Source organism: Virgibacillus proomii (assembly GCF_018916875.1).
Lineage (GTDB): Bacteria > Bacillota > Bacilli > Bacillales > Amphibacillaceae > Virgibacillus > Virgibacillus proomii_B.
The window spans coordinates 519,042-749,727 of record NZ_JAHLNO010000019.1 but is presented as its reverse complement, the minus strand read 5'-3'; the positions used below and the strand labels follow the sequence as shown (position 1 = coordinate 749,727).

Annotated in this window: 202 protein-coding genes, 2 tRNA genes, 1 other RNA gene, 6 pseudogenes and 4 riboswitches (1 of these 215 running past the window's edge); of the genes and pseudogenes, 38 read left to right on the top strand and 173 right to left on the bottom strand. The window is 35.8% G+C overall.

What is annotated here, in order from left to right:
• Positions 1-556 precede the first annotated feature (556 nt).
• From KQI21_RS10760 to KQI21_RS10710, 11 genes are all read right to left on the bottom strand, one after another.
• Positions 557-727, bottom strand: a complete 171-nt coding sequence (locus tag KQI21_RS10760; RefSeq protein ID WP_216484169.1) for a YuzK family famiily protein — start codon at positions 725-727, stop codon at positions 557-559.
• Between the two features lie 200 nt (positions 728-927).
• Entirely contained in the window at positions 928-1,755 is an 828-nt protein-coding gene (locus KQI21_RS10755) for a MetQ/NlpA family ABC transporter substrate-binding protein (RefSeq protein WP_216484168.1), read from the bottom strand.
• A gap of 31 nt (positions 1,756-1,786) precedes the next feature.
• The gene (locus tag KQI21_RS10750; protein WP_216484167.1) at positions 1,787-2,455 is read right to left on the bottom strand and encodes a methionine ABC transporter permease; all 669 of its coding nucleotides are present in this window, start codon (positions 2,453-2,455) and stop codon (positions 1,787-1,789) included.
• Complete coding sequence (locus KQI21_RS10745) at positions 2,445-3,476, bottom strand: methionine ABC transporter ATP-binding protein (protein ID WP_216484166.1); 1,032 nt, start codon at positions 3,474-3,476, stop codon at positions 2,445-2,447. The genes KQI21_RS10750 and KQI21_RS10745 overlap by 11 nt, the downstream gene beginning before the upstream one ends.
• A 104-nt stretch (positions 3,477-3,580) precedes the next feature.
• A riboswitch (SAM riboswitch) is annotated at positions 3,581-3,691 on the bottom strand.
• A 66-nt stretch (positions 3,692-3,757) separates the two neighbouring features.
• On the bottom strand, positions 3,758-4,075 hold the full coding sequence (locus KQI21_RS10740; RefSeq protein WP_216484165.1) for a thioredoxin family protein: 318 nt from the start codon (positions 4,073-4,075) through the stop codon (positions 3,758-3,760).
• Between the two features lie 22 nt (positions 4,076-4,097).
• On the bottom strand, positions 4,098-4,454 hold the full coding sequence (locus tag KQI21_RS10735; protein WP_216484164.1) for a toprim domain-containing protein: 357 nt from the start codon (positions 4,452-4,454) through the stop codon (positions 4,098-4,100).
• A gap of 252 nt (positions 4,455-4,706) precedes the next feature.
• Positions 4,707-5,081, bottom strand: a complete 375-nt coding sequence (gcvH, locus tag KQI21_RS10730; RefSeq protein ID WP_216484163.1) for a glycine cleavage system protein GcvH — start codon at positions 5,079-5,081, stop codon at positions 4,707-4,709.
• Positions 5,082-5,158: 77 nt separating this feature from the next.
• Positions 5,159-5,515, bottom strand: coding sequence for an arsenate reductase family protein (locus KQI21_RS10725; protein WP_216484162.1), 357 nt, complete (start codon positions 5,513-5,515; stop codon positions 5,159-5,161).
• Between the two features lie 507 nt (positions 5,516-6,022).
• The gene (locus KQI21_RS10720; protein ID WP_216484161.1) at positions 6,023-7,807 is read right to left on the bottom strand and encodes an acyl-CoA dehydrogenase FadE; all 1,785 of its coding nucleotides are present in this window, start codon (positions 7,805-7,807) and stop codon (positions 6,023-6,025) included.
• A 34-nt stretch (positions 7,808-7,841) separates the two neighbouring features.
• Positions 7,842-9,017, bottom strand: coding sequence for an acetyl-CoA C-acetyltransferase (locus tag KQI21_RS10715; RefSeq protein ID WP_216484160.1), 1,176 nt, complete (start codon positions 9,015-9,017; stop codon positions 7,842-7,844).
• 19 nt (positions 9,018-9,036) lie between these two features.
• Entirely contained in the window at positions 9,037-11,436 is a 2,400-nt protein-coding gene (locus tag KQI21_RS10710; protein WP_216484159.1) for a 3-hydroxyacyl-CoA dehydrogenase/enoyl-CoA hydratase family protein, read from the bottom strand.
• Positions 11,437-12,494: 1,058 nt separating this feature from the next.
• On the opposite strand from KQI21_RS10710, the gene KQI21_RS10705 reads away from it, so the two are divergent.
• The 7 genes from KQI21_RS10705 to KQI21_RS16165 all read left to right on the top strand — a co-directional run bounded on the left by KQI21_RS10705 (position 12,495) and on the right by KQI21_RS16165 (position 16,531).
• The gene (locus tag KQI21_RS10705) at positions 12,495-13,493 is read left to right on the top strand and encodes a metal ABC transporter solute-binding protein, Zn/Mn family (RefSeq protein WP_309245537.1); all 999 of its coding nucleotides are present in this window, start codon (positions 12,495-12,497) and stop codon (positions 13,491-13,493) included.
• Between the two features lie 32 nt (positions 13,494-13,525).
• Entirely contained in the window at positions 13,526-14,281 is a 756-nt protein-coding gene (locus KQI21_RS10700) for a metal ABC transporter ATP-binding protein (RefSeq protein WP_216484158.1), read from the top strand.
• A 15-nt stretch (positions 14,282-14,296) separates the two neighbouring features.
• A complete protein-coding gene (locus tag KQI21_RS10695; RefSeq protein ID WP_216484157.1) occupies positions 14,297-15,142 on the top strand; it encodes a metal ABC transporter permease in 846 nt (281 codons plus the stop codon).
• A gap of 249 nt (positions 15,143-15,391) precedes the next feature.
• Positions 15,392-15,817, top strand: coding sequence for a Fur family transcriptional regulator (locus tag KQI21_RS10690; RefSeq protein ID WP_216484156.1), 426 nt, complete (start codon positions 15,392-15,394; stop codon positions 15,815-15,817).
• Positions 15,790-16,188, top strand: coding sequence for a fluoride efflux transporter FluC (locus KQI21_RS10685; protein ID WP_216484155.1), 399 nt, complete (start codon positions 15,790-15,792; stop codon positions 16,186-16,188). Before KQI21_RS10690 ends, KQI21_RS10685 begins: the two co-directional genes overlap by 28 nt.
• The gene (locus KQI21_RS16430) at positions 16,185-16,310 is read left to right on the top strand and encodes a hypothetical protein (RefSeq protein ID WP_301281745.1); all 126 of its coding nucleotides are present in this window, start codon (positions 16,185-16,187) and stop codon (positions 16,308-16,310) included. Before KQI21_RS10685 ends, KQI21_RS16430 begins: the two co-directional genes overlap by 4 nt.
• On the top strand, positions 16,277-16,531 hold the full coding sequence (locus tag KQI21_RS16165) for a fluoride efflux transporter FluC (protein ID WP_309245536.1): 255 nt from the start codon (positions 16,277-16,279) through the stop codon (positions 16,529-16,531). Before KQI21_RS16430 ends, KQI21_RS16165 begins: the two co-directional genes overlap by 34 nt.
• A 101-nt stretch (positions 16,532-16,632) precedes the next feature.
• Here the strand turns inward: KQI21_RS16165 and KQI21_RS10675 are convergent, their stop codons facing one another.
• The 6 genes from KQI21_RS10675 to aceA form a co-directional block, all read right to left on the bottom strand.
• Positions 16,633-17,415, bottom strand: coding sequence for a VLRF1 family aeRF1-type release factor (locus KQI21_RS10675; RefSeq protein WP_216484154.1), 783 nt, complete (start codon positions 17,413-17,415; stop codon positions 16,633-16,635).
• Between the two features lie 114 nt (positions 17,416-17,529).
• A complete protein-coding gene (locus tag KQI21_RS16160; protein ID WP_253291390.1) occupies positions 17,530-17,634 on the bottom strand; it encodes an SMR family transporter in 105 nt (34 codons plus the stop codon).
• 173 nt (positions 17,635-17,807) lie between these two features.
• Positions 17,808-17,904, bottom strand: a riboswitch (guanidine-I (ykkC/yxkD leader).
• A 255-nt stretch (positions 17,905-18,159) separates the two neighbouring features.
• Positions 18,160-19,674: a BCCT family transporter gene (locus KQI21_RS10665; protein ID WP_216484153.1), complete on the bottom strand. Its 1,515-nt coding sequence runs from the start codon at positions 19,672-19,674 to the stop codon at positions 18,160-18,162.
• Positions 19,675-19,877: 203 nt separating this feature from the next.
• Complete coding sequence (locus KQI21_RS10660; protein WP_216484152.1) at positions 19,878-20,504, bottom strand: nitroreductase family protein; 627 nt, start codon at positions 20,502-20,504, stop codon at positions 19,878-19,880.
• Between the two features lie 1,076 nt (positions 20,505-21,580).
• Positions 21,581-22,912 (bottom strand): C40 family peptidase, encoded by a 1,332-nt coding sequence (locus KQI21_RS10655; RefSeq protein WP_216484151.1) that lies wholly within the window; start codon positions 22,910-22,912, stop codon positions 21,581-21,583.
• A 349-nt stretch (positions 22,913-23,261) separates the two neighbouring features.
• Positions 23,262-24,539, bottom strand: a complete 1,278-nt coding sequence (gene aceA, locus KQI21_RS10650; protein WP_216484150.1) for an isocitrate lyase — start codon at positions 24,537-24,539, stop codon at positions 23,262-23,264.
• A gap of 384 nt (positions 24,540-24,923) precedes the next feature.
• On the opposite strand from aceA, the gene KQI21_RS10645 reads away from it, so the two are divergent.
• Entirely contained in the window at positions 24,924-25,931 is a 1,008-nt protein-coding gene (locus KQI21_RS10645) for an aromatic acid exporter family protein (RefSeq protein WP_216484149.1), read from the top strand.
• Positions 25,932-26,093: 162 nt separating this feature from the next.
• Here KQI21_RS10645 and KQI21_RS10640 read toward each other — a convergent pair whose 3' ends face one another.
• The 7 genes from KQI21_RS10640 to KQI21_RS10610 all read right to left on the bottom strand — a co-directional run bounded on the left by KQI21_RS10640 (position 26,094) and on the right by KQI21_RS10610 (position 31,806).
• Positions 26,094-26,723: a response regulator gene (locus KQI21_RS10640; RefSeq protein ID WP_216484148.1), complete on the bottom strand. Its 630-nt coding sequence runs from the start codon at positions 26,721-26,723 to the stop codon at positions 26,094-26,096.
• Positions 26,716-27,756 (bottom strand): sensor histidine kinase, encoded by a 1,041-nt coding sequence (locus KQI21_RS10635; protein WP_216484147.1) that lies wholly within the window; start codon positions 27,754-27,756, stop codon positions 26,716-26,718. The genes KQI21_RS10640 and KQI21_RS10635 overlap by 8 nt, the downstream gene beginning before the upstream one ends.
• On the bottom strand, positions 27,753-28,481 hold the full coding sequence (liaF, locus tag KQI21_RS10630; RefSeq protein WP_216484146.1) for a cell wall-active antibiotics response protein LiaF: 729 nt from the start codon (positions 28,479-28,481) through the stop codon (positions 27,753-27,755). Before liaF ends, KQI21_RS10635 begins: the two co-directional genes overlap by 4 nt.
• A gap of 654 nt (positions 28,482-29,135) precedes the next feature.
• Positions 29,136-29,768, bottom strand: coding sequence for a PspA/IM30 family protein (locus KQI21_RS10625; RefSeq protein ID WP_216484145.1), 633 nt, complete (start codon positions 29,766-29,768; stop codon positions 29,136-29,138).
• A 12-nt stretch (positions 29,769-29,780) separates the two neighbouring features.
• Positions 29,781-30,137, bottom strand: coding sequence for a lmo0954 family membrane protein (locus KQI21_RS10620; RefSeq protein ID WP_216484144.1), 357 nt, complete (start codon positions 30,135-30,137; stop codon positions 29,781-29,783).
• 460 nt (positions 30,138-30,597) lie between these two features.
• Positions 30,598-31,206, bottom strand: a complete 609-nt coding sequence (locus KQI21_RS10615) for a DedA family protein (RefSeq protein WP_216484143.1) — start codon at positions 31,204-31,206, stop codon at positions 30,598-30,600.
• A gap of 393 nt (positions 31,207-31,599) precedes the next feature.
• Positions 31,600-31,806, bottom strand: a complete 207-nt coding sequence (locus KQI21_RS10610; RefSeq protein WP_216484142.1) for a hypothetical protein — start codon at positions 31,804-31,806, stop codon at positions 31,600-31,602.
• A gap of 415 nt (positions 31,807-32,221) precedes the next feature.
• Between KQI21_RS10610 and KQI21_RS10605 the strand changes: the two genes are divergently transcribed.
• The gene (locus KQI21_RS10605) at positions 32,222-32,443 is read left to right on the top strand and encodes a hypothetical protein (protein ID WP_216484141.1); all 222 of its coding nucleotides are present in this window, start codon (positions 32,222-32,224) and stop codon (positions 32,441-32,443) included.
• Between the two features lie 229 nt (positions 32,444-32,672).
• Here KQI21_RS10605 and KQI21_RS10600 read toward each other — a convergent pair whose 3' ends face one another.
• The gene (locus KQI21_RS10600; protein ID WP_216484140.1) at positions 32,673-33,251 is read right to left on the bottom strand and encodes a DUF1836 domain-containing protein; all 579 of its coding nucleotides are present in this window, start codon (positions 33,249-33,251) and stop codon (positions 32,673-32,675) included.
• Between the two features lie 148 nt (positions 33,252-33,399).
• Here KQI21_RS10600 and trhA point away from each other — a divergent pair, with 148 nt between their 5' ends.
• A complete protein-coding gene (trhA, locus tag KQI21_RS10595) occupies positions 33,400-34,047 on the top strand; it encodes a PAQR family membrane homeostasis protein TrhA (RefSeq protein ID WP_216484139.1) in 648 nt (215 codons plus the stop codon).
• 314 nt (positions 34,048-34,361) lie between these two features.
• Here the strand turns inward: trhA and KQI21_RS10590 are convergent, their stop codons facing one another.
• The 8 genes from KQI21_RS10590 to secG all read right to left on the bottom strand — a co-directional run bounded on the left by KQI21_RS10590 (position 34,362) and on the right by secG (position 42,415).
• Positions 34,362-34,799: a CBS domain-containing protein gene (locus KQI21_RS10590; RefSeq protein ID WP_216484138.1), complete on the bottom strand. Its 438-nt coding sequence runs from the start codon at positions 34,797-34,799 to the stop codon at positions 34,362-34,364.
• 236 nt (positions 34,800-35,035) lie between these two features.
• Positions 35,036-35,275, bottom strand: coding sequence for a YppG family protein (locus tag KQI21_RS10585; RefSeq protein WP_216484137.1), 240 nt, complete (start codon positions 35,273-35,275; stop codon positions 35,036-35,038).
• A gap of 202 nt (positions 35,276-35,477) precedes the next feature.
• Positions 35,478-36,653: a Ger(x)C family spore germination protein gene (locus KQI21_RS10580; RefSeq protein WP_216484136.1), complete on the bottom strand. Its 1,176-nt coding sequence runs from the start codon at positions 36,651-36,653 to the stop codon at positions 35,478-35,480.
• Positions 36,654-37,347: 694 nt separating this feature from the next.
• Positions 37,348-37,712: a transfer-messenger RNA gene (gene ssrA / locus KQI21_RS10575) on the bottom strand.
• Between the two features lie 114 nt (positions 37,713-37,826).
• Positions 37,827-38,291, bottom strand: a complete 465-nt coding sequence (gene smpB, locus KQI21_RS10570) for an SsrA-binding protein SmpB (RefSeq protein WP_216484135.1) — start codon at positions 38,289-38,291, stop codon at positions 37,827-37,829.
• Positions 38,292-39,049: 758 nt separating this feature from the next.
• Entirely contained in the window at positions 39,050-41,185 is a 2,136-nt protein-coding gene (gene rnr, locus KQI21_RS10565) for a ribonuclease R (protein ID WP_216484134.1), read from the bottom strand.
• 53 nt (positions 41,186-41,238) lie between these two features.
• A complete protein-coding gene (locus KQI21_RS10560) occupies positions 41,239-41,985 on the bottom strand; it encodes an alpha/beta hydrolase (RefSeq protein ID WP_216484133.1) in 747 nt (248 codons plus the stop codon).
• A gap of 196 nt (positions 41,986-42,181) precedes the next feature.
• The gene (secG, locus tag KQI21_RS10555) at positions 42,182-42,415 is read right to left on the bottom strand and encodes a preprotein translocase subunit SecG (RefSeq protein WP_216484132.1); all 234 of its coding nucleotides are present in this window, start codon (positions 42,413-42,415) and stop codon (positions 42,182-42,184) included.
• A 221-nt stretch (positions 42,416-42,636) separates the two neighbouring features.
• On the opposite strand from secG, the gene KQI21_RS10550 reads away from it, so the two are divergent.
• The gene (locus KQI21_RS10550; protein WP_216484131.1) at positions 42,637-43,554 is read left to right on the top strand and encodes an alpha/beta hydrolase; all 918 of its coding nucleotides are present in this window, start codon (positions 42,637-42,639) and stop codon (positions 43,552-43,554) included.
• Positions 43,555-43,941: 387 nt separating this feature from the next.
• Positions 43,942-45,654 (top strand): phosphoenolpyruvate--protein phosphotransferase, encoded by a 1,713-nt coding sequence (ptsP, locus tag KQI21_RS10545; RefSeq protein ID WP_216484313.1) that lies wholly within the window; start codon positions 43,942-43,944, stop codon positions 45,652-45,654.
• A gap of 105 nt (positions 45,655-45,759) precedes the next feature.
• Here ptsP and KQI21_RS10540 read toward each other — a convergent pair whose 3' ends face one another.
• From KQI21_RS10540 to KQI21_RS10515, 6 genes are all read right to left on the bottom strand, one after another.
• A complete protein-coding gene (locus KQI21_RS10540) occupies positions 45,760-46,728 on the bottom strand; it encodes a nucleoside hydrolase (RefSeq protein ID WP_216484130.1) in 969 nt (322 codons plus the stop codon).
• A gap of 498 nt (positions 46,729-47,226) precedes the next feature.
• Positions 47,227-48,003, bottom strand: a complete 777-nt coding sequence (locus tag KQI21_RS10535) for a TatD family hydrolase (protein ID WP_216484129.1) — start codon at positions 48,001-48,003, stop codon at positions 47,227-47,229.
• Positions 48,003-48,740, bottom strand: coding sequence for an ABC transporter ATP-binding protein (locus KQI21_RS10530; protein WP_216484128.1), 738 nt, complete (start codon positions 48,738-48,740; stop codon positions 48,003-48,005). Before KQI21_RS10530 ends, KQI21_RS10535 begins: the two co-directional genes overlap by 1 nt.
• Before the next feature lie 14 nt (positions 48,741-48,754).
• A complete protein-coding gene (locus KQI21_RS10525) occupies positions 48,755-49,507 on the bottom strand; it encodes an ABC transporter permease (RefSeq protein ID WP_216484127.1) in 753 nt (250 codons plus the stop codon).
• Positions 49,507-49,797 (bottom strand): thiamine-binding protein, encoded by a 291-nt coding sequence (locus tag KQI21_RS10520; protein ID WP_216484126.1) that lies wholly within the window; start codon positions 49,795-49,797, stop codon positions 49,507-49,509. Before KQI21_RS10520 ends, KQI21_RS10525 begins: the two co-directional genes overlap by 1 nt.
• 33 nt (positions 49,798-49,830) lie before the next feature.
• Positions 49,831-50,829, bottom strand: a complete 999-nt coding sequence (locus KQI21_RS10515; protein WP_216484125.1) for an ABC transporter substrate-binding protein — start codon at positions 50,827-50,829, stop codon at positions 49,831-49,833.
• A gap of 587 nt (positions 50,830-51,416) precedes the next feature.
• Positions 51,417-51,527, bottom strand: a riboswitch (TPP riboswitch).
• A gap of 460 nt (positions 51,528-51,987) precedes the next feature.
• Here KQI21_RS10515 and KQI21_RS10510 point away from each other — a divergent pair.
• From KQI21_RS10510 to KQI21_RS16835, 3 genes are all read left to right on the top strand, one after another.
• A complete protein-coding gene (locus KQI21_RS10510; protein WP_216484124.1) occupies positions 51,988-52,143 on the top strand; it encodes a DUF1648 domain-containing protein in 156 nt (51 codons plus the stop codon).
• Between the two features lie 9 nt (positions 52,144-52,152).
• Positions 52,153-52,464 (top strand): hypothetical protein, encoded by a 312-nt coding sequence (locus KQI21_RS10505; RefSeq protein WP_216484123.1) that lies wholly within the window; start codon positions 52,153-52,155, stop codon positions 52,462-52,464.
• A gap of 1,579 nt (positions 52,465-54,043) precedes the next feature.
• On the top strand, positions 54,044-54,379 hold the full coding sequence (locus KQI21_RS16835; protein ID WP_373687660.1) for a DCC1-like thiol-disulfide oxidoreductase family protein: 336 nt from the start codon (positions 54,044-54,046) through the stop codon (positions 54,377-54,379).
• Positions 54,380-54,869: 490 nt separating this feature from the next.
• Here KQI21_RS16835 and eno read toward each other — a convergent pair whose 3' ends face one another.
• The 8 genes from eno to rpoN all read right to left on the bottom strand — a co-directional run bounded on the left by eno (position 54,870) and on the right by rpoN (position 63,973).
• Entirely contained in the window at positions 54,870-56,156 is a 1,287-nt protein-coding gene (eno, locus tag KQI21_RS10495) for a phosphopyruvate hydratase (protein ID WP_216484121.1), read from the bottom strand.
• Positions 56,157-56,184: 28 nt separating this feature from the next.
• The gene (gene gpmI / locus KQI21_RS10490; protein ID WP_216484120.1) at positions 56,185-57,720 is read right to left on the bottom strand and encodes a 2,3-bisphosphoglycerate-independent phosphoglycerate mutase; all 1,536 of its coding nucleotides are present in this window, start codon (positions 57,718-57,720) and stop codon (positions 56,185-56,187) included.
• The gene (gene tpiA, locus KQI21_RS10485) at positions 57,721-58,479 is read right to left on the bottom strand and encodes a triose-phosphate isomerase (RefSeq protein ID WP_216484119.1); all 759 of its coding nucleotides are present in this window, start codon (positions 58,477-58,479) and stop codon (positions 57,721-57,723) included.
• A 20-nt stretch (positions 58,480-58,499) separates the two neighbouring features.
• Positions 58,500-59,681 carry a phosphoglycerate kinase gene (locus KQI21_RS10480; RefSeq protein ID WP_216484118.1) on the bottom strand — a complete coding sequence of 394 codons (1,182 nt, stop codon included), beginning with the start codon at positions 59,679-59,681 and terminating at the stop codon, positions 58,500-58,502.
• Between the two features lie 260 nt (positions 59,682-59,941).
• Positions 59,942-60,949 carry a type I glyceraldehyde-3-phosphate dehydrogenase gene (gap, locus tag KQI21_RS10475; RefSeq protein ID WP_216484117.1) on the bottom strand — a complete coding sequence of 336 codons (1,008 nt, stop codon included), beginning with the start codon at positions 60,947-60,949 and terminating at the stop codon, positions 59,942-59,944.
• Positions 60,950-60,992: 43 nt separating this feature from the next.
• Positions 60,993-62,015 carry a sugar-binding transcriptional regulator gene (locus KQI21_RS10470; RefSeq protein WP_216484116.1) on the bottom strand — a complete coding sequence of 341 codons (1,023 nt, stop codon included), beginning with the start codon at positions 62,013-62,015 and terminating at the stop codon, positions 60,993-60,995.
• A gap of 412 nt (positions 62,016-62,427) precedes the next feature.
• A complete protein-coding gene (locus KQI21_RS10465; RefSeq protein WP_216484115.1) occupies positions 62,428-62,676 on the bottom strand; it encodes a glutaredoxin family protein in 249 nt (82 codons plus the stop codon).
• 1 nt (position 62,677) lies between these two features.
• Complete coding sequence (gene rpoN, locus KQI21_RS10460) at positions 62,678-63,973, bottom strand: RNA polymerase factor sigma-54 (RefSeq protein WP_216484114.1); 1,296 nt, start codon at positions 63,971-63,973, stop codon at positions 62,678-62,680.
• Between the two features lie 289 nt (positions 63,974-64,262).
• On the opposite strand from rpoN, the gene KQI21_RS10455 reads away from it, so the two are divergent.
• Positions 64,263-64,649, top strand: coding sequence for a ribonuclease HI family protein (locus KQI21_RS10455; protein ID WP_216484113.1), 387 nt, complete (start codon positions 64,263-64,265; stop codon positions 64,647-64,649).
• 16 nt (positions 64,650-64,665) lie between these two features.
• On the opposite strand, the gene KQI21_RS10450 is transcribed toward KQI21_RS10455, so the two are convergent.
• The 4 genes from KQI21_RS10450 to aroD all read right to left on the bottom strand — a co-directional run bounded on the left by KQI21_RS10450 (position 64,666) and on the right by aroD (position 68,896).
• Positions 64,666-66,195, bottom strand: coding sequence for a solute symporter family protein (locus KQI21_RS10450; protein WP_216484112.1), 1,530 nt, complete (start codon positions 66,193-66,195; stop codon positions 64,666-64,668).
• Complete coding sequence (locus KQI21_RS10445; RefSeq protein ID WP_216484111.1) at positions 66,192-66,554, bottom strand: DUF485 domain-containing protein; 363 nt, start codon at positions 66,552-66,554, stop codon at positions 66,192-66,194. The genes KQI21_RS10450 and KQI21_RS10445 overlap by 4 nt, the downstream gene beginning before the upstream one ends.
• A 695-nt stretch (positions 66,555-67,249) precedes the next feature.
• Positions 67,250-68,026, bottom strand: coding sequence for a 3-hydroxybutyrate dehydrogenase (locus KQI21_RS10440; RefSeq protein ID WP_216484110.1), 777 nt, complete (start codon positions 68,024-68,026; stop codon positions 67,250-67,252).
• A gap of 105 nt (positions 68,027-68,131) precedes the next feature.
• Positions 68,132-68,896, bottom strand: coding sequence for a type I 3-dehydroquinate dehydratase (gene aroD / locus KQI21_RS10435; RefSeq protein WP_216484109.1), 765 nt, complete (start codon positions 68,894-68,896; stop codon positions 68,132-68,134).
• A gap of 248 nt (positions 68,897-69,144) precedes the next feature.
• Between aroD and KQI21_RS10430 the strand changes: the two genes are divergently transcribed.
• A complete protein-coding gene (locus tag KQI21_RS10430; RefSeq protein ID WP_216484108.1) occupies positions 69,145-69,708 on the top strand; it encodes a shikimate kinase in 564 nt (187 codons plus the stop codon).
• An 88-nt stretch (positions 69,709-69,796) separates the two neighbouring features.
• A pseudogene (locus KQI21_RS10425) lies at positions 69,797-69,877 on the top strand (multicopper oxidase domain-containing protein); the annotation flags it as partial.
• A 242-nt stretch (positions 69,878-70,119) separates the two neighbouring features.
• Here KQI21_RS10425 and KQI21_RS10420 read toward each other — a convergent pair.
• From KQI21_RS10420 to KQI21_RS10410, 3 genes are all read right to left on the bottom strand, one after another.
• Positions 70,120-70,443, bottom strand: coding sequence for a YolD-like family protein (locus tag KQI21_RS10420; protein WP_216484107.1), 324 nt, complete (start codon positions 70,441-70,443; stop codon positions 70,120-70,122).
• Positions 70,436-70,651, bottom strand: a complete 216-nt coding sequence (locus KQI21_RS10415) for a hypothetical protein (protein WP_216484106.1) — start codon at positions 70,649-70,651, stop codon at positions 70,436-70,438. The genes KQI21_RS10420 and KQI21_RS10415 overlap by 8 nt, the downstream gene beginning before the upstream one ends.
• 291 nt (positions 70,652-70,942) lie before the next feature.
• Positions 70,943-71,176, bottom strand: a complete 234-nt coding sequence (locus KQI21_RS10410; RefSeq protein WP_216484105.1) for an atypical membrane-integrating protein (Mistic protein) — start codon at positions 71,174-71,176, stop codon at positions 70,943-70,945.
• 225 nt (positions 71,177-71,401) lie between these two features.
• Between KQI21_RS10410 and KQI21_RS10405 the strand changes: the two genes are divergently transcribed.
• A complete protein-coding gene (locus KQI21_RS10405; protein ID WP_216484104.1) occupies positions 71,402-72,535 on the top strand; it encodes a zinc-dependent alcohol dehydrogenase in 1,134 nt (377 codons plus the stop codon).
• 243 nt (positions 72,536-72,778) lie between these two features.
• On the opposite strand, the gene KQI21_RS10400 is transcribed toward KQI21_RS10405, so the two are convergent.
• Positions 72,779-72,851 (bottom strand) — tRNA-Arg (locus KQI21_RS10400).
• 219 nt (positions 72,852-73,070) lie between these two features.
• On the opposite strand from KQI21_RS10400, the gene clpP reads away from it, so the two are divergent.
• On the top strand, positions 73,071-73,658 hold the full coding sequence (gene clpP, locus KQI21_RS10395) for an ATP-dependent Clp endopeptidase proteolytic subunit ClpP (RefSeq protein WP_216484103.1): 588 nt from the start codon (positions 73,071-73,073) through the stop codon (positions 73,656-73,658).
• Between the two features lie 44 nt (positions 73,659-73,702).
• Here the strand turns inward: clpP and KQI21_RS10390 are convergent, their stop codons facing one another.
• The 28 genes from KQI21_RS10390 to ftsE form a co-directional block, all read right to left on the bottom strand.
• Positions 73,703-73,957 (bottom strand): HPr family phosphocarrier protein, encoded by a 255-nt coding sequence (locus tag KQI21_RS10390; protein WP_216484102.1) that lies wholly within the window; start codon positions 73,955-73,957, stop codon positions 73,703-73,705.
• Positions 73,958-74,175: 218 nt separating this feature from the next.
• The gene (gene whiA, locus KQI21_RS10385; RefSeq protein ID WP_216484101.1) at positions 74,176-75,120 is read right to left on the bottom strand and encodes a DNA-binding protein WhiA; all 945 of its coding nucleotides are present in this window, start codon (positions 75,118-75,120) and stop codon (positions 74,176-74,178) included.
• Between the two features lie 30 nt (positions 75,121-75,150).
• On the bottom strand, positions 75,151-76,113 hold the full coding sequence (gene mgfK / locus KQI21_RS10380) for a gluconeogenesis morphogenetic factor MgfK (protein WP_216484100.1): 963 nt from the start codon (positions 76,111-76,113) through the stop codon (positions 75,151-75,153).
• Positions 76,110-76,997: an RNase adapter RapZ gene (gene rapZ / locus KQI21_RS10375; RefSeq protein ID WP_216484099.1), complete on the bottom strand. Its 888-nt coding sequence runs from the start codon at positions 76,995-76,997 to the stop codon at positions 76,110-76,112. The genes mgfK and rapZ overlap by 4 nt, the downstream gene beginning before the upstream one ends.
• A 1,013-nt stretch (positions 76,998-78,010) precedes the next feature.
• Positions 78,011-78,469 carry an 8-oxo-dGTP diphosphatase gene (locus KQI21_RS10370; protein ID WP_216484098.1) on the bottom strand — a complete coding sequence of 153 codons (459 nt, stop codon included), beginning with the start codon at positions 78,467-78,469 and terminating at the stop codon, positions 78,011-78,013.
• 797 nt (positions 78,470-79,266) lie between these two features.
• Positions 79,267-80,244 (bottom strand): thioredoxin-disulfide reductase, encoded by a 978-nt coding sequence (trxB, locus tag KQI21_RS10365; RefSeq protein ID WP_309245546.1) that lies wholly within the window; start codon positions 80,242-80,244, stop codon positions 79,267-79,269.
• Between the two features lie 59 nt (positions 80,245-80,303).
• Entirely contained in the window at positions 80,304-81,305 is a 1,002-nt protein-coding gene (locus tag KQI21_RS10360) for a tetratricopeptide repeat protein (RefSeq protein ID WP_216484096.1), read from the bottom strand.
• Between the two features lie 617 nt (positions 81,306-81,922).
• Complete coding sequence (locus KQI21_RS10355; protein WP_216484095.1) at positions 81,923-83,596, bottom strand: glycerol-3-phosphate dehydrogenase/oxidase; 1,674 nt, start codon at positions 83,594-83,596, stop codon at positions 81,923-81,925.
• A 643-nt stretch (positions 83,597-84,239) separates the two neighbouring features.
• Positions 84,240-84,779: a glycerol-3-phosphate responsive antiterminator gene (locus tag KQI21_RS10350; protein WP_216484094.1), complete on the bottom strand. Its 540-nt coding sequence runs from the start codon at positions 84,777-84,779 to the stop codon at positions 84,240-84,242.
• An 8-nt stretch (positions 84,780-84,787) separates the two neighbouring features.
• Positions 84,788-85,297: an acyltransferase gene (locus KQI21_RS10345; protein ID WP_216484093.1), complete on the bottom strand. Its 510-nt coding sequence runs from the start codon at positions 85,295-85,297 to the stop codon at positions 84,788-84,790.
• A 3-nt stretch (positions 85,298-85,300) separates the two neighbouring features.
• Positions 85,301-85,936 carry a pyrophosphatase PpaX gene (gene ppaX / locus KQI21_RS10340; protein WP_216484092.1) on the bottom strand — a complete coding sequence of 212 codons (636 nt, stop codon included), beginning with the start codon at positions 85,934-85,936 and terminating at the stop codon, positions 85,301-85,303.
• Positions 85,911-86,873, bottom strand: a complete 963-nt coding sequence (locus KQI21_RS10335) for a nucleoside recognition domain-containing protein (protein WP_216484091.1) — start codon at positions 86,871-86,873, stop codon at positions 85,911-85,913. The genes ppaX and KQI21_RS10335 overlap by 26 nt, the downstream gene beginning before the upstream one ends.
• Positions 86,874-86,903: 30 nt before the next feature.
• Positions 86,904-87,785 carry a prolipoprotein diacylglyceryl transferase gene (gene lgt / locus KQI21_RS10330; RefSeq protein ID WP_216484090.1) on the bottom strand — a complete coding sequence of 294 codons (882 nt, stop codon included), beginning with the start codon at positions 87,783-87,785 and terminating at the stop codon, positions 86,904-86,906.
• Positions 87,782-88,732 (bottom strand): HPr(Ser) kinase/phosphatase, encoded by a 951-nt coding sequence (gene hprK, locus KQI21_RS10325; protein WP_216484089.1) that lies wholly within the window; start codon positions 88,730-88,732, stop codon positions 87,782-87,784. Before hprK ends, lgt begins: the two co-directional genes overlap by 4 nt.
• A 654-nt stretch (positions 88,733-89,386) precedes the next feature.
• The gene (locus KQI21_RS10320) at positions 89,387-89,740 is read right to left on the bottom strand and encodes a phage holin family protein (RefSeq protein ID WP_216484312.1); all 354 of its coding nucleotides are present in this window, start codon (positions 89,738-89,740) and stop codon (positions 89,387-89,389) included.
• Between the two features lie 57 nt (positions 89,741-89,797).
• Positions 89,798-90,466, bottom strand: coding sequence for a bacillithiol biosynthesis deacetylase BshB2 (gene bshB2 / locus KQI21_RS10315; protein WP_216484088.1), 669 nt, complete (start codon positions 90,464-90,466; stop codon positions 89,798-89,800).
• 5 nt (positions 90,467-90,471) lie between these two features.
• Positions 90,472-90,765, bottom strand: coding sequence for a hypothetical protein (locus KQI21_RS10310; RefSeq protein WP_216484087.1), 294 nt, complete (start codon positions 90,763-90,765; stop codon positions 90,472-90,474).
• Positions 90,766-90,792: 27 nt separating this feature from the next.
• On the bottom strand, positions 90,793-91,146 hold the full coding sequence (locus KQI21_RS10305) for a YojF family protein (RefSeq protein ID WP_216484086.1): 354 nt from the start codon (positions 91,144-91,146) through the stop codon (positions 90,793-90,795).
• A gap of 403 nt (positions 91,147-91,549) precedes the next feature.
• Positions 91,550-91,741: a hypothetical protein gene (locus tag KQI21_RS10300; protein WP_216484085.1), complete on the bottom strand. Its 192-nt coding sequence runs from the start codon at positions 91,739-91,741 to the stop codon at positions 91,550-91,552.
• Between the two features lie 370 nt (positions 91,742-92,111).
• Positions 92,112-94,988 carry an excinuclease ABC subunit UvrA gene (uvrA, locus tag KQI21_RS10295; RefSeq protein WP_216484084.1) on the bottom strand — a complete coding sequence of 959 codons (2,877 nt, stop codon included), beginning with the start codon at positions 94,986-94,988 and terminating at the stop codon, positions 92,112-92,114.
• A 4-nt stretch (positions 94,989-94,992) separates the two neighbouring features.
• A complete protein-coding gene (uvrB, locus tag KQI21_RS10290; protein WP_216484083.1) occupies positions 94,993-96,975 on the bottom strand; it encodes an excinuclease ABC subunit UvrB in 1,983 nt (660 codons plus the stop codon).
• A 396-nt stretch (positions 96,976-97,371) separates the two neighbouring features.
• Positions 97,372-98,517 carry an MGDG synthase family glycosyltransferase gene (locus KQI21_RS10285; RefSeq protein ID WP_216484082.1) on the bottom strand — a complete coding sequence of 382 codons (1,146 nt, stop codon included), beginning with the start codon at positions 98,515-98,517 and terminating at the stop codon, positions 97,372-97,374.
• Positions 98,518-98,537: 20 nt separating this feature from the next.
• Positions 98,538-99,098, bottom strand: a complete 561-nt coding sequence (locus KQI21_RS10280) for a YkoP family protein (protein ID WP_253291389.1) — start codon at positions 99,096-99,098, stop codon at positions 98,538-98,540.
• 267 nt (positions 99,099-99,365) lie between these two features.
• On the bottom strand, positions 99,366-100,556 hold the full coding sequence (locus KQI21_RS10275; RefSeq protein ID WP_216484081.1) for a PDZ domain-containing protein: 1,191 nt from the start codon (positions 100,554-100,556) through the stop codon (positions 99,366-99,368).
• A gap of 757 nt (positions 100,557-101,313) precedes the next feature.
• Positions 101,314-102,759 (bottom strand): S41 family peptidase, encoded by a 1,446-nt coding sequence (locus tag KQI21_RS10270; RefSeq protein ID WP_216484080.1) that lies wholly within the window; start codon positions 102,757-102,759, stop codon positions 101,314-101,316.
• 495 nt (positions 102,760-103,254) lie between these two features.
• Complete coding sequence (locus KQI21_RS10265; RefSeq protein ID WP_216484079.1) at positions 103,255-104,679, bottom strand: murein hydrolase activator EnvC family protein; 1,425 nt, start codon at positions 104,677-104,679, stop codon at positions 103,255-103,257.
• Between the two features lie 134 nt (positions 104,680-104,813).
• A complete protein-coding gene (ftsX, locus tag KQI21_RS10260; RefSeq protein ID WP_216484078.1) occupies positions 104,814-105,707 on the bottom strand; it encodes a permease-like cell division protein FtsX in 894 nt (297 codons plus the stop codon).
• A complete protein-coding gene (gene ftsE / locus KQI21_RS10255) occupies positions 105,697-106,383 on the bottom strand; it encodes a cell division ATP-binding protein FtsE (RefSeq protein WP_216484077.1) in 687 nt (228 codons plus the stop codon). The genes ftsX and ftsE overlap by 11 nt, the downstream gene beginning before the upstream one ends.
• Positions 106,384-106,794: 411 nt before the next feature.
• On the opposite strand from ftsE, the pseudogene KQI21_RS10250 reads away from it, so the two are divergent.
• Positions 106,795-108,125, top strand: a pseudogene (locus tag KQI21_RS10250) (IS3 family transposase).
• A 66-nt stretch (positions 108,126-108,191) separates the two neighbouring features.
• Here KQI21_RS10250 and KQI21_RS10245 read toward each other — a convergent pair.
• The 20 genes and pseudogenes from KQI21_RS10245 to KQI21_RS10150 all read right to left on the bottom strand — a co-directional run.
• Positions 108,192-108,359: pseudogene (locus KQI21_RS10245) on the bottom strand (transposase domain-containing protein); the annotation flags it as partial.
• Positions 108,360-108,801: 442 nt separating this feature from the next.
• Positions 108,802-109,170, bottom strand: a complete 369-nt coding sequence (cccB, locus tag KQI21_RS10240; RefSeq protein WP_216484076.1) for a cytochrome c551 — start codon at positions 109,168-109,170, stop codon at positions 108,802-108,804.
• A gap of 270 nt (positions 109,171-109,440) precedes the next feature.
• Positions 109,441-110,542 (bottom strand): peptide chain release factor 2 gene (prfB, locus tag KQI21_RS10235; protein ID WP_216484075.1). Its coding sequence is split into 2 segments (ribosomal slippage): positions 109,441-110,469 and positions 110,471-110,542, totalling 1,101 coding nucleotides; the frame shifts between segments, so codons are not numbered across the junction.
• 111 nt (positions 110,543-110,653) lie between these two features.
• A complete protein-coding gene (secA, locus tag KQI21_RS10230; protein ID WP_216484074.1) occupies positions 110,654-113,164 on the bottom strand; it encodes a preprotein translocase subunit SecA in 2,511 nt (836 codons plus the stop codon).
• An 869-nt stretch (positions 113,165-114,033) separates the two neighbouring features.
• Positions 114,034-114,174 (bottom strand): hypothetical protein, encoded by a 141-nt coding sequence (locus tag KQI21_RS10225; protein ID WP_216484073.1) that lies wholly within the window; start codon positions 114,172-114,174, stop codon positions 114,034-114,036.
• 260 nt (positions 114,175-114,434) lie between these two features.
• A complete protein-coding gene (gene hpf / locus KQI21_RS10220; RefSeq protein ID WP_216484072.1) occupies positions 114,435-114,986 on the bottom strand; it encodes a ribosome hibernation-promoting factor, HPF/YfiA family in 552 nt (183 codons plus the stop codon).
• 1,616 nt (positions 114,987-116,602) lie between these two features.
• Entirely contained in the window at positions 116,603-116,956 is a 354-nt protein-coding gene (gene fliT / locus KQI21_RS10215; protein WP_216484071.1) for a flagellar protein FliT, read from the bottom strand.
• A complete protein-coding gene (gene fliS, locus KQI21_RS10210; protein ID WP_216484070.1) occupies positions 116,956-117,357 on the bottom strand; it encodes a flagellar export chaperone FliS in 402 nt (133 codons plus the stop codon). Before fliS ends, fliT begins: the two co-directional genes overlap by 1 nt.
• Positions 117,358-117,379: 22 nt before the next feature.
• A complete protein-coding gene (locus tag KQI21_RS10205; RefSeq protein WP_253291388.1) occupies positions 117,380-118,858 on the bottom strand; it encodes a flagellar hook-associated protein 2 in 1,479 nt (492 codons plus the stop codon).
• 30 nt (positions 118,859-118,888) lie between these two features.
• Positions 118,889-119,245 (bottom strand): flagellar protein FlaG, encoded by a 357-nt coding sequence (flaG, locus tag KQI21_RS10200; RefSeq protein WP_253291387.1) that lies wholly within the window; start codon positions 119,243-119,245, stop codon positions 118,889-118,891.
• A 335-nt stretch (positions 119,246-119,580) separates the two neighbouring features.
• Positions 119,581-119,799: a carbon storage regulator CsrA gene (gene csrA, locus KQI21_RS10195; RefSeq protein ID WP_216484069.1), complete on the bottom strand. Its 219-nt coding sequence runs from the start codon at positions 119,797-119,799 to the stop codon at positions 119,581-119,583.
• Positions 119,800-119,802: 3 nt separating this feature from the next.
• A complete protein-coding gene (fliW, locus tag KQI21_RS10190) occupies positions 119,803-120,252 on the bottom strand; it encodes a flagellar assembly protein FliW (RefSeq protein WP_216484068.1) in 450 nt (149 codons plus the stop codon).
• A gap of 48 nt (positions 120,253-120,300) precedes the next feature.
• On the bottom strand, positions 120,301-120,879 hold the full coding sequence (locus KQI21_RS10185; protein ID WP_216484067.1) for a DUF6470 family protein: 579 nt from the start codon (positions 120,877-120,879) through the stop codon (positions 120,301-120,303).
• 63 nt (positions 120,880-120,942) lie between these two features.
• Complete coding sequence (gene flgL, locus KQI21_RS10180; protein WP_216484066.1) at positions 120,943-121,824, bottom strand: flagellar hook-associated protein FlgL; 882 nt, start codon at positions 121,822-121,824, stop codon at positions 120,943-120,945.
• Positions 121,825-121,835: 11 nt separating this feature from the next.
• Entirely contained in the window at positions 121,836-123,350 is a 1,515-nt protein-coding gene (gene flgK / locus KQI21_RS10175) for a flagellar hook-associated protein FlgK (RefSeq protein ID WP_216484065.1), read from the bottom strand.
• 14 nt (positions 123,351-123,364) lie between these two features.
• Positions 123,365-123,859 carry a flagellar protein FlgN gene (locus KQI21_RS10170; RefSeq protein ID WP_216484064.1) on the bottom strand — a complete coding sequence of 165 codons (495 nt, stop codon included), beginning with the start codon at positions 123,857-123,859 and terminating at the stop codon, positions 123,365-123,367.
• 33 nt (positions 123,860-123,892) lie between these two features.
• Positions 123,893-124,153 carry a flagellar biosynthesis anti-sigma factor FlgM gene (gene flgM / locus KQI21_RS10165; protein WP_216484063.1) on the bottom strand — a complete coding sequence of 87 codons (261 nt, stop codon included), beginning with the start codon at positions 124,151-124,153 and terminating at the stop codon, positions 123,893-123,895.
• A 75-nt stretch (positions 124,154-124,228) separates the two neighbouring features.
• Complete coding sequence (locus KQI21_RS10160) at positions 124,229-124,648, bottom strand: TIGR03826 family flagellar region protein (RefSeq protein WP_216484062.1); 420 nt, start codon at positions 124,646-124,648, stop codon at positions 124,229-124,231.
• Between the two features lie 115 nt (positions 124,649-124,763).
• Positions 124,764-125,252: a ComF family protein gene (locus KQI21_RS10155; protein ID WP_253291386.1), complete on the bottom strand. Its 489-nt coding sequence runs from the start codon at positions 125,250-125,252 to the stop codon at positions 124,764-124,766.
• Between the two features lie 190 nt (positions 125,253-125,442).
• Positions 125,443-126,849: an ATP-dependent helicase ComFA gene (locus KQI21_RS10150; protein WP_253291385.1), complete on the bottom strand. Its 1,407-nt coding sequence runs from the start codon at positions 126,847-126,849 to the stop codon at positions 125,443-125,445.
• Between the two features lie 428 nt (positions 126,850-127,277).
• Here KQI21_RS10150 and KQI21_RS10145 point away from each other — a divergent pair, with 428 nt between their 5' ends.
• On the top strand, positions 127,278-127,616 hold the full coding sequence (locus tag KQI21_RS10145) for an SCP2 sterol-binding domain-containing protein (protein WP_216484060.1): 339 nt from the start codon (positions 127,278-127,280) through the stop codon (positions 127,614-127,616).
• Positions 127,617-128,041: 425 nt separating this feature from the next.
• Positions 128,042-129,877, top strand: a complete 1,836-nt coding sequence (locus tag KQI21_RS10140; RefSeq protein WP_216484059.1) for an AMP-dependent synthetase/ligase — start codon at positions 128,042-128,044, stop codon at positions 129,875-129,877.
• Between the two features lie 1,103 nt (positions 129,878-130,980).
• On the opposite strand, the gene KQI21_RS10135 is transcribed toward KQI21_RS10140, so the two are convergent.
• Complete coding sequence (locus tag KQI21_RS10135) at positions 130,981-132,483, bottom strand: response regulator transcription factor (protein ID WP_216484058.1); 1,503 nt, start codon at positions 132,481-132,483, stop codon at positions 130,981-130,983.
• Between the two features lie 679 nt (positions 132,484-133,162).
• Here KQI21_RS10135 and KQI21_RS10130 point away from each other — a divergent pair.
• The gene (locus KQI21_RS10130) at positions 133,163-134,389 is read left to right on the top strand and encodes a DUF5011 domain-containing protein (RefSeq protein ID WP_216484057.1); all 1,227 of its coding nucleotides are present in this window, start codon (positions 133,163-133,165) and stop codon (positions 134,387-134,389) included.
• Positions 134,390-134,873: 484 nt separating this feature from the next.
• Complete coding sequence (locus KQI21_RS10125) at positions 134,874-137,372, top strand: YhgE/Pip domain-containing protein (RefSeq protein WP_216484056.1); 2,499 nt, start codon at positions 134,874-134,876, stop codon at positions 137,370-137,372.
• 70 nt (positions 137,373-137,442) lie between these two features.
• Here KQI21_RS10125 and KQI21_RS10120 read toward each other — a convergent pair whose 3' ends face one another.
• From KQI21_RS10120 to KQI21_RS10100, 5 genes are all read right to left on the bottom strand, one after another.
• The gene (locus tag KQI21_RS10120) at positions 137,443-138,930 is read right to left on the bottom strand and encodes a 4-hydroxyphenylacetate 3-hydroxylase family protein (RefSeq protein ID WP_216484055.1); all 1,488 of its coding nucleotides are present in this window, start codon (positions 138,928-138,930) and stop codon (positions 137,443-137,445) included.
• A 22-nt stretch (positions 138,931-138,952) separates the two neighbouring features.
• On the bottom strand, positions 138,953-139,432 hold the full coding sequence (locus tag KQI21_RS10115) for a flavin reductase family protein (protein WP_216484054.1): 480 nt from the start codon (positions 139,430-139,432) through the stop codon (positions 138,953-138,955).
• A 1,355-nt stretch (positions 139,433-140,787) separates the two neighbouring features.
• Positions 140,788-140,902: riboswitch (SAM riboswitch) on the bottom strand.
• 582 nt (positions 140,903-141,484) lie between these two features.
• On the bottom strand, positions 141,485-142,327 hold the full coding sequence (gene fakB / locus KQI21_RS10110; protein WP_216484053.1) for a DegV family protein: 843 nt from the start codon (positions 142,325-142,327) through the stop codon (positions 141,485-141,487).
• 403 nt (positions 142,328-142,730) lie between these two features.
• On the bottom strand, positions 142,731-143,423 hold the full coding sequence (locus tag KQI21_RS10105; protein WP_216484052.1) for a response regulator: 693 nt from the start codon (positions 143,421-143,423) through the stop codon (positions 142,731-142,733).
• Positions 143,424-143,529: 106 nt separating this feature from the next.
• Positions 143,530-144,669 carry a sensor histidine kinase gene (locus KQI21_RS10100; RefSeq protein ID WP_253291384.1) on the bottom strand — a complete coding sequence of 380 codons (1,140 nt, stop codon included), beginning with the start codon at positions 144,667-144,669 and terminating at the stop codon, positions 143,530-143,532.
• A gap of 175 nt (positions 144,670-144,844) precedes the next feature.
• On the opposite strand from KQI21_RS10100, the gene KQI21_RS10095 reads away from it, so the two are divergent.
• The gene (locus KQI21_RS10095) at positions 144,845-145,477 is read left to right on the top strand and encodes a YigZ family protein (RefSeq protein ID WP_216484051.1); all 633 of its coding nucleotides are present in this window, start codon (positions 144,845-144,847) and stop codon (positions 145,475-145,477) included.
• Positions 145,478-146,017: 540 nt separating this feature from the next.
• Here the strand turns inward: KQI21_RS10095 and nagB are convergent.
• From nagB to KQI21_RS10045, 10 genes are all read right to left on the bottom strand, one after another.
• Positions 146,018-146,743, bottom strand: a complete 726-nt coding sequence (nagB, locus tag KQI21_RS10090) for a glucosamine-6-phosphate deaminase (protein WP_216484050.1) — start codon at positions 146,741-146,743, stop codon at positions 146,018-146,020.
• The gene (gene nagA, locus KQI21_RS10085) at positions 146,730-147,926 is read right to left on the bottom strand and encodes an N-acetylglucosamine-6-phosphate deacetylase (RefSeq protein WP_216484049.1); all 1,197 of its coding nucleotides are present in this window, start codon (positions 147,924-147,926) and stop codon (positions 146,730-146,732) included. Before nagA ends, nagB begins: the two co-directional genes overlap by 14 nt.
• A 770-nt stretch (positions 147,927-148,696) precedes the next feature.
• Positions 148,697-148,843 carry a hypothetical protein gene (locus KQI21_RS10080; protein WP_179104397.1) on the bottom strand — a complete coding sequence of 49 codons (147 nt, stop codon included), beginning with the start codon at positions 148,841-148,843 and terminating at the stop codon, positions 148,697-148,699.
• A gap of 1,207 nt (positions 148,844-150,050) precedes the next feature.
• Positions 150,051-150,377 carry a helix-turn-helix domain-containing protein gene (locus KQI21_RS10075; protein ID WP_216484048.1) on the bottom strand — a complete coding sequence of 109 codons (327 nt, stop codon included), beginning with the start codon at positions 150,375-150,377 and terminating at the stop codon, positions 150,051-150,053.
• Positions 150,378-150,435: 58 nt separating this feature from the next.
• The gene (locus KQI21_RS10070; RefSeq protein WP_309245534.1) at positions 150,436-150,579 is read right to left on the bottom strand and encodes an anti-repressor SinI family protein; all 144 of its coding nucleotides are present in this window, start codon (positions 150,577-150,579) and stop codon (positions 150,436-150,438) included.
• Positions 150,580-151,738: 1,159 nt separating this feature from the next.
• Positions 151,739-152,383 carry a TasA family protein gene (locus KQI21_RS10065; protein ID WP_216484046.1) on the bottom strand — a complete coding sequence of 215 codons (645 nt, stop codon included), beginning with the start codon at positions 152,381-152,383 and terminating at the stop codon, positions 151,739-151,741.
• 26 nt (positions 152,384-152,409) lie between these two features.
• Entirely contained in the window at positions 152,410-152,976 is a 567-nt protein-coding gene (gene sipW / locus KQI21_RS10060; RefSeq protein ID WP_216484045.1) for a signal peptidase I SipW, read from the bottom strand.
• Positions 152,977-153,732 (bottom strand): amyloid fiber anchoring/assembly protein TapA, encoded by a 756-nt coding sequence (gene tapA / locus KQI21_RS10055; RefSeq protein ID WP_216484044.1) that lies wholly within the window; start codon positions 153,730-153,732, stop codon positions 152,977-152,979. It abuts the gene before it with no gap.
• Positions 153,733-153,852: 120 nt separating this feature from the next.
• Positions 153,853-154,425: a TasA family protein gene (locus tag KQI21_RS10050; RefSeq protein ID WP_253291427.1), complete on the bottom strand. Its 573-nt coding sequence runs from the start codon at positions 154,423-154,425 to the stop codon at positions 153,853-153,855.
• Positions 154,426-154,507: 82 nt separating this feature from the next.
• Complete coding sequence (locus KQI21_RS10045) at positions 154,508-155,083, bottom strand: TasA family protein (RefSeq protein WP_216484042.1); 576 nt, start codon at positions 155,081-155,083, stop codon at positions 154,508-154,510.
• A gap of 893 nt (positions 155,084-155,976) precedes the next feature.
• Here KQI21_RS10045 and KQI21_RS10040 point away from each other — a divergent pair.
• Both KQI21_RS10040 and KQI21_RS10035 read left to right on the top strand, forming a co-directional pair.
• Positions 155,977-156,912 (top strand): LCP family glycopolymer transferase, encoded by a 936-nt coding sequence (locus KQI21_RS10040; RefSeq protein ID WP_216484041.1) that lies wholly within the window; start codon positions 155,977-155,979, stop codon positions 156,910-156,912.
• A gap of 74 nt (positions 156,913-156,986) precedes the next feature.
• Complete coding sequence (locus KQI21_RS10035) at positions 156,987-158,996, top strand: penicillin-binding transpeptidase domain-containing protein (protein ID WP_216484040.1); 2,010 nt, start codon at positions 156,987-156,989, stop codon at positions 158,994-158,996.
• Between the two features lie 786 nt (positions 158,997-159,782).
• Here the strand turns inward: KQI21_RS10035 and KQI21_RS10030 are convergent.
• The 9 genes from KQI21_RS10030 to pxpB form a co-directional block, all read right to left on the bottom strand.
• The gene (locus KQI21_RS10030; RefSeq protein WP_216484039.1) at positions 159,783-160,136 is read right to left on the bottom strand and encodes a DUF779 domain-containing protein; all 354 of its coding nucleotides are present in this window, start codon (positions 160,134-160,136) and stop codon (positions 159,783-159,785) included.
• Positions 160,137-160,158: 22 nt separating this feature from the next.
• The gene (gene exaC / locus KQI21_RS10025) at positions 160,159-161,682 is read right to left on the bottom strand and encodes an acetaldehyde dehydrogenase ExaC (RefSeq protein ID WP_216484038.1); all 1,524 of its coding nucleotides are present in this window, start codon (positions 161,680-161,682) and stop codon (positions 160,159-160,161) included.
• Positions 161,683-162,061: 379 nt separating this feature from the next.
• Positions 162,062-162,244, bottom strand: coding sequence for a cold-shock protein (locus KQI21_RS10020; protein ID WP_216484037.1), 183 nt, complete (start codon positions 162,242-162,244; stop codon positions 162,062-162,064).
• 828 nt (positions 162,245-163,072) lie between these two features.
• Positions 163,073-163,816, bottom strand: a complete 744-nt coding sequence (locus KQI21_RS10015) for a Cof-type HAD-IIB family hydrolase (RefSeq protein ID WP_216484036.1) — start codon at positions 163,814-163,816, stop codon at positions 163,073-163,075.
• 14 nt (positions 163,817-163,830) lie between these two features.
• Positions 163,831-165,012 carry an MDR family MFS transporter gene (locus tag KQI21_RS10010; RefSeq protein ID WP_216484035.1) on the bottom strand — a complete coding sequence of 394 codons (1,182 nt, stop codon included), beginning with the start codon at positions 165,010-165,012 and terminating at the stop codon, positions 163,831-163,833.
• A 445-nt stretch (positions 165,013-165,457) separates the two neighbouring features.
• Positions 165,458-166,402, bottom strand: coding sequence for a 5-oxoprolinase subunit C family protein (locus KQI21_RS10005; protein WP_253291382.1), 945 nt, complete (start codon positions 166,400-166,402; stop codon positions 165,458-165,460).
• A 74-nt stretch (positions 166,403-166,476) separates the two neighbouring features.
• On the bottom strand, positions 166,477-166,659 hold the full coding sequence (locus KQI21_RS10000) for a hypothetical protein (RefSeq protein WP_216484033.1): 183 nt from the start codon (positions 166,657-166,659) through the stop codon (positions 166,477-166,479).
• Between the two features lie 155 nt (positions 166,660-166,814).
• The gene (locus KQI21_RS09995) at positions 166,815-167,579 is read right to left on the bottom strand and encodes a LamB/YcsF family protein (protein WP_216484032.1); all 765 of its coding nucleotides are present in this window, start codon (positions 167,577-167,579) and stop codon (positions 166,815-166,817) included.
• Positions 167,576-168,304 (bottom strand): 5-oxoprolinase subunit PxpB, encoded by a 729-nt coding sequence (gene pxpB, locus KQI21_RS09990; protein WP_216484031.1) that lies wholly within the window; start codon positions 168,302-168,304, stop codon positions 167,576-167,578. The genes KQI21_RS09995 and pxpB overlap by 4 nt, the downstream gene beginning before the upstream one ends.
• A gap of 323 nt (positions 168,305-168,627) precedes the next feature.
• Between pxpB and KQI21_RS09985 the strand changes: the two genes are divergently transcribed.
• Positions 168,628-170,277 carry an SLC13 family permease gene (locus KQI21_RS09985; RefSeq protein WP_216484030.1) on the top strand — a complete coding sequence of 550 codons (1,650 nt, stop codon included), beginning with the start codon at positions 168,628-168,630 and terminating at the stop codon, positions 170,275-170,277.
• 371 nt (positions 170,278-170,648) lie between these two features.
• Here KQI21_RS09985 and KQI21_RS09980 read toward each other — a convergent pair whose 3' ends face one another.
• From KQI21_RS09980 to motA, 10 genes are all read right to left on the bottom strand, one after another.
• Complete coding sequence (locus tag KQI21_RS09980) at positions 170,649-170,813, bottom strand: hypothetical protein (RefSeq protein ID WP_179104394.1); 165 nt, start codon at positions 170,811-170,813, stop codon at positions 170,649-170,651.
• Between the two features lie 308 nt (positions 170,814-171,121).
• The gene (locus KQI21_RS09975) at positions 171,122-172,333 is read right to left on the bottom strand and encodes an MFS transporter (protein WP_216484306.1); all 1,212 of its coding nucleotides are present in this window, start codon (positions 172,331-172,333) and stop codon (positions 171,122-171,124) included.
• Positions 172,334-172,367: 34 nt separating this feature from the next.
• Positions 172,368-173,576, bottom strand: a complete 1,209-nt coding sequence (locus KQI21_RS09970) for a CynX/NimT family MFS transporter (protein ID WP_216484029.1) — start codon at positions 173,574-173,576, stop codon at positions 172,368-172,370.
• A 686-nt stretch (positions 173,577-174,262) separates the two neighbouring features.
• On the bottom strand, positions 174,263-174,475 hold the full coding sequence (locus KQI21_RS09965; RefSeq protein ID WP_216484028.1) for a hypothetical protein: 213 nt from the start codon (positions 174,473-174,475) through the stop codon (positions 174,263-174,265).
• Positions 174,476-175,483: 1,008 nt separating this feature from the next.
• Positions 175,484-175,564, bottom strand: a complete 81-nt coding sequence (locus KQI21_RS16155) for a putative holin-like toxin (RefSeq protein ID WP_309245545.1) — start codon at positions 175,562-175,564, stop codon at positions 175,484-175,486.
• Between the two features lie 426 nt (positions 175,565-175,990).
• Positions 175,991-176,194, bottom strand: coding sequence for a hypothetical protein (locus KQI21_RS09960; RefSeq protein WP_216484027.1), 204 nt, complete (start codon positions 176,192-176,194; stop codon positions 175,991-175,993).
• A gap of 381 nt (positions 176,195-176,575) precedes the next feature.
• Complete coding sequence (ltaS, locus tag KQI21_RS09955; RefSeq protein ID WP_216484026.1) at positions 176,576-178,531, bottom strand: lipoteichoic acid synthase; 1,956 nt, start codon at positions 178,529-178,531, stop codon at positions 176,576-176,578.
• Positions 178,532-179,760: 1,229 nt separating this feature from the next.
• A complete protein-coding gene (locus KQI21_RS09950; protein WP_216484025.1) occupies positions 179,761-181,455 on the bottom strand; it encodes a methyl-accepting chemotaxis protein in 1,695 nt (564 codons plus the stop codon).
• A 12-nt stretch (positions 181,456-181,467) separates the two neighbouring features.
• Positions 181,468-182,250 (bottom strand): flagellar motor protein MotB, encoded by a 783-nt coding sequence (gene motB, locus KQI21_RS09945; RefSeq protein WP_216484024.1) that lies wholly within the window; start codon positions 182,248-182,250, stop codon positions 181,468-181,470.
• On the bottom strand, positions 182,243-183,028 hold the full coding sequence (gene motA / locus KQI21_RS09940) for a flagellar motor stator protein MotA (RefSeq protein WP_216484023.1): 786 nt from the start codon (positions 183,026-183,028) through the stop codon (positions 182,243-182,245). Before motA ends, motB begins: the two co-directional genes overlap by 8 nt.
• A 497-nt stretch (positions 183,029-183,525) precedes the next feature.
• Here motA and KQI21_RS09935 point away from each other — a divergent pair, with 497 nt between their 5' ends.
• On the top strand, positions 183,526-184,392 hold the full coding sequence (locus tag KQI21_RS09935; protein ID WP_216484022.1) for a methyl-accepting chemotaxis protein: 867 nt from the start codon (positions 183,526-183,528) through the stop codon (positions 184,390-184,392).
• 55 nt (positions 184,393-184,447) lie between these two features.
• Complete coding sequence (locus KQI21_RS09930; RefSeq protein ID WP_216484021.1) at positions 184,448-185,905, top strand: aldehyde dehydrogenase family protein; 1,458 nt, start codon at positions 184,448-184,450, stop codon at positions 185,903-185,905.
• A 325-nt stretch (positions 185,906-186,230) separates the two neighbouring features.
• On the opposite strand, the gene KQI21_RS09925 is transcribed toward KQI21_RS09930, so the two are convergent.
• The 6 genes from KQI21_RS09925 to KQI21_RS09900 form a co-directional block, all read right to left on the bottom strand.
• The gene (locus KQI21_RS09925) at positions 186,231-186,614 is read right to left on the bottom strand and encodes a hypothetical protein (protein WP_216484020.1); all 384 of its coding nucleotides are present in this window, start codon (positions 186,612-186,614) and stop codon (positions 186,231-186,233) included.
• Positions 186,615-186,786: 172 nt separating this feature from the next.
• Entirely contained in the window at positions 186,787-188,073 is a 1,287-nt protein-coding gene (locus KQI21_RS09920) for a TIGR02679 family protein (protein ID WP_216484019.1), read from the bottom strand.
• Positions 188,074-188,145: 72 nt separating this feature from the next.
• Positions 188,146-192,285 (bottom strand): TIGR02680 family protein, encoded by a 4,140-nt coding sequence (locus tag KQI21_RS09915; protein ID WP_216484018.1) that lies wholly within the window; start codon positions 192,283-192,285, stop codon positions 188,146-188,148.
• Positions 192,272-193,447 carry a TIGR02678 family protein gene (locus KQI21_RS09910; RefSeq protein ID WP_216484017.1) on the bottom strand — a complete coding sequence of 392 codons (1,176 nt, stop codon included), beginning with the start codon at positions 193,445-193,447 and terminating at the stop codon, positions 192,272-192,274. The genes KQI21_RS09915 and KQI21_RS09910 overlap by 14 nt, the downstream gene beginning before the upstream one ends.
• Positions 193,437-194,933, bottom strand: a complete 1,497-nt coding sequence (locus KQI21_RS09905) for a TIGR02677 family protein (RefSeq protein ID WP_216484016.1) — start codon at positions 194,931-194,933, stop codon at positions 193,437-193,439. The genes KQI21_RS09910 and KQI21_RS09905 overlap by 11 nt, the downstream gene beginning before the upstream one ends.
• A gap of 305 nt (positions 194,934-195,238) precedes the next feature.
• The gene (locus KQI21_RS09900; RefSeq protein WP_216484015.1) at positions 195,239-195,451 is read right to left on the bottom strand and encodes a hypothetical protein; all 213 of its coding nucleotides are present in this window, start codon (positions 195,449-195,451) and stop codon (positions 195,239-195,241) included.
• A gap of 936 nt (positions 195,452-196,387) precedes the next feature.
• Here KQI21_RS09900 and KQI21_RS09895 point away from each other — a divergent pair.
• Positions 196,388-197,443, top strand: a complete 1,056-nt coding sequence (locus KQI21_RS09895; protein WP_216484014.1) for a dipeptidase — start codon at positions 196,388-196,390, stop codon at positions 197,441-197,443.
• A 358-nt stretch (positions 197,444-197,801) separates the two neighbouring features.
• On the opposite strand, the gene KQI21_RS09890 is transcribed toward KQI21_RS09895, so the two are convergent.
• The 7 genes from KQI21_RS09890 to KQI21_RS09860 form a co-directional block, all read right to left on the bottom strand.
• A complete protein-coding gene (locus tag KQI21_RS09890) occupies positions 197,802-199,763 on the bottom strand; it encodes a hydantoinase B/oxoprolinase family protein (protein WP_253291381.1) in 1,962 nt (653 codons plus the stop codon).
• Entirely contained in the window at positions 199,720-201,807 is a 2,088-nt protein-coding gene (locus KQI21_RS09885) for a hydantoinase/oxoprolinase family protein (protein WP_216484012.1), read from the bottom strand. The genes KQI21_RS09890 and KQI21_RS09885 overlap by 44 nt, the downstream gene beginning before the upstream one ends.
• A gap of 860 nt (positions 201,808-202,667) precedes the next feature.
• Entirely contained in the window at positions 202,668-203,684 is a 1,017-nt protein-coding gene (locus KQI21_RS09880; protein WP_253291380.1) for a LacI family DNA-binding transcriptional regulator, read from the bottom strand.
• Positions 203,685-203,714: 30 nt separating this feature from the next.
• Positions 203,715-206,063: a glycoside hydrolase family 31 protein gene (locus KQI21_RS09875; protein ID WP_216484011.1), complete on the bottom strand. Its 2,349-nt coding sequence runs from the start codon at positions 206,061-206,063 to the stop codon at positions 203,715-203,717.
• A 35-nt stretch (positions 206,064-206,098) separates the two neighbouring features.
• Complete coding sequence (locus KQI21_RS09870; protein ID WP_216484304.1) at positions 206,099-206,941, bottom strand: sugar ABC transporter permease; 843 nt, start codon at positions 206,939-206,941, stop codon at positions 206,099-206,101.
• Between the two features lie 5 nt (positions 206,942-206,946).
• Positions 206,947-208,242, bottom strand: coding sequence for a carbohydrate ABC transporter permease (locus KQI21_RS09865; RefSeq protein ID WP_216484010.1), 1,296 nt, complete (start codon positions 208,240-208,242; stop codon positions 206,947-206,949).
• A 113-nt stretch (positions 208,243-208,355) separates the two neighbouring features.
• Positions 208,356-209,630 (bottom strand): sugar ABC transporter substrate-binding protein, encoded by a 1,275-nt coding sequence (locus tag KQI21_RS09860; RefSeq protein WP_216484009.1) that lies wholly within the window; start codon positions 209,628-209,630, stop codon positions 208,356-208,358.
• Positions 209,631-209,906: 276 nt separating this feature from the next.
• Here KQI21_RS09860 and KQI21_RS09855 point away from each other — a divergent pair, with 276 nt between their 5' ends.
• On the top strand, positions 209,907-211,682 hold the full coding sequence (locus KQI21_RS09855; protein ID WP_216484008.1) for a glycoside hydrolase family 13 protein: 1,776 nt from the start codon (positions 209,907-209,909) through the stop codon (positions 211,680-211,682).
• Positions 211,683-212,006: 324 nt separating this feature from the next.
• Here the strand turns inward: KQI21_RS09855 and KQI21_RS09850 are convergent, their stop codons facing one another.
• The 11 genes from KQI21_RS09850 to KQI21_RS09800 all read right to left on the bottom strand — a co-directional run bounded on the left by KQI21_RS09850 (position 212,007) and on the right by KQI21_RS09800 (position 221,047).
• Complete coding sequence (locus KQI21_RS09850; RefSeq protein ID WP_216484007.1) at positions 212,007-213,221, bottom strand: MFS transporter; 1,215 nt, start codon at positions 213,219-213,221, stop codon at positions 212,007-212,009.
• 29 nt (positions 213,222-213,250) lie between these two features.
• A complete protein-coding gene (locus tag KQI21_RS09845) occupies positions 213,251-214,417 on the bottom strand; it encodes an ATP-grasp domain-containing protein (RefSeq protein ID WP_216484006.1) in 1,167 nt (388 codons plus the stop codon).
• Between the two features lie 66 nt (positions 214,418-214,483).
• Entirely contained in the window at positions 214,484-215,185 is a 702-nt protein-coding gene (locus KQI21_RS09840) for a metallophosphoesterase family protein (RefSeq protein ID WP_216484005.1), read from the bottom strand.
• A complete protein-coding gene (locus KQI21_RS09835; RefSeq protein WP_216484004.1) occupies positions 215,151-215,408 on the bottom strand; it encodes a glutaredoxin domain-containing protein in 258 nt (85 codons plus the stop codon). The genes KQI21_RS09840 and KQI21_RS09835 overlap by 35 nt, the downstream gene beginning before the upstream one ends.
• Complete coding sequence (locus KQI21_RS09830; protein WP_253291379.1) at positions 215,401-216,549, bottom strand: pyridoxal-phosphate-dependent aminotransferase family protein; 1,149 nt, start codon at positions 216,547-216,549, stop codon at positions 215,401-215,403. The genes KQI21_RS09835 and KQI21_RS09830 overlap by 8 nt, the downstream gene beginning before the upstream one ends.
• 45 nt (positions 216,550-216,594) lie before the next feature.
• Positions 216,595-216,990 (bottom strand): YjbQ family protein, encoded by a 396-nt coding sequence (locus KQI21_RS09825; protein WP_216484003.1) that lies wholly within the window; start codon positions 216,988-216,990, stop codon positions 216,595-216,597.
• Between the two features lie 10 nt (positions 216,991-217,000).
• The gene (locus KQI21_RS09820; RefSeq protein WP_216484002.1) at positions 217,001-218,059 is read right to left on the bottom strand and encodes a hypothetical protein; all 1,059 of its coding nucleotides are present in this window, start codon (positions 218,057-218,059) and stop codon (positions 217,001-217,003) included.
• A gap of 56 nt (positions 218,060-218,115) precedes the next feature.
• Entirely contained in the window at positions 218,116-218,973 is an 858-nt protein-coding gene (gene aepX / locus KQI21_RS09815) for a phosphoenolpyruvate mutase (RefSeq protein ID WP_216484001.1), read from the bottom strand.
• The gene (locus KQI21_RS09810; RefSeq protein ID WP_216484000.1) at positions 218,970-219,983 is read right to left on the bottom strand and encodes a hydroxymethylglutaryl-CoA lyase-like TIM-barrel protein; all 1,014 of its coding nucleotides are present in this window, start codon (positions 219,981-219,983) and stop codon (positions 218,970-218,972) included. Before KQI21_RS09810 ends, aepX begins: the two co-directional genes overlap by 4 nt.
• Positions 219,980-220,543 (bottom strand): thiamine pyrophosphate-dependent enzyme, encoded by a 564-nt coding sequence (locus KQI21_RS09805; protein WP_216483999.1) that lies wholly within the window; start codon positions 220,541-220,543, stop codon positions 219,980-219,982. Before KQI21_RS09805 ends, KQI21_RS09810 begins: the two co-directional genes overlap by 4 nt.
• 12 nt (positions 220,544-220,555) lie before the next feature.
• The gene (locus KQI21_RS09800; protein WP_216483998.1) at positions 220,556-221,047 is read right to left on the bottom strand and encodes a thiamine pyrophosphate-binding protein; all 492 of its coding nucleotides are present in this window, start codon (positions 221,045-221,047) and stop codon (positions 220,556-220,558) included.
• Positions 221,048-221,162: 115 nt separating this feature from the next.
• On the opposite strand from KQI21_RS09800, the gene KQI21_RS09795 reads away from it, so the two are divergent.
• The 4 genes and pseudogenes from KQI21_RS09795 (at position 221,163) to KQI21_RS09785 (ending at position 224,779) form a co-directional block, all read left to right on the top strand.
• Entirely contained in the window at positions 221,163-222,353 is a 1,191-nt protein-coding gene (locus KQI21_RS09795; RefSeq protein ID WP_216483997.1) for an ATP-grasp domain-containing protein, read from the top strand.
• A 109-nt stretch (positions 222,354-222,462) separates the two neighbouring features.
• Positions 222,463-222,766: pseudogene (locus tag KQI21_RS16150) on the top strand (transposase); the annotation flags it as partial.
• Between the two features lie 653 nt (positions 222,767-223,419).
• Positions 223,420-223,492 (top strand) — tRNA-Thr (locus tag KQI21_RS09790).
• Positions 223,493-224,416: 924 nt separating this feature from the next.
• On the top strand, positions 224,417-224,779 hold the full coding sequence (locus tag KQI21_RS09785) for a YhjD family protein (RefSeq protein ID WP_216483996.1): 363 nt from the start codon (positions 224,417-224,419) through the stop codon (positions 224,777-224,779).
• A gap of 70 nt (positions 224,780-224,849) precedes the next feature.
• On the opposite strand, the gene KQI21_RS09780 is transcribed toward KQI21_RS09785, so the two are convergent.
• The 9 genes and pseudogenes from KQI21_RS09780 to KQI21_RS09740 all read right to left on the bottom strand — a co-directional run.
• On the bottom strand, positions 224,850-225,062 hold the full coding sequence (locus KQI21_RS09780; protein WP_216484302.1) for a bacteriocin immunity protein: 213 nt from the start codon (positions 225,060-225,062) through the stop codon (positions 224,850-224,852).
• A 3-nt stretch (positions 225,063-225,065) separates the two neighbouring features.
• Positions 225,066-225,518 (bottom strand): annotated as a pseudogene (locus KQI21_RS09775) (pyocin-S2/colicin E7-DNase domain-containing protein); the annotation flags it as partial.
• 19 nt (positions 225,519-225,537) lie between these two features.
• Positions 225,538-225,738, bottom strand: a complete 201-nt coding sequence (locus KQI21_RS09770) for a hypothetical protein (RefSeq protein ID WP_216483994.1) — start codon at positions 225,736-225,738, stop codon at positions 225,538-225,540.
• Complete coding sequence (locus tag KQI21_RS09765; RefSeq protein WP_216483993.1) at positions 225,696-226,058, bottom strand: hypothetical protein; 363 nt, start codon at positions 226,056-226,058, stop codon at positions 225,696-225,698. The genes KQI21_RS09770 and KQI21_RS09765 overlap by 43 nt, the downstream gene beginning before the upstream one ends.
• 187 nt (positions 226,059-226,245) lie before the next feature.
• Positions 226,246-226,614 carry a T7SS effector LXG polymorphic toxin gene (locus tag KQI21_RS17070; protein WP_216483992.1) on the bottom strand — a complete coding sequence of 123 codons (369 nt, stop codon included), beginning with the start codon at positions 226,612-226,614 and terminating at the stop codon, positions 226,246-226,248.
• A 218-nt stretch (positions 226,615-226,832) separates the two neighbouring features.
• Positions 226,833-227,072 carry a hypothetical protein gene (locus KQI21_RS09755; RefSeq protein ID WP_216483991.1) on the bottom strand — a complete coding sequence of 80 codons (240 nt, stop codon included), beginning with the start codon at positions 227,070-227,072 and terminating at the stop codon, positions 226,833-226,835.
• Between the two features lie 458 nt (positions 227,073-227,530).
• A complete protein-coding gene (locus tag KQI21_RS09750) occupies positions 227,531-227,758 on the bottom strand; it encodes a hypothetical protein (RefSeq protein ID WP_216483990.1) in 228 nt (75 codons plus the stop codon).
• Between the two features lie 482 nt (positions 227,759-228,240).
• Positions 228,241-228,750 (bottom strand): ClbS/DfsB family four-helix bundle protein, encoded by a 510-nt coding sequence (locus KQI21_RS09745; protein WP_216483989.1) that lies wholly within the window; start codon positions 228,748-228,750, stop codon positions 228,241-228,243.
• 331 nt (positions 228,751-229,081) lie between these two features.
• Positions 229,082-229,273 (bottom strand): annotated as a pseudogene (locus tag KQI21_RS09740) (BhlA/UviB family holin-like peptide); the annotation flags it as partial.
• 150 nt (positions 229,274-229,423) lie between these two features.
• On the opposite strand from KQI21_RS09740, the gene KQI21_RS09735 reads away from it, so the two are divergent.
• Positions 229,424-229,810 (top strand): DUF1259 domain-containing protein, encoded by a 387-nt coding sequence (locus KQI21_RS09735; protein WP_216483988.1) that lies wholly within the window; start codon positions 229,424-229,426, stop codon positions 229,808-229,810.
• A gap of 44 nt (positions 229,811-229,854) precedes the next feature.
• Here KQI21_RS09735 and KQI21_RS09730 read toward each other — a convergent pair whose 3' ends face one another.
• Positions 229,855-230,025 (bottom strand): hypothetical protein, encoded by a 171-nt coding sequence (locus tag KQI21_RS09730; RefSeq protein WP_216483987.1) that lies wholly within the window; start codon positions 230,023-230,025, stop codon positions 229,855-229,857.
• A 301-nt stretch (positions 230,026-230,326) separates the two neighbouring features.
• Positions 230,327-230,686 carry the final stretch of a formyltetrahydrofolate deformylase gene (purU, locus tag KQI21_RS09725; protein ID WP_216483986.1) on the bottom strand. Its footprint extends 540 nt past the window's final position, so 360 of the gene's 900 nt are visible here — the last part of the coding sequence; its start codon lies beyond the right edge, outside the window; it ends in the stop codon at positions 230,327-230,329.

Sequence of the window (230,686 nt, the reverse complement as noted above, 5' to 3'; positions counted from 1 at the left end):
CTTAGCATATCATTAAACTTAAGTATACACCAAACGCCATTTATCTTCTAAAGCAATGCTTTATCCCGCATGTAAGGTGCCGTAAGACTCCAACTTCAAGACCGAGTTGTTACAAAAGGGTCTAAGTGGGAGAAAACGGCACCTAAATACCCGATTCGTTCAAGGGCCTTTAGGTCATACCCTTGTGGTACTAACATTCCGTGTAAAAAGCGTTCTACGGAATGAAGTTTCACTTTATTTTCTTATTTTCCGAGTCATATTCTCATTCGGCCCTATGTATCATGTATGTAAGATCAGCAACGAAAGCTCCCTTGGTCAGCATCAAGCTAAGCGTTGTAACTCTTACGGGAAGATTGACCACACCGCGGAAGCGTCGAAATAACCTCTAATAGCAAAGTCCCGTAGTGGAATATGGATAAATGCCACACAAAGATATCCACCTTGTAAAAACAGATATCATTTCTAAGGTAAAGGAAAAGGCACTTATGCTTTTATCTCGCACAAGCGCCGCTCTTTTGCCATTTATCTATCTAAGCTTTTTTCAATCTATAGCTAACTATCCATTAAGCTGATGACTATACTCTAAAGCGAAATGCTTACACTTCCGATGTTCTCTCTGACGTTTCCTTTCAACTGCCATACGTTTATCAAGCTTTCGTTCATATTCGGCGTAGCCAATATGATGTGACTGATGCATGGCTTTTTCCATTTCCGAAGTGTAATTCATTTTTATTCCACTATTAATAGGGAATCATCCTTTCTTGTTTCCTACATTTAATAGCCTAACACAGAACAAGTTCCCTGCACAAAGTGGATTTAAACGTATAATAGTACATATCCTTGCTTATTTTTTGTTTCATGATATGAAATCCATTCTGTTCATAAAGATACGGTCACTCACGATTATATACTCCGACTTGCTTTCAGCTATCTTTTCCCGCCTACTGGTACAACCGCACCTTCGTATTTTTCTTCAATAAACTTCTGAATTTCTTCAGATTGTAATACTTCCACCAACTTATTTAATTCTTGATTATCCTTATCTTCTTTTTTTACTGCGAGTACATTAACGTATGGAGAATCCTCATCTTCAATAAACAAACCGTCTTTTGTCGGTTTTAGCCCGGCACCGATAGCATAGTTTGTATTGATTACGACTAATGCATTTTCTTCTGTTTCGTAAAATTCCGGAAGCATTGCTGCCTCATATTTAGGTGAAAATTTTAAGTTCTTTGGATTTTCTACAATATCATCAATCGTTGCTTCTGATTTTTCAACAGATTCATCCAGTTTAATTAGTCCTTGTTTTTCGAATAAAGCGAGCACACGACCGTGATCAGGTACAGAATTACTTAAAATGACTTCTGTCCCATCAGGAATTTTATCTATACTCTTTATTCCCTTTGAATAAACACCAATTGGCTCGATATGAATTCCATCAATATAATCTAATTCATGTCCTATATCACTAATGGTCTGCTTTAGAAACGGTATATGTTGAAAATAATTCGCATCTAATTTTCCGCTTGCTAAATCATCATTTGGTAATACATAATCCTCATATTCTTGAATTTCTAACGTAATACCTTCTTTTTCTAATAGCGGTTTTGCCTCTTCTAAAATCTCAGCATGCGGAACACTGGATGCTCCGACCTTTATCGTATTTTTATCAGATGCCTCCTTATCATCGCCACAAGCTGCTAACACAGTTCCTAAACCAATTACTAATAAAACGGAAATAATTATTTTTTTCATTCTTTTCGCTCCTCTTATTTTTCTGTGATCGTTATCTTTTGTCTAATTTTCGGGTGATAAAATCGCCAATAAACTGAAATAGGAAGACAATGATGACAATAAGAACCGAACAGATCAGTACGATATCAAAATCTCTTCGCTGAAAGCCAGAGTAATAGGCATAGCTTCCGAGTCCACCTGCACCGATCGCACCTGCCATCGCTGTATAGCCAATTAAAGCAATCGCGGTAACTGTAATTCCTGATACTAAAGCTGGCATGGATTCTGGCAAGAGCACTTTAAAAATAATGGTTCTCGTTTTTGCGCCCATCGCTTTTGCTGCTTCTACTACACCTTTATCTACTTCTCGTAAAGCTATCTCAACCAACCTGCCATAGAATGGAGCAGCACCAATGATGAGTGCCGGTAAAGCAGCGTTTGGCCCCCGAATCGTACCAATTAATAAGTTTGTAAATGGGAACAGCAATAGGATTAAGATAATAAACGGGATAGCTCGAAACACATTTACAAACGTGGCAGTAATAAAGTTAATCATTTTATTTTCCCACAGCCCGCCTTTACTCGTGAGAAATAATAATAATCCTAATAGTATCCCGAAGATGAACGTACCGATTAATGCGATAATCGTCATATAAAATGTTTCATAGGTTGCAACTGCAAAATCTTCTATTTTTATGGATGGAAACAATTCAGTCAGCATCACGTACAACCTCCAATTCGACTGAGGTTTCATTTTGCACATAGATGATTGCCTCTGTTACCTCATCTGGATCGCCACTCATTTGAATAAACAGTGTTCCGTATGCACCAGCCTGAGTACGAGTAATCTTTCCTTGTAGAATACTAATATCAATATCGTATGTTTTAACCAGTTTGCTGATTAAGGCATCATTTGTCGTCTCGCCAACAAAATGCAGTCTGATTATTTTACCATGCTTATACGTATTGATTAGATAGTCTAAATCATAATCTTCTTCATCGTACCCCATGATTTGTTGAACGAATTTTTTGGTAACTGGACTTTTAGGATGAGAAAACACATCTAACACATTTCCTTCTTCAACAATTTTCCCATTTTCCATCACGGCAACGTTTTTACAAATCTTCCGAATAACATGCATTTCATGCGTAATTAAAATAATCGTTAAACCTAATTGCTTGTTAATATCTACTAATAATTCCAGGATTGAATTTGTCGTTTCCGGATCTAAAGCAGATGTTGCTTCGTCACAGAGTAGCACAGAAGGCTTGTTTGCTAATGCACGTGCGATACCAACACGTTGCTTCTGTCCGCCGCTTAATTGTGCCGGATAAGCCTTTTCTTTTCCTGTTAAACCGACTAAATCAATTAATGATTGAACTCGTTTTTTTCTTTCTTCCTTACCAATACCAGCAATTTCTAACGGAAATGCAATATTGTCTTCTACCGTACGTGACCAAAGCAAATTAAAATGTTGAAACACCATTCCTATATCCTGTCTAGCTGCCCGTAATTTACTTTTACTGAGTGCTGTAATTTCTTGGTCATTGATAAAAATTCGCCCGCTCGTTGGTTCTTCAAGGCGATTTAAGAGACGGACAAAGGTACTTTTTCCAGCTCCACTATAACCGATAACACCAAAGATATCTCCTTGATCAATCGAAAGGGTTAAATCATCAACAGCTGTTGTTTTTATCTTGTTTGTAGTAAAAATCTTACTCAAACCCTCTATCGATATCACGCCTACTCCTCCTTCTTTTCGCATCGTACTTATTATGCTCTATGTGGTAAATAAAAACGCCTTTCTGCAAGAGAACAGAAAGACGTAAGATTGTCATTTATGTCCCCTCATCTATCAAAGCTAAAGCTTTGCAGGAATTAGCACCTTTCAAACAAAGAAGTTTGAAGGTTGCCGCGGGTTCACTGGGCCAGTCCCTCCACCGCTCAAGATAAGAGTTAAACATTATTTAATTGAATAAATCATATAATAGCATGCTCTCGTTAACTCTGTCAACGTATTTCTCATTTTTTACGCGTGAATATTTCCGGTTCATACATTAATAAATAGTGATAAATATTTGCTATATTTTTAAATGCATAGATTTTCTCCATTATTTTTCCATCTTTTTTAATGAGTAAACATGGAACGCTTTGAATTTGATAATTCTGCATAAAATCAGGGTAAAAAGATGCATTCATTTCTATGAAAAGCTCCTGCTGTTGCATTGCTTCAATTTTTTTGAGCATGCCTCTAGCAACATGACATGTCCCGCAAAATGGAGTGAATATATAAAGCAAATAATTATCTTTTTTTAATTGTTCTTCCGTTACCTGTTGCAAACGATCACCTTTTTAATAAGAGTTAAATCAAGAAAATTGGATTAACAGCAATGCTTTTACTTACTAGTACTTGAGCTAAAATATTCTCAGGGGTTGTTGCTACTTCTCGGTATTCACTGCTAATATACAGATGCTTTGCATGCGGCAATTCTCTAGCTAACTGTTTACGCAGCTTTATTCCAGAAGGGTCTTCATCAACGAGAATATATACATCCTTATCATCTAGCTGGTAATCCTCTAACAATTGATCGAACCGTTCTATACCAAGTGTTCCATTTGTACAGACAATCGTTAAATCCTCTGTTATAACTTTATTTACTTGCTTTTTATCTGTTAATCCTTCGACAATTAAAATTTTTTCTGATTCATCTGGTATCATCACATAGCACTCCTTGGGAATCAAGCGATATGCTTTCACTTTTTGCATTGGAAGGTGATAATTTATGAAACCAAACGGTCTATTTGCCTATTAGCGCACATTCCTTTAGTATCTCTGTCTACATTGTTCATTCGCTTTTTATTATACGGTGAAACACAGCTATTTAGTGATTGATTGCCTTTGGTAAAATTTCTATATTAAAAATAAAGCTGATTGCAATCCTTTGCACATCAGCTATTATTCTTTGTTTTATTATTCACTTATTATTTCTTCGTATGCTTCAGCTGTTAATAAGTCATCCAGTTCACTTGTCGGCTCTACTACTACCATCCATGCTTTTTCATACGGAGACTCATTAACTAGTTCTGGGCTGTCCTCTAGCTCTTCATTTACTTCGACAACCTTTCCACTAATTGGTGCATACAGTTCGGAAACCGTTTTCACAGATTCAACACTGCCAAATGGTTCATTCATTTCCAATTCATCACCAGGCTCAGGAAGCTCTACAAATACAATATCACCAAGTTCATCTTGAGCGAAATCTGTAATTCCAATTCTTACTTTTCCATCTTCTTTTTTTACCCATTCATGTTCTTTTGAATATAATAGTTCCTTTGGTACGCTCACGTTTATCCCTCCAAAAGTTTACTCCACTTTCACTATACAAGGTTAGTCAATTTTTATCCAGTATTTCTTTTTTCATTCTACAGCCAATTTTCTGCAAACATGTCTTCCTTAAATCCGACGGTTACCTTTGAACCATCCGTTACAATTGGCCGTTTAATTAACATGCCATCCGAAGCTAATATTTCTGCCATTTCTTCATCTGTTGCGTCTTTAATCTTATCTTTTATATTCAGTTCTCGATACTTTTTACCACTCGTATTGAAAAATTTTTTTGCGGGTAACCCGCTTTTTTCGATGAGTGTAAGGAGTTCATTTTTACTTGGCGGACTTTCCACAATATGTATTGGCTTATAGCTTATTTCTTTATCATCGAGCCACTTTTTTGCTTTTTTACATGTTCCGCAATTTGGATACCAATAAAAGGTTAACGTCATTGTTAAAGCCTCCCTTTCATCATTAACTATAAAAGGATGCTCAAAAAGTCAGGCATTAGAAAAACTTGCTTATCGCCAAGTCTTTATGGCGAAAGCTATAGTTTTTCTTATACTATAAACCATAAAGTTTTATACTTTCCTATAGTAAAAAAGAGAACGGCTTTCCCTTGTCTCTGTTTCTATACTATGCATATATCGAATGCCATTTTACTTATCGAAACAGTCTCAGCTAAAACGTTTCGATCATTTTTATCTTCTTTTTGAACATGTACTATTATTATAGCAAAATCATGAACGAAAATACGAATGAAAAGACAAATAATGAAATCATGGTACTTCTTGTATTCACTTTTAAAAAGTACATACAGAGAAACTTTGCCTTAGCATATAGAACTAGCCCTCGCTTATACATACAGCTTAAAAAATGGATCCGACGCCAATTCGTTTTAATTTTACACATGTAAAAAAGCTGCTGTCTTCTAGAAGGCAGCAGCTTTTTTTCTATTTTTATAGTACATATTTTTCTTCTTCAATAATTGCAGCAGCAATCTCGCGCTTTTTCGCTATAACGTTTATAGGTGTGTGTCTTGTTAGTTTGCGTAAAGAAGAAAGCACCATCCGTAATGTATCTCCTTCTTCTACAGCGATTAATGTTTCTTTTGCATCCGCTTCGATTCGGTTAAATGCTTCTTGAACATAAACTTGTGTGTAAAGGAGCTTTTGCTTATTCTTTTCTTCCCCTGTTTTTTGAATTGCCTTTTCTGTACGGAGAAGGGCAGACTCCATATTGTAAACTTCAGCAACCATATCAGCCAAGTTTACTAGAATCTCTTGCTCCTTTTCAATCTGTTGCATATACTTTTGCGCCGCTAAGCCAGCGACCATTAATACGATTTTCTTCGCATTTTTTAATAAATACTTTTCTTGTTCTAATGTTTCCGTGCCTACTTCTTCCGGCATAAGCATCATTAACTCTTCTTGCAGGCTTTGAGCTTTTTGTAAAAGTGGTAACTCACCTTTTAATGCTTTTTTCAATAATGTACCTGGAACCAACAAACGGTTTATTTCGTTCGTTCCCTCAAAGATACGGTTAATTCGTGAATCTCGGTACATACGCTCAACTTCATACTCTTGCATAAATCCATAGCCGCCATGTAATTGTACAGCTTCATCTGCTACATAGTCAAGCAACTCCGTACACATATATTTGTTCATGGAACATTCAATTTGGTACTCAGCAATTGCTCTAGCAACCTCTCTCCCATCATTTAATTGTTCCTCTGTAAGTGCACCCATCCGCTGCTCAAATAAACCAACAGTACGATAAACAGCACTCTCATTAGCATACGTTTCACTAGCCATCGTAGCTAGCTTTTCCTGTGTTAATGAAAAGCTGGAAATCGGCTGATTAAACTGTTTACGTTCATTCACATATTTGGTTGCTATTTCCAAACCTATTTTAGCTCCGCCGACACCGCCAATTGCCAGCTTATAACGACCCACATTTAAAATATTAAATGCAATGATGTGTCCGCGTCCTTTTTCACCCAGTAAATTTTCAACCGGAACTTCAGCATCTTCTAAAATTAATGTACGTGTAGAGGAACTTTTAATTCCCATCTTCTTTTCTTCAGGTCCAGTTGATACACCCAGAAATTCTCTTTCAACAATGAATGCAGAGAAATGTTCCCCATCAATTTTAGCGTAAACGATAAACACATCAGCAAATGCAGAGTTCGTAATCCATTGCTTTTCGCCATTTAAAATATAATGTGTTCCAGCTTCATTTAGCTTTGCTGTAGCTTTTGCGCCTAAAGCATCCGATCCTGAACCAGGCTCTGTTAATGCATATGCAGCTAGCAATTCACCTGTAGCAAGCTTTGGCAAATACTTCTTTTTTTGCTCATCATTCCCGAAGAATACAATCGGTAATGTACCAATACCAACATGTGCACCATGCGTGACAGAAAAACCTCCCGCACGTGCAAATTTTTCGGTGATCAAGGAAGAACTGATTTTATCAAGTGCCAATCCCCCGAATTTTTCAGGTATGTCAGCACCTAATAATCCGAGTTCTCCTGCTTTTTTCAATAACTCTACCGAATACTCAAACTCATGATTTTCTAAGTTATCCACCTTTGGCAACACTTCACCTGCAACAAATTCTTCCGTTGTCTTGGCAATCATTTTATGCTCATCATTAAAATCCTCTGGTGTAATAACATCATCTGCCGTTAAATCTTCGACTAAAAATCCGCCGCCTTTAAATACTTTTTCCTTTGTTTCACTCATTTCATCTACCCCTTTTCTAACTTATTTATTGATTTTAGATCAGTTCAAATACTCCTGCTGCTCCCATGCCGCCACCTATACACATCGTAACAACCCCAAATTGAACTTGTCTGCGTTTCATTTCATGCATTAAGGTAAGTGTCAGTTTCGTACCTGTCATGCCTAATGGATGACCAAGTGCAATTGCCCCACCATTTACGTTCACTTTATCAATATCTAAGTCTAGCTCCTGAATAACACGTACAGCTTGTGAAGCAAATGCTTCATTTAATTCAAACAGACCGATATCCGATAACTCAAGTCCAGCAATTTGTAATGCCTCTGGAACAGCGGCAATTGGTCCTACCCCCATAATCTCAGGCTCTACTCCTGCGACGGCAAACGATCTAAATTTAACTATTGGTGTTAAACCCTCTGCTTCAGCTTTATCACGCTCCATCACTAATACTGAAGCAGCTCCATCACTCATTTGTGAAGAATTTCCAGCGGTTACTGTTCCTTTCACATGAAACGCTGGTCTCAGCTTTCCCAGCACTTCCATCGAGGTTCCCGGACGAACTCCTTCATCCATGGAAAATGTAATCATTTTTTCTTCCGGCTTGTTTTTATCATTAAGAAGGCGATGAGTTACTTCTACAGGAACAATTTCGTCGATAAATTTTCCTTCTTCGATCGCCTCTGCAGCTCGTTCATGACTCCTTACAGCGAACGCATCTTGATCTTCTCTAGAAATCTTAAAGCGATTAGCAACTTCCTCTGCAGTATGTCCCATCCCCATATAATATCCCGGAGCATCTTGAACTAACGTTGAGTTTGGTTTTATAACATGTCCGCCCATTGGGATTAGACTCATTGATTCTGTACCGCCGGCAATGATCGTATCACTTGCTCCAATCATAATTCGCTCAGCAGCATAAGCAATGCTTTGTAAACCTGAAGAACAATAACGATTAATCGTTATTCCCGGAACATCATGCTTTAAACCGGCTAACCCCGCAATATTCCTTGCCATATTCATGCCTTGCTCTGCTTCAGGCATGGCACATCCAATAATTACATCATCAATATTTCCATCATACCCACCTGCACGATTTAATGTTTCCTTTATCGTTAATGCTGCTAAATCATCCGGACGAGAAGTAGCAAGCGCCCCTTTCTTTGCTTTCCCTACAGGGGTTCTTGCTCCTGCAACAATTACTGCTTCCTTCACCATGTTTCCCCCTTTTCCTTTAATTACGTAGTGGTTTCCCTTTTAATAACATGTGTTGCATCCGTTGTTGTGTTTTTGGCTCCCCGATTAGACTTAGAAACGCTTCTCTTTCTAAATCAAGCATTGCCTGTTCATCAATTTCCGTTCCCTCTTTGATTCTGCCACCTGATAATACATATGCCAGCTTTTCAGCAATTTTCAGATCATGTTCAGATGCATATCCGCTTAGATATAGATTTTTTGCTCCCAGCACCATTGCCGCATATCCAGCATCACCAACTACTGGAATCTTTTCAGGTTTTGGAGGACGGTAACCTGAATTCGCAAGTGATAACACATTTTCTTTTGCATCATGCAGTAAATGGTCAGGATTAACACTGATCCGATCCCCTTGATCTAAGAAACCATACTCACGCGCTTCTGCGGCAGATGTCGATACTTTAGCAGTAGCCACTTTTTCAAAAACATCATTAGCTACTTTTGATAAATCAAAGTTAATTCCCTTTGGCAATTGTCTAAGCTGTTTTAAATACAATTCCTTCGTTCCACCACCACCGGGAATTAAGCCAACTCCAAATTCCACTAGTCCCATATACGTCTCTACTGAAGCTTGGATAGATGCAGCCGGTAACGTTACTTCTGCCCCCCCACCAACTGTAATATTAAATGGTGCTACAACTACCGGCTTGTTTGCATATTTAATTACCATTGTCATATTTTGGAAATGGCGAATGACCATATCTAACTCAAAAAAGTTATCGTCTTGAGCTTCCATCAGCATCATCGCTAAGTTCGCTCCAACACAAAAGTTCTTCCCTTGGTTACCAATAACCAGCCCTTCAAAGTTTTTATCTACTTCTTCAATCGCAAAATTTACCATTTGGATGATATCTAACCCAATTGCATTACTCTTGGAATGAAACTCCAAACAAGCAACACCATCTCCTAAATCTATTAAACTAGCGCCGGTATTCTTTTTAATGACCCCTTGAACATCTTTTAATAGACGCAAATTAATTTCTTTTTTATTCACGACATTTTGTTTATACGTTCCTTTATCATAGTAGTACACATTACCATTATCTTTTTTATAAAATGATTCATTACCATCAGCTAGAAACTGTAGTACCCATTCAGGAATTGTCTCTCCCTCTGCCTGCATTCTTTCTACAGATGCTCGCAGGCCAATTGCATCCCATGTTTCAAATGGTCCATGCTCCCAGCCGAAGCCCCATTTCATTGCATTATCAATCGCTAATATATCATCCGCAATTTCCCCCGTTAATTCAGCCGAATAGATAAGCACCGGCTTTAATATCGACCAAACAAAATCACCAGCTCGATCACCTTTTTGTGATAGAAGCGTTTTCAATTTACGATGTGAGCCTTTTTGCTGCTTCGCCATTTCTATAGCAGCTGTTTTTAATTTTTTACGGTCTTCATATTCAAACGTTTCTGGGTTTAATTCATAGATCATGCTCCCTGCTTTATCTTTTTTCTTCAGATAAAAACCTTGGCCGCTTTTAGCACCCAACCAGCCTTTTTCCTGCATTTTCAACATAAAGCCTGGAACAGAAAATAACTCTTTTTCTTTTCCTTCCACTTGTTCAAAAACATTATGAGCCACATTAATAAATGTATCGAGACCTACTACATCTAATGTACGAAAAGTTGCACTCTTTGGTCTGCCTATCAATGGACCAGTTACAGAATCTACTTCCCCTACACTATACTTTCCTTTAAGCATCTCTTGAACGGTTACAAGCAAACCATATGTTCCAATTCGGTTCGCAATAAAGTTTGGTGTATCTTTTGCAACGACAACACCTTTTCCTAAGACATTCTCGCCAAAGCGTTTCATAAACTCGAGGACCTGAGGTTCCGTATCTTTTGTCGGTATAATTTCAAGCAGCTTCATATATCGTGGTGGGTTAAAAAAATGTGTACCGAGAAAATGTTTACGAAAATCCTCGGAACATTCAATCGACATTGCTTCAATAGAAACACCAGATGTATTTGAACTTACAATAGTTCCTTGTTTTCGATATTTATCTATATTTGCTAAGACGTTTTTCTTTATCTCTAAGTTTTCAACGACCACTTCGATAATCCAATCTACGTCAGCAAGCTTTTCCATATCATCTTCCATATTACCAATCTCAATTAAATCAAGACTTTCTTTTGTTGTAATTGGTGAAGGTTTTTGCTTTAATAATGCTTTTTTGCTTTGTGCAGCAATTCGATTACGTACAATTGGATCTTTTAGCGTTAACCCCTTTTGTTCTTCTTCCTTTGTTAATTGTTTTGGTACAATATCAAGCATTAAAGTTGGAATACCAATATTAGCCAAGTGAGCAGCAATTCCAGAGCCCATGATTCCAGAGCCTAAAACAGCAGCACGCCTGATTGATTGCTTCATAGTTTATCCTCCCATCCGCATTTTGAATGAATACTCATTCATTTTGTTTCAAAAATAAAAAGATAGTCTCCTATCACTTAATTATTACTATAATGTATTTACTGACATTTCGCAACAATAAATCATAAGTTTTTTAATAAAGGGATTACAAAAATTTTTAACCTTCTATACGGAAAGCATAACAAGCGGCTAGTTTTCTTACCCTATCTCTTCATCATAAGGGGGGCTTTCAACAAAGCTTTTTAATTGGTGAAGAATGAAATAATATCTGCTTCTATATTGACAAAGTCTTCGTCGTCTGGCTCAAGCGCCCCAACTATAGTAAACTTCGATTTTCTAAGGACAAGGAAAGACTACGAAAGCGATACATCGCGATTTTTCAAGGACAAGGAAAGCTTCTTGAATAAGCATCGCACGCGGAAAAAGTGTTCTTCTTTTTCAAGGAAAAAAGCACTCCTTAATAAAGTTTCCACTTTATCCTGGATGTAAGGATCCGTATTTTTCTCATTTCAAAAATGTGCTAATGATGTTGCGAACATGATGAGAAAAACGGGTCCTAAATCCCCGATTCGTTTAAGGGCCTTTAGGTCATACCCTTGCGGTACTAACATTCAAGGAAAAAAGCACTCCTTAATGAAGTTTCACTTTATCCCGCATATAAGGTGCCGTAAGTTTTCCTTCAAGGGGTTAGGGGAATACGGGAGGAGTATAATAAGGAAAAACGGCACCTAAATGCCCGATTCGTTCAACTAACATTCCGTGTATAAAGCGTTCCACGGAATGAAGTTTCACTTTATCTCGTCAGAAGTTTTCCAGTTAGTACATTATTAAACATGTGCTTGTACTTTTTGTTCCTTTGTCTCAATGTAAATCACTTATAAAACACCATTTAGATATTTACTAGCTCTAAACATAGATAAATCATTTGATACACATGTGATAAGAATATTAAACACCTTGGTGCTCTTCATAAAAAAACAAATCGTAACCATTACTATTTACATTTCGGAATGATTACGATAATATAATAACAGATTTTATCTGTGGGAGGACACGTTGTGAAAAAGTTATTCATATTAATAATTTTGTTTGGCATATTAAATTTTTTTTTAATGGGTTGCACGAAAAGTACCTCACAGCCAAAGAATAATTCTGATTTAACTATATATACTTCTATCTATCCCTTGCAATTTGCGGTTGAACAAATTGGCGGAGAAACTGTAAAAGTAAATTCTATCTACCCTCCAGGTGTTGATGCACATACTTATGAACCTGCTTCAAAAGTCGTTACCGATATTGCGAAAAGCGATGCATTTATTTATATGGGAGCAGGCTTAGAAGGCTTTGCCGAAAGTATGGCGAATGCCTTAGCCAAAGAAAATGTAACCCTTATTGAAATTGGAAAACACGAATCATTATTTGCTGCTGCTAATACGAATCAGAATAGACAGTCTCATGACGAGAGTAGTCATTCTCACGATGATGAACATAGCCATGATGAACACGATCATTCTCATCATGATCATGACCACGGAGATTATGACCCACATATCTGGTTAGATCCGTTACGTATGATTGAGATGTCGGAAATTATTAAAAATCAATTAGTCAAATTAAATCCGGAGCATCAAGCGTTATATAACCAAAACTTTAAACAACTCAAAAAACAATTAAAAAAGTTAGATCGTGATTTTCAACAAGTGTTACATGCTAAGGAAAACAAGCATATTCTTGTTTCTCACGCTGCGTATGGGTATTGGGAAGAACGTTATGGATTAGTGCAAATCGCTATTAGCGGCTTATCTTCCAGCAATGAGCCTTCCCAAAAAGATTTAGTCAATATTATTGAACAAGCAAAACAATACAAGCTCGATTATTTGATTTTTGAACAAAACAGTTCTAATCGTATTTCCGAGATCATTCAAGAACATATTGACGCAAAAGCAGTAACGATTCATAACTTATCTACAAGAACAGAAAAAGATATTCATAATAATGAAGATTATCTTTCATTAATGAAACAAAATTTGCTTATTCTTGATAAAGTAACAAAATGACTACTTAAAAAATAAATTAAAGGAGTTATACGATGAAGGAAAAGATCGTATCAATCGAAAATGTTAGCTTCACCTATGAAAACAAAAAAGTATTGGAGAATATTTACTTTACCATCCCTAAGGGTTCATTTGTGGGGCTAATCGGTCCAAACGGCGGGGGTAAAACAACTCTTATTAAACTAATCCTTGGTTTAGAAAAGCCTGATACGGGATCTATTAAGCTTTTTGGTGAACCAATGAACAGATTTTCTGCTTGGAATAAAATCGGCTATGTTTCACAAAAAGCGAACACGTTTAATAAGGGGTTTCCTGCTACTGTATTCGAAGTTGTCTCAATGGGATTAACTGCAAAAATTGGCTATTTAAAATTTTTCACACGTAAGCATAAAGAAAAAATACATCAAGCGCTTCAGCAGGTAGATATGGAAGCTTACGTATATGAAAATATTGGTAATTTATCAGGGGGACAGCAACAGCGTATTTTTATCGCCAGATCTCTTGTTAGTGATCCTGAATTATTAATTTTAGATGAACCGACTGTAGGAGTGGATCATAAAAACGTTCAACGATTTTATGATCTGCTTGATCAATTAAACCTTAAGCAGGGGATTACGATGTTAATGGTTACCCACGATACCGGAACAATAACTGAACAGGCTACACATATCGCATGCCTTAATAAAACATTATATTTTCATGGCAAGCGGGCTGAATATAAATCGTTAACTGAAAAAGACCTGTCTCAACTATACGGACATCAAGTAAATATTGTTAAACACGATCATTAATTTGGAGGAAACGATATGCTAGCAGACTTTTTAGAATATGATTTTTTACGTAATACATTTTTTACAGGGATATTAATTGGGATTATTGCTCCGTTATTAGGAACATTTATTGTTGTAAGACGGCTATCATTATTAGCTGATGCGCTATCACATGTTACATTAGCCGGAATAGCATTTGGACTATTAATGGAAAAGAAATTCGCTATTATGCTTAGCCCTTTATATAGCGGTATGGCCTTTTCCGTGATTGGCTCGATATTAATTGAAAAGCTAAGAGGTGTTTATAACGCCTATCAGGAGTTAGCAATTCCCATTATCCTTTCCGGAGGGGTTGGACTTAGCGTTATTTTTATTTCTATCGCAAATGGATTTAACACAGATTTATTTAATTATTTATTCGGGTCTGTATCCGCAGTGAGCAGAAATGATTTTTACTCGATTGCAATAATCTCTTTCTTTATCGTTGTCATTATTCTATTATTTTATAAAGAATTATTTGCGCTTTCCTTTGATGAGGAATATGCAACGATATCTGGACTGCATTCCAAAGCGATTCATCTTTTATTTATCGTGTTAACAGCACTTGTGATCGCTGTTTCCATCCGAATCGTGGGCGTCTTACTTGTATCCGCACTAATGACATTACCTGTTGCTGCCAGTATGCGACTAGCCAAAGGGTTTAAACAAATGGTTATGTTGTCTATTGTATTTGGTGAAATTGCTGTTATTATAGGATTAGTCACCGGGTATTATTTAAGAATACCATCAGGTGGAACCATTGTTATGACATCTATACTTATTTTGTTACTCGTTATGTTTATAAAGCGAAGAAGGCGTAAAATAGGAAGTAGTACAGCTTGACTTGTCAGTGGAAGAAGTAGTTAAACTCCGACATGTAAGGTGGCGTAATTCTTTCCTTTTAATGGTTTTGCAATTAAAAAATCAACGTGCTAAGAAAACGTCATCTAAATGTCCGATTGGTTTGAATCGACAGGACATGCTTCGGTAGCAATACATCGCGTTTTTTAAGGAAGCCTTTGATCATAACGAACTTGTACTATTTCTTCTCTTTTTGAACATGCGCTCTAACTAAAAAGTGAGGGAAGCTGAATGAACAAAAATGAAGCGATCGAACTTTTACAAAAAAAAGGATATAAAATAACAAGTAAACGAAAAGATATCCTCTCCTTTTTTGAGCAAGTGGATGGATACCGTACTGCTAAAGATCTTTGTACCCATTTGGAAAAAAAATATCCCGGGATCAGTTTTGATACGATATATCGAAACCTCCACTTATTTCATCAATTAGAAATTTTGGAAACAACCGAGTTAAATGGGGAAAAACATTTCCGTATGAATTGTTCTCAAGATCACCATCATCACTTTATATGTAAGGATTGTGGGAAAACAAAGGAAATTGAAATTTGTCCGATCGATGAAGTTAAAGAAGTATTAGCTGATTACTCCATTGAAGGACATAAATTTGAAATTTATGGAAGGTGCCCCGGATGCAAAGTAACTTTAACATCAAATTAACCGCAATAATTGGACTAGGTGGGGCGGTCGGTACAATGGGAAGGTATGGCATATCTGTTTTATTAACAGAAGAAGGCTTTCCCATTGCGACGTTATGTACAAATTTATTTGGTTGCTTTTTGCTTAGTTTTTTAGTACATCAAAATCATATAAAGAAGCTTCTCCCTACTTCTATATTTACCGCTTTAACGGTAGGATTAATTGGATCTTTTACTACTTTTTCTACTTTTAGTGTAGAGACCGTAGCGCTATGGAATTCAACCAAAGTATTAGCAGTACTCTATGTTATTATTAGCGTAGTTGGAGGGCTTCTATTTTGCTTATTGGGCTATAAAATGGCAATGGCTAATAGAGAGAAGGCAGAAAGATGAGTTTTTTATTAATAGCTGTTGGTGGATTCTTTGGAAGTATTATGCGCTATGAGTTATCTTTACTAGCGCAAAAACGATTAATTGGAACATGGGGAGTGAATATTACCGGCTCCATCTTCTAGCAGTTTTAGTTCATTTACAGCTTAATGTCATGCTTTCTCAAAATTGGTGGTTGCTGTTAGGAGTGGGTTTTTGCGGTGCTTATACCACTTTTTCCACATTTGGTAATGAAACATTACAGCTATTATTACATAAACAGCTAAAGCAAGCTATATTCTATATCACTATCTCCCTCCTCATTTCCTTATTACCAGTATTTTTTATCTTATCACTCCATCGTTAATCTGCACACGCGATTGCCTAACCACCACTTATACGTAAAGATGTTTACAATTTCAAGTAAGAGTACTTAAAGTGTAGAAAAGAGTCTGCACAGACTCTTTTTTAACCAAATATCTCTTTTAATATGTTAGATTTCTGATGATCGAGCATGTTTTTATTAATTACTTTATCTGGTGATTTATTCATCTGATCTTGAAATGCTTGTGCCTGGCCTGGTTCTCCAACAATAAATACTTTTTCCCATTGTTTATCCTTGGCCAGCTTATCCATTTTAGGAGCAATTTTTTTATACCATCGTTGCTTATTTGCTTCAAAACGAGCGTATAAGTCATCTTTTTGGATTGTTGGATTACCAGGTTCTACTGCCGTTTTTTCACGCCAATCATCAATTTCCAAGTCAAATTCATATGTTTTTACCGCTTCAACCTCATTTAAATAAGCTTCCATTAATTTCACTTTATTTTGTTGAACAAGAATGATTCCTGATTTTGGGTACTGTTTCTTCAATTTTTTTAATTGATCTAATACTGGTGTTTCTTGCCAAAAAAAGACTGTTTTCAAACGCATTTGTATCCTTACAGCAAACCAAACTTCTTTATCTGCTGTTGTAATAAGAATAATACCCCGGCGAAATTGTTGTTCATTCATCCGAATATATTTTTCTACCTTTTGTTTTACTTGTTGAAAACAATTCAATTCTTCTTTATTATCTGCTTCTTTTAAATACTGTTCAAAGTTACGCATGCCGTTTTTAAATTGTATCTTCCATTCTCCCCCTTGTTGTTCAGGGTCAGAGGGGTCCGTGTTTAAATACATTGTAAAAACTTTATTTGGACTTTCTCTACGAATCGTTGCCAATTGCTTCAGTTTTTTATTTAAATCCATAACGATCAGCGCTCCTTTTTAACGTTACGACTTAGTAGTGTATATCCGTTAATAAAGCGTATTAAACATCCTAAGAGATCAACTTTAAACCAACTGCCGCACCCAATATCATACTTATGAACAATAGTTGCCCAATCTTTTGACTCCTGGAAACAGCATTCCAGGTAGTGCACTCCCTACCGTACCCATTCCAGTCCAGACTGCATAAGCAGTACTCATAAGAATCGTCTCCATCGCAATACCTAACAACCAAATCCGCCAAATAACCTTATAAACGATGCTTTATCTGCTTTTTAAAGCAGTAATATTGTTTCCACGGCGAAATTACTTTTATGTTAAAAATTAATAGTTTCTAACATAAAAAAGCCCGGAAAGATATCCAAAATCCGATATCCTCCCGGGCTTTTATCCCTCTGTGTATACATAAATGTGCATTTTCTCTTGGTCCAGTCCAAAACCTATTTTTGCGGAACCCCAGAAAATAAATAATTTACGCTTTTAATGCTTTTTATTATAGCGGCTCTAAACAGTTTCATTAAATAATCACCTTGTTTTATACTATATTTCAACATGAATAACTAGCATCAATTGTTATTTAATAAGTATAAGCATTTATTAACCTTTTTATTTAAACTGGTAAGGATTCCTTTTTTCAAGGATCTTTTATTCTTGCAATAAAGTTTTCAAGCAACATACAGTGCTGCGGTAAACAAAAAACCTGCATAGCAGTGCTGCTTTTTTCTTTTAATCAACATCTTCTCTTTGTTTATCTTTCTTAAAATCCTGACTAATCATTTTGGTGAAGGAAACTACCATTATTAATAATATAACAGTAAATGGCAATGCTGATATTAATGAAGCAGTTTGTAGTGCTTCTAGCCCACCTGCTAAAAGAAGTACAACAGCAATTGCTGTGATTAGAAGTCCCCAAACTATTTTCGTAACTAATGCCGGATTTAAACTACCTCTTGATGTCATTGAACCTAAAATATACGTCGCAGAATCTGCAGAAGTGACAATAAAAGTAAATATTAGAAATATAGAGAGTATAGAAAGAATGGTGGTCATTGGCAAATGCTGATACGTTTCAAATAGTGCTACGGCAATGTCCGCATTCACAGCCTCTGCTATCGATGTACCATTCATTAAATCATTAAATACTGCAGTTCCCCCAAAAGCGGCAATCCACACACAAGCAATTGCTGGAGACACTACTAACACACCGATTACATATTGTCTAATGCTCCGTCCCCTTGATACCCGGGCTACAAATGCACCAACAAACGGAGACCAAGCGGTAGACCATGCCCAATAGAATATGGTCCATTCCCTTACCCACGTGTCCCCCGTATACGGAGTAAGCCGAAGACTATATTGAATAAAATTAGAAAAATAATCTCCTAATCCTAAAACAAATATATTTAAGATAAATACGGTAGGTCCTGCTAAAAAGACAAAAACAAGCAACAATAGGCATAATCCAAGATTAATATTACTTAACCATTTAATTCCTCTATCCAACCCAGTACTGGAAGAAATTAAATACGTAATTAACATTATTCCAGCAATAATCATTTGCACCCAAATAGATGAAGGTACATTAAAGACTGATTTTAATCCGCCGTTCATTTGCAATATACCTAAACCTAATGATGTTGCAACTCCCATTACTGTTGCAACAACCGCTAATGAATCAACTGTACCTGCAACTACTTTATTTCTTCCAATAATAGGCTGGATAGATGTTGAAATTAATCCTCTCCGTTTTTTCTTAAACTGTAGATACGCTATTACTAAACCCACAACAGCAAATACAGACCACTGACTAATTCCCCAGTGAAAAAAAGCATATCCCATTGCTACTCTTGCAGATTCTTCCGTCATCGCTTCTAATTCAGGGAAAGGGGTTTTAAAAAAATGACTCATTGGCTCCGCTACTCCCCAAAAAACTAATCCAGCGCCAAAACCAGTTGAAAACAGCATGCCGATCCAAGTGAAAAAAGAGTACTCTGGTTTCGAATCAGCTGCTCCTAATTTCATTTTTCCGTATTTACTCAAGGAAAGTACGATTAAAAATATGATAAAGATAACTACGGATAATAAATAAAACCATCCAAAATTGATTGTTGTAAAGTTAAATAATTTTTCGGCTACCTTACCAAATTTAACTGGCATGATTGCTCCTATAACTACGAGTAGTAACACAAAACAAGCTGAAACATAAAATACAGGGTTATTAAACGAATTGTTAGGCTTCATAACATATCCTTTCTTAAATGTAAATAAGGAGGAGAGGAGAAGTTTTTTTAATTTATACCCTTTGCTTAAAATGTTAAACATGGATTACTACAAATAACCCAACGTACATGTGCATAAAAAAAGATGATACATGATGACGTGTCATCTTTTATTTGATATATCCTTGCTTTTAGTTGAATTATACCAAAAATAAGTAACCATATTTACGGGTTTTCAAAACTACCTTCAAAAACAAATTCCTCGATATTTTTCCTAGTAGATGGTATTTCCCGCTGCTGTAAATTTTCTGGAAGAGTTTGCTTATCCCCTTGATATCCAATGGCAACGATAGCATGAATAGCATAATTGTCTGGAATCTCTAATACTTGTTTTGCTTTTGCCCGATCAAATCCCCCCATCGCATGTGTTAAAATTCCCTTTCGCGCTGCCTCTAATGCCAAAAATCCCCAAGCAGCTCCCGTATCAAAGGCATGAGTCGGGTTCTTACTGCCAGGACGGTTCCTATCTGTTTTAGAAACGATAGCTACCAATACAGGTGCATGCTTGCACCAAATCACGTTAGACTCATCAATAAATGATAAAAATTTCTTTTTATCAGCATCGTGCTTAGCCACAATAAAACGCCATGGCTGTATATTTGCTGCAGACGGTGCCCATCTAGCTGCTTCAAATAAACTATTCAGGTCATCTTTGGTAATATCCCTTGATAAAAACGCTCTTGGAGACCACCTTCGTATATATATTGGATCAATTAGATAATTCGGTTTTCGGTAATCTTGAATCTTCACTTTATCTCCCCTTTCATCAAATTGCACATGTACTGTTACCATTATAACGAAAAAGACGGAATATTTTCCATTAATAAAAATATTTAAGTTAATGGATTAGAGATTCCATCGTATAGTTTACTTAATATATCGCTCTTGCAAAGTTATATCCATATAACTAGAAAATGTAACTAGCGACAAGCCCAGCTGGTGGTATGTATGCATAAGAGGTAAATTTAACAATGATTATCCTTTGTTTGCACGGACATTTACTTTGTAAGCTCGAATTGACTAAGATTAAACTCATCCCTCAAAAACTCCATTTCTTATATGGTTGGTTATTATATATGTAACTATCGAATTCTTTCATATCTTATAAATCTGGATTATACGGCATTTGATCGTTTTTTCCTAAATAACACTACTAGAATATAAAATTTTAAATGGGAATAAATGCGCTTAAAATAATAAACTGTAGTAGCTGCTATTACTAGACATGCCCCTACGTGATCTATAGCAGTTCCTTTATCCCCTACTGATAAGAAATAGAACATAATCTCGAAGTTCTTGAAAAAGAAAAACACTTTTTCTCGCGTGGTGTATTGCTGTCGAGTGTGCTCTATCCTGGAAAGCACTTTTTCTGCGTGGGAATGTTTATTCAAGAAGCTTTCCTTATCCTTGAAAAATCTCGGTGTAGTGCTATCGAAGCATACTCTGTCCTTGAAAAATCGCGATAAATCGCTGTCGCAGTCTTTTCCTGTGCTTTCGATCCAAACAAATCGAGGATTTAGGGGCCCGTTTTTCTCATCCTGTTCGTAACATCATAAACAACTTTTTAAAATGTGAGAAATACTTCTCCTACATTCGAGATAAAAGGAAACATGCCTCTAAAACAGGGGTATGCCGACGCTTTACGGCAAGTCCGCTTTTAGTCGGCCTTCCTTTAGATTCGAGTCAATGTTAACTTATTCGATGTTACTGTAACTTGAGCGCTTAAACTAGATAGAGCTACGTTCAAAAAGATATCCACAATGCTGAAACCGATATAATTTCCTAGACAATTAAAAAAAGCCATTCCTTTATTAAAATGTCCTTTATAGGGTACATTTTATAAAAGAATGGCTTCTCTTCTGTTAGTTTTATCTTACACGACGAACATGTCCTTTAAAGGCATTATTCCAATAAGTATTAGACATTGATTCTACAGATAAACCTGGTGTACTTTGTGAACCGATAAACTTGCCACCGCCGATGTAAATAGCTACATGTCCATTTTTCTTGTAAGTATCAAAGAAAACAAGATCTCCCGGTTGAATTTCGCTATATTCTACTTTCGTTCCTACTCCTGCTAACGCACTTGTACTTGATGGAATCGAATACCCGCCTTGAGCATAGGCCCAAGATACAAATCCGGAACAGTCAAAGCCGCTTGGAGTTTTTCCTCCCCAAACATACGGTACACCTAGGTATGGATAACCAGCGTTAAGCACTGCGCTTAAACCGCCACCGCCAGATGATTTAGGCTTTGAAGAATAGCGTTGTTTGCTGCTTTGGTTATTGCTTTGTTTGCTGGCTACTGTCTGCAAATCCCCACCGTTGGAATTGTTATTTACGGAAGCAGCTGGTGTTGATTGCTCAGCTGCTGGTGTTGATTGCTCAGCAGCAGCTGTAGTAGCTGCATTATCTGAAGCATCAGTATCATCAATATTAGCTGCAATGTTTTGTCTTACTTCGGCTTCTAGTGCCGCCAAGTTGCTGTCTTTAACCTTTAGTTCTTCTTTTAGAGACATAAGTTCGTCTTTTTTAGTTTGTAACTTTTCTTTTTTCTTATCATTTTCTTGTTTTTGTTGAGCAATTGTGTCTTGCATACCTTTTAATTCTGTTTCCAATGCTTGTAATTCTTTTAAACCAGCTTGTACCTTTTCTTCCTTTTTCTCTACTTCTTTTTTATCTTTTTCTTGTTGTTCCATTAAACTAACATCTGCATCTGTTATTTTGTTTACGGCAGATACACGATTAATGAATTCTCCAAAGTTTTTGGAACCTAAGACTACTTCAAGGAAGCTGATATCTCCACCGCTTTCTTGGTAAGATACGGCGCGTTCTTTAAGCTTGTTGTAACGCTTTTCAATTGCTTCTTCCAGCTTCTTAATTTCTGCTTCGAGCTTTTCCTTTTCTTGCTGTTTTTTAGCAATGTCACTTTTTGCTTTTTTCATTTGCTTATTATTTTCTTTCATCGCTTTATTTACTTGATTAATTTCTTTATTTAAGTCTTCTAGGTCTATTAAAACATCTGCAATTTTTGCTTCTGCGTCTGATAGATTAGCTTTAATTGCTTCACGATCATTTTGAATTTCAGTATGACTCTTTACGTTGCTTACTGGTTCTGCTTGTACTTGTGAATGGAAAAAAGCACTGCTAAAACCAACAACTGTTATCGTTGCTACAGTTACGATTGACTTTTTCAACATACTCCCCCACTTTTTCAATATTCTACCACGCCATGTTTTATATGTATTTTCGTTTCATTCTATCGTGGCTAGTTTTATATTATAATTATTATGTATCTTCTTAGGCAATTCGTATTATATCAATAAAAAATTGCAGGCGTATTATAGTAATGTTACAATTATATTTCAAAAAAGACATAATCCTCTTTAAACCTTAAAAAGAAGCGTTCATTCGCTAATAAATGAACACTTCTTTTTTCCTGAATTTATAAAAATATATCGAAAATTCTACAAGGATTTCAGTTTTTTAATACTTATAAAATTCTATCAATACAAGTTAAAGTAGATTCCCTACTTCATTAATCATTTATTATGACGTAAATTGTTCTTCTTCTGTCGATCCTTTTAAGGCAGCTGTTGAAAGTGCTCCTCCAGAAATTACTTGTGCTACCTCATCAAAATATCCCGTTCCAACTTCTCTTTGATGTCTCGTAGCAGTATACCCGTATTCTTCCATAGCAAATTCTGCTTGTTGTAATTCAGAATAAGCCTTCATACCCTCATCTTTGTAATTTCTTGCCAGCTCAAACATGCTGTAATTCAACGCATGGAAGCCTGCTAATGTAACGAATTGGAATTTATAGCCCAGTTTAGCTATTCTTTCTTGGAAACTTGCAATTTCGTCATCAGTTAGTTTTCTCTTCCAATTAAATGATGGTGAACAGTTGTAAGCTAATAATTTGTTTGGATATTTTGCATGAATTGCCTCAGCAAACTTCTTTGCTTCTTCATAGTTAGGCTCTGCAGTCTCACACCAAATTAAGTCTGCATATGGTGCGTACGCTAGACCTCGGGCAATTGCCTGATCGATTCCAGCTTTTGTCTTAAAGAACCCTTCGGTTGTACGCTCTCCTGTAATAAATGGTGCATCTTCTTCATCGATATCACTAGTTATTAAATCAGCAGCATTAGCATCCGTTCTTGCAATAATAACTGTAGGTGTACCCATGACATCAGCCGCTAAACGAGCAGCTATTAAATTGCGCACAGCTGTTTGCGTAGGAAGTAGAACTTTTCCACCTAAATGCCCACATTTCTTTTCCGAAGACAATTGATCCTCAAAATGTACACCAGACGCTCCTGCTTCAATCATTGCTTTCATTAATTCAAAAACATTCAGCTGTCCGCCAAAGCCAGCTTCAGCATCTGCTACAATTGGTGCGAACCAATCTATTTCATTATTTCCTTCCGAATGATGGATCTGATCCGCTCTTTGTAGAGCTTGGTTAATGCGTTTGACTACATTTGGCACACTATTTACCGGATACAGGCTCTGGTCAGGATACATTTGTCCGGCCAAATTTGCATCAGCCGCAACTTGCCAACCACTGAGGTATATGGCCTTCAAGCCTGCCTTAACTTGTTGAACAGCCTGATTACCTGTTAATGCTCCAAGTGCATGAATATAGTCTTCCGTGTTTAAAAGATTCCATAATTTTTCTGCCCCTTTTTCCGCCAGTGTGTAAGTAATATTCATCGATCCTCTTAATCGAACGACATCTTCTGCACGATACGGTCGTTCTACCCCTACCCAGCGTTGATCTTTTTCCCAAGCTTCTTTTAAATCTGCTACACGTTGATTTGTCATGTTTATCCCCCTATTAGTTTGTGTGAATTTCACCTTTGCTAAAGCACCCTTGTTATAACACATTTGTCATTGTTATATAACAATGATGTCAAAAAATTAATCTTGCTTCTTTGAAAGACAATAATCACATTCTTGAATCATACTTTTCCCATCCATCTCCTTACCACAGTCAGGACATATAATCACATCCTTTGTCATTTCCATTTCCACCCCTCCTTTTATATAACAGTTTTCCAATTATTTTTTTGTTATAATACAGTTTATGTTATTATGACTAAAATTGCAACCCTTTTTTTCAAGTTAGTTGAAAATTTTTTAAAGTTAGCGGAGAATAGATGAAGAATAACATAATTAAAGGATATGACATCTAGGAGCTGAACTTGATTGAAACGTTCGTATTTTGTAGGGAGTAGAGTTGTTAAAACTGGGGTTGCTGTATTTTTAACAGCATGGATATGCGATATGTTAAAGGCTCCGGCAGTCTTTGCTGTTATAACTGCAATCGTAACGATTGAACCGACCGTTTCTGATTCTATTCGGAAAGGTTTCATTCGTTTTCCTGCTTCAGTAATCGGTGCTGCATACTCGGTATTTTTTATTTACTTATTTGGCAATTCACCAATCACCTACGCTCTTGCTGCTACATTGACGATAGTGACTTGTTTTCGCCTTAAATTACATGCTGGTCTATTAGTGGCAACACTTACAGCAGTCGCAATGATTGAAGTTATTCATAGCAATTATTTTATTTCATTTTTCATTCGCTTAGGAACTACTACAATTGGTTTGGTTGTTTCTACAATGGTAAATATGTTTGTCCTGCCACCTGATTATACGGAAAATATATCTGAGAACATGATGGCGATTCGTAAACGGTTAGGGAAAATGATTAAAAATGTATTCTATTCTGTAACGGCGGATGATCCTCTAGTTTATTCATTGCACCTACAACCGACAAACAAAGTGTATAAAAAGATACAACAAACAGAAACACTAATCCGTTTTCAAAAAGATGAAGCAAAATATCATCCGTTAACAGATAATGAAAAGAAATTTTTTCAAAGTGTCGAAAAACAGCTTATTTGTTTACGATTTATTCATTATCACATTGATAACATTATTAATACTACACTTCATGACAATATGTGGGAGGAAAAAGAAAAAGAAGTTATTCGGCAGGTAACGGATGAGCTTATCGATTCATTACATAATCAAACGGTGATGGATCAAGAATATGTAAGTAAACTGAGAGAAATGTACTGGCGAGAAAATGGTATTGCCAGTCGGAAACCTGATGCAGATACAGCTAATTTTCCACCTGAACTGATCATTACCTATGAATTAATCTCTATTTGTCAATTGACAGAACGTCTGTTAAAACAATCTTCGTAATTTTACTATTAAAGTGATCTTTAGTTTCCTACTGCTACAAGGAAGCGAACGAACAGCCTAACATCTTTTGTTGTTTTATAAAAATCAAAGTTCCAGAAATGAAATTATAAAAAACGAGCGCGGTTAATGTCTCGTTTTTTTGCTGTTACGTCCCCTTCGTTCTCAGTCGACTAAGTGGTGTCTAAAAGCATAAATAACTGCTTGTGTACGATCCTGCACCTCTAATTTTGCCAGTAAATTACTAACATGAACTTTCACAGTCTTTAAAGAAATAAATAATTGATCAGCAATTTCTTGATTTGTTTTCCCTTGTGCCAGTAATAATAATACTTCTTTTTCTCGCTCTGTTAACCGTTCATGTAATTGTTCCTGAGGGGAACGCATCCGATTCATCAGTTTACCAGTTACTTCCGGCTCTAAAACTGTTTGTCCTTCATAAGTAGCACGAATCGCTTTAGCTATTTCCTCCGCTTTGGACGTTTTTAACATATAGCTGGTTGCTCCAGCTTCTAGAGCAGGATAAACTTTTTCATCATCCAAAAAACTTGTCACAATTATAATTTTTGCTTCCGGCCATTGTTCCATAATTAATCTAGTTGCCTCAATACCATCCATTTCTTTCATAACGAGATCCATTAGTATTATATCTGGCTTCAACTCCAAAGCAAGCTTTACAGCTTCTTCCCCATCATCAGCCTCAGCTATTACATGAATATCGGGTTGAGCAGATAAATATGAAGTAACTCCAATCCGCACCATTTCATGATCATCAGCAAATAATACATTAATCATTTTTGTTCTCCTCTCTTCCCAAGTTTGGTACCTTTACCTCAATGCGTGTACCTTGCTTTGGGAGGCTTACTACTTTATAGCTTCCACCAATTTCATACGCACGTTCCCGCATGTTTTGCAGCCCGTAAGATCCTGTCTTCAACTTCTCCATGTCAAACCCAATGCCATCATCAGTCGCCCGGAGAATAATATTTCCATCCCTTTCTACGAGTATAACATGCAAAGCGTTAGCTTTCGCATGACGAAGCGTATTCGATAATGCTTCTTGCAAAATTCGAAACAGCTGATCTTCTACTCCTTTATCTACAGAAAAGGCTTCAATATTCCAATCAATTTTCATTGGTACTTTTTGTGTTAATTCAAGCAATAACTCTTTTGTTCCCTCTTGCAAAGACTTGCCTTTTAGTGCTACAGGTCGTAAATGTAAAAGCAATGCACGCATTTCCAATTGAGATTGCTGGATCATTTTTTCCACCATAAGCAGTTGTTTTTTCATTGTTTCATTTTTTGGCGGATTTGTTTCCGTAATCGTCGACATCATCATGGAAGCTGCAAATAACTGTTGACTTACTGAATCATGCAACTCCCTAGCTAATCTGTTTCTCTCTTGAACGACAATTTCTTGAAGACTTTTCTCTCTTTCTTCAGCCCTCTCTGTTGCCAGACGTTGGGCATGTTCAGTCTGAATACGGATTTTATTTTGGATTTGTTCCAAATACCGCTGAATTGACTCTAAGTCCTTCGGCGTTTCTAGTTCAAAACTTAGCTTTTGGCCTTTAATTATTTCTTCCATTTGCTTTTCCACATAATGTACTCGTTGCTTCCAGTAAAAACCAATTACGATCCCTGCTACTCCGCCAGCAACGATTGGAATAGCAAACAGGATCAATAAAAACGGAAAATCCTCCATCTTCTTTTCAATGATTATTGTCCAGTCATCGATAAAGGCTACAAACGTAAAACCAGCAATAATAACAGTTAAGACAACACTATACATAATCGCAGTAAAAACATAGCGTAAAAACCCATTCATATTCGCTTCACCTCAATATCTCCAGATGCTAGTGAGGTGATGATTTTTACACGTGGATATGTTTGATCATAGCCTTCTGTTTGATAAAGTAGTGTTTGATTAATTAGCTTATCATGATATTCTCCGAGGATTAAAGCCCGACCAATAATTGAGCTATGCTGAATACTAATTTCTACTTCATAAGGAACATAAATCTCGATATTACCAACGAGATGCCGAATCGATATAACAGCTGTATCATTTGGTAAAACTGTATTGCTAAGGTCAATCACCCGATCGCCAAATGCTCCGTGTATATTAATATCACGCCACTCATAAGCTATTTCATCTGTACGCTGATCAGCAAACAATCGATGGTAAAACAATGGTCGTTTGCTGACTAGTTCCTCTTTTTCTTCTCGAAATCCCGATAATTCCGGCTTTATCCATTTTGCTTCTTTTTTTGATTTGGAGTAATTAATAATAAATATAACAATTGCCGCAATCACCAAAAAACGAACTGCCAGCATATTCAAAACAGAAAAAACGACGCCAACGATCCCCCCCCAAAATGCTAGCTTACCCCAAAGCCTCGAAAATCGCTGTCGCCCTATATAAATAAGCAATGTAAAAAATAATGCAGGAATGATCATGCCACCTTGAAAAAATGTAAGCTCAATAATAAAGAGGATTACTCCAACGATAAATATCCAATTTAAAGTATCTGTTGATAGTTGTTTAAACATGAAGTAACCCCCTTTAAATCGAGTATGTATAAAGTGAAACTTCCATGAGTGGGGGTTTTCTTTCATCCCCCACACATGGTTAGTACCTTAAAGGTATGACCTAAAGGCCCTTGAACCGATCGGACATTTATTGCAAGTTTTCTCCGCCTAGACTTCTTGATTCCTCTTACTCCCCGAGGTGGAGGTCTTACTGCCAGTTAGATGTGGGATAAAATTGATCTGTAAATCAACACTTGTAAGGTTTGTGGTTAAACAAAGAAGTACAAGGTTTAGACCTGATCGATTTTTTCTGCCATGCTGTGCTGGAAAAAACTCTCTACATACTAAATTTTTCTGCTAATCGTTTGTTTATCTTTACATATACTATAAAGTAATAGCCTGATACTTGAAATTTTTAGAAAAACTTGGCTTATCGCCAAGTCTTTAGCGAAAGCTGTAGTTTTTCTTATACTATAAACCATAAAATTTTTATACTTTCCTATAGTAGAAACAAAAACAAGCGCAAATGACTGCGCCTGTATAGTATACCATGTTTTTATTTTTCTAAGAAGCGCTGGAAAAACAGGCTATGCATAGAACTATTTCAGCCTTTTTCTTAAAATCTGTTTAAGCTGCTAACCTTATTTAGCTGTCCCTTTAGACATAATGTGGTCTTTAAGACTGTTCCTTTGCATTCATCTTTTTCTCCAGCTTAGCAATTTTATGATCAAAGGTACTGCGGTAATAGGAATTATTTACTCTATATTCCAGGCCCTCAATATACCTTTCCATTTCAGTAAATTTAGAAAACGGTTTATCTGATGTTTCATCAATTACACGATTAATCTGATGATTGGCACGTGCTACATTTTCACGTCCCATTAATTCCATTCTACGTAAATGCATGTCCTTTAACTTATGCTTCATATTTTCATATTTTTGTTCCAATACCTCTAGTGCTTCAGCTGCTTCATCATAAGAAACTTTCATACGCTCTGTACGTGCTATATATTCCTGATGTTCTCTCAGAGCGAATTCATGCAGCTGTTCTTCTCCTGCTTGTTCGGCAATCTCCGCTTGTTTCATTCGCTTTTCTGCTAAATTCTTTGCTAACTGGTATTCTTTAAAAAATTCGTCTTTTAGTTTATATTGGCGTTCTACGAGTTGACGAACTTTTTCTTTTTCCTGTTCACTCTGCCTAAGATAATGATTTAATGCAGCGATTGGATTTTTTTGTTCTTTTTGATCTAGTGCATAGTGAAGATCACTTACAATGGATTCTTTTATTCGGGTAAATATATTTGTCATTTTGATCTCTCCTTATCGATTATTAAATTCTGCCCATTGACGCTCAAAATTTGTGAATGGGTCATCATCATCAATATGTTGAACAACAGGGTCATTATCTGTTTTTTTCCAGTTTTTATAAATAAGATACAGTGCTAACAACGCCACAACGCCCATTAAGGCAAACACATTTGAAATAGTGAAGCTTAGCACAATAAGCCCTAAAATTACCCAACCAATCTTACCAGCTATTGAATCGCTTTTCATAAACTGTTTAAAGATCATGTAAAGCAGCCAAATTCCAAGAACAAAAAATACCATTGGACCTAAATTGGCTAATAATATAATCAAAGCTGTTAATCCTGCCAGAAATAGTAGAAACTTTTTCAATTGCGTTTCCTCCTTCCTTTAGCTTACTTCTATCATACAGTTCATTCTGTTTTTCGGTAATGAACTGCAGCCATATTTCACTCTAGTACTTAAGATGTAGAGAGTTGATATTTGGGACAAAAAGAAATGAGTAATATTTAGTCATAACGGATCCATGAGTTTAGACTGCTTATCCTTATAATGAAAAATCGAATTGTTTTTTTATAGCAGGAGATTTCCGTACAATAAAGGAAGAGGCCCAATAAAACTTAAGAGAAAGAAACCACATTACATACTGTAAAGTGAAGCTTACTGCGCCTTGCATGAGATAATGGAACCATGGCGACGGGAGAAGCCAATGGATTATCGTGGGAAGAAGATCGAAGTTTACTACAGCTTGAACACTTAAGCTGGATGAAGCTACTTTCACAAAAGCTAATAGAAAAACCATGGGGCTTCTCTACAAGTTGAAAGCAGCAAATTAATGCTGCTTTCTTCGTTTGATAAATAGATATACAATAAGTACAATCCCCATTCCTAAACCAATATAAACGACGGTTGAATATAAATCCATGAATTTCAAAATATCAGTCCATGATTCTCCAAGTTGAACGCCAATTAAAATAAGTATTGTGTTCCAAAATAAGGTACCTGCAACAGTAAATAATAAGAACATGACAAAATTCATGTTCGACATCCCCGCTGGAATCGAGATCAAACTTCTTACTAAAGGAACCAATCGACAAATAAATACCGTCCAATAACCATACTTGTCAAACCAAGCATCCGCTCTTTTAATATCTTGTTTTTTTATACGCAATATATGACCATAACGATCAATAATTTTTTCTAATTGTTCTACATCAAGAAGTAAACCAATCCCAAATAAAATAATTGCACCAAGCACAGATCCTACCGTTGCTGCGGCAATCACGCCAAGTACTGTTATATTCGTAGTTGTCGTTAGAAAACCTCCAAAGGGTAGAACAATTTCTGAAGGGATCGGGGGGAATACATTCTCTAAAGCCATCATTAGAAACACCCCAATATAACCCAGTTCTTCCATCATCGATGTTACCCAATTTTGCATTTATATCTCTCCCAACCTGAACAGTAAATTAAAGACATGTTTAAGCAATTAATTGATAAGAATTTCTTCTAATCTCATAATCAGGTATATTTGTAAGAATCATGATTTTATCTGCTTGATATATTGCTTGTTACGCCTCCAGTTGCTCATATACTTGTAATGGATTACCAAAAACAAATTGAGTTTTTAGTTTTTCGGGTAACGCTTCATCTTTATTAGAAACATTGGATTCCATAGTTCTCTGTGCGGCTACGGGGTATAAATGCTTCTCCCTTTTTCCAAATCTACATTTTCAAATAAAGCCATTTCCGCAAGTTTTTTTGCCTGTTCATAAGTTTTTGAACATATCACTGATACCAGAACGATGACTTTTCCATTTGCCTGTTTTCTATACTATTTAACAATCGATGGACCATCCTTCTCTGTCATAAAATGCCCAAACACATAGGACATATCTTTTTCAGCGGCTAACTTAGCACTTTTTTCACTTGTGCCTAATAGCCAAAGGTCAGGCGGATAATTAGGAACAGGAGTAGGAGCTATCCTTGCATAAAGATGATCCTTTGCAAATGTTTGATTAAAAAATGCTAGCAATTTCATCTATATCAACAGAAACATTTCGTACATTTTTTAAAAAATTTCCCGATAAAAGCTATCGTAGCTTCTGCTGATCCGCCTGGATCTCTGCCTCCTCCCAACATCGATTCTCTTTGGATACAGCGTTGCTAATAAATTATATCTCTCGGCAATATGAAACGGTCGGGTAGTGGGGCAATAAAACGATAGCAATTTCTTTTTTCACTTTTTTATTGACTTATCACCACAAGTCTAAACATAGACAACCTCTATTCTAGTATATACACTATTTGTGTCAATTAGAAACAAAAATCAATTGTTGATAGAGGTTGTTCGAAAAGGTATGGGCAAATGACACATCGAACTGCAACGTTGGCTTGTTTCTGTTTTCCTTGGAAAAGAAAAAAAAGAGAGGTTCGGGGAAGCTATACTAGTACTCATGTATCTCTACAAAAAGACTTTTACTAAAAACGCCACCTCGAACCTCGGCTCGACAAGACGTGTTAGTATCGACGTTGCAACAGGACAAGGAAAGCTACGTAGCGACGCTTCGCACGAAGAAAAAGCGTTCTTCTTTTTCAAGGACAAGGAAAGCTTCTTGAATAAGCATCGCACGAAGAAAAAGTGTACTGCTTTTTCAAGGACAAGGAAAGCTACGTAGCGACGCTTCACACGCAGAAAAAGTGCTTTTTCTTTTTCAAGGACAGATTATACTTCGACAGCAATACATCGCAGTTTTTCAAGGACGCATGAGACCTTAGCTGACCTTGGTCTTTTTATACTATAGGAAAGTATAAAATTTTAGGGTTTATAGTATAAGAAAAGCTACAGCTTTCGCTAAAGACTTGGCGACAAGCCAAGCTTTTCTAATCTCTTTTTGTACACGGCACTTATTTGTCATTTCTTTGAGCAATTTGATCAACTATTTTTTCTGCGGCTCTCCGATAATAATTACTCATATTAACAAAGGAAGCAACCAATAAAAGTTCTTGCAAATAATCTGCATTATTACTGTCCAATGTTTCAATGTGTTGTTCTACATCTTCTATCAATTGTTTAATTTCCGATCTTAGCTGCTTCATGCTATCATCCGCAAGTTGTACATAGCTTTCATATAATTGTGCTAGATCAAATTTATCTTCCACGATCATCTTGTTTAGCTTGTACAGCGTTGTTTTTACATCATTAATTGATAATGCGCCTTTTAATTGATAAATCATAGAAATAAGCATTAAATGATCTTTTGTATATTTTTTATTTTTAATGGGAAAGAACAATTTACCTTTCGCATAATTATTAATCATCGTTTTAGTTAGAACTTTTTCATCATCATCTCGCTTCAATAGTCCAAATTTACTTTCAAACAGTTGTATAACTTGATCCATATATAAATCCAAATTAGGAATTTCTTCTATTGGAAGCTGGCTATGTAATTGCAGATTATTTAAATATTCATTTACGTTTTTCATATACAACCCTCAATCTTTTTGTCTATAATCAATAACTTTTATTATACGTGAGAAAAAAATGGAAGTAAACCTTGACTACATAGTAAAATACATATATTATTGTTATATAGTTTTTAAAACTACATAACATTGTAAAGGTGTTGATTGAATGGGCGTATATATTCGCGAACCAATTAATGGACTAACTCATCTATTTGGTGCCATATTATCATTTATCGGGTTACTCGCATTAGTTATAAAAGCAACCGCAACTACAGATTCTGCACTTTCTATTGCTGCAGTCATCATTTTCGGTGTGAGTATGACTTTACTTTATTCTGCATCCGCAACATATCACATGGTCATAGCTAGAGACCGTGTAATTGCATTTTTAAGACGAATAGACCATTCCATGATCTATGTCTTAATTGCAGGAACGTACACTCCTTTTTGTCTTATTAGCTTAAAAGGAACGCTCGGCTGGACATTATTTGCCATTGTAAGCTTATTAGCTGTTTTAGGGATTGTATTTAAGTTAGTGTGGTTTCATTGTCCACGTTGGTTATCAACAGCCCTATACATTGGTTTGGGCTGGATCGTTGTTTTCTTTAGTTCGTCCCTTGCACCGGTAATTAATACCGGTGGAATGGTATTTTTAGTCTTAGGTGGTGTCATTTATACGATTGGCGGAATTATCTATTGGTTAAAGCCAAAAGTACTCGATTTTAAACATATGGGTTTTCATGAGATATTTCATTTATTTATTTTGGCAGGAAGCACATTCCACTTTATTACAGTTTACGCATACGTATTGTAGACAGATTAATTTATTTTAGAAAAACTTGGCTTGTCACTAAGTCTTTATGACGAAAGCTATAGTTTTTCTTATACTATAAAGCCTAAAGTTTTATACTTTTTTATAGTGGAAAAAAGGACTTTGATTCGATTAATATCAAAGTCCTTTTGTTTATTCAAGTAAGGTTATCACACCTCAGGATGGTAGGTGAAAGTCCAATTCTGTATGCTTAAAGAATATTTTGGGAAATCGTTTTCTAATGTCTAAGAAAAGACCAATAGCTATTCAAAAATGAGCAGGGGGTAACAAAAGTATCCCCCGCTCTAGTTTTCGTTTTATTGCTGTGGGCTTGAAGGATTTGAAATATTTGATAATGCTTCTCCGGCTTCATTTTGTAATTGATGATCTACAGCTAAGTCTCCTAAAGCTACCATACCGACAATTTTCCCATTTTCAACAATTGGTAATCGGCGAATTTGTTGTTCTGCCATTAGCTCTGCTGCTTGATGAATATCCATATCAGGTGTTCCGTGCACAATTTTCTGTGCAGTCATCACTTCGGATACGGGAGTTTGCGAAGCTTCTCCTTGAGCAGTAGATCGAAGCGTTATATCGCGATCCGTTATCATCCCAACCATATTTTCACTATTATCTACTACAGGTAAAGCACCGATATTATGCTCACTCATCAAAGCTGCCGCCTCTTGAATAGATTGAGACTCGTTTACTGTATACACATTATTTGTCATATAGTTTCGTATTTGTTGATTCATTAAAAATAACCTCCTTTTTTTTAGGATGTGTCATTTGACTATTTTTATGATGAATAAGTAACAAAACTAAGCTGTCTCCATGCAGGGAATTTATCCTTTAAACAAGTAATCAACACTAAAATTTTATACTTTTTCATGCACAAGAAAGTAATTTATTTATATTGCATACAAAAAAAACACCTTCTAGGGATACTTATACCCACAATAGAAGGTGGTGAGTTCAATGTTAAAAAACTCTATTTTTTAAAGAAAGACGTAATTAGCGGACTGACTTGACCGTATAATTTTCCTACTTGAGAAGCAACTTCTGTCATCTTATTAAAATCAAGTTGACCATCTTGATCTCGAAATGATGATAGTAAATTGGCTGTGACAGAAGATTGCTGTTGCGGATTTTGTGGAGGTCTCCCTATCCATGCAGGTGGACGGCGAGGGCCTTGTCTTAGTTGCTGATTTCTAGGTCTATTTGGAAACATTTCATCACCTCTCATTCCGTGCTTCTATTACAGTTTATGAGCAAGTAATTACATGCTGTGAATAGACGTTTTTGTTATTTATTAATTAAAACCGTCAGCGATTGTTGTCATGCCCTACTATAAATGAATTTAAAAACAGTCGTCCACCTCTTTTTGCTTAGTACATTTCAAGTGCTTCATATTTTACTTGTCTTAAGATTTATTACCTCATGCTATCCGAGGCTCCGGCTTTCGAGATTGTCGCATCTACCTTTACATTAATTTTACTTTTAGAAAAATAATTCGTCCCTACATCCCAATTATCTTTTATTTCCTTCCAAACTTTATAATGGCGTTCAAATAAGACATCTCCAATGCCAATAAAGTCAACTTTTAAATCATTTTGAGCTACCTCGATTGTCTTTTCCGTAAGCTCTTTCACTCGCTCTTCTGTGGCCTTCTCTAATTTTTTAAAAAAAGAAGTCGTTAAAACACCTGAAAACCCATGCTCCTCTGCAATATTTCCTTCCAAACTTATGGAAATTTCTACTTCTATATTGTTTTTATCAGCTTTTAAAACTTTAATATCAGGATTACCATCAAATAGTTCAACAACAACAGTATGTCCTTCAAGATTTACATTAACCGGGGCCATTTGTTGTGGCTCAATTAGAAAATTTAGCCCAGCAGTTTCATCATCTGATAATGAAGCGACCATTTTATCATCCGGGGCGTGGATGACAGCAGCATTCTTATATTTTAATTTTGTAGGGCTTATAATTTCTACCTCCGGTACAGTATAGCTCCGATCGTTCAGCATTAATTCTTGTAGTTGTCCAACAGGTATATGTTTTAAAGAACTTGCGTTTTTATAATTACTTTCCATAAGGGAATCAATAAAGAAAGCAGGAACCTTTTCATCTACAGGCATAACCTCCAAAACATCCTTCGCTTTATCGTTCTTTACAATAGCTACTTTCATTCCTCTACGCATTTCATGGTCCCTTATATAAACATCTATAATTTTTGAAAAGAGACCGGGCTCTCTGACAATTTCCTCTGAGACAATAACAACTTTCATATGTTGAAAGAAGGGGATCTCACTAGATAAAATGGCCATTTCTCGAATGATTTCAAAAATGCTTTCTCCTCTTACTGTTACATTTTTATAAGCTGTCGGTTCCCCTTGCCCACCTTGGCTTGGATTTTCCAAACCACTTGGTATAACGAATTGATTCGTAACTTCAAGTTCATATGTACCATCTGCTTTTTTGTCTACAAGATCTACTGCTGAACCAACAACAAATCCCCGTTCTTCAATTTCTACTCTGTCCCAACAAGCAGTTAAAAATAGAAGAAAGAAAATACAAATAAATACTTTTTTAAAATTATTTCTCAATTATTCTCATCCTTCAATAACCTTCTATTTTGTATACGACTTTTTCTTTCTTCTTTTTCCCTAATCTTGCCGTCTTTATACGTACGACATCCAGCATAAAGACAAATTTTTGACAAGTAAAATATTAAAAAACAAACTGAAAAGCCATGAGTTTTTCCATCAATTCCCTAATATTAGAAACTACGAAGGAAACTGCTAGTCCTTTTAGATTAGAAAAACTTGGCTGTCGCCAAGTCTTTAGTGAAAGCTGTAGTTTTTCTTATACTATAAACCCTAAAATTTTATACTTTCCTATAGTATAAAACTGATTTCTTGATTATTATAGATCATCAATTGAGAAAGTCGAGCAAGATGGATTACCTTATTAAAATAAAAAACGAGAAATACCTAAACTAGGACATAAAAGACCTTTTATTTAATTCTGACAGTCATCGTTTTTAAAAACAATAAAATAAGTTGAAACGAACGAAGCATAGACGTAATAGATCAAAAAAAATAGGCACAAGCAAATTTACTACGCTTATGCCGACAAAAATAGCAAATAACAAGTTCGTTTTATTAGATGAAGAGCTATGTAAAACGATACATGAAAAAACCACCTGTTTCTGGTGGCTAATTCCCTTTTTATTAAAAATTTAACAAAAGATTTTGCTGCAAATTAAAAAACCCCATCAAATCAATGTTTATAAGCATTTGATGGAGACGGTGGGAGTCGAACCCACGTCCAGAGATATTGCCACTCAGGCTTCTACACGCTTAGTCGGTATATTCGTTTTCGCTTACTCTGCAGCCTACCAACAGGCTTTCGAGCAGCTAGCCTGATTCAATTCTGTCATCATCCTCAGGCGGTGAATGATGATATAGCCCGCTTTACGTTTGAGACCCTTCAATCTGCTACACGGGCGATAGCAGGAAGGATCGCTTAGCAATGCTTACGCAGCTGCTAAAGCAGTGTTATTGTTTGTTTTGCCAGTTATATTTAGGCATAACGTTTTACGAGCCGTAACCTCGACGTGCAACCTGAGCTCAATCTATCCCTGTCGAATCCGTAACGTCCCCGTAAAGAGTAACGCTCGGAAGATTGAGCATCTATTTAATTACTGTCCGATTTACATTGTAACATTTCCAGTAAAAAAGTCAAGTCCATCAATGTTTTTGGCGATTTCATATACGTTAACGCATATGTTCTTTAATCGCCCGATCGACATCTCGTTTCATTTGTTTCCGTTTTAAATCTTCACGCTTATCATATTTCTTTTTCCCTTTTCCTAAGCCCAAAAGCACTTTTGCATAGCCGTTTTTAATATAGATTTTTAAAGGGATGAGAGAATAGCCTTTTTGCTGAGTTAGTCCAATTAATTTATCAATTTCTTTTCGGTTAAGTAATAATTTGCGTGTGCGTGTAGGATCGTGATTAAACCTGTTCCCTTGTTCATACTCAGCAATATGCAAATTAATTAACTTAACTTCACCACGATCAATTCGGGCATGTGCATCTTTAATACTGACTTTCCCTGCACGGATTGATTTAATTTCCGTTCCTTGTAAGACAATCCCTGCCTCATACGTATCCTCAATAAAGTAATCATGAGAAGCTTTTCTATTTTGTGCAATAACTTTTCCTTGTCCTTTTGGCATTCGTACTTCCTCCTACTGCTTACATGAACTTTATTCTACCAAATATTCAGCTGTATTCCAATTAGAAAAACTTGGCTTATCGCCAAGTCTTTAGCGAAAGCTGTAGTTTTTCTTATACTATAAACCATAAAGTTTTATTCTTTCCTATAGTGGAACAAAAGCGAAGGCGCTCGGTTAGTGGCATACAAAACGGCAGATCTTCTGACGAGATAACGTGAAACTTCATTCAAGGAGTGCTTTTTTCCTTGAATGTTAGTTGAACGAATCGGGGATTTAGGAACCGTTTTTCTCATCACGTTCGCAACACCATTAGCACATTTTTATAATGAGAAAAATACGGAGCCTTACATCCGGGATAAAGGAAACATGCCTCTAAAACAGGGATATGCCGACGCCTGAGCGGCAAGCCCGCTTTTAGTCGGCCTTTTTTTAGATTCGAGCGATGATTGACCTATCGTAGGGAGAAGATCGAAGTTTGCCAGCAGCTTGAGCGCTTAAGCAAGACGAAGCTGCTTTTCAAAAAAGGGATCAAGGGTATCTAGGATTATTATTTCCTAGACAATAAAAATTTGGACAAATCAAGGAAATCTCTCGTCATGAATAGAAGATTTTTATTTAATTAGTATCAACACATTACGTTAGTGCTTTTCCATCAATTCTTGTAAGTCATTATATTATTAAAACCACCTAAAAATCCGCTGTCTCATAAAGTACAGCGGATAGGCTTATTTCCTTTCTCGTTTTGCCTTAATTACTATTTATTTTCTGAATCCTTCATCATAAACCATAGCAAAGTCGACCGTTCGCTCGTCAATATTAACACCAACCACCTTAACCTGTACTTCTTGTCCAATACGATACATTTTAGCTGTTCGTTCGCCAATCATAGCTTGACTCCGCTGATCATAATGATAATAATCATCGGTTAAATAGCTAACATGTATCAATCCTTCAATCGTATTTTCTAATTCAACAAATAAACCAAAATTCGTTAACGAACTAATGACACCTGTATATTCTTCGCCAATTTTATCCTGCATAAATTCAGCTTTTTTCAGGTCATTTGTTTCTCTTTCTGCATCCACTGCTCTTCGCTCAGCGATAGATGACTGCCTTGCGATTTCCGGCAATTCACTCTTCCACTTTTTTAATGTTCGTTGATCCATCTTCTTATCAATTAGATACGAACGAATCAAGCGATGCACCGTTAAATCCGGATATCGGCGAATAGGTGAGGTAAAATGCGTATAAAATGGTGTTGCTAAACCAAAATGACCGATGCTTTCCGGGTCATATTTCGCCTGTTGCATAGAACGAAGCATTAACTTGGAAACAATCATTTCTTCCGGTTTTCCCTTAACCTCTTCCAACACCTTTTGTAAAGCTTGTGGATGAATTTCATTACTTGTCCCTTTTATCACATATCCAAGTCCGGCTAAAAACTCAAAAAAGGTTTGCAGCTTATCTGGATCCGGGTCTTCATGAATACGATGTATGAATGGAACATCCATCCAATGGAAATGTTCAGCAACTGTTTCATTGGCCGCCAACATAAATTCCTCAATCAGTCGTTCCGCGACAGATCGTTCACGTAATACTACATCTACTGGTTTTCCAGCTTCATCTACTAACACCTTTGCTTCTTTAAAATCAAAGTCAATTGCTCCGCGATTCATTCGTTTACGTCGTAAAATAGCTGCTAACTCTTCCATACCTTCAAAAAGTGGAACGAGTTCCTTATAATGCTCTCGCAATGCTTCATCTTTATGGACGAGGATTTGATTGACATCGTAATACGTCATGCGTGCATTCGTGCGGATAACGCTTTGAAAAATATCATGATCGACGACATTTCCAGAAGCGTCAATTTCCATTTCACATCCTAATGTCAACCGGTCAACCTGTGGGTTTAATGAACAAATTCCATTCGATAAGCGATGCGGGATCATTGGGACCACACGGTCAACCAAATAAACACTCGTTCCCCTTTCTAACGCTTCTTGGTCAATGGGGCTGCCTTTATCTACATAATAGCTTACATCAGCAATATAAACTCCGAGCAAATAGTTTCCATTATCTAATTTCTTCACAGAAACCGCATCATCCAAGTCCTTCGCGTCTGCTCCATCGATCGTTACAATCGTTTCATTCCTTAAATCCCGTCTATCTTTGATCTCATCTTCGGAAATAGTATCAGGCGTATTCGCTGCCTGATCTAACACCTCTTGAGGAAAGTCCATTTTTATTCCATGTTTATAAATAATGGACATAATATCAATACCTGGATCGTTTTTATGTCCAAGTATATGAATAATCTCACCTTCAGCACTTTTTCTGCCTTCCGGATATTTAGTAATATGAGCAATGACCTTATGACCACTCACTGCCCCACTTGTCATGTCTTTAGGAATAAATATATCGTTTGGAATGCGTTTATCATCCGCAATAACAAATCCAAAGGAACGGTTATCTTCAAATGTACCAACGACCTGAAGGGTAGCTCGTTCTAAAATACGGATTACGGTCCCTTCTGAGCGATTACCGTCTTGATCTCTTTTTTCAATTCGAACAAGAACTTTATCACCATTCATCGCCGAACCTAGGTCAGAATGATGAATATAAACATCATCCCGAGTATCATCATCTGGAATTAAAAAAGCGAACCCTTTTGTATGCATTTGAATCCTTCCACGAATCAAATTCATTTTTTCCGGCAAGCCAAAACGATTCTTACGAGTGCGAACAAGTTCTCCTTCTTCTTCTAATATATTTAAAGCTTTAATGAGCTCTTTAAATTCGTCAGCCGTTTCAATTTGCAGAGCTTCTTCAATTTCATTTACAGTTAGTGGTTTTGTTCCATTTTCTTTAAAGTAGTTTTGGATTCTCTCTTTCATTCTCTTTTCACCTTCTTTCTAGTATTATTGTTATCCTTTTATTGTAGATATAATCATTGTTCCCAGTTTAGTGTTTCCAGAAACTGATAAATATCTTCAAATACCTGGTCTTTTTCTTTATCCATCGTAATAACGTGGCCAGATTCTTCATACCAATGAATGATTTTATGCTCTGCTTCTACATTCTCATAAATATAATTTGCACTATCCGGATTAATCATTTGGTCTTGTCTGGCTTGAACGACCATTGTAGGAGTGTAAATCGTGTCGACATTATTTTTTACTTTTTCAATCAGTTTAGCTAGCTGCTCGAATAATGCAGTAGAATTTTCCATTAATCCTTCCACTTCTTCTTTAATTACTTGTGCTTCTTTACGTTCTAATTGCTTATACTCTCTTGCAAATGCTTGGAATCCCTTTGTAAGCTGAGTTTCATTATCAAAAAACATTGGTGCACACATAGGTATAACTGCTTTCGTTTGTTCCGTGTAAGCAAGTTTTAACCCAAGCACACCACCTAAAGAAAGTCCGGACACGGCTATTTCTTTATAGCCTAATTGTTTTAAATGGTTATATGCTTGTAATACATCTTCCCACCACTGATCTGGATTTGACTTTAAAATTTCTTCTGGCGGTAACCCATGTCCGCGATAAATCGGAGCATGGCTCGTATACCCACGCTTTTCAAGATATCTCCCCAACATACGGACATCAGCGGAATGACCAGTAAAGCCGTGTAATAATAATACCGCACGTGGACCTGCTTCAAACGTAAATGGTTGAGGTTGTTTTACTTTCATTTTTCTTTAACTCCTTCTGTTTCTAAACTGGGTTTACCCCTTTTTCATTGTAATTGAATCTTTCCCTGTATAACAAACCTTTCGTTTGGAAGATTTACATGAAACCATTGTTTTTATTCAAGCAATACAGCTATCGTCTATCAAGATTCATCCATTATAAAAACCCTTACCACTTTGAAGCGATAAGGGTTTGTATCTATTGTAAAACATATGCGCTTAGAAAAGCTAGTACAAAAAATATAACCGCTGTGGCAATTGTTGCTCGATGTAGCACAAGATCAATGCCCCTTGCTTTTTGCTTGCCAAATAATTGTTCCGCTCCTCCGGAAATTGCACCGGATAGACCTTCACTTTTACCTGACTGCAATAAAATCAGTATAATCATGATAATTCCATCAATAACTAATAATACATTTACAATTCCTAGCATATTTGCGTGATACCCCCTGTAACATATAACCAACTGAACCCCTGTTACGAATCGTATGCTACCAGGAGCATACATGGATTTACATACATGTAATTTCATATATGTATTCATTTATAACTGTAGCATAACTACTGTAATCATAGCAAGTCTTTTTAAGTAGACGAAGTGTAAATTTATATTTAAGATAGGATGTAGAATATAAAGAAGGAGGTTGGGATAAAATGAAAAAACAAACATTTTGGTATCACACCCCGGATAATTTCGATATTTATGTAAAAAAATGGGAGCGTCCATCAGTAAAAGCAAAAGCAGTAATCCAAATTGCTCACGGCATGATGGAACATATAGAAAGGTATGATAACTTTGCAACATACTTAACCTCTCATGGTTTTATTGTTTACGGTAACGACCATCGGGGACATGGGAAAACTGGCAAACGCCAAGGAATGCTTGGTTATTTCGCTGATCAAAATGGTTTTTTTAGAGTTGTTGATGACTTTCTAAATATATCTAAACAAATAAAAAAGAAACACCCTGAATTACCTCTCTATCTTTTTGGCCATAGTATGGGATCATTTATTGTTCGTTCTTACATTCAAACGCATAGTAACTCAATAGCAGGTGCCGTCCTTTCTGGCACAGGATATTTTTCTCTACTAAAAACGATCGTTGGTCGAGAATTTGCCTCTTTCCTTCTTCCTAAAGAAAAATCTCCATTAATGAATAAGTTAGTATTTGGTTCCTTTAATTGCAAGGTTAAAAAACCAAATACTAGGTTTGATTGGCTCAGCAACTCGCGGACAACGGTTGATGATTATATGCAAGATCCTTATACCGGCTTTGTTCCGACAGGCAAATTTTTTTATGATTTGTTAGATGGTATTATCTCTATCCAGTCGAAAGAAAAAAATAAACGAATCCGTCAAGATCTCCCGCTACTGCTTATTAGTGGAGAGCAAGACCCTGTTGGAGATTATGCAAAAGGAATTTGGAAAACGGCTGATTTATACAAGCAAGCAGGATTAATACAGATTACAACCATGTTATTTTCCGATGGTCGTCATGAGTTAATCAATGATTCCAATAATCAGGAAGTCTATGATGCAATGGTTCGCTGGATTAATACGGAAACTATATAGTGGAATAAGATGGCCATTAATTTGAAAAAATGTCTTTCAATAACTATTCGCTTTTATTTATCCCGCATGTAAGGTGCCGTAAGACTCCCACTTCAATATCTTAAGTGGATACAAAAGGGTCTATGTGGGAAATAACGGCACCTAAATGCCCGATTCGTTCTACTAACATTCCGTGTAAAAAGCGTTCCACGGAATGAAGTTTCACTTTATAAAATGGTTAAATTATGGATTTAATTAACTTTTATTGAAAATTTAAACAAAATCAGTATAAATTTTCTTCTTTTTTCGACAAACTTTTTAAATTTAGCTTGTAATTGCTTGTACCATGATGCACAAGCAGTTAAAATAGAAATGGTGATTGATATGAAGAAAGGTTGGAATATAAATATGGCTAACATTCAAGGAATCGCAGCATCTTCAGGGATAGCTATTGCAAAAGCATATCGGCTGAAGACCCCAGATTTATCATTTGAAAAAGCTTCAACAGATAATCCACAATTTGAAATAGAGCGCTTGGAAAAAGCACTTGAAGTTTCAAAACAGGAACTGGAGAAAATTAAAGCACATACGAAAGAGAATATTGGAGATGAGCATGCAGAGATTTTTTCTGCTCATTTATTAGTTCTTAGTGATCCTGAATTAATTAATCCAATGAAAGATAAAATCAAATCAGAAAAAGTCATTGCAGAAGCTGCTTTAGATGAAGTTGCAACAATGTTTATTGATATGTTTAAAAACATGGATAACGAATATATGCGTGAGCGTGCTGCTGACATTCATGATGTCACTACACGAGTCAAAGCTCATTTATTAGGAGTTTCCATTCCGGATCCTGCTTTAATTAACGAAGAAGTTATTGTTATTGCCAATGATTTAACACCGTCAGACACTGCCCAGTTAAACCGTGAGTTTGTTAAAGGCTTTGCAACTGATATTGGTGGCCGTACTTCTCATTCTGCTATTATGGCTCGTTCCCTTGAAATCCCTGCAGTAGTCGGAACAAAAGAGATTACCACCACCGTAAACAAAGACGAAATGATAATTGTTGATGGAAATGAAGGATTGGTTATTGTTAACCCGACGCAAGATGAAATAGCTTTATATCACAAAAAACAAGAGGAATTTGGTAAACAAAAGCAAGAATGGGCAAAATTAAAAAATGAACCAACAATAACTGCCGACGGAGACCAAGTAGAGTTAGCTGCTAATATCGGTACACCAGATGATGTTATTGGGGTATTAGATAATGGTGGAGAAGGTATTGGATTATATCGAACCGAATTCTTATATATGGGTAAAAGCCAACTGCCAACAGAAGAAGAACAATTTACAGCATATAAGTCTGTTTTAGAGCAAATGCATGATAAACCAGTTGTCGTTCGAACACTTGACGTTGGCGGCGATAAGGAATTAAATTATCTGGATTTACCAAAAGAACTAAATCCATTTCTTGGTTTCCGTGCTATTCGCTTTTGTTTAGAAAATGAACATGTATTTCGTCCACAGCTACGCGCGTTGCTCCGCGCTAGCGTATACGGAAATTTAAAAATCATGTTCCCAATGATCGCTACACTGGAAGAATTTAGAAGTGCAAAAGCAATTTTACTGGATGAAAAAGAAGCTCTTAAAAAAGAAGGCTTTGAAGTATCAGATGAAATCGAAATTGGTATTATGGTTGAAATCCCATCAACTGCAGTTATTGCCAAGCAATTTGCCAAAGAAGTCGATTTCTTCAGTATCGGTACCAATGATCTAATCCAATACACCATGGCAGCAGACCGGATGAATGAACAAGTTTCCTACTTATATCAACCATATCATCCTGCTATTCTTAACTTGATCAATAATGTTATTAAAGCGGCACATAGTGAAGGAAAATGGGTTGGTATGTGTGGTGAAATGGCTGGAGACCCGATTGCCATTCCAATTTTGCTTGGACTTGGCCTAGATGAATTCAGTATGAGTGCAACTTCGATTCTGCCTGCTCGTACACAAATCCGTAAACTGGATAAGGCGAACTTAGCTTCCTATAAAGAAAAAATCCTTTCCATGGGAACAGCTGAAGAAGTGGTACAATTTATTAAGGAAAAAACAGAATAAGCCTTTAATACCGCAGTGCTAGCTAGTAGCCCTGTGGTATTTTTATGAAGTGCTCTTATATGTGCGTAACTAAACAAAATACGATTTATTATCCAGCTATTTCATTTAAGTCATCACCGACATAAAATCATAATAAAAGGTAGCGTAATTCAATTCAAAAGCAATTTCATGAACTTCTCCACCAACCACTGAATCTCCTTGGGTATCACTTTTCAAATCGACATATGGACGAATATCAGCAATGCTCTGACCTCTTGCTATTCCTGCAACATCCTGAACAATATATACAGGATGACTTTGATATGTCAACATACCTGGGTGAATTACTGCCATCAGTGTCAGTACATCATGTAAAGGGGATCCTTGGATAGATGGATTTCGCTTCTTGTAAAATTCATAATAATAATCTAGCAATACTTTAATAAGAGGTACTTTACCTACTTGATCAATATAGTTTACCATCTTTGGGGTAGCAATCGCTTGATTTGTTGCATTTAAAGGAATAATCTTAACATTTTTTGCGTTTGATAAAACTACTTGGGCTGCGGCAGGATCACCATAAAAATTTGCTTCCGAAACAGCTGTAATATTACCAGGAACCCAAAATGCTCCTCCCATAATATAATACGCTTTCACAGAATTCATTAATGATTCATACAAGATAAATAAACTGGCTAAAGAAGTTAATCTGCCAATATTAACAATAATTAAATCTTCTTTATAGGTTTTAATAATCTCGACAACTTCAAAAAAATTGTCATTTATTTCATCTTGTAGCGTTTCAGGAGGGATGATCGGACCCAATCCATATTCTCCATGGATTTCCGGTACATATTTTGGAAGTTCACCTGTCATTGGAATATGTGCTCCGGCAATTACTTTAATCTTCTTTACTTCCTCTGAAGGAAAGAGACTTTTTACATAATGAATATTTTTCAGTGCATTCTGTCTTGAAATATTGCCATAGTCTGCTACAATTCCTACAATATCAATAGCAGCATTAAAATATGCATAAATAAGCGCAACCGTATCGTCAATACCAACATCACCAAACAATAACACTTTTTTCGTCATCTTACTCCACCAGCCATTACTCTTATATACGTTTATCTTTAATCAGTGGAGCTTTTCTTTTAATCCCCACTGATTGTTAGTACCGCAAAGGTATGACCTTAATCCCTCTGAACAGGATCGGGCATTTGACTTGCAGTTGGATCCTCCAACTTACCCTCTTAGGATTCACCTCATAGCATTCAAGTGGCGATCTTACTGCCAATTACATGTGGGATAAACTTTATATAACTGGAGCTCATTTCCGCTAACATGCACTTGCTGAAAGAAAATCCCCACTTATCCCTTTCAACTGACAATGGATCTGAAGTAGTAACTTTACTATCCAAAAATGAGAATAAAAAGGTTCTATTTCCTTATAATAATATTTATTCCATTTATATTTTTCTATGTTATTGTCCTATTCACTCATTGTTAAAATTTGGTGCTAAATGACTAATAACCGACTATTTAATAATTTTATTTTAATCTGTTTATTGACAGACAAAGGTAGAATTAGCGTTAAAGCGCAAAAAACTGCTTCGTTGTAGTAAAAATCTGTTTGTATACATTTGCAATCGACTGCTTTTTTATTTGTGCAATTTTTATAATCGTATCATGGATCATAACAGGACTGGTTAATTGATTGGCAAATGGTCCGGTAAATGGCCAAGGACCGTCTGTTTCTACCATTATATGAGTAAGGGGATATCCTTTTACAAGCTGTTGAATCTCTTTTTCATAGCATATGTCAGGAGTGATAGAAATAAAGTAGTCATTTTGAATCATTCGTTCTATCGTTTGATAACTGCCTTTAAACCAATGAAAATGCGCTTTATCTATGGAATGCTTTTCCAACAGGTCACAGACTAAATCAGCGTCCTCATAGACAGCATGTAAGCTAATCGGTTTATCCCATTGTTTACTAAGCTTTATAAAGACTTCCAACAGCTCTAAATAGGGCTCTATGTTTATATTTACTGCCTTCTGTCGCATATAGTAGGGTAAACCAACTTCCCCTATAGCGATTGCTTGATCCTTATACTGTTGAATAAACTGTATTAATTCTTCAAGTTCTGCTTCAGATGGCAATTCCTGCTCCGGATGAAATCCAAATGCCGGATAAATTTTTTCATATTGTTCAGCTAGCCGTAAATTTGCAATTGATGAGGCTAAATGGTTAGATACAGAGACGACAGCCGTAATTTTTTCTTGCTCCAACTCGGTTAAGATTTGATTTTGCTCGTCCTTCGTATACATGTCTAAATGAATATGCGCATCAATAATTTTCCCTTGCATTATGATCCCCTCAATTCATGATAAATCATTTTCTTATACTCTAAAAATACTTTGCTTAATACAATGTCTTCTGACCGAGGTCGTTCAAAGGGGATAGAAACTTCCTTCTTTACTATTGCTGGTTTTTCTGATAAAACGATAATTCGATCAGCTAAAAACAGCGCTTCTTCAATATGATGAGTCACAAACAAAATCGAACGCTGATACTGCTGCCATATCGATAACAACCACTTTTGCATTTCCAGTCTTGTCCATTCATCTAATGCCGAAAACGGTTCATCTAAACAAATAATTGGCTGTGGGCTAAGTATGCTGCGAAGAAAAGAAACCCGTTGTTTCATTCCACCTGATAATTGATGTGGGTAAGCATGCTCATAGCCTGCTAACCCAGCACGAGCAATCATTTCTAATGCTTGCTCTTCATTCGTTTTACCAGCCACAATTTCTTTTCCAAGCATGACATTTTTTAAGACTGTCCGCCAAGGGAGAAGTGAACTAGCCTGTGGCATATAGCTAATAAAGCCGCGTAAACCTGTTATATCTTTATGATTGAGGCTAATGGCACCGGCATCTGGTTTACTAATTCCGCCTATTAGACGAAACAATGTACTTTTCCCGCTTCCAGATGGACCTACAATAGCGACAAATTCTCCATCTTGAACGGTAAAGGAAATATTAGCTAATACTTGATTATCTCCATATGATTTTTGAATCCTTTCAATTTCTAATTTACCCATGGTGATCTCCTTCTTCAGTCAGCTTTCCAGCGAATAACTTTTTGTTCTAAATACGTTAGCAGTAGAAAAAACAACAAACTTAATATGACAATAAATAAAATAGCTACAAATACACGATCTGTCCGAAACGAAGAAGATGCTAAAGTCATGTAATATCCAATACCTTCACTAGAACCTAGCCACTCTGAAATGACCGCTCCCATCACACTATACGTGGCAGAAATTTTTAATCCACTAAATAATGAAGGCAGTGCATATGGCCACTCCAGCTTCAAGAAAATTTGCTGTTTATTTGCACCTGCCATTTGCATATAATGCTTTAATTCGTCACTTGTTTGCCGAAATCCATCAAGAGTAGCAATAGTAATTGGGAAAAAGCAAACAAGTATAATGACAATTATCTTAGGCAATATTCCAAAGCCGAACCATATGACAAGCAATGGGGCTAAAATGATAATTGGAATATTTTGGGAAATAATTAAAATTGGATAAAAGGCCTCGCGCATTCCAGGTATAAGATGGAGACAAACAGCAACCAAAATACCAACACTACTGCCAACTAAAAATCCAAGAATCGTTAACTGAATCGTCGAGACTAAATGATGAGCATAGTCTGACCAGCCTGTAATCGCTTCTTGTAAAATAATTGATGGTGCAGGAAGTAACCACTTAGGTACATTAAACGAAGAACAGATAAACTCCCAGCAGAGCATGAAAAGGATGAGGACCAAAACCGGCCGCCATCCTTTTAATAATTTTTTCCTCATCAGCGATACTTCTCCGTTAATTTATCCATCGAAGCACCTGTAGGCTGATAAAATATTTTTACTTGTGAAATTACACTTGGACATCCAAGTTCAGTCATTCGCTCATTCATTTTTTCAATGACAGTTAATAGCTTGGATAACTCACCCTCTATTGTCGTTTCCAATGGATTTACTTGATAACGTACTCCAGCTTGATCAATAATTGCAATTGCTTCATCTATATACGGTATAACATCTTCCCCATCTTTTGTTTTTGGGATAATTTGAATGCTCACAAGGGAATTGGCCATTACGATTCCTCCTCTGAATAGTTAATTTAATATTTATTTAGGCAAAAATTCATTGGTAAATGCTTTTTCACTGTCTAATGGTTTATCTAATAATTTATTCTCATACATCCAAGATGCGTAATTATCCCAAACTTCCAGTTTTTGCTCTCCCCATCTCTTTGCATCATCTCGATACTTATCAGCTAGCCATTTTTGACTTGCTTTTACCAGCTCTTCATCAAGATCAGGAACTGCTTCGATTAAAATATTTGCGGCTTCTTCTGGATTGTCAATCGCTAGTTCATATCCTTTTGTCACTGCTGATAAAAATTTTTTAATGGTTTTTGGATCTTTTTTAATCATGTCTTCATTTGTTGCTAAAACAGGCGTGTAATAATCTAGTTTCTCCGAGTAATCTGTGAGGTAAATCATATTTAATTCTTCATTTCGGAGCTCTGCTTCTACTCCTGTCCACCCGTAATAAATCCAAGCGAAATCAATATCTCGATTTACAGCTGTAAAAAAGTCGGTCTCCCCCATATTAACAATATTCACTTTTTCCACATTGGCATCTTCTTGCTTCATTAACGAACTGAGTACCGCTTTTTCTACAGGAGTACCCCAGCCTCCATATGTTTTATCTTCGAAGTCTCTTGGCTTCGTAATGTTTTTTTCTTTTAACGAAGCAAACCCGGAAGTGTTATGTTGAATAATTGCTGCAATGGAGACGATCGGAATATCTTGAACCCGTGCCTCTGTAATTCCTTCCTGATAACTAACACCAAAATCTGCTTTTCCTGATGCTACTAGCTGGTCTGCTCCTGCTTCTCCGGGCATCTTAATTTCTACATCGAGTCCTTCATCTTTAAAATACCCTTTTTCTTTCGCTACATATAATCCTGTATGGTTTGTATTTGGTGTCCAATCCAAAACTACAGATACTTTTTTCAGTTCTTTAGCTGGATCACCTTTTTTCTGCTTCTCTTCTCCATTTGTATTACAGGCTGTAAGTAAAGCAATGATAAGAGCAAAAATAATGAATCGTTTCAACATGATTTCCTCCTTGTGCAAACATAGCTATGTAAGGAAAAAAAGCTAGCTTAGGATGAGACAGACCTTTAGCAATGATAACTGCTTAGTTGCACTTTTACTAAAAACTTAAAGTGAAACTCATTCAGGGAATGCTTTTCTCATTGAATGTTAGTTAATGAATCGAGCATTTAGGAGTCGTTTCCTCTCTCACAATGTCACTAAGATAATAAATGATGTTTGAAAAGAAAAATACGGCTCTTTACATGCAGGATAATAAAGTGAAACTTCAGTCCGTGGAACACGGAATGTTAGTTGAACCAATCGGGCATTTAGGTGCCGTTTTCTTTACACTTCTCCATGTTCCTTCAACTCTTATTTGGAGAAACTTACGGCACCTTACATGCGGGATAAATTTGACGATGCCGATTCGTTTCCTGTTAAACTTTTTTACGAACTTAACATTAGAGAAACTTGGCTTGTCGCCAAGTCTTTATGGCGAAAGTTATAGTTTTTCTTATACTATAAACCATAAAGTTTTATACTTTACTATAGTATAAAAAAGGCCTTAGGTGGTTTCGTACACCTAGGGCTTTTGCACATGCAACTATTGCTAATCAAAACATGTTCCCTACGCTGGCTTTACCCAGATCAGGTTCTAAGAGTCAGTACCTTATGGATACAATCTCAACCAGCCAACACTGGTTCCCCTACAACGCTTGTATGCTATATTATATAGTTGTCTTTCCATATGTAAGTATGCCACATCTAAAGGCGATTTGACAAGCTTTATAAGTGGAGCTAGATTCAGTCTAGATTCAATAGATAAGACTGATTATCCAAAATCATTACTCATTCTTTACATTTCTTCTATAAGCGAAACTTCTTTAGTTCTTTGATTCGCAAATAAATATATATCCTTTTGTTTGTTGTTATCAAGCTTTTTCCGGCATGAGTTAGCAACCTCCATGGATATAGCCGTTTCTTTTGCTTGGCAAAAAGCAACACTCGCTTATATTTAATTCTCCATAGGTTATCCTTTTAATAAAGGAGAAATAAAAATAAATCAATTTGATTTACATACGAACCGAAGTAAATATCGTAGGCAGATTTTTTTAAGGAGGATATCGCTTTTTAAAATTTGTTAAAATAAATAATATATTATGGCAAAGGGGGATAATTATGAAAATAAATGTAAATTCAATTAAGTTCTTATTCACTTTCGTTTCTGTGGTCATTTTAGTGTATCATTTGAAAAATTTACTTTTATTTTGGCCAGATATTCCAGACCATATTGCAATTCATTTCACTAACGGTGAACCGGATAATTGGGGATAGAAGTACTTTGTGCTGATTATGCCATTAATAGGACTTTTAACATGGTGGTTAATTGGTTTATTAACTAGAAGCCCTGAAAAACTTAATTACATTAATGTAACTGAGAAAAACCAAGAGAAACAATATAATATGTTGAAAAAAATAATGATTTTAATTCAAAATTTAGCATTTATTATTTTTATATTAACTAATGAAGCTTTTATAAGATATGCAGTGGGTATTGAAAACAGCGTATTCATTTTTTTAACTATGCTTTTATTGGCAGTTATTTTGTTAGCTCTTTTCTACAATTTAATATGGACAGCTAGATTAAACAAATAAATATATTGATTTCCTATAAGGCGAAGGCGTTATTTTTCTTGATGATGATGCTAGTATAAATTCATCGACACAACATAGTTAAGTTTTGAAAAATTTGACTAGAACTATTAGAAAAACTTGGCTTGTCGCCAAGTCTTTATAACGAAAGCTGTAGTTTTTCTTATGCTATAAACCATAAAATTTTATACTTTCCTATAGCAAAATAAATCTAGAAAGGTTGTATCCTAAATATTGACCTAAATCCAATGACGCCTTATTTTTTAGTTATAATGTATTAACTACTTCAATACTACTTTAAACCTTCTAGACCTTCCCCCACTCAGAAACATTTAGCCGCAACCTGGCGAAAACCATATCAGAAACTGCTTAAACTTCGTAGAAATTTACGGCAATGAAAAAGATATAGTTCTGATAATGCCTGCTGATGAAAAAAACATTTACAGCGATGCTCCGTATGGAGAAGATTTTGTTAGGAACCAAACAACTTGACGTGGATTATATACTTTAGTTGTTAATGGCGCTCACTAACGTAAAGTATGCAAATAATTAGGGCTCGAAATTCATTTTTTACAAATGACTGGTCGGATAGTTAAGGAAAATTTTATTGGTGTAGATCAATTTAAAGTAGATCCTGCCACTAGGAGAATTATGGAATGTCCTTCTCAAGGACATAAACTAACTCTCTCCTTATGTATGCAAAGAAAGAGATACATACTAGGAAATTTTATAAAGAACATTTTTAGAACTGTCCACTACTAAAACGGCGCCAAGTGAAAGAACAAAAAAGCACATATCATATTTCCTTTAGTAAATTTTAGACAATTTGCTTTAGCTATATCTAACTTATTTAGTAATATATTCGTAATCACTCCTTTAAACTAATGTTAAAAATTATGGTAATAATAAATTGAATAAAATTTAGTCTTTTTGAATTTATATAAGAGTTTATACTTCTAAAAAATGTAGTTATTATTTAGGGGTAAGACACTAGTGCTGTATAAAAAGTATAGAAAGATTCAACCACATATTTTTATCCTAGATTTTATATTTCGAAAATCTACCTATCATGGTTGACTAATGCACATTTAAACCGCTTGATTTTTAGTTAAATGCATTGCTAATCAAGTTTTATAGACTATGTGTGAGATCAATCATGTTAAAATACAAAGTGATGGAATAGTAAATACGTGTTTTCCCTTTGAAAGAGATTGACTTAGAAGTTGTTCATACTGAGGAGAATTTTTATAGTTTGTCATATATTAAAAACAACTAAAGAAGAAATTAGGCTATTTTCTACAAATTTTTCTAACACTTAGTTACCTTTTCTTCTCGGTATTTTTTCTGAAAATTTCCAAAAAACATCTATTAATTATCGAAAGTAAATAGGTAAAATTAACTAATTTTAAATTAATTACTATTATCTCAAATCGTTCCATTTTTAGTATTATCAACAAAGTTGTATGGTATAATAGAAATATTAAGATAACTAAATTTGTACAAATCTTTAGGGAGATTGATAAAATGAAAAAGGAAAAGCTAATTATTTAGTTATGATTCTTATTGTCCTTGATGTACAAAGATTAAAGATAGTTGGGAAAGAGCTGATTTTTTAAAATTGTTATATTTTAGATCTTTTCGTGATAAATCTGTTTTAAAAAGTTTGCCAATTCCGTTAGCAGAACTTGAAAAAGAAATATTTTCTAGGACGGAGAGGAAGCATATTTATTATCAAGGAATTGATACCTTTATTCAGATGAATAAAAGAATTCCTTTCTTAAATCTATCAGTTCCATTATTGATTATTTCAAAAAAATTAGGTTTTGGTCAAAAAATTTATAAGTATATTGCTGATAATAGGGAAATATTTCCTGTAAATCACTGTTCAGACCAATTTTGTGAAATTAATAATCGGTAATTCATTGGTGTTTGATTTTCGAATGAAGTTACGTGGAAGGTTTCTAAGCAGACAGCAGTAGTTTACTGAAACAGTTGTATTAGTACAGGTAGAGAGGAATAGGAAGAGCAGTATCTTTAAGTTTTTCAAAACGTAAAGCAAAGATAATTATCGAGGGAGAATTAAAGAGAAAGTCATTGTAGACCCAAGAAATATTTAAAAAGTGGGAGGGCAACCTATACCTCTTTAATGGATTTTAGTTCAGATGAGCAGTTGGACGTTTGAACTTTGCTTGGAATGTAACAGAAGTTGGTGAATCTTCTTTACAAAGGTTTATTGATCATATACTTAATCCCATCGCAGCATTACGGTTAATTTACGCTAGCCGTATCCGTTACTCATAGGCAATTCGTACTAAGTTCCAACGAGTGATTTGCACAACACTTATAAGCCTAAAATAAAAAACCTCCCTATTCGCTAAAACGCGAACAAGGAGGTCGTTATACATTTCTTATTTATTCAAGTTGTAAAATGCAGTTTTTCCAGCATATTCACCCATGCCAGCCAGTTCATCTTCAATACGTAGTAATTGATTGTACTTAGCTACACGGTCTGTACGTGAAGGTGCACCTGTTTTAATTTGGCCTGCATTGGTTGCTACAGCAATATCAGCAATTGTTGCATCCTCTGTTTCACCAGAACGGTGAGAAATAACTGCAGTATAGCCTGCATGTTTTGCCATTTCGATCGCTTCAAATGTTTCCGTTAATGTACCGATTTGGTTTACTTTAATTAAGATGGAGTTACCGATTCCTTGCTCAATACCTTTGGATAATTTTTCAGTATTTGTAACAAACAAGTCGTCTCCAACTAGTTGAACCTTTTTGCCAAGGCGTTCCGTTAGAAGTTTAAATCCTTCCCAGTCATTTTCGTCTAAACCATCTTCTATAGAGATGATTGGGTATTTATTGATCATATCTTCATACCAGTCAACCATTTCTTCAGATGTACGAACAACGCCCTCACCTTTTAGGTTGTACTTACCATCTTCATACATTTCAGAAGCGGCTACGTCCATTGCTAATTTTACTTCTTCACCAGGTTTATAGCCAGCTGCTTCAATTGCTTCTACAATTGTTTGTAATGCCTCTTCGTTAGAGGAAAGATTTGGTGCAAATCCACCTTCATCACCAACAGCTGTATTGTATCCTTTTGACTTTAATACTTTTTTCAAGGAATGAAAAATTTCTGCTCCGGTACGTAATGCTTCTTTAAATGTCTCTGCTCCTACAGGCATGATCATGAATTCTTGAATATCTACGTTGTTATCTGCATGCTCTCCACCATTTAGAATATTCATCATTGGAGTAGGCAATGTTTTTGCGTTAAATCCTCCTAGATAGTTATAAAGTGGCATTTCTAAATAGCTTGCAGCAGCGTGTGCAACAGCCATAGAAACTCCAAGGATAGCATTAGCTCCAAGCTTTCCTTTATTATCTGTTCCATCAAGCTCAATCATTAGGGAGTCGATAATATTTTGACGTGTCACATCAATGCCAATTAATTCAGGTGCAATAATTTCATTCACATTTTGTACTGCTTTTAAAACACCTTTGCCTAGATAACGATTTTCATCACCATCACGTAATTCAACTGCTTCATACTCCCCGGTTGAAGCACCACTTGGTACAAGTGCTGAACCAAAAGCGCCTGATTCTGTAAACACTTCTACCTCCACAGTCGGATTTCCGCGAGAATCTAATACTTCACGAGCATAAACATCTGTAATATATGGCATAATATTTGGTCTCCTTTATCAAATCAATTTATTTAATTAATGAACTACCTGTCATTTCTTCTGGTTTTTCAACATCTAATAAGTCAAGCAATGTCGGAGATAAATCTGCTAAAATACCTCCATCACGTAATGTTACATTTTCTTTTGTTACGATCACAGGTACAGGATTAGTTGTATGAGCTGTCATTGGTTTTCCTTCTAATGTAACAACCTCTTCAGAGTTTCCATGATCAGCAGTGATAATTGCGTTACCACCAAGTTCTAAGATTTTATCAACTATTTTTCCAAGGCATTCATCAACTACTTCAATTGCTTTAATCGTTGGTTCTAATTTCCCGGAATGTCCAACCATATCTGGATTGGCGAAATTTAAAATAATCGCATTAAGCTCACCAGATTCAAGCTCTTTAAGCAACGCGTCCGTTACTTCATAAGCGCTCATTTCAGGTTTAAGGTCATAGGTTGCAACCCTCGGAGAATTAATTAGAATTCGTTTTTCCCCTGGAAACTCTTCTTCTCTTCCACCACTCATAAAATAGGTAACATGTGGATATTTTTCTGTCTCCGCAATTCGTAATTGATTCAGACCGTTCTGTGATAAGACCTCACCAACGGTATTATCTAAATTAACTGGTTCATAAGCTACATACCCATCTACCGTTTCACTAAAGTCCGTCAGCATAACAAAATTCAGGTTTTTTGGCACGTTGTCGCCTCGATCAAATTCACGAAAGTCTTTATCTGCAAAGGTACGGGATATTTGAATTGCTCGGTCTGGTCGGAAATTATAGAATATGATAGAATCTCCATCTTCGACTTTTCCAGCCGGTTCGCCAGCTTCATCTATAATAACAGATGGGATGACAAATTCATCATAGATTTCATTTGCATAAGAATCATCGACTACGGCAAATGGATCTTTGTATTTTGGACCTTCACCATAAACCATCGCATCATACGCTTTTTTCACACGGTCCCATCGCTTGTCCCGATCCATGGAATAATAACGTCCGGAAATCGTAGCAAATTGACCGACTCCATATTCTTTAATCTTATCCAATGTTTGTTGAATATAAGTTTTAGCAGTTTTGGGACCAACATCACGTCCGTCAAGGAATGCATGAATAAATACCTTTTCTAAACCTTGGTCTTTTGCTAATTTTAATAAAGCAAATAAATGATTGATATGACTATGCACTCCTCCGTCAGATAGCAACCCAAAAACATGCAATGCCTTATTGTTTTCCTTCGCATGTTGCATCGATTTAATGAAGGCTTCTTTTTCAAAAAACTCCCCTTCTTTAATCGACAAGTTCACGCGAGTTAAACTTTGATAAACAATTCTGCCGGCACCAATATTTAAGTGACCCACCTCAGAATTTCCCATTTGGCCTTCTGGTAATCCAACTGCTTCACCGCAGGCTTTTAGCTGATTATGGGCACATTGGCTCCAATAACGGTCAAAATTAGGAGTATTAGCTTGCTTAACTGCATTTCCTTTTACTTCATCACGAAGACCAAAACCATCTAAGATGATTAAAGCCGCTAATTTGTCCTGTTTCATTTATTTTGCACCTGCCTCCACTAATTGCAAGAACGAGTCTGCTTCAAGGCTAGCACCACCAACTAATGCCCCATCAATATCTGATTGAGCCAATAGTTCTTTAATATTTGCTGGTTTGACGCTACCGCCATATTGTACAATTACCTGTTCTGCAATTTCACTCGATGTAATTTTTTCGATAACTTGGCGAATATGCGTACAGACTTCATTCGCTTGTTCACTGGAAGCTGTTTTTCCTGTGCCTATAGCCCAGATAGGCTCATATGCGATAATTGTTTGTGCTATTTGCTGTTCTGTTAGGCTTTTTAATGCTTTTGTTACTTGATTTTCCACATGATTCATCGTTTCATTCGCTTCACGCTGTTCTAATGTTTCACCAACGCAAACAATTGGTGTTAAATTATATTGGTGTGCAGCATGCGTTTTTTTATTCACTGTTTCATCTGTCTCATTAAAATATTCTCTTCGTTCAGAATGTCCAATGATAACATGTGTTACACCTAAATCAGCAAGCATTTCCGGACTCACTTCACCAGTGAATGCCCCATTTTTTTCATAGTGCATCGTTTGAGCAGCAATCTGTAACTTTGTACCTTTCGCTTTATCAACAAGATTAGCTAGGAAAGGAAATGGCGTACAAACAATTGCTTCTACCTGATCCGAATTGGGTAATTTTGGTAGAACCTCATCAACAAATTGATTTGCTTCTTTTGCGAGTTTATTCATTTTCCAGTTTCCAGCAATTACTTTTTTGCGCATCGTCTCACCTCATACATTTTTTATTTATCCGTTAATGCAGCAACACCTGGTAAAGTCTTTCCTTCCATAAATTCTAAGGAAGCACCTCCACCTGTTGATACATGATCCATTTTATCACTTAATTCAAATTTCTCCACTGCTGCAGCTGAATCGCCACCACCAATCACTGTGTAGCCTTCTGTATTAGCTAGTGCTTCTGCAACTGCTTTTGTTCCATTGGCAAAAGCGTCCATCTCAAATACACCCATTGGACCGTTCCAAATGATCAGTTTAGAGTTAGCTACAATTTGTGCATACTTTTCAGCTGTTTTAGGACCGATATCTAGTGCTTGCCAATCTGCTGGAATTTGATCAATGTCTACTTCTTTTTTATTCGCATCTTCTTTGAATGCATCTGCTACTACTACGTCAATAGGTAAAACAAATTCAACGCCTTTATCTTTTGCTTTTTGCATAAATTGTTTAGCAAGGTCGATTTTATCTTCTTCCAGTAAGGAATTTCCGATTTCGTATCCTTGCGCTTTAATAAATGTATAGGCTAGACCACCACCGATAATGAGATGATCCACTTTTTCAAGTAAATTATCAATTACATCAATTTTATCTTTTACCTTTGCCCCACCGATAATTGCAGTAAATGGACGTTTAGGATTCTCTAAGGCTTGACCTAATACGGATAATTCCTTTTCCATTAGGAAGCCAGCCGCTGCAGGAAGTTTTTCTGCTACACCAGTTGTTGAAGCATGAGCACGATGAGCTGCTCCAAACGCATCATTTACATAGCAGTCTGCCATATCGGCAAATGCTTGAGACAGCTGTTCGTCATTCTTTTCTTCTCCAGCTTCGAAACGAACATTTTCAATTAAAATAATATCGCCTTCGCTTGCTTTTGCAATTGCTTGATTGACTTCTTCGCCATAAACAGCATCGGTCTTAACAATTTCTTTACCTATTAAATCACTTAACCGTTTAGCTACAGGGTCTAAACGTAATTCTTCTACAACTTTTCCTTTTGGACGACCGAGATGGCTAGCTAAAATTGTAATTGCACCTTGATTGGAAAGATACTCAATAGTTGGTAGAGCTGCTCTAATTCTTGTATCATCAGTTACTTTTCCGTCTTTCATTGGTACGTTAAAATCAACACGGCAAAATACTTTCTTTCCTTTTACGTCAAGATCTTTAACTGACATTTTATTCATTTTCTTTGCCTCCTATTTTAGGATATGTAGTTCTTCTCTGCCTCGATGAAAATTACCAAGAACTTTCATCTGAAACAATCATCTAAAGCTACTGTAAACTGTGACTAGAAAGAAACTTCTTAAAAAAGTTCTATCCGAGTTGTTGTAGTCATAGACTCTACTAGGTCCCCATTTTCCGATCTACAACTCAAAAAGATATTTAAACCAGAGAAGGAAAAACGGAGGAGGATTTGTTCATGTTCCTCCCCCGCTATTTTTTCTTATAGTCCTTTATTATTTAATAATACGGCTAGATCAACACAACGTGCAGAATAACCCATTTCATTATCGTACCATGAGATAACTTTAACTAAGTTATCTTCAAGAACAAGTGTAGATAGTCCGTCTACAATAGAAGAATGTGTATTACCAACAATGTCAGAAGATACTAATGGTGCTTCACTATATTCAAGAACACCTTTTAATTCACCTTCAGCAGCTTCTTTTAATGCAGCATTTACTTCTTCCGCTGTTACATTTTTCTCTAATTCAGCAACAAGATCTACTAAAGAACCGTCCGGAGTAGGAACACGTACAGCACCACCGTTTAATTTACCATTTAATTCTGGTAGTACTTTACCTACTGCTTTAGCAGCACCAGTTGTTGTAGGAATGATGTTTTGAGCTGCTGCACGAGCACGACGATAGTCTTTATGCGGTAAATCAAGAATTTGTTGGTCATTTGTATAAGAGTGAATAGTTGTCATTAGACCACGTTTAATTCCAAATTTATCATGTAATACTTTAGCATATGGTGCTAAGCAGTTAGTCGTACAAGAAGCATTGGAAACAACATGATGCTTAGCTGGATCGTATTCTTTGTCATTAACACCCATAACGATTGTTAAATCTTCGTTTTGACCAGGTGCGGAAATAATGACTTTCTTTGCACCAGCGTCAATATGTTTTTGAGCGTCTTCTCTTTTTCTGAATCTACCTGTAGATTCAAGAACGATGTCTACACCTAAATCTCCCCAGCCTAGTTTTGCAGGGTCACTTTCAGAAAGTACTTTAATTTCTTTACCACCAACAACAATATTTGAACCATTTACAGAAACTTCTTCTTCTAAAATTCCATGGATAGAGTCATACTTTAATAAATGAGCAAGCATGTTAGCATCTGTGAGGTCATTTATTGCTACCACTTCTACTTCATCGTTTTGTAAAGCAAGACGAAATACAAGACGTCCTATTCTTCCAAAACCATTAATTCCTATTTTTACTGCCATGTATATTCCTCCTAAAAAATATTTAATTTATATTTAAAGGGTGTTAAATCCCCCTTAAAATCTCCTCTGCTGCTGCTTCATCTGTAATGAGCAGATCACTTTTTCCTCGTTTGAAGTACGATGCAATGGCTTGTGATTTGGATTTTCCGCCGGCAATCGTTATAACATAAGGGATATGTTGTAAGTCTTCAAGTTGAATTCCTACCGTCCGTACCTTATGTACAATATTCCCGTTTTCATCAAAATAGTAACCAAACGCCTCACTTACCGCTTCATGCTGCTGTAATTTTTTAATAATGACTTCTGATGTTTTTCTGCGGTAAGCCATTGTTAAAGCATCGCCAATTCCATGCATTACAATCGTTGCACTTCTTATTTGCTTTAATGTTTCATTTACCATCGGCTCTTGAATAATTGATTGATAAGCTGATTCACTCAACGGGTCTGGAACATATAGCAGACGATATTCACCATTTGCTTTTCTTGCCATTTCCGCAGCAATTGTATTCGCTTGATTTTCTACCTTTTCACCGATTCCACCACGAGCCGGGACAAATAGAGTCGAAGTGTTTTGTTGTAATGGCGTCATCATAGTAGCTACTGCTGCCATTGTTGTACCACCAGTAACTGCAATAATTGATTTATCGCCAATCATTGTTTTCAAATAATGGACACACGCTTTGCCCATCTCTTGTTTAACCCATTCATGCTTATCACTGTTTCCAGGAACAACAATTACCTGCTTTATAGATAATGTATTCCTAAGTTTAGTTTCTAAAACACGTAGTCCCATAATATCACTCATAAATGAAGATAATCGTTCAAGAATTAATTTTCCCTCTTTTGTGATAAACATACCTTTAGATGTAATTCGAATTAAGTCTTGTCCTTGCAAGAATTCTATTTCACTTCTTACACTTCGTTCGGTTAAATTTGTGTTTTCGGCAAGTGCCCTTCTGCCAATTGGCTGGAGAACATCAATGCTACGTAAAATAGCATAGCGCTGTTGCATAATTTCTAACACATCAGGCAATAATCTTTTTTGTAAATCAATTAATTCTCTCATGAACAAGGACTCCTTCTTCCGGGGCACATTCGATCCCGGATGGTAATATTATGTCCCGGGAGCTACAAAAAAATAAGTACTTCTTTCAATTTTCATTATAACAAATTTGGATAATTTCACAACCAAAATGATTGTTACATTTATGTGAAGAACACTCCCTCAATTCCTTTTCATATTATGCAGAAAGATCATTATATTCAACTTATTTATGATTGTTTTCTTAAGAAGTAGACTCGTATTTATTCTAAATGTTTACTCTGTGAAAATAATCCAACTTTTTTTATGATGACTCACCTCGGATTTGTATTGCCTATTTTACATGTAAAGAATATCATACTTGTTCATTTCATATATCTTATCAACAAACTAAGCGCCTCTGTTTAACAGCAGGCGCTAAATTATGTACTCCTTATCATCTGCTTAAATAACTTTGGACAAATTGTTCAAGTGTATGCCAATCAAGCTCTGAAGCATCTAAGGTCTTATCGTTTATCTCGATACACGGAATAAGCAGATGATACTGTTCCAACCAATTATTATTCGTATGAATATCACGAATTTCAATGTGATACGAATACTTGTTTTGTAATGTTTCTAGCATAAGCTTTGCATCATCGCATAATGGACAAAATTCTTTTGTGTATAGAATAACAGTAGGCAAGTTATTTCTCCTTTCTTTTTGTTGATGAAGGTAAATGCAACTGCTCGCGGTATTTCATTACGGTTCGTCGAGCTATTTCGATCCCATAATTCGTCCCCAGTTTTTTTCTAATCTTTTCATCAGATAAAGGCTTTCGTTTATCCTCTTTCTCAATCAATTCAGCAATTAGCTGTTTGACAGCAACTGCTGCTGTCTTGGAACCATTATTTTGTTGAATTCCAGATTGCAAAAAAAAGTTTAATGGTACTATTCCAGTAGGTGTTTGAACATATTTATGTGAAATCGCTCGACTTATCGTTGAAATATGTAGTCCCAATTCATCGGCAATGTCTTTTAATGTTAATGGCTTTAGCATATGGGTACCATGTTCAAAAAATAACAGTTGCTTTTCTAGCATACATTGAATAACTCGTTCTAAGGTGCTGCTACGATAAGCGATCGCTTTCTTAATCATTTCTATTTGATGTTGTTTTTGTTTAATATAATTTGCTGTTTGCTTTTCGATATTCATATCTTTTATAGAGTAGTAATCTTCATTAATCGTAATCTTAGGAGAAGACCATGAATAAAAAGATAATTGCCACTTGCCGTCTTCTTTATAAATCGATGCCTCTGGAATGACATAGTTATCAATCTTTTTATCTAGTAAATGACCCGGTTTTGGGTGACAATCCTTGATTTGTTCTAGTAAATCTTTTACATTTAAAGGATCTTTGTCATAATGCAAGGATATTAGATCAATATTTTCTTCAGCTATCCATTCTAAATGATTTTCCATTAAATCATATAAAAAAGGTACATCCTCTTCTCGTATATCAAGTTGCAATTTGATACATTCACTTAATGACCTAGCGCCAATACCTGTCGGCTCCAAAGATTGAATGAAATGCAACGCCTGCTCTACCTGTTCTTCTGTTGCCTGACATTGCTCACCCCAAAGTGACATATCGATATCTAGGTAACCGCTTTCATTAATGGAGTCGATTCCGAATAAAACAATTGGTCTCAATTCTTCTGGGATATGAAGCGTATAAAGTTGCTTTTTTAGCTGATCATACATTGTTAACTCGCTGGCATTTATCTCACCCGGAGTTAATGAATCATTGTCGGAAGACGAACGATATGAGAATATCTCATCATGATAGTTTACTTCTTCAATTAATGGATTTTCTTTTTCCATTTCCTTTATATATTCCATTAATTCCATACTGGAAAGTTGAAGTATTTGAATGGATTGCATTAACGATTGATTCATTTTCCATTGTAATACCTGTTCATTTACAAGTTGTAACTTCATGATTACCCTCCTATTCATCTGCCGTTTCTTTTATTTTGCCACAAAATCATAAATCCTTCTAGCTTAATTACTTCCCACTTGAGTTAATGAAGACCGATAAACGGTCTCTTTCATATGCATCAAAAGCGGAATAACAAAAACAACATATGGTATGAAGCAGTTTGACGTTAGTGCCAGACTATAGAAAACAAGAGATATCACCGTCTAATATAATTATTCTTTGATTTATGCTGCCTTTTCTTACTGTGTTATAATTTATAAGATAATAAGTAGTGGGAGCGAATGTTTAATGATTACCGTATATACAGATGGTGCATCAACAGGGGACCCCGGTCCAAGTGGAGCTGGTGTTTATATTAAACAAGGAAAAAACTATTATGAGTATGCTTTTTCATTAGGCATTCTTTCTAATCATGAAGCAGAGTTTTATGCAGTTATCCACGCTCTAATTGTATGTAAAGAAAAGTTTCCTGATGAAATATTAGCTTTTCGTTCCGATTCGCAATTGGTAGTAGACGCAATAGAAAAAAATTATACAAAAAATGAGAAGTATATGCCGCTATTATCAGCAATAAATAAGCATTCTTCTCATTTTCCGTATTTTTTCATTAAATGGATACCCGAAAAACAAAATAAACACGCAGATAAACTAGCTCGCCAAGCTATCTACCTTTAATTCTGCTAAGAGTAATTTATTCTCGGTATCCTGTATTTGCTTTTACTTGAACTTCTGCAAATTGGCGTACATCTTTTTCTTTGGACAATAGCGTCCCTAGATACCCCCCTAAAAATCCTAACGGTACGGAAATAATTGCTGGGTTCGTTAATGGAAATATCGGAGCACCAACAAAAATTGCTTTACCGTCCACTGGTGAAAACACATTTGGGCTGATGGATACTAAAATTAACGATGAAAGTAGTCCAAAAGCCATAGCTGTTACTGCTCCAGTTGTATTAAAGCGCTTCCAATAAATAGTATACAAAATAACTGGTAAGTTGGCACTTGCAGCCACACAAAACGCTAACGAAACAAGAAAAGCAACATTCATCGTTTGGGCGAATAGTGCTAGTATGATGGAAAATATCGAAACTCCTAAGGAAGCATAACGAGCGGCAAGCATTTGCTCTCTATCAGTAGCCTTTCCTTTTCTAATAATTTGTCCGTAAATATCATGTGCGAAAGCTGAAGCTCCAGATAAAACCAATCCGGCAACGACAGCCAGGATGGTGGCAAATGCGACGGCGGATACAAAAGACATTAAGAAATTACCTCCTAACGCTTCTGCTAATAGGGGTGCTGCCATATTACCTGCTGGATTAGAAGCTACGATTGTTTCTTCACCAACAAAAGCTGCTGCGCCAAAGCCCAGAAATATGGTAAGTATATAAAAAATACCTACTATCCATGTAGCAGTGACTACAGAACTTCTAGCTGTCTTTGCATTTTTTACCGTAAAAAAACGCATTAAAATATGTGGCAGTCCGGCGGTTCCCAATACTAAAGCTAACATTAGCGAAATGGTATCCAGTGGTACCGTATACTGTAAACCTGGTTTTAAATAATTCTCTCCATGACTTGTAATCGTTCGCATTTCACTAAACATAGCCAACATATTAAAATTGAATTTTGCCATTACCATAACGGCGATAACAACTGTACCTGCCATTAGTAATACTGCCTTAATGATCTGTACCCAGCTTGTAGCTGTCATTCCTCCAAACAGAACATAAATTGTCATCATCACCCCAACAATTAAAACAGCAATCCAATAATCAATATGAAATAATAATTGAATAAGTGCGCCTGCCCCTACCAATTGTGCAATCATATAAAAAATAACAATGGTAATGGAACTGATCGCTGCCATCCCTCGTACTTTTCTTGCATCAAAACGAGCACTAATCATATCTGCCAACGTATACTTACCTAGATTTCGTAAAGGCTCTGCTACAAGGAACATAACTACTAAATAAGCAATTAAGAAACCAATGCTGTAAAAGAAACCATCAAAACCATATAGAGCAATCGCTCCTGCAATCCCTAAAAATGAAGCAGCTGATAAGTAATCGCCAGCAATAGCGAGTCCATTTTGCCAGCCGGTTAGCCCTCCGCCAGCAGTATAAAAATCACCAGTTGTTTGTGTCCGCTTGGCAGCATAATAAGTAATTACCAGAGTTGCAATAACAATTGCTACAAATAATGTAATCACGGTTGCATTCATTTATTTTCACCACCTAACTGTTTATCGATGATATCCTCTGCTTCTTTATCAAATTGTACTGATTTTTTCACATAAATAATACTGATCCCCCAAGTCATAACAAACTGTGCAAAAGCAAACAGCCATGCCCAAGAAATATCACCAATTGCTGGCTTGTTTAAAAATGTAGCATAAGAAGTAAAAATAGGAAGCATGAAGTAAAACACCATAAAGAAAATAGTTAACGGGACAATGAAACGTTTTCGTTTTGCAAGTAATTCTTGAAATGACTTGCTATTAGCTACTTTTTCATAATCTGGCTTACCTGCCTGAAGCTCTTGTTTAACATTCCCTCTTTTATAGCTACTTTGAACATTCAAATAAAATCAACTCCTTTTTTGTAATTTATCGTAAACCAATTTTTAATAATTTTCAATATAAATTTGAGAATATTAATTTATTTATTAATATTCTCAAATTTAATCCCGAAAAACTACTTAAACTTCTTTCTTCCATTTCTCATATAACAGGGGCACCTAAATGCCCGATTCGTTCAACTAACATTCCGTGTAAAAAGAGCTCCACGGAATAAAGTTTCACTTTATCTTAACTAACGATTATCTCTTTTCGGTTTATTATATATTGAAATAAAATTTTCTCCCACTTAGACCCTTTTGTATCAACTCGAGGCTCTTGAAGTGGGAGTCTTACGGCACCTAACATGCGGGATAAAGTGAAACTTCATTCTGCAGGTCTTTTCTCCTCAGGAAAGAAAGAGGCTTAGTGGATAAGTCTTAAAGATCAGGAGACTGCCGAGAGTTGCGCTTATCTTAATACGAACAAATCCTGTCATTTTGCCGACTTTTGGAACAACCTATAATATAAAGAATGTTTATATGGACCCTGACGAAATTTCTGCATTAGTAGGATGAAATTGCTAAGAAAAATAATCCATATATTGGAAACCACCCATGTTTATATGCTGCTTAGAAATAAACGAAATAATTATAAGTATTTCGATCACAAAATTATGTTTCGCTTGTAAACTTACTGCTACATTTTTACTGCATATAAGTTATTGTGCAGTATATCCACCATCAATTAGAACAGCTTGTCCAGTAACGCCCTTTGCTTTATCACTAGCTAAAAAGATAGTGTAATCAGCGATTTCCTGTATTGTTAATAGTCGCTTCTGTGGGACGAATGGATAAATGACCTCTTCAAGCACTTTTTCCAAAGGCACATTTCGATTTCTTGCTAAATCCTCCATCTGATTCCGAACTAGTGGCGTATCCACATATCCAGGACAAACCGCGTTTACCGTGATACCATATGCTGCTCCTTCTAGCGCTGCTACTTTTGTTAAGCCGATTAACCCATGTTTGGCGCTATTATACGCTGCTTTACCGGCAAAACCAATGACCCCATTGATGGAGGACATATTAATGATTCTTCCTACTCCTTGTTGTTTCATTATTGGAAATGCATGTTTGATAGCTACAAACGGAGCAACAAGCATGATTTTTGTCATTAATTCAAATTTTTCAGTAGGAAACTCTTCAATCGAAGCTACATGCTGTATACCAGCATTATTAATTAACACATCAAGTTTTCCGTAGTACGTAACGGTTTGTTCTAGCGCCCCCTTTAATTGTGTTTCATCTGTTACATCACATGGAATTCCTAAACAATCATAACCTTTTTCCTTCCAGCTTTCAGCAACTTCTTGTACCCCAGCTTCATCTACATCCGTAAATACAACAGAAGCTTTTTGTCTTAAAAATTCCACACCGATTCCGTAACCGATCCCACTTGCAGCTCCAGTTATGAGGACAACCTTTTTTGCTACCAATTTTATTCCCCCTATGATCTTTCATTTTCTCACAATCATGTAGAAAGTTCTCGCTATTCTTTTCCTACTTAAGCTAAGCAAAAATATATTGGATATGTAAATACTTTACGCTTGTAAATACATATGAATTTTTTTAAGTATGTATTTAAGTTCCGCTGCCGTGATCTGTCCTGGAGCTGAAGCTTGTTTTCCAGAACCAAACGAGGCAGCGGATCCTACAAATTCGCCGGCAATTCTGCTTAATACACCTAATGGACCCATGGCAATGGTTATAAATGGTTGCGTAGCATGTGATGTTTTCATCATTTCTGCAACCGTTAATAACCGTAGTACATCGCCCATGTTATTGGGCATCACTGCAAGTTTTGTAATATCTGCCCCAGCATTTTGCATTGCTAATAAACGAGATAGCATCTCATCTGTAGAAGGAGTTGTTTTAAAATCATGGTTGGATAAAAGTACAGAAATATGCTGCTGTTTTGCTTTTTGAACCAATGTGTGTACGTTGCCTCCTGTAAATAATTCAATGTCAATAAGATCAATATTGTTGGATTCGATAACCTTCTGTAATAGTTTATCGTAAAATTCTAACGTTGTTTTTTTTTCGCCTCCCTCTTTAAACGAGCGAAATGTAAAAAGCAATGGAACTTCTTCAAGTAATGGCTTTATTTCTGAAAGCACGTGAAGCACCGCATGAATACTATTGCCTTCGTTAAGTGCATCAACCCGCCACTCAATGATATCGGGTTGTTCCTGTTTTACGGTAGCTATTTCCAATTTTAATTCCTCGAGCGTTGTTCCCATTAATGGAATGATTACTTTAGGAATACCTTTACCAATAGGTACACCATTTACTGTAACAACGTTCAAATTTATCTCCACCTTTTTCATATTAACTACTTATTATAAATGCTATAAGAAATGTTGCCAACATAGAATTTTAGAAAAACTTAGCTTGTCGCCAAGCCTTTAGCGAAAGCTGTAGTTTTTCTTATACTATAAACCCTAAAGTTTTATACTTTCCTATAGTAGAACGAAAGCTTAATATTTAATGTGCAAGTAATAAGAATATCACTTATAATGAGTAAAAAATGCAGTTAAATAGAAAGAGGTTACCTATGTGCACGAAAGAAACACCCTTAAGACAAAAAAGTATTGTATTAATTGGCTTTATGGGAGTCGGTAAGACTTCGATTGGAAAAGCAGTAGCTGCTAAGCTATATCGTGATTTTATAGATGTAGATCAAGTCATTGAAGAAGCTTTCGGCATGTCCACCGTAGATATTTTTGCAACCTATGGAGAAGATAAATTCAGAAAAAAGGAAAAAGAAATTATATATGACTTATGCATGCAAAAACTTAAAATTATTTCCTTGGGTGGCGGTGCTTTTCTACAAAAAGAAATAAGAGACATTTGCTTGAAAGAATGTATCGTTTTTTATTTAGATCTATCATGGGAGTCGTGGAAAGATCGAATTAGCTTATTAATCGATAGCAGACCGGTTCTGCAAGGAAAAAGCTTAGAAGAGATAAAACAGCTGTTCAATGAAAGAAAAGCTATCTATCAAGAACATCATTCCGCTGTAAAAACAGATGCGTTTATGGTAGAAGATGCCGCAGAATACATTGTTAATGCATTGAAAACAGCATGGGATATTTACGAACCCCAAGCAAAATCATAAAAGCTTTCATGGTTGTTTTAATATAATTAGAGATTACCGTTCGAGGTTGTGTGATACCCCCTTAAGGTAGACAGATTAAAAAATAAAAGAGGTAGCATTTCTTGCGGATAATCCTGGAAATTGGCTATTTCATTGTCATGACCTGCACCATGCCTCAAATGGAATGGTAGCCTCGTAAAATACAATAACTTTGTTTTATAAGGATACTGGTAAAGTAGACAATCTGCGGAATAAAGGAAGCTTCATTCCGTAGGGGACTCCTCTTCCCCTGCGGAATGTTTTTTTATAAAACAATTCATCTGTATATTTTTACAGCTTTCATTTTTCCGTTTAAATCTCTCCACTGTACCTATCATTGAACCGACTACATGAACATACAATCTCTAAACTTTTTACAATCAAATACCGATTTTAATCAATCCATACATCTAAAACATGCTGGCGTTTAATTTTAATATCTGTATCCAAATATAGCATGTCTTTCGTAATGTATTTCAGTTTTCCTTTACTTGTTAAATAGTCACGTCCATTATAATGTTTAACTTCAACGGTAAGATTGTTGCAAATAGCTAATTGCAGTTGAGCATCCATCTCTACCAACTTTTGTTCATCCAGCAAAGGCATATTTTTTTTCTCTAATTTTTCCCACATTTTCGTTAATAGCTCTGCATGCTCTGGCAGCATCATCGCTGTCCACTTGATAGAGCCACGATCATTTACTCGCACTTTATGCACTTTCCTTTCTCTTAAATCGTCCACAGGAGAGAATATTGCTATAATTAAATCGTCGAACTTGTTTTCGATAGAAACAATACGCTAATATTGAGTTTTCACCTATATCAATCACTCGTATTAGCCGTTGTGTAACTTGACCATTATTATCCATATAAAATAGTACAAGTTTTTGCTTACTTACCATCGACCAATGAAGAATCCCTTTCATGAATATAGCCTCCTCTAAGAACGTTTGTTCTCATTATACCACAAAAAACACGAACATAGGTGCGTTTTTTACTGGGAATTTCTGCATGTTTCCACTTGTTCTTATACAAATTAGTCGTTTTAGCACGAAAAAATCAAAAGCCGCTTGAGGCATAGGCTTATTACTATCATAAGAAAAACATAAAATTTTTGCGCAGAAGTTATCACGACTTAGCGAAAATCTTTATGTCAAAAGTATAAGTATAACTAGGTAGTCGACTGCGCTAAAGTTTATCACCAGTCTTCTTTAAGGTTATTGATCTTTTTGATGAGTTAGATCTAACCAAGACAATAATTCTCGGATAACGATGTTAATTTTTTCATCGATGACATCATTCCCATAAGCTTGTTTGGCTTGCTCAATCTGCTGCAGAACATCATTGCTAAATTGAATAACCGGTACATCTGCTTCCAAATTATTATATAGTTCAATAAAGGTATCTAGTGCTTTATCAAATTGTTTACTTTCTATCTCCGTTGCTTTCATAATTATCACCCATATTAGGTTACCCAAAACAATATAAAAAATAGCTAATGTGGGACTTCATCCCGCGGAAGTACTTATTTTTGGAAAATTAGTACCACTTCAAGTTTTTACTGAGAATTAATCTCCCCTCATTCCATCTGACATTTCTAACATCAATAAAGGCTACATTTTTTTAATTATTCATTCCATACTAAACACGATGAATAGTCAGTTTGGAGGAAAAAAATGAAAGCAGTTACGTACCAAGGAAAGCAAAAAATAGTTGTTAAGTCGATTGAATTCCCGAAGCTTCAGGATAGTGAAGATATTATTGTAAAAATTTCTTCTACAGCAATATGTGGCTCCGATCTTCATTTATATCAAGGGCATTTCCCATTGCCAATTGATTATGTCATTGGTCATGAACCGATGGGGATTGTTGAAGAAGTTGGTAAAGACGTCACAAAGGTTAAAAAGGGAGATCGTGTTGTTATCCCCTTCACCGTCGCTTGTGGCAGCTGTCAATATTGTAATCAGCATTTGGAAAGCCAATGTGATAATTCTAATCCACATTACGACGCAGGAGGTTTCTTTGGCTACTCGGAAAAGCTCGGTAATTATCCAGGAGGCCAAGCCGAATATTTAAGAGTTCCTTTTGGTAACTATACACCATTTTTAATTCCGGAAGACTGTGAGCTAGAGGATGAAAAGCTATTATTTTTATCTGATGTATTACCAACCGCCTACTGGAGTGTGGAACATGCTAACGTCAAGCCGAAAGATACTGTTATTGTATTAGGCTGTGGGCCAGTAGGAATCATGGTACAACAATTTGCATGGAATAAAGGTGCTGAGCGAGTAATTGCAGTAGACTACTGGGATTATCGTTTAAATCATGCCAAAAAAATAACCGGTAGCGAAATCTACAATTTTACGAAAGATAGTGATATGGGAGAAACATTAAAAGAAATTACGAAAGGCGGAGCTGATGTTGTGATTGATTGTGTTGGAATGGATGGCAAAAAATCGCCTTTAGAATATGTCGGCCAAAAGCTGAGACTGCAAGGCGGACCGCTTGGAGCTATCCAAATAGCTACAAAAGCAGTGCGAAAAGCAGGAACCGTTCAACTTACAGGAGTGTATGGCGGATTATACAATATGTTTCCTCTTGGAGCATTTTTTGCTCGAAATGTAACCTTAAAAATGGGGCAAGCACCAGCAAGAGCATACATGAAAAAACTATATGATCAAATCGTACAAGAACGAATTGATCCAACATCTATTATTACCCATTCCCTCCCTTTAGCAGCAGCTGCCAAAGGGTATGATTTATTTAATGACCGAAAGGATGATTGTATTAAAGTAATTCTAAAGCCATAAACAAAAACTTCTTCCACCAATAGTTGTATAAATACAATGAAGAATGCTTAGCCAGGAGTAGACGTTTTTTATTTTTAAAAATTACAGGAGAGACTGAATTTTTTTAATACACCATCCACATACGAACGTAAAAAACGCTTCTTTAATTACATGGATGTAATTAAAGAAGCGTTTTTTGTTTCTGTGTCTTTTTCGATAACTTTCCGGTTGAATTAACAGTATCCTACTGCATGATATATTAAGCACGCCCGGAGGGATTCGAACCCCCGACTCACGGTACCGGAAACCGTTGCTCTATCCCCTGAGCTACGGGCGCAAGTATTATATTCTAATGAAGACACATAGAATATTATAACCCTTATTTTCCTGTTAGACAAGCCCTTTTTTCATTTTTATGTTTATTTTTATGGGAAATGGAAATGAATGTAAGTGTATTTTTCATCTTATCGAATGTTTTTGTTTGACCTTTTTTGACCTATTAGTTATGATAATTATATCCAATTGATGGATATTTGAATAGATGAGGAGGATTTTTATGAATTTAATACCGACAGTTATAGAACAAACAAATCGCGGTGAACGCGCCTATGACATTTATTCACGTTTATTAAAGGACCGTATTATTATGCTTGGTAGTGCCATTGACGATAATGTAGCAAACTCTATTGTAGCACAACTATTATTCTTAGAAGCAGAAGATCCGGAAAAAGATATTTCCCTATATATTAATTCACCAGGTGGATCGATTACAGCTGGAATGGCTATTTATGATACGATGCAATTTATCAAGTCAGACGTATCAACCATCTGCACAGGCATGGCTGCTTCGATGGGAGCGTTTTTACTCACTGCTGGAGCAAAAGGGAAACGCTATGCATTACCAAATAGTGAGGTAATGATTCATCAGCCGCTTGGTGGTACACAAGGTCAAGCAACGGACATTGAAATTCATGCACGCAGAATTTTGCAAATGAAAGAAAAAATCAATGAAATTCTTGCTGATCGGACTGGACAACCGCTAGAAGTCATTGAACGTGATACAGATCGTGATAACTTTATGACTGCCCAAAAAGCTGCCGAATACGGTTTAATTGATAAAGTATTAGAACGTAAACCTGAATAAAAATAAATAATTGCCCTTTTCAAATGATCGAAAAGGGCAATTATTTATTTTTTGGAAACGAAATCCGTTAATTGAGTAATCGCTTTTTCTTCATCCGCTCCGTCTGCAATGATAGTGATTTCTTCACCAGCAGTTATAGCTATACTCATCAGTCCCATAATACTCTTCGCATTCACTTTTTTCCCATTTTTTTCAATAAACACATGAGAAACATACTGGTTTGCTTCTTGGACAAATTCAGCAGCAGGCCTTGCTTGCAATCCTGTCGGCAATTCTACCTTAATCAGTCTCTCAATCAACTCTCTCATCCCTCCTCATAAGCGAAAGCGTTCTCATAATTATCGTATTATATTATAAATGAAGCAAAGTTCGTTTAGCAAATAGGTTATTATTTGAAGGGAACCGTCATAAACGGCTCCTTCGTCAAAACTCATATTTTTTTATACGTTTTATATCAAACGAATTCATTGCTCATCATGTAGCTGTATTATATCATGGTTTTCTTTACAAGCAAAGCTTAGGTAAACAGTTCTCCCTTTTTAATTCTTTCTGCGTATTCATCGATTTTCTTTAAGCGGTGATTAACACCAGATTTAGATATTTTACCGCTTTCTAATAACTCACCGAGTTCTTTTAAAGATACATCCTGATGCTGAATGCGAAGGACAGCAATTTCTCTTAGTTTCTCTGGCAATTGATCAAGCCCAATGGTCCGATCAATTAATTGAATGTTCTCAATTTGTCTAAATGCCGCACCGATTGTCTTATTTAAATTAGCTGTTTCGCAATTAACAATCCGATTTACAGAGTTTCTCATATCACGCAAAATACGAACGTCTTCAAATTTGAACAGAGCATTATATGCACCAACAATACTAAGAAATTCTGTAATCTTTTCTGCTTCTTTGATGTAAACGATATAACCATTCTTTCGTTCCAGTTTACGTGCATGCAGTCCAAAATCATTAATCAGTTCGCATAACGCATCATTATGTTCTCCATAGAAATTAAAAATTTCTAAATGGTAAGAAGATGTTTCCGGATTATTAATGGAACCCCCAGCCAAAAATGCACCTCGTAAATAAGCTCTTTTACAGCAAGTGTTCTTTAGAAACTCATTAGAAATAGTTCGCGTGAAACTCAGAGGCTCTTGTAAAATGTGTAAATCCAGCAACAAGGAACGAACATCCTCTTTAAGGCGAACAATATAAACATTATTCTTTTTTAACTTCATTTTCTTTCTCACTAACAGTTCTACACGGACATCATAGGCCGCTTTAATCAACATATAAATGCGTCTGGCAATAGCAGCATTTTCTGTTTGTACATCTAATGTGTACTTATGCTTTGATAAAGAAACGGCCCCATTCATACGGACCAGTGCAGCTAATTCAGCATATTTACAGCACTCATCTATCTCTATCGTTGTTAATTCTTTTTTTATCTCCGAAGCAAAGGACATGTTATCCCCCCCTTCATGTGCTTAAACAGCTTAATTCTCTTTTAAAATAGAATACAATAACGCTGCTACTTTATGATTATCATGTCTTAACGCGGATTGTGATGGATCAATAATATCGCCTTCAATAATTCTCAGGCCCATCTCTAATAAACGTTCTGTATCATAAATAACTGGCTCTGCGTTTTCTTCTGCATATATCGCTCGAATTGTTTTTTCTATTGGTTCATTATGTACCACTATGGAATCCACACTATTTTCTCCAATATGATCACAGATAGCTTGCACATGATCTGCAGCAGTATAGCCTGTTGTTTCTCCAGCCTGTGTCATCACATTACATACATAAACTACTTTCCCATTTGTTTCACGGATTGCCTCTGCTATTTGCGGCATGATAATGGTTGGCATAATACTTGTATATAGACTTCCGGGTGCAATTACAATAATATCCGCTTTTTTTAAAGCGTTAACAGCATTTGGTAATGGATGAACAGGCTGCGGGCTTAAAAATACACGCTTGATTCTCTTATTAGCTAAAGGAATATTAGACTCTCCTGACACGATCGTACCGTCTTCCATTTCTGCATGGAGCGACATACTATCATTAGATATGGGATAAATTTTTCCTTTCACATTTAAAACACGGGAAATTTCTCTTATACCCTTATTAAAATCTCCGGCAATGGAAGTCATCGCCGCTAATAATAAATTCCCCAGGGAATGACCAGATAATCCATTTCCTACATTAAAACGATGCTGAAATAATTCAATTAGTATTGGCTCAGCATCAGACAAAGCAGCTATCACATTACGGATATCCCCTGGTGCAGGTATATCCATTTCATCACGCAGTCTTCCTGTGCTTCCTCCATCATCTGCAACTGTAACAAGAGCAGTCAATTGAATGGGGAGATTTTTCAAACCGCGTAGTAAAACAGGCATCCCTGTTCCACCGCCAACAACGACTACTCGTGGAAGTTTTTCTGGATTCATTTATGATGTCCCTTTCTTTTGTCAATATCACGATGTGTAACATGAGTAATATAGCCTTTACTCAATTCCTTTGCAAAATATTCAGTAAGTGCAACAGATCGATGTTGTCCACCTGTACAACCAATAGCGACGACTAATTGTGACTTCCCTTCTTTTTTATACTGCGGAAGCATGAATTGAAGTAAATCAAGTACTTTGGAATTAAATTTTTGCGTATCCGTCCAGCGAAATACATAAGAAGCAACGTCTTTGTTCAAACCTGTTAAAGGCTGTAAATTAGTAACATAATGAGGATTTGGTAGAAAACGAACATCAAATACTAAATCAGCATCTATCGGTAAACCATACTTAAAACCAAAAGAAACAAAATGAATAGAAAAGACTTCCTGTTCTTCTTCAGAATAAGCATGCACAATCTTTTCGCGGAGCTCTTTTGGTTTAAGGTTAGTTGTATCAATTATTCGCTGTGCTCTTCCTCTTAACTCATCTAAAATTTCCCGTTCTTTACGAATACCATTTAAAGGAAGTCCTCCTACTGCTAATGGATGGGAACGCCTTGTTTCCTTATACCGGCTTACAAGTTTTTCATCCTTAGCATCTAAAAAGAGAATATGCTCATCAAGCCAGTCTTCAACTACCAACACATCCAATGCCTCAAATAAAGAATCAAAAAATTCACGAGCACGTAAATCCATTACAAGTGCAACCTTTTGAATATTATTTGTAGAATCCTTCATTAGTTCAATAAATTTAGGTAACAATGTAGGAGGAAGATTGTCCACACAGTAATAACCTAAATCTTCAAAACTTTGCACAGCAACTGTTTTACCAGCTCCTGACATCCCTGTTATAATAACTAATTTTGTTTCTTGTTTTCCACTCATTTACTCTATCTCCCTCTTTAGTCTGGATCTAGTTGAATTAACATTAATCAGCTTAACTTATACCATTTTAAATGGTACGTCTTTGCTAGTCACCTCATTAAGATAGGATAAGACAAAGACACCTTGTTTTCATCAACTACTTCTTAAAATGGATACATGGTTTCCTTTTCTGTATAAATTGTCAATATGCTAATATTTATCCCGCATGTAAGTCTACAACTTAGAGAAAACGGAAAAGTTTAAATTGTAGAAACGGCACCTAAATGCCTGATTCGTTTAAGGGCCTTTAGGTCATACCCTTGCGGTACTAACATTCAAGGAGAAAAGCACTCCTTGAATGAAGTTTCACTTTATCCCGCTTGTAAGGTGCCGTAAGACTATCGCTCAAGAGTTGCAGGGATATGAAGAAGTCTAAAGGGAGAAAACGGCACCTGAATGCCTGATTCGTTTGGATCCACAGGACAGAGAAGCTTCTTAAATAAACATCACACGCAGAAAAAGTGCTTTTCTTTTTCAAGGACAAGGAAAAATTTCGGCAGCAAATACACCGTACGAAGAAAAAGCGTACTTCTTTTTCAAGGACAGAGTTGCTACGGTAGCAATACACCGCACGAAGAAAAAAAGCGTTTTTCTTTTTCAAGAATGTTACGATTTTAGGGTTTGTTCTACTTCTTATCGAGTAGAGGATACAAGGAAACCACTCACTGAATGAAGTTTCACTTTATCCCGCATGTAAGGTGCCGTAAGACTACAACTTAGTAAAAACGAAAAGTTTAAATTGTAGAAACGGCACCTAAATGCCCGATTCGTTTAGCTAACATTCAAGAAGAAAAGCACTCCTTGAATGAAGTTTCACTTTATCCCGCATGTAAGGATCCGTATTTTTCTCATCGCAAAAATGGGCTTATGATGTTGCGAACATGATGAGAAAAACGGATCCTAAATCCCCGATTCGTTCAACTAACATTCAAGGAGAAAAACACTCCTTGAATGAAGTTTCACTTTATAACAAATTACAATGGGTCAATACGATAACTGATTAATTCGTCCGCTTTTGTATAATTAAATGTTCCAGTTACTATATGATCACTATTGAATATAGACTGATATATCATTCGATCTCCTTCAGCCATCGGTAAATTCTTTATTTCTTTAATATCTACCCATTCCAGTTCACCTTCCCTGCAAAATTCAACAAGCTTTCCACTGTATTTACGGCAGATGAATGTGTACATCATCCATTCTCGTTTAGACTCATCTTCATCTAACACTGTAAATGTAAACACTCCAGCCAATCTTGGATCATGAAGTTGCAATCCCGTTTCCTCTTTATATTCTCTAATTACAGATTCACGAATGGTTTCGCCAAATTCCATCTTTCCTCCGGGAATTGCATACCATCCATGCTTGGGCTTTTTTAAAACTAATAGTTGATTTTGATCTATTACTATGCAGTTTGTAACCTGCTGCATTCCAATCACCTCTAAATTCACAACAATGGAACTATCTATCCATACCAATTTATATTATACTAGTTTCAACTATAAAAGGAAACTTACGTAACTACAAATGGTGATAACCCCTAACATCATATATGGTAATAATGTTATATTTAAAGTCTGTGCTTAAAAAAGAATAAAGTGAAACTTCATTCAGTAGGAGTTTTCTTCCATCTCCTACTGAATGTTAGTACCGTAAGGGTATGACCTAAAAGCCCTTGAACGAATCGGGCATTTAGGTGCCGTCTTCTCCCACTTAGACCCTTTTGTATCAACTCAGGTTTTGAAGTGGGAGTCTTACGGCACCTTACATACGGGATAAAATAAAACTTCATTCATGTTAATAATTGGAATTTCCCATATCTATAGTCGTATCATTTCTTAAAGGATTTAAAAGTTTGGCTAGTGAGACGACATCCTGTTACACATATATATTTTAAAAACGTTTACGGTGTCTAAAATTTAATCCATCCTAATATACGAAAAAACTCGAAGTATCTTTTTTAACTGGCATTTTGAATAACGGAAAAAAGCGAAGGTAGCGCTTAGATGATGCTACTTTTCAAAAAAAGTTATCAACAAGGTAGAAACGGATATAATTTCCTAGAAAACAAAAAAAGCACAGGTATATATACTACCTGCGCCAAATAACTAATCTATCTATTAAAAGGGGGTCAATTAGTTAGTTTATATTATACCCCACGATTATTTCGCACATATTACAGCGCGGTTAAAAAGCAATTACTCATGGTAAATTTTTCTTAAAGTTTTTAGGAATTGGCTGCTTTCATTTCTTCCTTCACATCTTCAACATACTTAATCGCTGATTCTGCTGCTATACTTCCATCACCAGTTGCTGTAACAATTTGTCGTAATGTTTTTTCACGAATATCGCCAGCAGCAAAAATGCCTGGTATTGTGGTTTCCATATTTTCATTTGTTGGGATATATCCATCCTCATTGGTAATGCCTAGAGATTTAAAAGGCTCACTCAATGGAACCATACCAATATATACAAATACACCGTCGATATTGTGATCATATACATTACCCGTTTTTTTATTTTTTAACGTTACGCTACCGACTTTTCCATCATGTTCATTGATTTTTTCAACTACTGTATCCCAAATAAATTCGATCTTCTCATTATCAAATGCGCGATCCTGTAAAATACGTTGTGCTCTTAATTCATCACGGCGATGAACAATGGTCACTTTATTAGCAAATCGAGTTAAATATAAACCTTCTTCAACCGCAGAGTCACCTCCACCCACCACGATCAAGTTTTTCCCTTTAAAGAACGCACCATCACAAACAGCACAATAGGATACGCCACGCCCGCCTAATTCTTCTTCACCTGGAATGCCTAGCTTTTTATATTGGGCACCAGTCGTAATAATTACGGACCTTGTATTGTATTCCTTATCTCCAGCTATAATCGTTTTATAATCGCCATGATCAATGACTTCTTTAATATCACCATAAGCGTATTCAGCACCAAATTTTTTAGCGTGTTCAAACATTTTATTTGATAACTCCGGACCAAGGATATGTTCATATCCAGGATAATTTTCAACATCTTCCGTATTGGCCATTTGTCCTCCTGGAATACCACGTTCAATCATCAATGTTTCTAAATTAGCCCGAGAAGCATAAACAGCAGCTGTCATACCGGCCGGACCAGCGCCTGCAATAATAACATCATACATTTTGTGATCGGACATTTTTTTCGCCCCTTTTCTCCTTATAATTCAGCCATATTTAGCTTAATAAACGTAAGACTTTTCGTCTAATATTATGCTCACACTTACTTTTTTTCTTCCCAGGGCATTATTTCACTTAATAAATTTGGATGTCTTTTGCATCCTTCCTGCCAAATAGAAGCGGCTTTTGTTCGTTCTCCAGAGCGATATGCGGTTAAAGCATACCAACGAAAATAAGAAGGATGTCCCATTACTTTCCCTTTAGCCAGGGATTGAAATCTTATCAGTGCTTCAGCATGATTATTTGTTCGGGAAAGCGTTACCGCGATACGTAATTTTTGCTGTTCATGAATTGGGTATACGTTTAGTAATGCCTGAATATGCAAATGATATTCTTCATTCATTTTTAATTCATAATAAAATAATGCTAAATTCAGATGGCAAGATAAAGAATTAGGATTTTCATATAATTCTTTTAGCTCCATCTCTAGTGCTTTTGTTTTATAACCAGAAAAAAACAGGGCTTGGGTATAGTCATGGATTGTATTAGGATGCTCTGGAAATAAAAAGAGCATCTCTTCTAAGACGGGAATTGCTTTTTCCCACTCTTCATATTCCATATGATAAAAAACGGTTTCCTGATAAATCAGCAGTTCATCTTCGTCTTCCAAATCCCAATCCTCATCATCTTCTTCAATGTCAATTAATGCTAATAAATGCATGACTTCAGCTTTAAAGTCTCCATTTGGTTCCTTTTCTAAATAAAGATCAGCAAATTTTTTTGCATCATTCAACAAACCAAGATGTGCATAATTATTGGCGAGCAAATAATAACAGTCGACATATTCCGATGTCTGCAACACATTTGTCAACACTTCATTTGCTGCATGGTATGCTCCAATTTCTGTATAGATAATAGATAACTGACATTTATATAAAGCTTCATTTGGTTTTTGCTCAATTGCTTTTTTTAACCATTTTATAGCGACATCAAATTTTCTTTTTTGAAAAGCTTCTATACCTTTTGTGAAGTAAAAATCACCTTCAGGAATAAAAGGGAGAACGTTATTTTGTTTTTCGTTTGATTTATTTGTAACTTGTGACATATATATCCCCCTCGTCTATAAACATACGAACAAAGTATACCATATTTGCCATCGGTTTTATACAGGCCTAAATATATACCATTATGACACTAATCGTAATCAATAAGGAAATCTGTCCAGGCTTGAACCATGGATATAGGAACTTGCTTTTATATTATACGTAAAGAATTTTCACTCCATGGAATTAACTTCTATAAAGTGAAACTTCATTCAGTAGGAGTTTTCTTCCAACTTCCTACTGAATGTTAGTACCTAGAAGGATATGACCTAAAGGCCCTTGAACGAATCGGGCATTTAGGTGCCGTTTTCTCCTGCTTAGATCCTTTTATACCAACTCAGGCTCTTGAAGTGGGAGTCTTACGGCACCTTACATGCAGGATAAAAATTTAAACAATATAGTTACATTGTGTCGTTTTAACTTCAGTGCTAAAAATTTTATCCACGGTGATATAAAGGAATCGATGTTGACTTATCGTAATAAGAAGATTAAAGTTTGCTACAGCTTAAGCAATTGAGTTAGACACGGAGCTACCTTCAAAAATATATTGTAAAGATGGATATCATTTCCTATATATTAAAAAACTGGAAATCCATAAAGGATCTCCAGTTCATTGAGGTTAATTTTCTTCCGTTTGTGGGTGAACAGCTTCATGCAACTCTTGTGTTAATTCTTCCACATATGCTTGCTTTTGTTCCTCAGACCAATTTAAAGTTTTTGCCATATACTCTACCACTTTTACTTGGTGGGAACGAACCCATTCAATTTCAAAGAATAAGGCTCCTGTACGTCTAACAAAAAAGTCAACCGGTTTATAGGCAGCTTCATATTCTAGGGCATATAATAATTCTACAAATACTAGCAAATCAATTTCTGCTTGCTTTGCTTCTTCTTGTTTCGTTCGATAAAGCTCCATAATAACTTCAAAATTAGCTCCATATCGTTGGATTAAGCGACGTGCAGCTGACTCTTCCATACCTTCTACCACTGCTTCTTGTATTTTTCTTTCCATAAATCTCGTAAAGCCTTCGGAACCGCCAACTTCTCCACCTGAAATTGGCAGATTAACCGTATCCGACCTCGAATAGAGAATTCCCTTTTCTTGTTTTAATTGCTTTGTAACCGTATCAACTGCCTCCTCAGCCATTTTACGATAGCCTGTTAGCTTGCCGCCTGCCATGGAAATTAAACCAGAATCAGAGATAAAAATCTCATCCTTCCGGGAAATTTCACTTGGATTGTCTGCCCCTTCTTCTGCAATTAATGGACGTAAACCAGCCCAGCTTGATTCCACATGATCAGCACGAATATTTAATGTAGGAAACATATAATGAATAGCCTGTAGAATATAATCACGATCTGCTACCGTCATTTTAGGATTGGCTATATCACCACGATAAGTCGTATCTGTCGTTCCAACATAGGTAACATCTTCTCTAGGTATCGCAAAGATCATACGACCATCCGGTGCATCAAAATAAATTGCCTGTTGTAATGGAAAGACCTGTTTGGAAAACACAAGATGTACACCTTTTGTTAAATGTAACGCTTTTCCCTTTCTCGATCCGTCAATCTCTCTTAATCCGTCAACCCATGGACCACCCGCATTAATAATCTTTTTTGCATATACCTTGTATTGTCGTCTATAAATTTGGTCTTCAATTACTGCACCAATTATTCGTTTATTATCATCGTAAAGAAATTCGATTACTTTAGCATAGTTTACAGCGATTACGCCTTTTTGTACAGCCTTTTTTAGTACCTCGATCGTTAGTCGAGCGTCATCTGTCTTATATTCCACATAGTATCCTGCTCCCTTTAAGCCTTCTTTTTTAATTAAAGGCTCCTTTGCCAGTGCTTCCTCCGGGTTTAACATTTTACGCCGCTCTGATTTTTTTACCCCTGCAAGCATGTCGTAAACTCTTAATCCTATATTTGTAGTAAACGGACCAAATGTACCCCCTTTATGGAAAGGAAGCATCATCCATTCTGGTGTAGTTACATGGGGCCCATTTTCATATACGATTGCTCGTTCATGCCCAACTTCTGCAACCATTTTTACTTCAAATTGTTTGAGATAGCGAAGCCCACCATGTACTAATTTTGTCGATCTGCTTGATGTTCCAGCTGCAAAATCCTGCATCTCGACTAATGCCGTATTTAATCCTCTTGTCACTGCATCTAAAGCAATTCCTGAACCAGTAATGCCACCTCCAATAACTAACAGATCTAACTTTGCCTCTTGCATTTTTTTTAATCGTTCTTCTCGTCGATAACTAGAAAAAGTATTCATCACTAACTCACTCCCATAATTATATTTACCCTTTTTTGTAGCAAGCCATATATCAGTATGGACGAAATATTGGTTTTAACAAGGATGTATTGAAAACTTGACTAGTAACAAGTTTATGACGCAGATAATTGACCAGTTGCACTTTTACCTTAGAACCTTGTAGCCTAATCGGTTTCTGTCTAACCCTTTATCTTCTCTTAATGGCAAAAATAAAACCGCAAAACAAACTAATATGTAATATATTAGTCGCTTTGCGGTTTCTCCAATTCTCCGTCCAAATATTAACTTACTGTAAGTATAACATAATTACTCTTGATCAACAATGGTTTGCCTGTTTGAATCTGTACGTATTTACGGGAGCTACTCTCACCTTGTGATTTTCTTGCTTTTATCCCGAATGTAAGGTACCGTAAACTAGCAAATGCTTATTTTAAGTTCGTATTCCTTACTACCAGGATGCTTCCTTTCCCGTCCGACAAATTAATGATATATATTATACATGAGAACTCCTCTTATAGTTTTCTCTTAAAAACTATTCTATCAAAGGCGAGAATCCTCTTTATTAGAATGTTGCATTTATCTCCCCGTAAACACTTTACTCATATCCAGTTTTTATCCTATTTTGAAAGATATTATCGCATTTTCACCAAAGATCGGTGTTCGATGTTGATACACCAAAAGCTCCTGCTTCTAATGCCTGTTGCACTTGATCATCTGTCTTAATAAGGCCTCCTGCAATAACTGGCAAGCCGGTTTCCTCGGATAAATATTGAATCATGGTTGGAATGATTCCTGGCAACACTTCAATACAATGCGGCCGTACACTTTTAATTAGCTTAATATTCTGTTCTAAAGCTAAACTGTCCAGTAAAAAAACACGTTGAATCGCCAACATACCATGTTTTTTAGCCATTTTGATCACATTCGCTCTTGTCGATAGGATCCCATTCGGTTTTATTTCACGAAGAACGTATTCCATTCCGTAATCATCTGATTTTAATCCTTGTATTAAATCAAAATGAACTAAAATGTTTTTATTCGCTCGTTTAGAGTAAGTAACTAAATTTTTAATTTGTGACAAACGTGTCTCTAAAATAACAATGGTTGGATATGAGGTTTCTAATGCTCTGTCAAAATCCTTCAGTTTGCGGATCGCTGGTAAAATACCTGTTGGTACATGCAAGCTATCACCTACTCTCCATTACGTACTTCCATTTCTTCTTTTGTATAAATAATGTGCATCGGATTTCCACCTACAAAAGTACCGGCAGGAACGTCCTTATGCACTAATGTGCCTGCAGAAACAACTGCTCTATCACCAATTGTCACGCCAGGCAAAATCGTTGTATTAGCACCGATCATTACTTCGTTGCCAATGGTTACTTCACCGATTCGGTATTCTTTAATTAAATATTCATGCGCCAATATCGTTGTATTATATCCAATCACGCTGTTATCCCCAACTTTAATTTTTTCAGGAAACATAATATCTGGCATTACCATTAAAGCAAAAGCCGTATGTTTTCCGACTTCCATTGACAACAGCTTACGATAAAGCCAGTTTTTCATTGGTAAAAACGGCGTGTATCTGGCAACTTGGATGACAACAAAGTTTTTCATCACTTTCCAAAATGATACCGTATCATAAATTTGCCATAACGCATTTGTATGTTTCACAGGATAACGTTTTGTTTTTCGCATTATTTACACTCCTGTAATAGATAAAAGATCACGCATATCCTCCAGCATATAGGTTGGATTGTATTGCATTAATCGCTTCTTTCCTTTATACGACCATGCTACTGCAGCCGTTTTAACACTGGCATTGTGCCCTGATTGTATATCATGGGAATTATCACCGACCATTAAAGTGGATGTTGTATCAGCATTTAATTCAGCCATTGCTTTTAGCACAGGTTCTGCATCTGGTTTCGGCTTGTTAACATCATCCAAGGTAATCACTGTATCAAAGTAATCACCGATTTGAGTAATCGCCAGCCCCTTAGCTACCGCCTGGCGCATTTTAGTTGTCACGACTCCTAGCTTAATATCCTTTGCTTTTAGCTGTTGTAATGTTTCTTCTACATATGGAAATACCTTTACATAATGATCGTGCTCGTTCATATTATGTGTCCGGTAGGTTTCTACCATACGCTGTGCTTTTTCTGGGTTAATGCTGCGAAACGTATCAAACAGGGGTGGACCATTAAATTCAATAATTTCCTGTCTTGAAAACTGATAATTATAATGTTCAAATGTATGCAAAAACGAAGCAATGATCAATTCATTTGTATCGATTAATGTACCATCTAAGTCAAAAAGTATTGTACGAATGCTCATTTGTTGCTGGTTCCTTTCTTCTGTTCTTATCTACTCGTTTCCAAATAAAAGCAACAATCATTGTTAATAAAATGGCTGTTACTAACCGAATAACTAATAATGGCCATACAGGAATCCCTAATGGAATAAATACTAGCGTATCCTCCACCACTGCGTGACAGGAGACTAGAAAGATAAGTGCAAGCATCATGTCCTTCTTCTCTACTTCATCTTCTTTGACAGCCTGAATCATCACGCCAGCGCCATAAGCTAGCCCAATCGTAAGTCCTGCTACCATTGTCATCGATGTATTTTCTTTCATTCCTAGGGCTTTTGTAAATGGTGCAAATATTTGAGAAAGCTTTGTAAGCCAACCCATTTCCCGTAGAAATTGCATAATGATCATTAACGGAATAACGATTAATGCTAATTGTGCAATAGCTACAACTGCCGTTTGTAAACCATGTATAACAATTTCAAACCAGCCATTCAAGCTTGGTTCTGTATTGGAAATAAACCCGTATACAGCTTGCTCCGAACCACCATTCCAAATAAGATTAATAACAATTGCAGAGATTAATGCTAAACCAACTCGAATGCCTGCAATTAACCACCAGCTAACTCCAACCCTGGAAGCAACGGCTGATTCAATAAATAAATTATGGCTAAATGATAGCATAATCGCCATAATAAATACTTCTTTCACTGTAAAATCAAAGGAAACAATTGCAGCGATCCCGGCATATAAGTTTAAGGAATTTCCCAAAACTAAAGGAACTGCAGCCTCACCGGAAAGTCCGATCAACCCCATCAGTGGTGTGAATTGCTTTATCACCCAAGGAAGAATTGGTGTGAATTGTAAAATAGTTACAATTAAAGTAATCGGGAAGATCACTTTTCCTAATGTCCAAGTTGTATGTAAGCCTTGCTGTACCCCCCGTAGAAAAATACTTTTCATTCCTGTATCCCCCTCTTTCGTATGCACTGCTTATTTCTTTTTTTTGTTTTTCCTTTTTTTCTTTGCTCCGGTTCCTGATGACTTTTTAGCTTGTTCTGCTATATCCAAATAACGTACATGCTCGGTTTTTCGCCGATAAACAATCAATATCACAGCAATAACAATAATAACTATTGAAATTACTTGTGCCTGACGAAGAGAACCTAATACGTAGAGGCTGTCCGTTCGCATTCCTTCTATGAAAAAGCGACCAATGGAATAAGTAATTGCATAGCTAAGGAAAATTTCTCCTCTGATCGGGTTATATCTTCGTAATAGTAAAAGAAAAGCAAATACAAGTAAATTCCAGACCGATTCATACAAAAAGGTAGGGTGATACATGATGCCATCAATACACATTTGATTCATAATAAAATCAGGCAAATACTGATGGAAACTCTCATACGTTGCTTCCGAGATTGGCCCTCCATGTGCTTCCTGGTTCATAAAATTTCCCCAACGGCCAATTGCCTGCCCTAAGATAATGCTTGGCGCTGCGATATCAACAAGTTGCCAAAAAGAAACTTTTTTAACCCGGGCATAGACAATCGCTGTTAGAACCGAACCGATAAGCGCTCCATGAATTGCAATTCCGCCTTTCCATGTGGCAAAAATATCTATCCATGAACTACCTACATATCGATCCCATTCAAAAATAACATAGTAAATTCTAGCCGAAATAATTGCAATCGGAATCGCAAAAACGACTAAATCAACCATAATATCTTTCTTCATGCCTAAGCGATTCGCTTCTCGATTAGCTAAAATCAACCCTAAAAATGCACCAGCAGCGATAATCACTCCGTACCAATATATCGGCAGAGGGCCAATTTGCAAAAATACCCTATCTAGTGCGGGTGCTGAACAACTCATAAGTCCCCTCCTTGACTATATTCGCCACTTTCTTGATCAATCATATTTGTGAGACGTTCTGAAAACTCTTCTGCCGCATTTACACCCATACGCTTTAGTCGGAAGTTCATGGCAGCAACTTCAATAATAACGGCTAAGTTTCGCCCTGGACGTACTGGGATTGTTGCTATTGGTAATTCAACATCCATGATCTTCATTTTATCTTCATCCAAACCTAGCCTATCGTATTGTTTATGTTCATCCCAATTTTCTAAATTAATAATTAAGGATATCTTTTTATAATTGCGTACTGATCCTGCTCCAAATAAAGTCATTACATTAATAATGCCAAGTCCGCGGATTTCTAAGAGATGTTCAATTAATGGAGGCGGGTTTCCAATTAAACTGTCGTAATCCTCTTGTCGGATTTCCACACTATCATCTGCAACCAGCCGATGTCCTCGTTTGACCAACTCTAATGCTGTTTCACTTTTTCCAACACCGCTTTGACCTGTTATGAGAACACCTACTCCATAGACATCGACAAGCACACCATGTATTGCTGTAAATGGAGCAAATTTAGCTTCCAGAAAGTTCGTTAACCTGCTAATAACACGGGTCGTCTTCCGAGGGGAGTGAAGGATAGGCACACCTGACTCATTAGCCGCATCAATGAATACCTGAGGGATTTCCATATTCCTAGTCACAACTATTCCGGGAGTAATATCCGTGCATAGTTTAGTAACGCGATCTAACTTTTCATCATCGCTTAACTCTAAAAAGTAAGCCATTTCTGTTCTGCCTATTAACTGTAACCTTTCTTTTGGGTAATATTTAAAGTATCCAGTCATTTCAATGCCTGGTCGGGAGATATCTCCGGTAGTAATTTCTCTATAAAGTCCATCTTTCCCTGCTACAAGAGTTAGATTAAAGTTTTCCAATAAATCCTTTGTACGAACAGTTGCCATTTATTTATCCTCCTTGTACAAAACATCTTGATGTTTCGACTTATTACAAAAATATCGTCCTACAGTAAAGTAATGAATGTTCCAGTCTTGAATAAGTATGTACAATCAGATTTATAACCAAACAGGCTAAAAAAGTCCATTCTCAGACTTCTTTTAACCAACATTTTAGTATGTTTTATATCTCGCATTCACCTCAATATAACAAGCAAAAGTTTTCTTCATTGTAGCATATCCCACAAAAAAATCGTAGACTTAATTGCCTACGACCAAGTATGATAACTATTGCTGCGACATAATCAGAGCCTAAAGATAGAATAGTTAATTGCCATAACCACCTTTCTTTTAGGTAAGATAGGCTCTCATCAATAAGAAATTTATGAATCTTGCAGTATCTGTTTCTCTGCTAAATGACTCCTTTTACTATCTTGTACGAAGAGCCATGGTAAAAAATATAAAGTGAAACTTCATTTAGTAGGTCTTTATTTCCATCCCTTACTAAATGTTAGTACCGCAAGAGTATGACCTAAAGGCCTCCCGAACCAATCGGGCATTTAGGTGCCGTTATCTCCCACTTTGACTTTTTCGTATTGCCTACACTCTTGAAGTAGGAGTCTGTACTGTCCGTAAATCGAACACCATTCACTTTTATTTGTGTTAACGAACGGAATCTTGTACTAATCGATTTAGTAGTAAATTAATGATGGAAATAATTATTGCTGCAATTACAGCTGTTCCAAAACCATTGATCACAAAGGAGTCTCCTATGATTGCTTGTGTAAGCATCAATGTAATAGCATTAATGACAAATAAAAAGAATCCTAACGTAAGCACTGTGATCGGCAATGTTAAAACAATTAAAATCGGCTTGACAATGATATTCAAAATAGATAGGATAAAGCTGGCAATTAGAGCTGTTCCAAAACCCTCTAAATGAAAAGAAGCAAACAATTGCGCTACGGCAATCAGTGCTACTGCATTAAGAACAATTGACAAGAGCCATCTAGTCATCTCCAAATATCCTCTCCTTTGTTTAAACACCTTAACATAATTATTTCCAATTGACACTTATTCAAGCTTCCAAATAAAGAATTCTTCTTTACCAAACCGTTCCTTTGCCTCTTGTAAAATCTCCGCTCCTAATTGTTTGTAGTCTTTTAATTTACCTATAATTCCGCTTGCTTGTGATTCATGACATAAAATAGCTTCCATTTTCTTTTCAAAATAATCCGCTACATCATTTATGATATCCGGCTCGCCTAACTCCTGTTTAAACCCACGGGCAAACGCTTGTGCCCATACAGTTGGGCGCTTTGTATCATTCATTGCTTCTACTGCCTTAATAGCAGCCGCTCCCAATGCGTTATGATCTGGGTGTACAGCATAGCCTGGATAATGTGTTATAACTAAACTAGGCGCTATTTCATCTAAAATATCTTTTAAATGTTTGGCAATTTTCGTCTGATCCTCAAACTCTAGCGTTTTATCTCGATAACCGAGCATCACTAATTCCATATCCAACACCTTACAGGCATTCTGCAATTCTTGTTTGCGAATTTGCGGAAGAGTCTCTCGATTAGCAAAGGGAGGATTCCCCATATTTCTTCCCATTTCTCCTAATGTACCACATAAATATGTCACAGGAACTCCTTGACTGCGAAAATGAGCAATTGATCCCGCAGCCCCGAACGATTCATCATCTGGATGTGGTAATATGACAACAACATGTTTTTCCATATTTATCACCTGTTTTTCTTGTTTAAGTATGTGTTCAGAAAGAGGGTAAAAAGAACCAGGTTAGCTAAGATCGCAGGTGCCATTAAAAAAGCAGTGTACTTTTTCTCATGTGATGCATTGCTGTCGTAGCAACTCTGTCCGTGAAAAACCGCGATGCGTTGCTTTCTTAGCTTTCCTCCTTGTCCTTGAAAAAGAAGTACACTTTTTCTAGCGTGCGATGTATTGCTGTCGAAGTATAATCTGTCCTGTTGCAATACCAACACTAGCACGTCCTGTCGAGTTGAATTTCGATTTGTCATTTTTAACAACCTTTTTGAATATCCTGTCTAATAATCGAATGGAGTTTCACTAATTTGTAATGCTACCATTAATCGCCCTTCATGATCATGACCGGCAAGTAATAATTTAGCTCCTTCATGAATGGTCCAATCCGTTAATCCTTCCGCATATATCCATCCATTGGCAGTTTTTAACCCGACTCGATAAGTTTTTCCTTCTGCCACTATTTTAGCTTGCACATACGTAATTTTTACATTTCGTACATAAGCACCTACATTATACGCTTTCTCGTTTAAATGACTGGCATATGCGCCATTTGTAGTTTCAACGTGAATATAAACAACTTTATTTAAAAATGTATCTAACCAATGTTGTACTTTTTTTATCTCAATTGGTTTCATCTCGGTTCCTCCCAATTTTCTGCTTCTTTTAGCTTATCGAAAGTTATGAAAACCGTCAAAAATTTTACCTGCATTTATAATGGAGAAGTCAATGGAAAAAAATCATTCTAATATAAACCAAACTTACCATCGTGTACTTTGGAAGTTAAAGTTTTCACTGCTTGAATTATCTTCTGAGCAAAAAGCTTTATACTTCCGCTTTATAAAGTGAAACTCCATTCCGTAGGGCTTTTCACACGGAATGTTAGTACCGTAAGGGTATGACCTAAAGGCCCTTGAACCAATCGGGCATTAAGGTGCCGTTATCTACCCACTTTGACTTCTTCGTATTCTCTTGAAGTGGGAGTCTTACGGCACCTTAGATGCGGGATAAAGTGAAACTTCATTCCGTAGGGCTTTTCCTTCATCCCCCTGCCGATAAGAAAGAATAAGGGCTATAATCTCGGGCGTTGAAAAAACCGCGATGTATTGCTGCCGTAGCTTCTCTGTCCTTGAAAAAGAAGGTCACTTTTTCTGTGTGCGAAGTATCGCTGTAGTGGTTTTTTCTTGTCCTTGAAAAAGAAGAACGCTTTTTCTTCGTGCGATGCTTATTCAAGAAGTCTTACTTGTCCTGTTGACCTGAACAAATCGGATATTTTTGGCGCTGCTATCTTCCTACTTAGTTCTTTATATTCTCTATAATGCTTGAAGTGATAGGCGCCTTAGATACTGGTCAACGAAAGATTACTTTGTTTACACTTTGAATATTAAAATTTCTACTATGTCGCTTTTTAGATAAATGTTGTATACTTATTCTTTACACTAGCGATGTCCTATCTCCTGCTAAGAGTCTCATTATAGTAAGTTCTGCTTCTCGTTTTAAAATCGTTAGACAGATTGTGAATTTCCTTACAAAAATATAGAAAAAAGCCTCAAGGTTACCCCAAGACTTTCTCTTCTTTTATAGGTTGTAGGCGACTAACGGACTATTTAGTTGTAAACTGCTCTTTAGCTTTTATTACATTTTCCATTCGTTTTTTATCACGTTCTAACACATGTTTTAAATACTTCCCAGTATAAGAGGCTTCTGTTTTGGCAATTTGTTCTGGAGTACCTGTAGCAATAATTTGACCGCCGCCAGCACCACCCTCAGGACCTAAGTCGATAATATGGTCTGCTGTCTTAATAACATCTAAATTATGTTCAATAATTAAAACCGTATCGCCATTATCTACCAGGCGCTGTAACACATTTAGCAATCGGCTGATATCATCTGCATGTAGCCCTGTAGTCGGCTCATCCAATATATAAAGCGACTTTCCATTAGAGCGACGATGTAATTCACTAGCAAGTTTAACACGTTGAGCTTCACCGCCAGATAAGGTAGTTGCCGGTTGGCCAAGCTTAATATAGCCGAGCCCGACATCATAGATCGTTTGTAATTTCCGCTTAATTTTTGGGATGTTAGCGAAAAACTCCAACGCTTCTTCAATCGTCATTCCTAATACATCTGCTATATTTTTTCCCTTATATTTCACTTCTAAGGTTTCTCGATTATAGCGACTGCCATGACATACTTCACACGGTACATAAACATCTGGAAGAAAATGCATTTCAATCTTGATAATACCATCCCCATGACAGGCCTCACAACGTCCACCTTTGACATTAAAGCTGAATCTCCCCTTCTTATAGCCTCTAATTTTCGCTTCATTTGTCTGCGCAAACACATCACGAATATCATCAAATACACCTGTATATGTTGCTGGGTTGGAACGAGGGGTTCTGCCAATTGGTGACTGGTCAATATCAATTACTTTTTCGATATGTTCAATACCCTTTATTTTTTTATATTTTCCGGGCTTATGTTTTCCTGTATAAAGCTCTTTAGCTAGCGCTTTATATAAAATTTCATTCACCAGTGTACTTTTTCCTGAACCAGATACACCTGTAACGACTGTCATTAAACCAATTGGTATTTTCACAGAAACCTTTTTTAAATTATTTTCTTCTGCTCCGACAATTTCAATGGCACGCTTATCTTGTTTACGCCGTTTTGCTGGTAATGGTATGAATTTGTTTCCAGATAAATATTGTCCTGTCAATGAATTCGGATTTTCCATTACCTTTTCAGGCGTATCGCTTGCAACAATTGCTCCGCCATGCTCTCCAGCACCTGGTCCAATATCAATTAACCAATCAGCAGCAAGCATCGTATCTTCATCGTGTTCAACAACGATCAAGGTATTATCTAAATCCCTCATGCTTTTTAATGTTTCAATTAACCGATCATTATCCCGTTGATGTAAGCCGATGGAAGGCTCGTCCAATACATACAGGACTCCAGTTAACGCTGAGCCAATTTGAGTGGCTAAACGAATGCGCTGTGCTTCTCCACCCGAAAGTGTACCTGCAGATCGGGATAATGTTAAATAATCCAAACCAACATTGTTTAAAAATTCTAATCGATTGCTGATTTCTTTCAAGATCATTTTTGCAATTTGCATTTCTTTTGTTGATAGTTGAAGCGATTGGAAAAAGTTTTGAGCTTCAACGATAGAGAAATTAGTAACCTCGCTAATGTGCAGCCCATTTATTTGAACAGCAAGAGCTTCTTGTTTTAAACGATATCCTTTACATGCAGGACAAGCTTTTTGCGCCATGTACTGCTCTAAATTTTCTCGAATAAACTCGGAGGAAGTCTCCCGGTAGCGTCTAGCTACATTATTTACTACCCCTTCAAAAACAATATCGCTATCTCGTACATTGCCAAAATCATTAACATAATGAAAGTGAATTTTTTCCTTGCCACTGCCGTAAAGGATTTTGTCCATTTTTTCTTTTGGAATATCTTTAACTGGTTTATCCATATCTATATCATAATGTTCACAGACGCTTTTTAAAAGCTGAGGATAATATTGCGAGCTGATCGGCTTCCAGGGAGCAAGTGCATGCTCATTTAACGATTTATTCCAATCCGGAATCACTAGATCTAAATCTACTTCCAAATTCGTTCCCAACCCGTCACAAGTAGGACAAGCACCGTATGGACTATTAAAGGAAAATAGCCTCGGTTCTAATTCGCCAATGGAAAATCCACAAATCGGGCAAGCATGATTTTCGCTAAATGTCATTTCTTCCTGACCAATAACATCAACAATAATTTTACCTTCTCCTAAGGCCAGAGCAGTCTCGATAGAATCACTTAACCGTCCCTCAATGCCTTCCTTGACAACAATTCGATCAACAACTACTTCAATGGAATGCTTTTTATTCTTTTCCAGCTTAATGTCTTCTGTTACTTCCCGCATTTCTTTATCAATACGAATACGGACATACCCTTCTTGCTTTAATTTTTCCAAAACTTTTACATGTTCTCCTTTTCTTCCAGAAACAACTGGAGCAAGGATTTGCATCTTCGTTCGTTCCGGATATTCCATAATACGATCGACCATCTGTTGTACGGTTTGTGAGGTTATTTCAATTCCATGCTTAGGACAAGTTGGATGTCCAACACGGGCAAATAACAATCGTAAATAATCATAGATTTCCGTTACTGTTCCTACCGTCGATCTTGGATTTTTACTCGTTGTCTTCTGATCTATGGATATTGCTGGTGACAAGCCTTCAATGGCGTCAACATCCGGCTTTTCCATTTGCCCTAAAAACTGACGAGCATATGCGGAAAGGGATTCAACATAACGGCGTTGCCCCTCCGCATAGATCGTATCAAAAGCAAGTGAAGACTTCCCTGAACCAGACAGGCCGGTGAGAACAACAAGCTTGTTTTTTGGTATCTTAACATTAACGTTTTTTAAATTATGAGCTCTAGCGCCTTGAATTGTAATAAATTTACTAGGCATTTCATCACCTTCCTGCTTTTAATTCAAGTATAATATCACGAAGTTCTGCCGCTTTTTCAAAGTCCAGCGCTTTAGCAGCTTCCTTCATTTCCTTTTCCATGTTGGCAATTACTTTTTCTTTATCTTTCTTAGTTAATTTGCTAATACTTTTCGTCGTAGTTTCATAACTTTCTTGTTCTTCTGCGACAACAGTTACGCGTATAACATCTCTTACTTCCTTTTTAATTGTAGTTGGTGTGATATGATGCTTTTTATTATGGGCCTTCTGCTTTTCACGGCGTCGCTTTGTCTCATCAATAGCCACACGCATCGAATTAGTTATTCTATCTGCATACATGATAACCATGCCATTTTCATTGCGTGCTGCTCGTCCCATCGTTTGAATCAGAGACCGTTCTGAACGCAGGAATCCTTCCTTATCTGCATCCAAAATAGCAACTAACGACACTTCTGGAATATCTAGACCTTCACGTAATAAATTTATGCCAACAAGTACATCATATTTGCCAATTCGTAAATCACGAATTAACTCGATTCGTTCTAATGTCTTAATTTCTGAATGCAAATAAGCAACTTTGATTCCAATCTCTTTTAAATAATCGGTGAGATCTTCAGACATTTTCTTCGTCAAGGTAGTTACAAGCACACGTTCATTTTTCTCTGTACGTTTATGGATTTCGCCAATTAAATTATCAATTTGTCCTTCAATTGGGCGGACGTCGACAATTGGATCTAATAATCCCGTTGGACGAATAATCTGTTCTGTCATTACAGGCGAATGTTCCAATTCATATGGACCTGGGGTAGCAGAAACGTACACGAGCTGATTCGTCGCTTTTTCAAACTCCTCAAAACGTAATGGGCGGTTATCTAACGCAGATGGCAGTCTAAATCCATGGTCAACTAACACTTGTTTACGAGCCTGGTCCCCATTATACATTCCACGAATCTGTGGCAATGTAACATGTGATTCGTCGATAAAGACTAGAAAATCATCGGGAAAATAATCGAGCAATGTATATGGTGTCGAACCTGGTTCACGCAACGTGAGATGGCGCGAGTAATTTTCAATACCTGAACAAAAACCCATCTCATTCATCATTTCTAAATCATAATTCGTACGTTGTTCCAGACGCTGCGCTTCGAGCAACTTCCCTTGATCTCGCAATTCTTTTAGCCGTTCCTCCAGTTCTTTTTCAATATTTCTAATCGCAAGCTTCATCTTTTCCTCTCTAGTTACGAAGTGGGATGCCGGGAAAACAGCGACATGCTCTCTGTCACCAATTATTTCCCCTGTTAGTGCATCAACTTCACGAATCCGATCCACCTCATCACCAAAAAACTCAATCCGAATGCAATGTTCTTCTTTGGATGCCGGTATAATCTCTACAGAATCCCCCCGCACTCGAAACGTTCCACGCTGAAAATCAATATCATTACGGGCGTATTGAATACTTACAAGCTCACGTAACAATTGATCACGGTCTTTTTCCATGCCAGCTCGAATAGAAAGCACTTGACTTTTATATTCCTCGGGTGAACCTAACCCGTAAATACAAGACACACTTGCAACGATAAGCACATCTCTTCGTTCAAACAGCGAGGAGGTAGCCGAGTGTCTGAGCTTATCTATTTCATCATTGATACTTGCATCTTTTTCAATGAATGTATCGGTAGAAGGTACATATGCTTCTGGTTGATAATAATCATAATAGCTGACAAAGTACTCTACCGCGTTATTAGGAAAAAACTCTTTAAACTCACTGTATAACTGGCCAGCTAATGTTTTATTATGAGCAATCACTAACGTTGGCCGGTTTAATTCCTTTATAACATTGGACATGGTAAAGGTTTTTCCTGTACCCGTAGCACCCAACAATGTTTGATGCCTTTTGCCAGCCTTTACTCGTTTCACGATTTCTTTAATTGCTTGAGGTTGATCTCCTCTTGGTTCATAGTTGGCCACTAGTTCAAACTTATTCTGCACTAGTTTCTCCTCCGATCCGTCATTGACTATTTTTTATTCTACCATAAATCTTGTTCATTTTAACAGAAAAACGAACAAATATTCGTTTTTATTTTTAGGTGAAGATAAAGAAACTGGTAATGGAAATACGGCTCTTTACATTCGGGATAAAGGAAACATGCCTCTAAAACAGTGATATGCTGACACCGGCGGCAAGCCCTTTTAGTCGACCTTCCTTTAGATTCGAGTCGATGTTAACTTATGATAGAAAGGAGATCAAAGATTGCCGGCAGCACGAGGCTTATGCTAGACGAAGATACTTTTCAAAAAGTGATCTATCATGTACAACGGGTATAGTTTTCCTAAACAATAAAAAACTATCAGCACTGGATCGTGCTCATAGCTCTATAATTTTATTTAATTAATTTCCCGACTTCGACTATCGATCATGTGTTGGCTTATTCGTTTTATAATGTTAGCAATGGATTCTTTATCCATAGCTTGGAAATATGCATCCAATTGCTGTTGAAACTGTTCTTGTCTATCTATATTAACAAAAAAATCGAAAATTTGCTGTTCAAACGACTTCCTTTTATCAAGTTGTTGAACTAAACATAAACGAGTTAGCTCCTGTAAATTGATTTTTTCTTGTCCTGGTAATGTATCACAAACAAAGATCGGCTTACGTTTCATTAGGGATTCACTGATCGTCACTCCACCGGGCTTCGTAACAACAGCATCTACTTGTTCATATAATTGATTAATTTGCTTTTTTGAACTTATATAATTTAGTGGAGTAATGTTAGCGTGGTTAGCTGAGATAAGCTGGTTATATAGTTCATTATTCTTTCCACATAATACATATACATGCTCCAGCCTCGACAAATGTACAGATGATAATAAATGCTGAATACCCCCGGTTCCTAAACTGCCACCACTAATTAGCAGCTTAATTCTCCGTTTCTCCTCAGCTACAGAATCATTTTTAGAAAGGGCCGGATGAATCGGAATACCTGTAATAAAGATATTTTTTTCCTTTACTCCTAGACGTATTAAAACATCTCTCATCGCAATTGATGGAACAAAATGATAGTCAATTCCGTTAATTCCCCATAGACAATTTATAAAAAAATCCGTGTAAACATTGACTGTGGTCGCAGTCACTATTCCTTCTTGTTTCAATATGCTAACTATATTGGAAGGTAATGAATGGGTAAAAAAAATCATCTCCGGTTGTGCTTCATTAATTAACTTCTTCACAACTGAACGAAAAATTAATTCATAATGCCGTTGTCTTGTTCGTTTCAATGGTTGCTTATAGACCAGTTGGGAATACAACTGATCATACAGGTTGGGAAAATGAGTAATCCACTTAAGATAAATAGAAGATACAAGCTTTTCAATATTTCCATAGCCATAAGCGAGTATATCTATTTTTTGTACAGATTTTGTTGGATAAACTTGCTTATATTCTGCTATTAAGGCGTCAGCAACATGATGGTGCCCGCTTGGAATTTGTAAAAAGGGGAAAAACAAGGCATCTACTTGTTGGCTACGATTCATTGATTGTTCCATCCTATTCTCTATGGTTTTATGGATTCTTCACTTGCATATATAGTTAATAGTTTTCTTTTTGACATGAACAAATATACAGGATTGATTTTTTTAGTTCCCGTAAACAAATTAATTGGGAGTAAAGTCACCTGTTTAAAAAATCGATAAAGCGCATTTTTCAACGGTGCTTTTTCAAAACCGAGACGCTCTGCTCCTCTTGACAAATTAGTTATACCAATAACACCCTTTACTTTTTCATTGCTTGGGTGTGACTGAATATACATTGCTAAGCTGGGCATTGCTTGCTTAATAATATGATAAATGAATACGGCACGTTTTATATCGTTGGTAACGGTAGATAATTCTTTTAACAGTTTTACGTTGTGCAAATGAATTTTAAGTAGAACATCATTTTTTTGTAGCACGGTTCCGTCAGATAGTACTACGGTTGCTCCTTTATATTTCGTCAATCTCGCCCGTAACACGGTTCGGTTTTGATTGGAGTCAACAATATAAGTTAATCTGGAGCAGGCAAAATAAATAGGATCAATCCTCTTCCAAAAGCTTAACATACAGCTCTTTATTAACATGATTAACACTCCAAAACTTTACTTACAATTAGTTTGTATATATATAGTGCAAATTATTAAAGGAAGTTCTTGGAGAATTGTTAACGAAAAGGAAAGCCATCTATGTTTGCTTAGTTCTCAATCAAAACAGAATTCCTTTAGAAATCGCTAATTTTTCTTATCGTGTTACGACATTGAAATTACCTCTTAAGTAAATCCCCTATAAAAAAACCTGCCTTTTGTTCTGATGTTTTATCATCTCAAAGTCAGGTTAAATTATGTTCCATTTCAAACAATGTTATGTTTTTCTTTATAATGCGGTGTACTGGTGCATAGAATTCCTAATCCATGGTGATCCCCTTCATACCAAGCACCCTGAAGTATACGCATCTCTCCAGCTTTATTAATGACTTCTAATTTAAAAAAAGCTCCATTTGTTTGCAATGCCTCATAATATTGCGTCATGCTATTAACTTTTCTGCCATTTACCTTTGTTATCCATTCACCTGCTTCTATTTCCATACGGTCAGCAGGTGAGTTCGGAAGCACAACAAGTATCTTTAATGCTTGATCTGGTGATTGAAAAAAGCCGGACTTGGCTTCATCTTTCATACGATGAAGATAATTAATAAGTTCTCTTCCGATAACGGCAACGACAACTCCGATAAGAGAAGCCCAGGAATAATAAATACTTAAACATGCAAATAAACCAACTAAAATACTTAGAAGCAATGTAGAACGAGCCATCTTTACAGCAGCTATTTTTGGATCCTGCCCTCGAACTACCTGTTCAAAACCTAAAACAAATGGAATAAGCATCAAACTATATTCCTCTCCACCAATTGTAAAGTATGGCCAATAATCAGCAAATGATGTAATTGAACCAGTTGGTAGGAGTGTAAAAAAAGGAAGGACAGTCATTTTTTTCAAGCGATGTTGACCGATCCAACCACCACGATGTCCTAGACTTAATTCAGGATAACTAATATCATTTCGTGCTCTAAATAGAAACAAACTTTCTGCAAATAATAATAAAGCCAATAAGCTTACTAAACCAGAAAGATTTATATCCCCAATCCATTCAGATTGTAAAAACGGGAGTTGTTTTGCCAACTCTGGAAGAAATAACAGTAATAGATAAGTTATCCCCAATGTATAACTTGCTGAAAGGAATGAGAACTTGCCATTTATACTAACAAGAATTGTAATGATACTAAGAAGCAAAATAGCAGGAATAGAAAGAACAACTCCGACACCAATTGTAAAAGCTGAAAGTACCAAACCTATCAGCACAGCCGTCAACAACGTATGCTTCCACTCAGAGAACAAATCATATATTTTAATGCCAAAATCCAGTCTTTCGCTCTTAATTCTTTTTGCTCCAGCCAAAAGGACTAGTAAAACAGACCAATATAATAACGGGGTTAAAAATAATCGTCCTATTCCTTTTGCGCTTTCAACTAGCCATGCTTCCCACATCTCTGATCACCTCAGTGTCACAATTTGCCTAGATCCGTTTCTTCATGGTGGATATTTTTTTGAAAGTAGCTTCGCCTCGCTTATGAGCACAACAACTAGCAAACTTCGATTTTCTTCCTATGATGAGTCAACATCGGCTCGAATCTAAAGGAAGGCCGACTAAAAACGGGCTTACCGCTCAGGCATCGGCATACCCCTGTTGCAGGGCATGTTTTCTTTATCCCGAATGAAAGTATCCGTATTTTTCTCGCTTATGATTTTGCAAACATGGTGAAAAAACGGCTCCTAAATCCCCGATTCGTTCAATCAACAGGACAAGGAAGACTACGACAGCGATGCATCGCACGCAGAAAAAGTGTTTTTTCTTTTTCAAGGACAGAGTTGCTTCGATAGCAATACACCGCACGAAGAAAAAGTGTTTTTCTTTTTCAAGGACAGAGTTGCTTCGATAGCAATACACCGCACGAAGAAAAAGTGTTTTTCTTTTTCAAGGACAAGGAAGACTACGACAGCGATGCATCGCACGCAGAAAAAGTGTTTTTCTTTTTCAAGGAGAAGATCATTCCTTGAATGAATTTCCATAAGTTCTCCAATTTGTATGTCGCTTACCGAAAGCTTATGCTATTGTTCTCATGTTTCATTACATCTTTCTTATCGGAAGTCTGAACTGCTGCTGACTTGTCTCGGCCTATTCGGGAAAAATCCGCGAGATAATTACCCGCGGATTACAACATACATTTATCATTTTTTCTTCTATTTAACGGTATAGTTCCTTTAACGCTTTTTCCAGTTGTTGATCATCTTTCCCATTTCGAACCCTATCGATGATCTTCGTCTCAATTGACTTTGCTGTTTTTTTATCAATCTTGCCAGTAGCTGTTAAGCCATTATCTGTTTGAAACTGCTTGACAGCTTCCTTGGTTTGTGAATTGAAATAGCCGTCTGTTCTACCGGTTTTGTAATCTAAGCCCTCTAACATAATTTGTATATTTTTTATTTTATCGTCAGTTTGATCTTCCGTCAATGGTTCCTCAATTTGAACCGGACTTGTATAATAATATTCAGGCTGCTTTACTTCTACTGTCGGCTTTACACCTTTTTCGTGGATCCAATTTCCTTTAGGTGAGAGCCATTTAAACAGTGTCAATTTGATAGTGCTATCATCGCCTAATGGTACAGCTTGTTGAATCGTTCCTTTTCCAAAACTCGACTGTCCAACAATGTCATAATCCATTTCTTTCAATGCGACTGCCAAAATTTCCGAAGCAGAAGCGCTTCCTTCATCAATAATAACACTAATCGGATATTCTTTTTTCTTTTTCAAGTCTGAATAATACGGAGTCTTTTTACCGTCTTGATCCTCTACTTGCAAATAAGGCATGTCTTTTGGAACAAATTGTTTTAACATATCTTCTACTACATTCAGTAGTCCACCTGGATTGCCCCGAACATCAATAACCAAACCTTCAATTCCATCATTTTCCATCGTTTGCAGCTGTTCATTAAATTCTTTAGCAGTATGTTCAGAGAAGTTAGTTACTTCTAAAATGCCTGTTTTTTTGCCGTTGATTGTTTCTGTTTTACTATAAACTGTTTCAAGCGGAATCGTATCTCTTACAATGGTTACATTAAAAGGATCTTTAACTCCCGGACGACGTATTTTCAGCTTTACTTTAGAACCTTTTTTTCCACGAATTTTAGCCACTGCTTCATTTTGACTTAATCCTTCAATGCTTTTACCATCCACTTCGAGAACTTGGTCATTTGGCCGTAAACCCGATTTTTCTGCTGGTGAGTCTTTTATTGGTGCTACAATCGTCAATACATCATCTATTTTGTTAATTTCGGCGCCAATCCCTTCAAAGGAAGACTCGATTTGTTCGTTGAACTGTTTCATTGTTTCCGCATCCATATAAGCGCTATATGGATCTTCTAACGTAGCAAGCATTCCCTGAATGGCTCCTTCTATTAATTGCTTATCCTCGACATCTTCCAAGTAATTTTCTTTAATTAATTGAAAGGCTTGATCTATTTTCTCTACATTTGTCGCATCAGATCCATTTGTTTCCTCAACCAGGCTGGCTGATTGTTTCATTTGTGGTGTTTTTGTCTGTGCTAACTTCACTCCAACATATCCACCAACCAGACCAAGTGTTAACGCTACGATAAGAAGTAATCCAATATGTAGCTTTCTTAATTTCATTTTTTCACCTCAACTATTTTAACATTTTAATTCGTGATCAACATCTACTTGTTCATGTAGCATATCATAAAAATGTAACAGTTATTCTTAATTATCGATACAATTCCATTTACAACTTTATTGACACTATAGTAGAACTTTCACGATCCATACCGTACAGTAAATATTTGAAAACAAGCTTTTAACTCCCAAAAAATTACCGATTCTCTTGCTTTCCTTAATTACATCATAGATTACTCAGAACATGAAACTTCCGTAATCAATATTATATAAAATTTGATTGGGAAAGCTAATATTTATTATATATCACTGTAACACATTCCCCAGTTAAAGCTAAAAAGGTTCGTTTAACTTTTAAATGCATAAGAAAAGCATAACATGAACATTTATTTATGACTATAATTTTTACTTACCTTATTATGTAATTATACAGCTTCCTATAGAAAAAACATCAAGTCAAACTGAATTTGACTTGATGTTTTTCTTATTATTCATTTAGTTCAATATACTTAAAGGGTCAATAGAATTACTTTTTGCTGCATTCCAACCACCGCGATGTACTTCAAAGTGCAAATGCGGACCAGTAGAATTCCCAGTATTGCCAGATCTACCGATAACTTGACCAGCACTTACTGTCTGACCTGGGCTTACATTGATACTATCTAAATGAGCATAGAGCGTAGTATATGATACCCCATTAATATAATGAGAAACTAATACAACATTCCCATAGCCAGTCATACCAGGTTGTCCGTCTGTATTTGTTTGAATGACAACACCCGGAGCTGCAGTCCGTACTGGTGTGCCAATTGGCACACCAAAGTCAATCCCTGCATGCAATTCTCCCCAGCGATGACCATAGCCAGAAGTAATTCCAGCTGAAACTGGGTAACTCAAGCCTGCACCAGTCTTTGGAGGTGTTGAACTTGAATCAGATGTTGAAACACTTGGACTTGAACTGGCTGACGAAGGTGAAGATCCGCCGTTGGATGGTGAACTTCCACCTGATGATTTTGCTGCTCTACTTGATTGCTTCGTTTGTTGCTGCTCTGCTTTTTGCTTTGCTAATTGTTCTAATTCACTTTTTTGCGCTTGCGCAAGCTGTTTTGCTTTTTCAGCTGCAGCAGCTTGGTTAGCTAGAATTTCCTGTTCTTTCTTTACACTTACTTTGTATTGCTCTAATTCTTTTTGCTCATCTTGTAGACTTGCCATTAATGTTTCTTTTTCTGATAATTGGTCACTTAATTTTCCTTTTAATGCAACCAGTTCCTGTTTTTGTCCTTGCAATGACCGCTTTTTCTGCTCAACTTCACCTTTTTTGTTTTCTACGTCTACTTTATTTTTTTCTACTGTAACCTTATCCGCTGTATGCTGCTCCATAATTGATTTATCTTGATCCATAATTGTATTTACCGCCGTGGAACGACTGATAAAATCTCCAAAGCTTTTTGCTCCTAAGATCACTTCTATGTATTTCATTTCTCCGCCGTTCTCTTGAATGTTGCGCAATCGATCTTTTAGCATTGCTTCGCGTTTTTTAATCCGTTCCTGTAAAATAGCAATTTCATTTTTTAATTTTTCGATTTGAGCTGTTAGTTGTTCCATTTGTTTATTTGTTTCATCAATCTTGGACTCTTTCATTTTAATTTGTTTCAACGTAGTTTCAAGCTCTTTATCTAGCGAATTAATATCTGTTTCTACAGAATTTTGCTCATTGAGATTAGCTTTAATTTTTTTATCTGTTTTATCATAATCACCTTTAAGATTGCTTCTTTTATTTTCTAACTCTTTTTGCTGCTGTTCGAGCTCATTAATCTTCTTATTGAGGTCATTCGTTGTCTCAGCGGATATAGAAGTCGTAGATAAAGTTATCGTAGAAGCTGCTAACATAGTTGATAATAGTACTGGAAACTTTTTCATTAATATTCCTTCCCCTTCCTCTTGCTATATAAATCTATTTTTATGAGTAGAGAGGTTAGCCATCTCTACTCATGATCCTTGATTAACAAGTTAACCTCAAATAGCGAAGTTTTTATGTGTTCATAGAAAACATCTCACACCTTTAAGTATTTCCGAACACTCATCACGCTTCCCCAAACACCAATAACTGCTCCAATTGCTAATATAATTAGTGAAAGCTGAAATGCAAACGGAGTATAAGGCAAGAATTCGACAAACTTATAACGTATTTGCTTACTAACGACATTTTCCAAATAGTAATATCCGGTAAAGACTACGAGGATCGGTATAATCGACCCTAGTACACCTAGAAGAAGGCCTTCCACCAAAAATGGCCATCGAATAAAGCCATTGGTTGCCCCTACTAGTTTCATAATGCCAATTTCTTTGCTGCGAGCCATAATCGTTATTTTTATCGTGTTAGAAATCAGGAAAATGGCTGTAAATATTAATCCTATAATTAAAACTAGCCCAACCGTTCTTGCATATTTATTAAATTCAAACAGCCTTTCTACGACCCCTTGACCGTAAACAACCTTCTGGACATTTTCCATTCCCTCAAGCTTCTTCGCTACGGTAACAGTGTCTTTAGGATCATTGGTTTTGACAATATATACATGATTTAACGGATTATCCTGTTCAAACATTTCCCAGGCTTCTCCATCTTCACCCATGCTTTCAATTAACTTATTTAACTCATCATCTTTAGAAGAAAAAACAGCTGATTCCACACCAGCAATTTGCTGAATCGCTTTTCCCAAATTTTGAATATCTTCTTGACCAGCCGTTGGTTCAATCATTACATCGATTTGCACATCATTTTCAATATTGTCAGCCATTTGATTCAGATTAAGCATTACCGCCAAAAAGACAGCTACTAAAATCAATGTTGTTGTAACAGCACCTATAGAAGCTACTGTCATCCAGCCATTACGGCCAATACTTTTAACTCCTTCGCGCAGATGACGCAATAATGTTCTAAACTTCATAGCCGTAATCACCTCGTTGTTCATCTCTAACAATTACTCCGCCCTCTATTGCAACTACTCGGTTTTTGAATGTATTAACAATTTCTTTACTATGTGTTGCCATAATAACCGTTGTACCTCTATCATTTATTTCTTGCAATATTTTCATAATCCCCCACGACGTATCTGGGTCTAGATTTCCTGTTGGCTCATCAGCAATTACAATCTTTGGATGATTAACAATTGCTCTGGCAATAGATACGCGTTGCTGTTCCCCGCCGGACAATTCATCAGGAAACGATCTCGCCTTATGTTTTAGACCTACTTGATCCAGAACCTCCATCACTCTAGTTCGAATAATAGTCGGTGGAGACTCAATAACTTCCATTGCAAATGCAACATTTTCATAGACTGTTAGTTTAGGCAATAGTTTAAAATCCTGATAAACAACTCCAACATCTCTGCGAAGAAACGGAACTTTTTTCTCTTTTAGCTCATTAATATTTACAGAGTTCACATAAATAGTCCCTTGCGTTGGTTTTACTTCTCTAAATATCAGCCTCGTAAAAGTAGATTTCCCTGCACCGCTTGGTCCAACTATGTAAACAAATTCACCGCGTTTAATATCTATGTTTATGCCACTTAATGCCGTAACACCGTTATCATATACTTTATGTACATCTTTCATCTGTATCATCTGTAAAATCACCTTTATCCATTAGTTGTTGATTCTTGGTTGTAGTTTCTATTAATATAATTAACCCTTATGAGTTTCAAACCCTATTATAACATCTTTCGCCACGATTTTTAGACATAAAATTATTACATTTACATTTCAATAGTCGGTGTTTTGCGTAATATTTTGTTATATTTAGTATTGTCAAGGGTATATTTACCTATTTCTATTATTTAAATATACCTTCCGTAACGAATTTTCATTTCATTTACTGCAGTATCCTTTTTGATCCAGTTCAGTAAACGTAAAATAACCCACACCTATTAAATTTAAAGTGTACCCTATAGAGTAGACATGAAAAAAAGTCTACCTATAGGGTACTTTTTTGTATAATAAAGAACACAATTAGAGAAACATGGAGATGGAAAAATAATGAGTAAAAAGATTTTCACAAAGAAAGAGATCAAGCAGCTATCAACTAATAAATACGTTAAATCTGTAAGTTCAAAAGGAATTACTTATACAGATAAATTTAAACATATTTTTATTGCTGAAAAAGAGAAAGGAAAATTAACAAGAGATATATTTGAACAATGTGGCTTTGATGTTGAAGTTTTGGGAACAGAGAGAATTTATTCAGCGAGTAAAAGATGGCAAAAAGCTTATAAAATGAACGGGATAAATGGTTTACGTGACACTAGGGCAGGAAATTCCGGGCGCCCAAAAGAAACAGAACTTACCCTGGAAGAGAAAAATGCTCGCTTAGAAGCACAAATTAACTTACTAAAGGCGGAAAATGAACTTTTAAAAAAGATTCGTTTTGCAGAAAGGGGGATGAGGAAATAGAGCTTCCCCCTAGCTAAAAGTATGTACTTATTCGTTTAGTGATTGAAAAATATAAATTAAACTATATGGTGAGATACCTATGTGAAATAGCAGGTGTTTCTAGAAGTGGCTATTATCAATATTTTTCAGCTAAGTCACAAGAACAAAGAAAGCGAAGAGATGAAAAGGATGAGATTGGGAAAGGAGATTATTTTAAAAGCTTTTAATTTTAAAGGCCGAAAGAAAGGGGCACGTCAAATTAAAATGACTTTGGCGGGTCAATTTAGTGTTGTCTACAATTTGAAACGCATTCGACGCATTATGAAGAAGTACAGTATTACTTGCCCCATTCGAAAGGCAAACCCTTATAGACGAATGATGAAAGCTACCCAGGAACATCGCGTTGTACCAAACCTACTAAAAAGACAATTTAAGCAAGGGATTCCAGGAAAGGTACTCCTTACTGATATCACTTATCTTCATTTCGGCAAAGGGCTGAGAGCCTACTTATCGACCATTAAAGATGGTTCAACCGGTGAAATTTTAGCTTATCATGTATCGGATTGTATGACATTGGATTTAGCTACAGACACTCTTAAGAAGTTAAAACAGAACAAAAACTTTAAGAAAGCAAAAGACGCCTTGATTCACTCGGATCAGGGAGTGCATTATACACACCCTATCTTTCAAAAATTAGTGAAAAAGTTGGGGTTACGCCAGTTTATGTCTAGAAGAGGAAACTGCTGGGATAACGCCTCTCAAGAATCATTTTTTGGCCATCTTAAAGATGAAGCCTCTATTAAAGCATGTACAACTTTAGATGAGTTAAAAAAAGAAATTAAACAATATATGATCTATTACAATTACTACAGATACCAATGGAATTTAAAAAGATGACCCCTGTTCAATACAGAAATCACCTTCTTAAAAAAGCCTAGGTTTTTTTTAATGTCCTTTACAAGGGGTCACTTCATATTTCGGGCGTGGGTTTGTTTATAATTTGGTTAAGTATTTATTTTGTACTTTGACAATGCAATGGTATAGTTGGTAACCAACTCTTTGTTTGGTATATCGATATTGGGCGACTGCTCAAATAGATACTTCAAATATTCAAATGGATTTAATCCATTTTCTTTAGCTGTTTCCACAATACTATCAATAATGGCGCTTGATTCTGGTGTATCGGTAATCCATCTAGCAGCCATCGAAGTTGGTGCTCGTTGATTTTCATCGTCGTGGTATCCTGTTCGGAAGGCTACTGGAACTTTCCTTGTTCTAATCTACGATAATGAAGCCAAAACCATTCTTTTGTTTGATGACTCCATCGCAAAACCTCCTAAAATAACATTTTCTAAGAAGCTTATGCCACGGTTAATATATGAATAGAAGGTGGACTTGAATTGACGCTTACCTAGTTCACCCTTAAAAACGATAAAGTTGATGTTTACTTTCTTTATGATGAAATTCATCTGTGTATATATGCTGTACACTTAAAAGAACTTAATCAGTCCAAATTATTTTTACGACTGTAATTCTACGTCTGCACTTTCTTAACAATAAAAAGCCTGCTTCATGATTTCACAACCATCAAGCAGGCTTTGTTTTTATTTACAATTATTTCTTTTCTGCCAACCAGCTTGCAAGTAACTGAACGTCATCACCTTCTGCCATACCTGGAGGCATACTTCCTTGGCCGTTTTCAATAATGTCAGCAATTTCATCAGAAGAAAGCTTTGAACCAACCTTCGTTAAATCTGGACCATTCGCTCCTGATAAGTCTGCACCGTGACAGCTTGCACAATTATTTTCATACACTTCTTCAGCTGCAGCGGTATCTACAGCACCGCCTTTTTCAGCAGATTCTTCCGTATTAGCATCTCCTTTATCAGCTGGCTCCTTTGATGCATCGTCATCATCGCCGCCCCCACATGCACCTAGCACTAATGCCGAGCCAAAAAGCATTGCTAATAGCCACTTTTTCATAGTTTAATCCCCCTAACAGAAAATTGATTAATAATTCATCAACTCTATTATAACTGATTCTATCGCTTTTAAAACTCTTTCAAATACCAAATATTGCTACTGGTTGATGGCTGAAGCAGTCATATCAATGCCAGAAGCTAATTGTGACTAATTTATGAAAAAATTCATAGTCATTAGAAACATGCCTTTTGTTGCCGGGATATGCATTTTCGAATGATTTTTCTAGAAGGAAAATTACGTTAGACATAAAGTGGAGATCTATACTCCACTTTAATTTACTTGCTGACGTAAGTAGGCATCGATAAATGGATCAATATCGCCATCCATTACGGATTGTGTATTACCAATTTCTAAATTGGTACGATGATCCTTCACCATCGAATATGGATGGAATACGTAAGAGCGAATTTGACTGCCCCAGCCAATTTCTTTTTGTTCACCACGAATCTCGGCTAACTCCTGCTGTTGTTTTTCAATTTCTAGTTGGTATAATTTTGACCTTAACATTTTCATGGCTGATTCTCGGTTTTTTATTTGTGAACGTTCATTCTGACATGTCACTATGATATTGGTCGGAATATGGGTAATTCGAACAGCAGAATCTGTAGTGTTTACGTGTTGACCACCTGCTCCGCTAGCCCGATACGTATCGATTTTAATATCCTCTGGTTTTACTTCAATATCCACATCATCGTTAAATTCAGGGGTAACATCACAAGAGACAAATGATGTATGACGTCTTCCAGAAGAATCGAATGGCGATATGCGGACCAATCGATGGACACCTTTTTCCGTTTTTAAATAACCATACGCATTATGCCCTTTAATAAGCAATGTTACACTCTTTATTCCAGCTTCATCACCAGCTAAGTAGTGTATTGTCTCTACTTGGAAATTTTTCTTCTCTGCCCAGCGCTGATACATTCTTAATAACATGCTGCCCCAATCCTGAGACTCCGTACCACCAGCTCCTGGGTGAAGCTCCAAAATTGCATTATTCTGATCATACGGTTCGCTTAATAAAATTTGTAATTCAAAATCATTCAGTTTTTTTCGCAATTGCTGAAGTTCTTCAATTAATTCATCAAATAATTCCTGATCATTTTCTTCCTTCACAAGCTCATGAGATACTACTAAATTATCATGCTCTGTCTCTAGTTCAGAAAAGCTGTTCACATTTTCTTTTAAATGGTTTACTTCATTAATAATTTGTTGTGCTTTATCTTGGTCATCCCAAAAACCAGGAGTAGTCATTTGCAGTTCTAATTCCTTAATCCGAGCTGTTTTGGCTTCTAAGTCAAAGAGACCCCCTAAAATCATTAATTCGATTACGCATCTTATCTAATTCATTTTTAATTTCAACTAATTCCAATTCAATCACCTCAAACATTGTCTACTGATTTTTATTTTGTTAAACCCATGCACATTTTATCAGAAAGTGGAAGGAAAGCACTCCCCATCCAAAAAATGGGAGTGCTTTTTATTATCTACCATGACAATTTTTATATTTTTTCCCGCTTCCACATGGGCAAGGATCATTTCTGCCGATATCTTGCTTTTTTACAAATGGTTTGCGTGTTTTCTTTTTCTCTTCTTGTCCACCAGAAATAGCTTGTGTATTTTTAACAACTTCTTGCCGTTGTAAATTATCGCGTATTTCTGCTTTCATAATATATTTGGAAACTTCTTCTTCAATGCTTTTAATCATTTCCTCGAACATTGCGAAACCTTCTAACTGATATTCACGAAGCGGATCGTTTTGTCCATACGCTCGCAAATGAATACCTTGGCGAAGCTGATCCATCTGGTCAATATGATCCATCCATTTCGTATCAACCGTACGTAACACAATGACCTTTTCAAATTCACGCATCTGTTCTTTTGTTAGCTCTTGTTCTTTTTCATCATAGCTAGCTTTTACTTTGTCCATAATCCACTCGATAATTTCTTCTTGATCTTTGCCTTTCAGATCATCTTCTGTAACTTGATTTGCATTCAACAAGTTTCCTTGAACGAATTCAACGATGGATGAATAATCCCAGTTGTCCTCGTCATCATCTTGTGTATGGGCGGTAACAACTCGCTCCACTGTGGATGAAATCATATTTTCAACAATTTCTCGAAGCTCATCATCAGCTTCAATGACTTCAAAACGTTGCTTATAAATAATTTCACGCTGTTCTCGTAATACATCATCATAGGCTAGAACCGTTTTACGTGCGTCAAAGTTATTTCCTTCTACACGCTTTTGGGCAGATTCTACAGCACGGGAAACCATCTTACTTTCAATCGGCTGAGAATCATCCATTCCTAAACGATCCATCATAGATCGTAAATTATCCGAACCAAATCGACGCATTAATTCATCTTCCATGGACAAATAAAATTGAGACACTCCAGGATCTCCTTGTCGACCTGAACGACCTCGCAACTGATTGTCAATTCTTCGCGATTCATGACGCTCCGTACCAATAACAGCAAGTCCACCTAGTTCAACAATACCTTCTCCTAGTTTAATATCGGTACCACGTCCGGCCATATTTGTAGCAATTGTTACTGCACCGCGTTGACCAGCATTTTCGATAATCTCTGCCTCACGAAAATGATTTTTCGCATTCAACACTTCATGCTTGATGCCGGCTCTTTTCAACATTTTAGAAATCAACTCAGATGTCTCAACAGCAACTGTACCAACAAGTACAGGTTGTCCGGTTTCATGTCTTCGTTTAATTTCTTCAATGACTGCTTTAAATTTGCCTTCCATTGTTTTATAAATTAAATCGGGCTTGTCTTGTCGAATAACTGGTCTGTTCGTTAGAATTGCAATAACATCCATATTATATATATTCCTAAACTCTTCTTCCTCTGTTTTTGCAGTACCGGTCATCCCGGCAAGCTTGTTATACATGCGGAAGAAGTTTTGAAAGGTAATGGAAGCTAATGTCATACTTTCATTTTGTATTTGCAGTCCCTCTTTTGCTTCGATAGCTTGATGTAGTCCATCGCTGTATCGACGTCCTTTCATTAAACGACCTGTAAATTGGTCGACAATAATTACTTCACCATCTTCTACGACATAGTCGTCATCCCGATGCATCGAAATATGTGCTTTTAGTGCTTGATTTATATGATGTGTTAACGAAACATGCTTTAAATCGAACAGATTTTCAACAGCAAAATATCGTTCAGCCTTATTAATTCCTTCTTCGGTAAGCTGTACTCCTTTTGTCTTTTCATCATAGGAGTAATCATCTTTCGAGAGTGTATTTACAAAGGCGTTTGCTTGCTGATATAAATTAGCTGATTTTTTAGCAGATCCGGAAATAATCAACGGTGTTCTTGCCTCATCAATTAAAATGGAGTCCACCTCATCGATAATGGCAAAGTTTAGAGAACGCTGTACCATTTGTTCCTTATATAAAACCATATTGTCTCGTAAATAGTCAAAACCAAACTCATTATTTGTCCCATACGTAATATCGCATTGATACGCTTCACGCTTTTCTTCCTTTGACAGCCCATTACCATTAAGACCGACTGTTAATCCAAGAAATTCATAGAGAACACCCATTTCTTTAGCATCACGGCTAGCCAAATAATCGTTAACGGTTATAATATGAACTCCTTTTCCAGAAATTGCATTTAAAAAAGCAGGCATTGTCGATGCTAATGTTTTCCCTTCACCAGTTTTCATTTCTGCAATATTTCCTTCATGAAGAGCAATTGCTCCCATTAACTGCGTTTGGAAAGGACGCATACCTAATACACGCTTAGACCCTTCGCGGACAACTGCATAAGCTTCAACAAGCAGATCATCGAGTGATTCCCCATCTTTATATCTTGTTTTAAATTCTTCTGTTTTGTTTTGTAGTTCTTGATCAGACAGTTTTTCATATTCCGGCTCTAATGCTTCAATATTATCAACGATTTTCTGCAATCGTTTCAATTGTCGTTGATTACCATCGCCAAAAATTTTCTGTAATATTCCAGCCATTATACATGCACCTCTACATTTATCAATTAGAAAAACTTGGCTTGTCGCCAAGTCTTTAGCGAAAGCTGTAGTTTTTCTTATACTATAAACCCTAAAATTTTAAACTTTCCTATAGTAAAATAAAATATTACTTCTATTTGTACTTATTTGTTTGATCAGCTAATCCTTTCCTTTTAAGTTTTTATTACAAAACCTAAAAAGAATTACCGTTTGTAAAAGGGAAAAGTGTCATGCTCAGATAAGTTGCCACTCACATATTTCATGTACTGCATTAACTTTCACTCTTTTCCATAATTAAAAGCTTTTCCTTTTAAACGATATGTTTCATTTTTTGTTATTATCAGCCATTATTAATCATAACACTTTCTAAATAAAGATGACAACTTCCAATTGCCTTCCGTCTTCGTGTCTACATTTTAAAAGTAAAAACGGAAGGTACATCTTTGGATTTAAACTATTTTCTTTCTGGTGAATAAGTTGAATTAATCTCTATGCTGATACTGCTATTTCGAATAAGAAGCCTAATTGGAATAACCATTAAGTAAAAGTATTTCTTCGCCCTTTCATAATAAGAATTTAACTAGCAGTAAGACTTTGGGACAACAACTTTATTTGTAAAATCAAATGTTTTACGATGATCAATCTCCCGCTAAAATTTTTTTAAAAGTAAATTTCCAAAAACATAGAAAAAAGAACGGTCAGGGGATGAACCGCTCTTTTTTCATAAGAGGGAACTTTGAGGATAAGTTAGGAAGTTTGTCTAAAGCGAGGAAATAGTTATGATGATTTGACTTTAATTGAAATTTTCAAAAGCTTCGTGTTAAGGTCGTCATTATGTCATTATAAGAAACGACTAACGGAAAATTCTGCTAATACTTACTGGTTTTTCTTAATAAAGCGAGCTTTTGATTTAACACCCCAACAATTTCAACAAGCTGTGCAATTGCCTTCTCATGTTGATCTATTTTTCTAGTTAATTGGTTTAAATGAATCGATTCATTTCTATGCAATTTGCCACCTCCTCACTCGATATTAGTTATATCATGTAAAGACTTGATTAGCTAGTTGCCATTTTTCAATTTTAGGCATGTGTTCGACAATATTTTTAAAAATTTATAGGATCGTAGCGAACAATAAGATATTTTCACCTACTAAACATGAAATTATTTACTGCCATTTTTTAATTTTAGAGTTATCATCATCAAATTTCGACATTTTTACACACAAAAAAAGACAGCCAACAGACTGTCTTTTTCTACATGTAATCGCTTTATGCATTTGGTTCAATTAAGCCGTATTTTCCGTCATTCCGTCGGTATACAACATTTGTTTCCCCATTAGATGCGTTTTCAAATACAAAAAAGGAATGCCCGAGCATGTCCATTTGCAGAATCGCTTCTTCTGAATCCATCGGCTTTAAATCAAACCTTTTCGTACGAACAATTTCTATTTCAGAAGACTCTTCTTCCTTATTTAAAACATCCTTTTCTAATTCTGCAAAAACATGTTTTGGCGAACCTTTTTGTCTAAACTTTCTATTCACTTTCGTTTTATGTTTTCTAATTTGTCTTTCAAGTTTATCAACAACTAAGTCAATCGCAGCATAAAGGTCTGTATGCTCGACTTCACCACGTAGTAATAAATTAGTCATCGGAATCGTGACTTCAATTCTCTGTTTATCATTATAGACACTTAGATTAACATGTACCTCTGAGGTTGGCGGAGTATCAAAATACCTTTCTAGTTTTCCAATTTTTTTCTCTACGTAGTCACGTATAGCCCCTGTCACCTCAACATTTTCACCACGAATGTTAAATTTCATACAAGTGTCCTCCTTTCACCTTATAGCTATATTATACAATGTTTCCCGACTAATTTCCTGTTAAAACTATAAAAATGTAAATTCTCTGTTAGATAATCGTATGTATCACTTGTTGTACATGGGTTTCAATAATTTACATGATATTTACATATCATTAAACAAAACTCAGCCTATGGGTTATTCACAGGAAATACTATGTAAAGTTAGTTTAGGAGTTATGAAATATAAGTTGAAACTTCATTCGTAGGAGTTTTCTTCCATCTCCTACTGAATGTTAGTACCACAAGAGTATGACCTAAAGGCCTTTTAACGAATCGGGCATTTAGGTGCCGTTTCTCTCACTTAGACCCTTTTGTACCAACTCAGACTCTTGAAGTGGGAGTCTTACGGCAACTTACATGCGGGATAAAGTGAAACTTCATTTCTTGGAATGCTTTTCCCAAGAAATGTTAGTTGAACGAATCGGGCATTTAGGTGCCGTTTCTCTCACTTAGACCCTTTTGTACCAACTCAGACTCTTAAAGTGGGAGTCTTACGGCAACTTACATGCGGGATAAAGTGAAACTTCATTCCGTAGAACGCTTTTTACACGGAATGTTAGTTGAACGAATCGGGCATTTAGGTGCCGTTTTCTCACACTTAGACCCTTTTGTATCAGCTCAGGTCTTGAAGTGGGAGTCTTACGGCACCTTACATGCGGGATAAAGTGAAACTTCATTCCGTAGAACGCTTTTTACACGGAATGTTAGTTGAACGAATCGGGCATTTAGGTGCCGTTTTCTCACACTTAGACCCTTTTGTATCAGCTCAGGTCTTGAAGTGGGAGTCTTACGGCACCTTACATGCGGGATAAAGTGAAACTTCATTTCTTGGAATGCTTTTTCCAAAGAAATGTTAGTTGAACGAATCGGGCATTTAGGTGCCGTTTTCTTCCACTTATACCCTTTTGTATCAGCTCAGGTCTTGAAGTGGGAGTCTTACGGCACCTTACATGCGGGATAAATGTAGACACGTATTATCATTCAACGAGAACATGTTGTTAGCAACAAGGTTTCTGGCTTTGGTGACTTGTTGTTTGTTCATTATGGATAATTTTTGTTTGGTATGTACCCACATCCAAGCGTCAACACCTAACACTCCAAATCGCTTCACTCCCTTTTGAGAGTTCCAGCCCTTGTCAAGCTTGAACAAGGAGTTTGCTCTTTTAATTTCCTAGTCAAAAATAACAAATGTTAGAAGAGCTCGGTCAGCGCCGTACAAACTGGGGAACTTCTGACGAGATACAGAAAACATGCCTCTAACACAGGGATATGCCGACGCTTTTACGGCAGGCCCACTTTTAGTCGGCCTTCCTTTAGATTCGAGCCGATGTTGACCTGTAGAAAGAAGTTCGAAGTTTGCTACAACTTGAGCGCTTAAGCTAGACAACGAAACTACTTTCTCAAAAAAATTATCCGTAAACTAAAAACGGATATCGTTCCCTTAGAAAAACTTGGCTTATCGCCAAGTCTTTAGCTAAAGCTGTAGTTTTTCTTATACTATAAACCCTAAAATTTTATACTTTCTTATAGTATAAAAAATAACAACGCATTTCTAGATAGCTAGAAATGCGTTGTTTAATTTTTCCGATCTAAAAATATACCGTCGCTTGCCTGCATTGTCGCATAGGGATTACGATATTTACGATTGGAGTGTTTCTGCTTTTTCACTTGCTTCATCTCAGATTTTAAATCATTAAACAACGCTAACATTTCTCGTTCAATAACTTGGTTTAATTGAATAATCCTCTGTCCAGTTGTTTTTTCTTCCTCTGAGTAGGGAGGGATTAGCTTATCCAGTTGAAAACCCCGTTCCTCAATTAATTTATTGACCTGTGAAATTAGTACATCACGATTTTTAGGCTCCATCTTCTGCTTTAGAATATCATGCAACTTCTCTGTAAGTTCCAATAATGGGATTAAGCGATTCATTAAACATGTACACCCTTAGCATATTGCTTCTTTCTCGTTTCCAATATTACCTGTTTCCATGTATCGCGAAATTCCACAGTAAAGTCTAACACTTCCTCTAACGCTTTGTTGTCATTATGCATATTTGCTTCTCTTAAGCGGTGAAGCATATATTCATAAAGTGTCATAAATTGTTCCGAGATAGCAACTTGAGGATTTAACGTGATTATTAATTCGCGAATAATGTTTTGCGCTTTTTGGATATTCGTATTTTTTGCCTCAAAGTCATTCACCTCGATATCCTTTATTGCTTGCTTAATAAATTTGATGCAGCCATTATACAGCATTAATGTCAGTTCTGAACCTGATGCAGTATTTACTGCCGTGTTTTGATATGCTTGCTGCTGCTTATTTCGTGACATTTTATTCACTCCTTGTCAATTTTTACATGCCACCGCCAAATTGAGATAATAACATCATCGATTGCTGATTCATTTGTGAAATTGCTTTCTCCATTGCCGTAAATTGAGCCCAATACCGCTTTTCCACTCGCTCAATCCGATTCTCAAACGCTTCGATACGCTCATCTAACTCCTTCATTTGCTTCCCTAAAGTATAACTTTCTAATGATAGAGTCGAGGCTTTTCCAGCTTTTTCCCCAATTTGCTGCATCGTCTTATTAACCGCATCCTCGAGCCTATTGATAAGTCCACGAGATTCGCCCTCTTCCCTGTTGTAAAACAACTGTCGTACTTCTTCCGGATTATCGCGAAGTGCATCCTTTAGTTTATCTGGATCTTCTATAATTAACTTTCCACCATCTAAATAATCAGGTGATGTACTAATACCTAACTGTGTTAGTGACGTATATTCTCCATCAATTTCCACTTTTTGATACCAGCTTTGCCGTAAACTATAAAGTCCATTAGTGATAACAGGCTCACCACGTAATAAACCGCTTTTAGCATATTTTTCCCATAGTTCAATTTGTTTATCCGACATTTCTTCCTTTTGTTCATTGGTCAATGGAGGATAATCACGATAAATTTTCTCAAACTGTGGAGAATTAAGTACCTCAACAACCTCATTATATTTATCCACGAAATTCTTAATCTTTTCATAAGCAGCTTCTACATCATTTTCAATCGTTAAACTGGCGTTTTTACCATCGGTAGTATTTTTAAATTGTAAGTTAATACCATTTATCGTATAGGAATTTGTTTTTGATTCCATGATAATTCCACTATTATTATATTCAAACTTCGCATTATTCCCACCTTTTTCATTAGCCATATCCATCTTCAGAGTTGTAGCTAAAAACGAAGTGTCTTCAAATATTATTTCGTTTCCATTCTCATTGTAGTTACCAGTTCGTGTCGTTTCCATAATTACTTTTTTACTCGCCTCATCATAGAACATACGAACATTATTATCGTCTTTGGAAACTTTCTCCATAACCGTGTTCAGTGTATCACCCGCTTGGATAGTATACCTATATTCCTCCTCTTCTCCCTCTTCATTTACTGTACTAAAAGCGATTACTTCACCAGCTGTTAACGGTTGAGTCGGATCAATATCAATCGGGTTTTTACTTACATTAATTGCCGAGCTTGCCAGTTGATCCACTCTTACTAGATATGTGCCGTTCGTTGCATTGACAGTTGCTGTTGCTGTAACTGCATCCTTAAGGGATGAACTAACGGCTTTTGAATTATAGGTCGTGCTATATCTCATCTCATTCCTAATTAGATTATCCAATTCGCTAAGTTTTGTGTTAATTTCTCGAAATGCATCGCGTTTCCATTCAAGCTTTATTCGATCTTGTTCCATTCTATTTAATGGAATTCGTTCTGCCGATATTAATTTCTCTACTATTTTTTCAATTTCCATACCACTAGCTAAACCGCCAACTCGCATTACCATTATGCTCTCTCCTTTATCAAAACTAGTCTTTTAAATTTTTTTGTCAATTAAAATCCCCATAAATTCTGCCATATCTGCATACATATCCAGCATTTTTTCTGGAGGAATTTCTTTAATTACTTCCTTTGTTAACGGATTAATCACCTTTACATAATATTCGCCCAGTTTTTCATGATAGGTAAATTGCAAATCTGTTCTGAGCGGTTCGATAAATTCATTTAGCTTGGTGACCGCCGTTTTAATATTATTTTTTGTCATCCCCAAGCTAAATTTTTTATCTTCATTCATTTGTTCTTGATTAAGTTTCGTATCGACTGTTCCGCTATTTTGTTGATTTCGAAGCTTAACAGGTACCTCCGTTCCTATTTGCTCTAACCGCATATCCATCTTATTCACACCTTTTTTATTTTATATCGGTATATAAATAAAAAGGTTGAAGTAAACTGGTGAATTTATTAAACGAAGTCGCTCCTATAAAGTGAAACTTCATTCAGTAGGAGTTTTCTTCCATCTCCTACTGAATGTTAGTACCTAGAAGGGTATGACCTAAAGGCCCTTGAACGAATCGGGCATTTAGGTGCCGTTTTCTCCCACTTAGACCCTTTGTATCAACGCAGGTCTTGAAGTGGGAGTCTTACGGCACCTTACATACGGGATAAAATTTTTTCTTCAATCGTTTGCCTTAATAGAGATCTCTTTCCGATACATACAGAAGACTTACGTTACTTTTGTTTTAACATATCAATGAATCCATTAGGAATCTTGGCTGCCTGATTATTTTCATGTTTTATTTCTAAATAGATCTCTTTACGATAAATATCCATTGAAGCAGGAGCGCTAATGCCAATTTTCACTTGATCGCCTTCAATAGCAAGCACTTTAACTTCAATATCCTCTCCAAGCTGAATGGATTCATTTCGTTTTCTCGTTAATACAAGCATTCCTTATTCCCCTTTCCCGCTTGGAGAGTTCAACGCAGTTATTGAAACTCTTGTTGAATATTTATCTGAATTAATAACAAATTGCTTTCCTTGTTGTTTATTCGCATTGATAATAATGGGCGCTTGCAGATTAATCGTGCTAGTGTTAAACGGCTGCTTCAATGTGACAATAGAAAGCACAACAATTTCTGTTTCATCCGATAGCTGTAATGCTTTTACAATTCCATCATCCAGTTTAAATGTATAATCTTCATACAATTGGTATGGGTTAACAACGATAAACGCAATCTCTTTTCTTTTAATAGATTGTAAAATTTGAAATAATGGATTGTCGGGCAAATCAAGTAGAACAAATTCCGTCTCTTGCGGGAATCCTAAGATGCCGGTTGGAAAATGAATCACATTTACAGATGTTATATCCATTTCACCAAAATATTTTGTTGCTAGTTGCATATAGATCTCCTTCCTTAGGCCTTAGTAAAACCTTACAGCAAACTTCCATTAAACGTTCTGTGCTTCCTTATCTGGATAAACAGCTTCAATGGTAAGATGTTGATATTGCTTCATCCGAATGTTTACCTCACCTTTTTCATAATCATGCTCTACTCGCTTCGGTCTTGCGTTAATAATTGGTCGATGAGTTTGTACATCAATTTGCAGTTGTGAAGGCCGGTAGTTCGTTTTTACTGAAAAAGGAGAGGGAATAAAAGTAATGCCTAATCTTTTCATTGGCGGAAAAGCATTTTGTACTGCTTGTGTAATCACCGGTTTTCCTTTATGTTCAATTTTCATTAATTCTGTCCCTTGTTGTGATCTTCGGGCCATTCCGTCTAAGACAGCCTGTTTTCCCTCCTGAGCAAATTTTTCATTACGTTTTAAAATATTCATTAAATTCATATCTTCAAAAGCTTTTGTTTGATCAATTGTTAGTATTGAAGGTATGGTTCGCATTCTTATTTCCGGTTTTGGTTGCTGAATCGATATATCTGCTTTTGGCTGGCGGATAGCCTGCTTGCCAGGAGTTTGCTGAATCTCAATTTGCGCCATTTGTGATTGCATTCGGAGTTGTGGCATTTTCATCGTTAAACAGCTCCCTTTCTTATGGACAAAACCCTGTCACCCAAACGGGACAGGGTCTTCGGCTTATCTCAGAAAATCAATGAGCGTAGGCTGAATAATTCGTGAACCTGTGGCCATTGCTGCTCGATGCAAACTTTCCTGAGTAATTAAATTGGTAATCGCTTCTGCATAGTTAACATCTTCATTATCAGACATTGTTTTAGTAGCAATAATTTTTTGTTCACTAAGTCGGTTTTCAATGAGCTCTAACCGATTCATTCTTGCTCCTAAATCTGCTCTGGAATCAATTATTTGATTGATCGCCGTATCAATTTCACCGATACTTTCACCAATACTCTCTTCAATTCCGTCTACATCTGAGTTTTCCAGTTTTTGAATAAAAGAGTCAATCGTATCAAAAAAGCCATTGCCAAATACAGATTCTCCATCAACATTCACTTGCAAATCGATACCAGCTGCGACCGGGATATGAACCGGGTCCGTATTTGGAGAAAAGTTACCATTTCCATCAAACGGAGAATTAGTTGTATCCGTTCCGTTAAAGAGGTATCTTCCATTGACTTGTGTATCTGCTATACTTTTTAAATGTTCTTTTAACTGCTCTGCTTCACTTTTAATACTTGCATATTCTTCTTTATCATTGGTAGCAGTACTCGCTTTTACTGCCAATTCACGTAATTTCTGCATCGCCTTTGTAGCTTTATCCAAAGCAGCATCTGAATTATCCATCCAATTATGTCCTTCACTTGTGTTACGTAAATATTGCTCTGCTTCATTTACTTGACTGCGATAATTTATTCCCTTCATCGCAACAACCGGGTTATCAGATGGACGGTTTATTTTCTTACCAGTGTATAATTGCTCCATATATTTATCGAGCTTCATATAACTATTGGATAAATTGCGCAACATATTATTTGAGAGCATGTTTTGCGTAATTCTCATAACCTAATCTCCTACCTTCCAACAAGTCCCATGTTATTAATAATTCGATCAAGCATCTCATCGATAGTTGTCATACTTCTTGCAGCTGCATTATAAGCATGTTGAAACTTAATCATGTTTGTCATTTCTTCATCCAACGATACACTGCTAACGGACATGCGTTTTTCCTCTACTTGCAAACGAAGTACTGCCGTGTTTTCCATCCTATTATTTGCTTCTTGCGCCTTTACTCCCATTTCACCAATTATGGATTGAAAGAAACTTTTTATCGATGTATTATTGCCTAATGGATTACCGTCTAAATTTCTATTGTTAAAAACTTCAGCAAGTGCTTTTGCATTTGCTCCTTCTCCATCTGAATCATTGGTGCTAGCTGCTATTTTATCTCCATCTTCTAAAATTTCTTGATTAACAGTAATGCCTGCAGCACCAGTCATTCCATCTTTAAACACAAAAAAGTCGATTCCATCTGTTCCATCAAGTGCTTTTCCACTTCGGTGTACTTTATTAAATTCTTCAACTATTGTATTTGCCATTTTATCTAAGTCACTGATCATATCCGTATATGTACCAATAACATTACCATCGCCATCAAAATCATGACCATAAGATTCAATTAACCCCTTCAATGTTCCATTAGAAGACAAGATATCCACTTCTGTACCATTTACTGAAACAGAATTAACAGCCGAATAATCATCATTACCATAAGTAACTGCCAATTCATTGACTTGTTCGCCATCTACTAAAATAATACTAGGCTGAAAAGATTCCCCATCATCATTGACAATTTCAATCGTAGCAATTCCATCAGCAATATTAGGCGAAGTTTCACTACTTTTAGAATAGGTTACTTTAATATTCAGTTTACTGGATAGTTCATCAATTAAATTGTCTCTTCGATCATATAAATCATTTGGCAAATAACCGTGCGGCTCCAGTTCGCTAATTTGTTCATTTAAGCTGGCTATTTGTCTTAATAAAGAATTTGTATCGCTAACTGTCGTATCAATTTGATTTCGTAAGTCAGCACGATTGGACGATAATGATTTGGATAAATGATTGAAAGCTTCTGTAACCGCTAAACCGCGGTGAGCTACAACCGATCTGGCACCTGAATTTTCGGGATTAACGGCTAAATCCTGTAATGCATTCCAAAATTCATCAATTGTTTTACTAAGTCCACTATTAGATGGTTCGTTTAAAAGTGTCTCCATTCTGCTTAATGCATCTGCTTTAGTTGACCAATAACTATGTCTGCTATTTTCAGAGCGAAATTGATAATCTAAAAACTTCGTTCGCATACGTTGAACAGACCCAACTTGCACACCAGTTCCCATTTGCCCTGGAATTTTCGGACGATTTCGGGAAGCTGCTGGGTATGGTGGCATTGTTTCAAAATTCACCCGTTGTCTTGTATAACCTTTCGTATTAGCATTAGATATATTATGCCCAGTAGTATATAGCGCCGCTTGTTGGGCAAAAAGCGCTTGTTTTGCCATCTCTAATCCGTGAAAAGTACTCATGCCCTACCTCCTTATTATGCTTTGGAATCGAATAAAGACTGTGTAGCCGATTCATTTTGCTTATCACTTGCACTTCCATAGGTAATCGATTGAATCGTTGGATTTATAAGATCTAGAGAATACTGAACAAATTGCATCGATTGCTGAATCAGCGCATGATTCAATCCCTCTTGTTGTTTAAGTAAAGTAATCACTTCTGTCAGCCTTGTCGTAATATCAAGCAGTTTTGTTTTCAGTTGTCCAGTCTCCATTCTGTTTAGCAACATTGTGATCGTATGTTCTTCTTCTGCTAAATCATTTGCTGTAAACCACTCTGTCACCAGTTTTATTCGCTCTGTTTCCGCTTTTTCAACTTTACGAATTTGCTTTCTTTCCTGAGCTATTAACGTCATTAATGTATCTATCGAACCAGATTTAACAGCCTCTGTCTTTTTTCTAGAAAGTTCAAGCAGTCCGTTATGGAGCTCAAGTAGTTTTTCTAACACATGTATAATTGCCGGTACTGTCAAGCAAAAACCTCCTTTCGAAGTAAAAGATTACACCTATTTTCCTCTCCAGAAATCCAACATTTTTTGTGCTGTTTTTTCATAGTTTATTTCATATTTATCTAAGGCAACAGCCTCTTTTAATCGCTCAATTTTTTCAGCTCGTTGAGGGCTTGTTTTTTCTTCTTGTTGCAACTGCTTTGCTCGATTTGATATTTCAATCTGATCATTCTTCATTTCTCGCTTAACATCCATTTGCTTATGATATGGTTTTTTATACGGATTAAAATTAAATTGATTTGGACCATTAATTTTCACTTCCGTCTCACCCCTTTTACAGCTCTTTCCGATTACTTTGACTCTGTTTTTTATATCGGCTATAAAAAAATAATTTTAAAGCTCTTTATCATCAAACATATAATAGGTTCGTTTTTTTTCTTGCTCTTCCTTTTCATTTATCCTATCTTCCAGTTCTTCATGTTGTTCTAAATCTTTCCGCAGTTTTTCAAGACAAGCTTGGCACAAATTTCCTGACGTAATTTTTTTACCGCAATGACTACAAGGATAGCCAATATTCGGAAATTCCGTAGGCAATAATCGTTTTTCTTTAATAAATTTAATGATTTGTTCCTCTTCTACTCCTGTTTGCTCAACAATTTCCGTCATAGTTGCTTCCCGGTTTTTCCTTTGGCGCATAAACTGATATACCTTTTGAAATGCTTCTTCTTCTTTTTCATAGCACGCTCTGCAAATGGTTCGGGCTCCTTTTAAAAATAAGTTACCACATTGTGCACAGTTTGCCAGTTCTGCCATGATTATTCCCCCCGCTTCCAAAAAATAGATGATCAAAATATTTCTATTATCGAATCATTTTTCATCAAGTTGAAACGTAATTCTATTCCAAGTTTAAGTATAACATGAACATTGGTCATCCTCGAATTAGTGTTAAAGCGCAAACAAAAGGGCATCCTTGCTCCAATAGAACTTTACCAGCATGCCTTAATGTAGTACCGGTTGTATATATATCATCGACCAAAATGACTGGTTTGTTAATAGCTTTTTCCACAATAAATGGATTTACTGATTGAATTCTTTCATTCCTTGTTTTCTTAGACTGCTTTTCACTAGTTGAACGCTCTAATATTTCCATAGTTTGAATGGGGAGAAATCCCGCAAGCATTGCCGCTTGATTAAAACCTCGTTCTAATTGTCTTTGCTCGTTTAATGGAATTGGTACTGCAACGATATCTTGTGGTAAAGTAGAACGAAGCTTTCTAAAGGTAGCAGCAAAAACATGTCCAAAAATATAACCAAGTGAACTATCTCCCCTGTATTTCCACTTGCTAATGATTTCTTTCATAAAGTTATTGTAATGATAAACAGAATAATTAAATTGAATCGTATCTCGTTCAGACAATTGCTCCCACCATAAGCAATCTTCGCACTTGTTTCTCTCACTTGGTCGACTGCATATAAAACAGCGAGAACCTTTAATGATAACCAATGATTCTTCACATGTTCTACATAATGGTTTTCGTTCGGGTAAAAAGAGCGTTCTCCAAGTCAGTTTCAGGACAATTAGTTGCTGGCAATAGAGGCATTTCATGTTAAGTAAATCCTCCCAATCGATTCATTGCTTGAATAGCTTGGATTGCTCGTACCATCGAATTTGTTTTACCATCATGAAAGAAAACAACTTCACCAGTAGGATCATCCGCACTTCGGCCTGCCCTTCCGGAAATTTGTACTAACGCTGCTTCATCAAAGACAGAATGCCCGGCATGAATAACTGCTACATCCACAGAGGGAAAAGTTACACCACGCTCTAAGATTGTTGTTGTCACGATGGCCTTAATCGTTTTATTTCTAAATTGGGAAACTTTTTGTTCTCGATCTGGATCGGCCGCATAAACAGAAGTTATTTCTGATGATACTTGTATTACATTTTCACTTCGGAGCAGCTCTGTTAAATCTTGGACCATTAATTTTGTTAAAGTAATCGTGGGCAAAAAAATTAATAATTGCCGTTGTTTGTTTTTTCGGTGACGCAACCATTTTTTAAACACTCGCGGTACGTTTCCTCGTTTCAAATCCCTTTGTAAGAAAAAACATATACGCATGACAGGTACTGGAAGCGGAAATCCATGATAGCGAGTTGGAACGAACACATGATCAAGCCGCTTTAACTGCATTTGCCTACGCTGTTGTTGTCGTGGTGTAGCAGTTAGATAAATTGTCGTTCCAGCTGGTTTTAATGCTCTGGCGGTCGCAAATGATAAAGATGGATCATTGTGATAAGGAAAAGCATCAAGCTCATCAATTACCATAAAATCGAATGCGTGTTCAAATCGTAGCAATTGATGCGTAGTTGCAATAATGATTTGGGCTGTTCCTCGCTTTTCCTTACTTTGTCCATACAATGCTTGTACAGGTATAGAAGCGAATGCACTTTGAATTCGTGGCAGCAACTCACGGACGACATCGTTCCTTGGAGTTGCGATACAAATTCGCATACCTTGTCGTAACGCCTCCTCGATTCCAGGAAATAACATTTCTGTTTTTCCAGATCCGCACACCGCCCATACTAACAAAGAGGCTCGCTGCTGTTTTACCGCTTGGCAAATTGTCTCAGCTACATTAGCTTGTGCTGCCGTAAGCTTTCCTTTCCATGTACATGCATCGAGATGTTGTTTCCATTGCAATGGTTTTCCATTCCAACGATATAGAGGTTCTGTTTTCACTACTCTTCCCATTTCTATACAGTTTCGACAATACCAAATGACCTGTTTATGTTGGATACCTAATGGTGCAAATTGAGATTTTTCTTGATTTCCACAGCGCTGACATATTTTTGAAAAAGTCGTAGAAATAATCGATGGAACGGGGATAAATACATCTTTTGCTAACAAGGAGTGAAATTGATGATCATTTAGAGGTATTTCTTTTCGCAACAAAAGCTTTCCGGAACATCGCTTGGCAAGTTCTAATTCAGAGTCATTCATTTTTTCTTTCATAATGTTTCACTTCCTTTATGAGTTAAATTTGTAAAGCTTCTATTTTGAAATATACTAAATTTCAAGTATGAAAGATAATTAGATTATTACCATGTCCCGTGACGAAAATAATATTCAATAACTAAACATAGTTTATTGAAAATAACATAGCATAGAATTGTAATCCTTTCTTAATTCTTGTTCAAAATGGTCTAGGGAATATTATTTTCATCATTGGAACTATTTCGTTGTTGCAATCATTTTATCTAACGCTATCCAACTATACATGTTGTTAGGAAAATCTGATTTTTTTCTAAAAATTAATACATAACATATAATTTTAGGGGATGTAAATTTATAAGACCATTTACCCGACAATTAACGGGATAGTAAGCAAACTGAACTTCTTATACGATAAAGTATATGTCACAAATAAGGAGGAAAGGCCTATGTCAGAAGTTAAACATGTTATAAAAATAATAAACGCAGCTATCAAAGAGAATCCAGCGCTTGTTAAAGGAATTAAAGCTGTATATCAATTTCATTTAAAAGATGATGATCCAGATACCTATCAATTCGTGTTGCGAGGTGAGAATAGCTATATAGCAAAGGGTGTAGAAGAAAAAGCAGACTGCACGCTTCATATGAAAGCAGATAACTTTATCAAACTGGCGAAAGGAACATTAAATGGAACAACAGCTTTTTTAAGCGGTAAGTTAAAGATCGAAGGCAATATGGGAATGGCGTTAAAATTAGAAGGCATTTTATCTCGTATTAAGGTTCCGTAAGCTTTCAAACAAATTTATTGATTAAAGGTTGATAAAATAGAAACCATGCTGGCGCTGGAGTCTTGACGCTAGCTCGGATTTATTTATTGATTATTTTAAATGTTCTATTAGTGCGTGTTCAAAAAGGAGGTAAAAAGGATCGAGAAGTTCGAAGCGGCGAAGTTTCCAGTAGCGCAGTGTATGCCATACAGATACATGAGCACTAGTGAAGCTTCTTCGAAATACATCCTCACGTAGGAAAAGGGGATATCCTTTTCCAAGGAACGGAAGAAACGAGCCAACGAAGTAATTCGATGTGTCATTTTTAGTAGACTTTTTGAACAACCTCTATTAGATTTATCCAATAAAAATATATGCTATTATCATCCGCATTTCAAGTTATTAGACGAGTTTTTGCTTAATTATTGAAAAAGAGGTGATGGGAGATGAAAGTAGCTAACGTTTTGCAAATGCTGAAGCTTACCGTTGAACAATTTCCTAATAATATAGCTTATCAATGGAAAGAAAAGGGTTCCATTAAAAAAATAGCGTATCAAAATTTATGGAATAGAATTAAAAACTTTGCAACTGGCTTAACATATATTGGTATAAATCCTGAAGCAAAAGTAGCTATTATTTCAAACAGCAACCCTATGTGGGCAATTTCTGACTTTGCATTAGCAAGCATTTCGGCTGTCAGCGTACCAATATATCCTACCATTCCTTCCCAACAAGTTGCTTATATTTTAAAAAACTGTGATATTACAGCTGCAATCGTTGAAAACAAGGAACAATATGACAAGTTGATCGCGACTGGAGTACAGTTGGATCATATTATTATGATGTATCCAGAACAAATGGAAGTCAATAATTTTATGACATTCAAAGAAGTGGAAAATATTGGAGGTAACCAAAGTCGAGCGAATTGGGAACAATGCTGGCAGCATATTAGTCGAGATCAGCTGCTTACCATCATGAACACTTCTGGAACAACAGGCAAACCAAAAGGAGTAATGTTAACGCATGGTAATATTTTAGCCAATATAGAAGGAGTTCAATTTTGGTTAATTGAACTGTTACCTGAAGACGTTTCGCTTTCCTATTTGCCGCTTTCACATATCTTTGAAAGGCTAGCGGGTCATTATTTACCATTATCTATTGGAATAACGATTAGCTATGCAGAAAATATTACAACCATCCCGGAAGATTTAATAGAATTCAAACCAACCATAATGACAAGCGTTCCAAGATTATTTGAAAAAGTGTATACAAAAGTACAAAGTGAAATGGAAAATGGCTCAGCTGTAAAACGAAAAATTTTTAATTGGGCCATATCTGTCGGTGAAGAAAAATATAAATACTATCTAAACGCAACCATCAATCAATATATCACGCAAAATTATTTACCCAAAAACCTAGCTCGTAAATGGAAAATAGCAAATAAACTTGTTTATCAAAAAGTGAAGAATCAATTAGGTGGGAGATTACGAGGTCTTGTATCTGGAGGAGGAACATTGAATGAAGATATAGCAAAGTTTTTCTGGGCTTTAGATATTCCATTACTCGAAGGCTATGGGTTAACGGAAACATCACCTATTATTTCTTCAAATCCAATCATTCGAGCAAAAGCAGGGACAGTTGGTAAAATTTTACCTAATGTCGAATTAAAAATTACCCAGGATGGAGAAATTTTAGTAAAAGGCCCTAATATTACACAAGGATATTATAACAATGCCCAAGAAACAGAAAAAGCTTTTGAAGAAGGCTGGTTCAAAACAGGCGATATTGGAAAATTAGATGAAAATGGTTATTTAAAAATCATCGACCGTAAAAAACGGATTCTTGTTCTATCTACCGGAATGAATGTAGCACCAGCCCCAGTTGAAACGGCAATAAACGAAAGTGCATATATTAGTCAATCGCTTGTAGTTGGTGACAAAAAGAAATACGTTATTACATTGGTAAATCCAGATTACGAAAATTTAATTCCTTGGGCCAAGAAGCGAGGAATTAATACAAATTCCAGTGAGGCACTATGTAATGATAAAAAAGTACAACAGCTTTTAAATGAAGAAGTAAACACACTAACTAAGAAATTTACGAATTATGCACAGCCTAAAAAAGTGATTATTATTAGTGATGAATGGACCATTGATGGAGGAGAATTAACCCCAAAGCTATCTCTTAAAACAGATATTATTGAAAAGAGATATCAAGATTTAATTGACTCTGTATACAAAGAAGAAAGCATGGATAATCGGATCGCCGTCACAACCGGATAAAGAAAACTTAGCTGACCGCGGTAAGCTTTAGTGCAGGAGACTGCCTGGTTGCATTTATACTTCCAACATAAAAATTTTACTTCGTCGCCTTAACTACTGTCTAAAATTTTATCTTTTCCTAACGGATAAAGAAAACTAGACTGGAGGCAAGTTTTATGGCACAGCAGCTGACTACCTACTTGCTTTGTTGGACATGTGAAACTAACAGTCTAGGAGTACTTTTCTCCTTGAAGCGAAACAAAAGCTCGAACGTCCTTGAAAAGAATCCACTTTTTTCGTACATGTATACGTCCATCGGTATTAGGTCCCTTTCTTCTGTCTTAAATACGTTAAGATAAAGAAGTGACATTAGGATACGATCTTTACATGTGAAATTAAACTTTCATCGCGTCGAATCAACTTCTTTCAAAAAGCGACCTCCACTAAATAAAGTGGAGTCTTGGCATTAGGTGGAGCGAATGTTAGTGCTGTTGTCGGTTGTTTTTCTCTTTAAATAACTAAATAGCTACTATATTCATTAATGGAATAAAATGAATCAGGTGACTTAAAAACCAAGAAGCCTTTTATTTGAAGGTTTCTTAGTTTTTTGGGAGACTAGTTTTATTATAAAAAATAATTAAAGAAAAATGGAATAAATAAAATTAAAATAGATCCTATACCAAAAACAGATATCACCTTTATCATGTCTTTTTTCAAGATAACACCTCCTATAACGGAATTATTGTTAACTTAAAAAATACAATGGTTCAAATCAATAATAATATTTTTTTCCGAATATTCATACCCATAACTCAATTTCATAATTAAAAGTAAATGTTTTTACACGTTTATTTACCGAGCTCGAACGTCCTTGAAAAGAATCCGCTTTTTTCGTACATGTATACGTCCATCGGTATTTAGCCGCCGTTCTTCTTAGATAGTCGTTAAGATAATAAAGGAGTAACGTTAGGATATATATACGATCTTTACATGTGAAATTAAATTTTTATCGCGTCGAATCAACTTCTTTCACAAAACAACTTCTACTGATAAAAAGGAGCAAATATAGTTAATTAGCTCCTTTTTTTATCTTACTTCATTTGTTGGTCTACACAGAGATGACTTTAGATAATTCCATGCCTAATTGCATAGGCTACTGCTTCAGTACGATTCTTCGCCTTCATTTTTTGCATGATTTTTGTAATATAATCTCTTACCGTATACTCACTCAAGTGTAATTTATCAGCAGCACTACTTGTTGATTCTCCCTCTGCCATCAATGTTAATACTTCAATTTCTCTTAATGAAAGATGTAGTGATTTATTTAAGTAATTAATATTATTTTTAAATTTTCCAATAATTTCTCCGGCACTTTGTCCGAACTTAATCAATGCCGTATATGTATCCTGTGACATTGTAAACTGTTTATTTGCTCCTTGATCAAGGATAGCAGCCCCGATTAATTCATGATTAGAAGCTTTGAAAATTGGCGCTACAACTACAGATTTTAATTGAAATTGTTGAATATACCTGGTAGGAAAACTATCTTTAGCATCAGGAATAAAAAGCGGCTGTAAAAATTTTATTCCATCACCAAACAATCGTAATAGTTCTAAACCATTATTAATGAGCGGGAAATTTCGTACATCTTCCGTAATCTCTTGAATTGCTTTTATATCAAATCGATGACCTGATAAACCGATCCCAATTTCATCATTGGGGGAATAGGAAAAAATCCCACAACGTTCAAACGGTAAATAATTTGTAAACCCTTTCGTTACCAATTCCAATGCCTCTTTAAACGATTTTGCCTGCATAATTGATTCATAAAACATAATGACAGAATCCTTCCATCGCTGTTCTTGCCGAGTTATATTTAAAATTGACTTACTGCTTTGAAAAAGTTGTAACGCATGGTGAATAAAAGGAACAATATGCCCTGTACTATCTTTATCCGTGCATAATAATAAGGTCATATTTTCAAAAGGAATGGTAATCACATTTTTATTATTGGAATGAGTAATATATCTCAATAGTTGTTCCGTTAAATCAAAAATATTCTCTGCTGCTATATTATAATGTGTATGCAGTAAACATTGATATCTATTGAACCATTTATCAACGTAAAATACATTGTCGCTTCTTACTACAACAGCAACCCATTCGATTGGTAACTGCTCAGAAGTAACAAGATGTTCTAAAAAAGTATCAATCGTAAATAAGTGCTCTAGTTTTTCTGTAAAAATATGTTCACTGATTTTAGTAAACACATATTGAATAGCTTGATGATCATTATAATTATTATCCTTGTTTAATTTAGCGGCTTGATGAACCGAATTTTCTAATAATGTTATAAGGAATTGGTTCAATGAACTATTGCCTATTTCTTTGTTCCAAGCAGTCCTCAATTGGTTAATTAATGTCTCTTTATCGTATTGATAATTAAAAATGATTTCCGAGAAAATTTTAACGGATTTGGCTGTAGTACTTGCCGATTTCTTACCCGTATTTTGAAAATAGTGTTGAATTTTTTTCCAATTACGTTGAATTGCTTGTTCATTTTCCCGCATGATGTCTAATCCGCGATGAAATAAGGAGTCTAGATAATGGTCTAAAGTCAATGTCATAAAACTTTCTCCCCTTCCTTTTTCATCAATTAATTATATCTCCCCCAAAAATAATTAAATTTTTAAACCGTTCGTACTCCCCTCATTCCAATTTATATACGGATATTATTTATCTCGCGTATAAGGTGCTGTAAGACGCCGTAAAAGCGTCCCTTTAAGAAAAACTTGACAGCTTATCACATTGCGTTTTTTCCTTTATTTCACTTCAAGGAGAAAAGCATTCCTTGCGAAATTTCCCTCTACCGCGAATATTCTGATTTATTTAGTTGTATCTGGATATAATTCGTCCGACTTGGAATTTTAATCTCTTTTTAGAATTAAATTATCTTCCAATTGCTCCTTTCTATTATTTAATTTTGCTTATTCCTTAAACTGCTATCCTGATTGCTTTAAACAGTTATTTCCCTCATTAATTAGGACTTGTTTTTATAATAAGTTAATTTTGGCTATATAAAAATAGGGGGTGTAACTGAATGAGCTATATGAAAATACGATTTTTTTAGGAATTGGTGAAAGAGTATAAAAAATTTAAAGTAATAGTACAGCTTTCATACAACAGGTTAATAAATACAACTCTGTACTATAACTGTTTTCATACTAACAGAAATTGAAAGGGTTTACAACAATGCTTTTATGAAGACGGAGGAGCGTGATACATGTCTAATTAAAGAAGAAATAAATGAAAAAGAAGGAGGAGATTATCATTAACAAAATAACAAAAAAACTCACCATTATGATGTTAAGTATTATTTTCGTGATTTTCTATAGTGGCGGATTAAAAACCATACATGCAGAACAAGCAACGAAAACATTTGATTATGAATGTGTTGCTAAAACTTCAATTGCTGGAGACATTCTCATTGATATGAAGGTTACTCCTACTGTATCAATCCCGGATATAGTGAATCCACATCAGAAGTTTTCCGTTTCTGATATTGAAACAGCAATTGAAGTGGATTTAACTGGAAGCTTAGCTCCACTAAAGGGTTTAATTAATCCTTTTAACGGCCATGTAAATCAATTTAATTTGCAAGCCGCAAATGAAACGGTGAATGTAGTTGGAACAGAAGGGGTCGCTATTCCGGAAACTCCATTTGACAATGATGCTCCTTTTATTCCATTCATTATAGGTGCAAATGATGCAAGCTATACTGCCGGCGATGTAGATGTAAATATTCATGTAGGTGAGATAAAAGCAGAAATTCATGCAAAGTTAGGCACAACACCAGTTAATTTACCTGTTACCTGTACACCAGCCGAGGATAATCTGCTTACGACAGTGAAGGTAGAAGAAACAGAGGAAGAAGTGGATAATGAGGCACCAGTTATTACGTTAAACGGCGATAATCCAATGACTTTAAATGTTGGTGAAACGTATAGCGAACCGGGTGCAACTGCTAAAGATAATGTTGACGGAGATCTCACCGATCAAATTAAGATTTCAGGAAAGGTGAATACTCAAAAAGCCGGAGAATATAGCATTACATATACAGTGACCGATAAAGCTGGAAACCAAGCAGCAGCTACTCGCACTGTTTATGTTGAAGAAGCTGCAGATCCAGGTAATGACGATAAACCAAGTAATGGTGACAAGCCTGGCGATGGCGATAAACCTGATTACGGTGAGAAACCGGGGGATGGCAAGAAGCCTGATGACGGTGAAAAGCCAAGCGATGATCAAAAACCAGGTGATAGTGATAAACCTGGTGACAGTGAAAAGCCAGACGATGATAATAATATAGGAGTTGGGAATAACAACAGCGATAATCCAAAACAAGAAAATACCAATAAAGGAGGAGTTCTTCCGAATACAGCAACGAATATTCCGTTCACATTGTTAATTGGTGCAATATTACTTGTATTAGGGGGATCTTTACATTTATTTCGTAAGTATATCTTCAATTAATTGATTGAGGATAGGCAGTGGAAATCTGATTTGATTTTCATTGCCTTTTTTAACAAAACAATTGCAAAACTAGCCTTTACATTTTTTCCTATTAGTGCACGTTCCAGAATAAAAAAGCTGAGGTCAGCTAAAATGCCATATCTAGTTATATATGTTGACGTCTTTCTTATCCTTAAAGTACAAAAGCACAAGCAATGAATCTAAACGTAAAGATACTTTTTAAAAAAGTTATCCACCATGTACAAACGGATAGAGTTTCCTAAACAACAAGAAAAACTTAGCTGACCGACAAGTGTTTGGCGTAAGACAACCACTTAGGTTGCCCTTATCTGTTGAACGATGAAAGTTTTTCCACTGGTATCGTTTTAACTCCAAGACTTGTTATCCATTCTGACATACATTGAAATTCTATTTATCATTTTATTCAAATTTTTCATCAATCTCTTATATGAAAAGACAATGAGAACTAAAAGGGGGATATTTCATGGGAAAAGCGGGTTATATTTCCGCAGAGATGAAACGTATTTTCAAAAATCGGTATGTACTTCTATCTGTCTGTATAGGGATATTAGTGCCGCTTGTGTATGCAATGATCATGTTATCTCCGAAATGGGGACCATATGATAACACAGATAATTTACCAGTTGCTGTTGTTAATAACGATCAAGGCGCTATTTCAGATGGAGAAAGAATAAATATCGGCGAAATCTTGATTGCCAGCTTAAAAGAAAATAAATTATTAGGTTGGGATTTTGTCTCGTCTGAAGAAGCTAAAAATGGTATGGATAACATGAAATATTATATGACTATTGAAGTACCTGAAGATTTTTCAGAAAAAGCATTGACTGTACTTGATGACGAACCAATAAAACCAGAATTAAAATATACGCAAAATGAAGGATTGCACTTCATGGCTGCCCAAGTCACTAATAAAGCTGTTGAAACATTAAAAACACAATTGTCTGCACAAATTACCGCAACATATGTAGAAAATGTTGTTTCACAATTGAAAGAAGTTGCTAATGGATTCACAGAAGCTGCAGATGGTGCTAAACAAATTAATGATGGTACAGGACAATTAAAAGATGGTTCTGAACAAATTCTTGATTCATTAAATGAAAAGTCCTCCGATATAGGACGTTTAGTTGATGGAGCAAAACAAGTTGAAGACGGCAACCGGATAATGAAAGAATCTTTAGTTTCTAAACAGGGAGATATAACGAGACTTGCCAATGGCGCTCAAGAATTAAACATCGGAACCGGTACCCTATTAAGTAATTTACAAAATAAATCAAGTGATATTGCAAGACTTGCAGATGGCGCTAAACAAGTAAGTGATGGAACTTCACAACTAGTAGGTGTTTTAAATGAAAAATCATCGGATATTAATCGTTTATCAAATGGTGCTTCTCAATTAGCAGATGGAGCGAGTGAGCTGCAATCTGGAGCAACAGAATTACTGGAAGGCGCCAGACAAGCAAAGGACGGAAGTGCACAGTTAAAAGATGGATTAAATAAAAAAATTCTGCCGGGAAGCGAACAATTAGCTGCAGGCGTTCAACAAGCACAAGTAGGTGTTAATGAAACAATTGAATCGATGCAAAACTTGCAGGTAGCTCTTGAACAACTGCCTAACAGTGTCGATGGATTAAAAGATAATGTTCTCTACAAAATGATCATGGGACAGTTAAATGAAAATTTAAAAACTGTTCCACAAAAACAAAAAGATTTTCAAAGACTGGTAAATGGAGCTAATGAATTAAGAGATGGACTAAAAAATGACTTTACCTCTGGGGTGACCACCTTAGACAATGGACTCGGTCAGCTTGTAGAAGGACAACAGCAATTACAAAACGGTGCAAGCAAATTAGCGGACGGATCAAAGGAAGTAGCCATCGGTAACAAAACAGTAGCCGTCGGGTGGAAAGAATTACAGACAAACGTTGCTAAATTACATGATGGGACAAAACAAGTTAAAGATGGGAATGCAGCTGTTGAAAGTGGCTGGAATGATCTTACAGCAGGAGCAACGCAACTGCATGATGGTTCATCGCAAATTCGTGATGGTAACAAAACAGTTGAAAGTGGTTGGCAGGAGCTATCCGCCGGCGCAACAAAATTGTACGATGGTGCCAGTCAAGTAAGCGAAGGAAATCAAACGGTGAAAAAAGGTTGGGTAACATTAACTGATGGTGTATCACAAGTAGACGGAGGACTAGGGCAACTATCTGATGGAAGTGAAGAATTGTATGAAGGTCTTGAAGGAGGCGCTAAGCGAACGAGCAGTATCGATCCGGAAGAGGAAAATATTGCGATGTTTGCTGAACCTGTCGTTTTAGATGGTGAAGTGATTAATAGTTTTCCATTTTATCGTGATTCAAATGCACCATATATTTTAACATTGGCACTGTACGTTGGGGTCTTGATCATGTCTTTTGCGGTTCAATATCGAAAGCCAGTTACTTTACCTCCATCAGCAACAGCATGGTTTACTGGTAAAATTGCAAAATTATCTATGCTTGCTACCATCCAAGCATTAATGATCTCTTTGTATACCCTATTTGTATTAAAACTGGATGTACAAAGCAGTATTTCCTTCGTCCTATTTTCTATTATGGTAAGCTTAACTTTCTTAATGATTGTTTTATTCTTAGTAGGTTTAGCTGGAAATATTGGTAGATTCCTTGCGTTAGCATTTGTTGTTCTTCAATTATCTACAACGGGATCAGCGTTGCCAGTTGATATGCTTCCAGAAGAATTACGTAATCTAAGTATCTTTTTACCATTTACGTATTCTATAAACAGCTATCGAAATATTATTACACTAGGAAATACATCCAATATGTGGGAAAATATTAGCATATTACTAATTTATTTTGCTCTATTTGCCGTACTGTCATTTCTTGTCTTTATGTTCAAGTATCGTTCACTACGAGAACGAGCTGATTTTAACAAGGAGGAAATAAGTGAATCTATAAGCTAAATTTCCAAAGTTGCTCCATCAGATAGTTACCTGATGGAGCAACTTTTTCATGTTAAATCTATAATTATTTTCATGCTTTTACTTGAGATGTTGCAGAAAGCTGCAACGCTTCTTTTAATGCTCTGTCTACTCGTGAATAGGACGGATTACTTTTCTTATATTGCTTATAAAATACTCCTCTTTTCCTTACTGGATCACCGGAATAATATCGTTCATATTGGACAAGTCGTTGTCCAAAAGCTTCCCCACATAGATCCCAAGCGAGCTTAAATAATCTAACTCTCCTTACTGATGTTACTTCTCGTCTCCCCGTATAATATTTATGCAGATCATCAGCAATTTCAGGATTAGTAAAATCCCCTTCCGATGGTGACATTAATAAGCCACCTGCACCAATGGTTTGCAATATTTGTATTGCTCTTGGATAGATAACCGGTAATACCCCTCTCACTGTTTCTACCGCTAAAGGATTAGGAATTATCTCTTTTGTAGAACAAATTTCGTACTGATTCTCAGCAGTATAAAGAAGTGCTCTAACCGTTTCTGTATTTTGAATTAGTTCCGCTAATTGATTTTGAACATTCAAAAACTCATCTACGCCGACCGAATCGGCAAGAGCACACGTCACCTCTGTTACAAAAGCGAGCTTAACAAATCCCCTTACCACGGATTGATGCGCTGACTGGTGATTAACACCTGCAGTTTGATAAAGTAAATTAGCGGCTTCTACATTTTGATTAATAAATACACGATCCCAAGGAACTAACACATCATGAAATACTACTAAAGCATCCGCTTCTTCAAACCTTGATGCTAAAGGGTGATTCCAGGTCGAACGTTGACCGTCCTGTGCTGGCTCCCGACAATATAAATGAAGGCCCGGGGTATCGATTGGCAAAGCAAATGCAACAGCATACTTTTCATCTCCTGGTCTAAAACCAGGATACGTATAAATAATAATTTCGTCTACGATTGGTGCAAGTGTAGCCAACATCTTTGCCCCTCTTACAATTAATCCTTCATCTGTTTCTTTAACAACCCCCAAATGTGTGAATTCATTTTCTTGTTCGTATGAGGTTTTCCTTCTATCATTTTGTGGATTTACAATGGCATGCGTTAAAAACAAGTCATGATCTCTCATATACTTATAATAATTGATAATGTTATCTCCATACTCATTCCCATACCTACGAAAAAATAAATGGTTTGCAGCCATCCCAGTAATAACCGAATTTAAACTATCTGGTGTTCTCCCCATGAGACCAAACGTTGATTCTGCCCATAATTCATAGAGTTGTCGACGCATTTGTAAATGTTCCTTTTTAGCAGGTATCAAAAATGCATTACTGACTCTTGTGCCAGTTTCTTCACAAATATATGTTATTTTATCTTGGTATTGATGATTATGCTGCATATCGTACAGCTTGGCAATTTCCTTGATAGGCTGTGAAAAATATGGCTGATCTACAATATTGTCAATCCGTTTCCCATTTAACCACACATTTGATTTTCTATTTCGTAAACTTTCTAGATACTGCTTTCCTGCTCGAATACTCATTTTACTTTTTCTCCTTTGGCCTTTATTTAATTATAGTTTCCGTTTTTGTTTGTAAAAACTTTCCTTTATGGAACAACAAACATTCATTTTCGTTATAGGAAAAAGTTACCACCTGCCCTAATAGAAGCAAGTGATCTCCACCCTCATACTCTGCCCAGGATGTACATTCCATTGTTGCAACCGCATTGTTCAGTTTGGGACCAATATCCGAATCCTTCTGCCAGTCAATAACTAGATCTTCTTGTGACTGCCTTGCAAAATAAAGTGCATACTCCTTTTGTTCTGCAGATAAAATATTGACTATAAATTTTTGTTTTTTTAAACTATTTAATGACTTTGATTGCTTCTTGATAGAAATTAATACAAGAGGTGGATGAAGGGAAACAGAAGTAAATGAATTAATTGTGATTCCCTTTCGGTTGTCGTTATCATCCTTCCACGTTACTACACATACACCCGTGGCAAAATGCCCAAAACAATTTCGCAATTCTCTTTGATCCATCTAAATAAACCTCCAATATATTTTTACTTCTAGCAAAGACCGAATAATTCAGCCAGTAGAAAAAACTTACTGGAAACATAAGCCCCCAGAAATAAGCAAACGTTAAAATTCAATGTATTATTCTGCCGGACTTCCTGAAAACTTTCTTCTAACCTTTCATGATAACAACATAGAAGAAATTACCAAAAAATAAATGCAGTATCCTCATCTTGTCGGATTTTACAGCACTATACCTTGTGATGCAGTTGAATGAATCGGGCATTTAGGTGCCGTTTTCTACCACTGAGACCCTTTTGTATCAACTCAGGCTCTTTGAAGCGGGAGTCTTACGGCACCTTACATGCGGGATAAATAATATCGTAACGGTTGCAATGACCCCAAACCAAGGCTTAGAATTTAGAACAACCATACACCATATACATTCATTAAAAACAACATTCCTTTCGGCTATCTTAATTAACCTTGCTAAACATACAACACTGTTTTTTGTTCTGGCAATAAAAACATTCTTTTCCGATAAATTAAGTACACTTTTATCCAAGGGAGTAGTTCAGTCAAACTACAGTTTGACGTTAATTGGTTAATATTTGCATCAAACTATTGCACAGACGATTGTAAGAGTGCACTTTTTGTTCAAATCCAAAATTTTTAGGGGATTATACCGAAACTTCTCTGTCCTTGAAAAAGAAGAACACTTTTTCTACGTACAATGTAATGCTATCGTAGTTTTTTCTTGTCCTTGAAAAAGAAGAACGCTTTTTCTACGTGCGCTGTCTATTCAAGTAGCTTTCCCTGTCTTTGAAAAATCACGATGTGTCGCTGTCGAAGCTTTCCCTATCCTTGAAAAATTTGCGGTGTATTGCTGCCACAGCTCCTCTGTCTTGTCGATCCAAACGAATTGAGCATTTAGGAGTCGCTTCTCTCATAAAGCTCGAAAATGATAAGCAGATTTTTTAGATGAGAGAAATAGGGCTCCTTCCATTCGGGATAAAGAAAACATACCTCTAAAATAGGGGTAAGCCGACGCCTGAGCGTGAGCGGCAAGCCCGCTTTTTAGTCGACCTTCCTTTAAATTCAAGCTGATGTTTTACTTAACGCAGGAAGGAGATCAAAGTTCGCTACAGTTGGGAGCACTTAAGCTAGACAGTGAAGCTACTTTTTTTAGAAAAACTTGGCTTATCGCCAAGTCTTTAGCGAAAGCTGTAGTTTTTCTTATACTATAAACCATAAAATGTTATACTTTCCTATAGTACAAAAAAGCTAATCTCCATGTTGAATGAATATAGTTTCATACCCACTATTATAAAAGCCTCTCTGTCAAAGACAGAGAGGCTATAGAAGACATTGCACCACCTCTCTTATCTTTCAAAACAAAAACAGTTTTGCAGGAATTGGCACCTTATTGCGCAAGCGAATGCACAAGGTTGCCGGGCTTCATCGGGCCAGTCCCTCCACCTCTCTGGATAAGAAAATAATATACATAATTTTTTTATTTAAAGGCGTGTTCAAAAAGAAAGACCAAGGTGACTAAGATTATGAAACCTATGCAACGCCGACACGACCACGTTCTGTTGAGTCGAAGTTCAAGGCAGCGTAGTTTCGTTAGCGCAGTGTGTGGTACAGTTAGGAACCACGGGAAACAAACCAAGAGCAAAAGCTAGAAGCGCTCGTTTAGTGGTGGGTTGCTACAGCTTTAGCACTTAAGTTAAACATTGCTAATTTTTAAAATTTACCATGTAGGAACGGATATAATTTTATTAGACAACGCTTAAATTCACTGTGTCATTTTAACTTTTTGAACATCCCCTTAAACTTAACCACCACTATATATCGTAAACAATAGAATGTCAAGAGGGAATTTTTCAAAAAATCACTATTTTATTACTAAAAAGGAAAAACAATTTGACCTTAGATTAGGTGCTGCTCTGTTGATAAGGCTTACTTAAAACGTTACATTTTTCACCGGTTTAGCTTATGTGTTAAAACATTTAACATATAAAAAACCTCCCTAATATAAAATTAGTAGAGGTTTTTTATTGGCTAACAAATCATTTATTTTTTATACCAGGTTACTCCCAATGCTCCTTCTCCTAAGTGAGTACCAATTACCGGTCCAAAATAGCTGATGGTCGTATCCATATCCGGATATTTAGCTAAGAACTTTTGTTGCAGTTCTATTGCTTCTCCTTCCCTATTAGCATGAATAAACGCTATTTTTAATCGCTGGCCTTGAGAAGCATCTTCTTCCAGTAAATCAAGTATTCGCTGGATGGCTTTTTTCTTTGTTCTGATTTTTTCAAACGGTACAATAATCTTGTCTACGAAATGCAGGATCGGCTTTACTTGTAAGAGACTGCCAATAATTGCTTGAGCACCATTTAAGCGCCCTCCACGCTGTAAATTACTTAAGTCATCAACCATAAAATAACTGCGTGTAGTTACTTTGATTTCATCAAGCCGTTTAATAACTTCTGCTGGTTGTTTCCCTTTTGCAATCAATTCAACGGCTTCTAGTACTAGAAAACCTTGAGCCATACAGCTTATTTCAGAATCATAGGCATAAACATCAATTCCTTCTACCATTTCCCCTGCACTTACCACTGCTTGATATGTACCGCTAATACCGCTGGAAAGATGAATAGATATAACTGCATCATAATCTTTTGCTAGTTCTTCTAGTAAGCTTGTAATATCTCCGATCGATGGTTGAGAAGTCTTTGGTAATTCCTTACTTTCTTTTAATTTCCGATAAAATTCATCTGTTGTAATGTCAATTTCCTCACGATAAGAAGTATCAGCAAATTGGACACTTAAAGGTACCATATAAATCTGATGTTTATCACGTATCTCTTTGTCTATATAAGCCGTGCTGTCTGTCATTACAGCAACTTTCATACAAACCTTCTCCTCTTTCATGTACTTTAGCCCACTATTAAACGATGAGCATTTATTAGAACAGTTTCCATTTTATTTTACATGAAAGCATTAAAAAATGCATTCTTTTACAGACAGAAAAATAACCTGGCATATGAAGAACCTTTCCCTCGTCATTATTCATGATAGGATTTTTCTTTTATTCTCATTGTTTGTTTTATACACTTACGCCTCTTAAGCTAAACTATCATTTACCGTCCACTTTAAAACGTTATTATACTTGGCAAAACTAACGTCGTTTAGAAAAAAGGGGAAATAAGATGAAAGTGCCACTTCCAAAAAGGATGGTGACACCATGTATCTTCGTTATTATAATGAAGTTTTTAAGTTTGGAGTATTTGTTACATGATTTAACTAGCTGCCTTTAAATAACTTCAACCCATCCTTTACGAATAGCAGCAACTACAGCTTGCGTACGGTCATTCACATTCATTTTCTGCAATATATTACTCACATGGTTTTTGACAGTTTTTTCACTAATATATAATGTTTCAGCTACAGCCCGATTACTTTTTCCATCTGCTAGCAATTGTAGAACTTGACATTCCCTTTTCGTTAACAAATGAAGTGGTTGGCGATATTCAACACCATTATCGGACAGAGAAGAAACATGGTCTTTAGCAAGACGGCGATATTCCATCACTAAATTATGAGTAACTCTTGGATGGAGATAAGATCCACCTTCACTTACAACCTTAATTGCTTCAATAAGTGCATCTGAATCCATTTCTTTAAGCAAATAACCTTGTGCTCCTGTTTTTAATGCATGCGTGACATAACTTTCATCATCGTGGATTGAGAGAATGATAACTTTCGTGTTAGGAAAATAGCGAACGAGGTCTGTTGTTGCTTGAACACCATTCATATTCGGCATATTAATATCCATTAGCACGACGTCTGGATTATGCTCCTTCACAAGCTTTGCAGCCATTGACCCATCATCACCTTCTGCTACCACCTCAAAAGAAGGTTCAAAATCTAAAATTCTTTTAACTCCTTCTCGAAACAGCTTATGGTCATCAATTAATATAATTCGTAATTTTCTTTCCGCAGTCATGTATTCGTTCCTCCCATATAGAATTGTTTTATTTAATCTAGAAGCTATTTATGATAGAACGCATTATATTTAATATAACAATTCAGTTTCTTTTTATATTATACCGCTATACCGAGGTATATGGAACCTTTATGAAAATAGTTGTACCTTTTCCAATTTTGGAGGAAATCTCCATTTCTCCTTCCAGCATTTCAACCCGCTCTCTCATACCGATTAATCCAAATGACTTGTCCCTTTTCATAGATGGGTCGAAACCCTTTCCATTATCTTTAATAATCATGGTTAGACTACTTTTACCAATTTCCAACTTTACTTGAATCAATGAGGCTTCTGCATGTTTGACAGCATTTTGCAACGCTTCCTGAACTAGCCGAAAAAAAGCTATTTCATATTTTTGATGTAATCGCTTTTCTTCACCCATCGAAATAAATTCAATCTTTACCTCATTATAATCAGAAATGGTAGCTACATATTTTTTGATCGTTGGAATAAGGCCAAGGTCATCTAAAGCCATCGGGCGAAGATCATAGATGATTCTACGTACTTCATATAAGGAAGATCGTATCATTTTACGTACGCTTTTAATTTCTTCTAAGGCTTGCTCTACGTCTCGATTACGGCAAGTACGCTCAACGAGTTCCGAGCGTAATAGAATATTAGCCAGCATCTGTGCTGGTCCATCATGAATTTCTCTTGATATCTTTCGCCTTTCTTCCTCTTGAGCTTCAATTATTTTCAAACCGAATTCTTGCTTTTCTTTTGCTTCTTCAAGCATTTCGTTTACTTGTTGAAAGTCATCTTGTAAATAATTTAGAACGACAGAAATTTTTCCTGCTAACCCTTCTGCTCGCTTAATCGTTTGGCCTAACGTTACTAATCTTCGTTCTAAATCATCTCGCTTTTCACGCAACACACTTTCTTCCTGACGCAGCATAGCTAATTTAGTTTGCATCGCATGAGTCATTTCGTATACTTCTCGTATTTCCGTTTCCGAATATCGATCAAAATATTTGCTCACTTCGGCTAAGCGTCTCCGAGAAAAGCGGACCTTTTGCTCCAGCTCATCTCCATCTTTAATATGTTGCGCCACTTTGATCTTCGTTTCCTTTAATTCTTTTACAAGATGCTCATGCTCTGTTCTCGCTTCTTCGCTAATATTAAAAATCTCATCTTTACTATTCTCTACTACTTCAATCATTTCATTGATAATATAGTCTAAAGCTCTTTCACTAATTCTCTGCGCCATTATTTTCCACCAACCTATGATATAATTATACGCATACCAGCAATTTTTTTATAGGGTCTTTTAGCATACTTGAGAATAATTCTTGTGCTTCTTTATACTCAAATATGTTCATTTCCGTAAGCTTTTAATAGCTTTCCTTATTCTATCATGAACGATAATTAGGAGGGTATGCAAGTTGTTAGATAAATATTATACCGTAAAACACCAAGGGATGAATGAGTTAGTCATCCAAAAGTCCCGGTTCATTGGTTATGTTAAACGAGTGGAAACTGAAGAAGAGGCTCAAGCTTTTATTCAAGAAATCAAAAAAAAACATTATGATGCCACTCATAATTGTTCAGCTTATTTAATTGGTGAACACGATCAAATTCAGAAAGCAAATGACGACGGTGAGCCAAGTGGCACTGCTGGAGTACCCATCCTTGAAGTTTTAAAAAAACAACAGCTTAAAGATACTGCTGTAGTTGTTACACGCTATTTTGGAGGCATAAAACTTGGTGCGGGTGGGTTAATTCGCGCTTATGGCAATACGACATCTCAAGCTATAAAAACAACAGGAGTTGTAAAAAGACAACGAATGCAAGGCTTCTCGATTATTGTGGATTACACATTATCCGGTAAACTGGAACATGCCTTACGTCAATCAAACTATATCCTTAAAACGATTAACTATACTGATAAGGTAGAGTTTATTGTCTATGTAGAAGTTGGACAAGAGAAGGGTTTTAGAGAGTTTATCGTTGATCATACGAATGACCAAGCACAGATTACCGAAACGGATACAACCTATATAGAAATTGATATGTAGAAAATCCATTGTTCACATTGCTCAGCTTATAATAGCTGTCGCCCAAAAGCTTGATAAACAAACTTTTGGGCGGCTTTTTATTGTTTAGGGAAAATCTATCCGTTTGTCCATGGTAGATAACTTTTTAAAAGTAGCTTCGTCCAGCTTAAGCACTTGTGCTGTTAGCAAACTTCGATCTCCTTCCTACGATAAGTTAACATCGGAATCTAAATGCTCGATTCGTTTAAGGGCTTTAGGTCATACCATTAAGGTACTAACATTCAAGGAGAAAAACACTCCTTGAATGAAGTTTCACTTTATCCCGCATGTAAGGTGCCGTAAGACTCTCACTTCAAAATTACAGAGAATACAGCGAAGTCTAAATTGGAGAAAACGGCACCTAAATGCCCGATTCGTTCAACTAACATTCAAGGAGAAAAACACTCCTTGAATGAAGTTTCACTTTATCGCTTCAGAAGTTTTGCCGTTTGTACTTCGCTAACTAAGCACTTCTAGCTTTTGTTCTTATCTATAAAAATTGTACCTATTTCTACTAAGCTCCTATATCAGCTTGCAAGCAGCTCCATCCGCGATAATTTTTACATTATCATGCTTTTGGAGAATGGATGCAGGAAAATCTTCACTTACTTCACCGTTTACTAGGCGTGCTAGTGCCTCTGCTTTATTTTCACCAGAAACAAGCATAACAATCTGCTTACTTTCTATAATTGTTTCAATTCCTGCAGTAATTGCCTGTGTAGGTACTTCGTCTATTGAAATAAAGAAACGCGCATTGGCTTGACGGGTAGATTCATCTAATTGCACAATATGGGTTCTGCTTGTAAAAGAAGTCCCCGGCTCGTTAAAACCAATATGTCCGTTTAAGCCAAGACCAAGAATTTGCAAATCAATGTTTCCTGCATTTTTAATACGTGCTTCATATTCTAATGCCTCTTCATTTAAATCCAAAGCATTTCCATCTGGCAAATGTGTTTGTTCACGTGGAATATCTAGATGCTTAAATAGTTTTTCATTCATGTAATAATTATAACTATTAATATCATCCTTTTCTAAGCCTACATACTCATCTAGATTAAATGTAGTCACATGCTTAAATGATACTTCACTATTTTTATGTTTTTCTATTAGATACTGATATAGTCCTTCTGGTGTAGATCCAGTAGCTAGACCTAATACTGGCTTATCCAATTGCTTGATCGTATCAATAACTATTTCACCTACTCGCTTGCTCATCTCTTCATAATTTCTAACTTTAATGATTTCCATTACTTTCATCTCCCTTAAATGCAATTACTCCACGACAAATGGTATATTTAATTGACAAATGCTTATCCACCAACAGTACATCAGCATCTTTTCCAGGAGTAATACTTCCTTTTTTTTCATATATGTCAATTTGTTTTGCCGGATTAACAGACGTCATTTCAATAATATTTTTTAATGAAACATCGTTTAGACGGAGCATATTTTTAGCTCCCTCATGCATCTTCAAAATACTCCCAGCCAACGTTCCATTTTCTAATAAAGCTCTATCTTTTGAAACATGTACAGGCTGACCGCCTAACTCGTATTCCCCAGGTGGTAAACATTTCGCACGCATAGCGTCTGTTATAAGAAGTAATCTTTTACTTCCCATATTGCGATAAATAATTTGCAACATTTCTGGAATTACATGAATCCCATCGGCAATTAATTCTGCTCGTAACTCTTCTAATTCCATTGCTGCACCCACTGCACCGATATCACGATGATGGATTCCATTCATTGCATTGCATAGATGAGTAACTTGACGGACTCCATGTTTTAACGCACATTTTATCTGGGAAAAATCGGCATCTGTATGCCCAGCAGATACATTTACTCCACTAGCAGCTAATTTGCTTATAAAACTTCCCTCCGGATCAAGTTCAGGGGCCATCGTAATGGTCTTTATTTGATTACCAGATAATTCCTGCCAACGATCAAATACATCAGGATCAGGATTCATAATATACTGTAATGGTTGAGCACCTGCTTTTTCTTTTTCAATAAAAGGACCTTCTAAGTGGACGCCAATTATTTCTGCTTGACCAGGTTTATTAACATAATTTCGCACATTTATAAGTGCCTGTTCAATCTGTTCAGGTGCTTGAGTAATAGTTGTAGCTAAAAAGCTTGTCGTCCCCTCTTTGGGCAGCGCTAAAGCCATCGTATCTAAGGCTTCCTCTGTAGCATCCATCACATCTGCACCATTTGCACCATGAATATGACCGTCTATAAACCCTGGTATCACAGATAAGCCAGTTCCATCGATCACTTTTAGATTTTCTGGTAAACTACGAGGTATACCATCAGGCTGGTAAATATTAGTAATCTTCCCTGCCTGCATCAACACAGCCCCGTTCTCTATAACTTGTTCTTCCGTGTATATCTTTGCATTTTCAATTAATATTGGGGTAATTTTAATCATTTGCTTCGCTTCCTTTCGTAACGCATAAAACTCAACATGTGATAAAGCAGACCTCTCATTAGACCTTTTATTCCCCATTATTTGACATAGTTCAATAACTTAAGTAAATAAAAAATTTTTGCCCGTAAAAGTGAATAATAAATAGACTTCAGCAAATTTTTACAAAAAGACAACCTGAACAAAAGCTCAGGGTTTACAGGCTGAGTATCCGTACCTTAATTCGATTTAGTGTAAGGGTTTGAGATATATTTAGTAATGGCTTGTTATTTTATTGGAAAACTTTCGCCGGCTTCAAGCCTTTGACGCAGGAGATTACTTTAGTTGCACTTATATTTCACAATATCTATCGAGCAAAATTTTATCTTTACTTAACATACTAAAAAATGATGATTTTTTACTTTTTTGATTTCTATTTTGTTAAGTTGCATTAAGAACATCGTATCATATAATGTGGTTTTTTTCACAAGATTCATGTTAACCAATATCGTTATAAAGTGAAACTTCATTCGGTGGAATGCCTTTTATACGGAATGTTAGTTGAACGAATCGGGCATTTAGGTGCCGTTTTCTCCCACTTGCCCCTTTTGTACCAGCTCGGACTCTTAACCTGGGAGACTTACAACACCTTACATGCGGGATAAAGTAAAACTTCATTCAAAAAACACTTGTCTCCTTGAAGTGACCAAAGACTTTCTTTCTCAATTAGCATCTAAATTATGTACTTAAAAGCAGTATCTCTATTGGAGAATACTGCTTTTGCAACTTATAACTTATGAATTTGCTGTGTTGCCTAAAGCACTGCTTTGCAATTCTTTAATAAGCGTTTTCACCATTTCTTCTGAAGTTTGAATTTTATGATTTTCCGTTTCTTGAATTACTTTCCTAAGCAAGTTTTTGTACTTTTCTTGCTCACCCATTATTTTCCCCGCCCTTTACCATTTCATTTATTCATAAACTGACAATTCCCAAGCTTTTTTACAACAACATTTTGTATGAAAATACATTTTTTATTTAATCCATTATAAATTCTACTAAAAAGTACAATGTTAAACAATCTTTTTAGTTATTTTTCCAAAAAAGCGAAAATAAAGAAAAATCATCTAGCAAGCATATAGCATGATCAACCCTTAACCTCCACTTATATTTTAAATTAATAATTTTTTGCAACGTCCAACAAGTACGTTAAAATTTCATCACAACTGTTTCCAACTGAATTCATTTTCTTAAGCTCGAAAACCTGTTTATCTTAGTTATGATAATCCAATTTTTTATTATTTATTATAAATCTTCCTTGATTCACGTTATATACTATGCCATTCATGGGCAAAAAGAGATTCTTTTATTTATAACCATTTCTTTAATTTCGATCAACTACTCCATGATCTTAAGCTTTTTTGTAGTGGTAAATGTTTGTAATTAGGAAGTTCGTGATACCCGTTACAGTTCCTGCTGCGGTAATAATAATATCCTTTCGCCCATTAAAGCTGCCCCCAATATCTTTTTTCAATTCCGGAAAGGCTCTTGCAGTAATTTTGATGAACGTCTCTTTGGATATTGTAGCATTTTGCTTGGAATGATTGGGGACACGACAATAACAAATGAATATCGTTTTTACCTACACTGCCCTGTTAGGTTGTAATCCCTCTTGGTTCACACCCTTGTCTGATTAAGTCTCTTGCTCTTCTTGCCGCAACTCGACCATGTAACATGTTATACCTATACTTTTTTACCCAATATAACGTGTGATATTTTATACATAAACCACATGGCTACTTTTCCTCTATAATAATTTCGCCTCATTCTTAATATGAACGAATAAAGATAGGCTAAAAGCGGATAATGTCTAAAGACGGTGGAGTTAAACCAGGCATTTGTAAGTTAAAAGAGAAGTCTTATACGATTCGGAAACAATATAAAAAATTGTCTCTAATATTACCCAAGCTTCACTATAATAAAACCTATGTATCGCAATATTAAATTCGGCTATTTCATATTGTTAAATTAGAAAAACTTGGCTTGTCGCCAAGCTTTTAGCGAAAGCTGTAGTTTTTCTTATACTATAAACCATAAAGTTTTATACTTTGCTATAGTACAACAAAAAACCGTCAGCTTACTGCTTAACGGTTACTCTTTATTAATTCGCCACTTATTAAATTCAAGAAATTCTTTAAATTGTTCTCTTGATACACCAGAGTCCATTGCTTCCTGAACAATTTCTAACCATTCTTCATCTAGTTCTTCTTTTTGCTTACTCTGATTTTCTCGAATTAATTCATTTATGGACACACCTAAAACGATGCTGATTTTTTCAATAAATTGAATGGAGGGATTAACCTGAATACCTCGCTCAATTGAGCTCAAATATGACTTTGCAACCCCAGCTTTTTCTGCCAACTCTGAAATAGACATTTTCTTAGCTTTTCTTAGTTCTTTTATTTTTTCCCCTATCAAAAGCACTCACCTTCTTTCAAATGGCATTATACCATAATCGAGGTGAGTTATACTATTTCTAAAACAAATTTTTTGGGACATTATTATACTCTTGTACCGTACGTAAAAACCGTCGAATTTCCTCCATCGGCACTCCTAATGTTCTTGCTTGTTTTATTAGTTCCACCCACTCAACATCCAAAGAAATTTGTTTTAACTTCATCCGTTTCATCCCCCAATATATAATTAATCATTCACTCTAAACTATCCCTGAAACTTTTCTATGACTTGTATATATTTACTTCTATTGATAACGCTTTATTTTAGTACATGTTCATAAATAGACCGTGGTCGGAATACAGCGTCCTTAAAAAGTCGCAGTGTTTGTCTGCCAAAGCTTCCTTATCCTATAAGTAACTCCAGCATTAGCACGTCCTATCATTGAGGTTTGCCAGTTGCTCTAGCGTATAAGCTAGACGATGCAAACTATTATCAACAAGATAACTGTGATGTGAAAACGGATACCGTTTCCTAGCCGTTAACAAACGTTAAGCGCTCATTTAGCGACGTAGAAACTGAAGAACTTCTGACAAGATAAAGTGAAACTTCATTCAGTAGTAGTTTTATTCCATCTCCTACTGAATGTTAGTACCGCAAGGGTATGACCTAAAGCCCTTGAACGAATCGGGCATTTAGGTGCCGTTTTTTCCCACTTAGAGCCTACCAACTCAGGCTCTTGAAGTGGGAGTCTTACGGCACCTTACATGCGAGATAAAGGAATCATGCCTCTAAAACAGGGGTATGCCGACGCCTGAACGGCAAGCCCGCTTTTAGTTGGCCTTCATTTTGATTCGAGCCAGTGTTGACTTATCATAGAGAGATCGAAGTTTGCTACAGTTTGAGCACATAAGTTAGACGATGCTACTTTTCAATAAAGTTATCCTCATATAGACGAATATAATTTCCAAGACAATCAAGAAAACTGACTAGCGCAAAGTCCCTTGAGCGAGGTGATCGCCTAATTTGCACTTATACTTAAACCTAAAAATATATTAGCATTAATTTTCGAGGCTAAAATTTAACATATACAGAAAACTTGGCTGGATCCAAGCCTTTGACACTGCAGACTGCTTAGTTGCTCCTACATAGAACTTTACATTTCAACTCCCATTAACTTAACTTTAGCGTTAACATACGATGAAAATCAATGTGTCATTTTTACCAAATTGTACTTTCTGAATTTCTTCTTTAAGGCTATTATACTATATTATTCTTGTTTCAGGTCTAGCTTATTTTGTCATATTATAACTAGTTTTGTAGTACCTTTAAAACACTGTCCAACATTAAAAATTTTTATTCGTTAGCTTAAAAACTAGGCAATTTTAAATTTTCAGCTGTTTTACCTTTTTGTATTTCCTAATGACTAAGTATAAAAATATCCCTATTCCTATTAAGCATAGACCAAGTAAAATATACAGAAAAGTATTAGTTGCTGTATTTGGGAGTTTAGAACCAAAATCATATTTGTCGGTACCAATTTTCCCAATGACCGTTTGTTTATCTTGTTGTTTCGCTTCTCCTTCTGCAATAATAATAATTGCGAAGTCAGCCTCAAGACCTTGATACTCATTTCCTAATTCTTCAGGGAATCGAATCGTAACTGTAATAGCATCTTCCTTACCTGGCGCTAAATGTCTAGATTTTATATTTGTAAAGCTATTTAGCTTCCCGCTATACAGTTCCCTTTTCTTCATGAAAACTTCAAGCTGCAGCTCATTATATAGCTTTTTCATTCCCGTACTCTCTACATTTATGCTATACGTAAATGGCTGTGTTCCGCGATTTTTTATTTCTACATTTCTTGACGCCCAGTCCCCCGGCTTCATATCATTTACATCAAACAAAACAGAATCAGGATCTACTTCCAATCCAACCCTATCCTGTGCATTAACAATTGAATCGTATTTGCTACTAAAACAAAAAATAATCATGGTACATATTAAAGTAAAGATGACTTTATGCTTCATATACCCTCTCCTTATATCACCTCAGGTCAACCTGTATGCTCTGATTTTTTTACTGTTTCTAATTTTGCTAAAGTTCGCCAAATCGAAAATCCAGCATAACAAAGTAAAAGAATTCCGGGAACGATTAATAAGAAAATACTTCCATTAGGTGATTGTGCAAAATTGGCAACGTATCCAAGATAAGGTATGGTCATTCCTTTGTACTCTCCCACAACATTATCAGCTAAAACAGGATTAGAATCAGCTGCGTTATTGTTATCCCCTTTTGTAGTATAAGCAACACCATTCTTTGTTTTTTTCACATCAATGATTCGGTGAGTGACCAGCTTATTTTTATCGGCCATAAATGTAATTACATCACCATTTTTAAATTTGCTCCCATCTTCAACCGTTTTGACCGCTATAATAGAACCAGTCTGGATATCTGGCTCCATGGAACCGGATAGGACCGTTTTTATTTGATATCCTAAGACTTCTGGTTCTCCTCCAGAGAACTTCGTTACAATTACTAGACTTGCAACACCAATTAATGTAACCATCAATATGAAACTAACAATCCGATTTAACCATTTGCCTAATTTGCCTTTTATCATCTATTTTTCTCCCTCCATCTTTTTTAGAGCATCAGGTAATTTAGTAGACTGCTGTTCAGCTTTGGGTGAATTAGCTTGTTGTTGCTCTGAATCACTTTTTGTGTCTGAGTGATTATTTACATCGTTTTTGAAATTTAATTGTTTGTCACCTTTACTTTCTACTTCTGTTTGCTCTGGTTTTTCTTTTACTTCTGTAGCCTTAGGACTATTTTCATCTTGCTTTGTTTCACGTTCGTTACATTGCACCATTATTTTCTTACTCCATACTAATTCTCCATCCTGCTGTTTTACTAAAAATGAATATGCTCCGGTCTGCTTGGCACTAATTTGTAATTCTGCTGTTTCCCCTTTTGCTAGCGCAGCGACTTTCCCTTCACCTTCACGAAGCGGCAATTTCTTTCCTTGTTCTATTGGATCTCCTTTTCCTGCAAACATGACTTCATACGTAAGTGGTTCCATCATATCTCCATCACCGTTATTTTTGACTTTAACTTTTAACATTGCAGACTCACAAGCTTCTATGTTTTGTGAACGATCATCGAGAAATTCAAGATGGTACGTTTCTGCTTTTGCCTCTTGCCACTTTCCTATCTCCATACTTCCCTTTAGAAGTAACTCATCATTAAAATATGCGGTTGTTGAAGTAGTTAAGTAACTAGTAGCGAAAACAAAACTATAACAAATGCATAAAATTTTCAACCAAAAATAACCCTGCTTGTTTTCATGTTGGTCATGTTTTAATCTTGGTTTCCTCACATTCACCCCACCTTTAGAAATCATTTTGTATCATGATATATTTAAAAACATAAAGCTGAATTTTAGATTTTTAAATATATCATGATACTTAGGAAGGAGATTGACTCCCTCCTCAAACCGTTATTCATTTATGAATTCAGGTTTACCATCACGTTGTATGGCTTCCAAACGCCACTTTAAATTTAGAGAGTCTCCTTGAAAGTGATTTTGACTACGCTTACTATCTTTAAACTCAAATCGTACTGTAAACTTTTCTTTAGCGCTACCTGCTGGAAACTGCTGCAATATCGGGATAGATTCTTTTTTTAATTCTGATAGTTTCTTACTAAAAATTACTTTTTTGTTTTTATTTACATGATGTAAAAATTCTACTTGTATATAATCGGCGAGATTATCTTCATTGTTATTTTGATGTTTATCCATAATTTTGTAATCAGAATCAAGCAGCACTTCCTTGATATCGACCGTGCCGTCATTAGTTAATTCAAAATTCTCATTAATTGTGTCTCCAGGAACTAAATTATCTATTTTAATAATGGATTCTTTATTTATACCTAAATCCAAAATACCTGTTGTAAAGGTATTATCTGTTTCTTTACTATCATTGAAATAAGAATACGTACCCCCGGCTATTAAACACATTCCTAACATTGCTGTAGCCATACTTAAAACTAATTTTTTCTTTAAATTCATACCTTTCACCACGCCCTCTTCCAGCAAGAATAAAAAGTGGAGGACGTATTAATTTACCTCCACTTTTTATCAATCTCCTATTTTATCTCGCTTCTCCTTCAGTTTGCAGCGCATCTAATGTAAAGTTAACGTTTAAATTTGCTCCTTGCAGATGGTTCTGATCTTGACCATTGTCAACAAACGTAACTTTTATTTTGATCGTGTCTTCCGTTCCTAAAGGGATACCTTTACCTTCACGAACTATTGGCCACCAAGTCCAAAATCCTGGCGTAATATCTTGGTCTTTGATTTCGCTAAGTTCAGCAACTGTTTTTCCACTCAGGCTTTCAATTACCTTACCATCACTTAGTAAAAAGTCGACCCTTAAATGATCTTCAAAGCCTTCCGTTCCAGAAAAACTAGTATTCATTAATACTTTTCCAATATCCAACGTTCCTTCATTCGTCATTTTGAAGGATCTTGTCATATAATCTCCCGGCTTTAAATTATCTACATTAAAAGCAATGGTCGGATTTACTCCTAAATCCAATGTTCCAGCAGCAAATGAATTTTCTACCACTTCTTGGTCACTGAAATATGCGAAAGTTCCTCCTCCGATTAATCCAATACCCAAAACTGCAGTCGCTATTCCCATTCCTAGTTTCTTTTTTAATTTCATATTATTTTTCCTCCCTGTTAATTGTCTAATTTAAATTAGTATTATTTTGTTAATACCATTGCTAAAGCCAGAAAATACTTCTATCCTCCTCTCTAATATATGTAACAACATTCGTTCGATGATAAGCACTTTTATGTGTGTTATAACGAACGGCAACTAAAGTATATTATTCTACTTCGCAAATGCAAAACCCGAAAAAACACTCATATTCGTTATTGAGAACAACTTCTCTCTTATTTACTTGTTTTTGCTTTAATTTACTTAAACTTATAAAAAATGTTCTTGATTAAGATCATATGTATATTAAATTAAATTTTGATAGACGCGGGTAGAACTTCACCAATAAAAATCCTCAGTAATACAAGGAATTGATATTAGTTTCAACCGAACCTGTTTTTAAAAGATAGTTATGGAAAACAAACGATCCTAAATAGGAGAGGAGGGACTGATTAAAATTCGTAAAATGGGAAAAATAGCTGCACATTACAATAAAGAATAAGGAGGAAATTTTGAATATAAGTAAGATTAAAGAGGTAATTTAATTTTATTGAAAGAGGAAGCTCCTTCCATTAGCATCATCAAACAACTGGATTTTTTAAAGATTTCTATTCAAATGTAAAATGTAAAAATAAGATGAACACACCTTTTCAAAATCGCTTTTTATATGTTAATTAAGTTGATGAAACATAGACGAAAAGAACTATTTTAGATATAATCAAAAAAGTAATTACTTATATATTACGACGGATATTTACAAAACACGGCTATATAAAACAAATTGGTAAGTATTAATATCGACAAATGGAGATAATCCTTACAACGGCAGGAGAAAACAATTGCATAACGTTTCTAATCAAGGTAAAAATAAACAGACGTGTATAGGAGTGAAAAAATTGGACTCACGTATTGGAAGAAAGAAAAAACGAAAGTGGTTTTATTGGTTTGGCGGAATAATACTTGTTCTTTTGCTTGCATTTGGAGGAGCTATTTTTTATTTCTGGAATCAGATTGGCGATACAGTAGAAACGATGCATAATCCTTTGTCCAGAGATAATGATCCTGAGAGACAAAGAGAACTGGAGGCCATTTTCAAAGGAAAAAAAGCAGTAAACATTTTATTACTTGGTGTTGATGAGCGAAGCGGTGATAAAGGGAGATCGGACACGATGATTCTATTGTCACTAAACCCTAAAACAAATGCTATGAAAATGCTAAGCATTCCAAGAGATACATATGTTACTATTCCGGGAAGAGGACAGGATAAAATAAATCATGCATATGCTTTTGGAGATGTAGAACTTTCCATACAAACAGTAGAAGATAATTTTGATATTCCAGTACACTACTATGGAAGAGTAAATATGGAGGGCTTTAAGCAAGGAATAGATGCATTGGGAGGGGTTACTGTAGTAAATAACACTGCTTTTTCTCAAGGCGGGTCTGACTTTCCAAAAGGAGAAATCAGCTTAAATGGTGAGCAGGCACTTAACTACATTCGGATGAGAAAAAACGATCCTAAGGGAGATCTTGGACGAAATGAGCGACAGCGTGAAGTAATCACTGCTGCCATCAAAAAAGGTGCCCGTTTCTCCAGCATTACAAAAGTAGGAGACATCCTTAACATTCTTGGTGATAATGTAAAAACAAACTTGGACATGGATAATATGCAAACCCTTTTCAGTGATTACCGCGAAACAAGAAAAAATATTTCCACGATAGAAATTAGTGGCAGCGGACAAACAATTGGAGGTATCTGGTACTACGTCGTGCCAAATTCAGAATTTAATCGTGTTACTACAGAGATTAAACAACATATGAATGCAAAGTAAGGAACACAGAAATAGTAACATGGATGTAAACGTCCATGTTACTTACGTATACAACATTTTTTCTGGGGGTTACTATGAGAAAAGTATTGTTTATAGCAGTTGTCGTTTTGATGGCATTGTTAGTTGCTTGCTCAAACAAGGAACCCACACCAAACGAACGATTTTCTAGCTATGTAAACCATTGGAATGATCAGGATTTTAATAAAATGCACCAAATGCTAAGTAAAACATCAAGAAAAACATTTAAAAAGGAAGTATTCGTTGATCGATTCAAAAAAATTTATAAAGATATAAAGGTTTCAGATTTGAAGATTGACTTCAAGAAACTAAGTGAAAAAGCCGTAGAAAAGGCGATGGATGATGGAAAAGCAGTGTTACCATTTACAGTTAGCATGAAAACAATTGCCGGTCCTATTTCTTTTGATTATGAAGCAAGTTTGGTACAGGAAGGTACAGATGATGATAAAAACTGGTATATTGATTGGAATCCGGGTTTTATTTTTCCACAAATGAAAGATGGCGGCGAGCTTCGTATTAAAACGACTCCTCCAATTCGCGGGGAAATTCGTGACCGTAATGAAATGCCTTTAGCGATGAATGATATTATTTATGAAGTTGGTATCATTCCAGAAAAGCTAGGGGAAAACCCTGAACAGAGTAAACAAAGAATGGCAGAACTACTCGGACTATCTGTTGATACGATAGATGAAAAATTAAATGAAAGCTGGGTAAAGCCTAATTTATTTGTCCCTATTGCAAAAATTACCAAAACAGATGAAACGCTTTGGAATCAGCTTGTAACCATTGAAGGTGTTACCAGACAAGAAACAACAGGGCGTATTTATCCTGGCGGTGCTGCTACCAGCACTTTAGTAGGCTACATTGGCCCGGTTACCTTAGAGGATATTAAGGAGACAAAAGGGAGCTATGATTCAAGTGACATGATTGGTAAGCGGGGACTTGAAGAACTATTCGAAGAACAATTACGAGGGGAAAAAGGAGTTAAAATCCTCGTTGTAAATGAAGGAGACGAAACGTTACTTGCTGAAAAAGAAGGTAAAAATGGGGAAAATATTAAGTTAACAATTGATATAAATATCCAAGAAAAAATATACGACATTTTAAATGGCGATATGGCTAGCGTATCTGTTATTCATGCAAAAACAGGTGAAACACTAGGCTTAGTAAGCAGTCCGTCCTTTAATCCAAATGAAATATTATATGGAACAAGACCGAATATTTGGAAGCAACTAGAGAGTGATCCAAAAAACCCATTGTTAAATCGTTTTTATTCTACATACGCACCTGGATCTGTATTAAAACCAATTACAGCAGCCATTGGTATGAAGAATGGTACGATCGATCCAAAGGAAGGTCTAAATATAAAAGGACTAAAATGGAGCAATGGTAAAGGATGGGGAGATTATAAAGTTACCCGTGTTTCTGAATCAAATGGTTCTGTTGATTTACACGATGCTATCGTCCGTTCTGACAATATTTATTTCGCTATGCAAGCCGTTAAAATGGGATCTGAAGCGCTTGAAAAAGGTTTAAAGCAATTTGGATTGGGAGGAGATTTCCCATACGAATATCCGATCACAACATCATCTATTTCCTCTACCGGAAAATTAAAGGATGAAGTATTACTAGCAAACACAAGCTATGGACAGGGCGAATTAGAAATGAGCTCACTCCACCTTGCAATCGCCTATTCTACATTTTTAAATGGAGGGAATATGCTAAAGCCGACCTTGTTAGCTAATGAAAAGACAGGACAAATTTGGAAAGAAAATCTTCTGTCTGCTGACCAAGCAAAGGTTATAAAAGATGCTTTGCGCGATGTAGTAGTAAGCGGAACAGCAAAAACAGCTGGCAAACAGGCAAAATTCCCAGTGTCAGGAAAAACAGGCACAGCAGAATTAAAAATATCAAGCGAGGATAATGGACAAGAAAATGGCTGGTTTGTAGGCTATCCAACCAAAGATGAAGATATCATTGTTTCTCTTATGATTGAAAAAACCAAAGGAAAAGGCAGCTATTCAACGGAAAAAGCGATCGAAATTCTAAATAAACTAAAAGAATAATCAACTAGTATAATGAAAAAAACAAGGCAAAAATTTGAGGCGTTGCCGAGTTGATTTTTTGCCTAAAAACCTATATGTAAACGAACAGATGGTTACGGACTGAATATGCATAACCATCTGTTCTTGTTTAAGAAAAAATACGTTAGCCGTTTCACACGATGAGTATCGTATTTGTAAGAACTTGTCTTCTAGCCCATGCGCTCAAACACCTAGAAAACTTCTCTCTTCTTCCTATGATCAGTCAACATCGTTTCCTTACGTCACTTTGCTTTCTTTATCCCAAATATAAGGAACCGTATTTCTCTCGTGAAAAATATGCTCATTATTTAGCGAACTTTTTGACAAAAACAGCTCCTAAATTCCTAATTCGTTTAAAGAGACAAAGCGGGGAAAACTTCGTCACCGGTGCCATCACACGCAGAAAAAGCCGTCTTCTTTTTCAAGGACAAAAAAAGCCCCGCCAGCGGTACATAGGGAATTTTTCAAAGACGTTAAGTTAGCCTTTATTCTACTTCAAGGAAAAAACACTCTTTGGATAAAGTGAAACTTCATTCAGTAGGAGTTTTCTTCCATCTCCTACTGAATGTTAGTGCCACAAGGGTATGACCTAAAGGCCCTTGAACGAATCGGGCATTTAGGTGCCGTTTTCTACCACTGAGACCCTTTTGTATCAACTCAGGCTCTTAAAGTGGGAGTCTTACGGCACCTTACATGCGGGATAAAGTTTCACGTTATCCCACTAGAAGTTCTCTAGTTTGTACATCGCTATATGAGCGCTTACGCTTGTTAGTTGAAAGTTTTCCACTCTTCTTCTGTAAACACACGCGATCTAGTAAGAAATCGTTTTCCCTCTGGACCTTCCAAAGAAAACATCCCTCCTCTGCCATCTACGACATCGATAATAAGTTGCGTATGTTTCCAGTATTCATATTGATCTTTCGAAATATAAAAAGGTGCGTCCCCTATACTGCCTAAAAGCACATCCGAATCCCCCACTCGTAATTCTCCCTTAGGATAGCACATCGGTGAGCTCCCATCACAACAGCCCCCAGATTGATGGAACATTAAATCTCCATGCACGTTTTTTAATTTCTCTATTAATTCCAGCGCCTCCTTCGTCGCCGTTACCCGTTCAGCCATATGATCCCCCTTTTTATGCACATTAGAATAGTCCTGTTGGATCCTCACTATAGCTAATTAAAAGATTTTTTGTTTGCTGATAATGACTAAGCATCATTAGATGATTTTCTCTGCCAATCCCTGATTTTTTATAACCACCAAAGGCGGCATGTGCTGGATATTGATGATAGCAATTTGTCCATACACGACCCGCTTGAATATTTCTTCCAAAACGGTAGGCTGTATTAATATTCCTCGTCCATACTCCCGCACCGAGTCCGTATAACGTATCGTTAGCAATCGCTAAAGCTTCATCTTTATCTTTAAACGTTGTAACCGAAAGTACCGGTCCAAAAATTTCTTCTTGGAAAATGCGCATTTGATTATTTCCTTTAAAAATCGTCGGTTGAATGTAATAGCCACGCTTTAACTCTTCATCGTCTAATTTCCGAACATCTCCACCAATTAAAACTTCAGCGCCTTCCTGCTTTCCAATATCCAAATAAGACTTAATTTTGTCCATCTGCTCCTGTGATGCTTGAGCTCCCATCATCGTTTCCATATCTAATGGATGACCAAGCTTAATTTGCTTCACCCGCTCCAATGCCCGATCCATGAATTCATTATAAATTGACTCTTGAATTAAAGCACGAGAGGGACAAGTACAAACTTCACCTTGATTCAGTGCAAACATAACAAAACCTTCCACAGCTTTATCTAAAAATCCGTCGTTCTTATCCATCACATCAGCAAAGAAAATATTTGGAGATTTTCCTCCCAGCTCCAATGTAACCGGAATAATATTTTCAGAAGCATATTGCATGATTAAACGACCTGTTGTTGTTTCTCCGGTAAAGGCTATTTTAGCAATTTTGCTATTGGAGGCTAGCGGCTTACCTGCTTCTAAACCAAACCCATTAACTACATTAACCACACCTGCAGGAATTATATCTTTAACAATATCAAGCCAAACATGAATAGAGGCAGGAGTTTGCTCTGCTGGTTTCAGTACTACACAATTTCCTGCAGCTAATGCAGGGGCTAGTTTCCAGGTTGCCATTAATAATGGGAAATTCCAAGGAATAATCTGCCCAACTACTCCTAACGGTTCATGAAAATGGTAAGCCACGGTATCCTTATCAATTTGACTAACACCGCCCTCTTGCGCTCTGATTATCCCAGCAAAATAGCGAAAATGATCAATTGCTAAAGGTATATCTGCTGCTAATGGTTCCCGAATTGCCTTCCCATTATCCCATGTTTCAGCTACGGCAAGTTTCTCCAGATTTTCTTCCATCCGGTCGGCAATTTTATTCAGTAACAATGCACGCTCTGTTACAGAGGTTCGCCCCCACGCTTCTTTTGCTTTGTGAGCAGCATCTAATGCCAGTTCTATATCTTCTTTTGTAGACCTAGCAACTTCACAAAACACTTCACCGGTAACTGGGCTGACATTCTCAAAATATTGTCCGTTAACCGGTGGACGGTACTCTCCTCCGATGAAATTATCATACTTCTTCTTAAAGTAAACTATTGCTTCTGATGTGTTAGGATTCGCATACCTCATTTAAACTTTCTCCTCCCTTTCACGAACGTTTACATAGAAGAAAAAATAAATGATCATTTTACAGCAAAAGTATAACTAACCATTTACGTTTCTTCCGCTAATATGCGTTACCTTATAGTATGTGATGGAAATTAAATTATGCTAACTAAGCTATCAACTAGGAGCGATTACATAAAGTGAACCTTTTTTCATTGATGAAGAGCCTTGAAACGGGGGTCTTACGAGATACCTTAGATGCGGGACTATTTCCACTTGTTTATTTCAATTCCTTCTAAAACTTTGGTACTCTCTTAACGTGCAAAAAAGCCCTTGATATTAAATCAAGAGCTAGAAGCACCGAGTAATATAATCCGGAGATACTACTTTTGAGTGGTACATGCTACTTTATTTCCGGGAGAACACGTACCTCCTTTTTCATGGAGGAATGGCAAAGTGGACATGTGGGTTCCTCCTCAAAACTATACGATTCCCTCATCCATCCTTGGCAATCGTCGCTCGTGCATGACCAAATATTAGTCTCCACTTCTGGAACCGGTTCTTTTGGCCCGCGTGAAAATGACATGATAGCATCTCCTTTCCTATGATATATCTATTATACGCCTTTTCTTACAAGAAAGAAAGTTCTGTAACAAATACAATATCAGGAAAACCAGTCTTATAAGAGATTGTACAAAATGTTCAGAAAAAGTAACATTTCGAATTTCATCGTACGTTAAAAGAAATTTTGCTCCTAAGTTAAGACCCGAAATTTTAATCCCTGAAGTAAAGTGGCAGTAACTCTGTCTCTTTAATGGTTTTAAAATCAAAGTGACGCAACGCTGTGATAACGGTACCTAAAATTCCTGTTTTGTTCGGGTGGACAAGAGAAAGTCGTTAGCGATAAATCGCAATTTTTTAAGGACAAGGAAAACGTTTAATAACGGTACATCACAGTTTTTTCAAAGAACGTTACGATCTTAGCTAGCCGTAAGAACTTTTATCTCTTTTTTAAACACACTATAAACATATAATTTGCTAAGATAATTGAAGCTTTATTCATATTTTTTGTTTATCACCGATCACTAATTGGCTTATGTAGACTCATGACATTCCTTCTTATATTTTTATCATATGCCTAATATTGGTATTATATACATATTGCAGTAAATGTGAGGTACAGTTTATCATCATATTACGAAAAAAGCAGTAAAAATTCTCATGAGTTATATCTCATAAGTTAAGAGAAGCATAACCCTTTAGAGCTAGTGAAGGTTTAGTCTCACTTATAGCTAAATGGCTAATACATAAAAATTATCAACAATTTAAATCGATCTCAACACAGATTCTTTACTTTCTTAGTAATAATTGTAAAGGAACTCATAACTTTCATTGTTATGAGTTCCTTTACAATTTATAAAGCAAAGCGTTTAATTGCCTTTCCTACTCCATCATTATTATTCGTATCTGTTACAAAATCTGCTGCCTTCTTAACTGCTTCTTGAGCATTCCCCATCGCAACGCCAAAGCCCGCCTGCTGAATCATTTTTATATCATTTAAACTATCGCCAACAGCCATAACTTCATTCATGGTAATACCTATTTTATTACAAACCTTTTGCAATGCTTGAGCTTTATTGATGCCTTCAGGATTTATTTCCATATTTGTCGGCAAAGAATTAGTGATTTCTAAGCCTTCTATATAGGAAAGCTCTCTTAACATTTTTTCTAAAATAATTTCATTATGGGATTCACAGCCAAATTTCAACCATTGCTGTTCATGGACATCTTCTGGTATGCGATTACGATACATGTCCTCCGTCGAAATCATCCAAGTAGACATTCCTAACTCCTTTGCCAAATGATACATTTTTTCTAATTTTTCAGCTGGGAGTGTATGCTGCTCCAATAGTTGCTTATCCTTTGTCCAAATTTGACCACCATTGACTGTGATCAGATAAGACTCTAAGCCTAACGACTCCGCGTATGGATAGCAAGATTTTAGCCAGCGTCCGGTGCTCAATACTACATGAATATCCTTCTTCATTGCATCAGCAATTGCTTGGCGAGTAATCGGCGTCACTTCATGATCTTTTGTTAATAACGTACCATCCATATCTAATGCTATTAATTTTATGTCCTTCTTAGGTTGAACCATTTCCTATCCTCCATTTATTCCGTTTTTCTTTCTCCCGCAATACCCCGATCATAAGCAAATGTAGTGATATAAGGAATGAATAATAAAGCTAACAGCGTGAAGAATAAAAGCTCCATATTAAATACATCTACAATAAGTCCACCTAATACTGGGCCAATCATTCGTCCAGCTGCGCCTACACTGTTAACCACTCCTTGATAAAATCCCGCTCGTCCCTGTGGGGCCAATTCGTTTGCTAAGGAAGGAACGGCAGGCCACACTAGCATTTCTCCCACTGTTAAGATTACCATAGCAATAGCAAACATGCTAAACTTATCTGCTATTAGGGCTATTACAAAGGAAATAAGAAAAATTGTATTTCCAAGATATATATGCTTTTTTTGAGAAGTAATTTTCCCTGTAATCCATTTTATCAGAGGTTGACCCAAAACAATAAGAAAACCGTTGATAGCCCATAAAGAACTATATTGCTCCAGAGGAATTTTTAAATCCTGTGTATACGATGCAATAGTTGTTTGCCATTGACTGTAAGCAATCCACGTGATTAAAAAACCACCACATAAGATCATTAAAGCAATAAAAGCACTTTTATCCTCAATTTTCCGATGCTGATTTATAACAGTAGTATGCATCTGTCTATCCTTCGCTTGATCCATTCGCTTAAATGTAAATAAAACAATTAAAAAGAACGCTGCAAACAAAGAAGCATTCGCAATGAAAATGTAGTCAAAGGATATACTGGCTACATAACCGCCAATCGTTGCTCCTAGGGCTACTCCTAAGTTTTGGGCTACATAAATTGCATTGAACGCTCGTCTTCCTCCTTCCGGCCAAAGTGATCCTGCCATCGCAAACATTACTGGCCATGTTATTCCAGAGCCAAATCCAATTAATACGAGGGACGTAGAATAAAATAAGATGTCCCGATGAAACAACACCATTAAAATAGATGATACTATAGCCAATCCTGTACCATAGAGGATTGTTTTATAAGGACTAAATTTATCAAACATCATACCGCCAATTAAATTTCCAACAATCGACGCTCCCTGGTTAAACATTAAAATAAACCCTGCAAAAGCTAAACTTTTACCGAGTTCATTATGCATATATATCGTATTTAAAGGCCATAAAAAAGATGCCCCAGTCACATTTACAGTTGTTGCTATCACTAGCAACCAAATTAGTTTCGGCAATATTATCACCTGCTATCTTATGTTCGTAACTAGGCTATTTTAACCTATTTCAGTAAACGAAGCAACGAAGTAGAACTAGAGATTTTGTTAAGTTTTTATTAATAATTTTTATAAGATTAACGTTCGATAGAATAGCTGGTTTCTTCCAGCTCGCTCCTTTTATCTTTAAATATACTCAATCACCTGTTTATCAGATTGATTAAAATCGACTGGTAACACCTTCCCGATAATCGCGTAGCCATTTAGATGTGCACCATCTAAATCTTAAACAATTTTCATGTCGGGTTAATCGGGTTATCTTAGAAAAACTTGGCTTGTCGCTAAGTCTTTATGGCGAAAGCTATAGTTTTTCTTATACTATAAACCCTAAAATTTTATACTTTCTTATAGTACAAAAGAAGTAAATCCTGTTAAAAGCAGCTTTTTCATAGTATTTTCTCCCCACTCAAGTAAGACCTGCTCGAAAAATGGCTAATTGATGCAATTGCTTTTCAATCGCAATCAGCCTTTGTTGAGCTTCTTCTATAGATATTGGATAAAACCTCACTTTTCCTTTTGGCATGAGCTGGGCGATTTTAGCTAAGTCAGCAGTCATAACTGTACCAATTCTTGGATAACCTCCAGTTGTTTGCCGATCAGCCATCAGAATAATTGGCTGCCCATTTGGAGGTACTTGAATTCCGCCAAACGGTATAGCGTCTGTCCAGTTATCAGCATGTTTCATTATTTTAATGGGAGAAGATTCTAAGCGATATCCCATTCGATTGGAATTTGCACCAATCGTATGCGTTTGATTAAAAAAAGCTTCTCTTGTTTCGTTGGAAAAGCAATGTAAATGTGGACCTTCAATTACTCCTACTTGTATGGACTGCTGATAAACAGGTTGTAATTCAGGAGATAAGCTAATTCTGTTTTTTAACTTTCTTACCGATCCATAAATTGTTTCTTCCTTTTCCAAAATATGGCCAAGACCTGTTTGCATATCAACAGATTGACTACCGAAAAAAGAAGGACTATCATACTTTCCGGCAATAGCAATATACGATCGAACTCCATTTCGATAGCCACCAAAAGATAGTATATCGCCTTTCTTCATTGTAAGTGTTTTATATAACGGAACAGCTGTCGAGTTTATCTTTGGTTGTAAGTCAGCTCCGGTAATCGCAATACTCAATTCTCTAAGCGCTTCTAACGTTGGACCGACTAAAGTAACCTCTAAACACGCCATATCCCTTTTATTCCCTACTAATATGTTTGCTAATTGCAAAGCATACCGATCCATAGCTCCCGACACTGGTACACCAAATTGCTGATAACCGTGGCGCCCAAGATCTTGTAATGATGTGTAAATTCCTGATTTATGTACATAAAATAATGGCTGTTCACTCAACGTTGTATCCCTCCTTGTACTCGTGAACGAACTTGTCCTCATAAAGTAGTATGATTCAAGGAACGCTTTTCTCCTTATAACAGTAGAAGAAAGGTTAAGTTCGTAAGCGTCCTTGAAAAAGGAAAGCACTTTTTCTGCGTGCGATGCTTATTCAAGAAGCTTTCCTTGTCCTTGAAAAGAAAAGCACTTTTCTGCGTGCGAAGTATCGCTGTCGTAGAAAACTCTGTCCTGTCGACCCGAGCAAATCGGGCATTCAAGTGTCGTTTCTCACATGGTTGTTTAAGATTAGAAAAACTTGGCTTGTCGCCAAGTCTTTATGGCGAAAGCGAGAGTTTTCCTTATACTAAACCATAAAGTTTTATACTTTCCTATAGTGTAAAAAAGACGTTAAAAATAAGAAAAATACAGCGCCTTACATACGGGATAAGCTGGAGACGGTTATCCCTGCGTCTGTTAACATCATACGAAGCTTTCGAGCAAACGTAACTGCAGCTTTATTATCACCATGAATACATATTGTATCTGCCTTCATATGAATTAAAGTACCATCCGCAGCTCGCAGCTTATGCTCAAAAACCATTTGTTTAATTTGCTGAACCGCATCTTCCACTCGTTCAATTAATGCACCTTCTTCACTTCTCGGAGTGAGTGTACCTTTTGAAGTATAGGTACGATCGGCAAATGCTTCCGCAGCAACAGTTAAGCCAACATCTCTCCCGGCAGTAATTATTTCACTATTTGCCAACCCTACTAGAATAAGTGAAGAATCGAATTCATAAACAGCCTTTGCGATCGCCCTTGCAACACGATAATCGCGTGCAGCTAAATTATATAAAGCTCCATGCGGCTTCACATGATTCATCCGCACATCGTGAACAACACAAAAAGCATGTAAAGCACCAATTTGATAGATAGTAAGTCGGTAAACATCTTCCTCCGTTACGTCCATCATTCGTCTTCCAAAACCAGATAAATCCGGAAAACCAGGATGAGCTCCAATACTTACTCCTTTTTGTTTAGCTAAACGAACGGATTGTTCCATCACATTAGGATCTCCTGCGTGCATTCCACAAGCAATATTAGCAGAGCTAATTAAATCCATCATTTCTTCATCTGCACCTATCGTGTATGCTCCAAAGCTCTCCCCCATGTCACAATTAATATCAATGATTGTCATCTTTTTACCTCCTCTATACTTGGTGAATACGTACCAGCCATTACTTGATGGTGGATGTCTTCATATTCTTTGGCTGTAATTGCATAGAAACGAATTCGATCTCCAGGTTTAAATAAAAATGGCATTATTTCATTTTCTGGATCAAACAATCGAAGAGGGCTTTTTCCAATAATATTCCATCCGCCTGGTGAAGAAACCGGATAAATGCCTGTTTGCTCATGTGCTATTCCAACTGAACCCGCTTCTACCAGTGAACGTGGCTCATCTAATCGTGGAGTAGCTATTCGTTTATCTAACCCACCTAAATATGGAAACCCAGGAAGAAAACCAAGCATATAAATAAGATAATCTGGTTGCTGATGAACTTGAACCACTTCATCCGTTGTTAAGTTATGGAAGGTTGCTATTCGCTCTAAATCTGGCCCATATTTTTCTCCATATAGTACTGGTACTTTTACTATTCGAAACGTTATTGCATCATGAACAGCTAACCTATCAAAAATTTGTTTAACAGTGGTCTTTAATTTTAAAAAGGATATATGAATAAGTTGATAATAGATTGTGACAGAGTTATAGGCCGGAACCCACTCTGTCACTCCTTTTATTTCTGTATCAGCTAAAGTTTTACAAAAAGCTTGAATCGTATTGCTTAATTGTTCTGAAACTTCTTCTGTAAATAGTACCTTTATGGCAGAGTCGCCGACTGGTTGAATCAAAAAACTCATAAACTATCCTTCCTTTATAATGCTTTCCAGAAAATCATATCATATTTTCTATAAACATGATGATAGAAACGTAAAAAACTTTTTTATTAAACATAAATCGCTAGATAATTTATCATTTTAGGTTATAGTAACGATGTAATATAATTAGAAAAAAACACCTAATTATGATGCGAAATAACTTATCTATCATTATTTATATGTCATTATATTTTATATTTTACATACTACTATATCATTTTTAACGAAAATAAAATCATTATTCCTTGCTCAACTAGAAATCTATGAATATAATTGTAGTTATGAAAAACAAAGGGGGACTATACATGATTTCGACAACTTGGAATTGGTTGTGGGAAAAACATGACGAAGCAAAAGCATTATTTACATTTTTTGTTAAACCTAATTCCTCTAGATTATCTACAGGTAGATCGATAGACCCTTCAGATACTCTAGCAGGAAACAGCAATAAGAAAGGAAATAACCGTAATTATAAACCAGGGCAATTAATCGGGTTGATTGCTGGCCCATTATTATTTATAATCACTTTATTATTTTATTCTCCTGAAGGTCTATCACAGGAAGGTTTAGCTGTCTTGGCTAGTACAATTTGGATAGCGATCTGGTGGATGACAGAGGCAATACCTATTCCAGCAACTTCATTATTACCAATTATCTTATTTCCTTTAACAGGTGGACTAGATATTGGAACAACTACATCTTCATATGGAAGCGATACCATATTTTTGTTTATGGGTGGATTTATGATAGCGCTAGCAATGGAAAAATGGAATTTGCATCGCCGAATTGCACTATCGATTATTTCAGTTATCGGAACAAATACAAATCGAATCATTCTTGGATTTATGGTTGCCACAGGCTTTCTGTCTATGTGGATATCCAATACAGCAACAGCTATGATGATGGTACCCATTGGATTAGCTATCATTTATCAAATTTCCGATGCTTTAAAAGATGATAGCACGATCGATACATCGAAAGAGAATTTTGCATTTGGAAAAGCACTTATGCTAGGAATTGCCTATTCAGCCTCAGTTGGTGGAATTGCTACATTAATTGGTACACCACCGAATGCTGCATTAGCTGGGGTTATTAAAGAAATGTATGGCATCGAGCTCTCATTTGCCAAGTGGATGTTATTTGGGGTGCCGGTTGCTTGGTTTTTCATTATTCTTATCTGGTTTTATTTAGTTAAGATGGCATACCCACTAAACTTAAAACAACTTCCAGGTGGTAAAAGAGTCATTACCAAGGAACTGCAAAAGCTTGGTCAACCTTCCGCTGAAGAAAAGGCTGTTTTTACTGTATTCGTTCTAACAGCAATCGCCTGGATAACAAGGTCTTTTCTCCTCGTAAAAATCAACCCGAATATTGATGATGCGATTATTGCAATGGCAGCAGCAATTGTTTTATTTATCACTCCATCCAAAAATAAAAAAGATACATTTTTGTTGGATTGGAATACGGCAGTAAAACTACCATGGGGTATTTTATTATTATTTGGTGGTGGATTAGCGGTTGCAGCCGGATTTACGCAATCAGGCCTGTCAGAATGGATTGGTAAACAGTTAACAACTTTACAAGGCATTCATATTTTCATCGTTTTATTAGTGGTTACTGGCGTAGTTATCTTCTTAACAGAAATCACTTCTAATACTGCAACAGCTAATATGATGTATCCAATCATGGCAGCACTTGCAGTGGCGTTAGGAGTTCATCCATTTGTTGTTATGATTGCAGCAGGCGTAGCTTCATCTTGTGCATTTATGCTTCCAGTCGCTACTCCGCCTAATGCAGTTGTTTTTGGATCAGGTTATTTACGTATTCCTGATATGGCAAAGGCCGGGCTGGTCTTGAATTTAATTGGTATCATTCTTATAACAGTAGCCATTTATTTCTTACTTCCTATAATCTGGGGAATAAATATTAATGAAGTTCCCGATTTTGTAAAATAATTCTATGAACGTTTTTACGATGTATATAATGTATAGTTATTGAAACACAGCGACGTCAGGATCTGATGTTAACTTATCATATTCGAGAGGAATAAGATGGAAATTCGCTGGGCGGATCGAGCGCATGAGCTAGATGAGAAAGTTACTTTTGAAAAGAATTATCCAGCGTGTAGAAACGAATATAATTTTCTTAACAAGAAAGTATGAGAACATGAAGTAACCATATTCATGTTCTCTTTTGGTAATTGAATTATTCCTCCTCATGTATCCTCTACTTATTATAGATACTTTTTTATTGAACATTGTACTTTCTCAAGCTAACATTATGAAAAAAGAAAGAATAAGTAGTTAACTTATCCTTTTTGAATTATTTATGATTTTTTTCGTAAGCTTTTCGGTAGATGAAATATAATTAAAGCAAGTCCAATCACTAAACTAATATAGGGAAGAATTAATGTTGGATCTTCATAAATATAATAAGCTCCGATTCCAGTAAAAATCCACCCTACCAATTCATAGAGTAAGTGCTTTAACATTATTTAATACTCCTTTATAACAGATTTTTATTTAAAAAGGATGCTTTTACTTCATCCCTTACTGAATGTTACCGCAAGGGTATGACCTAAGGCCTTTGAACCAATCGGGCATTTAGGTGCCGTTCTCCTACTTAGACTTCTTCGTATTCTCATATTTTAGCGCAGAAAAAGTTTCGACGTTGTAAAAATGATGTATAAGTGGAACTAGTTCTATCGTCTGCATTAAAGCTTGATCTTACCAAAATTTCTTTATTGGCATGTTTCTGGCAGTTCATGTCGTCGCTAATTCCCACTCTCTAATAACATGTTCAATTCCCCTTTGAACAAACACCTAAATATTGAAAAAGCTTTACAAGCATTATATATAGCACAGGTAAAGCACCGAGAAATAGGATTAATCCATGCCAGTGAAATTTTTCCCATATTGGTGCTAGAGCTGTACTCCCTAGCGATACACCAATATAATAAGATACTAGATATAAGCTTGAAGCACTTCCTTTATGATGAGTAGCTGTTTCGCTTACCGAAGTAGCTGTCAACGAATGTGCAGTAAAAAATCCAAGACAGCTGACACATAGACCAATAACAATACCAATTAAAGAGTTATTCAACGTTATTAATATACCTATTGTTAGTACCGTTATACCAGCTATCCGAACCTTTCTTAAGCCCAAAAAGCTAGAAAGCCATCCAGCAAATGGAGACCCGATAACTCCTAACCCATAGGCAAAGAACAAATAGGAAATTGACTGTAAAGAGAGAGAAAACGGCTCCTCTTGCATATAAAATGGCAAATATGTCCATATTCCTGTAAACGATACTTGCAAAACAATTCCCAGACCAAACACAATTAATAATGACGGACTTTTGAGGTGAAAAATAAAACCGTTTATGTCTTTGCGAAACGGTAAGTTACTTGGTTGAAATTTTTTTGAGTTTGGTAACATTGCATGAACAAGAATTAAGATGATAATTCCTGCTACAGCAAGCCCATAAAAGGTAACTTGCCATGACATGATATCTGTTACAAAACCAGCCACCACTCTTCCAACCATGCCGCCAAGTGCATTGCTGGAAATATATAAAGCAGTAGCTAAACCTACACTTTTACGGTCAATTTCTTCATTTAGATAAGCAAGCGCTGCTGCCGGTAATCCTGCAAGCGCAAAGCCTTGAATTAATCGCAGTCCAACTAGTAAAGCAAAAATTTCAGTAAGAGGCATAAGTAAAAATGGTAAAATTGAACCTAGTAAAGATAGTTTAATAAACACTGTTCTTCCAATACGGTCAGATAAAAAGCCTAAAACAACCAATCCAATAATTAATCCTAAAATAGTAGCAGACATCGAAAGACTTGAAACAGAAACGCTAATGTCAAATTCTTCTACAAATACTGGAAGCAGTGGCTGAACAGCATACATCGTAGCAAAAATAAAAAAAGAGGCCAATGCTAAGCTAAGCGTGATTTTCCAAAAATAAAAGTCATTAACCCCATATGGCTTTTGTTTATTTAATTTCATCGCATTATTCACAGGAGCCTTAGCATCATTACACTTATTCGTCGAATACATATTTATCTCTCCCTGCCCCAAAACCAAAAACAACAACAATGATCGCTACACTAATCAAAGTAAGTAATGGAATATCCCATGTTTGTGTTTTATCATATAAATAGCCTACTAAAAATGGACCGATAGCTGCCAGAACATACCCAACCGATTGAGCCATTCCAGATAATTGTGCTGCTTGCTTCCCGTTACGAGCTCGCATGCCAAGTAGTGTTAGAGCAAGAGCAAATGTACCACTTAATGAAAAACCGATCAAAATAATACTAACGACCATGACAATATTAGATTTTCCTAATAATAAACCAGTATAACCTATAATAGAAAATAATCCCATCGCTAATACAATGCCGTGCTGTGAACGATATTGACCTGCTAATACAGGAACAATAAAGCTTGCGGGTAAACCAATAAATTGAAGAAAAGATAGCATCCAACCAGCAGCTGACGCACTTATCCCATAGGCTTGAAGAATTTCAGGCATCCATGAAATCGTAACGTAAAATAAAAAAGATTGAAACCCCATAAAAGCAGCAACTTGCCACGCTAAAGGAGAACGCCATATTTGCTTTTGTTCAATAATAGGTTGATAAAGCACCCGATAATGATCGGTCAATTGCTTTCTCAAGTATATCCAAACAATTATCCCTAACAATGCAGGTATTGCCCAAACAATTAAAGCTATTTGCCATCCGAAATGAAGTCCTTCAGCAATCGGCACACTTAACCCAGAGGCAGTTGCAGCGGATATACCCATAGCGGTTGAATAGATACTAGTCATCAACGCGACCTTCATTGGAAATTTTTCCTTAATAACACTCGGTAATAATACATTACATATGGCTATTCCTAAGCCAATAAGTAATGTTCCCACAAACAATAAACTAATTATTGCCATACTTCGTAACGTAATCCCTATAAATAAACCAAATAACCCTAAAAGCATGACCCGTTCATTTGTAAATCGATTACTTAATTTTGTAACCAATGGTGACATAACAGCAAATGCAATTAGAGGAAGACTAGTAAGCATTCCTGCACTCCAATTGGACAATCCTAGATGATCGCGAATTGTACCAATAAGCGGCCCGACGGAAGTAATAGAAGGGCGTAAATTAAATGCCACAACGATAATTCCTGTCGCTATGATCACTCGATAAAATACTTTTTTTTGCTCGGTTTCTTCTTTTGTTTCCAATCCAGCCTTACTCTCCTCTCTTTCACAAAATTATCCTTGTATTCTATTGGTGGTAGCTCATTCCGCCATTAGGTGAGGGGATAGAATCTTTTTCGTAAGATGACAAGTCTTTCTCTAATATAGCATATCTTTTTTCTAAATTAGCCCAGAACACTCTAAAATTCAAATCATGCAAATGAATTACTTAAAACATTTTTTAGATAATATTAATCGAAATTACGTTCAAGTACAGAGTTCCGCTGGTTATTTTGGCTTTGAGTGCAATGCTTTATGTGAAATTTTATACTTATTCATATACATGTAAAAAAGATTAAAAAGTTCAATGTAACATCATTTCAAGATGTATAAAGTTATTCTTCAATCAGTGGGAGTTTTCTTTTATCCCCCACTGATTGTTAGTACCTTAGGAGGTATGACCTAAAGGCCTCTGAACAGAATCGGACACTTGACTTACGGTTGGATCCTCCTAGGTTTCACCTCATACAGGTTTTACTGCCATACATGTGGGATAAAGTTAGATACTTAGCAACGGTGAAGTTCATATGTCATGTTACCGTTTTTGAACATCCTCTTTATTAAAATAGAAAGTTAAACTTTATTCAGTGGTAAATTTCTCCTTGAGGTGGAAGTCTTACAATACCTTAGATGGAATATAAAAAAGGAATACACGAAGCATATTCCTCTACTTATTCATTTGGGTGGTTCAAGATTGTATCAAGTTGTCTAAGCTGAGAACGGATAAACTTATCCTGTACAACAAAGAAGTTTAAGCTTTTACTTCGATTATACGTTCCATTAAGGTAGTCATAAATAAAATGAATTTGCTGTTTATGGTACCGAAAATTTTGAAGATAAATACAGTTATTTGCCTGTTTGTTAATTGTATTCACTTCCATCATTATATTTCCTCCTATCAAATTCCTTTGTCAACTATGTATTAATCTTATTTAAGAAGCAACTCACCTCTCATTGACTTGTATCTGGTAATACTGTTGGGAGATAATTTTCCATTGTGCTGGAAAGACATGAAGTTAAGTTTCACTTTTTTATTAATCGAAACTTTTTACCTACACATAATAGACATATATACCTATTATCTCATGGCAGTCAAGTCATGTATTTCCATTTCAAAATGTCGAATAAACTAATCGAGCTCAGCTTTCGCTAAAGATTATTGTCAAAATATAACTTTATCTGTCTTAAATCATCTGTTAATGACGATGATTATCTATTAATATAGCAAATACCCGGCCTTTCATTAATTATGACAAATTTATGAACATTTTTGAAAAATTAGGATAATCTTTATGTCTAGTTAGATTTAAAAAATGTATTAAATTCATGATCATTAAAATGTCAATAAAGTGAAACTTCATTCAGTAGGAGTTTTCTTCCATCTCCTACTAAATGTTAGTACCACAAGGGTATGACCTAAAGGCCCTTGAACGAATCGGGCATTTAGGTGCCGTTTTCTCCCACTTAGATCCTTTTGTATCAACTCGAGGCTCTTGAAGTGAGAGTCTTACGGCACCTTACATGCTGGATAAATTAATTCGTTTTTTTCTTATAAGCATTTCAACCATAAAGTTATTAATCTTGGATAAGTTCAATTAGACAATCTTTACTAATCAACTATTGAAATATTTTATAGTTGTCCTAGCTGTAACAGTCGTTTATTAACGTACCGCTTATTACCAATTTTTACATAAGAATTTTATTCAGTAAATTTGAAAGATAATATTGAAACTCGATAAATATATTAAATTCTATAAAACCTGCTTTTATGGTATACTACAGATGTAGTGTTGCATATACTAAAAAAAGACCACAGCTGCAACTGTGGTCCATGATAAGCGGTTCCTATGGGGATCGACTATGAAGGAATAGGCCTCTTTGTTTCAAGAGGTCTATTTTTTATTGATGAATCGGATGATTAGTGTCAAAAAAGCAACTAAAAAGCTGCCAAATGCAAATAGCACCATGAACACTTCATAAACATTCAATTGGCTCACCCCCTTGCTCTAGGGTTAGCCGACCGATCCTTAAGAACATTATCAGTTCTTAGTATACCATAGTTTTTTTAAAAAATACGAAAAATAGAACTTTTGTTCGTATTTCTTTTTTGTATTTCAAGCAATAAAGCTTGTATAATTCATTATATGTTTTTACTTACTCTCGATGTAATGAATATGATAGGATTTGGAAGCAAAATTTTTCTAGATTATCTTATATTTTTTGTTAAAAACAAAAGCGCAAGCTCTTGTTTAGTGATGTACAAACTGGACAACTTCTGACGAAATAACGTGAATTTTCAATCAGTGGGGGGTTCTTTTAACAGAATCGGGCATTTGACTTGCAGTTGGTCCCTCCACTTATCCACCCAGGTTTTACCTCGTAGCATGGATAGGCAGGTCTTACCGCCAGTTACATGCAGGATAAAGTGAAATTTCATTCAACAAATGCTTTTCTAATTGAAATGGAACAAAGGCTAAAAACTCGGACTCCTTGAAAAAGAAGTACACTTTTTCTGTGTGCGGTGTATTGCTGCCGTAGCTTCTCTGTCCTTGAAAAAGAAGTACACTTTTTCTGCGTGCGGTGTATTGCTGCCGTAGCTTCACCGCTGACGAAGTTTTCCCTGTTTTGTCTCTAAACGAATCAAGAATTTAGGAGCCGTTTTTCTCATAAAGTCCGCCAAATCATAAGCAGATTTTTCAAATCAGATAATTTCAGCTCCTTACATTCGGGATAAAGAAAACATGCCTCTAAAATAGGGGTATGCCGACGCTGGGTGGTAAGCCCACTTTTAGTCTGCCTTCCTTTAGATTCGAGCCGATATTGACTTATCAGGATGAAGAGCGAAGTTTGCTAGCAACACGAGCGCTTAAGCTAAATGAAATGAAGCTACTCTCAAACAAGCTATTCACCATACAGAAACCGATATAATTTCCCATGCAAGAAAAAAACGCCGGCAAATATCGCGGACGTTTTTTTCTTGCTACTTATTCAACTTTTGAATCATCGTCTTTTTTACCTGCAGGTCCACCATAGAAATAGTCATCAGGATCTATAGGCTTCCAATCTTTATTTGGTGTATAGAAACGCAATAAATCGCCGTATAAAAGTTCATCGGATAGCTTTAATTCTTTCATAACCGTATCGTGCATCTTTTCCATTTCATCAGTAGGTTTTTTAATTACTTCTTTTGTTTCATTATCATAGTAATTTCCATCCACAAAGCTATACTCTGGAGTCATAAAGTTTCCATTTCGGAAAGGAACATACTCTTTATGTTCTTTAGAGAACATATCTGTTCCAAATTGAATATAATCTTGGGCATCAACACCTAAAATATGCAATAGCGTTGGCATAACATCAACTTGCCCAGCGTATGTGTGATTGGTTCCTTCACTTTTAACACCTGGAATTCGAATCATAAATGGTACTCGCTGTAATTCTGCATTTTTCAATGGCGTAATTTCTTCACCAATAATTTCTTTCATTGCTCGGTTATGATTATTAGAAATACCGTAATGATCACCATAAATCATAATAATGGAGTCATCATAAAGACCTTTTTCCTTTAAGTCATTAAAGAACTGCTCTAGCGATTCATCCAAATAACGAGCTGTTTGAAAATAACGATCTACAGATCCATCACCTGTCTCCGCAGGCTTGATGGTTGCATCTTCTTCATCGATCAAATATGGATGATGATGTGTTAGTGTCATCATATGTGCATAAAATGGCTGCTCCATATCTTCTAAATAAGGTATAGATTGTTCAAAGAATGGTTTGTCCTTTAAGCCATAGTTAATAACATTTTCTTCACTCATATCATAAAATTCTTCGTGATAAAACTCATTTATACCTAAATGCTTATATACCTCATCACGGTTCCAAAATGACTTACCATCACCATGGAACACAGCACTTGTGTAATTTTGCTTTTGATCAAGAATAGCCGGAAGTGCTTGATACGTATTATTTCCCTTCGTTACGAACGCGGCTCCTTGTGGCAGTCCATACAAGGAAGTATCCAGCATTAACTCGGCATCTGCAGTTTTTCCTTGTTCTGTTTGTTGAAAAAAGTTATCAAAATAAGTAAAGCCTTTTTTCTGATCATTGACAAGTGAATTCAAAAACGGTGTTACTTCCTCTCCATGTAACTCATAATTAATTAAGAAAGATTGGAAAGACTCCAAATGAATCTTAATGATATTCTTTTCTTTTCCTTTACCAAAATACTTCTGGTTTGGTTCAGCATATTTCGCTTTCGTATAGTTTTCTATTTTCGTAATATCATTACTATCAGCAAGAACACGTCTTGTTGATGTCTTTGCACTTTGAATAGCATCATAAATTGTAAAGTTAAATGCCCCTAAATATTTTACTAGATAGTTCCTGTCAAAGGTACGTTCTAATAATTGTGGCCGATCTGCTTCAGCTAGTCCTAGATTAATAGTAAAAGCCAACACGCCAGCTGAAATAACGAGGAACGGCTTCCGTAATTGCATTCGTTCTACCGACCATTTTTTACGTACTAAAATAAATAAAATGGTCAAGAAAATAATATCTACCGTATAAAGCAAATCACTCATTTGCGCTAAATCAGCAATACTACCCCCGATACTGCCAAAGTTATCCGTTTGCAACAATGTAGGGATCGTAATAAAGTCACTATTGAAACGGTAGAATACGACATTAGCATATAAAATAAAGCTTAGAACCGCATCGATGATAATAATCCAGATTCCTGCCTTTCTACCTTTAGCAAATAAAGCTAATCCTAGGAAAATTAACCCTGAGTTTAGTGGATTAAAAAATAATAAGAATTCCTGCATCACTCCACTTTCTCCTAGACTAAATTCAAATTTATATATTAAATATGTTTTTATCCAGAAAAGTACAAGTGCTACCGCGAAGAATCCTAGTTTTGTAGATAATAATTTCTTCACTTTGTTCACCTCTAATTTTTAAGTCACATTCGTTATTTTAAGTACATTTTAATTTACTATTAATTTTTCTTAATACGACTGTTAATTATAACCCATTCTATCCTCTCGGTCAAAGTATTTTCCAGAAAAATAGTTGACTAGTTTTATCAAAATTTGTCAGTACACACTTGTAGTAAGATATATCCTTTTTATTTAAAACATGTATGTACAGTTAGCCAGAACCATTCGAAGTTTTTAATTAAGCAATTTGTAATTTAATTTCCATAAAAGCCAAAATGTATTTCATGTTCTTACTTAAATATAAAGAAACAGGACTAGCTTAGCACAAATTCTCTTTTAAGTTGTACTTATCATTTATTCTCCATGTTTAAATGAATGTTTTGGGAAAATTTTTACATTCAAATAACAAAGCTAGAAACGTTTGGTTATCGACGTACAAACGGCAGAGCTTATGAAGGGATAAAGTGAAACTTCTTTTCGTGGAACGCTTTTTCTCATGCGATGTATCGCTGTCGAAGTTTTTTCTTGTCCTTGAATAGAAAAGCACTTTTCTGCGTGCGATGCTTATTCAAGAAGCTTTCCTTGTCCTTGAAAAAGAAGAACGCTTTTTCTGCGTGCGATGCTTATTCAAGAAGCTTTCCTTGTCCTGTCGATCCAAACGAATTGGAGATTAGAAGCCATTTCTCTCCTAAAGGTCACAAAATAATAAGCAGATTCTTCAAATGTAGAAATATGCCTCCTAATATTCGGGATAAAGGAAACATGCCTCTAAAACAGAGGTATGCCGACGCCTGAGCGACAATCCCACTTTTAGTCGGCTTTCCTTTAGATTCGAACCGATGTTAACTTATCGTAGGAAGGAGATCGAAGTTTGCTGGCAACACGAACGCTGAAGCTAGACGATAAAGATACTTTTTTAAAATTTTTTTAATTTCCTAAGCCATTAGCAAAACTTAGCTTGTCTCCAAGTCTTTAGCGAAAGCTGTAGTTTTTCTTATACTATAAACCATAAAATCTTATACTTTCCTATAGTGCAAAAAAATCATGGTGACACAATGTCCACCATGATTTTTGGAAAATCTTATTTTCAACTTAACATTTAGCTATAAGAACTTATGCTAAACTATATATTTACACCTTACACTCATTGTATTAATCTTATACCTTTTCACCTAAAACATGCATCTATTTTTAAAAATTGTGCTATTCCAATTTACCCTTAATCGTCACTACAAGGAAAATCGTTTAATTAATGTCGTTAACTCATCTGCTAAGCCTGAGAGTTGCTCTGCATTTGCAGTAACCTGCTCCATGGAACTACTGGTTTGCTGTGTGGCGGCAGAAGTCTGTTCAATTCCAGCAGCTGATTCTTCGGAAATTGCAGCTATTTCTCCAACAGAACCATTCATTTCTTTACTATTTTCTGTAACTCGATCAACATGACTCTTAACAGTAGAAATGTTATCCGCCATAGCATTTACTGCATCATATATTGTTTTAAATGTATCTTTTGTCTTTGTCATTTGCTCTGATCCTGCAGATACTTCTCCGTAACCTTCCTGAAGTGCAACAGTAACTTGATCCGATTCCTTTTGAATCGTATTGACTACATTAGTGATCTCACTTAATGACTCTGAAACCTGTTCTGCTAGCTTTCGTACTTCATCTGCGACAACAGCAAACCCTTTTCCATGTTCCCCAGCTCTTGCCGCTTCAATAGCTGCGTTTAACGCAAGCAGATTTGTCTGTTCAGCAATTTCGCCAATCACGGTTACTAATTTTGATATTTCTTGCGTTTTGACATCAAGACTCTGTACACCTTGAACAGAATCTTTAACAATTTGGTCAATTTTTTTCATTTGTTCATTTGTCGATTCCATAATATCATATCCGGACTGAGTTTGTTGTAACACATCATTAGAAAATGTTTTTATGCTATCACTGCTATGGTCTACTTCTTGAATCGTATTATTCAAATCATTCATCATACCAGATAAACTTCCTGCATGATTTGCCTGGTTCTCTGCACCTGAAGCTAGTTCTTCCATTGTAGCAGCAACCTGCTCTGTACCTTGTTGCACTTCATTGGCAGCTTGGGTTAATACATGACTTTGATTATCGACGGTTCCAGCTACATCCTTAATTCGATTTAATAGTTCTTTTAATTGTTCATTCATTATGTTTGTAGATGTCATTAATTGGGCAATCTCATCTTTTCCTTTTACTTGTAATGGTTCGCCGCTTAAATCGCCATTAGCAATTTGATTCATCCGTTCCTTCACTTGGTGCAATGGCTTTGCAATCGAAATTGCTGTCATATATGCTACAACAATGCCCAACACAACTACAACCGCCATCATAATTGCAGCAATAGTTAAAATCGTATTACCTATATCGATTACAGACTTCCCTTTCTCGGTAATACTATCTTCTCTTAATTGAGCCAATTCTTTGAAGCCATCAATTAGTTCGATACCAATTGGCTGCATTTCTTTTTCCATAATCCTTCTCGCTTCAGCTTCATTACCTTTCTCATATTCCTTAAAAAATTTATTTGTCAGATGTCCCCACTCTACCTTTTTCTCCATTAAATCTTTTACCTTTTGCGACTGGTTATGTTTAAGAATAAATTCTTCCAGCTCAGTCGTTTCCTCAACGGTATCTTGAAATGCCTGTTTATATTTTTCATCATCATACAATAAATATCCTCTAAGAAAGCCTGTTCGTTCTGCAGTATTTATCGCCATCTTTTCCTGGGCTACTAATAATTGCATATCCTTATTGATGATTCCCTCGGTATCTTTATTGCTGTTATAAATTCCGATAATATTGGTAATGCCTAATAACAGAACTAAGACAATAATGACAGAAAATGTAAAAAACAATTTCATTTTAATACTTCTACCAGCAAATAATTTGTGCATGGTAAGTTCCCCCTAGTTTCCTTGTTTATTCGTTACTTTATTTTTTTGGGTTTGAATTTTGTAATTAGGCAGAATAAGCACTTCGACCCGTCGGTTTTTTTCTCGATTTGCTTCATTCGTATTTGGAACAGCAGGACGATGCTCACCATATCCCTTTGCACTAAAATTCGTAGGATCTAGCTCGTCATTATTAAGTAACAGATGCATAAAATTGACTGCACGAGTTACACTAAGCTCCCAATTAGAGGAAAACCCTGAATAATTAATTGGCTGATCATCCGTATGACCACTTATAACTACTTCACGAGGCGGATCAGTAGATAAAAAGTCCGATACTTTCTGAGCAATCCTTTTTCCTTCCTTCGTTACCCTAGCGCTTCCAGAATCAAATGAAATATTATTGAGAATCGTGATTAAGAGTCCTTCATCCAGTAATTTTGTCTCTAGCGTATTATCTAAGCCGGCTTCCATAATGTATGCATCGATTTGTTTTTGTATGGCTTCAAGCTCTTCTAATTCCTGCTCACCTTTCGTCCGTTCCTTTTTTTGATCATTTTCCTCATCATTAGCCATTTTAGGCGAGTCCTGTGAAGGAGAACTGTTTTCCAAGATCCCTTCGCCACCGGAAAACTCACCTTGAAACACTTGCGCCAGTTCTTTATATTTTTGAGAATCTACTTCACTCATGGCAAATAAAACTATAAATAAAGCGAGTAGAAGTGTTAATAAATCTGAATATGGCAAGAGCCATGACTCATCCACATGATGTGTTTTTTTTTGTTTGTTTTTACGCATCTTCCTCCTCTCCTTTTAAAGCATTAAATTCTTTTGTTGATAAATATGATCCAAGTTTATCCTTTACTATCATTGCTGAGTTTCCGGCTGTAATAGATAACAATCCTTCCACCATGATTTCTTTCATTCGCACTTCTCTTCTTGATTTTTCTCGTAGCTTATTAGCAAATGGATGCCATAACACATACCCGGAAAAAATCCCCATTAGTGTAGCCATAAATGCAGCTGAAATCGCATGTCCAAGTACCTCCATATCTTGCATATCGCCTAGTGCAGCGATTAACCCGATAACTGCACCAAGAACACCTAATGTAGGTGCATAAGTTCCTGCTTGGGAAAAAACAGCGATTCCTTCCTGATGCCTTTCTTCCATTGCATCAATTTTTTCCAGCATCACTTCGCGGATAAATTCGGGAGATTGACCATCAACAACAAATTGCAACCCTGAACGTAAAAAAGGATCTCTTGTCTCCCGTAATTGCTTCTCCAGTGATAAGATGCCTTCTTTTCTTGTTTGATCTGCCAATTTCGTAAACATTAGCACTACTTCTTGATAATCCGTTTGTTGATCATCGGAAAAGACAATTTTAAGCAATGAAGGAACTTTTTTGATCGTACTGATCGGGAATGCAATACATACAGATGCAGCAGTACCAACAAAAATAATCAAAATCGCTGCAGGATTAATTAATGCGGCCAAGTGCACTCCTTTTAAAACCATTCCTACCCCTACCGCAATAATTCCTAAAATAATTCCAATAATTGAAGTCTTATCCAAGCTGTCTTCCTCCTATTCCACACTTGTTTGATCCATGTATTCAGTTCTCTCTATGTTATGTGCCCCTTTTTAAACAAGACAACGATCATATTCTTCCTTTTCTATGATTTAACTGAAGCCTAAATTGAATCGTTTTTTACCTTAGTAAGAATACAAATACCATTTCCGCATATTTTTTCTATCGGCAAATCATTAAAAGAAATAAAGCCTGAAATATAAAATAAACAATTTTTTATAAGTATAAAGTTCTATTTATCATCCGATTCATAGTAATAAAGTCTTACTAAAATAAAAATGTCAATAAGAACTCTGCTTAAAATATTAATATTTGATTGTTTTATACCGATACAAGTAGTAAGGGGATAAGCTAAAGGCTCTTGAACGAGTCGAACATGTGAGTGCCGTTGTCTCCCTTTAGACTTCTTCGTATTCATGCTTGAATATGGAGATCTTACGGATCTTAGATGCGAGATAAAAATAAGATAGGAGAGAGAATCATGAATCAGTCAGCAATTACAGAAGTTGAATTTCATCCCTTAATTCGATCATTTATTTCAGTCGGTCCATTTTTACAAAATCTCATTAATGAAGACATTACGATTGGTATTTATGATACCGAGAAACTGATCATAAACTTCCCGGCGAAAACATTTTCCTTAAATGTGAAACCAGGTGATCCTTTAGTAAAGGGAGATATTGTTACAAATGCAATTCAGCAAAATAAAAATCAAGCAGCCTTGGTGCCAGCGCAATTATTTGGTGTTAATATAATTGCTCGAGCGATTCCCTTACATGATGAAGCAGGCAATGTGATTGGTGGAGTAGGGGTGGGCTATAGCGTTGATAAAGCAAATCAATTAGCAGAAATAGCTGAAAATCTCTCAACTGTTTTTAATGAAGTAACAAATACCATTCAGGACATGGCGGAGTCTATGACAGATCTAGCTAATCATATGTCGTTAATATCTGAAAAAGCTACTGACGTTACAAAACAAGTAGGTACGATTGAAGAAGTATCAGACGTTGTTAAAGGAATTGCCGATCAAAGTAATTTATTAGGACTTAATGCAGCGATTGAATCAGCAAGAGCAGGTGAACACGGTAAAGGATTTTCTGTCGTTGCGGATGAAATTAGAAAAATGGCGAATCATTCTAAAGAACAAGTATCGGATATTCATACGATTACGAACAAAATTAAAGAAGTTATTTCTACTTTGGATACGTACATTCAAGAGGTTAATGTAGAATCAGACAGTCAATCTGCTGCTATTGAAGAACTTACTGCAACAGTACAAGAGATTAATAGTAATATTCATTTGCTTTCCCGGCTAGCTCATGAAAACTTAGAACTTAAGAATGAATAAAATATCAGCTTGTTAATACAAAACAGACATGGTTTATAATATAGGAGTGAGTAAAATGACATTTAAAAATTTACCGAGTCAGTATATTAATGGAGAGTGGCGTGAAGGAACCTCATCACTCTCGATGGAAAATAGAAACCCTTATTGTGGAGAGCTGCTTGCCACTTATAAAGCTGCAAGCAAGGAAGATTTGGATAAAGCTTACCACGCAGCAGCTACGGCTCAACTCAAATGGTCTCAAACAAACCCAGTAATTCAACGAGAAGTTTTTGAAAAAGCAGTACAGTATATCGAAGAAAATCATGCAGCTATTGTAGATATTATTATAGAAGAAATAGGTGGCACTAGATTAAAAGCTGAATTTGAAATCGGTTTAGTTATCAATCTTATCAAAGAAGCATCTACCTTCCCGTTTCGAATGGAAGGTAAGATATTGACCTCCCCTATCGATCATAAAGAAAACCGGGTATATCGTGTTCCAATTGGGGTTGTTGGTGTAATTAGTCCTTTCAACTTTCCATTCTTTCTATCGATGAAATCTGTTGCTACAGCTCTTGCTACAGGAAATGGTGTCGTCTTAAAGCCACATGAACACACATCTATTACAGGTGGAACGATGATTGCAAAAATCTTCGAGAGCGCTGGTTTACCAAAAGGATTACTTAATGTAATTACAACAGAAATTTCGGAAATTGGCGATTTATTTATCGAGCACCCGATTCCTAGAGCAATCTCGTTTACAGGTTCTACAAAAATTGGCAAGCATATTGGTGCAGTAGCCGGAAAAAACTTAAAGGAAGTTCACTTAGAATTAGGTGGTAACAGTGCGCTCATTGTTCTAGAAGATGCAGATTTAGAATTGGCAGTAAGTGCTGCTGTATTTAGCCGTTTTACACATCAAGGACAAATTTGTATGTCAGCTAATCGGTTAATTGTTCATGAAGCTATTTATGAAGAATTTGTTAAGAAATATATTGCGAAGGTTGCTACACTTACATGCGGCGACCCAAAAAACCCTAACACGATTATCGGACCATTAATTAATGAACAGCAAGTAAAAGCAACAAGAGCCTTAATTGAGAAGGGAATTCGAGAAGGAGCACACCCAATTATTAAAGGCAACATCACCGGTAACATAGTAGAACCAGTTGTGTTCACTGAAGTTACCCCAGATATGGAAATAGCACAAGAGGAAGTGTTTGCACCAGTCATTTCTATTTTAAAAGTTTCCAATGAAAAAGAAGTGATTGAATATGCAAATAACAGCTTATACGGACTTAGTGGTGCCATTCATACTAAGGATGTGGAACGTGGAGCTCAGCTTGCTAAACAATTAGATACGGGTATGATCCATATCAACGATACAACAATAAATGATGAACCACATGTTGCATTCGGAGGTGTCAAAAATTCCGGGATTGGCAGGTTAAACGGTGAATGGAGTTTGGATGCCTTTACTACTTTCAAATGGATAAGTATTCAACATCAAGCAAGACAATATCCGTATAGTTAACATGGATGAATATGATTATTAGATTAGATAGTCCACCAAAGCTTATTCTTTTATTGAAAGTTCGCGTTTTTATGGTCTCTTAAGATTTTAAAAGAAGTTTGCATGATTGATTTCTACTTTTAAAATTCATAAATAGAGCGATCACGAATAAGTGGTCGTTCTTTACTTCCTTATACTACTTTGCTTAATGGATATTACAATTTTTTCATAATCTTAATTTTAAAAATTGATTTAACAATACAATTGTTCAGTTAGTTTCACTACTACGTTCATAAAATCGATATTCTTTTTAATACGAAAAAAATAAGCCTGCATTTGCACGCTTCTAGCTTTTTAACATGGCAACCTCTGCCCTTGTCTCAATTATATCTCCACATAGAATCATAAACTTCTTATCTACTTTGCGTATATCTTCCTTTAATTCTCCTTTCATTTCTTGATTCGTTCTTTCTAAGGAATCTATTCTGCGCTCCATAAGACTAATCCGCTTTTCCAATCCATCTGAATTTACTTCTAGTTTTCCTACTCTTATTTCTAGCTTATCTACTTTTTCCTCTAGCTTCCCTATTCTCATTTCTAGCTTATCTACTTTTTCCTCTAATTTTCTTATCCTTGCTTCTAATTTATCGACTTTCAAGCTGAGTTCTTTAACATCACTGGACAATTCCATTATAGCCTGAAATATATCCTGTAATGTTACTTGGCTCATTCATCTCTCCTCCTTTACTTATAGCAGATTATGCTTAGTATACCACTTTTAAAATATTACTAACAAGTAAACATATTTCAATTTTTACTGAACTTGAACAACTAAAAAAATCTTTTTATCCCTATAAGAAAATAGCTAAATCCAGCTCTTATTTACTCAAAAATCTATGTTATTATTTTAATTTTAAGCGGATATCTTTAAGCATTTCTTTGACTAATGCTTCCTGATAACCTGCCTTCTTCACTTGTTTCATTGTTTGAACTAGTTGATTCAATGAAGGATGTTCAATTCGTTCGAGTTGCTTTAATCTTTCAGTAGGAATTGGTTTAACTGGATTACTTTTTTTATAAGCCGCTGTGTCCATCTGCCATAATTGCACGTGAATAGGGTAACGTTTTAAGAGACGCTCAGCCATCCCCAATCCTTCTGGGTCAAAATCGCTTCCATAGTAAATGGTACAATTGTCTATAGTAAGTAAGTCCAACACCATAAATGCAGCAAGCTTAAATTGTCCATGAGTGCAGATAATTGGAATATTCGGTTGAACATCCAACAATGATGAACATACACCTGAGTTTTCCACTACCCAAACATGATTACCTGTTGCCGGATAAATACGCTTAATAGAAAGTAATTCTCGTAATGGAATATTTTGAACTGTGTTCGTTTCCACTGCCGCCTTCCATACAGCGTGTAAAGAATCATTTGCTGTTTCAGCTAACAGATTAGCACAAGTAACAAAATTTAATAAATCATCACGGTAAATAAGAAATGACTTCAACAATTCATTAATTTCTTCCGTTGTTTGTGGAACCGTAATAGCTTGATTTTGTTTATAATACGTTAGCACATGAAGAAACATTTTTCCTAAGTCTGCATTTATATCGAAATCATGGGGGTCTCCCGTAATTCGTTGGCTAAACATCGGCAAACGTTCTGGTGACTCAGGCAAACGTTCTATAGCTTTAGCAAGTTTATTCACCATATTTTCAAAACGGAAAAAGTCCGCTTCAGCTAAGCGGACCATCCACCTTACTTCAGGTGGACATGCTTTTATATAACTTAACCAATTATGTAACGATGGATATTTACCTATCAATAGATTTAATCTAGTTTGAAATTTTTGTTGTTGCTCTTTTTTACGTTGTTTTTTAGAAATTAATACTTCAGCGAAATAATGATCTAATAGTTCCTTTAAATGAACCTCACTAAATTTAGTTTCTTTCAACTGCTCAGCAAAATGAGCAATTTGGATACCGCCCTTCTTCTGTAATCTTTCTTTCGATATCCCAAAGAAACTTGCAATTGTCTCTAATTCATCGTCATCAAAAAGGCGAACTGGAACTGTCCCACCAATTCTACCAAGGGACTCGTATTTCTTTCGGAATTGTTTAAATAACTTATCATATGCTTTTTCACTTTTAAAAAATGATGTTGCTTCTTCTAATTTACTTTCCATTTTCATACCTCCAAAAAGAGCGGATTCATGGGGAAAAAATCCCCCATGTATCAAATAACAGTTAAAGTTTACTTATACATGTAACGTCTTTTCTTCTTTATCTACAACTAATGAACGCTTATTCCCATCCCAATGGTAATGAATAACGGTAACATAATCTTTATTCTTAGGACGAATAAGTTCATAAATAGCTAGGTTAGAGATTGTTTCATAATCTCCCCATAGAACTTGAGAGTTCATCATATAATCAAATCCAAGTTCTTCAACGATGCGAAACATGACACTAATATTGTCCTCATCAACGCCGGCAAACGCTTCATCTAATGTGATAATATAAGGCGCAGTATCAGCAGCCTCTAAATACCTAGAATAACAAGCAGTGAACAATGGAATATACATTGCCATTGCCTTTTCTCCGCCACTAAATTGATAAAATGCATGATTAGACAACTCTCGCTTCGGCTCATTTGTCCGTTTATAAGATAAAACAAAAGAAAACCAGTTTCGATAATCCAACACATCTTTTAGTACTTGTAATAATGTGTTTCCCTCTCCTTTGACATCAACGAGCTCTTTTGCCCGCTGAATCTTTGACCGAAAATGCTCAATTACATGTTCCATATCCTCTTCTTTTAACAAGCGGGAGTCGCGACGGAGCAATTCTACAAGTTCTTTTGTATCAAGCTCCTCCTCTGTTTCCGCAGTGCGCGGTTTCCATTTAATTGAAAATGATAATCCTGATGAAGAGTCACTTGCAGCCATTAGCTTAGCCATTTTTTCTGTCCATTGCTGTGCTCTGCCTATACGACTTCTTAATTTTTTCCCAACGGAGTCAAATAAAATTTCTTCGTATAATTTTCGGTCTTGATCATCTAAAAGATGTTGTTGTTGCAGGCGTTCATTCGTAATTTTTTCTCGTACGACATATGGATCAACCCGTTTTCCTTGGTAATCAAGCTGTATTAGTCGCCGTTCTGCTTTTTCCTTCCAGTAACGGATTTTTAATTGCTGATCATCTTCCCATTCTTCATCCATCCATGGATAATCTTCAGCTTGTGTTCGCACATCTGTCATGCGATATTCCATTAAGTTCGAATGCTGTTCATAATATACACTTGTTAATTGCCCTTCAATCGCAGTTAGACTCTTTTCATTTACTAGATGACTATACTTCTGAATAATCCATTGTGTACGATCTTCATTTGTCTCCAATGCTTCTGGAAAATGAATAAACTGATAGTGAACTTCTTGAACAAAACTAGCCAACCACGCTTCAATCATCTTTTCAAAAAATCTCTGTTGTTGCTTTTCTTTGTTTATTTGTTGCAATAATGTATCTCGCTTTGCTTGTTTTTGCGGTAAAGTAGATTTATTCTCGAAAAATTCTTGTTCTGCTTTTTGCAATGAGACTTGAACCTCTTGGATTTGCTTACGGATATCATCAGCTCCGTGCAACTTTAGCTGCTGTGCAATTTGCTTTATATTACCTACCGTCTTCGCCTTTTTATCATCTAGTTCATTTAGCTCCCCGTTTAACTCATCGACTTCGATAATTAATTGCTCTAATCGTTGTCGTGAGTGGGCTATATTCTCCTGTTTTAATAAAAAGGTAGTATGAGCAGTAATCAAAGAGCGTAATGTCATTTCATAATCGCGCATCTCTGTTGTTGCTTCCTTATACGCTTCAAAAGAAAGTGTAATATTTAGGTCTCTTGTCTCTTTATCAAGCAGTTGTTTTTGTTTTTGATATGCTTGATTCGTCTCTTGCATGTCTGAATCGATTCGTTCTAGTTCTTTTTGAATTTGCTTACGCTCAAAACGTTTTTCTTTTATCTTTGTATAACTAACTTGAAGATCTTTATCGTTGGGAAATTGTTTTATTGCCTCTTGGGCAGCAATTACATTTGCTTCAAGCTCTCCAATTTTTGTTTGTATACCTTCTAACTGTTGCTGTAAATTGACAATTTCTTCTTTTACTTTCTTTATTTGTTCCTCTCGGTAACGTTTTCTTGCCGTTTTTCCAATAAAACGAACGGCATCTACTCTGGATGTATGACCTTCGATGAACCCGATGCGATATTTCCCATTTTCATTAAAACTAAAGCTTGCTGCGTCTAATTCTTCTACCACTAGAATACTACGTAGTACATCATCGACTAATTGCTCAGATAAATGTTGTTCCTTATCAATATCTGGCTTTAAATAATCGGCTAGCGTATGTGCCATCATTTGAGGCTGTGGTTTAATAATTCGGTCGTTCTGAATTGGAGTTCCTTCCTTAGCGATTAAACTGTTCAAAATGCCGGCGTCTAATAATACTGCTTCCATTTGTCTGCGGGTTTTTTCTGGAACATGATCCTGAAATTCTACCACTTCATAAAAAGGAGCAAACTCATGTTTACCATCTTTTAACTGCTTACGAGCAATGTTTGTTGCTTCTTTCTGATTAGGTGGTTCAGGATCGCGTCTTGATTGCAACTTTAGAAGTTCCGCTTTTTTTTCACTCAGATCATCTTTTAATAAGGTCAACTTTCCTTTTAAAGTCGCTATCAACTGATTTTTTTCCATTTGATATGCATTACTTTTAGTTACAAATAAATGGCGAATTTCCTCAAATGTATTGTCTTCATAAAGATGCTCCATTTCTCTGGCAGTTGTTTGCAACGTTACTTCGTCAATTGGTATAAAATCATAATCATGCACCCATTGATAAATCTCGGATACTTTTTCCTGCTTATCCTGTTCAAAAATACTTGACCAGTCTTTTTCTTCTTGGCGAATTGTATCTAATTGCAATGACGTATCTGCAAGTTTTTTTTGATAATTGATTATTTCCTTTTTCAGTTGTTCATAAATTCTAAATTCCTCACTGATTGTCACCAGTAACTTATAATGATTTTCTGCTTCTTGGCGCCAAACAGTAAAGTTAAATTTATTATGCTGGTTTCTCCTGAAATCCTGTTCATTTAAATCATGACGGTCAAATGACACTTCATCAGCAATAACTTGTAAGTCCGTTAAGCCCTCTGTCAGTTCCGTTTCAATACTTTCAATTTCAGCTTCTAGTGCAGATATTTTATCTATTGTTTGTAGTTCTAATTGTTTTTTATGAGTAGCTTGGTCACTTTTTCTGCTTATATCTTTCTCTATCTCTTGCAACGTTTGTTGCTCATCGGAACGATCTTTTTCCAGATTCCATACCTTATGATGACGTAATCGCTCTTGCTTTTTTTCTAAAATTTCCTTTGTTTGCGCTAAAATTCGATTTCGCCCATGTAAATCTTCAATATCTGTCTCCAGCTGGTTTACTTCATTCGTTTTTTCTGCTAAATTTTTGTTATTCTTGATATATTGCTTATTTGCTTCAATATATTCACTTGCTTTTTCAGCTATAACGTACTTATTATAATCATCGTACCGTTTAATTAATTTATCTAAAGCAAATTGTTCACGTTCTAACTGCTCTATTTGCTGCTTCGTTTGATCCATATGCTCAATGGTATCTGATAAGTGACGCAAATCCTCATCTGTTAACGGAGGAAGTGCCGCTTCTAAAATTTCATAAATAACGGTTGGTTTAAAATCCTTTGATAATTTAGGACTACGTAATTGAATTAACAGCTTAATCAAATCCTCAAACGCCTCGATTTCCTCAAAGCCAAAAATATATTTATTAACAAGCTGCATATATTCCGTCTGTGTACGGACAACAAATCCGCCATCGCCAATTCGATTTTCTAATTGAATTCGGGAAAGCGGAAGTTTTTGCGTTTTACCTGCGTGACGTTCATTATCATATAAAGTGAGTTCATAATTAATCCTTCGATTATCATTAATTAAAAAATACCATGTATTCATTGACTTATGACGACGAGCCTGCATTCCTATTCCAGTAGTTATATATTGATTCGTATCTTCACGTTTATACTCAATAAATAAATAGCCTGTACGTTCATCACGATTAGCAATATCTTTCTCCCCAAGTAAGTAATCCTCCATTTTTCGTGCCTTTGAACCAAATGGATCCAGTCTATCAGGAGACTTTTTACCATCAAGCAAAACCGGTAAAATACTTTGCATGGTTACTGATTTTCCTGAACCATTACTTCCTCTTAATAATAACTTTCCATCTGCAAATTCAAAAATTTCATCATCATAATACCAGAAGTTTAGTAAGCCTGTGCGATTTAGTTTCCACTTATTTTTTTTCATGATACGCGAGCTCCTCTTCCATATATGACTTCGGATATTGTCCAGCAACACGACCTAACAACGGCCTGATAATATAGTCCTTTGTGAAATGATCTTGTTCAAGCATTTCCCAGCTTTTTAACGTTTCCGTTAGTTCTTTTTGCGTTTGTTTTAAGCTACCATCCCGATATTGCTTACTCCAACCTTTTCCATAAAACTCATGTAAATCAGTTAAAATCTGTTCAAACGCCACTGCACTAACACGAATATTACCAAAAGCATCTGGTGAGAACTTTTCTTGATGTTGACGAATATACATTGCAAAGTGTAAAGCAATATCGATAATCGCTTTTTGATCCGGAAAGAGTGTCAACTCCTGTTTCTTTTCATCAGCTACAAGTAGCGCAGCATTTTTAAAAATTTCAAACCTAAATAAAGTATGTTCTTCTAAATCATCCCGTAATCGATTTCGATAATTGCGTATATAAGCAAAGTCCGGATCATTCTCACTCTCCCGCTGGACAGCAGGTGAAAGGAGTAATTTACGATAAACACGTTTTCTTCGTCCGTCAACTGTTTCGTGACGGCTCCATTCACCTTGTAAAATTTCTTCTTTGGAGTTATATTCTGATATATCTTTTGGATATGAACGCATAAAATATCTAGCATATATGGTTACTTCATATAGTACCTCATGCTCTTCGTTTAACGCAAAATGTTCCACTTCTCCTTCAACGACCGACAGAATTGATAATTTTTCCAATTGTTTAATGACACGTACAAGTGATTTACGATGATGATAATTAGTCCAATCTAACGGTAGATCCCCTGGATAAAGATCTTTTATTTCTTCACAAATTTCGGTTAATAGAAATTGTTCATCTACGGTTCGACTCTCTGTAAAAGCTAAAGCACTGCAAAAAACCGCATAGTCACGAGGTTCTTGAAATGCTTGAATACCCATCCAACTTTTCGTTTGTACCGGAATTTTTTCCATCTTAATAAAATGTTGATGCACAATTAAATCAAAACCAAATTTATCCATAACATAGCGTTTTATTACTTTTTCTCGTTCCCTAATTAATTGATAAGCTTCTGGTTGTTTAGAACGTAATATCCAAAAGTTTTCAAACAAAATTCGCATCGCAGCTTGTGCTTTTTCATCAAAATGACTATGTTCCATATTTGTTCCCCTTATTTAAAAATTCAAAAGTAACAGCAGGCATTTCCATCGATCCATCCACTGCATGCAGCTGAACTCGCTTCGTTCGTGAAATATGAACTTTAACCAACCTTCCATGTTCCGTCTTGATTGTATAGTCCTCTTTAGCCATTGCTTTTCCAATCCAACCAAGCAGCATTTTCCTTACATAAGTTTCAATGATCGGAAGCTTTTCAACCTTTATTTCATTCCCAACCATATATTTTTCTAATGTTTTTTGTTCAACGAGCTTCTCCTGTAAATATTTCTGTCGAGCCACTTCTTTTTCCTGTTCTTTCGAAATAATTGCACCTGCTTTTGTTTTTTCACGATAATTACGGATTCGTGGCTTTGTTTCATGCTTCATTGGCTGTTCTTCCCACGTATCTGTATAAATATCCTCTGTTGGGATATGGTCACTATACAGATGACGCGTATGAAAAACTCCGAATGCCACAGCAGATAATTCATGGGCTTCATGAATATCTTCTATAGAAGCAAACCACTTGGCTAAATGTAAGTAATCTTTTTTTCGACTCCGAAAATAATGATGTCTTTCCCCTAATCGTTGTACTATTCTGGTGATTCTTCTTATTTGTTCATTGGTACGCGTCTGTAAACTTTCCAATTCACTTTCACGATAAACATCTCCTAAAAACCACGTCATTAACGTCTGCCATCTTGCTTCTAATTCTTCCATTAAGACTGTCTCATCTGTAATATCTTCAAATCGAGGCACATGTTGCTGATGGACAATCACCTGTTGCATAAAAAGGCGTAGTTCATCTATATTTAATGATCGTAGTAATAGCTGGATTTTTTGGGCGGTGTGCTGAAGACCAATAATAAAATCACGTAGATAAGCAGTAAATTTATCTTTATATATGAGAAAAGCTTCGGTGTACATACGCTCTTCCGCCTCCTCACTATTAATGTGAGCAATATAATCAGAGGTGTTTTTTGTAATAGAACGAAAATAGGTAAAAATATCATTCCACAGTTGGGAACATTCATCTGCTTTAGACAAAACGGGCTGCTGTAAAACTGTTTCTAATTGGACTAGATTTTGGTATAGACGTTCAAACTCCTTTTTCTCCAATGATCCGCCAAACGCTTCTCCACTCTTCTCCATTTCCAAAAGCATTCGTTCAAACTCTACGGTATAAGGAGTACATTGATAACGAAACCGCTTCTTTTTAAATTCCTCAATGGAATACGCTCTTCCCATTTCTTGTCGTGCTAATAAGTTATTCCATTTTACTAGCTGATCCAGATCCTGGTGCAGCTGTTCTTCGGTGTAATCAGCAAAATCCGGCAGCTTATTTAAATAAGCATAGATCTCTTCAGGGAAAAGAAATTCACGCATTCGCTCATGCTGTATATAAAAGTAACGAAGAATAGTTCGGTAACTCCACGCTTTCTCAGCAGTTAAATAGCTTGCTTCTACTACTTTTTTAAATGATTGCATTTGCACAAATATCACCTTACAAATATCGACTTTAATGTCATTGTAATATGTTTTGGTCAATATCCACAAGCCTTATACCAATTTCAATTCATTATTAAATACAATTTGTATAAAACGTTGTAAAAAATTGACATTTTGTCAGGCGTCCTAATCGCTTTCACGTATGTTTAAAACCTAAAACGTTTTACGACATTCAACCAACTTATCCGGTTTGTTGACATAACCAAAACTCTTATCAGGACTTTTAAGCAAAAAAAATAAGCCTGCATTTGCACGCTGTTAAAAATGTTCTTTATTGATATTGATTATGTCCTTTGTCCATTTGCAACTGAAACCTGTCTGTTTATATAATGTAAATCCCTCTCCAGCCCATCTATGTTTACTTTCATAAATTGGATACGTTGCTCCAATTCGTCATAATCGTCATCTACTTTACGACTGCTTACCCGTATGTCTTCCAATTCATTCATCATACCGGTAATCATGTGTAACAGATCCTCCATCTTTTCTTTGGTCAATCTGTTTTCCCCCTTTACAACTGTTCATCTCCAAAGAACACTTACTCCTTTATATAAACGAGCTTTTACCCAAGAAGGTTTTCTTCCTCCCCTACAAATATAAACTGACCACTTATTTTCCCACACTTTTGCATAATAGATATGAACAATACATAATAAATGGAAGATTATTAGAAAAGCAATGCACCCGTTTGAAAATAATCAGCTTTTCAAAATATCGGTCTAACAGAACATCGATTAATTTCACACCATACTTAAAATTGATATGTATGACTACAATAAAAAAAAAAAAATGAAATTCCAAATGAGCTACAGTTAGCTTAGCAAAATAAAACAAAGGTCAACAAGTGCATTTCGAAGGATTTTACCAATCAAGTGTAGGTATAAATAAGCATAGGAAAACTAAGTAACAAGCCCAGCTTTTTTAATGTATTTGTCGGTATTTTATCGATATCCTTTCCTGCCAAAGCTTAAAAACTATATATGTTATATATAAGTTATTCGCTTGCTCCTGACAATACCCGCTCTCATTCTTTTTCAAAGTTTGCCGAACTCATCTCCAATCTCGAACAGTACAAAAATCCATATTTTTTACAATTTTTATTGTTTTTATCCATAAAGATGGTATAACTATTATCAAGTAGATTGTTGATTTTTAGTAAAACGTTTTATAAAAGGCTGTATGTTGGCTTCTAACGGAATTTTTCAAGCTAAATTTTAGTAAGCACTTAGATAGGAGTAAAGGAAAAACAACTATTTATTTACATATGACATCTAAATTTATATTTAAAACAGAAAATTTACTACTTTTTATGATAAGCTGTTTTTAGTAACTAAATCCTTTGTTTTTAGCTCAACTATCTCAATTTGTATTACGTTTTATTTGAAACAGGAACTACCTAACAACCGCCTTTTGGCAGTAAAGGAGAATAAAAAGTGGAGACTATTCCTATATTCGATGGTCATAATGATACTTTATTAGAACTACATACTTCTGCAATTCATGAATTAGAATTTTTTAATGAAACCGAGTTGGGACATATTGACTTTCCTCGTGCAAAAAAAGGAAATTTTGGGGGAGGATTTTTTGCCGCTTTTACACCAAATAAAAATTACCATATGGAATCTGCACAATATCTTACCGAAAGCGGCTATGATATCCCTCTTCCTCCCCCAATCGATCAACCAACTGCATTAAACTATACAAATGCATTAGCAGCTATACTGTTTAAACTTGAATCCGAGTCAAATGGTGGATTTAAAGTTATAAAAAATATCGATCAATTAATCTATTGCTTAAATAATCAAATTCTTGCAGCTATTTTTCATATAGAAGGTGCTGAAGCAATTGATACTAATTTTGATGCACTTCATGTTCTCTATCAAGCCGGCTTACGTTCATTAGGGATTGTTTGGAGTCGTCCTAATCAATATGGGGAAGGGGTTCCTTATCGTTATCCATCGTCACCCAATATCGGAAATGGATTAACCGATGATGGGAAAAATTTAGTTAAACAGTGTAATCGATTAGGAATTATGATTGATACAGCCCATTTAAATGAGAAAGGTTTCTGGGATGTTGTAAAAATTAGTGAAGCTCCGATTGTCGCAACACATTCTAATGTGCACACCATTTGCCCAATTTCCCGTAATCTGACCGACAATCAATTAGCAGCGATCAAAGCAAGTAATGGAGTAGTAGGAATCAATTTTGCTGTCAATATGTTGCGAGCAGATGGAAAATTTGAAACGAATATATCATTAGATACAATTATCCAACATATTGTTTATATCGCTGAAAATTTTGGAGTTGACTATGTTGCCTTAGGTTCCGATTTTGACGGTACAATAGTTCCAGACAGTATAAAGGATGTTACCGGACTGCCAAAGCTTATGAATCAATTAAAAACTTACGGTTTTACCGATGAGGAATTAACAAAGATTGCCTACAAAAATTGGATGAGAGTGTTGGTCGATACGTGGAAGGAATAATTATTAGTATCTAGTAAAAAAATGCTATTGTTGCTGTTCTCACAGTATGAAAAAGTAACAACTATTGCCAGTTAATATTATATAATTACTTAGTGTAGTGAACTTTATGTAGATGAAATAATTAGAAAAGCCTAGGTGGTTGATCTGAAAATTTATATTACAGTTTTTATTAAAAAAGCAGCTTAAAAATGATGCATCGAATTTCTTCGTAAAGCTTGTTTCTCCCTTCAGTTATCCCATATCATGTGTAAGATGATATGGGATTATTTGTAATCATGAAGGAATGAGTCATTTTTTGTAGTTTTAGGATTACCTATAGTTTACTTATCTTGATTTTCATCATTCCAAAATACTATATTTATTCCCAATATGCTGCTGAACGGTTGTTAAGCATATTACGAAACTGTTGAGTTGATTTTTCCAATACCGTATCTGTTGAAAAGTCAATAATTACCCCATATCGACGGATTAAGTCCAACTTATCAATCTCGCCGTTTTTATATTTTTTAACTACAATTTGTGGATTTTCTGTTAGCCAATTTTTCCTATTGCATCTTATATAGGTTCGCATCTGAGTCGTCTCTTCATGCAAAATTTCATATTGATCAATGTCAGGATCAATTGCCTTGATAACCACGCCATAATCTTTTATAGCACGTTGGACAGAAACATATCCGTCTATTACATCTTCCAATACATGTTGCGGATTGCGTTTTAGTGGATCGCCAAGACCACCCCCTCCAGCAGAAGGCCTGGTAAAACTGTCTCCTTCTTTCAATGCGACATTTGAAAAGAAAGCTCCTAAGAATTCTTCTGTTTCCGTTTCAGGATTTAACCAATTTCCATGTGGGTTTGAAGGCAACCCGCCAAAGAGTCCCCACGTAACAGACCTTGAACGATCACAGCATACAGACATAACTGCATCTTGAATAGCAGTTAACGTTCCACCTTTCTTAGCTCCACATCCTCCACGGTATTCACCTGGTCCTCCGGAATCAATCATAATTTCATGATAGGAAGTGACAACAGGAGTTAATCGTTCTTGACCTTCACAAGGTTGGACACTTAACCCTGCTCCAAATACCGGAGACATTGCATTAGCGCCATCTTTACTGATACGCCCGCCATGTCCACCGGCCATCCAGTCATACCACATAAAAAATCGATTATAGCCCTCCCTAGCATCCCATCCTCCAATTAATAAATACTCTAAATTAAATGAACATGCCAGTGCTTTTTCAGGCATAATATGTGACCACAACTCAAAACATGCATTTATAATTTTTTCATATGGTCCTGAACAAAAACCAGATACAGCTACCGGCCATCGTGCATTTACAACCGATCCTTCTGGTAAGTTTGCCTCAATAACACGATAGAACCCAGAATTTAGCGGTATATCAGGAAAAAACGTTTTTGTTCCAGCATACAATCCTGACAGCGACGAACCATATGAAGCGTTTAGGAAACAACCTATAGCTGGGTGAGTCCCTTCTAAATTATAAAATATGTTGTCTTCCTTTATAGATAATTTAACTTTAATTGGAATCATACCGTCTCCCAAATCCGGGTCCATATCTATATAATCAACCGTTTCCCAAGTTCCGTTAGGTAGTTCCTTTAATTTTTCCCGAGTTAATCGTTCTACATAATTCTGTACTTCAGAAAATGCCACTAGTACTGTATCAATCGTATATTTATCCACTAATCTAAGAAGCTCTGTTTCCGCTACTTTTGTTGCTTCTACCTGTGAACGTAAATCTCCGAGACGTTCCTCTGGAACACGCATATTGGACACAATAAGATTAGCAACATCTTTCAAATATCTACCTTTACTCCAGATGCGAACTGGCGGTATCCGGACTCCTTCTCCATAATGATCTTTTGAGCTGACATCAAATGAACCAGGCATACTTCCACCGACATCAGCCCAGTGACCATTTGACTGGATAAATGCAATTAATGTTTGCTGATAAAATACTGGTCTTATCACTCTTACATCACTAAAATGGGTACCACCACGATAAGGATCATTAATAAGAAACACATCACCAGGATGAATATCTTCTTGAAAGTCTTTAATAATTGCTTTTGCAGTTAGGTGTAAAGTTCCTACATGAACAGCAATATCCTGTGTACCTTGCATTACAATGTTACCATTAGCATCACATAATGCTGAACTAAAATCCCGATTATATATAACAAATGAATAACAGGTTCGTAGTATTTGCTCCGACATTTGATCAACTAAGTTAATAAAACTATTTTTTAGTACTTCAAATGTTACTGGATCTAATGAATTGTTTTGCATTGCTTCCATCATCAGCACCCCCTATATTTACATGAATAATTATATTTTTATATTCATCAACTGTAGCAGTAAACTCTGGAGGAATAATAACCGTTGAATCTAGCTGTTCTACAATTGCAGGTCCATGTATCAAACTATCCACTGGAAGACACGGCCGATTATAAATTGGTGTACGTACCAGACCGTCTTTTTCAGCAAAATAAACCTCTCGATATCCTTTTAATGCAGCTTGTAAACTTCCGGAAGGCTTCTCTCTAGCCAGTTCAGGTTTAGGTACTGTTCCAATGGCCTCAACCCGTAATCCATAAATTTCCACCTTTTGATCAGGATTGGAAAAGGCAAACGCCCGTTCATGTTCTTGATGAAACTTGTCTAAAGCACTGTTTAAAGAAACGATTGGGCGGTTAACAATGATAGCAAGCGATCTCCACTGTCCTGCATAACGCATTTCCAAATACCGAATTAATTGCATATTTTGTGGAGAAACCTTTTCTTTTTCCAATAGCTTTATTGCCTTTTCTTCTAATTTAGCAAATGCTTTATTTAAATCATCTTTATCTACGTCTTTTATATCCGCTACATAGGTTTGTGTTAAGTCATGACGATAATCAACAAGTAAACAGCCAAAAGCAGCTGCCACACCCGGATAAGCCGGTATAATAACATGAGGAATATGCAGCTCTTTTGCCAAATAAGCACTATGTAACCCTCCAGCTCCGCCAAACGCAACTAATACAAAATCTCTTGGGTCATAGCCTTTTCTAACAGAAATAAGACGAAGGGCGTCACTCATATTAGCATTTGCCACTTTTAATATTGCGTCTGCAGCTTCAAAATGAGTATAACCGAATGTTTCGCATATTGGTTGTAGCGATTGAAGCGCATGTTCCTTTTTTAATTGCATTTGACCATCTAAAAGTGAAGGGCTAAGTCTTCCTAAGATCAAATTTGCATCCGTGTTTGTAGGTTGCGTCCCTCCTTTATCATAACTAGCAGGTCCCGGATCTGAACCCGCACTTTCAGGTCCATTCCTAAGTGATCCACCTGCATCAATCCAAGCTAAGCTCCCCCCTCCAGCGCCAATCGTCAAAATCTCAATACTAGGAAAACCTATTGGATATCCATATTCGATATACCAATCCTTTGTCATTTTTAATTTTCCATCATACACTAAAGAAATATCCGTACTTGTTCCGCCCATATCTAGCCCAATTGCATTCTTAAACCCGCATAGATTCGCAATATATTTACTAGCTATCGCACCAGCTGCAATCCCTGAGCTTGCAAGTCTTCCTGCATATCGTTGTACATTTTCTGACGTCATAACACCTCCGCCGGAATGCATGACTAAAATTTCTCCTTTATAGCCCTTAGCTTCTAATTTATTTTCGAGCGTTTTAATATAGTTACTTATTTTTGGACCGAGAACTGCATTAATCATCGTGGTACTCATTCGCTCATGTTCAAAAATTTCAGGAAGAATATCACTTGAAATAGTGATAAAGACATCTGGTAAATATGCTTTCAATATATTTCTTGTTATTCGCTCATTTTCTCCATTGATATAAGCATTTAAGAAGCAAATAGCAATTGCTTCTACCCCTCTCCTTTTTAGCTTATGTGCCAATTCTTTTACTTCCTGCTCATTTACCCCAACAAGGATATGACCAGAGTAATCGGTTCTTTCTGTAACTTCAAAACGATCTCTTCTTTTGATATATGGTTCGGCAACATCTTTATATGCATCCCATAAATCTAATTTTGTACCCCTGCGGATTTCTATTGCATCACGAAACCCCTTCGTTGTAATTAGTGCCGTATTAGGAAGTTTTCGTTCAATTAAAGCATTGGTACCTGCAGTAGTGCCGTGTGAGAAAACCATGATCTCTTCACATGGTATGTTAGCCTTTTCCAACCCTTCTATTACACCAATTTCAGGGTTTGCAGGAGTGGAAGACGTTTTCTCCACATAGATCTTCTTACTTATTTCATCAAATACAAATACGTCTGTAAACGTACCGCCGACATCAACAGCTACCCTTAATTTAGACATTGCTTATCCCCCAATACTTAATAATTTGAAAAGTTTCTTAGCTCTATCTTGTTTTCTAACTGTTCTCCTTCTTTAAATAATAAAACCAGTTATATAGACAGCAATATCTCCCGTCAATATAACTGGTTTTAATCTAAGCTTTGCTCAACTGGTTAAGAAGAGTCAATTAGATTTAACAGTTAATCCATAGCATCTATTTAGTTAAAAATAAACACTATTCCATATTTATTAAATATTTTAACAAATAAGGAGTTTGTTGTCACTCTTTTTATAAAGTTTTTGCTCTAAATATAGGGTTTAAAATCGCCCTCTCCTAAGATTAGAAAAACTTGGCTTGTCGCCAAGTCTTTATGGAGAAAGCTATAGTTTTTCTTATACTATAAAGCCTAAAGTTTTATGCTTTCCTATAGTACAAGAATTCTGTGTAAAAATAACGATATAAAAGCTCGAATGACTCCATGCTTGTTACGAGAAACTCTCCGTTATTTATTTCATAATGCCCTCATAATCGGAACTACCGTTCGGGACTTCGACACACTGGAAGATCTAGTATAGGCAATGCCATGCTTTAGAATACTTGCTTATTTCAACATCATACACGCATTTTTGAAATGAGAAAAATACGGCTTTTTACATCCGGAATAAAGGAAACATGACCCTGCAACAGGAGTATGCCGACGTTGGGCCCCTTGACTTATTGTAGATAGGAAGAAGCTCGAAGTTTGCTAACAGAACGAGCGCTTGGGCTAGACGACGAAGTTACTTTTTAAACAATTATCTCCAATGAAAAAAAGATAAATTTCCTAAGCAACAAAAAAAGAACTAAAAAGTGGGGTTTTTTCACCACTTTTTAGTTCTTCTTAGCTTTTTGCAACCGACTCTCTATACACGATTTTGTATGGAATAATGATTCGTTTAGCCGGTTCAGCTTTAGATTGTGTTTTTTCAATTAACGCTTTTGCTGATTGAGCACCGAGTTGATAAATTTGAATATCGACTGTAGTTAAAGCGGGGTTCGTAATTTCTGATAAGTAAACATTGTTAAAGCTTACCAATGAAACATCTTCTGGAACATGAAAGCCCAACTCTTCAAGTGTACTTAGCACACCTAAACTCATTAAATCATCGCTAACCACAATTCCAGTAGGTGGTTGCTTCAGCTTTAACAATTCTTCTACTGCTTTTCTTCCCCCAGATTCGAGGAATTCAGCATGAATACTATACGAGCTTGAAATAGGAAAACCTGCTTCTTTTAAAGCTGCTTCATAGCCATTTTCTCGATCCATTGTCACCACTAAATCTCTTGAACCACCAATAAAGGCAATCCGCTTATGACCTTCTTGAATTAAATACGTTGTAATTTCTTTTCCAGCACTGAAGTTATCATTGTCAACATGCGTTATTTCATTAATATATTCTGAAGGTTTCCCTACCATAACAAATGGGAAGCCCTTTTCTCGCAAAAAGTTTGTGATTCGATCATTCACTCGCGAATATAATAAAATAATGCCGTCTACATAACTGCCGTAAACCATTCGTTCCACTTCGGCAAAAATCTCGTCCTCTGTTTCTCCACTAGATAAAGTCATGGAATATTGCATTTTATGGGTAATAGAGCCGATACCACGCAATACTTCGGGAAAAAATGGGTTTTGTAATGATTTATCGGCAGAAGAAGGCATGACTACCCCAATTGCTTTCGTATATTTGGCAACCAGGTTCCTCGCATTGATATTAGGATGATACCCTAATTCTTTCATTGCTTTTCTTACCTTCTTTTTCGTTTCGGCACTAATGCGCGGATTATCTGCAATCACTCTGGAAACAGTAGAAGGTGAAACACCTGTCGCCTTTGCTACATCTTTAATTGTTACCATTATCCATCTCACCCTCTACTCGACGTAATCTTAAATCGTTAAACTAGAATGATTCGTACGCTCCACACCGTTTATTATAACATTTTGTTCATCGCTTAGACCAATTACTTTTACTTTTATTTCATTATATTTCGGCTGATATGTGCCTTCTTTATCTATGATATCAATTTCAACTTTTTTAGCTGATGATGTAATCTGCACGTCTAGCTTCAAGTATTCACCATCCTCGTAGCTAAATGTTTCTCCATCATCATCATAAAAAGTAAAACGATATTCTTCATTCAATTGACTGGCATAGACATACATCCAAAGATCTTTTCCTTGCTTTTCTGTATTAGAAACATATTGCCCTTGCATGATCGCCGTCCCTTTTCGAACGAAAATTGGAAGTTCATCAAGCTCAGCATGAACAATATGCACTTGATTACCTTCATACTCTCGTTCCGTAACAAAATCGACCCAACTTCCCTCTGGGAAATAAACGACACGATCCGTTACGGATGGCGCTAGAATAGGTGCTACGATGACGTTATCACCAATCATTACTTGATCATTTAAATGATACGTTTTTTGATCATCTGGATACTCCAACAATAATGGTCGCATAACCGGAAGCCCTTGCCCGCTTGCTTGATAAAACAGTAAATATAATTGCGGCATCCATTCGTAACGCATTTGAATATATTTCTTTAGAATGGATTCATATTTTTCACCAAACATCCATGGCTCCTGATAACGTGTTCCGATTGCAGAGTGGTTACGAAAATATGGTGTAAATGCACCGATTTGCATCCAGCGTACCAGAAGTTCCGGATTTGTATCATGAGCAAAACCCCCAACATCAGGGCCCGTAAATGCGATACCAGATAAACCCAAATTCATGACCATTGGCAAACTCATCTGCAGATGCTCCCAAAAGCTACGATTATCGCCAGTCCACACAGCTGCATAACGCTGTATACCTGCATAACCGGCACGGGTCAGCAAAAATGGACGTTTACATTTTAGATGACTTTTCATTCCCTCATACGTAGCCTTTCCCATTAAATATCCGTACACATTATGAAGCTCACGATGAGTTGTTGGTCTTCCATCATTCCGATGCATTACCGATGTATCCATTGTTTTTGTTTCATTAAAGACAGCCGGCTCATTCATATCATTCCAGATACCTTCAACACCCATGTTTGTATAGTAAGCATGCTGTTTTCCCCACCACTTGCGTATACGTTCCTCTGTAAAATCAGGGAAGGCACTTACACCCGGCCAAACCTCTCCATAATAAATATTTCCTTCAATATATTTACAGAAGTTATCTTGCCACACACCTTCTTGGTATATCGGATATTCCGGATCTTTTTTCACACCAGGATCTACAATTGGAACAATTCGAATTCCCATTTCACGTAAATCTGTAATCAGCTGTTCCGGATTTGGAAAGCGATTTTTATCAAAGGTAAACACCCGGTATTCATCCATATAATGAATATCTAAATGAATGACATCGACTGGAATATCGCGTTCTACAAAGTTCTTTGCTAATGCTCTAACTTCTTCCTCTGATTCATAGCTATACCTCGACTGATGGTACCCTAGTGCCCATTTAGCTGGTAACGGCATGCGTCCTGTTAAAAATGTATATTGCTCCAGCACAGATTTTGGCTCTGGTCCGGTCATTACATAGTAGTCCAGCTGTCCACCTTCTGCATGAAATGAATAAGTATTTTTATAGCTTTTTAGATCAAAAGTCGTTTTAAATGTGTTATCAAAAAATACTCCATGTGCTCTTCCATCACGCAATGTCATAAAATATGGAATCGATTGATACAATGGATCTGTCTCGGGGTTATGCGGCGCATATACATCAGTATTCCACATTTCATATTTTTCACCACGTTTATCTAAAAATCCACTTTTCTCCCCAAATCCATAGAAATGATCTTGTTCATCTTTATCTTTAAACACAATCACTTCGCCGTTTTCCCGATAAGCCATACCACGCTCTAATTCACTTACGAGTACATGACCTGCTACATCCTTAATGGTAATCCGAAGTGGCTGTTTTCTTACAACAAGTTCCATCTTTGTTGTTTGCAGGATAATTGTTTCATTCGTTTCATGTTCGTTTATTTTTACTTTTTCCGGAGTAGCAACTACCGTTTGTGAAAGAGTCAAATCTGGTGTCGTCCATGGATTCATAACGATACGAACAATAGAATCACTAAAAAAGCTAATCGTTACATAGCTATGTTCACTAATAAACTGATAATTTTCTCCTGTTGTTTTATACTCGATTACCTTTCCAATATCTACGTATTTAATAGCTTCATTTCCGGTTTCTTTACCAGGATGAATAGCAAAACTAGTGTCTTCAAGCATGATATTGCCCTCCTGTTGTTCAATATTTTAACGCCTTAACCTTTCGTAGCACCGGAAGTTAATCCAGAAATTAAATAGCGCTGTAATAACAAAAATACAAGAGCGATCGGTACAGCAATTAAGATGGAACCCGCTGCGAATTTCGTGAAGTTCGTAGAAAACTGGTCATTAATAAAACTGTAAAGTCCCAGTGCTAATGTATATTTTTCCGGACTTGTTAAAACAATTCGTGGTAATAAAAAATCCATAAATGGCGCCATAAAGTTAAACAATGCTACTACTGCTAAAATCGGTTTTGCTAATGGTAACATGATCGTCCAAAATATTTTCAAATGACCGGCTCCATCTATCTTCGCTGCTTCATCAAGTTCTCTCGGAATCGTATCAAAATATCCTTTTACTAACCATGCGTTAAAAGGAATTTGACCACCGAGATAAATCAACATTAGACCATAAAGTGAGTCGGTTAAACCAATCGTATTTAATAAAATATATAATGCTACCATTCCCATTAATGCCGGGAACATTTGCAATAACAAGAACATATACAAACCATATTTTCTACCAACAAATTTATAGCGAGAAAATGCATATGCAATCAGCGAAGTTATAATGACTGACCCAATTGAATTGACGATTGCTACAAAGAGGCTATTCTTATACCAAATTAAATAATCACTATTTGGATCGGTAAATAACCACTTATAATGCTCTAAAGTTGGGTTCTTTGGTATTAATTCCGTCACCATCATGTTGGACCCTGGATTTAGGCTCATCATAAATGCCCAAAATAACGGATATGCAATAACAATAAACATCAGTAACAAAAAGATATAGATAAACGTTACTTCGATTTTCGATTTTTTCTTTCGTGACATAGCCATTAGTAACGTCCCTCCTCTTTAAACGAAGCTGTCTTCCTAAATTGGAAAAAGGCAAATAAGGAAACGATTAATCCCATAATTATCGTAATTGCAGCGGCCATATTATAATTATTGGATTCAAAAGTTAGTTTATAAACCCAAGAGATCAAGATATCGGTTCCACCAGCATTCTGTCCACGGACAGCAGGATTACCCTCATTAAACAAATAAATGATATTAAAATTATTGAAATTTCCTGCGTATTGCATAATTAATAATGGCGCTGTTGCAAACAATAAGTGCGGTAAGGTAATATAGCGCAATTTTTGCAAACGCGTACCTCCATCAACATCGGCAGCTTCATACATATCTCGAGGAACGCTTTGTAACACACCAGTAAATAATGCAAAAACAAAGGGAAATCCTAACCATGTCTGAATCATAATTAAAGCAACCTTCGTCCAAAACGGGTCAGATAACCAAGGCAACATTAAATTAAAGTGACTCAATATATCCCGATTAATCGCTCCAAAAGTAGGGTTAAACAATGCTGAAAAAATCAAAATGGAAACAAACGCTGGAACTGCCCAAGGCAAGATTAATACCGTTCGAATCGCTCGTTTAAATCTTATTCGCGGATCATTTACTAATAAAGCTAAAAATAGCCCCAAAACAATTTGTAATGTTGTGGCGACAACCGTCCAGACAATTGTCCAGCTAAAAACACTTAGAAATGTATCTTTCCAAATACCGATATTAACTAAATCAACAAAGTTGTTAAAACCTACCCAGTTCAATAAATTTCGTGGTGGCGCATTATACTGGTTATAATCCGTAAAGGCCAAAGCAAGCATGAACAATAATGGGACTACGACAATAAATAATAACATTGATAAGCCCGGTAAAATCATAAAATACGGAAAACCATTATTGTAAAAACTTTTTACACCTTGTAATAATGTAGGTTTAGGGCGATTTACTTCTCTAGCTATTGCATCAGAACGGGCGTCCATAAAATTATAAACGTATATCCCTATTCCAAATGCAAGGATAATCAATGATATTAATCCTTGAATGAGTAACTGAATAGAATGATGTTCACGTGGTATTGTACCAAGAGTGAAAAGCCCCCAAATTCCAATATCAATATAATTCCAAGTTGAAACTAAGAATGCAATAGTAACGATTAAGAAAATAAAGCCCTTCAAAAAACGTCGATTATACATTTGTCCCAATCCAGGAATAATGGATAGAATGGTGGCTAATGTACGAGGTTTTATTTTTCGGGTTTTGGATTCATTTGGTTCAGCAGCCATCCCGCATCTCCTCCTATTTAACAATTGCTGAAAACACAGTTGTTGATTAATTATTTCATATGAAGTATGTTTATTTAGCGGTACAGGGATCTCCTATACCGCTTGCGTTTCATTTATTTTGCTCCGGAAGCTTCTATTTTTTCTTGAATCGTTTGAACGGCTTCATCTAATACTTCCTTCACAGGCTCACCTTTTGAAATGAAGTTTAAGCAATCGTTAAATGGTTCCCATATTTGCTGCATGGCGGGAACACTCGGCATTGGCTCCCCATATTTGGTTTGCTCTGCAAATGCTGAATAAATTGGGTCTTCAGCAATATTCGGATCTTCCATTGCATCTTTACGCGCAGGCAACTCTCCAGCGATCTCATAATACATCATAGAACTATCAAAGTTAGTCAAATAAGCCATTAAATCTTGCGCCCACTCTTTATTTTCCGAGTAATAAGAAAGCATATAAGACTTAATACCAACAAATGATTTTGGATTTTCTCCGTTATCCAATACCGGTATTGGAGCAGTTCCTAAATCATCCTCTAAAGCATCCGCATACTCCCGAACCATCCAAGGACCGTTAATTACTGTAGAAACCTTTCCTTCCTTGAACAATCCATTCATAATATCTGGTGTTAAATCTTGAGGTATATATTTTTTATCGAACCATTCCTTCACTAGTTCGCCACCTTTCACAGCACCTTCGTTATTCAAACCGATATCCGATACGTCATACTTGCCATCTTTATTTCCAAACACATATGCTCCATTTCCGGAAAAGAAAGGGTATACAAAGTATAAGTTAGCTGCTTCCATCAGAAAGCCAAACTGATCTTTACCAGGATCCGTATCTCTTTCAGCTATCTCCATAATTTCTTTCATGGTTTTAGGCTCTTTTTCTACACGAGCTTTGTTGTAAAACATGGCATATGTTTCCGAAACAGCTGGATAACCCCAGTTCTCGCCATCATATTGTATTGCCTTCAAGGCATTATCTGTGTATTCTTTCTCTGTATCTCCAAGATCAACCGGTTCTACTAATCCCCTAAGTACCAAATCACCAATTCTATCATGTGGCTGAAATATAACATCTGGGCCGTTCCCCGCAGGACCTTCAACGTCCAACTTTTCTATTTGTTCCAGCATGCTGACCGGAATCATTTCTACTTTAATTCCTGTTTCTTCTGTGTATTTATCGGTCATTTTCTTTAATGCTTCTTTCTGTTTTTCTTCATCATTAACCCAAAGCTTTAATGATTCAGGTTTTTCAGGCATTTCATCAGAACTTTTTGCCTCTTCTTTCCCACCAGATTTTTTAGCATCATCTGGTCCACAGGCTGTTAAAATACTAGTTAATAGAATCATTGCAACTAAATAAAACAACCACTTTTTCATGTTAAACCCTCCATAAGGTTATTTATTTTATGTACAATGCGAGCACCTTTGTGAAATCGTTTGCACTAACATTGTAGTTTCATTATACAACATAAATTTCAAAATGCAAATATATTTTCATGCTTAAAACTCCCTAAAATAAACTAGGATAACGGTTTCAATAATCATTGGCTTATGGTATTATCAAATAAATAAACATATATTTTTATTAACCATTTAGATATGTTTCTACTAAAATAGCGCAAACGTTTTAATAAGAAGAGGAGGAATAAAAACATGATAAAAGAAGCGATTTATCACCGACCAAAAAATAATTTTGCCTATGCATATAACGAAAATACATTACACATTATGCTGCAAACAAAAAAAGGAGATATGGAAACTGTTGAATTAATATTTGGAGATCCTTATGACTGGAAAAATGATGAGTGGCAAACAACAACAAAGCCTATGGTCAAAACTGGCTCTACCCAATTCCATGATTACTGGTTCATTATCATTAAGCCACCATACAAGCGATTACGTTATGCTTTCATATGTACGGACGAATCAGAATCCTGTATTTATTGTGAAGGCGGAATTTTTGACAAATTACCTAAGGAAATCGCGAATTATTTTTGTTTTCCGTTTTTAAATAAAATCGATGTATTTTACGCACCTAAATGGGTCAAAGATACAATCTGGTATCAAATTTTTCCCGAACGATTTGCTAACGGAGATGAGACTCTAAACCCTGAAGGAGCTTTAGCTTGGGGATCAGCTGACCCAACACCATCTAATTTTTTTGGCGGTGATTTTCAAGGAATTATTGATCACTTAGATTATTTAGAAGAATTAGGAATAACAGGCATTTACTTTACACCAATATTTAAAGCGTATTCCAATCATAAATACGACACAATTGATTATATGGAGATTGATCCGCAATTTGGAGACAAGCAAACGTTTAAAAAGCTAGTTGAAGCTTGTCATGAGCGAGGAATTAAAGTGATGCTTGATGCGGTCTTTAATCATAGCGGCTACTATTTTCCACCATTTCAAGATGTCTTAAACAACCAAGAAAACTCGAAGTACAAAAACTGGTTTCGTATTTGGAATTTCTCTGTCGTTACAGAGCCACAACCAAACTATGATACATTTGGCTTTGTCGCATCAATGCCTAAGTTAAACACGGAAAATCAAGAAGTAAAAGACTATCTATTAAAAGTTGCTCGTTACTGGATAGAAGAATTTGATATTGACGGCTGGCGTTTAGATGTAGCCAATGAAGTGGACCACACATTCTGGCGTGATTTCCGTCGTACTGTAAAACAGGTAAAGCCTGATGCTTTTATTTTAGGGGAGATTTGGCATGATTCCATGCCATGGCTGCAGGGCGATCAATTTGATGCAGTCATGAATTATCCATTTACTAATAGTGTAATTGATTTTATTGCCAAAAACACCATGAATGCAACTACATTTAAAAATACAATTACAAAAGTATTGCATATGTATCCAAAAAACGTCAATGAAGTTGCGTTTAATTTATTAGACAGTCATGATACACCGAGAATTTTAACATTAGCGAATGGAAATATCGAACGGGTTAAATTACTTTATCTTTTCCAATTTTCCTTCTCTGGAACTCCTTGTATTTATTACGGAGATGAAATCGGCATGTACGGTGGACATGACCCAGGTTGTCGTGCTTGTATGGAATGGGACAAAGAAAAACAGAATCGGGACCTTTTACACTACGTACAAACACTTATTAAGCTGCGAAATACCATCCCGCTTTTTGGCAACAATGGGACATTCCGCTTTTTATACGCGGATGAACATTATGTGATTAGTTACGAAAAGACCGATGGTAAAAAACGAATGGTATTTATACTAAATGCGGGAGAACAGGAAGCTTCTGTACCAGGTAGTGCTTTATTTGAAGAAACGTCTGCTGTGACAGAATGGGAGATTGATCTTAAAGAGGCTCCAGCCAAATCTATGAAAGCACTTTCTAGGGAAATAACCATTCAACCACTTAGTTATCGAATTTTTGAATCTAATTTTTAAGGTTTGTAAAAACGCCATTTGAGTATACAACCTCTTAAATGGCGTTTGTTGATTTATCGGTTTTATAGCACATAAACTTGTATAACTGATCGTTCCCAAATAATTAAATCGTTCTCACTTATGGAAAGCGAGGACCTGTTCCCCGGGATCCATCTTCTATGATACGTTCTTTACCTCCTTCTGATCTTAATGAACCCTATGATGGGAACACTAAATGGGTTGAGGAGCTAAAACGCGTGCACCTTTATGAGCTTGGATATTATACTTTTACCACCATTGTATATTTAATATTTATTTCAATATCCATAATCGAAACCCAAAACTTCATAGTTTATAACTAGAGGTTTTTAAATTGTCGAAAACAGGTAAAAACCACCCTGCGATACAGGTAAAAACCATGATCAAGCCCAAAATGATAAATAAATTATTTACGCCAACACTTTCTGATATATAGCCGCCTATAAGTGCTCCAAAAGGGATTCCTGCTTTAGATACCAAACTTCTTACTGCCATTACTCTACCCCGTAATTTAACAGGAGGGTTTACTTGATATAAAGTTGTATTATTTATATTAAATATGGAGATAAAAAAGCCATAAAGTATTATTAAAATCAACGAAATAACAAAAAAAGCAGAAAAGCCTATTGCACTGAGGCACAAACCACTAAATATTATGGAACCAAACATTAAATGTTTTAAATTTCTATGTTCCTTTTTAATGGTCAATATTAAAGCTCCAATTAACATTCCTAATGCTAAGCTGGATGTTAAAAACCCATATTGTTCTGGAGTCCCCTTTAAATGTTTTAAAACGTACGGTAACAAAAGGGGTTGAATAGCCCCTGCACTAAAATTTAAGAAAAAAACAAATATAATCATATACATAAATAATGGAAAATCTTTAAAGAATTTCAATCCTATTTTAAAATCCAAGAACCAACTATTAGATAACGAATCTCTTTTTAACTCGATTGGTTCTAAAAGTATTATAAAACTTCCTGCTATGGATAGAAATGAAATCAATAATATTAATAAAATTAATGGTGAAAAGGTCAATAGTAGTAATCCGCCTAATGATGGACCAATAATCATAGTTATTTGTAGTGTTGACTCAAGTATAGAATTTGCCTTTATCAAATATCTTTTATCTACTATCTCTGATAAATATGCACGTGATGCTGGTTTGAATATTGGTTCTAGTAAGCCCACAAGTATTACAATAATATACATAATCATAATTGACAATTGATCTATAGATATAAATAATACCAGCAATAAAAACGAAATAGCTCTTCCCCATTCAGACAAAACCATTATATATTTCTTTTGTATTTTGTCTATATAAGGACCTACCAGTATAAGACTTATAATAAAAGCAGACATATAAAAAAACCATATCTTTCCCATTGCAGCTTCCGATCCTGTCAAATCAAAAATTAACCAAGAAATAATAAAAACAGCCATTGTATTACCTAAACCTGAAGCTAACTGGGCTATCCAGAGTATTAAAAATCGTGTATTTCTTATTAACTCTTTCATTAAACAATCACCGCATCCCTAAATTTGGTTTAAACAGAAACGATATAATAAGCATCATGTAATTTCTTAATTAAGTTTTCAATATCATTTAACTGCGGTACTTCAAAGTAGAGCGTATAAAGATGAAATGTAGATGATATCTCTTGGTTTACTATATCTCCTTTTTGAAAATGCTGCTCTATATACTTTATACAATTATCTAATTCATAGAGAGATTCTCTACTTGTAAAATCCGCTAACTCTCCATTTTTGCAAGGTAAGCCTACCCATCCACATATATTATCATTAATCTTAATATTAATTTTCTCAAATGACTCTGTTTCTACCTCGTAAGCTTTTTCCCAAATAGAAATATCATATTGGCTTTTAATTGTTTTGAATACTCCGGCCCCACCAGGTCTAAGCGCAATCTCCCCAAATACTAATTGGTCGGAATCTGTCCGATACAATTCTACATGTATAGGCCCTCTTGGAATCTCTAACGCTTTAACAATCTTCTCCACCATTGTTTTTAATCTATTAAAAATAGGTTGATCTTCAGGAAGAATGTAAGATCCTAAAAACCCTTCCATTGATTCTAAAGGAGGTTCCAAATACTTTGATATAGATAAAAAAACTAGTTCACTTTCATTTATTATTCCATCGCAATGATATTCTTCTATTTCAATATAATTTTCAATAAGCATGGGAACATTGCTTTTATATAAACTTGTAAACAATTGATTATCGTCCCTCATCGTGAGAAACTCCTCTTTCGATTTAATTCTAAAAGTATTTCTTGTTCCAGAGCCTATGGCAGGCTTTATAATTACTGGCCAACCAAGTTCATCTCCGATTGATAAAACCTGCTTTAAGTTATCTAATCTTCTAAAGTTAGCAGTTTCGATACCTGCATCATTAACTTTTGTCTTCATGTCTAATTTATTAGTAGTAGAAAGTGCCGTTTCAAACCTAACCCCATCTATTCCAAAAAAAGAACGGATAAAACCACCTGCCAGAACTCCTTTTTCGGTTGGCGTGATAATATAATCAATTTTTTTTATCCTATGAATATCAACAACAATCTCCCTTACTGCGAGCAAGTTTTCTAGTGTGTTAATTATAAAAATATTGTCAGCAATTTCCTTATATAGATCTTTATATTGCTCTTTTGTTAATACACTTATATATAAGTCTTCATCTCGACTTTTTATCACATCAATTGGTTCCATTTTATCTGAATTGATTAAAAGTATATGACGAATAGAACTCAACCCCTTAATTTAGATTTTCATATTATAAAAAGTTACCAAGCGCTTTTCTGTATCGTATTTTACCCAATTTATGTCATTTTCTTTTAAAGCTCCTACGTTAATCAGGTAATTTACTTTTAATTTCCGAACAAGTTTGTAAGATTTATTAAATTCTATTTCTTTTTTTTGGTACTCTATATTTTTTTCTGATACATTCACTTCAAATAGATTATTTTCATGACTATGACCATAAAATAAAATTGGGTATTCATTTAATTCTATTAAAGGGTAATGGCTGAAAGCATCGTATCTATTCCATGAATATTGATGACCGTGTACAGCCTTACATTCATCATTTATATGGATTTGAGTTTTCAAAAGAGGACATAGTTTTTTTAAATAAGAAGGTAACTTATTTGACGGTATCAGTGTAAATAACCGTTCTTCTTGATTTCCTCTAATCAGCTCAGCGCCCTCTAATTTTTTTACAAGCTGCGAACCTTCGCTAATTATTTCATCTATAGTATCAAAGAAAAAGCTATCAATCTTTTTCTTTGACACTTTGACCTCAAAAATATCGCCTAAACAAATAAGTTTAAATGGTTCTACAGTAGAAGTTTTGATTTCATCAAGAACTTTATCTAGATTTTTACAATTACTATGGATATCTGATATAAATATATACAACATATAGATTTTAACTCTCTTTATTATTAGTAAATTTTTTTTCAATATATTCTAAAACGTCCTTATAACTCCCTTCTTTTCCTGCAATTATCACTTCTTCATCAACTAAAGCTGGGATATACGGAACACCTGTTAGTTCAATTAACTCCTTTCGCTCACTTCTTTTTTTTGGTAAATTAACATTAATATACGTAACATTTAACTCTGTTAACTTTTCTCTGACAGGCTTGCAATAGGGACAAGTTTCTCTCTGATAAATTTTAAGCATTCGTCTTCTCCTTTTTAAAAGTGTTAATTAATGCTTTTGTACTAGCTCCTTCTTGAAATTCGTAATTATTTTTGCTTAAACACATCTCTATAGCTCCAAAAACACTAAATAAATCTAATTCATCAAAAGCACCGATATGGCCAATTCGTATCATTATTCCTTTATATTTCCCTTGGCCACCAGTTATAGTTAATCCAAAATCCTCATTAATACTATTTAAAAGAACACTTGTATCCACTCCTCGTGGTGCTAATGCTGAAGTAATTGTATTACTTCTCCTAAAAGAATCAGAAATAAATAATTTGAATCCAAGTGAAGTAAGTGCATTCTGAGTAGCTGTTGCTAATAATTGATGTCTACTATGAATGTTTGCTATACCTTCTGATTTTAATATCTCAATAGACTTTTCGAGAGAGAAAATAAGCGAAACCCCAGGAGAAGAGGGAGGTGCAGGATAAAAATCTTTAAAGCGCTTATATGAAAAATAGTAAGTATTTTCTTCTGTATAAGATATTTTTCCCCACGCCTTATTCGATATACAAACAAATGACAGACCCGGAGGCATCATAAAGCCTTTGTGTGAAGAAGCAATTACAACATCTAATCCCCATTCATCCATTTGCATTTCATGAGAAATTAAACCACTAATTGCGTCTACTACAGTTAGTACATTAGTTTGGCGAAAAAAGTCACCGATTTCTTTTATATCATTTACTGCGCCAGTAGAGGTTTCACTATAAACAACAAGAATACCTTGTAAGTCTTTATTACTAAAATAAATTTCTTTAATTTGATCTAATTCAAAAGGCTCTCCCCATTCAATGTCTATAGATAAGACTTCTAAACTGGCACGGCTAGCAATATCTTTAAATCTTTTACCAAAGTACCCATTATTTATTACGAGAACCTTATCACCTTTGTTAAAACAATTAAATACAGCACTCTCCATAGCACCTGTACCAGAACTCAACATAGTATACACTTCATTCTTAGAACCAAAGAATTGTGGAAGGGATTGATTTATCCCTTCCATAATTGTTTTCATATCATTTGATCGGTGGTGAATTGATTCTTTTGCACCTGCAAGTAATATATCAGTTGGTACAAATGTTGGTCCAGGCGTTGCTAATCTCTTTTTCAAAAAATCTCCTCCTTTTAGTATAGTATTCGTAAATTCCTTATTAAATTAAAAATCAACTAAAACTGTCCGATTAGCCGCTTTTAGATCAAAGTCAAATAAAACAACTCTATGCTTATCAGATATTAATAGCTCATTGTCTTTATAAGGTAGTAAAACATAATTCCCCAACAACATGGAATATATATGTGCAGCACCATTATTATCATTCGTTGTTATTTCATGCTTATATTTTTTATACGGTGAAGCAATAGATTCTAATATGTTTTTAAAGTCTTCAATTACTCCTGACTCATATCGCATTAATACTAAAGCATTTGTACTTCCTGGAGAAAAAACTTTTAATATTCCGCTTCCTGTACTATTTTCTAATAATTTTTGAATTTTTTCAGTGATATCAATGTCAGAATTGAATCCTTTAGACAAAATTTCAAATGATTTCAATCAAAACTCCTCATTTCGTTATCATTTTCCCATCTATAATTCCATTACCTTCAATTTCATAAGATTCCAATTTCTCAAGGGCATTAATTACCTCACTATTCTTTTGTGAGTCAACTTTTGATAATTTGATATAATTATTCCAATAATCATCATCCTCTTTATAAAGTGATTCAACATGCGGTAAAATAAACTCAGCTTTATTTTCTTTTCTAACTAAAACACAAGAATCAGAGTCATGTAATCTAGGATAATACATATTAGCTACCGAACAAATTAAGCCAGGCGGAGTGCATGGAAAAACCTGTTTGAATTTAGTAGGAGAAACAGCTATTTTGTGTTTTGTCGACCAGATATCCTCCCTATTAGACTTTATTTTTTCTTTTAAATCTAATTTTTCCACTAACTCTGGATATTTTGAAATAGTACCTAAACCTAAATGTGGATAATCTGGCCAACCAGAAGCAACTACTGTATTATTTTCGATCCATATGAACGTCTTATCCCCACTCATAAATTTATAATCTGCTTTCTGAACAAACTCAAGTAAAGTAGTAGATTTTCCAGCTCCTTTTGAACCAATTATTATTGAAGCTTGATTATTTTTAAACGCACAGGTGGCATGCAATATAACCACTCCATTGTTTTCTTCATGTCTTAGTACCAAATCTCTAATAATTTCAATTACTGTTAATTTATCTTTTTGCTCTATTTGCTGTTGTAATTGAATATGAATCTCGTTTTTTTCCGGTCTAAAATTAATAATGGTACCTGTCTGATCAATCCTTAGATATTCTTGATTGTTTAAAAAGACTTTTTTTGCTTTAATTGTAAAAAAGTCAGATGCACTTTTTCTTATATATACATCCTCTCCCCTTTTAAAATTAATATTTTTTAATTCATTTGAATGATATATATATATATCAGCAAGACTATTGTTAATTTTGTTATTATTTTTTATAATAAAATGAGTGCTAAAAAAATCAAGAATAGAAGATAAATTAACATTCTCAGCCGAATAAATATTTAATTTAGAGTGCAAGAACTCCATACTTGTTACTTTTGATTTCATATATATGCTCCTTTTGTTCAATAATTTGACATCATATCCAATCACAATGTTTACTTTTACATATTATAAGTTGGCTTCTTTAAGTTTTTCGTTCCTTGCAATCTAAATATTTCTTCCATTGAGGTAATGCTGTTTTCAATATTAACCGTATTACCATCCTTAATAATACTTTTAAATGTTTCTTGCATCGCATTTACAGAACTTCTTATTCCATGATTTGCATATATAACTAATTGAACTCCATGTTTTTCTAGCATTCCTAAATTTACGTCTGGATACGTCGTTGGGACAATTACAATAGGAAGATCTCCTTTATAAGATTTGCAAAAATCATATATTTCACTTACATCTTTCTTTTTAGAATGTATTAATAATGCATCTGCACCTGCTTTTTCATAAGCGTAAGCTCTTTTTAAAACTTCTGATAAGCCTTTTCCAGCTATAAACGCTTCTATTCTTGCAATCACTACCATATCCTTGTTTTTCTTCGTTTCCTGAGCGATCCTAATTTTTTCTGAAAATATTTCTATATCCTCCAATTCTTGTCCTTCTCCTAAAAAGCTATTTAACTTTGGAAAAGGTTTATCTTCTATACATACACCTGAAATACCTATACTTTCGTATTCTTTTATCATATGTGCTACATTATTTATGTCACCATAACCCGAATCACAATCACAAATTACAGGTATTGAAACAGATTTATTAATCAAATGAGCCACATTTAAATTTTCTGTCATTGTTAATATATTTGCATCAGGAACAGCATAAGTTGCAGCAATTTCAAAACCGCTAGCCCAAATAGCATCAAACCCTGCATTTTCTGCCAATTTTGCACTTAATCCATTATGTGCTCCCATTACCTTCATTATCTTACCAGAATTCACCAAACTTCTTAAATTTTCAGTTTTCATGTTTGAAAATCTCCCTTTTCTACAATTTTTACTACCTCGTCTACAATCTTTTTATCAACTGATGAAGCGGTTCTTTTTGATAATAACTCAGCAAAATGATATAAATCATAATTATTTTCTTTGCATACTTTATCAATAATATCAAAGTAATAATAGTGTAAATCATTAATACCACATAATATCTCAGCTTTAGATATCCTCATTGGTTCATCCATTACTTCCTCTAATAAGTACTCCGCTGTTTCTAAAAGAGGCTGGCTATCGTATTTGGAACATATGTTAAATTTATTTATTGCTGATACGAACTGTTCGGTAGGTAAATTGCCAGCTCCTCTAGCCATTCCATTCAACGATGTATCAATGAAGGTTGCGCCTGTTTCTATAGCTGTTAGTGCATTTGTAAAAGCTAAACCTAAATTATTATGACCATGAAAACCCATGTCAATATTTATATTTCCTAAAACTAAATTAAATATTTCTTTTACCTGCTCCGGTATCATGGACCCAAAAGAATCTGCTATACAGAAAAGATTAACATTTAACTCTTTTATTTTTTGGGCAATTATTAAAATCTCAGCTGGTGATACTTTACTAGCCCCCATTAAGTTCATAGAAACATTAAATCCGCAGTTCTTGGCATACTTGATAAACGGAAATGCTAGAGCAATATTTTCTGGATAGGCTGCTATTCTTATCCAAGTTATCTTTTCTCTATCTATTTCTTCAATTATACTTAATTTTGTTTCAACACTTGGCGCAATCATAATTGCATACATGGAGTTCGCAAGATTTGGCAGATTTTCAATGAAGCTTGGATCACACCTCGCAGCGTCTCCTACATCTTTTTGTTTATTACTGCTTGAACCTCCTTTATAACCAATTTCAATGATATCAATTCTAGCTTGATCCAACCCCTTAATAATATTTTCAATTTCTGAATTAGAGAAATGCCAATTATTTAAATTCCCACCGTCTCTAAGAGTACAGTCAATATTGTTTATATTCTTCATTTCATTAACTCTCTCTCATGAAAAATCGACTTCTGAAATCTTTCGACTATCTCTTGTGGTGACCAGTGAACTCTTTTTCCAATTGAGCTATCTTTAGCTTCCACTTCGATATGTATCAATATAGGACCACTAAAATCTTTTACGGCAGGTATTTCATTAAGATCCTTAATTACTATTCCTTTTCTATATCCCAAACTTTCCGCAACTTTACAAATGTTATCTATATTTATTGTTTCTTGACCTCCTGTACTCTCATGCATTTGATTATCAAGTACTACATGTGTAAAATTTTTCAGTTTTAAGTTTCCAACCATAGACATGAACCCCATGTTCATCAACAATGATCCATCACCATCCAACACTATGACCTCAACGCTTGGATTTACAATAGCAACACCTAAACCTATTGGAGCTGCCATTCCCATTGACCCTACCATATAAAAATTATGATCATTATCTTTAAGGTTATATAATTCTCTGCTTATATAACCGCATGTACTCACTATGTATGATTCAGAATTAGTATTTACTAGACTTAATATAGCCTCTGCTTTTTTCATCTTATCTCCCCTTTAAACATTATCTTTTATAATTAGTGCCGCAGGACGTTTGGTAGAATTAATAGTATTTATCAAAGGCGTTATTGAATTTTTTATATTTTCTAAATTTAACACTTCGTATGGAATATCAACAGAACTTAAAACATCAAGCAGTTTTTTTCCAATAACGTCATGCTCTACCGCATCAGAATTGTATCCACGCCAGCTGATAATTAGTAAAGTAGGGACATCATAAATCAAATTAAATGAGGTCAAAACATTTAAACAATAACCCAGCCCAGAATTCTGCATCAATACAACGCTTTTCTCTCCACTCAGACTAAAGCCTGATGCTAATCCTACTGCTGAATCCTCTCTTATTGCAGGAAAGTACTGAATATCCCGGAAAGTTTTATTCTCTAATTCTAAGAATATCCCTTTCAGTAAAGAGCAAGGAACTCCTGTGTAGTAAGTATAGTCATGTTTTAGTAAGCTTTTGATAATTTCTTTAGAGATACTTGCCATAATACCCCTCCCATATTATAATAAACCAAATAAGTTTCTGAAAAATTCGATTTTTATTTTTCTATTATTACATATTTTTGTAAAAATAACAAATTCTTTCAGGAGGAATTTATAAATGGGCTTAATCATAATGCTTGGAGCAAGTGAATTAGGTATAAAAGCTGCTAGGAAATTAAATTATGATGTTGTTGTTATAGAAAAAAAAGGAAAAGAACTAAATAAGTATGTTACTAGTGAAGTGTTATCTATATACTTTTCTGATATTAGTGATTCCTTCGAAACTATTGAATTGATCAAATCTATTCATAAAATGCACGGAAAGTCTTCATTAATTATTAGTTTTACAGAACTTGGTCTTGAAACTGCTGCCATTGCAAGTGAATATTTCAATTTAAAAACAAACTCTATAACTGCTATTAAAAATACTAGAAATAAAATAGAAATGAGGAAAGCTCTAAATAAATATGAGGAATTGTCATTATGTTTCTGGCATGGTTTGATAGATGAAATTCCTGATTTATCAAATATAGATTTGAATCTTATTGTGAAACCTTCAGACGGATATGGTAGTAAAAACATTTCTTTTATTGGTGGCAAATTAGATTGGAATAACTGGAAAGAAAAAAATATTAATAATAAAAATACTGAATGGATAATTGAACCTTATATTGATGGTAATGAATTTAGTGTAGAAACAGTTTCTTCTAATGGATTTCATAATATTATTGGTATTACTGAAAAAGATACTACCGGACTCCCCAACTTTGTTGAGATAGGTCATTCTGTGCCGGCAAAACTAAGCGAATTAGAATCAAATATTATTAATGACTACACAATTAAAGTTCTCAATGCGTTAAATATTGAATTTGGCGCAGGTCACCTAGAATTTAAATGGGACAATAATAAAAATCAACCTGTTCTAATAGAAGCTCATACTAGACCAGGTGGTGATAAGATTCCATATCTTCATTATTTAACCTCAGGTCTTGATCAATATGCCCTAGCTATTGAATCATTAAGTAAAACTATAAACATTACATCGCCAGTACCCAATTCCTTCGCTTGTATCAGATTTATTGAAACGGAACCTGGATTACTAAAAGGACTACAGATTAACCAACCGATTAATGATAATGTGGTTGAGTATCATTTTGATTATAAACTTGGGGAATACATCCCAGAATTGAAAGACTCATTAAGTAGAGTTGGTCACGTTATATTTTGGCATAAGAATTTAAGTAAATTAAATGAGATAAAAAATACCTTTATGGATAGCATTCACCTCAATTATTTTTCGAGAGTGTAAAATATTTTGTTTAAATAGAAAAAAACTACTAAGATGTTCATAGAAAAAGGAAGCCCCTTTTTGTAGAATAAAGTTAGCCAACTACATTCACAGAAAAGAGGTCTTCCCTATGAAATATCCTTATTATAGATTTAATCGAGGTAATAGCAAAAAACAAGATATTGAAGAAGTTTTTCGTCGTCACTTGGAAACAACTATCAATCAGCTACTAAAACAAGAACTAACCGTGTTTGGTTGATTATGAGCCGATGAATGAAAAGGAGTTCATTCTAGTAACTATCACAACGGCTTTTATGATCGTACTTTTAAAACGGAATAAGGAGAATTGCAACTTCGTATTCCGAGAGATCGAAATGGGGAAGTTCCAACAACAAACATTAGCTCCATACAAGCGCTCAAATGATACCCTTGACTTTAATCTAGTAGGGGGTTTTTGAACCTTTTTCGGTGAGAACCATTTAATTAATTATCTTTCATTCAAAATTTTGAAATACTTGCTTCTTGTAAAAATTGATCAATCTGTTGTTTATGAATGGTTATCGTAACCATATAGGAATAACCCGAATACTTGTCTCATTCCTCTAGTGTAAATGTTGTAAACAATCAGCTTCTGTTTTCCCCCTTGAAACTGCAACCAACTTTTCTCGCATCATTATCTTTTATTAATCAAATGTTCTACTGTTAATCAAGATATGCATATGCAGAAGCTCTAGTGTTAATCACTTCAAACTGTACACTCCTAATTATCTTGCCTTATGAAAAGCATTTCTTCTAGAATGGATGGATCCCACCTTGTAAAGCAACTAATTATTTCGGCTAAACCATTTTTTTATTCTGCTAAAAAAAATTTCTTCTTGCGTTTTCTTTTAAACTCTGTATCCAATTATTTTCCTGTTCAAAACTGTATATCAACTCATCAATTATAAGGATTTTACTCCTCCTATCTATCAACTATAAACAATATCTGAATTTACTTAAAAGTACCTCTTTTAGGATTATTATTATTATATACATAGGGGTTGATGAAAGTATTCAATAGGAGTATTATATTTTATGTGATCTATCTGCTGGTGTAGCACAGCTGGTAGTGCACTTCACTCGTAATGAAGGGGTCGGAGGTTCGAATCCTCTCACCAGCATCATGGATAAACTTTGATATAATGCGACTCTTGAAAATTTCAAGAGTCGCATTTTTAATTTCATTTTATTCTTTCGATGGCATTTTGACGGCGAATCTTTATTATAGATTGGTTTTTAGTGGTTCTTATTCATCTAAGGGGCTATTATTTTTTCATAAAAATTAATGCCACCTTTTTGTAACTAGTTTCGATTATGGTTGAGGAGGTAGTTTTGTCGTGGAAAAACTAATGCCAGGAAATTGGTTGGTTTGGACCTGCTGGAGAATGGGGGTACTTAATCTAAAAAGGCAGCATATAATAAGGTATATAATAAAGTGAAACTTCATTCAGTAGGAGTTTTCTTCCATCTCCTACTGAATGTTAGTACCACAAGGGTATGACCTAAAGGCCCTTGAACGAATCGGGCATTTAGGTGCCGTTTTCTCCCACTTAGACCCTGTTGTATCAACTCAGGTCTTGAAGTGGGAGGCTTACGGCACCTTACATGCGGGATAAAACAACATTTGATATTTTTAAGTTGATTAAAAACCTGTTTAAATAATTTAGAGGCTGGGACATAAGCAAATACTAAATAGCAAAAACCGAACAATTCATTTATAATTGTTCGGTTTGTTTGTGTTAAAAAAATTCCTATCATCGCTACGTCAAACTATTTCGCTTTCCGCGGGCACGGCCTCAGCTTCCTCGGAAAGCAAAGATCGCTTTCCTGCGGGATCTTCAGCTCGAGCTATTCCCGCAGGAGTCTACATATTTTGACTACGCTAAAAACTTGCGTATACACAAGGACGATTTATTGTTCGTTTTTTAATCAGCTGTTTTAGTTATGTCCCAGCCTCTTTTTATTTTGGTAAAAAGTAACTGTTGATAAAACATAATCAACTTGCATACAATAGGAACAAATGTTCCTCTATATAGGTGATCAACATGAATAACGAACTAAGAAAACTTGCAGTTGATTTTATTACTATTCCACTTGCAATTGCTGTGTTTAAACATGATCAAAAACATTTCGATGGTCTTCAAGAAACTAACATATATTTGGATTTAACAGATGAAGCAATTAGACTTTTAGAAAAAGACCTTGTTGCAGCTAAGCAACAAATGTACAGCAAATACCATATAGACATAAAAAGAATAGGTAAAACAGAATATAGATGGAAATATCAAGATAAGTCTGGTGTTTGGAGTTATACTCCTGAACAGTTAAAAGAAATGACTGAAAAAGTTTATATGAAGTATTTGAGTAAAGCAAGGAACTTTGAAATAAAACGTCGTGGTTTTTATTAATTTTAATTTACGGTAAAACACCTTGAAAGGCTATTACCAATCAAGGTGTTTTAGTTATCACTCTAATAAATTATTTTTCCTCTTTATATGCTAAAGCAACCTTCACTATTTCCTCTGGTGATAACTCCTCATCACTCCAAAAAATTAAATCGCTAGGAGCTGGATGAGGAACATTTTTTTCTAGTAATTCTATATATTCACTTACTTCTTCATCAGGTAACTTGGGATTACATATCTTTTTCACTAGTTCAACTAATTCCTCTTTAGATAATTTTTTACTTATAAATTACCTTCTCCTTTCCTTATTTATCCCTTTTTTCCCAAAATGATATGCAGGATCTAAAATATTTTGATACATTTTAGGTGAAGTAATCATTAAATTGTCAAGATTATATACATCTCCACCCTTGTCTATAGGTTGTTTATGGTGAAGTATATATGACTTATGCTTCCCGTAATGCTCTACTTTAGGTATGATAGGAGAGTTTCCTTCCAGCATTCTTGAAACACTTCGGCTATTAAACTCCTTTGCAAAATCAGAATTTGCTATAGATTTCCAAAAGTCTTTTCTAAAATCGTCGAATGATCTGTAATGCTTACCTAATAGATTATCTCTTACCTCTTTTGGTATTATACCTATTGTTCCTTTATTATACATAAGTTTTGTTTGCTTATTAAGGCTTTTATCTAAATTGAAACTCTTGGTTACAACTCCTGACTTATTCCTTAAGTTTTCGCTTAATTTATTACCTTTACCCTTAACCTTCCTTAGCTGGCATTTTGGTTTTATTCGTAAATTTAATTGTTCCGCCAGCTTTAATCAGTTTTAAAGGTTTTCCTACTGGAAGAATAGAAGCTTCAGATATTACTCTATCAATTGTAGAAGCCTCTGAATTCATTACTGTTTTAACATCATCTAAAATAAGAAAGTCCACTGTTTTTTTACAATGCCGTTGCACCAAATTCTCCTGCTTTTACAAATGTATCTTTTTACACCATCGGCAGCCTTTTCTAACCAGCTTTTTTCTGGATCCATTGGCTTATGTCGATTAGCTGGAATCGTATTAACTAGTTCATAGTTTATACCTGTTTCTGATTTGAACTTCCGCACTTTCCTGCCATCAGCTAACGTGTAATAAATTCCTTGTCTTATTCCCTTGTAATCGGAAACCTTTACTTTCGAAACAACAAGATGCTCGATTGTTGAAAACTCACTTGCAGTTAAACTATCCCCCGTTGCTGCTAGGATGGCATGCATAGCACGATAGCTGTAATTCATTGTTTTCAGTCCAAAACGCTTCTGTTAAATAGTTAATGGGAATCGCTACTAGTGGGGTAAACTTTGAAAATAGACGTTTACCAAGCTCCCCCATAATTACTTGTAAATCTATGGCATTCTTTCCAGCCTTTTTCATGAGACCTTGCATCAGTTTCTGATGAATCTTTTGATCAGCTATCTTTCTTGCCTAATACGTTGCAATATTTATCTGACCACTGTTTCCTAACTCTCTAATTTGACTTACATAGTTCTTCATTGTATGGAGATCTTGCTCCACAGGCTCTAGCTTAGCTGTATGGATTGTTTTACTTCCCGTAAAGTACCCATGTAATTGGTAATAAAACCCTCCAGAAACAACAGAAATGGCATGTGTACCTCTTGATAAAAAGCTCAAATGGAGTTTAGCTGTCTTCCCTTTAAAAGCTCCCTCTAAAGCTATAATACCTTCTATGCTTTTCTGTATGTTTTTGATTTGTGTATGTATCTGTTCTAGTTGCGCTAATGTTTTGTCGATAAGGCGATGACATTCCCCTACATAAAGCGCTTTAATGAACATCTCCTCCCATCTTAGTTGAAATTCAATTTCCCCGTTAGTTGCATTATACTAAAAGCACAAAATTTATTGAATTGTTTAAAAAAATAAAAATTCCATCTCCCCGTAACTCATTTAGATTATGGTTATGGGAAGGTAGTGGTGGAAAAAAAGCTTGCTCCTTTTTAATGGAAAGATTTTTAGCACAATTCACTTAGTAATAACATACACTACAATATAAGTTACTTATAAAAGAAAGCCCCCACTAACATGAGGGCTATCCCGTTTTTTATAAGTCTATATTTAATAATACCAACAGCAACAACAGTATTTCTTTTTAGGCTTCTTTTTACAAGGATCAAAACAATCGTGACTATCATAATCATAGCTACAATGGAAACAATCACAATGGCATTTCTTTTTACACCTATCACAACAATGATGGTGTTTCTTTTCATTTGAATAGTAATAGCACATAACAATCCTCCTTCCTTTTACTTCATAGTATGATTATAAAAAGAAGGTGATTGGACAGGTTTCATAGTAAAAGAAATATAGCATAATCATATTATTAATTTGATAGTAACTTGTTTTCTCTAGAACATATTTTTAATTATTCCGGGCAAACTATTAGGGAAGCTACATCGACTGTAGGTTCCCTTCCGTAGCCCCTCAACAAAGAAGAGCTTATTTTATTACCTCAATTTATTAAGCAACTGTGAATTTTGTGCAGCAGTACCTATGTAATTTTTAATCTTATGCTTTGCAGTCAAATTATTTACTGTGGTACCGTTGCCCATTCCAGATCCGATGCAGAAAATAACCGCCAATCTCCAAACTTTCCTGAACTATCACTTTTTCTGATATATGTTTCAGCTCGTTTACTAAATGCTGTTGCATATTGAACGCATTCACTTGAATTTTGCTGTAACACTGTGTATTAAAACCAAGTAAAATTTTTCAATGGTTGGTTTATTAAATTTCTACCTCTATAAAACCCTATTTTAGTAATTTTATTTATATCAGATCCTTCCGGTATCATTAATGCTTGACCATTATCATATGCTACTTTGTGCATTTGTGCGTGAATATTCATATATTTTTTTGCTTCCAATAGGGCTTTATCTGCTTTTTCTTGGCTCCTGACACGGTTTCTTTTGCATTCCATGTATTCCTCTCATTAGCCGTGATGTGGCGAACAGTATCAGCCACATGTGTTTTAAACTCCGATTTGGCCGCTTGCTGGACATTGTCTACATTACTTCAAACCTACTTGTGTTTTTGTAACTCTATGAGGATTAGATTTATTATTTGCGTGAGAATTTACCTTAGACTGTGCACCTTCAGTAGTTTCCATTTCTATCCATTCAGATCAAACGTTAGTTCTCCAAAACCTAAAATATATTTTACTATTGTTTGCTGATGTAAGCATTTGAGTTATCCTATCAGTATAAGATGTAAAAACAATTAAAGTACTAAAATTACTAGGAGAATTTTCATTACGCTCACACTATCTTAGAAACCTTCTACAAAATAAAAAGTATGGACATTGGGAAAATTTAAATAGAGTCTATTTCTTTTAATTGATAAGAAATAGACTCTTATTGGCTTTTGCTTAAATTTTAAGGATACTTATTTTTCTTAAATTACTTATAAAACTATTTTTTTCCATTTACGAATTTTAGTTCTAAAATTCGTAAATGGAGCAACTGTATTGATATGCACCCACTTCCAAACAGGCCACATTGCTTTTGTTGTGGCCCATTTTCTCTGTTCTGGTTGGAATAATTCTGCTTCAGAAAGATTATTTATCCATTCGATTAACTTACAGATCAACTTTGTCAACTCTTCCTCCTGCTGTTTTAAGGTTAAAAAACCATATTGCTCATAAAATGATTTATAAAGCCCGCCTAAGTTATTCCATTTGTAAGCTGGAGTAGGCGTTTTTACGTTAAGTCCACATTGTTCGTCTTTTTCCCACGATAGTAACAAGTTAATCCACCCCAATTGATAAGAAAGCATTTCAGAAGGTGATTTATCCACTTCAGTAATATGTTTATCTCTCAGCTCTTCAGGAATCCCCTTAAATTCTTCAATAAATTTCTTATAGGATTCATTGATAGATTCAATTAATTCTTCAGCATTTAAGTACTGTTTCATAATTCTTTCACACCTTTATTTTTGATACTTTCAGTATATAGTATAAAAACATAATAGTATTAGGAATTTTTTACAAAAAAATCCAAGACTCATTCAAGAAATGATCTAATAGCAGCAACCCTGCGCCACTTATGATTAACAGTCCATAATGTTTTGTTTCCATCATCACTTATCAAGAAATAATCAACGGCTAGTCTGTAATTGTGCAGCGACTGACCAGGCTTTCCATTAGTGACTATGTTACCTGGAGGTGTTCTCCCTTGATTATATAGGTGCTGTTGTTCTGCATTTGAACGATACCTTTACTGAGAAACCTGGGCGGTAATCGATCTTCAATACCATCTAATTTGTTAATTACAATGTCATATTTTTCGCTGAACTTCTTTAACGTTCTATTTTGATCGATTGTTTGGTAAAGCTTTTTCTCTCTTGCAGCTGCTTTTCTGCTGAACCAAAAAAGCCAAACAAAAAGAACCGCAAAGGGTCCTTGTGTAAGAAAGTATTGGGTTAAATTTGCATCTATTTTTGCACCACCTAAAAACAAATTAATCAAGTTCAACTTAGGACAATCTTAGGTTCTAAATTCAATTATAAAAAATTTAATATAGCTACCTAGACAGGCTCTAATTCTTTTTCATATCTTATAGAAGATTCATAGAAAGGAGGAAACAATTTGTCAACCTGTCAACAATTAGCAAATATTATAGGCGGAGAGGTTATTACTGCCGCTCCTGTTTGTGTGGTTCAGCGTCTAAGAAGAATTAATGCTTCTATTTTAGGTCGTCGTACTCGTTCCCCTTTAGCCCTACCCTTCGCGCTTTCCTTTGAAAACAACAGAAATGGAAGGACACTAAACTTAGGTGAGACCGTCATCCTCCAAAAAGAAATTAATCCTTTCATTTCTGCATTACGAAAAAGAAGGATTACGGTAACAGCAGTTCATAACCATTGGCTTTTTGAAGAACCACGCTTAATGTATATGCATTGGGAGAATGTTGGTAATCCTTTTGTATTTGCTAGAAACAGTTTCGAAGCTGCTAAAGAAGTAGGAATATTATAATGACAAACCATTTGTGACATTTCAAATAATGTCTCAAATGGTTTTTAGTGAAAATATCCTTTTTGATGTGTGTCAAAAGCATTCCAATTAAAAAGGTTTGCATATTGCATAATCGTATCCATTTCCTCAAATTTTTCTACTAGTAGCATATCGATTAAAGTATCCTTCACTTGTGCTTTAGTATCCTTAACAAGTTTTTGTTTAATAAATTGCACCAAAACCTCTACTAAAAAATAAAGGATTCTTATTAAGTTAATTTCTTACTTTACTTATCTATGATTACGATAAATAAGTTTATGGACTTTACTTATTTTATCGTTTTTGTAATTGCAGATCTAGCTCCCCAACTTTTTTCACTAAAGATTCTTACTTTTAATGGTAAAAAACATATATAAAACGATCCTTCTTTGTGATACTATTACTTGGAAGAAGGAGTACGTATGGTAGTTCTAAGTACATTATTAGGTACAATTGGAACGTTTGGTATTATAATTGGCATTGTTGTTATTCAATTTACTAAAACACAATTGTTTTATTTCCATGAACGATGATTCGATCCTGTAAATGCCATTTTACTGCTCTCGAGAGTACCGTACGCTCAATGGATTGTCCAATTTTTTTCATATTGTCACTACTATCCCTATGGGTGACTCTTTCAATATCCTGTTCAATTATTGGACCTTCATCTAAATCATTGGTTACATAATGTGACGTTGCACCAATCATTTTCACCCCACGCTGATAAGCGCGTTCGTAAGGTTTTGCTCCAATAAAAGCAGGTAAAAATGAGTGATGAATATTAATAATTTTATTTTCATATTTTTCAACGAAATGACTAGTAAGAATTTGCATATAGCGAGCTAATACGATTAAATC

Excerpts from the sequence above, each read along its gene's own strand:
- KQI21_RS10030 (WP_216484039.1), bottom strand. The coding sequence starts at position 160,136 with ATGGCTGAACGGGTAACGGCGACGAAGGAGGCGCTGGAATTAATAGAG.
- uvrA (WP_216484084.1), bottom strand. The coding sequence starts at position 94,988 with ATGCCTAGTAAATTTATTACAATTCAAGGCGCTAGAGCTCATAATTTA.
- KQI21_RS10270 (WP_216484080.1), bottom strand. The coding sequence starts at position 102,759 with ATGAAATTAAGAAAGCTACATATTGGATTACTTCTTATCGTAGCGTTA.
- KQI21_RS09860 (WP_216484009.1), bottom strand. The coding sequence starts at position 209,630 with ATGAAAAAGTGGTTGTTTTATTTAGTTGCAATGATTCTATTAACTAGT.
- KQI21_RS10115 (WP_216484054.1), bottom strand. The coding sequence starts at position 139,432 with ATGGATCAAAGAGAATTGCGAAATTGTTTTGGGCATTTTGCCACGGGT.
- rapZ (WP_216484099.1), bottom strand. The coding sequence starts at position 76,997 with ATGAGTGGAAAACAAGAAACAAAATTAGTTATTATAACAGGGATGTCA.
- liaF (WP_216484146.1), bottom strand. The coding sequence starts at position 28,481 with ATGTTTAAACAACTATCAACAGATACTTTAAATTGGATATTTATCGTT.
- KQI21_RS10130 (WP_216484057.1), top strand. The coding sequence starts at position 133,163 with ATGAAAAAGAAGGAGGAGATTATCATTAACAAAATAACAAAAAAACTC.
- KQI21_RS10720 (WP_216484161.1), bottom strand. The coding sequence starts at position 7,807 with ATGAGTGAAACAAAGGAAAAAGTATTTAAAGGCGGCGGATTTTTAGTC.
- KQI21_RS10020 (WP_216484037.1), bottom strand. The coding sequence starts at position 162,244 with ATGTCATTTTCACGCGGGCCAAAAGAACCGGTTCCAGAAGTGGAGACT.
- KQI21_RS10625 (WP_216484145.1), bottom strand. The coding sequence starts at position 29,768 with ATGACAAATATATTTACCCGAATAAAAGAATCCATTGTAAGTGATCTT.
- KQI21_RS09975 (WP_216484306.1), bottom strand. The coding sequence starts at position 172,333 with ATGAAATTAAATAAACAAAAGCCATATGGGGTTAATGACTTTTATTTT.
- KQI21_RS09950 (WP_216484025.1), bottom strand. The coding sequence starts at position 181,455 with ATGCACAAATTATTTGCTGGTAGAAGTATTAAAATGAAATTGTTTTTT.
- KQI21_RS09935 (WP_216484022.1), top strand. The coding sequence starts at position 183,526 with ATGAATCAGTCAGCAATTACAGAAGTTGAATTTCATCCCTTAATTCGA.
- KQI21_RS16160 (WP_253291390.1), bottom strand. The coding sequence starts at position 17,634 with ATGAGTACTGCTTATGCAGTCTGGACTGGAATGGGTACGGTAGGGAGT.
- KQI21_RS09810 (WP_216484000.1), bottom strand. The coding sequence starts at position 219,983 with ATGAAGAATATAAACAATATTGACTGTACTCTTAGAGACGGTGGGAAT.
- KQI21_RS10265 (WP_216484079.1), bottom strand. The coding sequence starts at position 104,679 with ATGAAAAAGTTTCCAGTACTATTATCAACTATGTTAGCAGCTTCTACG.
- KQI21_RS10160 (WP_216484062.1), bottom strand. The coding sequence starts at position 124,648 with ATGGCAGAACTGGCAAACTGTGCACAATGTGGTAACTTATTTTTAAAA.
- KQI21_RS10480 (WP_216484118.1), bottom strand. The coding sequence starts at position 59,681 with ATGAATAAAATGTCAGTTAAAGATCTTGACGTAAAAGGAAAGAAAGTA.
- KQI21_RS10360 (WP_216484096.1), bottom strand. The coding sequence starts at position 81,305 with ATGTCACAAGTTACAAATAAATCAAACGAAAAACAAAATAACGTTCTC.
- KQI21_RS09910 (WP_216484017.1), bottom strand. The coding sequence starts at position 193,447 with ATGGAACATAGTCATTTTGATGAAAAAGCACAAGCTGCGATGCGAATT.
- KQI21_RS10135 (WP_216484058.1), bottom strand. The coding sequence starts at position 132,483 with ATGACATTGACTTTAGACCATTATCTAGACTCCTTATTTCATCGCGGA.
- flgL (WP_216484066.1), bottom strand. The coding sequence starts at position 121,824 with ATGAGAATTACGCAAAACATGCTCTCAAATAATATGTTGCGCAATTTA.
- rpoN (WP_216484114.1), bottom strand. The coding sequence starts at position 63,973 with ATGAAGTTACAACTTGTAAATGAACAGGTATTACAATGGAAAATGAAT.
- KQI21_RS10690 (WP_216484156.1), top strand. The coding sequence starts at position 15,392 with ATGAACAAAAATGAAGCGATCGAACTTTTACAAAAAAAAGGATATAAA.
- rnr (WP_216484134.1), bottom strand. The coding sequence starts at position 41,185 with ATGAAAGAGAGAATCCAAAACTACTTTAAAGAAAATGGAACAAAACCA.
- KQI21_RS10700 (WP_216484158.1), top strand. The coding sequence starts at position 13,526 with ATGAAGGAAAAGATCGTATCAATCGAAAATGTTAGCTTCACCTATGAA.
- fliT (WP_216484071.1), bottom strand. The coding sequence starts at position 116,956 with ATGAATCGCTTAATCCCATTATTGGAACTTACAGAGAAGTTGCATGAT.
- KQI21_RS10285 (WP_216484082.1), bottom strand. The coding sequence starts at position 98,517 with ATGAATCGTAGCCAACAAGTAGATGCCTTGTTTTTCCCCTTTTTACAA.
- flaG (WP_253291387.1), bottom strand. The coding sequence starts at position 119,245 with ATGGATATGCGGTTAGAGCAAATAGGAACGGAGGTACCTGTTAAGCTT.
- KQI21_RS09855 (WP_216484008.1), top strand. The coding sequence starts at position 209,907 with ATGATAAAAGAAGCGATTTATCACCGACCAAAAAATAATTTTGCCTAT.
- KQI21_RS10655 (WP_216484151.1), bottom strand. The coding sequence starts at position 22,912 with ATGTTGAAAAAGTCAATCGTAACTGTAGCAACGATAACAGTTGTTGGT.
- KQI21_RS10450 (WP_216484112.1), bottom strand. The coding sequence starts at position 66,195 with ATGAATGCAACCGTGATTACATTATTTGTAGCAATTGTTATTGCAACT.
- smpB (WP_216484135.1), bottom strand. The coding sequence starts at position 38,291 with ATGCCAAAAGGACAAGGAAAAGTTATTGCACAAAATAGAAAAGCTTCT.
- KQI21_RS10600 (WP_216484140.1), bottom strand. The coding sequence starts at position 33,251 with ATGAAAAACGTAAATGAATATTTAAATAATCTGCAATTACATAGCCAG.
- KQI21_RS10615 (WP_216484143.1), bottom strand. The coding sequence starts at position 31,206 with ATGCAAAATTGGGTAACATCGATGATGGAAGAACTGGGTTATATTGGG.
- mgfK (WP_216484100.1), bottom strand. The coding sequence starts at position 76,113 with ATGAATCCAGAAAAACTTCCACGAGTAGTCGTTGTTGGCGGTGGAACA.
- KQI21_RS09785 (WP_216483996.1), top strand. The coding sequence starts at position 224,417 with ATGAATAACGAACTAAGAAAACTTGCAGTTGATTTTATTACTATTCCA.
- KQI21_RS10275 (WP_216484081.1), bottom strand. The coding sequence starts at position 100,556 with ATGTGGGAAGCATGGCTAGTTGAAAGCGCAAAAGGAATAGGACGATTA.
- fliS (WP_216484070.1), bottom strand. The coding sequence starts at position 117,357 with ATGTCACGAAATAAGCAGCAGCAAGCATATCAAAACACGGCAGTAAAT.
- KQI21_RS10320 (WP_216484312.1), bottom strand. The coding sequence starts at position 89,740 with ATGACTAGATGGCTCTTGTCAATTGTTCTTAATGCAGTAGCACTGATT.
- gap (WP_216484117.1), bottom strand. The coding sequence starts at position 60,949 with ATGGCAGTAAAAATAGGAATTAATGGTTTTGGAAGAATAGGACGTCTT.
- secA (WP_216484074.1), bottom strand. The coding sequence starts at position 113,164 with ATGGCTGGAATATTACAGAAAATTTTTGGCGATGGTAATCAACGACAA.
- exaC (WP_216484038.1), bottom strand. The coding sequence starts at position 161,682 with ATGAGGTATGCGAATCCTAACACATCAGAAGCAATAGTTTACTTTAAG.
- flgK (WP_216484065.1), bottom strand. The coding sequence starts at position 123,350 with ATGAGTACTTTTCACGGATTAGAGATGGCAAAACAAGCGCTTTTTGCC.
- KQI21_RS10640 (WP_216484148.1), bottom strand. The coding sequence starts at position 26,723 with ATGATTAATGTATTATTTGCTGATGATCATGAAATGGTGCGGATTGGA.
- KQI21_RS10140 (WP_216484059.1), top strand. The coding sequence starts at position 128,042 with ATGAAAGTAGCTAACGTTTTGCAAATGCTGAAGCTTACCGTTGAACAA.
- KQI21_RS09870 (WP_216484304.1), bottom strand. The coding sequence starts at position 206,941 with ATGTCACGAAAGAAAAAATCGAAAATCGAAGTAACGTTTATCTATATC.
- KQI21_RS10530 (WP_216484128.1), bottom strand. The coding sequence starts at position 48,740 with ATGGGTAAATTAGAAATTGAAAGGATTCAAAAATCATATGGAGATAAT.
- KQI21_RS10070 (WP_309245534.1), bottom strand. The coding sequence starts at position 150,579 with ATGAAGTTAAAACAAATTTCTTTGGATGTTGAGTGGGTGGAACTAATA.
- KQI21_RS10755 (WP_216484168.1), bottom strand. The coding sequence starts at position 1,755 with ATGAAAAAAATAATTATTTCCGTTTTATTAGTAATTGGTTTAGGAACT.
- KQI21_RS10710 (WP_216484159.1), bottom strand. The coding sequence starts at position 11,436 with ATGAAGCAATCAATCAGGCGTGCTGCTGTTTTAGGCTCTGGAATCATG.
- KQI21_RS09885 (WP_216484012.1), bottom strand. The coding sequence starts at position 201,807 with ATGTCTAAATTAAGGGTAGCTGTTGATGTCGGCGGTACGTTTACAGAC.
- KQI21_RS09890 (WP_253291381.1), bottom strand. The coding sequence starts at position 199,763 with ATGGAAGCAATGCAAAACAATTCATTAGATCCAGTAACATTTGAAGTA.
- KQI21_RS09875 (WP_216484011.1), bottom strand. The coding sequence starts at position 206,063 with ATGCTTGAAGACACTAGTTTTGCTATTCATCCTGGTAAAGAAACCGGA.
- KQI21_RS10515 (WP_216484125.1), bottom strand. The coding sequence starts at position 50,829 with ATGTTGAAACGATTCATTATTTTTGCTCTTATCATTGCTTTACTTACA.
- KQI21_RS10510 (WP_216484124.1), top strand. The coding sequence starts at position 51,988 with ATGAAAATAAATGTAAATTCAATTAAGTTCTTATTCACTTTCGTTTCT.
- KQI21_RS10590 (WP_216484138.1), bottom strand. The coding sequence starts at position 34,799 with ATGAATCAACAAATACGAAACTATATGACAAATAATGTGTATACAGTA.
- trhA (WP_216484139.1), top strand. The coding sequence starts at position 33,400 with ATGGGCGTATATATTCGCGAACCAATTAATGGACTAACTCATCTATTT.
- KQI21_RS10410 (WP_216484105.1), bottom strand. The coding sequence starts at position 71,176 with ATGAAAGCAACGGAGATAGAAAGTAAACAATTTGATAAAGCACTAGAT.
- KQI21_RS10370 (WP_216484098.1), bottom strand. The coding sequence starts at position 78,469 with ATGCAGCAGGTTACAAACTGCATAGTAATAGATCAAAATCAACTATTA.
- KQI21_RS17070 (WP_216483992.1), bottom strand. The coding sequence starts at position 226,614 with ATGTTCATTAAAGCGCTTTATGTAGGGGAATGTCATCGCCTTATCGAC.
- KQI21_RS10345 (WP_216484093.1), bottom strand. The coding sequence starts at position 85,297 with ATGCGAAAAACAAAACGTTATCCTGTGAAACATACAAATGCGTTATGG.
- KQI21_RS09920 (WP_216484019.1), bottom strand. The coding sequence starts at position 188,073 with ATGGAAAGTAAATTAGAAGAAGCAACATCATTTTTTAAAAGTGAAAAA.
- bshB2 (WP_216484088.1), bottom strand. The coding sequence starts at position 90,466 with ATGGAAAAACATGTTGTTGTCATATTACCACATCCAGATGATGAATCG.
- KQI21_RS09765 (WP_216483993.1), bottom strand. The coding sequence starts at position 226,058 with ATGAATTACAGCTATCGTGCTATGCATGCCATCCTAGCAGCAACGGGG.
- KQI21_RS10335 (WP_216484091.1), bottom strand. The coding sequence starts at position 86,873 with ATGAAAAGTATTTTTCTACGGGGGGTACAGCAAGGCTTACATACAACT.
- KQI21_RS09750 (WP_216483990.1), bottom strand. The coding sequence starts at position 227,758 with ATGGAATGCAAAAGAAACCGTGTCAGGAGCCAAGAAAAAGCAGATAAA.
- KQI21_RS10660 (WP_216484152.1), bottom strand. The coding sequence starts at position 20,504 with ATGGTAACAGTACATGTGCAATTTGATGAAAGGGGAGATAAAGTGAAG.
- motB (WP_216484024.1), bottom strand. The coding sequence starts at position 182,250 with ATGCGTAAAAACAAACAAAAAAAAACACATCATGTGGATGAGTCATGG.
- KQI21_RS10665 (WP_216484153.1), bottom strand. The coding sequence starts at position 19,674 with ATGAAGCCTAACAATTCGTTTAATAACCCTGTATTTTATGTTTCAGCT.
- KQI21_RS10525 (WP_216484127.1), bottom strand. The coding sequence starts at position 49,507 with ATGAGGAAAAAATTATTAAAAGGATGGCGGCCGGTTTTGGTCCTCATC.
- KQI21_RS10065 (WP_216484046.1), bottom strand. The coding sequence starts at position 152,383 with ATGAAGCATAAAGTCATCTTTACTTTAATATGTACCATGATTATTTTT.
- pxpB (WP_216484031.1), bottom strand. The coding sequence starts at position 168,304 with ATGAGTTTTTTGATTCAACCAGTCGGCGACTCTGCCATAAAGGTACTA.
- KQI21_RS09795 (WP_216483997.1), top strand. The coding sequence starts at position 221,163 with ATGGGCTTAATCATAATGCTTGGAGCAAGTGAATTAGGTATAAAAGCT.
- KQI21_RS10145 (WP_216484060.1), top strand. The coding sequence starts at position 127,278 with ATGTCAGAAGTTAAACATGTTATAAAAATAATAAACGCAGCTATCAAA.
- KQI21_RS10080 (WP_179104397.1), bottom strand. The coding sequence starts at position 148,843 with ATGGGTGAGCAAGAAAAGTACAAAAACTTGCTTAGGAAAGTAATTCAA.
- hprK (WP_216484089.1), bottom strand. The coding sequence starts at position 88,732 with ATGGCAACTGTTCGTACAAAGGATTTATTGGAAAACTTTAATCTAACT.
- csrA (WP_216484069.1), bottom strand. The coding sequence starts at position 119,799 with ATGCTTGTATTAACGAGAAAACGAAATGAATCCATTCAGCTTGGAGAG.
- KQI21_RS10685 (WP_216484155.1), top strand. The coding sequence starts at position 15,790 with ATGCAAAGTAACTTTAACATCAAATTAACCGCAATAATTGGACTAGGT.
- KQI21_RS10585 (WP_216484137.1), bottom strand. The coding sequence starts at position 35,275 with ATGTTTCCAAATAGACCTAGAAATCAGCAACTAAGACAAGGCCCTCGC.
- KQI21_RS10605 (WP_216484141.1), top strand. The coding sequence starts at position 32,222 with ATGTATCTCTACAAAAAGACTTTTACTAAAAACGCCACCTCGAACCTC.
- KQI21_RS09985 (WP_216484030.1), top strand. The coding sequence starts at position 168,628 with ATGATTTCGACAACTTGGAATTGGTTGTGGGAAAAACATGACGAAGCA.
- nagB (WP_216484050.1), bottom strand. The coding sequence starts at position 146,743 with ATGGAAATCATTAAAGTTAGAAATTATGAAGAGATGAGCAAGCGAGTA.
- KQI21_RS16165 (WP_309245536.1), top strand. The coding sequence starts at position 16,277 with ATGGGGAGTGAATATTACCGGCTCCATCTTCTAGCAGTTTTAGTTCAT.
- KQI21_RS10355 (WP_216484095.1), bottom strand. The coding sequence starts at position 83,596 with ATGAATACTTTTTCTAGTTATCGACGAGAAGAACGATTAAAAAAAATG.
- fliW (WP_216484068.1), bottom strand. The coding sequence starts at position 120,252 with ATGCAACTAGCAACAAAATATTTTGGTGAAATGGATATAACATCTGTA.
- gpmI (WP_216484120.1), bottom strand. The coding sequence starts at position 57,720 with ATGAAACAGGACAAATTAGCGGCTTTAATCATCTTAGATGGTTTTGGT.
- KQI21_RS10675 (WP_216484154.1), bottom strand. The coding sequence starts at position 17,415 with ATGGATTTAAATAAAAAACTGAAGCAATTGGCAACGATTCGTAGAGAA.
- KQI21_RS09930 (WP_216484021.1), top strand. The coding sequence starts at position 184,448 with ATGACATTTAAAAATTTACCGAGTCAGTATATTAATGGAGAGTGGCGT.
- KQI21_RS10015 (WP_216484036.1), bottom strand. The coding sequence starts at position 163,816 with ATGGTTCAACCTAAGAAGGACATAAAATTAATAGCATTAGATATGGAT.
- sipW (WP_216484045.1), bottom strand. The coding sequence starts at position 152,976 with ATGATAAAAGGCAAATTAGGCAAATGGTTAAATCGGATTGTTAGTTTC.
- KQI21_RS10455 (WP_216484113.1), top strand. The coding sequence starts at position 64,263 with ATGATTACCGTATATACAGATGGTGCATCAACAGGGGACCCCGGTCCA.
- aceA (WP_216484150.1), bottom strand. The coding sequence starts at position 24,539 with ATGACAAATCAACGTGTAGCAGATTTAAAAGAAGCTTGGGAAAAAGAT.
- KQI21_RS10560 (WP_216484133.1), bottom strand. The coding sequence starts at position 41,985 with ATGAAAGTAAAACAACCTCAACCATTTACGTTTGAAGCAGGTCCACGT.
- KQI21_RS10415 (WP_216484106.1), bottom strand. The coding sequence starts at position 70,651 with ATGAAAGGGATTCTTCATTGGTCGATGGTAAGTAAGCAAAAACTTGTA.
- KQI21_RS10520 (WP_216484126.1), bottom strand. The coding sequence starts at position 49,797 with ATGGCCAATTCCCTTGTGAGCATTCAAATTATCCCAAAAACAAAAGAT.
- KQI21_RS09965 (WP_216484028.1), bottom strand. The coding sequence starts at position 174,475 with ATGATGGAAGTGAATACAATTAACAAACAGGCAAATAACTGTATTTAT.
- KQI21_RS09865 (WP_216484010.1), bottom strand. The coding sequence starts at position 208,242 with ATGGCTGCTGAACCAAATGAATCCAAAACCCGAAAAATAAAACCTCGT.
- whiA (WP_216484101.1), bottom strand. The coding sequence starts at position 75,120 with ATGTCCTTTGCTTCGGAGATAAAAAAAGAATTAACAACGATAGAGATA.
- KQI21_RS10205 (WP_253291388.1), bottom strand. The coding sequence starts at position 118,858 with ATGGTAATGCGAGTTGGCGGTTTAGCTAGTGGTATGGAAATTGAAAAA.
- eno (WP_216484121.1), bottom strand. The coding sequence starts at position 56,156 with ATGCCATATATTACAGATGTTTATGCTCGTGAAGTATTAGATTCTCGC.
- KQI21_RS09820 (WP_216484002.1), bottom strand. The coding sequence starts at position 218,059 with ATGAAATCAAAAGTAACAAGTATGGAGTTCTTGCACTCTAAATTAAAT.
- KQI21_RS10185 (WP_216484067.1), bottom strand. The coding sequence starts at position 120,879 with ATGAAAATGCCACAACTCCGAATGCAATCACAAATGGCGCAAATTGAG.
- aepX (WP_216484001.1), bottom strand. The coding sequence starts at position 218,973 with ATGAAAACTGAAAATTTAAGAAGTTTGGTGAATTCTGGTAAGATAATG.
- KQI21_RS10405 (WP_216484104.1), top strand. The coding sequence starts at position 71,402 with ATGAAAGCAGTTACGTACCAAGGAAAGCAAAAAATAGTTGTTAAGTCG.
- KQI21_RS10150 (WP_253291385.1), bottom strand. The coding sequence starts at position 126,849 with ATGAAAGAAAAAATGAATGACTCTGAATTAGAACTTGCCAAGCGATGT.
- KQI21_RS10695 (WP_216484157.1), top strand. The coding sequence starts at position 14,297 with ATGCTAGCAGACTTTTTAGAATATGATTTTTTACGTAATACATTTTTT.
- KQI21_RS10035 (WP_216484040.1), top strand. The coding sequence starts at position 156,987 with ATGAGAAAAGTATTGTTTATAGCAGTTGTCGTTTTGATGGCATTGTTA.
- KQI21_RS09925 (WP_216484020.1), bottom strand. The coding sequence starts at position 186,614 with ATGAGCCAAGTAACATTACAGGATATATTTCAGGCTATAATGGAATTG.
- ftsE (WP_216484077.1), bottom strand. The coding sequence starts at position 106,383 with ATGATACAGATGAAAGATGTACATAAAGTATATGATAACGGTGTTACG.
- KQI21_RS10050 (WP_253291427.1), bottom strand. The coding sequence starts at position 154,425 with ATGAATTTAAAGAAAAAATTAGTTTTAAGTATGGCTACAGCAATGTTA.
- KQI21_RS10280 (WP_253291389.1), bottom strand. The coding sequence starts at position 99,098 with ATGTTAATAAAGAGCTGTATGTTAAGCTTTTGGAAGAGGATTGATCCT.
- KQI21_RS09880 (WP_253291380.1), bottom strand. The coding sequence starts at position 203,684 with ATGGTAACAATTAAAGATGTAGCAAAGGCGACAGGTGTTTCACCTTCT.
- KQI21_RS10725 (WP_216484162.1), bottom strand. The coding sequence starts at position 5,515 with ATGACGTTAACCTTTTATTGGTATCCAAATTGCGGAACATGTAAAAAA.
- KQI21_RS09850 (WP_216484007.1), bottom strand. The coding sequence starts at position 213,221 with ATGAAAGAGTTAATAAGAAATACACGATTTTTAATACTCTGGATAGCC.
- KQI21_RS10125 (WP_216484056.1), top strand. The coding sequence starts at position 134,874 with ATGGGAAAAGCGGGTTATATTTCCGCAGAGATGAAACGTATTTTCAAA.
- KQI21_RS09800 (WP_216483998.1), bottom strand. The coding sequence starts at position 221,047 with ATGGCAAGTATCTCTAAAGAAATTATCAAAAGCTTACTAAAACATGAC.
- hpf (WP_216484072.1), bottom strand. The coding sequence starts at position 114,986 with ATGAAATTTAACATTCGTGGTGAAAATGTTGAGGTGACAGGGGCTATA.
- KQI21_RS10610 (WP_216484142.1), bottom strand. The coding sequence starts at position 31,806 with ATGAAATTGCTAGCATTTTTTAATCAAACATTTGCAAAGGATCATCTT.
- KQI21_RS10470 (WP_216484116.1), bottom strand. The coding sequence starts at position 62,015 with ATGAGAGAATTAATTGATTTACAAAAAAGATTATTGCCTGATGTGTTA.
- KQI21_RS10310 (WP_216484087.1), bottom strand. The coding sequence starts at position 90,765 with ATGACAAATCGAAATTCAACTCGACAGGACGTGCTAGTGTTGGTATTG.
- lgt (WP_216484090.1), bottom strand. The coding sequence starts at position 87,785 with ATGAGTTGTTCAGCACCCGCACTAGATAGGGTATTTTTGCAAATTGGC.
- KQI21_RS10100 (WP_253291384.1), bottom strand. The coding sequence starts at position 144,669 with ATGGCGCAGAGAATTAGTGAAAGAGCTTTAGACTATATTATCAATGAA.
- KQI21_RS09980 (WP_179104394.1), bottom strand. The coding sequence starts at position 170,813 with ATGTTAAAGCACTTACTCTATGAATTGGTAGGGTGGATTTTTACTGGA.
- KQI21_RS10120 (WP_216484055.1), bottom strand. The coding sequence starts at position 138,930 with ATGAGTATTCGAGCAGGAAAGCAGTATCTAGAAAGTTTACGAAATAGA.
- KQI21_RS10305 (WP_216484086.1), bottom strand. The coding sequence starts at position 91,146 with ATGAAACCAATTGAGATAAAAAAAGTACAACATTGGTTAGATACATTT.
- nagA (WP_216484049.1), bottom strand. The coding sequence starts at position 147,926 with ATGATTAAAATTACCCCAATATTAATTGAAAATGCAAAGATATACACG.
- KQI21_RS09915 (WP_216484018.1), bottom strand. The coding sequence starts at position 192,285 with ATGAAAAAAAATAAGTGGAAACTAAATCGCACAGGCTTACTAAACTTC.
- clpP (WP_216484103.1), top strand. The coding sequence starts at position 73,071 with ATGAATTTAATACCGACAGTTATAGAACAAACAAATCGCGGTGAACGC.
- KQI21_RS10550 (WP_216484131.1), top strand. The coding sequence starts at position 42,637 with ATGAAAAAACAAACATTTTGGTATCACACCCCGGATAATTTCGATATT.
- KQI21_RS10540 (WP_216484130.1), bottom strand. The coding sequence starts at position 46,728 with ATGACGAAAAAAGTGTTATTGTTTGGTGATGTTGGTATTGACGATACG.
- KQI21_RS10430 (WP_216484108.1), top strand. The coding sequence starts at position 69,145 with ATGTGCACGAAAGAAACACCCTTAAGACAAAAAAGTATTGTATTAATT.
- KQI21_RS10735 (WP_216484164.1), bottom strand. The coding sequence starts at position 4,454 with ATGATACCAGATGAATCAGAAAAAATTTTAATTGTCGAAGGATTAACA.
- fakB (WP_216484053.1), bottom strand. The coding sequence starts at position 142,327 with ATGAAAGTTGCTGTAATGACAGACAGCACGGCTTATATAGACAAAGAG.
- KQI21_RS09835 (WP_216484004.1), bottom strand. The coding sequence starts at position 215,408 with ATGCTTAAAATTTATCAGAGAGAAACTTGTCCCTATTGCAAGCCTGTC.
- KQI21_RS10535 (WP_216484129.1), bottom strand. The coding sequence starts at position 48,003 with ATGCAAGGGAAAATTATTGATGCGCATATTCATTTAGACATGTATACG.
- KQI21_RS10635 (WP_216484147.1), bottom strand. The coding sequence starts at position 27,756 with ATGAATGGGTTTTTACGCTATGTTTTTACTGCGATTATGTATAGTGTT.
- KQI21_RS10105 (WP_216484052.1), bottom strand. The coding sequence starts at position 143,423 with ATGACTGCGGAAAGAAAATTACGAATTATATTAATTGATGACCATAAG.
- KQI21_RS09905 (WP_216484016.1), bottom strand. The coding sequence starts at position 194,933 with ATGCAATCATTTAAAAAAGTAGTAGAAGCAAGCTATTTAACTGCTGAG.
- KQI21_RS09745 (WP_216483989.1), bottom strand. The coding sequence starts at position 228,750 with ATGAAACAGTACTTAAATGCTGAAGAATTAATTGAATCTATCAATGAA.
- tpiA (WP_216484119.1), bottom strand. The coding sequence starts at position 58,479 with ATGCGCAAAAAAGTAATTGCTGGAAACTGGAAAATGAATAAACTCGCA.
- ptsP (WP_216484313.1), top strand. The coding sequence starts at position 43,942 with ATGGCTAACATTCAAGGAATCGCAGCATCTTCAGGGATAGCTATTGCA.
- ftsX (WP_216484078.1), bottom strand. The coding sequence starts at position 105,707 with ATGAAGTTTAGAACATTATTGCGTCATCTGCGCGAAGGAGTTAAAAGT.
- cccB (WP_216484076.1), bottom strand. The coding sequence starts at position 109,170 with ATGAAAAAGTGGCTATTAGCAATGCTTTTTGGCTCGGCATTAGTGCTA.
- KQI21_RS10750 (WP_216484167.1), bottom strand. The coding sequence starts at position 2,455 with ATGCTGACTGAATTGTTTCCATCCATAAAAATAGAAGATTTTGCAGTT.
- KQI21_RS10760 (WP_216484169.1), bottom strand. The coding sequence starts at position 727 with ATGAATTACACTTCGGAAATGGAAAAAGCCATGCATCAGTCACATCAT.
- ppaX (WP_216484092.1), bottom strand. The coding sequence starts at position 85,936 with ATGAGCATTCGTACAATACTTTTTGACTTAGATGGTACATTAATCGAT.
- KQI21_RS10045 (WP_216484042.1), bottom strand. The coding sequence starts at position 155,083 with ATGAAATTAAAAAAGAAACTAGGAATGGGAATAGCGACTGCAGTTTTG.
- KQI21_RS09995 (WP_216484032.1), bottom strand. The coding sequence starts at position 167,579 with ATGACAATCATTGATATTAATTGTGACATGGGGGAGAGCTTTGGAGCA.
- secG (WP_216484132.1), bottom strand. The coding sequence starts at position 42,415 with ATGCTAGGAATTGTAAATGTATTATTAGTTATTGATGGAATTATCATG.
- KQI21_RS09805 (WP_216483999.1), bottom strand. The coding sequence starts at position 220,543 with ATGAAAAAAGCAGAGGCTATATTAAGTCTAGTAAATACTAATTCTGAA.
- KQI21_RS16430 (WP_301281745.1), top strand. The coding sequence starts at position 16,185 with ATGAGTTTTTTATTAATAGCTGTTGGTGGATTCTTTGGAAGTATTATG.